This is a genomic window from Roseicyclus marinus, from assembly GCF_030163795.1.
In the GTDB taxonomy this organism is placed as follows: domain Bacteria; phylum Pseudomonadota; class Alphaproteobacteria; order Rhodobacterales; family Rhodobacteraceae; genus Roseicyclus; species Roseicyclus marinus.
Genome location: NZ_JASJOF010000005.1, coordinates 111883 through 314607 on the forward strand (window position 1 = coordinate 111883; position 202725 = coordinate 314607).

The 202725-nt window shown below is 66.0% G+C and carries 199 protein-coding genes, 1 pseudogene, 1 riboswitch and 1 other annotated feature (1 of these 202 only partly in view); of the genes and pseudogenes, 87 read left to right on the plus strand and 113 right to left on the minus strand.

Going from position 1 to position 202725, the window contains the following annotated elements:
- On the plus strand, positions 1-1919 hold the 3' portion of the coding sequence (locus QQK63_RS09400; protein ID WP_277824584.1) for an ABC transporter permease. It extends 619 nt beyond the left edge of the window; 1919 of the gene's 2538 nt are visible here — the last part of the coding sequence; its start codon lies off the left edge, out of view; it ends in the stop codon at positions 1917-1919.
- Positions 1920-1949: 30 nt separating this feature from the next.
- Positions 1950-2777: a metallophosphoesterase gene (locus QQK63_RS09405; RefSeq protein WP_277824586.1), complete on the plus strand. Its 828-nt coding sequence runs from the start codon at positions 1950-1952 to the stop codon at positions 2775-2777.
- Positions 2778-2786: 9 nt separating this feature from the next.
- Here the strand turns inward: QQK63_RS09405 and mnhG are convergent, their stop codons facing one another.
- From mnhG to QQK63_RS09445, 8 genes are read right to left on the minus strand one after another with little or no spacing between them, the layout of a single operon-like run.
- Positions 2787-3116: a monovalent cation/H(+) antiporter subunit G gene (mnhG, locus tag QQK63_RS09410; RefSeq protein ID WP_277824588.1), complete on the minus strand. Its 330-nt coding sequence runs from the start codon at positions 3114-3116 to the stop codon at positions 2787-2789.
- The gene (locus tag QQK63_RS09415; protein ID WP_277824590.1) at positions 3109-3420 is read right to left on the minus strand and encodes an MrpF/PhaF family protein; all 312 of its coding nucleotides are present in this window, start codon (positions 3418-3420) and stop codon (positions 3109-3111) included. The genes mnhG and QQK63_RS09415 overlap by 8 nt, the downstream gene beginning before the upstream one ends.
- Before the next feature lie 5 nt (positions 3421-3425).
- Positions 3426-3905 carry a Na+/H+ antiporter subunit E gene (locus tag QQK63_RS09420; RefSeq protein WP_277824592.1) on the minus strand — a complete coding sequence of 160 codons (480 nt, stop codon included), beginning with the start codon at positions 3903-3905 and terminating at the stop codon, positions 3426-3428.
- Positions 3902-5497 (minus strand): Na+/H+ antiporter subunit D, encoded by a 1596-nt coding sequence (locus tag QQK63_RS09425; protein ID WP_277824593.1) that lies wholly within the window; start codon positions 5495-5497, stop codon positions 3902-3904. The genes QQK63_RS09420 and QQK63_RS09425 overlap by 4 nt, the downstream gene beginning before the upstream one ends.
- Positions 5494-5868, minus strand: a complete 375-nt coding sequence (locus tag QQK63_RS09430) for a Na+/H+ antiporter subunit C (RefSeq protein WP_277824595.1) — start codon at positions 5866-5868, stop codon at positions 5494-5496. Before QQK63_RS09430 ends, QQK63_RS09425 begins: the two co-directional genes overlap by 4 nt.
- Positions 5868-6299, minus strand: a complete 432-nt coding sequence (locus QQK63_RS09435) for a Na+/H+ antiporter subunit B (RefSeq protein WP_277824597.1) — start codon at positions 6297-6299, stop codon at positions 5868-5870. Before QQK63_RS09435 ends, QQK63_RS09430 begins: the two co-directional genes overlap by 1 nt.
- On the minus strand, positions 6296-8602 hold the full coding sequence (locus tag QQK63_RS09440) for a putative monovalent cation/H+ antiporter subunit A (RefSeq protein WP_277824599.1): 2307 nt from the start codon (positions 8600-8602) through the stop codon (positions 6296-6298). Before QQK63_RS09440 ends, QQK63_RS09435 begins: the two co-directional genes overlap by 4 nt.
- A gap of 6 nt (positions 8603-8608) precedes the next feature.
- Positions 8609-9304 carry a hypothetical protein gene (locus QQK63_RS09445; protein WP_277824602.1) on the minus strand — a complete coding sequence of 232 codons (696 nt, stop codon included), beginning with the start codon at positions 9302-9304 and terminating at the stop codon, positions 8609-8611.
- 104 nt (positions 9305-9408) lie between these two features.
- Between QQK63_RS09445 and QQK63_RS09450 the strand changes: the two genes are divergently transcribed.
- The 12 genes from QQK63_RS09450 to QQK63_RS09505 all read left to right on the plus strand — a co-directional run bounded on the left by QQK63_RS09450 (position 9409) and on the right by QQK63_RS09505 (position 23868).
- Positions 9409-10329: a hydrogen peroxide-inducible genes activator gene (locus QQK63_RS09450; protein WP_277824604.1), complete on the plus strand. Its 921-nt coding sequence runs from the start codon at positions 9409-9411 to the stop codon at positions 10327-10329.
- Positions 10330-10585: 256 nt separating this feature from the next.
- Positions 10586-11533, plus strand: a complete 948-nt coding sequence (locus tag QQK63_RS09455; protein ID WP_277824606.1) for a hydrogen peroxide-inducible genes activator — start codon at positions 10586-10588, stop codon at positions 11531-11533.
- Positions 11534-11578: 45 nt separating this feature from the next.
- Positions 11579-12289 (plus strand): Ldh family oxidoreductase, encoded by a 711-nt coding sequence (locus tag QQK63_RS09460; RefSeq protein WP_277824608.1) that lies wholly within the window; start codon positions 11579-11581, stop codon positions 12287-12289.
- 1 nt (position 12290) lies between these two features.
- Positions 12291-13283 (plus strand): LysR family transcriptional regulator, encoded by a 993-nt coding sequence (locus QQK63_RS09465; protein ID WP_277824609.1) that lies wholly within the window; start codon positions 12291-12293, stop codon positions 13281-13283.
- Between the two features lie 458 nt (positions 13284-13741).
- The gene (acs, locus tag QQK63_RS09470) at positions 13742-15685 is read left to right on the plus strand and encodes an acetate--CoA ligase (RefSeq protein ID WP_277824610.1); all 1944 of its coding nucleotides are present in this window, start codon (positions 13742-13744) and stop codon (positions 15683-15685) included.
- A gap of 8 nt (positions 15686-15693) precedes the next feature.
- Positions 15694-16383: an adenylate kinase gene (locus tag QQK63_RS09475; RefSeq protein ID WP_277824611.1), complete on the plus strand. Its 690-nt coding sequence runs from the start codon at positions 15694-15696 to the stop codon at positions 16381-16383.
- A gap of 96 nt (positions 16384-16479) precedes the next feature.
- Positions 16480-16740: a DUF4212 domain-containing protein gene (locus QQK63_RS09480; RefSeq protein ID WP_277824612.1), complete on the plus strand. Its 261-nt coding sequence runs from the start codon at positions 16480-16482 to the stop codon at positions 16738-16740.
- 15 nt (positions 16741-16755) lie between these two features.
- A complete protein-coding gene (locus QQK63_RS09485; RefSeq protein ID WP_277824613.1) occupies positions 16756-18552 on the plus strand; it encodes a sodium:solute symporter family protein in 1797 nt (598 codons plus the stop codon).
- Positions 18553-18655: 103 nt separating this feature from the next.
- Positions 18656-20476: a DUF294 nucleotidyltransferase-like domain-containing protein gene (locus QQK63_RS09490; protein ID WP_277824614.1), complete on the plus strand. Its 1821-nt coding sequence runs from the start codon at positions 18656-18658 to the stop codon at positions 20474-20476.
- Positions 20477-20492: 16 nt separating this feature from the next.
- Entirely contained in the window at positions 20493-21026 is a 534-nt protein-coding gene (locus tag QQK63_RS09495) for a hypothetical protein (RefSeq protein WP_277824615.1), read from the plus strand.
- An 84-nt stretch (positions 21027-21110) separates the two neighbouring features.
- A complete protein-coding gene (locus QQK63_RS09500) occupies positions 21111-23111 on the plus strand; it encodes a 3'-5' exonuclease (protein WP_277824616.1) in 2001 nt (666 codons plus the stop codon).
- A gap of 67 nt (positions 23112-23178) precedes the next feature.
- Positions 23179-23868, plus strand: a complete 690-nt coding sequence (locus tag QQK63_RS09505) for a GntR family transcriptional regulator (RefSeq protein ID WP_277824617.1) — start codon at positions 23179-23181, stop codon at positions 23866-23868.
- A 130-nt stretch (positions 23869-23998) separates the two neighbouring features.
- Here the strand turns inward: QQK63_RS09505 and QQK63_RS09510 are convergent, their stop codons facing one another.
- Positions 23999-25447: an NAD-dependent succinate-semialdehyde dehydrogenase gene (locus QQK63_RS09510; RefSeq protein ID WP_277824618.1), complete on the minus strand. Its 1449-nt coding sequence runs from the start codon at positions 25445-25447 to the stop codon at positions 23999-24001.
- Positions 25444-26436: a type I glyceraldehyde-3-phosphate dehydrogenase gene (locus tag QQK63_RS09515; RefSeq protein WP_277824619.1), complete on the minus strand. Its 993-nt coding sequence runs from the start codon at positions 26434-26436 to the stop codon at positions 25444-25446. Before QQK63_RS09515 ends, QQK63_RS09510 begins: the two co-directional genes overlap by 4 nt.
- Positions 26437-26555: 119 nt before the next feature.
- Here QQK63_RS09515 and QQK63_RS09520 point away from each other — a divergent pair, with 119 nt between their 5' ends.
- Positions 26556-28799 (plus strand): molybdopterin-dependent oxidoreductase, encoded by a 2244-nt coding sequence (locus QQK63_RS09520; protein WP_277824620.1) that lies wholly within the window; start codon positions 26556-26558, stop codon positions 28797-28799.
- 214 nt (positions 28800-29013) lie between these two features.
- Here the strand turns inward: QQK63_RS09520 and QQK63_RS09525 are convergent, their stop codons facing one another.
- The 13 genes from QQK63_RS09525 to mtnA all read right to left on the minus strand — a co-directional run bounded on the left by QQK63_RS09525 (position 29014) and on the right by mtnA (position 41566).
- Entirely contained in the window at positions 29014-29943 is a 930-nt protein-coding gene (locus QQK63_RS09525) for an aminotransferase class IV (protein ID WP_277824621.1), read from the minus strand.
- A 51-nt stretch (positions 29944-29994) separates the two neighbouring features.
- The gene (locus QQK63_RS09530) at positions 29995-30714 is read right to left on the minus strand and encodes a winged helix-turn-helix domain-containing protein (RefSeq protein ID WP_277824622.1); all 720 of its coding nucleotides are present in this window, start codon (positions 30712-30714) and stop codon (positions 29995-29997) included.
- Between the two features lie 11 nt (positions 30715-30725).
- On the minus strand, positions 30726-31412 hold the full coding sequence (gene phoB, locus QQK63_RS09535; RefSeq protein WP_277824623.1) for a phosphate regulon transcriptional regulator PhoB: 687 nt from the start codon (positions 31410-31412) through the stop codon (positions 30726-30728).
- A 12-nt stretch (positions 31413-31424) separates the two neighbouring features.
- Entirely contained in the window at positions 31425-32141 is a 717-nt protein-coding gene (gene phoU, locus QQK63_RS09540; RefSeq protein WP_277824624.1) for a phosphate signaling complex protein PhoU, read from the minus strand.
- A gap of 23 nt (positions 32142-32164) precedes the next feature.
- Positions 32165-32962: a phosphate ABC transporter ATP-binding protein PstB gene (pstB, locus tag QQK63_RS09545; protein WP_277825915.1), complete on the minus strand. Its 798-nt coding sequence runs from the start codon at positions 32960-32962 to the stop codon at positions 32165-32167.
- Positions 32963-32982: 20 nt separating this feature from the next.
- A complete protein-coding gene (gene pstA, locus QQK63_RS09550; RefSeq protein WP_277824625.1) occupies positions 32983-34722 on the minus strand; it encodes a phosphate ABC transporter permease PstA in 1740 nt (579 codons plus the stop codon).
- Complete coding sequence (gene pstC / locus QQK63_RS09555) at positions 34722-36290, minus strand: phosphate ABC transporter permease subunit PstC (protein WP_277824626.1); 1569 nt, start codon at positions 36288-36290, stop codon at positions 34722-34724. Before pstC ends, pstA begins: the two co-directional genes overlap by 1 nt.
- Before the next feature lie 101 nt (positions 36291-36391).
- The gene (locus tag QQK63_RS09560; RefSeq protein ID WP_277824627.1) at positions 36392-37441 is read right to left on the minus strand and encodes a PstS family phosphate ABC transporter substrate-binding protein; all 1050 of its coding nucleotides are present in this window, start codon (positions 37439-37441) and stop codon (positions 36392-36394) included.
- 188 nt (positions 37442-37629) lie between these two features.
- Positions 37630-38679, minus strand: coding sequence for a permease (locus QQK63_RS09565; RefSeq protein WP_277824628.1), 1050 nt, complete (start codon positions 38677-38679; stop codon positions 37630-37632).
- A 55-nt stretch (positions 38680-38734) separates the two neighbouring features.
- On the minus strand, positions 38735-39052 hold the full coding sequence (locus tag QQK63_RS09570; RefSeq protein WP_277824629.1) for an ArsR/SmtB family transcription factor: 318 nt from the start codon (positions 39050-39052) through the stop codon (positions 38735-38737).
- Positions 39053-39107: 55 nt separating this feature from the next.
- Positions 39108-39704, minus strand: coding sequence for a VOC family protein (locus QQK63_RS09575; protein WP_277824630.1), 597 nt, complete (start codon positions 39702-39704; stop codon positions 39108-39110).
- 102 nt (positions 39705-39806) lie between these two features.
- The gene (locus QQK63_RS09580; RefSeq protein ID WP_277824631.1) at positions 39807-40466 is read right to left on the minus strand and encodes a class II aldolase/adducin family protein; all 660 of its coding nucleotides are present in this window, start codon (positions 40464-40466) and stop codon (positions 39807-39809) included.
- Positions 40463-41566, minus strand: coding sequence for an S-methyl-5-thioribose-1-phosphate isomerase (gene mtnA / locus QQK63_RS09585; protein ID WP_277824632.1), 1104 nt, complete (start codon positions 41564-41566; stop codon positions 40463-40465). The genes QQK63_RS09580 and mtnA overlap by 4 nt, the downstream gene beginning before the upstream one ends.
- A 166-nt stretch (positions 41567-41732) precedes the next feature.
- Between mtnA and QQK63_RS09590 the strand changes: the two genes are divergently transcribed.
- Complete coding sequence (locus QQK63_RS09590; RefSeq protein ID WP_277824633.1) at positions 41733-43973, plus strand: calcium-binding protein; 2241 nt, start codon at positions 41733-41735, stop codon at positions 43971-43973.
- A 60-nt stretch (positions 43974-44033) separates the two neighbouring features.
- Here QQK63_RS09590 and QQK63_RS09595 read toward each other — a convergent pair whose 3' ends face one another.
- Genes QQK63_RS09595 through QQK63_RS09615 form a run of 5 tightly spaced genes read right to left on the minus strand, consistent with a single transcriptional unit; the run spans position 44034 to position 48371 of the window.
- On the minus strand, positions 44034-44492 hold the full coding sequence (locus tag QQK63_RS09595; RefSeq protein ID WP_277824634.1) for a hypothetical protein: 459 nt from the start codon (positions 44490-44492) through the stop codon (positions 44034-44036).
- On the minus strand, positions 44482-45726 hold the full coding sequence (locus QQK63_RS09600; protein WP_277824635.1) for an agmatinase family protein: 1245 nt from the start codon (positions 45724-45726) through the stop codon (positions 44482-44484). Before QQK63_RS09600 ends, QQK63_RS09595 begins: the two co-directional genes overlap by 11 nt.
- The gene (locus QQK63_RS09605) at positions 45689-46471 is read right to left on the minus strand and encodes an ATP-binding cassette domain-containing protein (protein WP_277824637.1); all 783 of its coding nucleotides are present in this window, start codon (positions 46469-46471) and stop codon (positions 45689-45691) included. Before QQK63_RS09605 ends, QQK63_RS09600 begins: the two co-directional genes overlap by 38 nt.
- Positions 46468-47280: an ABC transporter permease gene (locus QQK63_RS09610; RefSeq protein ID WP_277824639.1), complete on the minus strand. Its 813-nt coding sequence runs from the start codon at positions 47278-47280 to the stop codon at positions 46468-46470. The genes QQK63_RS09605 and QQK63_RS09610 overlap by 4 nt, the downstream gene beginning before the upstream one ends.
- Positions 47281-47306: 26 nt before the next feature.
- Positions 47307-48371, minus strand: a complete 1065-nt coding sequence (locus QQK63_RS09615) for a putative urea ABC transporter substrate-binding protein (protein ID WP_277824641.1) — start codon at positions 48369-48371, stop codon at positions 47307-47309.
- An 88-nt stretch (positions 48372-48459) separates the two neighbouring features.
- A riboswitch (guanidine-I (ykkC/yxkD leader) is annotated at positions 48460-48567 on the minus strand.
- Between the two features lie 198 nt (positions 48568-48765).
- Between QQK63_RS09615 and QQK63_RS09620 the strand changes: the two genes are divergently transcribed.
- The 5 genes from QQK63_RS09620 (at position 48766) to QQK63_RS09640 (ending at position 53292) form a co-directional block, all read left to right on the plus strand.
- Positions 48766-49611, plus strand: a complete 846-nt coding sequence (locus QQK63_RS09620) for a MurR/RpiR family transcriptional regulator (RefSeq protein ID WP_284283200.1) — start codon at positions 48766-48768, stop codon at positions 49609-49611.
- Between the two features lie 190 nt (positions 49612-49801).
- Complete coding sequence (locus QQK63_RS09625) at positions 49802-50782, plus strand: TRAP transporter substrate-binding protein (protein ID WP_277824645.1); 981 nt, start codon at positions 49802-49804, stop codon at positions 50780-50782.
- A gap of 25 nt (positions 50783-50807) precedes the next feature.
- Positions 50808-51329 carry a TRAP transporter small permease gene (locus tag QQK63_RS09630; RefSeq protein WP_277824647.1) on the plus strand — a complete coding sequence of 174 codons (522 nt, stop codon included), beginning with the start codon at positions 50808-50810 and terminating at the stop codon, positions 51327-51329.
- The gene (locus QQK63_RS09635; RefSeq protein ID WP_277824650.1) at positions 51329-52615 is read left to right on the plus strand and encodes a TRAP transporter large permease; all 1287 of its coding nucleotides are present in this window, start codon (positions 51329-51331) and stop codon (positions 52613-52615) included. The genes QQK63_RS09630 and QQK63_RS09635 overlap by 1 nt, the downstream gene beginning before the upstream one ends.
- A complete protein-coding gene (locus tag QQK63_RS09640) occupies positions 52615-53292 on the plus strand; it encodes an aspartate/glutamate racemase family protein (RefSeq protein WP_277824652.1) in 678 nt (225 codons plus the stop codon). The genes QQK63_RS09635 and QQK63_RS09640 overlap by 1 nt, the downstream gene beginning before the upstream one ends.
- Positions 53293-53350: 58 nt before the next feature.
- Here the strand turns inward: QQK63_RS09640 and QQK63_RS09645 are convergent, their stop codons facing one another.
- The 4 genes from QQK63_RS09645 to QQK63_RS09660 all read right to left on the minus strand — a co-directional run bounded on the left by QQK63_RS09645 (position 53351) and on the right by QQK63_RS09660 (position 57647).
- A complete protein-coding gene (locus QQK63_RS09645) occupies positions 53351-55078 on the minus strand; it encodes a cation:proton antiporter (RefSeq protein ID WP_277824654.1) in 1728 nt (575 codons plus the stop codon).
- A gap of 234 nt (positions 55079-55312) precedes the next feature.
- Entirely contained in the window at positions 55313-55681 is a 369-nt protein-coding gene (locus tag QQK63_RS09650) for a hypothetical protein (RefSeq protein WP_277824656.1), read from the minus strand.
- 91 nt (positions 55682-55772) lie between these two features.
- A complete protein-coding gene (gene pheS / locus QQK63_RS09655) occupies positions 55773-56843 on the minus strand; it encodes a phenylalanine--tRNA ligase subunit alpha (RefSeq protein ID WP_277824658.1) in 1071 nt (356 codons plus the stop codon).
- A 72-nt stretch (positions 56844-56915) separates the two neighbouring features.
- Entirely contained in the window at positions 56916-57647 is a 732-nt protein-coding gene (locus QQK63_RS09660) for a class I SAM-dependent methyltransferase (RefSeq protein WP_277824660.1), read from the minus strand.
- 191 nt (positions 57648-57838) lie between these two features.
- On the opposite strand from QQK63_RS09660, the gene QQK63_RS09665 reads away from it, so the two are divergent.
- Positions 57839-58204: a hypothetical protein gene (locus tag QQK63_RS09665; RefSeq protein ID WP_277824662.1), complete on the plus strand. Its 366-nt coding sequence runs from the start codon at positions 57839-57841 to the stop codon at positions 58202-58204.
- A 93-nt stretch (positions 58205-58297) separates the two neighbouring features.
- On the opposite strand, the gene rplT is transcribed toward QQK63_RS09665, so the two are convergent.
- The 5 genes from rplT to pyk form a co-directional block, all read right to left on the minus strand.
- A complete protein-coding gene (gene rplT / locus QQK63_RS09670) occupies positions 58298-58657 on the minus strand; it encodes a 50S ribosomal protein L20 (protein ID WP_277824664.1) in 360 nt (119 codons plus the stop codon).
- A gap of 12 nt (positions 58658-58669) precedes the next feature.
- On the minus strand, positions 58670-58870 hold the full coding sequence (gene rpmI / locus QQK63_RS09675; protein WP_277824666.1) for a 50S ribosomal protein L35: 201 nt from the start codon (positions 58868-58870) through the stop codon (positions 58670-58672).
- A 117-nt stretch (positions 58871-58987) separates the two neighbouring features.
- The gene (locus tag QQK63_RS09680; RefSeq protein ID WP_277824668.1) at positions 58988-59221 is read right to left on the minus strand and encodes a hypothetical protein; all 234 of its coding nucleotides are present in this window, start codon (positions 59219-59221) and stop codon (positions 58988-58990) included.
- Between the two features lie 37 nt (positions 59222-59258).
- Positions 59259-59789 carry a hypothetical protein gene (locus QQK63_RS09685; protein ID WP_277824670.1) on the minus strand — a complete coding sequence of 177 codons (531 nt, stop codon included), beginning with the start codon at positions 59787-59789 and terminating at the stop codon, positions 59259-59261.
- Positions 59786-61234 carry a pyruvate kinase gene (gene pyk, locus QQK63_RS09690; RefSeq protein WP_277824672.1) on the minus strand — a complete coding sequence of 483 codons (1449 nt, stop codon included), beginning with the start codon at positions 61232-61234 and terminating at the stop codon, positions 59786-59788. Before pyk ends, QQK63_RS09685 begins: the two co-directional genes overlap by 4 nt.
- Before the next feature lie 205 nt (positions 61235-61439).
- Here pyk and QQK63_RS09695 point away from each other — a divergent pair, with 205 nt between their 5' ends.
- From QQK63_RS09695 to QQK63_RS09705, 3 genes are read left to right on the plus strand one after another with little or no spacing between them, the layout of a single operon-like run.
- Complete coding sequence (locus tag QQK63_RS09695; protein WP_277824674.1) at positions 61440-62177, plus strand: N-formylglutamate amidohydrolase; 738 nt, start codon at positions 61440-61442, stop codon at positions 62175-62177.
- A gap of 22 nt (positions 62178-62199) precedes the next feature.
- Positions 62200-62496: a DUF1244 domain-containing protein gene (locus QQK63_RS09700; RefSeq protein WP_277824676.1), complete on the plus strand. Its 297-nt coding sequence runs from the start codon at positions 62200-62202 to the stop codon at positions 62494-62496.
- Positions 62493-63161 carry a pseudouridine synthase gene (locus tag QQK63_RS09705; protein WP_277824678.1) on the plus strand — a complete coding sequence of 223 codons (669 nt, stop codon included), beginning with the start codon at positions 62493-62495 and terminating at the stop codon, positions 63159-63161. The genes QQK63_RS09700 and QQK63_RS09705 overlap by 4 nt, the downstream gene beginning before the upstream one ends.
- Here the strand turns inward: QQK63_RS09705 and QQK63_RS09710 are convergent.
- Together QQK63_RS09710 and QQK63_RS09715 are read right to left on the minus strand one after the other, a co-directional pair.
- Complete coding sequence (locus tag QQK63_RS09710; RefSeq protein ID WP_277824681.1) at positions 63079-63870, minus strand: hypothetical protein; 792 nt, start codon at positions 63868-63870, stop codon at positions 63079-63081. The two genes, QQK63_RS09705 and QQK63_RS09710, sit on opposite strands and share 83 nt — an antisense overlap.
- A gap of 99 nt (positions 63871-63969) precedes the next feature.
- Positions 63970-65403: an aldehyde dehydrogenase family protein gene (locus tag QQK63_RS09715; protein ID WP_277824683.1), complete on the minus strand. Its 1434-nt coding sequence runs from the start codon at positions 65401-65403 to the stop codon at positions 63970-63972.
- Positions 65404-65650: 247 nt separating this feature from the next.
- Here QQK63_RS09715 and QQK63_RS09720 point away from each other — a divergent pair, with 247 nt between their 5' ends.
- The gene (locus QQK63_RS09720; RefSeq protein ID WP_277824685.1) at positions 65651-66304 is read left to right on the plus strand and encodes a peroxiredoxin; all 654 of its coding nucleotides are present in this window, start codon (positions 65651-65653) and stop codon (positions 66302-66304) included.
- Positions 66305-66370: 66 nt separating this feature from the next.
- On the opposite strand, the gene QQK63_RS09725 is transcribed toward QQK63_RS09720, so the two are convergent.
- Positions 66371-66997 (minus strand): L,D-transpeptidase, encoded by a 627-nt coding sequence (locus tag QQK63_RS09725; protein ID WP_277824687.1) that lies wholly within the window; start codon positions 66995-66997, stop codon positions 66371-66373.
- Between the two features lie 256 nt (positions 66998-67253).
- On the opposite strand from QQK63_RS09725, the gene QQK63_RS09730 reads away from it, so the two are divergent.
- Positions 67254-69179: a PhoX family protein gene (locus QQK63_RS09730; protein WP_277824689.1), complete on the plus strand. Its 1926-nt coding sequence runs from the start codon at positions 67254-67256 to the stop codon at positions 69177-69179.
- Between the two features lie 165 nt (positions 69180-69344).
- Here QQK63_RS09730 and QQK63_RS09735 read toward each other — a convergent pair whose 3' ends face one another.
- Both QQK63_RS09735 and QQK63_RS09740 read right to left on the minus strand, forming a co-directional pair.
- A complete protein-coding gene (locus QQK63_RS09735) occupies positions 69345-69692 on the minus strand; it encodes an antibiotic biosynthesis monooxygenase family protein (protein ID WP_277824691.1) in 348 nt (115 codons plus the stop codon).
- Positions 69689-70018 (minus strand): NIPSNAP family protein, encoded by a 330-nt coding sequence (locus QQK63_RS09740; protein WP_277824693.1) that lies wholly within the window; start codon positions 70016-70018, stop codon positions 69689-69691. The genes QQK63_RS09735 and QQK63_RS09740 overlap by 4 nt, the downstream gene beginning before the upstream one ends.
- A 76-nt stretch (positions 70019-70094) precedes the next feature.
- Here QQK63_RS09740 and QQK63_RS09745 point away from each other — a divergent pair, with 76 nt between their 5' ends.
- Entirely contained in the window at positions 70095-70784 is a 690-nt protein-coding gene (locus QQK63_RS09745; RefSeq protein ID WP_277824695.1) for an ArsR/SmtB family transcription factor, read from the plus strand.
- A 251-nt stretch (positions 70785-71035) separates the two neighbouring features.
- Here QQK63_RS09745 and pnp read toward each other — a convergent pair whose 3' ends face one another.
- Together pnp and rpsO are read right to left on the minus strand one after the other, a co-directional pair.
- Positions 71036-73174, minus strand: a complete 2139-nt coding sequence (gene pnp, locus QQK63_RS09750; RefSeq protein ID WP_277824698.1) for a polyribonucleotide nucleotidyltransferase — start codon at positions 73172-73174, stop codon at positions 71036-71038.
- Positions 73175-73444: 270 nt separating this feature from the next.
- On the minus strand, positions 73445-73714 hold the full coding sequence (rpsO, locus tag QQK63_RS09755; protein WP_277824700.1) for a 30S ribosomal protein S15: 270 nt from the start codon (positions 73712-73714) through the stop codon (positions 73445-73447).
- A 406-nt stretch (positions 73715-74120) separates the two neighbouring features.
- On the opposite strand from rpsO, the gene QQK63_RS09760 reads away from it, so the two are divergent.
- Positions 74121-75344 (plus strand): calcium-binding protein, encoded by a 1224-nt coding sequence (locus QQK63_RS09760; RefSeq protein ID WP_277824702.1) that lies wholly within the window; start codon positions 74121-74123, stop codon positions 75342-75344.
- A gap of 12 nt (positions 75345-75356) precedes the next feature.
- Here QQK63_RS09760 and QQK63_RS09765 read toward each other — a convergent pair whose 3' ends face one another.
- Genes QQK63_RS09765 through rbfA form a run of 5 tightly spaced genes read right to left on the minus strand, consistent with a single transcriptional unit; the run spans position 75357 to position 78903 of the window.
- Positions 75357-76247, minus strand: coding sequence for an alpha/beta fold hydrolase (locus QQK63_RS09765; protein WP_277824705.1), 891 nt, complete (start codon positions 76245-76247; stop codon positions 75357-75359).
- Positions 76237-76761 (minus strand): DUF1643 domain-containing protein, encoded by a 525-nt coding sequence (locus tag QQK63_RS09770; RefSeq protein WP_277824707.1) that lies wholly within the window; start codon positions 76759-76761, stop codon positions 76237-76239. Before QQK63_RS09770 ends, QQK63_RS09765 begins: the two co-directional genes overlap by 11 nt.
- Positions 76762-76801: 40 nt before the next feature.
- Positions 76802-77707 carry a tRNA pseudouridine(55) synthase TruB gene (gene truB / locus QQK63_RS09775; RefSeq protein ID WP_277824709.1) on the minus strand — a complete coding sequence of 302 codons (906 nt, stop codon included), beginning with the start codon at positions 77705-77707 and terminating at the stop codon, positions 76802-76804.
- 33 nt (positions 77708-77740) lie between these two features.
- Positions 77741-78487: a phosphodiester glycosidase family protein gene (locus tag QQK63_RS09780; RefSeq protein ID WP_277824711.1), complete on the minus strand. Its 747-nt coding sequence runs from the start codon at positions 78485-78487 to the stop codon at positions 77741-77743.
- Complete coding sequence (gene rbfA / locus QQK63_RS09785) at positions 78487-78903, minus strand: 30S ribosome-binding factor RbfA (protein ID WP_277824713.1); 417 nt, start codon at positions 78901-78903, stop codon at positions 78487-78489. The genes QQK63_RS09780 and rbfA overlap by 1 nt, the downstream gene beginning before the upstream one ends.
- Before the next feature lie 120 nt (positions 78904-79023).
- On the opposite strand from rbfA, the gene dapB reads away from it, so the two are divergent.
- Positions 79024-79836 (plus strand): 4-hydroxy-tetrahydrodipicolinate reductase, encoded by an 813-nt coding sequence (dapB, locus tag QQK63_RS09790; RefSeq protein WP_277825917.1) that lies wholly within the window; start codon positions 79024-79026, stop codon positions 79834-79836.
- A gap of 76 nt (positions 79837-79912) precedes the next feature.
- A complete protein-coding gene (locus QQK63_RS09795; protein WP_277824715.1) occupies positions 79913-80290 on the plus strand; it encodes a dihydrodipicolinate reductase in 378 nt (125 codons plus the stop codon).
- A 75-nt stretch (positions 80291-80365) separates the two neighbouring features.
- Here QQK63_RS09795 and QQK63_RS09800 read toward each other — a convergent pair whose 3' ends face one another.
- Entirely contained in the window at positions 80366-80557 is a 192-nt protein-coding gene (locus QQK63_RS09800; protein ID WP_277824717.1) for a DUF1674 domain-containing protein, read from the minus strand.
- Positions 80558-80626: 69 nt separating this feature from the next.
- Between QQK63_RS09800 and QQK63_RS09805 the strand changes: the two genes are divergently transcribed.
- From QQK63_RS09805 to QQK63_RS09845, 9 genes are all read left to right on the plus strand, one after another.
- A complete protein-coding gene (locus tag QQK63_RS09805; protein ID WP_277824719.1) occupies positions 80627-81877 on the plus strand; it encodes an RsmB/NOP family class I SAM-dependent RNA methyltransferase in 1251 nt (416 codons plus the stop codon).
- A gap of 60 nt (positions 81878-81937) precedes the next feature.
- Entirely contained in the window at positions 81938-83695 is a 1758-nt protein-coding gene (locus QQK63_RS09810; protein ID WP_277824721.1) for a heparinase II/III family protein, read from the plus strand.
- A gap of 16 nt (positions 83696-83711) precedes the next feature.
- On the plus strand, positions 83712-85298 hold the full coding sequence (purH, locus tag QQK63_RS09815; protein ID WP_277824723.1) for a bifunctional phosphoribosylaminoimidazolecarboxamide formyltransferase/IMP cyclohydrolase: 1587 nt from the start codon (positions 83712-83714) through the stop codon (positions 85296-85298).
- A gap of 80 nt (positions 85299-85378) precedes the next feature.
- Complete coding sequence (gene lspA / locus QQK63_RS09820) at positions 85379-85861, plus strand: signal peptidase II (protein ID WP_277824726.1); 483 nt, start codon at positions 85379-85381, stop codon at positions 85859-85861.
- Positions 85862-85905: 44 nt separating this feature from the next.
- Positions 85906-86424, plus strand: a complete 519-nt coding sequence (locus QQK63_RS09825) for a DUF3035 domain-containing protein (protein WP_277824728.1) — start codon at positions 85906-85908, stop codon at positions 86422-86424.
- An 87-nt stretch (positions 86425-86511) separates the two neighbouring features.
- Positions 86512-87870 carry a M16 family metallopeptidase gene (locus QQK63_RS09830; protein WP_277824730.1) on the plus strand — a complete coding sequence of 453 codons (1359 nt, stop codon included), beginning with the start codon at positions 86512-86514 and terminating at the stop codon, positions 87868-87870.
- Entirely contained in the window at positions 87867-89180 is a 1314-nt protein-coding gene (locus QQK63_RS09835) for a M16 family metallopeptidase (RefSeq protein ID WP_277824732.1), read from the plus strand. Before QQK63_RS09830 ends, QQK63_RS09835 begins: the two co-directional genes overlap by 4 nt.
- A gap of 47 nt (positions 89181-89227) precedes the next feature.
- Complete coding sequence (gene mutL, locus QQK63_RS09840; RefSeq protein WP_277824734.1) at positions 89228-91054, plus strand: DNA mismatch repair endonuclease MutL; 1827 nt, start codon at positions 89228-89230, stop codon at positions 91052-91054.
- A gap of 3 nt (positions 91055-91057) precedes the next feature.
- Positions 91058-92542 (plus strand): DNA recombination protein RmuC, encoded by a 1485-nt coding sequence (locus tag QQK63_RS09845; RefSeq protein ID WP_277824736.1) that lies wholly within the window; start codon positions 91058-91060, stop codon positions 92540-92542.
- A gap of 72 nt (positions 92543-92614) precedes the next feature.
- On the opposite strand, the gene QQK63_RS09850 is transcribed toward QQK63_RS09845, so the two are convergent.
- A complete protein-coding gene (locus QQK63_RS09850) occupies positions 92615-93793 on the minus strand; it encodes a thiolase family protein (protein WP_277824738.1) in 1179 nt (392 codons plus the stop codon).
- Between the two features lie 104 nt (positions 93794-93897).
- Between QQK63_RS09850 and QQK63_RS09855 the strand changes: the two genes are divergently transcribed.
- The 3 genes from QQK63_RS09855 (at position 93898) to QQK63_RS09865 (ending at position 96548) form a co-directional block, all read left to right on the plus strand.
- Positions 93898-94242, plus strand: a complete 345-nt coding sequence (locus QQK63_RS09855; protein WP_277824740.1) for an STAS domain-containing protein — start codon at positions 93898-93900, stop codon at positions 94240-94242.
- 20 nt (positions 94243-94262) lie between these two features.
- Positions 94263-94733 carry an ATP-binding protein gene (locus tag QQK63_RS09860; RefSeq protein WP_277824742.1) on the plus strand — a complete coding sequence of 157 codons (471 nt, stop codon included), beginning with the start codon at positions 94263-94265 and terminating at the stop codon, positions 94731-94733.
- A gap of 231 nt (positions 94734-94964) precedes the next feature.
- Entirely contained in the window at positions 94965-96548 is a 1584-nt protein-coding gene (locus QQK63_RS09865) for a gamma-glutamyltransferase family protein (protein ID WP_277824744.1), read from the plus strand.
- 52 nt (positions 96549-96600) lie between these two features.
- On the opposite strand, the gene hspQ is transcribed toward QQK63_RS09865, so the two are convergent.
- The gene (gene hspQ / locus QQK63_RS09870) at positions 96601-96927 is read right to left on the minus strand and encodes a heat shock protein HspQ (protein WP_277824746.1); all 327 of its coding nucleotides are present in this window, start codon (positions 96925-96927) and stop codon (positions 96601-96603) included.
- An 87-nt stretch (positions 96928-97014) separates the two neighbouring features.
- On the opposite strand from hspQ, the gene QQK63_RS09875 reads away from it, so the two are divergent.
- Positions 97015-97896, plus strand: a complete 882-nt coding sequence (locus QQK63_RS09875) for an AEC family transporter (protein WP_277824748.1) — start codon at positions 97015-97017, stop codon at positions 97894-97896.
- Between the two features lie 88 nt (positions 97897-97984).
- A complete protein-coding gene (locus tag QQK63_RS09880) occupies positions 97985-98566 on the plus strand; it encodes a transglycosylase SLT domain-containing protein (protein WP_277824750.1) in 582 nt (193 codons plus the stop codon).
- 3 nt (positions 98567-98569) lie between these two features.
- On the opposite strand, the gene QQK63_RS09885 is transcribed toward QQK63_RS09880, so the two are convergent.
- From QQK63_RS09885 to QQK63_RS09900, 4 genes are all read right to left on the minus strand, one after another.
- A complete protein-coding gene (locus QQK63_RS09885; RefSeq protein WP_277824751.1) occupies positions 98570-99163 on the minus strand; it encodes a LolA family protein in 594 nt (197 codons plus the stop codon).
- Positions 99164-99256: 93 nt separating this feature from the next.
- Positions 99257-102202 (minus strand): DNA translocase FtsK, encoded by a 2946-nt coding sequence (locus QQK63_RS09890; protein WP_277824754.1) that lies wholly within the window; start codon positions 102200-102202, stop codon positions 99257-99259.
- Positions 102203-102215: 13 nt separating this feature from the next.
- On the minus strand, positions 102216-103394 hold the full coding sequence (locus tag QQK63_RS09895; protein WP_277825919.1) for an aminotransferase class I/II-fold pyridoxal phosphate-dependent enzyme: 1179 nt from the start codon (positions 103392-103394) through the stop codon (positions 102216-102218).
- 110 nt (positions 103395-103504) lie between these two features.
- Positions 103505-104854, minus strand: coding sequence for an amidase (locus QQK63_RS09900; RefSeq protein WP_277824756.1), 1350 nt, complete (start codon positions 104852-104854; stop codon positions 103505-103507).
- Positions 104855-104905: 51 nt separating this feature from the next.
- On the opposite strand from QQK63_RS09900, the gene QQK63_RS09905 reads away from it, so the two are divergent.
- The gene (locus QQK63_RS09905) at positions 104906-106165 is read left to right on the plus strand and encodes an FAD-dependent monooxygenase (protein WP_277824758.1); all 1260 of its coding nucleotides are present in this window, start codon (positions 104906-104908) and stop codon (positions 106163-106165) included.
- Between the two features lie 42 nt (positions 106166-106207).
- Here the strand turns inward: QQK63_RS09905 and QQK63_RS09910 are convergent, their stop codons facing one another.
- The 6 genes from QQK63_RS09910 to QQK63_RS09935 form a co-directional block, all read right to left on the minus strand.
- A complete protein-coding gene (locus QQK63_RS09910; RefSeq protein ID WP_277824760.1) occupies positions 106208-106393 on the minus strand; it encodes a Trm112 family protein in 186 nt (61 codons plus the stop codon).
- Complete coding sequence (locus tag QQK63_RS09915) at positions 106390-107034, minus strand: LON peptidase substrate-binding domain-containing protein (protein WP_277825921.1); 645 nt, start codon at positions 107032-107034, stop codon at positions 106390-106392. The genes QQK63_RS09910 and QQK63_RS09915 overlap by 4 nt, the downstream gene beginning before the upstream one ends.
- A gap of 27 nt (positions 107035-107061) precedes the next feature.
- The gene (locus QQK63_RS09920) at positions 107062-107991 is read right to left on the minus strand and encodes a thioredoxin family protein (protein WP_277824762.1); all 930 of its coding nucleotides are present in this window, start codon (positions 107989-107991) and stop codon (positions 107062-107064) included.
- 69 nt (positions 107992-108060) lie between these two features.
- Positions 108061-108849 carry an exodeoxyribonuclease III gene (locus QQK63_RS09925; protein WP_277824763.1) on the minus strand — a complete coding sequence of 263 codons (789 nt, stop codon included), beginning with the start codon at positions 108847-108849 and terminating at the stop codon, positions 108061-108063.
- 65 nt (positions 108850-108914) lie between these two features.
- Positions 108915-109241: a hypothetical protein gene (locus QQK63_RS09930; protein WP_277824765.1), complete on the minus strand. Its 327-nt coding sequence runs from the start codon at positions 109239-109241 to the stop codon at positions 108915-108917.
- A gap of 249 nt (positions 109242-109490) precedes the next feature.
- Positions 109491-110177, minus strand: a complete 687-nt coding sequence (locus QQK63_RS09935; protein ID WP_277824767.1) for a response regulator transcription factor — start codon at positions 110175-110177, stop codon at positions 109491-109493.
- A gap of 140 nt (positions 110178-110317) precedes the next feature.
- Between QQK63_RS09935 and ribA the strand changes: the two genes are divergently transcribed.
- On the plus strand, positions 110318-111409 hold the full coding sequence (gene ribA, locus QQK63_RS09940; RefSeq protein ID WP_277824769.1) for a GTP cyclohydrolase II: 1092 nt from the start codon (positions 110318-110320) through the stop codon (positions 111407-111409).
- Positions 111406-111924 (plus strand): L,D-transpeptidase family protein, encoded by a 519-nt coding sequence (locus tag QQK63_RS09945; RefSeq protein WP_277824771.1) that lies wholly within the window; start codon positions 111406-111408, stop codon positions 111922-111924. Before ribA ends, QQK63_RS09945 begins: the two co-directional genes overlap by 4 nt.
- Before the next feature lie 46 nt (positions 111925-111970).
- On the opposite strand, the gene QQK63_RS09950 is transcribed toward QQK63_RS09945, so the two are convergent.
- Together QQK63_RS09950 and QQK63_RS09955 are read right to left on the minus strand one after the other, a co-directional pair.
- Positions 111971-112630 carry a YggS family pyridoxal phosphate-dependent enzyme gene (locus QQK63_RS09950; protein WP_277824773.1) on the minus strand — a complete coding sequence of 220 codons (660 nt, stop codon included), beginning with the start codon at positions 112628-112630 and terminating at the stop codon, positions 111971-111973.
- A 72-nt stretch (positions 112631-112702) separates the two neighbouring features.
- Positions 112703-113734: a porin gene (locus QQK63_RS09955; RefSeq protein WP_277824775.1), complete on the minus strand. Its 1032-nt coding sequence runs from the start codon at positions 113732-113734 to the stop codon at positions 112703-112705.
- A gap of 250 nt (positions 113735-113984) precedes the next feature.
- Between QQK63_RS09955 and QQK63_RS09960 the strand changes: the two genes are divergently transcribed.
- The 4 genes from QQK63_RS09960 to QQK63_RS09975 all read left to right on the plus strand — a co-directional run bounded on the left by QQK63_RS09960 (position 113985) and on the right by QQK63_RS09975 (position 118868).
- Positions 113985-114518 carry a DUF3576 domain-containing protein gene (locus QQK63_RS09960; RefSeq protein WP_277824777.1) on the plus strand — a complete coding sequence of 178 codons (534 nt, stop codon included), beginning with the start codon at positions 113985-113987 and terminating at the stop codon, positions 114516-114518.
- A gap of 103 nt (positions 114519-114621) precedes the next feature.
- Complete coding sequence (gene leuS, locus QQK63_RS09965) at positions 114622-117189, plus strand: leucine--tRNA ligase (protein ID WP_277824779.1); 2568 nt, start codon at positions 114622-114624, stop codon at positions 117187-117189.
- A gap of 51 nt (positions 117190-117240) precedes the next feature.
- Positions 117241-118272 carry a DNA polymerase III subunit delta gene (locus QQK63_RS09970; RefSeq protein ID WP_277824781.1) on the plus strand — a complete coding sequence of 344 codons (1032 nt, stop codon included), beginning with the start codon at positions 117241-117243 and terminating at the stop codon, positions 118270-118272.
- Positions 118273-118274: 2 nt separating this feature from the next.
- Entirely contained in the window at positions 118275-118868 is a 594-nt protein-coding gene (locus tag QQK63_RS09975) for a glutathione S-transferase family protein (protein ID WP_277824783.1), read from the plus strand.
- 180 nt (positions 118869-119048) lie between these two features.
- Here the strand turns inward: QQK63_RS09975 and QQK63_RS09980 are convergent, their stop codons facing one another.
- Positions 119049-120263 (minus strand): TIGR03862 family flavoprotein, encoded by a 1215-nt coding sequence (locus QQK63_RS09980; RefSeq protein ID WP_277824785.1) that lies wholly within the window; start codon positions 120261-120263, stop codon positions 119049-119051.
- Between QQK63_RS09980 and QQK63_RS09985 the strand changes: the two genes are divergently transcribed.
- Complete coding sequence (locus QQK63_RS09985) at positions 120262-120567, plus strand: HNH endonuclease family protein (RefSeq protein ID WP_277824787.1); 306 nt, start codon at positions 120262-120264, stop codon at positions 120565-120567. The two genes, QQK63_RS09980 and QQK63_RS09985, sit on opposite strands and share 2 nt — an antisense overlap.
- A 60-nt stretch (positions 120568-120627) precedes the next feature.
- Here the strand turns inward: QQK63_RS09985 and QQK63_RS09990 are convergent, their stop codons facing one another.
- Together QQK63_RS09990 and QQK63_RS09995 are read right to left on the minus strand one after the other, a co-directional pair.
- Positions 120628-121254, minus strand: coding sequence for an enoyl-CoA hydratase/isomerase family protein (locus QQK63_RS09990; RefSeq protein WP_277824789.1), 627 nt, complete (start codon positions 121252-121254; stop codon positions 120628-120630).
- Positions 121251-122009 (minus strand): SDR family oxidoreductase, encoded by a 759-nt coding sequence (locus QQK63_RS09995; protein WP_277824791.1) that lies wholly within the window; start codon positions 122007-122009, stop codon positions 121251-121253. Before QQK63_RS09995 ends, QQK63_RS09990 begins: the two co-directional genes overlap by 4 nt.
- A gap of 173 nt (positions 122010-122182) precedes the next feature.
- Here QQK63_RS09995 and QQK63_RS10000 point away from each other — a divergent pair, with 173 nt between their 5' ends.
- The 5 genes from QQK63_RS10000 (at position 122183) to lpxK (ending at position 128396) form a co-directional block, all read left to right on the plus strand.
- Positions 122183-123679, plus strand: coding sequence for a DUF2125 domain-containing protein (locus tag QQK63_RS10000; RefSeq protein WP_277824793.1), 1497 nt, complete (start codon positions 122183-122185; stop codon positions 123677-123679).
- A gap of 117 nt (positions 123680-123796) precedes the next feature.
- Complete coding sequence (locus QQK63_RS10005; protein WP_277824795.1) at positions 123797-125143, plus strand: TldD/PmbA family protein; 1347 nt, start codon at positions 123797-123799, stop codon at positions 125141-125143.
- A complete protein-coding gene (locus QQK63_RS10010) occupies positions 125130-125915 on the plus strand; it encodes an inositol monophosphatase family protein (protein ID WP_277824797.1) in 786 nt (261 codons plus the stop codon). Before QQK63_RS10005 ends, QQK63_RS10010 begins: the two co-directional genes overlap by 14 nt.
- Positions 125916-126096: 181 nt before the next feature.
- Positions 126097-127404: a 3-deoxy-D-manno-octulosonic acid transferase gene (locus tag QQK63_RS10015; protein ID WP_277824799.1), complete on the plus strand. Its 1308-nt coding sequence runs from the start codon at positions 126097-126099 to the stop codon at positions 127402-127404.
- On the plus strand, positions 127404-128396 hold the full coding sequence (gene lpxK, locus QQK63_RS10020; protein WP_277824801.1) for a tetraacyldisaccharide 4'-kinase: 993 nt from the start codon (positions 127404-127406) through the stop codon (positions 128394-128396). The genes QQK63_RS10015 and lpxK overlap by 1 nt, the downstream gene beginning before the upstream one ends.
- Positions 128397-128428: 32 nt before the next feature.
- Here the strand turns inward: lpxK and QQK63_RS10025 are convergent, their stop codons facing one another.
- Genes QQK63_RS10025 through QQK63_RS10035 form a run of 3 tightly spaced genes read right to left on the minus strand, consistent with a single transcriptional unit; the run spans position 128429 to position 130782 of the window.
- Positions 128429-129562, minus strand: a complete 1134-nt coding sequence (locus QQK63_RS10025) for a CaiB/BaiF CoA transferase family protein (RefSeq protein WP_277824803.1) — start codon at positions 129560-129562, stop codon at positions 128429-128431.
- On the minus strand, positions 129559-130236 hold the full coding sequence (locus tag QQK63_RS10030) for a DsbA family protein (RefSeq protein WP_277824805.1): 678 nt from the start codon (positions 130234-130236) through the stop codon (positions 129559-129561). The genes QQK63_RS10025 and QQK63_RS10030 overlap by 4 nt, the downstream gene beginning before the upstream one ends.
- A gap of 15 nt (positions 130237-130251) precedes the next feature.
- Complete coding sequence (locus QQK63_RS10035; RefSeq protein WP_277824807.1) at positions 130252-130782, minus strand: DUF721 domain-containing protein; 531 nt, start codon at positions 130780-130782, stop codon at positions 130252-130254.
- Positions 130783-130864: 82 nt separating this feature from the next.
- Between QQK63_RS10035 and mutY the strand changes: the two genes are divergently transcribed.
- From mutY to QQK63_RS10050, 3 genes are read left to right on the plus strand one after another with little or no spacing between them, the layout of a single operon-like run.
- The gene (mutY, locus tag QQK63_RS10040; protein WP_277824809.1) at positions 130865-131938 is read left to right on the plus strand and encodes an A/G-specific adenine glycosylase; all 1074 of its coding nucleotides are present in this window, start codon (positions 130865-130867) and stop codon (positions 131936-131938) included.
- A 51-nt stretch (positions 131939-131989) separates the two neighbouring features.
- Positions 131990-133123 (plus strand): alkane 1-monooxygenase, encoded by a 1134-nt coding sequence (locus tag QQK63_RS10045; RefSeq protein WP_277824810.1) that lies wholly within the window; start codon positions 131990-131992, stop codon positions 133121-133123.
- Positions 133124-133164: 41 nt separating this feature from the next.
- Entirely contained in the window at positions 133165-133800 is a 636-nt protein-coding gene (locus tag QQK63_RS10050; RefSeq protein WP_277824812.1) for an NYN domain-containing protein, read from the plus strand.
- Positions 133801-133817: 17 nt separating this feature from the next.
- Here QQK63_RS10050 and QQK63_RS10055 read toward each other — a convergent pair whose 3' ends face one another.
- The 5 genes from QQK63_RS10055 to QQK63_RS10075 all read right to left on the minus strand — a co-directional run bounded on the left by QQK63_RS10055 (position 133818) and on the right by QQK63_RS10075 (position 137217).
- Positions 133818-135056: an RNA polymerase sigma factor gene (locus tag QQK63_RS10055; protein ID WP_277824814.1), complete on the minus strand. Its 1239-nt coding sequence runs from the start codon at positions 135054-135056 to the stop codon at positions 133818-133820.
- The gene (locus tag QQK63_RS10060) at positions 135053-135415 is read right to left on the minus strand and encodes a YciI family protein (RefSeq protein ID WP_277824816.1); all 363 of its coding nucleotides are present in this window, start codon (positions 135413-135415) and stop codon (positions 135053-135055) included. The genes QQK63_RS10055 and QQK63_RS10060 overlap by 4 nt, the downstream gene beginning before the upstream one ends.
- A gap of 27 nt (positions 135416-135442) precedes the next feature.
- Complete coding sequence (locus tag QQK63_RS10065) at positions 135443-135814, minus strand: hypothetical protein (RefSeq protein WP_277824818.1); 372 nt, start codon at positions 135812-135814, stop codon at positions 135443-135445.
- A 91-nt stretch (positions 135815-135905) separates the two neighbouring features.
- A complete protein-coding gene (locus QQK63_RS10070; protein ID WP_277824820.1) occupies positions 135906-136541 on the minus strand; it encodes an NAD(P)-dependent oxidoreductase in 636 nt (211 codons plus the stop codon).
- 97 nt (positions 136542-136638) lie between these two features.
- Positions 136639-137217: a YqgE/AlgH family protein gene (locus tag QQK63_RS10075; protein WP_277824822.1), complete on the minus strand. Its 579-nt coding sequence runs from the start codon at positions 137215-137217 to the stop codon at positions 136639-136641.
- A gap of 116 nt (positions 137218-137333) precedes the next feature.
- On the opposite strand from QQK63_RS10075, the gene QQK63_RS10080 reads away from it, so the two are divergent.
- On the plus strand, positions 137334-138161 hold the full coding sequence (locus QQK63_RS10080) for a protein-disulfide reductase DsbD domain-containing protein (protein ID WP_277824824.1): 828 nt from the start codon (positions 137334-137336) through the stop codon (positions 138159-138161).
- Between the two features lie 7 nt (positions 138162-138168).
- Here the strand turns inward: QQK63_RS10080 and QQK63_RS10085 are convergent, their stop codons facing one another.
- The 4 genes from QQK63_RS10085 to QQK63_RS10100 form a co-directional block, all read right to left on the minus strand.
- Complete coding sequence (locus QQK63_RS10085; protein WP_277824826.1) at positions 138169-141540, minus strand: efflux RND transporter permease subunit; 3372 nt, start codon at positions 141538-141540, stop codon at positions 138169-138171.
- A 2-nt stretch (positions 141541-141542) separates the two neighbouring features.
- The gene (locus tag QQK63_RS10090; RefSeq protein ID WP_277824828.1) at positions 141543-143000 is read right to left on the minus strand and encodes an efflux RND transporter periplasmic adaptor subunit; all 1458 of its coding nucleotides are present in this window, start codon (positions 142998-143000) and stop codon (positions 141543-141545) included.
- A gap of 117 nt (positions 143001-143117) precedes the next feature.
- On the minus strand, positions 143118-143660 hold the full coding sequence (gene moaB, locus QQK63_RS10095; RefSeq protein WP_277824830.1) for a molybdenum cofactor biosynthesis protein B: 543 nt from the start codon (positions 143658-143660) through the stop codon (positions 143118-143120).
- A 3-nt stretch (positions 143661-143663) separates the two neighbouring features.
- On the minus strand, positions 143664-144494 hold the full coding sequence (locus QQK63_RS10100; RefSeq protein ID WP_277824832.1) for a uracil-DNA glycosylase: 831 nt from the start codon (positions 144492-144494) through the stop codon (positions 143664-143666).
- Positions 144495-144613: 119 nt separating this feature from the next.
- Here QQK63_RS10100 and QQK63_RS10105 point away from each other — a divergent pair, with 119 nt between their 5' ends.
- The 7 genes from QQK63_RS10105 to QQK63_RS10135 all read left to right on the plus strand — a co-directional run bounded on the left by QQK63_RS10105 (position 144614) and on the right by QQK63_RS10135 (position 149801).
- A complete protein-coding gene (locus tag QQK63_RS10105) occupies positions 144614-145564 on the plus strand; it encodes an aspartate carbamoyltransferase catalytic subunit (protein WP_277824834.1) in 951 nt (316 codons plus the stop codon).
- Positions 145561-146061 (plus strand): hypothetical protein, encoded by a 501-nt coding sequence (locus QQK63_RS10110; protein WP_277824836.1) that lies wholly within the window; start codon positions 145561-145563, stop codon positions 146059-146061. The genes QQK63_RS10105 and QQK63_RS10110 overlap by 4 nt, the downstream gene beginning before the upstream one ends.
- Positions 146061-146513 carry a hypothetical protein gene (locus tag QQK63_RS10115; RefSeq protein ID WP_277824838.1) on the plus strand — a complete coding sequence of 151 codons (453 nt, stop codon included), beginning with the start codon at positions 146061-146063 and terminating at the stop codon, positions 146511-146513. Before QQK63_RS10110 ends, QQK63_RS10115 begins: the two co-directional genes overlap by 1 nt.
- Positions 146510-147136 carry a YdbT family protein gene (locus tag QQK63_RS10120; protein ID WP_277824840.1) on the plus strand — a complete coding sequence of 209 codons (627 nt, stop codon included), beginning with the start codon at positions 146510-146512 and terminating at the stop codon, positions 147134-147136. Before QQK63_RS10115 ends, QQK63_RS10120 begins: the two co-directional genes overlap by 4 nt.
- On the plus strand, positions 147133-148416 hold the full coding sequence (pyrC, locus tag QQK63_RS10125) for a dihydroorotase (RefSeq protein ID WP_277824842.1): 1284 nt from the start codon (positions 147133-147135) through the stop codon (positions 148414-148416). The genes QQK63_RS10120 and pyrC overlap by 4 nt, the downstream gene beginning before the upstream one ends.
- On the plus strand, positions 148416-149030 hold the full coding sequence (gene plsY, locus QQK63_RS10130) for a glycerol-3-phosphate 1-O-acyltransferase PlsY (RefSeq protein WP_277825923.1): 615 nt from the start codon (positions 148416-148418) through the stop codon (positions 149028-149030). Before pyrC ends, plsY begins: the two co-directional genes overlap by 1 nt.
- 102 nt (positions 149031-149132) lie before the next feature.
- Entirely contained in the window at positions 149133-149801 is a 669-nt protein-coding gene (locus tag QQK63_RS10135; RefSeq protein WP_277824844.1) for a DUF805 domain-containing protein, read from the plus strand.
- Between the two features lies 1 nt (position 149802).
- Here the strand turns inward: QQK63_RS10135 and QQK63_RS10140 are convergent, their stop codons facing one another.
- The 3 genes from QQK63_RS10140 to QQK63_RS10150 are packed head-to-tail and all read right to left on the minus strand — an operon-like array spanning position 149803 to position 152481.
- Positions 149803-151173: a glutamate--cysteine ligase gene (locus QQK63_RS10140; protein WP_277824846.1), complete on the minus strand. Its 1371-nt coding sequence runs from the start codon at positions 151171-151173 to the stop codon at positions 149803-149805.
- 55 nt (positions 151174-151228) lie between these two features.
- Complete coding sequence (locus QQK63_RS10145; RefSeq protein WP_277824848.1) at positions 151229-151750, minus strand: hypothetical protein; 522 nt, start codon at positions 151748-151750, stop codon at positions 151229-151231.
- Positions 151747-152481 (minus strand): 16S rRNA (uracil(1498)-N(3))-methyltransferase, encoded by a 735-nt coding sequence (locus QQK63_RS10150; protein ID WP_277824850.1) that lies wholly within the window; start codon positions 152479-152481, stop codon positions 151747-151749. Before QQK63_RS10150 ends, QQK63_RS10145 begins: the two co-directional genes overlap by 4 nt.
- 12 nt (positions 152482-152493) lie before the next feature.
- Here QQK63_RS10150 and ubiA point away from each other — a divergent pair, with 12 nt between their 5' ends.
- From ubiA to QQK63_RS10165, 3 genes are all read left to right on the plus strand, one after another.
- Positions 152494-153456 (plus strand): 4-hydroxybenzoate octaprenyltransferase, encoded by a 963-nt coding sequence (gene ubiA, locus QQK63_RS10155; RefSeq protein ID WP_277824851.1) that lies wholly within the window; start codon positions 152494-152496, stop codon positions 153454-153456.
- 74 nt (positions 153457-153530) lie between these two features.
- Complete coding sequence (locus QQK63_RS10160; protein ID WP_277824853.1) at positions 153531-155510, plus strand: OmpA family protein; 1980 nt, start codon at positions 153531-153533, stop codon at positions 155508-155510.
- Positions 155507-155839, plus strand: coding sequence for a hypothetical protein (locus tag QQK63_RS10165; RefSeq protein WP_277824855.1), 333 nt, complete (start codon positions 155507-155509; stop codon positions 155837-155839). Before QQK63_RS10160 ends, QQK63_RS10165 begins: the two co-directional genes overlap by 4 nt.
- A gap of 262 nt (positions 155840-156101) precedes the next feature.
- On the opposite strand, the gene QQK63_RS10170 is transcribed toward QQK63_RS10165, so the two are convergent.
- Positions 156102-156419, minus strand: a complete 318-nt coding sequence (locus QQK63_RS10170) for a hypothetical protein (RefSeq protein WP_277824857.1) — start codon at positions 156417-156419, stop codon at positions 156102-156104.
- Between the two features lie 295 nt (positions 156420-156714).
- Positions 156715-157209 (minus strand): annotated as a pseudogene (locus tag QQK63_RS10175) (CoA-transferase); the annotation flags it as partial.
- 59 nt (positions 157210-157268) lie between these two features.
- Between QQK63_RS10175 and QQK63_RS10180 the strand changes: the two are divergent.
- The 3 genes from QQK63_RS10180 (at position 157269) to QQK63_RS10190 (ending at position 160117) form a co-directional block, all read left to right on the plus strand.
- Positions 157269-157541 carry a type 2 periplasmic-binding domain-containing protein gene (locus tag QQK63_RS10180; protein ID WP_277824859.1) on the plus strand — a complete coding sequence of 91 codons (273 nt, stop codon included), beginning with the start codon at positions 157269-157271 and terminating at the stop codon, positions 157539-157541.
- Positions 157489-157785 carry a hypothetical protein gene (locus QQK63_RS10185; RefSeq protein ID WP_277824861.1) on the plus strand — a complete coding sequence of 99 codons (297 nt, stop codon included), beginning with the start codon at positions 157489-157491 and terminating at the stop codon, positions 157783-157785. The genes QQK63_RS10180 and QQK63_RS10185 overlap by 53 nt, the downstream gene beginning before the upstream one ends.
- A gap of 64 nt (positions 157786-157849) precedes the next feature.
- Complete coding sequence (locus tag QQK63_RS10190; protein ID WP_277824863.1) at positions 157850-160117, plus strand: Hint domain-containing protein; 2268 nt, start codon at positions 157850-157852, stop codon at positions 160115-160117.
- A gap of 21 nt (positions 160118-160138) precedes the next feature.
- On the opposite strand, the gene QQK63_RS10195 is transcribed toward QQK63_RS10190, so the two are convergent.
- From QQK63_RS10195 to pgsA, 3 genes are read right to left on the minus strand one after another with little or no spacing between them, the layout of a single operon-like run.
- Positions 160139-160594, minus strand: a complete 456-nt coding sequence (locus tag QQK63_RS10195) for a molybdenum cofactor biosynthesis protein MoaE (protein ID WP_277824865.1) — start codon at positions 160592-160594, stop codon at positions 160139-160141.
- Positions 160595-160597: 3 nt separating this feature from the next.
- A complete protein-coding gene (moaD, locus tag QQK63_RS10200) occupies positions 160598-160849 on the minus strand; it encodes a molybdopterin converting factor subunit 1 (RefSeq protein WP_277824867.1) in 252 nt (83 codons plus the stop codon).
- Positions 160849-161511: a CDP-diacylglycerol--glycerol-3-phosphate 3-phosphatidyltransferase gene (gene pgsA, locus QQK63_RS10205; RefSeq protein WP_277824869.1), complete on the minus strand. Its 663-nt coding sequence runs from the start codon at positions 161509-161511 to the stop codon at positions 160849-160851. Before pgsA ends, moaD begins: the two co-directional genes overlap by 1 nt.
- Before the next feature lie 122 nt (positions 161512-161633).
- Between pgsA and QQK63_RS10210 the strand changes: the two genes are divergently transcribed.
- Positions 161634-162980, plus strand: a complete 1347-nt coding sequence (locus QQK63_RS10210; RefSeq protein WP_277824871.1) for an SNIPE associated domain-containing protein — start codon at positions 161634-161636, stop codon at positions 162978-162980.
- A gap of 15 nt (positions 162981-162995) precedes the next feature.
- On the opposite strand, the gene uvrC is transcribed toward QQK63_RS10210, so the two are convergent.
- From uvrC to QQK63_RS10240, 6 genes are all read right to left on the minus strand, one after another.
- The gene (gene uvrC, locus QQK63_RS10215; protein WP_277824873.1) at positions 162996-164864 is read right to left on the minus strand and encodes an excinuclease ABC subunit UvrC; all 1869 of its coding nucleotides are present in this window, start codon (positions 164862-164864) and stop codon (positions 162996-162998) included.
- Positions 164865-165167: 303 nt separating this feature from the next.
- On the minus strand, positions 165168-165944 hold the full coding sequence (locus tag QQK63_RS10220) for an SDR family oxidoreductase (RefSeq protein ID WP_277824875.1): 777 nt from the start codon (positions 165942-165944) through the stop codon (positions 165168-165170).
- A gap of 10 nt (positions 165945-165954) precedes the next feature.
- The gene (locus tag QQK63_RS10225; RefSeq protein ID WP_377134124.1) at positions 165955-166908 is read right to left on the minus strand and encodes a calcium/sodium antiporter; all 954 of its coding nucleotides are present in this window, start codon (positions 166906-166908) and stop codon (positions 165955-165957) included.
- A gap of 7 nt (positions 166909-166915) precedes the next feature.
- Positions 166916-167110, minus strand: a complete 195-nt coding sequence (locus QQK63_RS10230; protein ID WP_277824879.1) for a hypothetical protein — start codon at positions 167108-167110, stop codon at positions 166916-166918.
- Positions 167107-167910: a S49 family peptidase gene (locus tag QQK63_RS10235; RefSeq protein WP_277824881.1), complete on the minus strand. Its 804-nt coding sequence runs from the start codon at positions 167908-167910 to the stop codon at positions 167107-167109. Before QQK63_RS10235 ends, QQK63_RS10230 begins: the two co-directional genes overlap by 4 nt.
- A 208-nt stretch (positions 167911-168118) precedes the next feature.
- Entirely contained in the window at positions 168119-169621 is a 1503-nt protein-coding gene (locus QQK63_RS10240; protein WP_277824883.1) for a class I adenylate-forming enzyme family protein, read from the minus strand.
- A 123-nt stretch (positions 169622-169744) separates the two neighbouring features.
- Between QQK63_RS10240 and QQK63_RS10245 the strand changes: the two genes are divergently transcribed.
- Positions 169745-170668, plus strand: coding sequence for a ribokinase (locus tag QQK63_RS10245; protein WP_277824885.1), 924 nt, complete (start codon positions 169745-169747; stop codon positions 170666-170668).
- On the opposite strand, the gene QQK63_RS10250 is transcribed toward QQK63_RS10245, so the two are convergent.
- The 12 genes from QQK63_RS10250 to QQK63_RS10305 form a co-directional block, all read right to left on the minus strand.
- Positions 170665-171552: a glycosyltransferase family protein gene (locus QQK63_RS10250; RefSeq protein ID WP_277824887.1), complete on the minus strand. Its 888-nt coding sequence runs from the start codon at positions 171550-171552 to the stop codon at positions 170665-170667. The two genes, QQK63_RS10245 and QQK63_RS10250, sit on opposite strands and share 4 nt — an antisense overlap.
- Positions 171553-171614: 62 nt before the next feature.
- Positions 171615-171923: a Dabb family protein gene (locus QQK63_RS10255; protein ID WP_277824889.1), complete on the minus strand. Its 309-nt coding sequence runs from the start codon at positions 171921-171923 to the stop codon at positions 171615-171617.
- Between the two features lie 3 nt (positions 171924-171926).
- Positions 171927-173159 carry a glycerate kinase type-2 family protein gene (locus tag QQK63_RS10260; protein WP_277824891.1) on the minus strand — a complete coding sequence of 411 codons (1233 nt, stop codon included), beginning with the start codon at positions 173157-173159 and terminating at the stop codon, positions 171927-171929.
- Positions 173156-174169, minus strand: a complete 1014-nt coding sequence (locus QQK63_RS10265; RefSeq protein WP_277824893.1) for a LacI family DNA-binding transcriptional regulator — start codon at positions 174167-174169, stop codon at positions 173156-173158. Before QQK63_RS10265 ends, QQK63_RS10260 begins: the two co-directional genes overlap by 4 nt.
- A gap of 9 nt (positions 174170-174178) precedes the next feature.
- Positions 174179-175342 carry a dihydrodipicolinate synthase family protein gene (locus tag QQK63_RS10270; RefSeq protein ID WP_277824895.1) on the minus strand — a complete coding sequence of 388 codons (1164 nt, stop codon included), beginning with the start codon at positions 175340-175342 and terminating at the stop codon, positions 174179-174181.
- Position 175343: 1 nt separating this feature from the next.
- Complete coding sequence (locus tag QQK63_RS10275; protein WP_277824897.1) at positions 175344-176930, minus strand: GMC family oxidoreductase; 1587 nt, start codon at positions 176928-176930, stop codon at positions 175344-175346.
- 9 nt (positions 176931-176939) lie between these two features.
- A complete protein-coding gene (locus tag QQK63_RS10280) occupies positions 176940-177680 on the minus strand; it encodes a 3-ketoacyl-ACP reductase (protein WP_277824899.1) in 741 nt (246 codons plus the stop codon).
- On the minus strand, positions 177677-179155 hold the full coding sequence (locus QQK63_RS10285; protein ID WP_277824901.1) for an FAD-dependent oxidoreductase: 1479 nt from the start codon (positions 179153-179155) through the stop codon (positions 177677-177679). The genes QQK63_RS10280 and QQK63_RS10285 overlap by 4 nt, the downstream gene beginning before the upstream one ends.
- 93 nt (positions 179156-179248) lie before the next feature.
- A complete protein-coding gene (locus QQK63_RS10290; RefSeq protein ID WP_277824903.1) occupies positions 179249-180364 on the minus strand; it encodes an ABC transporter ATP-binding protein in 1116 nt (371 codons plus the stop codon).
- A 5-nt stretch (positions 180365-180369) separates the two neighbouring features.
- Positions 180370-181251, minus strand: coding sequence for a carbohydrate ABC transporter permease (locus tag QQK63_RS10295; protein ID WP_277824904.1), 882 nt, complete (start codon positions 181249-181251; stop codon positions 180370-180372).
- Positions 181251-182150, minus strand: coding sequence for a carbohydrate ABC transporter permease (locus QQK63_RS10300; protein ID WP_277824907.1), 900 nt, complete (start codon positions 182148-182150; stop codon positions 181251-181253). The genes QQK63_RS10295 and QQK63_RS10300 overlap by 1 nt, the downstream gene beginning before the upstream one ends.
- A gap of 98 nt (positions 182151-182248) precedes the next feature.
- Entirely contained in the window at positions 182249-183499 is a 1251-nt protein-coding gene (locus tag QQK63_RS10305) for an ABC transporter substrate-binding protein (protein ID WP_377133743.1), read from the minus strand.
- A gap of 239 nt (positions 183500-183738) precedes the next feature.
- Here QQK63_RS10305 and QQK63_RS10310 point away from each other — a divergent pair, with 239 nt between their 5' ends.
- Positions 183739-184767 carry a LacI family transcriptional regulator gene (locus tag QQK63_RS10310; protein ID WP_277824910.1) on the plus strand — a complete coding sequence of 343 codons (1029 nt, stop codon included), beginning with the start codon at positions 183739-183741 and terminating at the stop codon, positions 184765-184767.
- A 2-nt stretch (positions 184768-184769) separates the two neighbouring features.
- On the opposite strand, the gene QQK63_RS10315 is transcribed toward QQK63_RS10310, so the two are convergent.
- The 6 genes from QQK63_RS10315 to QQK63_RS10340 form a co-directional block, all read right to left on the minus strand.
- Positions 184770-186293, minus strand: a complete 1524-nt coding sequence (locus QQK63_RS10315; protein ID WP_277824912.1) for an aldehyde dehydrogenase family protein — start codon at positions 186291-186293, stop codon at positions 184770-184772.
- Between the two features lie 3 nt (positions 186294-186296).
- A complete protein-coding gene (locus tag QQK63_RS10320) occupies positions 186297-187064 on the minus strand; it encodes an enoyl-CoA hydratase/isomerase family protein (RefSeq protein WP_277824914.1) in 768 nt (255 codons plus the stop codon).
- Positions 187061-188632: an acyl CoA:acetate/3-ketoacid CoA transferase gene (locus QQK63_RS10325; RefSeq protein WP_277824916.1), complete on the minus strand. Its 1572-nt coding sequence runs from the start codon at positions 188630-188632 to the stop codon at positions 187061-187063. Before QQK63_RS10325 ends, QQK63_RS10320 begins: the two co-directional genes overlap by 4 nt.
- Positions 188633-188635: 3 nt before the next feature.
- Positions 188636-189634: a Gfo/Idh/MocA family protein gene (locus tag QQK63_RS10330; protein ID WP_277824918.1), complete on the minus strand. Its 999-nt coding sequence runs from the start codon at positions 189632-189634 to the stop codon at positions 188636-188638.
- A gap of 124 nt (positions 189635-189758) precedes the next feature.
- The gene (locus QQK63_RS10335) at positions 189759-191033 is read right to left on the minus strand and encodes a flavin-dependent oxidoreductase (protein ID WP_277824920.1); all 1275 of its coding nucleotides are present in this window, start codon (positions 191031-191033) and stop codon (positions 189759-189761) included.
- A complete protein-coding gene (locus QQK63_RS10340; protein ID WP_277825927.1) occupies positions 191030-191797 on the minus strand; it encodes an SDR family NAD(P)-dependent oxidoreductase in 768 nt (255 codons plus the stop codon). The genes QQK63_RS10335 and QQK63_RS10340 overlap by 4 nt, the downstream gene beginning before the upstream one ends.
- 135 nt (positions 191798-191932) lie before the next feature.
- Positions 191933-191993, plus strand: a sequence feature (sul1 is cis-regulatory element that is thought to sense ions involved in sulfur or methionine metabolism; They are found in Alphaproteobacteria).
- 69 nt (positions 191994-192062) lie between these two features.
- On the opposite strand from QQK63_RS10340, the gene QQK63_RS10345 reads away from it, so the two are divergent.
- The 3 genes from QQK63_RS10345 (at position 192063) to QQK63_RS10355 (ending at position 195097) form a co-directional block, all read left to right on the plus strand.
- Positions 192063-193553, plus strand: coding sequence for a SulP family inorganic anion transporter (locus QQK63_RS10345; protein WP_277824922.1), 1491 nt, complete (start codon positions 192063-192065; stop codon positions 193551-193553).
- Between the two features lie 13 nt (positions 193554-193566).
- On the plus strand, positions 193567-194421 hold the full coding sequence (locus QQK63_RS10350; protein WP_277824924.1) for a universal stress protein: 855 nt from the start codon (positions 193567-193569) through the stop codon (positions 194419-194421).
- Positions 194422-194635: 214 nt separating this feature from the next.
- Positions 194636-195097, plus strand: coding sequence for a hypothetical protein (locus QQK63_RS10355; protein ID WP_277824926.1), 462 nt, complete (start codon positions 194636-194638; stop codon positions 195095-195097).
- A gap of 21 nt (positions 195098-195118) precedes the next feature.
- Here QQK63_RS10355 and QQK63_RS10360 read toward each other — a convergent pair whose 3' ends face one another.
- Positions 195119-195958 carry a YiiX/YebB-like N1pC/P60 family cysteine hydrolase gene (locus tag QQK63_RS10360; protein ID WP_277824928.1) on the minus strand — a complete coding sequence of 280 codons (840 nt, stop codon included), beginning with the start codon at positions 195956-195958 and terminating at the stop codon, positions 195119-195121.
- 184 nt (positions 195959-196142) lie between these two features.
- On the opposite strand from QQK63_RS10360, the gene pobA reads away from it, so the two are divergent.
- From pobA to QQK63_RS10385, 5 genes are read left to right on the plus strand one after another with little or no spacing between them, the layout of a single operon-like run.
- Positions 196143-197312, plus strand: coding sequence for a 4-hydroxybenzoate 3-monooxygenase (gene pobA, locus QQK63_RS10365; RefSeq protein ID WP_277824930.1), 1170 nt, complete (start codon positions 196143-196145; stop codon positions 197310-197312).
- Positions 197313-197334: 22 nt separating this feature from the next.
- Positions 197335-197718 carry a 4-carboxymuconolactone decarboxylase gene (gene pcaC / locus QQK63_RS10370; RefSeq protein ID WP_277824932.1) on the plus strand — a complete coding sequence of 128 codons (384 nt, stop codon included), beginning with the start codon at positions 197335-197337 and terminating at the stop codon, positions 197716-197718.
- On the plus strand, positions 197715-198440 hold the full coding sequence (gene pcaH / locus QQK63_RS10375) for a protocatechuate 3,4-dioxygenase subunit beta (RefSeq protein WP_277824934.1): 726 nt from the start codon (positions 197715-197717) through the stop codon (positions 198438-198440). The genes pcaC and pcaH overlap by 4 nt, the downstream gene beginning before the upstream one ends.
- Before the next feature lies 1 nt (position 198441).
- Positions 198442-199059, plus strand: a complete 618-nt coding sequence (pcaG, locus tag QQK63_RS10380; RefSeq protein ID WP_277824936.1) for a protocatechuate 3,4-dioxygenase subunit alpha — start codon at positions 198442-198444, stop codon at positions 199057-199059.
- A gap of 2 nt (positions 199060-199061) precedes the next feature.
- On the plus strand, positions 199062-199895 hold the full coding sequence (locus tag QQK63_RS10385) for a 3-oxoadipate:acetyl-CoA acetyltransferase (protein WP_277824938.1): 834 nt from the start codon (positions 199062-199064) through the stop codon (positions 199893-199895).
- Here QQK63_RS10385 and QQK63_RS10390 read toward each other — a convergent pair.
- Positions 199892-200731, minus strand: coding sequence for a sulfite exporter TauE/SafE family protein (locus QQK63_RS10390; RefSeq protein WP_277824940.1), 840 nt, complete (start codon positions 200729-200731; stop codon positions 199892-199894). The genes QQK63_RS10385 and QQK63_RS10390 overlap by 4 nt on opposite strands.
- A 207-nt stretch (positions 200732-200938) precedes the next feature.
- Here QQK63_RS10390 and QQK63_RS10395 point away from each other — a divergent pair.
- The coding region (locus QQK63_RS10395) for a DEAD/DEAH box helicase (protein ID WP_284283203.1) at positions 200939-202725 on the plus strand (1787 nt) is incomplete at its 3' end.

Below are 202725 nucleotides of genomic sequence, written 5' to 3' on the forward strand. Positions count from 1 at the left end.
CGCCCGGCACGCTTTATGAAACCCAGTACCGGCTCGCCCTGCCCCCCGGCAGCGACCTGCAAACCGCCGAGACCGAGGCCCGCGCGCGGTTCGAAGATACCGGAATGCGCTGGCGCGACAGCCGCAACGGCGCACCCGGCGTGCAGGACTTCATCGACCGGATCGGGGCCTTTCTGGTGCTCGTCGGACTGGCGGGGCTGGCCGTGGGCGGCGTCGGCATCTCGTCCGCGGTGCGCGCCTATCTGGACGGCAAGATCGAAACCATCGCCACGCTCAAGACCCTTGGCGCCGAAAGCCGCACGATCTTTGCCGCCTATTTCGCCCAGATCGGCCTTTTGACGCTGGTGGGCCTTGCGCTTGGCCTGACGCTGGGCGCGCTGTTACCGCTTGCGCTGTCGCCGATCATCGCGGCGCAATTGCCCGTGCCCATCGCCTTTGCCATCTACCCCGCCCCCTTGGCAGAGGCGGCGCTTTACGGGGCGCTCACCGCGCTGATCTTTACCCTCTGGCCGCTCGCCCGCACCGAACAGGTGCGGGCCGCTGCCCTGTTCCGCGATGCGTCAGGCCCCCAACGCGGCTGGCCCAGACCGATCTGGACCGCCACGATCCTCGGCCTTGCCGCAACGCTTGTCGGGCTGGCGACATGGCTTTCGGGCATCCCCCGGCTCGCCATGGGAACAGCGGCGGGCATACTGGGCTCGCTTGTCCTCCTGACGCTTTCGGCCATTGCCATCCGGGCATTGTCCCGGCGGCTGTCGCGCGCCCGCGCGCTGCGGGGCCGCACGGCGCTGCGCACGGCGCTTGGCGCGGTCGGCGGACCGGGGTCCGAGGCGACAAGTGTCGTCCTCTCCCTCGGCCTCGGCCTCGCGGTTCTGGCCGCCGTGGGTCAGATCGACTCAAACCTTCGCGCCTCGATCCAGCGCGACCTGCCGACCGTCGCCCCTTCGTATTTCTTCGTCGATATCCAGCCCGACCAGCTGCAGCCCTTCCTCGACCGCGTGACCACCGATCCCGCCGTCAGCCGGGTAGAGACCGCGCCGATGCTGCGCGGTGTCATCACGCGTATCAACGACGAGCGCGCCCGCGACGTGGCGGGCGATCACTGGGTGATCCGGGGCGACCGGGGCGTGACCTACACCACCACCGCCCCCCCGCCCGAGGAAATCACCCAAGGCCAATGGTGGCCCGACGATTATGCCGGCCCGCCCCTCGTGGCCTTCGCCGCCGAGGAAGCGGCCGAGATCGGCCTTGCCATCGGCGACACCCTCACCGTCAACATCCTCGGCCGCGACATCGAGGCGGAAATCGCCGCCTTCCGCGAGGTGAGCTTTGAGAACGCCGGGATCGGCTTCGTCCTGACCATGTCGCAAAATGCGTTGGCCGGCGCACCGCACACCCATATCGCCACCGTCTATGCCGATGTGGATGCTGAAGCCGCGATCCTGCGCGACGTGGCGGGCGATGCCCCCAACATCACCGCGATCCGCGTCCGCGACGCGCTCGACCGCGTGGCGGATGCGTTGCGCAGCCTTGCCGCCGCAACTTCCTACGGCGCGGCGGCGACGCTTCTGACCGGTTTCATCGTCCTGATCGGGGCTGCGGCAGCGGGCGAACGCGGCCGCGTCTTCGAGGCCGCGGTGATGAAGACGCTCGGCGCCAGCCGTGCGGGCATCCTCGCCAGTTTCGCGCTCCGCTCCGCGATATTGGGCGCGGCGGCGGGGATCGTGGCCATTCTGGCCGGGGCCTTGGGCGGCTGGGCGGTCATGACCTTCGTGATGGAAAGCCCCTATCGATTCGAGCCGGTCTCGGCCACCGCCATCATCCTCGGCGGCGCGCTGGCGACGCTCCTTTCGGGGCTGGCCTTCGCATGGCGTCCGCTGGCCACGCGGCCCGCCCGAGTGTTGCGCGCACGCGACTGACGGCGCGCCCGCCTGTACGACCCCCTTGCCATGGCTGCAACCAGCGCGCACCAGTCGATCATGCTCCGGTTCCTCACCTCGCTTTTCGGGCGCAAGCCCGGCTCCGCCGCCGCAGGTGCCGCCGCACCCGACCTGCCGCGCCCGGAGACCACGACCTATGTCGTGGGCGACCTGCATGGGCGCGCCGACCTCCTTGAGCTGATCCTCGAACTGATCGACGCCCACATCGGCGGCAGCGGTGCCCGCGATCCGCAACTGGTCTTCATCGGCGATTACATCGACCACGGCCCCGACAGTGCGGGCGTGCTCACGCGGCTGCGCGAATTGACCCGCGACTTTCCCGAGAACGTGACCTGCCTGATGGGCGACCACGAACGGATGCTGCTCGATTTCCTCGCCGATCCCGCCCAGCGCGGTCCGCGCTGGCTGCGCGCGGGCGGGGCTGAGACGCTCACGGGCTACCGTATCGACGCCGATGACCTGACCGCCAACGCCCCGCCCGAAGCCTGGGACAAGGCGGCCGCGCGGCTGGCCGCCGCCCTGACGCAAGAGACCCGCGATTGGCTCGAGGGTCTGCCGCTCTCGTGGTCCTCGGGCAATCTCTGGGCGGTTCACGCCGGCGCGGACCCCTCGCGCCCGATGGACGACCAGACCGCGCGCGTCCTTCTATGGGGCCATCCCGAATTCGACAGCGCCCCGCGCGGCGACGAGGCGTGGATCGCCCATGGCCATGTCCCCCGCGACACGCCCGAGGCCCGGGATGGCCGTATCGCGCTCGACACCGGCGCATGGTCCACCGGCCGTCTGACCGCCGCTGCGATCAAGCCAGACGGCACCCACGCCTTTCTTCAGACCTGACGGCCCGGCTCAGCGCCGCAGGTTTTCCTCGGCCCCCGGTTCGATCTTCGTGTTCCACAAGGGCACGCCGTCGCGGAACGCCGCACGCCCGATCATGTGGGCGGCCACCGGCGCGGTCAGAAGCAGGAACAGGATCGCGGCGAGCGCCCGCGTGATCGTCGCGCCATCCCCGAAATAGATCGCCCCGGCACCCAGGATCAGTCCGGACCCCAGCGTGCCCGCCTTGGTCGAGGCATGCATCCGGATCAACACATCGGGCAGCCGCAAGATGCCCAAGCCCGCGACAAAGCAGAAGAACCCGCCCAGAACCACCAACGCGGCCATCAGCCATTCAATCATTGCCCTGCTCCTCACCCTTGGCGGGCGCTTCGGCCCGCGCCTTGCGCCGCTCCACGAAGCGCGCCAGCGCGACGGTGGCCAAAAACCCCACCAGCGCCAACACGATCGCCACGTCGATAAAGGCCGTGTCGTCGGACAAGATCGCGTAAAGCCCGCAGAAACTGACCAACAGGACCGTCATCATGTCCAGCGCCACGACCCGGTCCGACAGGGTCGGGCCGATGACCAACCGGACAAAGGCGAACACGACCCCCAGCATGACGAGGATGAAACTCAGATCGACTGCGGTTGCCAGAATATCCATCGTATTCACTCCGTCGCCTCGATCACCCAACGCTCCATGCCCTCGGTGATCTGGCGACGGATCTCGTCGGGATCATCCGCGAACATCGCGTGGATATAGAGCGTTTCGCCATCATCCGTCACATCGAGGCTCAAGGTCCCCGGCGTCAGCGTGATCAGGTTCGTCACCAACAGCACGTCCAGTTCGCGCCTGACTTTGAGCGGAACCGAGATGATACCGGGCCGCGACTTCTGCGCCGGGGTCAGCACATCCCACACCACCTGCATCGACGACACGACCAGTTCATACAGGAACAAGACGATCAGCTTGGCCCATTTGCCCGCGCGCCGGAAATAGCTGTCGCATCCGGGATACAAGGGCCGGGTCACGTAAAGGCACATCGACCCAAGCACGAACCCGACCGATAGGCCGCCCAGCGTGATGTTGCCGGTCAACGCGGCCCAAGCCAGCGCCAAGGCGATGTTGAGCATGAAAATGGGAATCATTGCTGCACCTCCCGGGTCGGGGTGACGGGTTCGCCGCTGGTCAATTCCACCGATACGGGTTGGGTCGCGACAGGCTCTGCCGCGACGGGCGCGATCACGGGCTCACCCAGAACCGCCGTGATGTAATCGGTCGGGTCCAAAAGCTGCGCCGCCGACCGTTCCGCGAATTGCACGAAGGGTTCGGGGAAAAAGCCGATGATGCAGGTCAGGATGGCAAGCGCCGCGATGGGCGACAGGAAGGCCGCGCGATCCTTGCCGGGCAGCCGCGACAGACGCGGCTCCACCCCGTCCGGATGCGGTTTCCAGAACGCGTTGCCCCAGATTTTCGTCATCGAATAGATCGTGAGCAGACCCACCGCCAGCGCAACGCCTGCGATCAGATACCCCTCCGCGTCGAGCGAGGCCTTGATCAGCACGTATTTCGCCCAGAAGCCCGACAAGGGCGGGAAACCGGCCAGCGAAAACGCCGGGATCAGGAACAACAGCCCAAGGAAGGGCGCGTAGCGATAGAGCCCCCCGATCCGGTCCAGATCGGTCGACCCCGCGATGCGCTCGGCCACGCCCGCGACAAGGAACAGGTTCGCCTTCACGATGATGTGGTGGACGAGGTAGAACACCGCCCCCACGATGGCGAGCGGGGTGAAAAGCGCCAGACCCAGGATCATGTAGCCGATCTGGCTGACGATGTGGAATGACAGGATGCGCCGGAAATCGTTCATCGCGGCCGCGCCCAGAACCCCCGTCACCATGGTGAAGCCCGCGACCCATAGCAGGATCGTATGGGTATAGGGCACATCGGTGGTGAAGATCAGCGTGAAGGTCCGGATCAAGGCATAGACGCCCACCTTGGTCAAAAGGCCCGCAAAGATCGCCGATACGGCAAAGGCGGGGGTGTGGTAGCTGGCCGGCAGCCAGAAGAACAGCGGGAAGACGGCCGCCTTCACCCCGAAGGCGATCATGAACATCACCGCCACCACGACCAACAGGCCGGGGTTGTCCACCCGCTGCACCGCACCATGCAGGTCCGCCATGTTGAGCGTCCCGGTCATGCCGTAAAGCAGGCCCACCCCCGACAGGAACAGGATCGTCGAGATCAGGTTGAGCGTGACATACTTGATCCCGCCATCCAGCTGCACCTTGGTCCCGCCAAGGATCAGCAACCCGAAGGACGCGATCAGCATCACCTCGAACCAGACATAGAGGTTGAAGATGTCCCCGGTCAGGAAGGCACCGCACACACCCGCCAACAGAACCTGGAACAGCGCGTGATACCCCAGCGCCTCCTTCTTCTCGTCGATATCGGCCAGCGCATAGACGGCCACGGCAAGACCCGTGATGCCCGTGATCACCACCATCACCGCCGACAACAGGTCGGCCACCAGCGTGATGCCAAAGGGTGCCGCCCATTCCCCCATCTGCGCGGCGATGACGCCTTGATCCAGCACCTCGACCATCAGCACGATCGACGCGATCAACAACGCGGCAGAGCCGATCACCGACAGCCAGCGCCCCTCCGGTCCCGCCCGGAACAGGAAGGCCAGAACAGCGGTCGCAAAGGGAATGATGATGGGGCTTGCAAGGATCCAGCTCATTTGCGCGCCTCCGCCTTGGCCTCGACCGGTTCGGCCAGCCGCATCTCGTCGGAATTCAGCGTCCCGAGGTTCTGATAGGTGCGGTAAACCAGCGTCAGCGCAAAGGCGAACAGGCCAAACCCGATCACGATGGCCGTCAGCACCAGCGCCTGCGGCAGCGCATTGGCCACCAGTTCCACGGGCGCATCCGCGCCTTCCGGGATCAGCGGCGGGGATTGCGGCGTCAGCCGCCCCGAGGCGAAGATCACAAGGTTCGCCGCGTTCGAGATCAGGATCAGCCCGAACAAAAAGCGCAGCACATTGCGCGCCAGCATCAGGTAGACCGAGGCCGCGACCAGCACACCGACCATGATGGCGATCAGCAATTCCATCAGACTTCCTCCTCCAGCGCGAGGACAAGGGTCAGAAGCGACCCGAACACCACGAGGTAGACCCCGATGTCGAAGACAAGGACCGAACTGATCGGAATGCCCTTATCATCGGGATCGGCCGGATCGGCACCTGCAAACCACCATTGGCCGGTAAAGAACGCATCGCCGAAAAACACCGCGAAAACGCCTGCGGCCAAGGCGATGCCCAAACCGATCATGGCGATGTTCTGCGGCTCGTAGCGCAGCGTGTCGCGCGTCGCCTGCGCGCCCATGGCGATGGAATGCAGCACGAACCCCGTGGCCCCGATCAGCCCACCGATGAACCCGCCACCCGGCAGGTTGTGGCCCCTGAGCAGCATGAAGACCGAAAAGAGCAGCAACAACGCCACGACCAGCCGCGTTGCGGCATTGAGGATGATCGAATTCATCATGTCCGGTCCTCCGGCTTGTCACCGTTTCGGTCATAGCGGGTGCCGCGCAACAGTGCGTAGGCCGCCAGCGCCGCGATCACGACCACGGCGATCTCGCCGAATGTGTCGATGGCGCGGAAGTCGACGAGGATGACGTTGACGATGTTGCGCCCGTAGGCTTCGGGCCAGCTTGCGACCTCGAAGAAATCGGTCAGGCGGCGGTCGATATTACCCTGCACCACGCCGATCATCACCATCGTCACCAGCACGCCGATGGTCCCCGCCAGCGCCGCGTGGACGGGCCGCCGCTTGCGGTCCCGCGCCAGCCCCAGTTGTGGCAGCTTCAGCATGGCGACAGCGACCAGCACGACGACCAGCACCTCGACCAGCAATTGCGTGATCGCGACATCAGGCGCGCTGAAGATGATGAAGATCAACGCAACCCCGATCCCCACCACGCCCAGCGCGGCGATGGCGGTCATCCGGCTCGTGGTGATCGCCGTCAGGATCGCACCCGCCGTGACAAAGACGACGACTGCCCAATGCTTGAACTGCAAGCCTTCGACAGACCCCACCCAATCGATGCGGAAATCCATCGCATCCTTGGCCCAGATCGTCGCGCCGATGCCCACGGCGAGCGTCAGGAAGACGGTGAAGATGTAGCGCTGCAACACGCCCGATTGCAGAAGGCGCGTCTGCCACCCGGCCAAGGCCTTCAGCCCGTCCAGCACCCGGTCCCAGCCCGGATCGAACTTGATCGGGTTCGCCTCGAACACCCGGCCGAGCCAGCCGCGCAACGGGCGGTGGATCGCGTAAAGCACGGCACCGGTCGCGAATGTCGCCAAGGACAGCAGGAAGGCGGCGTTCACCTCCCGGAACAGGTAGAGGTCGACCGCATAGCCGTAATCGCCATAGACCGCCCATGTGCCGGGGGCCACGAACCAGGCCTCCAGCGTGTCGGGGAACAGCCCGAACCCAAGGGACAGGCTGCCCAGCAAAAGCGGCCCGATCCACATCGCCCATGGCCCTTCGTGCGGCGTCTGCGGCGTCTGCGCCAGCTTGCCGGTAAAGGGCCGCAGAACCGAAATCCCCGCCGCCACGAACATCAGCGCAGAGGCGGCAAAGATCGTGCCGGTGATCCACAGCGTCGCGCGGTCCATGTCCAGACCCGCCTTGTAGAGAAATTCCTTGCCGATGAAGCCCACCAGCGGCGGAATACCCGCCATCGACAGCGCCGCGATCGCCCCGCCAAGGAAGGTCAGCGGCATCTTGCGCCCCAGACCGCGCAGCGTGTCCACGTCGCGCGTCCCGGTCTCGTGGTCCACGATCCCGATCATCAGGAACAAGGCCGCCTTGTAGAGCGAATGAACCACAAGGAATGCCATCATCCCCGTGATCGCCGCCGCCGTCCCCGCCCCGATGAACAACGTCAGCGCGCCCAGCGCCATCAGCGTTGTATAGGCCAGCACCTGCTTGATATCGGTCTGCCGGATCGCCAGCACGCTCGCGAAAACGGTGGTGAAGCCACCCGCGATGACCAGCGCCCAGAACCACGCATCGGTCCCACCCAAGGCCGGGTTCATCCGCGCCATCAGGTAGACGCCGCCCTTCACCATGGTCGCCGAATGCAGATAGGCCGACACGGGCGTCGGCGCGGCCATGGCATTGGGCAGCCAGAAATGGAACGGAAACTGCGCCGATTTGGTGAATGCGCCCGCAAGGAACAGGATCAGGATCGCAGGATATAGCGGATGCGCCCGGATCACATCGCCCTGACCGAGCACTTCGGACAGTTCGAACGACCCCGCGACATTCCCCAGCAAGATGATGCCGGCCAGAAACGCCAACCCGCCCGTCCCCGTGACCAGCAGCGCCTGAAGCGCGGACCGCCGCGATTTCGCCTCGTCCGAGGAAAATCCGATCAGCAGGTAGGAGGAGATCGTGGTGATTTCCCAGAACACGAAGAGCGCGATCAGGTTATCCGACAGGACCAACCCCAGCATGCCCACCATGAACAGCATCAAAAACAGCACGAAGCGCGGATATTCCGGGTGATTGCCCAGATACTTGGTGGAATAAAGCGTCACCAGCGTCCCGATCCCCGAGATCAGAAGCGCAAACGTCAGGCTCAATCCGTCGATCAACACCGACAGGCGAATGTCCATCGACGGCACCCAATCGATGCCGACCAGCACCGGCTGGCCTGCGGCCACGGCGCCCATGTATTGCAACATCCACACGAAGATCGCCGCCGGGATCGCAACCGAGATCCAGCCTGCCGGCCCGCCATAGACGCGCGCCACCTCTGCTTCTGATTTCGCCACCTGTCCCTACCCTTTCCCTGCGCCGCGCTTCGCTCTGCGCGCGTCCTTGCCCTGCGGTGCCGCGTCCAGCGTGACCGGCGATACGAAGCCCTCGGGCTTGATCGCCAGCACGGATCCCTCTCCGGCCAGCGCCAGATCGCGCGCCAGCACCACCAGAACGGCGCCGTCGCGCTGCGCCGTCACGCGATCTGCTGCATCGCCTGCCACGGTTTCCGTGACCACGCCGCCCAGCGACCGCGACAGGGCTTCGGCCATGGCCGCCACGCGCGCCGCATCCGGCCCACCACCATCGGGCATGACCGCGACCACCCCGGCGGGGCTGGGCGATCCGACCCGCCAGACCGGGCTCGGGCAATCGGCCAGCAGACGTGCGGCCATCTCTGCCCCCGATCCTTCGCCCACCAGCACCAGATCATGCCCTTCGCGCAGGACCATCCGGATGACTTCGACCGCCGGATCGCCATGCAGCAGGGCTTCCGACGCCGCGATCCCGGCAAACTCCGCCCGCGCCACCGCCTCGACCAGACCGGCGCGCCGCGCCGCGATCTCGCGATCCGACAAGGCGATGGGCGCATCCGCGATCACGTCCACAAAGGTCAGCGCCGCCCGATCCACGCGGGCGATAGCGGTGGCCGCAGCGTGAAGATCGCTCTCCGCGCCGCCCTCCCCCAGTATCGCCAGAACCGATCCGAACCTGTCCATGGCCCCAAAGCCCCTTTCGCGGGACACCAGCTAGGGTGACATGGATTATAGGTCCAATCGAAACGAAACTGGTCTTTCATAGAAATCATCTATAAGACGGCCCCATGCCAACGCTTCAGCAACTCCGCTACCTCGCGCTGATCGACGAAACCCTCCATTTCGGGCGGGCCGCCGATCGGGCGCATGTGACCCAACCCACGCTCTCGGCGCAGCTTGCCGCGCTCGAGACGAAACTGGGCCTGCAACTCGTCGAACGCTCCCGCGCGAGGGTAGTCATGACGCCCGAGGGTCACGAGATCGCTGCGCGCGCCCGCCGGATCCTGCGCGAGGTCGAAGAAATCACCGAACTCGCCGGTCGCGGCCGCCAGCCTTTGGGCGGCACGATCCGGGTGGGCGTCGTCGCCTCGCTCGGCTCCTATTTCCTGCCGCTTGTCATTCCCGACCTGCACGCCGCCCACCCTGACCTGCGCCTCTACGTCCGCGAAGGCATCGCCAGCGATCTGATGACACGGTTGGACGAGGGCGGACTCGACCTCCTGTTCATTCCGCTTCCGGTGCGCGGCGGCGATCTGGACACCGCACGCCTCTTCCGCGAACCGCTTCTCGCGGTCGCGGCCAACGATCACCCCTTGGCCCAACTGCAAGCGATCCCGCGCGAACGCCTGCGCGGTGAAACCATCCTGTCGCTTGAACCCGGCCACAAACTGCATGAACAGGTCAGCCAGATCTGCGCCGCGACCGGGGCGCAGATCAGCCTCGATTACGGGGCGACCTCGCTCGACACGATCCGCCAGATGGTGGGGATGGGGCTGGGCCTGTCGCTCCTGCCCGCGCTCTACGTCCGGTCCGAGGTGCAGCCCAACCGGCTCGTGACCGCCCGCCCGCTCGCCGGGCCGCAGCCCTTCCGCACCGTGGGCATGGTCTGGCGGGCGCGGGCGGCGCGGGCGGCGGAACATGCCGAACTGGCCCAGATCCTGCGCGGCATCCTGCGCCGGACGGCGCCCGAGGTCACGGTGATCGACTGATACGACAGCTGCGGAAAAAGAGACCCGGGTGCACCGCGCCGGTTGACGGCAGGGACCGGTGCGATGCACCCGGAGGGGAGGCTTGCCTCATCCGTGAACGCTGGAAGGGACAACCGCCAGCTTAGCAAGACCTCCTGTCGTGGCGCGTGCGTGCCCACGCTCCACCACACCAATTGCTTGGTGGACCAGGACATAGACCGGCAAAGCCATAGTTTGTAGGCCGAAGACCATTGATTGGCGATTGGAAAATCCTATCATGCCAGTCATGCCGATTTCCGCCCCTCCGATCACGCTCCGCCAGATGCGCTACCTCCTCGCGCTCGAGGAAACGCAGCATTTCCGCGAGGCCGCCGAAAGCTGCGGCATCTCGCAACCCTCGCTGTCGGTCCAGATCAAGACCTTGGAGGATGCGCTGGGCCTGACGCTGGTGGAACGTGCGCGCGGTCCCGTCCGCCTGACCCTCGCCGGACGCGAGGTCGCCCGCCGCGCGCGCGAGATCCTCGATGCCACACAAGGCATACTGGACCTGTCGGTGACGCTGAAATCCGGGCTCGGCGGCACGATCCGGCTCGGCACCTCGGTCACGCTCGGCCCCTATCTCATGCCCCATGTGGTGGGCGACCTGCGCGAGACGAACCCCGACCTGCGCCTCTATATCCGCGAGGCGACGCCGCGCGACCTGCTCCGGGAATTGCACGACGGGGTCCATGACCTGATCCTGACGCAACTGCCGGTCTCGGGCGCCACGCTCTCGACCGCGCGGCTGTTCCGCGAACCCCTCTCGGTCGCCATGCCCACCGGCCACCCGCTGGCCGCCCGCGACATGCTCACGAACGAGGATCTGACCCATCAGACCATCCTGTCCCTCTCGCCCGCCTATGCACTCTATGACCTGATCTCGGCGGTCTGTGCGGAAACCGGCGCCGATCTGTCGCGCGAATACGAGGGGACGTCGCTTGATGCCCTGCGCCAGATGGTGGCGATGAACATGGGCCTGACCTTCCTGCCCGCGCTCTACGTCGAAAGCGAGATCGAGGGCCGCGCGCGCGATGTCGCGATCAGGCCGTTCCGGGGTCGGCGTTTCGCCCGGTCGGTGGGGCTTGTCTGGCGCTCCGCATCGGGCGCGGGCCCGGCCTATGAACGGCTGGCCGCCGCGATGCGCGACACCGCGCGCCGCTTTCCGCAACTGGTGATCGAAGGCTGACGTTGCGCCATTGACGGGCCACCGCCTCGGGGCAAGACTGCCGCCATGATCGAGCATCTGAGCCTCGCAGACGTGCATGACCTCGCGCAGGATTGCCTGATCCGCGCAGGGACAGGGCCCGATGTCGCCCATGCCGTCGCCGCCGAGATCGCCGCCGCCGAAGCTGCGGGTGAACGGCCCCACGGCATGGCGGCGCTGCTGCGGGACCTGCGCCTGATTCGCTACGGGCGTCTCGACCCCAATGCCGCCTGTCAGGACAGCCACCCACGCCCCGGCCTCCTGCACCGCGACGCGGGCCACGGCTTTGCCCCCGCTGCCCTGTCGGCGGCCGTGGACGGGCTTGCGGCAACGGCGCGGCAACAGGGTCTGGCGCTGTTGCGGCTGCGCCGGGCCAGCGATCCGGGCGCGCTGATCGGCATCACCGCACGGATGGCCGCGCAGGGTCTGGCGGCGCTGGCCGTATCCGGAACCGGGGCGGCGCGCATCGCCCATCCCGACATGGCCCGGCCGATGGTCCTGCATCGGGCCTCGCCGGGGATGATGGCGCTGTTCCTGCCCACGACAGACTGCGAGGGCGCCGACGACAGCCCGCTCGGCGCCCGCGTCGCGCACGAGGCTTGGGTTCTGGCGCTCGACCCGGCGACCGCAGGCGACGGCCTGATCGACACCGCCCTCAGACAGGCCACCGCTGCGCCCGAACCCGCCGGGAACATCGCCCTGCCAACCGAGCTTCTGGAACGGATCGTGACCGCCTGACATGCCCGAAACCCTTCCCAAAGGCCTGACATTGCGGGGGCTCGAAGTGTTCGAGACCCTTGCCCGCACCGGCTCGGTGGCCGAAACCGCCGAACGGCTGGGGCTCAGCGCGCCCGCCGTCTCGCAACAACTGCGCAACCTCAGCCAGACGCTCGGCGTCGACCTGATCGACCATTCCCGCAGACCCATGGTCCTGACCGCTGCCGGCCGCCTGTTCCTCGAACGGGCCGAAGCCGCCCTGCAGGCCCTGCGCGCCGGGCAGCGCGGTCTGGCGATGCTCGACCTTGCCGATCTTTCGGCGCTGTCGCTGGGTGTGATCGAAGATTTCGAGAACGAGGTGACGCCCCAGCTTGCCACCGAACTGGCCGAGGCGATGACGCAATGCGCCTTCCGGCTCGTGACCGGGGCCAGCCATGCGCTCCATGCCCAGATTGCGCGGCGCGAACTCGATATCGCCATCTGCGCCGCGGGCAGCCCCAATCCCGCCGGAAGCCTGACCCATCCCTTGATCGACGATCCCTATGTTCTCGCCGTTCCCAAGGGCACGGATGTGTCGGGCGGCCTCGATGCGCTGCGCACCCTGACCTTCCTGCGCCGCGACCCCGACCAGGTGATGGGCCAGCAGATCGAACGCTACCTTGCCGGCACCGGCCTCAGCCTGCCCAACCGGTTCGAGATGGACAGCAACCAATCCATCAGCGCGCTTGTGGCAGGCGGCACCGGCTGGACCATCACCACCCCGCTCAGCCTGCTGCGGGCGGGCCGTTTCGCGGGCGGGATCGACGCGCACCCCCTCCCCGGTCAGCCGATGTCGCGGCGGATCGTGCTTTATGCCACCGGCGACTGGACCGGGCCGATCCCCGCCCAGATCGCCACCCGTGCGCGCGACCTGATCGAGGATCATTTCGCCGTCCCCGCGCGCGACCGGATGGCGTGGCTGGCCGACAGTTTCCGCGTCCTGCGGACCGAGGTGCCGGACCAGCCCTCCGCCTGACCGCGCACCACCTCGGCCGGGGCGCGTTCAAGCCGCTGAAAACAGGTAAAACTTTCGTGATTTGCAAAGTTATTTACAATTTCTGCGCTGCGTCTAGAAATCATTTTACAAGAAAATGCATACCCCTCAGTCAGATGTTCTGAAATTGCCGCCGACCTGTCATCTTTCGCCCACATTCCGTTAGGTCACGCCAGCCGTGATCGCGCGGATGCTGCGGTCGGTGCGGACCGTGTGCGCGGGTCGGAAGGAAGAAGAGGACCGACCCTCGTCATGACCGCCCAAGGACCGATGGGTTGGGGAGGCTGACCATCTGAACATCGCCCCGTCCGGGGCACCGGGATCAAACCTGCCCATCCGGCAGCATCGATCCGGCAGACCGCGCATCGGCCCCGTGCCAGGGTCGTCGCCGCCTGTTCGACCTGTGCCGCAAGGCGCATACCTTGAGGGAGAGAGAGACCTTGACCACCGATACCCAGAACCGCCCCGCCCTGCTGGCCGACGCCCATGTCGATGCAGCGCGATACGAAGAGATGTATGCCGCGTCGATCTCCGATCCAGACGCGTTCTGGGGCGAACACGGCAAGCGCATCGACTGGATCAAACCCTATACCAAGGTCAAGAACACCTCCTTCGGACCCGGTGATGTCCACATCAAGTGGTACGAGGACGGTACCCTGAACGTCGCCGCCAATTGCATCGACCGCCATCTCGCCACACGCGGCGACCAGACCGCGATCATCTTCGAACCCGATGAGCCCGGCGACCCCGCGCAGCACATCACCTACAACCAACTTGCCGAACATGTCGGCCGCTTCGCCAATGTCCTCAAGGAACTGGGCGTTCAAAAGGGTGACCGCGTCGTCATCTACCTGCCGATGATCCCCGAAGCCGCCTATGCGATGCTCGCCTGCGCGCGGATCGGCGCGGTCCATTCCATCGTCTTCGCGGGCTTCTCGCCCGATGCGCTGTCCGCCCGCGTCAACGGCTGCGAGGCCAAGGTCGTCATCACCTCCGACGGCGCGCCGCGCGGCGGCCGCGTGACCGAGCTCAAGGACAACGTCAACAAGGCCATGCTGCACGTCACCCACGACGCCAAGTGCCTCGTGGTCAAGCGCACCGGCCAGCAGGTCGCCTGGGTCGCCGACCGCGACGTGTGGTACGACGATGTCGCCGCCCGCGTCTCTTCCGATTGCCCGCCCGAAGAGATGAACGCCGAAGACCCGCTGTTCATCCTCTACACCTCCGGGTCCACCGGCCAGCCCAAGGGCGTCGTGCACACCACCGGCGGCTACCTCGTCTATGCCTCGCTGACCCACCAGATCACCTTCGACTACAAGGATGGCGATGTCTTCTGGTGCACCGCCGACGTGGGTTGGGTCACCGGCCACAGCTACATCGTCTACGGCCCGCTTGCGAACGGCGCGATCACCCTGATGTTCGAAGGCGTGCCCACCTACCCCGATGCGGGCCGTTTCTGGGCCGTGTGCGAAAAGCACAAGGTGAACCAGTTCTACACCGCCCCCACTGCGATCCGCGCCCTGATGGGCAAGGGGCCGGACTACGTCACCAAATACGACCTCTCCTCGCTGAAACTGCTGGGCTCGGTCGGCGAACCCATCAACCCCGAGGCGTGGAACTGGTACAACACCCATGTCGGCAAGGGGAAATGCCCCATCGTCGACACCTGGTGGCAGACCGAAACCGGCGGTCACATGATGACGCCGCTCCCCGGCGCGCATGAGCTGAAACCGGGTGCCGCGCAAAAACCCTTCTTCGGGGTCAAGCCGCTGGTGCTCGAACCCACCACCGGCGAAGTGATCGAAGGCAATGGCGTCGAAGGCGTTCTGGTTCTGGCCGACAGCTGGCCGGGCCAGATGCGGACCGTCTGGGGCGACCATGACCGTTTCGTCAAAACCTACTTCTCCGACTACAAAGGCTATTACTTCTCGGGCGACGGCTGCCGCCGCGACGTCGATGGCGATTACTGGATCACCGGCCGCGTCGATGACGTGATCAACGTCTCTGGTCACCGCATGGGCACCGCCGAAGTCGAAAGCGCGCTGGTCGCCCACGAGGCCGTGTCCGAGGCCGCCGTGGTCGGCTACCCGCACCCGATCAAGGGCCAGGGCATCTATTGCTACGTCACGCTGATGTCAGACGAGACGCCCACCGACGAGCTCAAGAAAAAGCTGTCCGACTGGGTCCGCGAGGAAATCGGCCCGATCGCCAAGCCCGACGTGATCCAGTGGGCCCCCGGCCTGCCCAAGACCCGCTCGGGCAAGATCATGCGCCGCATCCTGCGCAAGATCGCCGAGAATGATTTCGGCAGCCTTGGCGACACCTCGACGCTCGCCGATCCTTCGGTGGTCGATGAACTGATCGCCAACCGGTCCAAGCAGTGAGCGCCGCGATGACCGAGGCCACGACCCGCACCCGACCGGTGAACCTGATCTTGCTCGGGCCTCCCGGCGCGGGCAAGGGCACGCAGGCCCGAATGCTGCAAGACGCCTTCGGCCTCGTGCAATTGTCCACCGGCGATCTGCTGCGCGGGGCCGTGGCCGCGGGAACCGAGGCGGGTCTCGCCGCCAAGGCCGTGATGGAACGCGGCGAACTGGTCTCGGACGCGATCGTGCTGAACGTGCTGCGCGAACGGCTCGACCAGCCCGATGTCGCGGCAGGGATCATCCTCGACGGCTTTCCCCGCACCGCCGGTCAGGCTGCGGCGCTCGACGATCTGATGGCCGCCCGCGGCCAACAGATCGACGCCGTCATCAGCCTCGTTGTCGATGACGAGGCGATGGTTGGCCGCGTCTCGGGCCGCTACACCTGCGCAGGCTGCGGCGAAGGCTATCACGACCAGTTCAAGCAGCCCGCCACGGCGGGCACGTGCGACAAATGCGGCGGCACGACGATGAAACGCCGCCCCGATGACAACGCCGAAACGGTGCGGACCCGGCTGAACGCCTACCACGCCGACACCGCGCCGCTCATCGACTATTACGCCGCCCGCGGCACCCTGACCGAGATCGACGCCATGGCCGAGATCGAGGCGGTGCGCAGCGGCATGACGGCAATCGTGGGGAAACTCACGGTCGTCTGACCGAAATTCGCCGGCGGGGCAAACCCTCGCCGGCGGATCATTGTCCGCCGGGCCACGGAGGGGCCGGCCGGCAGGAACCTTCGAAGGGAGTAAGCAATGGCTAACAAGCCGGATAACAACGCATACTGGGCCGCGAACCTGCGTCTGGTCACGATCTGTCTCGTGATCTGGGCCGCATGTTCTTATGGCCTTGCGATCCTGCTGCGTCCGCTGGTCAGCGGCATCGCGGTAGGCGGCACGGACCTGGGCTTCTGGTTTGCCCAGCAGGGATCGATCCTCGTCTTCCTCGTCCTGATCTTCTTCTACGCATGGCGTATGAACAAGCTCGACAAGGAACATGGCGTGGACGAAGAATAAGGGACGGACCGGACCATGGATCAGACAACACTCAATTTCCTCGTCGTGGGCGCGTCCTTTGCGCTCTACTTCGGGATCGCGATCTGGGCCCGCGCGGGCTCCACGTCGGAATTCTACGCCGCTGGCCGGGGTGTGAACCCCGTCGTCAACGGGATGGCGACCGCAGCAGACTGGATGTCGGCGGCTTCGTTCATCTCGATGGCAGGCCTGATCGCCTTCGTCGGCTACTCCAACTCGACCTTCCTCATGGGCTGGACGGGCGGCTACGTGCTGATGGCGATGCTGCTGGCACCCTACCTGCGCAAGTTCGGCAAATACACCGTGCCGGAATTCGTGGGTGACCGCTATTACTCCAACGCCGCGCGCGTCGTGGCCGTGATCTGCCTTATCGTGATCTCGGTGACCTACGTGATCGGGCAGATGACCGGGGCAGGCGTGGCCTTCTCGCGCTTCCTCGAGGTCAGCTCGACCACCGGCCTGATCACCGCTTCCGCCGTGGTTTTCGTCTACGCCGTTCTCGGCGGGATGAAGGGCATCACCTACACTCAGGTGGCACAGTACATCGTTCTGATCATCGCCTACACCATTCCGGCGGTCTTCATTTCGCTGCAACTGACCGGCAACCCGATCCCGGGTCTGGGCCTGTTCGGCAACATGGCCGAAGGTCAGTCCGGCGCGGGCGAGCCGCTGCTGGTGACGCTGAACGGTCTGCTGACCGATCTCGGCTTCTCCGAATACACCTCGGGCAACACGCCTTGGCTGATGGCGCTCTTCACGCTCTCGCTGATGATCGGTACCGCCGGTCTTCCGCACGTCATCATCCGCTTCTTCACCGTTCCCAAGGTGGCCGACGCGCGTTGGTCCGCTGGCTGGGCACTGGTCTTCATCGCGCTGCTCTACCTGACGGCTCCGGCCGTGGGTGCAATGGCGCGCCTGAACATCATGAACCAGTTCTGGCCCCAAGGCGTTGAAGGCGAGGCCGTGTCGGTCGAAACGATCCAGACCGATCCCGCCTACAACTGGATGCTCACCTGGCAGGCCACCGGCCTTCTGGGCTGGGAAGACAAGAACGGCGACGGCCGTATCCAGTACTACAACGAAGGCGGCGCAGGCATGGCCGAACTGGCTGCTGAACGCGGCTGGTCGGGCAACGAGTTGACCAACTTCAACCGGGACATCCTGGTTCTGGCCAACCCGGAAATCGCCAACCTGCCGGGCTGGGTCATCGCGCTGATCGCCGCAGGCGGCATCGCGGCGGCACTCTCCACCGCGGCAGGCCTGCTGTTGGCCATCTCCTCGGCCATCAGTCACGACCTCATCAAGTCGGTGATCAACCCCAACATCTCGGAAAAGGGCGAGCTTTTGGCAGCCCGGGTCTCGATGGCGGGCGCGATCGTTCTGGCAACCTACCTGGGTCTCAACCCGCCCGGCTTCGCCGCGCAGGTGGTGGCGCTCGCCTTCGGTCTTGCCGCGGCGACGCTGTTCCCGACCCTGATGATGGGCATCTTCTCCAAGCGGATGAACGCCGCCGGGGCAACCTGGGGGATGGTTGCAGGTCTCGTCGTGACCTGTCTCTACCTCTTCACATACCTCGGCTGGTTCTTCATCCCCGGCACCAACATGCTGGAAAACACCGCAGCCAACTACCTGTTCGGTATCCCGCCGACCCACTTCGGGCCGATCGGTGCGCTGATCAACTTCGGTGTGGCTTATGTCGTGTCCAGCATGACGGCGGCTCCGCCGCAGCACATCCAGGACCTCGTGGAAAGCGTTCGCATTCCGCGCGGCGCGGGCGCTGCGATCAACAAGTAAGGCGAAAGCCGAAACCGGAGCCTGCGACACCGCGGGCTCTGGCCAAGACCGCGGCGCATCCCGACCCTTCGGGGTGCGCCGTTTCCTTTCAGGGGTCCGTCCAATGCCCATGACGACCGATATCGCCGCCATCCTGGCCCAGACGCATCCCTATGATCTGCTGACCCCCGAGGAACGAGCCGATCTGGCCGCCCAATCCGGCAAGCAGGCGATCGCGGCAGGTGAGACCGTCTACCGCATCGGCCAACCCGTCACCCATCTGTGCCTGATCCTGTCCGGCCGGATCGAGATCACCGACGAAGGCGGCGACCTCCTGTCCATCCTCGGCCCACGCAATTCCTTCGGGGAACGTGGCCTGATGCGCGACGGCATCGCCCCCGTCACCGCCATCGCGACCGAGGACAGCACGCTGCTGACCATCGCCGCGCCCGTGTTCAAGGCGCTTGTCGCCGCCCATCCCCGCGTTCTGCGCTTCTTCGACCGCACACGGCCCACCGCCGCGCGCAGACAGGACATCACCACGATGGCCCTGTCCGAACTGATGACGAAAAATCCGCTGACCTGTACGCCCGACACTCCCCTGATCGAGGCGGCGCGCAAGATGCGCGATCTGGGTGTGTCCTGCATCATCGCGACCGTGGACGATGCCGCGCGCGGCATCTTGACCACCGGCGACATCACCGCCCGCGCCGTGGCCGAGGGCCGCGCCCCCGAAACCCCCGTATCGCAGGTGATGACCCCCGACCCCCTCAGCCTGCCGCCAACCGCGCTGGTGGCCGATGTGCTCCATGTCATGGTCGAACGCGGCATCACCCACATGCCCGTGACCGAAGGCGGCAAGCTTGTCGGCATCCTGACCCAGACCGACCTGACCCGGTTCCAGGCCACCTCCTCCGCCGCGCTCATCCGCGAAATCGCCGCCGCCCCCGACAGCGCCACGCTGGCCCGGATCGTCGCCCGCATCCCCGAACTGCTGGTGCAGCTCGTCGGCGCGCAGAACCCGCACCAGACCGTCACCCGCCTGATCACCGATATCGGCGATGCCACCACCCGCCGCCTTCTGGCCTTGGCCGAGGCGAAACTGGGCCCGCCGCCCGTGCCCTATCTCTGGCTCGCCTGCGGATCGCAGGGGCGGCAGGAACAGACCGGTGTGTCCGATCAGGACAATTGCCTCTTCCTCGACGATGCCGCGACCCCGCCCGACGACGCCTATTTCGCCGCGCTGGCGCAATTCGTCTCGGACGGCCTGAACGAGGCAGGCTATTTCTACTGCCCCGGCGACATGATGGCGACCAACATCAAGTGGCGCCAACCGCTCCGCGTCTGGCGGCAGTATTTCCGCAGCTGGATCACCACCCCCAATCCCGAGGCGCAGATGCTGGCCTCGGTCATGTTCGACCTGCGCCCCATCGGCGGCCGGACAGATCTCTTCTCCGACCTTCAGTCCGATACGCTGGCACAGGCCGCCAAAAACTCGATCTTCGTCGCCCACATGGTCTCGAACTCGCTCAAGCATCAACCGCCGCTCGGCCTCTTTCGCGGCTTTGCCACCGCACGCTCGGGCGAACACAAGAACACCATCGACCTCAAACATGCGGGCGTCGTGCCGGTCGTCGACCTGGGCCGGATCTACGCGTTGACCGGCCAACTGACCCAGACCAACACCCGCGCCCGCATCCTCGCCGCCATCGAGGCGCGCACCGTCTCCCCCTCCGGCGGGCGCGACTTGCTTGACGCCTACGACATGATCGCCGACACCCGGCTTGCGCATCAAGCCGCGCAGATCAAGCGTGGCGAGAAACCCGACAATTTCATGCCCCCCGCCGATCTCAGCGACTTCGAACGCAGCCACCTGCGCGACGCCTTCGTCGTGATCAAGACCATGCAGAACGCAGCCGGCTCCGGCCGCGGCTACCTCAACTGAAAGTGACCCCCAACCGATGTTCTGGTCCCTCGTCACCGCCCTCTTCGCCGGCTTCGCCGGAGCCGGGGTCGGCCTGATCCTGCGCACCCTGACGCGCCAACGCCTGCCCAAGGGCATCATCCCGATCTGCGCGGGTCTGGCCATGCTCGCCTCCACGGTCGCGCTCGAATACGGCTGGCAGGACGGCACCCGCTCCAGCATGCCCGAGGATCTGGTGGTCATCTCGACGCGGCAACAGCAGGCCTGGTACCAGCCCTGGACGCTGATCCGGCCGTGGGTGCGCGGCTTCATCGGCTACGCCCCCTCCGAAACCGCAGAAACCGCCCCCGGCTCCGGCATCCGCGTGGTGCAACTGCGCATCCAGGAACGCTGGCAGCCGCAGGTGATCCGCCCCGTCCTCGTCGATTGCGACAATGCCCGCTGGGCCGATCTGAACGCCAGCACCCAATTCACCGAAACCGGCCAGCCCATCGACCTTGCATGGCGCGAAACCGGCACCGCCGATCCCGTTGTCGGCACCGTTTGCGGACGGGAGGCCGCGAACGGCTAAAACCCGAGACCCGCCGGACCGGGCGTCGCGCGGACCGCCCGGCCAAGGCAACCGATCACCGGGGCAAGGAGGAGGCCCCCGACCATGTTCACCCGGCTATCCCTGCGTCTGCGCGTCTTTCTCTTCTTCGCCCTGATCGCGCTTGGCGGCTCCGCCCTTGTCGTCGCGGGGCTTGTCATCGGCTACCTGCGCTTGGGCGAGGCCCACGCGCTCAGCGCCTTCATCATCTCGGGGCTGGTCGCGATCCTCGCCATCGGTGGCCTCACGACGTGGATCTGGATCCTTTTCGACGAACATGTGGCCCGTCCCGTCGAACGGCTCGCCGCCGATCTGCGCGCCCGCGCCCATGCCGATGTCGACCAGGGCATCGACCAGGCTATCGGCCGCTACCTCGGCGATCTGGCCCCCGCCGCCAATGCCGTCACCACCAACCTCACCGAAACGCGCAACGCCATGGCGCTGGCCGTGGGGCGCGAAACCGCCCGGCTCACCACCGAAAAGACCCGGCTCGAAACCCTGCTGGCCGAGGTGCCGGACGGCGTCCTCTTCTGCACGCCCGCCCATACCATCGCGCTCTACAACGGGCATTGCCGCGACATTCTCGGCACGTCCGAGGCGCTGGGTCTGGGCCGCCCGGTCGCGGGCCTCCTGCGCATGGGCCCGATCCGCCAAGCCTATGACCGTCTGCGCGCCAAGGGTGCCGAGACCGGCACCGACATCCTCGTGACCACCCGCACCGACGCCCGCCTGCTCGAGGCGCGCTTGCGCCTTCTCCGCCTCGAAGGACAGGAAACCGAGGGGCCGGGCTATGTGCTGACGCTCCGCGATGTCGGCGCCGACCTCAGGCTTCAGGCCGAACGCGCGCATCTGTTGACCGAATTGCTCGATGGCGTCACCAAAGCCCTGCCCGACTTGCCCGAGGGGGCGGGCAAATCCGCCCTCGCCTCCCTTGTCGCGCGCATCGCCCCCCGCAAGATCGCCACCGACACGTCATGGTGGCCGATGGAACGCCTTGCCGTCGTCGATCTCGGCGCGGCGCTGGCCGTCCGGCTCGGGGGAAAGGACACGCCCCTTGCCGCCGATCTCGACGCCACCGAACTGCGCTGCGACGGCTTCGCGATCACCCGGCTTCTGGAACGCCTCGCGCTCGACTGGACCCGCGCAGGCGCGACCGACCTCGCCCTGACGCTGGCCGCGATCACGCCCGAGGCCGCGATCCTCAGCCTCGAGGCGACAGGCCCCGCACCGGCCGATCCCGACAGCTGGCTCACGCGCCCGCTCTCGCCCGGCCTTGCGGGTTTCACCGGGGCCGACGTGCTTCTCAGCCACGGCACCACCCTCACCGTCGAACCCGCAGGCCCCGGTCGCCACGCGCTCCGCCTCTCCCTGCCGCTGGCCACGCCACGCCCCGCCGGGCCCTCGCGCAGCGTCCTCTACGACTTCGACCTTCTGAACGCCGACATCCCCGCCGACCTCGCCGCAGCCGCCCTCAAATCGCTCAGCTTCGTGATCTTCGACACCGAAACCACCGGCCTCAATCCCCAGGTCGACGAGATCTGCCAGATCGCCGCCGTGCGCGTCGTCAACGGCAAGATCGTGCCGGGCGAACGCTTCGACATGCTGGTGAACCCCGGCCGCCGCATCCCTGCCGCCTCCACCGCCGTGCATCACATCACCAACGAGATGGTCGCAGGCGCCGCCCCCGTGGCCGAGGCGCTGACGCGCTTCCACACCTTCGCGGCCGGCAGCGTTCTCGTCGCCCATAACGCACCCTTCGACATGAGCTTCCTGCGCCGCCGCGAGACCGAGATCGGCCAGCGCTTCGACCAGCCGATCCTCGACACGGTGCTCTGTTCCGCGATCCTCTACGGCCAATCCGCCGAACACACGCTCGACGCGCTATGCGCCCGGCTGCACATCCAGATCCCCGAGGCCGACCGCCACACCGCCATCGGCGACGCAATCGGGACGGCCGAGGCCTTCCGCAAGATGATCCCGATGCTCGAGGCGGCAGAACTGCCCAATCTTGGGGCACTCATCCGCGCCTTCGACCGACACAGCCGCCTGATCGAGCATCTGAATTGACCCAAGCCCCCGCTTCCGCCATGCCCAAGGGCAAAGGGGCCCGAAAAACAAGGGGACAGTGACCGCCATGGCCCGTATGCCGCTCTACAAGACCGCCGAGACGGAAATGATCCGCCGCATCCGCGACGGCGACTGGCCCACGGGTATGCGCTTGCCCAATGAATTCGGCTTGGCCGAGGAATTCGGCGTGAGCCAGGGCACGATGCGCCGCGCGCTGATCACGCTCGAAGGCATGGGGCTTTTGGACCGCAAGCCGGGGCGCGGCACACTGGTCGCCAAACCTGCCCGCAAGGGCGCCAAGACGACCGCGCCCCCGCCCGCCCGGCTTCTCGACGCCACGGGCCAGCCCGTGACCTTCACCCTGCACCGCGCCCGCGCCGGCACCCGCGGCGCCACGCCCCAGGAGGCCGATCTTTTCGGCGCAGCCCGACTCTCGACGCTGGAAAGAACCCTGCGCCGTAACGGCGACCGCGCCGCCCTCGACGAGATCACCCTCCCCGAGGCGCTGATCCCCGCCCTCCCCGAGGATGCGCCGATCGACCTTCCCGATCTCCTGACAGCTGCGGGCCTCGCGCCCGCCGCCATCACCGAAAGCCTCGCCGCGACCCTCACCACCATGTCCGACAGCGTCGCCCTCTCCTGCGATCGCTACACGGCGCTTCTGGTCCTCACCCGCACCGCCCTTGATGCCGAGGGCCGCGCCATCGCCCGCCAGACGCTGCGCCTCATCGCCGACGGCCTCACCTACGGCCACTAACCCCGCATCGAGGTTAGCGCGCGCCTCCGGCCATCTTTGCTTCCCAAATACTCCCGCCCGCTGCCCGACAGGCGGCTTTGCCGCCGAAAGGGGAGGCTCCCGCACTCAGCCAAAGGCGCGAGAGCCGGGGTCAGATCCCGTCGATACACACGTATTTCGTATCGAGGTAATCCTCCAACCCCTGGCTCCCGCCTTCCTTGCCCATGCCGCTTTCCTTCACCCCGCCGAACGGGGCCTCCACGGTGGTGATCAGACCCGAATTGATCCCGATCATCCCGTATTGCAGGCCCGTGTTCATCCGGAATGCCCGGCCCAGATCGCGGGTATAGACATAGGACGCCAGACCGAATTCCGTGGCATTGGCCATCGCCACGGCCTCTTCCTCGGTCTCGAACCGGAACACCGGGGCGAGCGGGCCAAAGATCTCTTCCCGCGCAAAGGCCATGTCGGCTGTCGCGCCGGTCAAGACGGTCGGCTGAAAGAACGTGCCGCCCAACTGGTGCCGCGACCCGCCAAGAACGACAGTCGCGCCCTTGCCCTTTGCGTCGTCCAGCAATTCCTCGACCTTGGCCACGGCCGCCAGATCGATCAGCGGCCCCTGCGCCACGCCCGTCTCGCGCCCATCGCCCACCTTCAACGCGCGGGTCTTTTCCACCAGCTTCTCGACAAAGGCGTCATGCACCCCGGCCTGCACATAGATCCGGTTCGCGCAGACACAGGTCTGCCCCGAATTGCGATACTTGGAGATGATGGCCCCCTCGACCGCTGCATCCAGATCGGCATCGTCGAACACGATGAAGGGCGCATTGCCCCCCAGCTCCATCGAGACCTTCTTGACCGTATCGGCCGAGGCCCGGATCAGCTCCTTGCCCACCTCGGTCGACCCGGTGAAGGTCACCTTGCGCACCTCGAACCGCTCCATCATCGCGCCCGCGATGGCGCGCGCCGATCCCGTCACCACGTTGACCACGCCCGCCGGATACCCCACCTCCTCGGCCAGCGCCGCCCAGGCCAGCCCGCTATAGGGCGTCGCCGTGGCGGGCTTGGCGACGATGGGACAGCCCGCCGCCAGCGCCGGCGCGATCTTGCGCGCCAACATGGACGACGGGAAATTCCACGGCGTGATCATCCCCACCACACCGATCGGATGCTTGGTCACAAGGATCCGCCGCCCGTTCACGCCCGCCGGCACGATCTCGCCCTTGGCGCGGCGCACTTCCTCCGCATACCAGCGGACGTATTGCGCCCCGATGGCGATCTCGCCCTTGGCCTCGGCAAGCGGCTTGCCCATCTCGACCGTCAGCAACTCCGCCAGCGCCGCCTGGTTGTCCATCAGCGCATCATGCAGCTTCCACAAAAGCCCCACACGGCTCATCAGGTCCATCGCCGCGAACCCGGCAAAGGCCGCCTGCGCCGCGTCGATGGCGCGATGCGTCTCGGCCGCGCCCGCGGCGGGGACCGTGCCGATCACCTCACCCGTCGCCGGGTTCGTCACGTCGATCGTCTCGCCGCTGTCGGCCCCGATCCACGCGCCGCCGACATAATTCGCCTCGCGCTGCCAGCTCTGCCAATCGCTCATCCCATCGCTCCCATCTTGCGGGCCAGATCGAGCATCCTGCACGAAAAGCCCCATTCATTGTCATACCAGCCAAAGACGCGCAGCATCCCGCCCTTGGCGCGCTTGATCTCGGGCCCCTGCACGATCACCGACTCGGGCCGCGCCCGCAGGTCGGTCGAGACCAGCACCTTGTCGGTGAACCCCACCAACCGCCCCGCCCGTTCGCGGAAAAACGCCACCGCCTCCTCGGCCTGTGGCCGCGCCTGCGTGATCACCGCAAGATCCACACAAGACACCGAGGCCACTGGCACCCGCACCGCCGATCCGGTGATCCGCCCCGCCAGATGCGGCAGCACCGCATCGACCAGCACGGCGGCACTCGTCGTCGTGGGTACCATCGAGAGGGCGGCGGCGCGGCTTCTTGCGAAATCATCGCCCATCGGCTGATCGACCGTCGGCTGGCTGCCGGTGTAGCAATGCACCGTCGTCATCAGCGCGCTCTCCAACCCCCATTCCGCATCGATCATCGCGGCGAGCGGCGCGACCGCGTTCGTGGTGCACGATGCATTCGACACGATCCGATGCCCGGGGCGCAGCGCCGCATCATTCGCGCCCAGAACCACCGTCACATCCGCCTCGGGCGACGGGCCAGAAACCAGCACCCGCGCCGCCCCCGCATCAAGCCCCGCTTCCGCGAAACTGCGCGTGCGCGCCAGGCCCGTGCATTCCATCACCACATCCACGCCCGACAGGTCCAACAGCGCCAGATCCGGCACCTGCGTGAAGGGCAGCACCCGCCCCCCCACACGCAAGACACCCTCGCCCGCGCTCACCTCTTCGGGCCAGGGTCCGAACACGCTGTCATACTGGAACAGATGCGCACAGGTCGCGAGCGGCGCGATATCGTTCAACGCCACGATCTCGATCTCGGGCCATCCTCCCTTGAGCCAGGCACGCAGCACCGACCGCCCGATGCGCCCGAACCCGTTGATCGCCACCTTGATGGTCATTGCCTGTCTCCCGTTGAGGCCCAAGTGATGCCCCTGCCACAAGGCCGGCGCAAGGCCCCCCTCCCGCAGCGCGCGCGGCCCGGCTATAGAGGCGGCAGATGACAGCAGAGAGACGCATCATGGACGACGCTCCCCGCCAAACCCGCGTGACCTCCAGCCATTGGGGCGCCTTCGAGGTCGTGACCGAGGGCGGGCGCATCGTCGAAACCCGGCCCTTCGGCCCCGATCCGGCCCCGCCCGCGATCCCGGCGATCCTGCCCGCCGCCGTCCATCACACCTCCCGCGTCGCCCGCCCCTCCATCCGCCGCGCGTGGCTTGCCAGCCGCGACCGGTTGGGCCGGGGCGATGGCGATTACGTCACGCCACCTTGGGACGAGGCGCTCGACATTGCGGCAACGGAACTCGACCGGGTGCGCAAGACGCATGGAAACGGCGCCATCTATGGCGGCTCCTACGGCTGGGCCTCGGCCGGACGCTTCCACCACGCACAGGGGCAGGTGCATCGCTTTCTCAACTGCATCGGCGGCTATGTCGCCAGCTTCGGCAGCTATTCCACCGGCTGCGCGCAATCCATCATGCCCCATGTCTTTGGCGAGAATTTCCTGACCCTCACCTACGAGGTGCAGGACAGCTACGCCACCATCGCCCAACATACCGAGACGCTGGTCATGTTCGGCGGCATCAACCCCAAGAATTCCATGGTCTCGATGGGTGGCATCACCGAACACCAGACCGCAGGTTGGTTCGACCGCTTCGCGCAAAACGGCATGACGCGCATCAACATCGGCCCCCAGCGCACGGACGCGCCGGATGGCTGCGACTGGCTCCCCTGCCGCCCGGGCTCGGACACCGCGCTGATGCTGGCGCTCGCCCATGTGCTGGAGGCCGAAGGGCTGGCCGATCACGCTTTCCTCGACCGCTATACCACGGGCTTTGACCGCTTCCGTCCCTACCTGATGGGCGAGACTGATGGCATTCCCAAATCCCCTGAATGGGCGGCCCGCCTGACGGGCGTAGCACCCGCTACGATCCGCGATCTGGCCCGCCGCATGGCCGCGACCCGCACCCTCATCACCGTCGCATGGTCGCTGCAACGCGCCGAGCATGGCGAACAACCCTATTGGATGTCCGCCGTTCTGGCGGCGATGCTGGGCCAGATCGGTCTGCCGGGTGGCGGCGTCGGCTATGGCTACGGGGCCATCGGCGGCATCGGCAAGGATTTCAAACCCATCGGCGGCATGACCCTGCCGCAAGGCACGAACCACGTGCCCGACGTGATCCCGGTCGCCCGCGTGGCCGACATGCTGCTAAATCCCGGCCAGCCTTACGATTTCAACGGCGAGCGCCGCACCTATCCCGATATCCGGCTGGTCTATTGGGCGGGCGGCAATCCCTTCCACCACCATCAGGACCTCAACCGCCTGCACGAGGCTTGGACGCGGCCCGAAACGATCATCGTCAATGAGCCGTGGTGGACCGCGACCGCCCAGCGCGCCGATATCGTCTTTCCCGCCACCACCCCCTACGAGCGCGAGGATATCGGGCGCTCCCCGCTCGACGACTACCTCTTCCACATGCCGCAGTTGATCCCGCCCGTGGGAAAGGCGCGCGACGATTACGCGATCTTCGCAGGTCTGGCCGAACGCCTCGGCGTCGGCGCGGCCTTCACCGAAGGCCGCGATCCCGCCGCATGGATCGCCCATCTCTATGCAGGCCTCATGGAAAGGGGCCGCGCCGCCGGCGTCGACGTGCCGACGCTCGATAAACTTCGCGCGAAAAACTGGGTCAAGCTCGACCTTGCCGCCGACGAACAGCCCAAACCGATCCTCCGCCGCTTCCGCGCCGATCCGACCGGCGCACCGCTCAAGACGCCATCGGGCCGGATCGAGATTTTCTCCGACCGGATCGACAGCTTCGGTTATGCCGATTGCCCCGGCCACCCGGTCTGGCTGCCCCCCACTGAGTGGCCGGGCGCTGCGACCGATGCCGCCCCCCTGCACCTCGTCTCGCCCCAACCGGGCGACAAGCTCCATTCCCAGCTCGAAGCGGCCTTGGCCGATGTCGACGGCGCACGTCCCGAGACCATTCTTATACATGAACAAGACGCCGCCGCGCGCGGCATCACCACCGGCGATCTCGTGCGCGTCTTCAACACCCGCGGCGCGGTCCGCGCGCGGGCGCGGGTGACGGCTGACATCGTGCAAGGTGTCGTGGCGCTGCCCACGGGCGCATGGGTCGGCGGGCCGGGTCAGAACATGGACGCCAACGGCAATCCCAATGTGCTGACCCGCGACGTGGGCACCTCGCGGCTGGGCCAAGGCACCAGCGCCCATTCCGCCCTGGTCGAGGTGAAGCGGCTCTAGCAGCCGCAAAACTGCAGTTTTGCGACCCGGAAATCTCCAGATTTCCGTATGGGAAAACCCGGGTTTTCCCACCCGTTTTCCTCGAGGAAAACGCCGACCCGGCGTGCCGCCAGGGCATCACCGTCGAAAAATCCGCACCGATCCACCGGCGCTTAATCTTCCGTCAAGATCGCGCGAGTCGTCTTAACCCCGCCTTCACACCTCTGACCGCGTGTTAACCCTGTTTGGCGGCCACATACTCGGCCACCGCCCGCTTGTAGAGCGCCTGTATCCGCGCCGTCACCGGCCGCGATCCGTCGCCCACGGGCTTCCCGTCGATCGCGGCCACCGGCGTCTGCGCGCCGAAGGTTCCGGTCAGAAACGCCTCCTCCGCACCCGCGACCTCGAAGAGCGAATAGTTCCTCTCGAAGACCGGGATGCCATCCGCCCGGCACAGGTCGATCACCTTGGCCCGCGTGACGCCATTCATGCAGTAATCGCCCGTCGAGGTCCAAACCTCCCCCCGCCGCACGATGAAGAAATTGCAGGCATTCGTCGTGTTCACGAACCCATGCGGGTCCAGCATCAGCGCCTCGTCCGCGCCCGCCTGTTCTGCCTGAAGACAGGCCAGAACGCAGTTCAGCTTGGAGTGGCTGTTGTATTTCGCATCCTGGCTCATCGGCAGGCCGCGCACTTGCGGGACCGTGGACAGCCGGATGCCCGCGCTGGCCAACCGGTCGACGGGCTTGGAATGTTCCATGATGATCACCAGCGTCGGCCCCGACCGCGACAGCGACGGATGCTGGAAGGGACGCACCTTCACCCCCCGCGTCAGCATCAGGCGGCAATGCACATCCGTGACCATCCCATTGGCAAGACGCGTTTTTTCCAGCGCCTCGAAGATGCCCTGACGATCCATCCCCACGTCCAGACTGACCGCCTTGCACGAGTCGAAGAAGCGATCCATGTGCTCTTCGAAAAAGGCCCAGACCCCGTCGTAAAGGCGCATCCCCTCCCACATGCCATCACCCAGAAGGAACCCGCTGTCATAGACCGACACCGTCGCCTCGGACCGCGGCTTCAGCGCGCCGTTGACGTAGATCAGGATGTCGGCATTGCGCGGGTCTTCCAGCGCGTCATGGGTGGTGGAATGCTCGGTCTGCATCGTTGCCCTCCTCGGCGATAGCCTCAGGGATGACGCGGCCCGCGGCGCGGGTCAACCGATCCCGGGATCAAAGACATATCCCGCGCCCCTGACACTGCGCACCGGATCCTGCCCCAAGGCCGCGCGCAACCGCCGCCGTGCCCGGTTCAGCTTCACATCGACCGTCCGCAGCCCGTTCTCCGTCTGCGCGCCATAGGCCAACCGCAACAGCGCCTCGCGCGACCAGACCGCGCCCGGCACGTCGAACATGGGCCCGATCAACCGCATGTCCTCCAGCGACAGGCTGGCTTGTCCGGCACCGCCCGTCAGGGTCAGCGCCGCCTCGTCCAAAAGCATCCCGCCCACCCGCTGCCGCCCGGTCAGCGCCACGGGCCGGCAGCGCCGCATCAGCGCCCGCAGGTGCAGGGTGAAGCCGTTCAACCCCTCCGCAGGATCCAGCGGGTCGACGCCCATCCGGGCGGGGATCGCGTCACGCAGAGCCGCAGGAATTGCGCCGCCCCGCGCCAGCACGATCACGCCCAGTGTCGCGCTGCGCATCGCCGCGCAAAGATGCTCGAACAGGGCCGGGTCGGGGATACTTCCCATCAGGACGTAATCGGGCCTTGTCTCGGCCACCGCCGAAACCAGCGCCTCAGGCCCCTCACACCGCGCCAGATGCGCCAGGCGATCGCCAACCCCGGCAAGAAAGGCTGCAACGGACGGATCCGCCACATCCGCGACGCCTTTCAACGGTTCTGCCAGATGCAGGATATCGCCCGTTTCCAGCAGCACAGCGGCCCCGGTCAGCCCAGCGCGTAGCCCGCACCGCGCACGGTGCGGATCGGGTCGCCATGATCGCCCGATTTCAGCGCCTTGCGCAGGCGGCCGACATGCACATCCACCGTCCGGCTGTCGACATAGATGTCACGACCCCAGACGCGGTCGAGCAATTGCTCGCGGCTCCAGACCCGGCCGGGGCGTTCCATGAAGGCCGTCAGCAGGCGGAATTCGGTCGGCCCAAGGCTCAATTGCTCCTTGTTGCGATAGACGCGGTGCTCGGCCAGATCGATCAGGATATCCTCGAATTCCAGCCGCTCGCCCACCGTCGCGGGCCGCACCCGGCGCAATTGCGTGCGCAACCGCGCCAGCAATTCCGCCACCGAATAGGGCTTGGTCACATAATCGTCGGCCCCGGTCTCGAGGCCGCGGATCTTGTCCACCTCTTCCGACCGGGCGGACAGCATGATGATCGGGATGCGCGCGGTATCGGCCCCCATCTTGAGCTGTCGGCACACCTCGATCCCCGAGACATGCGGCAACATCCAGTCCAGCACGATCACGTCGGGCGGCGTCTCGCGCACCATTTCCAGCGCGATGTCGCCCGCCTCGGCGGTCATCACCTGAAACCCTTCGGCCTGGATGTTGTAGGCCAGAACCTCGCGCTGCGCCGGTTCATCCTCGACCACAAGCACCAGCGGTTCACCAGCCATCGTCCCGGCTCCTTATGTCAGGTTGCCCGCGTCATGCGCGGTCCGGTCCTGCTTGGGCCGGTCATCCTCGGGCATGTCGCCGGTCACGAGGTAGATCACCTGCTCGGCGATCGAGGTCACGTGGTCGCCCATGCGCTCGATGTTCTTGGCCATGAAATGCAGGTGCATGCAGGTGGTGATGTTGCGCGGATCCTCCATCATGAAGGTCAGGTATTCGCGGAACAGCGCCGAATACATCTGGTCCACGTCGATGTCGCGCGCCCGAACATCCGCGGCCAAGGCCGCATCGCGCTGGATATAGGCATCCAGCACATCCTTGAGCATCAATTCCACCTGTCGCGCCATCCGGCGCAACGAGGCGCCGGTGCCGTTGACGGGGGGCTGGTCGATGATCGTCTCGGTGCGCTTGGCGATGTTCTTGGCGTAATCGCCGATCCGCTCGAGGTTCGTGGACACGCGGAACACGGTCAGCACGGTGCGCAGGTCCGACGCGATGGGCTGGCGCTGCGCGATGATGCGCGCGGCCTCGTCATTGACGCTTTCGTCCAGCGCGTCGATGGCCTTGTCGCCCGCGCGGACGGCCCGCGCCAACTCGAGGTCGCGGGTTTCCAGCGCCTCGGTCGCCTTGGCGATGGCCTCTTCGACCAGACCACCCATGCGCATGATCTGCGCCTGGATCCCTTCCAGATCGCGGTCGAAGCCGGAAACGATATGTTCGGAATGCGCCATGATACCTGCCCTGTTCTTATGCCTCAGCCGATCCGGCCGGTGATGTAGCTTTCGGTTCTGGGATCCTCGGGGTTGGTGAAGATCTTCGAGGTTTCGCCGAATTCGACCAGATTCCCGAGATGGAAGAAGGCGGTCTTCTGGCTGACGCGCGCGGCCTGCTGCATCGAATGGGTCACGATCACCACCGAATAGCTTTGCCGCAATTCGTCGATAAGCTCCTCGACCTGCGCCGTCGCGATCGGGTCAAGCGCCGAACAGGGTTCGTCCATCAGCAGCACTTCGGGGCTGGTGGCCACCGCGCGCGCGATGCACAGGCGTTGTTGCTGACCGCCCGACAGGCCGGTGCCCGGCGCATCCAGACGATCCTTCACCTCGTTCCACAGCGCCGCGCGGCGCAGCGAGCTCTCGACGATCTCGTCCAGTTCCGCCTTGTTGCGCGACAGGCCGTGGATCTTGGGGCCGTAGGCGACATTGTCATAGATCGACTTGGGGAAGGGGTTGGGCTTTTGGAACACCATGCCGACCTTGGCGCGCAGCTGCACGGGATCGACGCGCTTGTCGTAGATATCCTCGCCGTCGAGGATGATATCCCCCTCGACCCGGCAGATGTCGATGGTGTCGTTCATCCGGTTCAGACACCGCAGGAAGGTGGATTTCCCACAGCCCGACGGCCCGATGAAGGCGGTGACGGTCTTGTCCTCGATATCGACATCCACGTCCTTGATGGCATGGTTGGCGCCGTAAAAGACCTGCACCTTGCGGGCCTCGATCTTGATGTCCTTGGTGTTCACGCCGCGCTCCGTCATCCGCATGTCGTTCATGTTGGCATCCTCCATCGGGTTTACCACCTCCGCTCGAACTTGCGCCGCAGGAGGATCGCAAGGATGTTCAGGGCAAAAAGCAAAAGCAACATCACCAAGATCGCGGATTGCGCGAGGCCCTCGCGCACCGGCGCGTCCTGGTTCTGGGCGAAAAGGTAGACCACGGTCGGCATCGACTGCGCCTGTTCCAGCAACCCGCCCGAGAAGGGTGAGGACAACAGCGCCGCACCCGTCGACACGGACAGGCCGATCAGCAGAAGCGGCGCGGTTTCACCCAAAGCCTGCGCGATGCCGATGATCGTGCCGGTCAGGATGCCGGGGGCGGCCAAGGGCAGCTTGTGGTGGAACACCATCTGCACCTTGGAGGCGCCCACACCCAAGGCCGCATCCCGGATCGAGGGCGGCACGGCTTTCAGCGCCGCGCGCGTGGCGATGACGATCGTCGGCAGCGTCATCAGCGACAACACGATCCCGCCCAACAACGCCGTGCCCCTGATCGAATTGCCAAAACCCAGATCCATCAGCGTGAACAGGATCGCCGCGCCAAGGATACCGAAAACGATGGACGGGACGGCGGCCAGGTTCGCGATATTGATCTCGATGAAATCGGTGAATTTGTTCTTGGGCGCGAATTCCTCGAGGTAGATCGAGGCCGCGACACCGAAGATCAGCGAGAAGACCAGAACCACCAGCATCATGTAGGCCGATCCCATCAGCGCCGGACCGATCCCCGCGATCTCGCCGCTTTGCGAATAGGGATTGGTGAAGAAATGCCAGCGAAAGGCATTGTCGATCAGGCCCGCATCTTCCATCGCGTCGACCAGCGCCAATTGCCCGATGTCGAAACCGGGCGGCATCTGCGCCGTGCCGATCCCGGTCAATTCGCCCGACAGGTAGCGGGTGACGGCGATGTCGATGGGCACGCCCACGGATTCCGTCGTTCCGACCAGATCGGGGTTTTCGACCAGACGGTCGCGCACATCCCGGCGGTTGGTCGCATAGATCAGCGCCGACAACGCGGCATCGTCAAAGTCTGCCGGCTGGCGCAGGGCGCCCGCCGCATCCAGCAGCGCCTGCTGGTACCCCGTCGCGTTCAGCGCCGCGACCGCATCGGGCCCGCCTGCCGCGTCGATGGCGGCAACGACCTCGGCCGCCTGCGCGAACCCGGCAGTGCCAAGCGCCTCGGCGGCGGCATCGCGCGCGGCCTCTGCCGCTGCCACGTCATCTCCACCCAAGGCGCTGGCCGCAGCCCGCAGGGCACTGCCCGCCTGCCCCAGAACACGCGCCGCGTCACCCGGCGCACCGGCATCCGCGATCACCTCGGCCCCGCCGGTCAGACCCACGGCATCCAGCGCATTCAGCGCCTCGACCACCCAGCGGCGTTCCACCGTGCCCTCGATGTCGATGCCCGCGTTTTCCAGCGTCATCCGCAGCGAATTGGTGAAAATCCCGCGCTCGAACCCGGTGCGCAGGTTGATGCCCCCGATTTCCTCGGGGTCGACCGGCCCGCCATCGGGGTTCAGGATCGCGGGGTCATAATACAGCTCGATCTGCGCCTGATACTGGAACAGCGCCGGCACACCGCGCGACACGATGGACCACAACAAAACCGCAAGGAAGAACAGGACCACCGAAATGGCACCCAGACCCAGCCAGCGCAGGGTCGCGCCGGTGCGGTGGCGTTTGCGCACCAGCGCCGATTGCGTCAGCAGCGAGGATTTGGGCGCAGGCTTGGCCCCGGACAGGCTGGCGTCGGACATCAGTCGTACTGCTCCCGGTATTTGGCGACCATGCGCTGGGCGACAAGGTTCAGGCCCAGCGTGATGAAGAACAGGGTAAAGGCGAGCGCGAAGACCGCCAGCACGTCGATGGAGTCAAAGCCCGACCCTTCGCCGGTCAGAACCGCCACGATCCGCGTCGTGACGGTGACGACCGCGCCGAAGGGGTTGGGCTCCAGCCCCTGCACGTTCGACAGCGCACCGGCGGCCAGAACCACGATCATCGTCTCGCCAATGGCGCGGGACGCGGCCAGAACCACCGCGCCGACGATGCCGGGCAGGGCGGCGGGCAAGATCACCTTGGTCACCGTTTCGGCCTGCGTCGCGCCCAGACCCAGAGAGCCATCGCGCATCGCCTGCGGCACGGCGTTGATCACGTCGTCGGACAAGGACGAGACGAAGGGCACCAGCATCATGCCCATGACGACGCCTGCGGTCATGACCGACACGGTATTGGGCATCACCGTCGCGCCCACGACCGCCTGCAGGAAGGGGCCGATCGTGATGAGGGCGAAGATACCGTAAACGATGGTCGGAACGCCCGCGAGGATCTCGAGCGCCGGCTTGACCCAGGCGCGGACCCATTTGGACGCGAATTCCGACAGGTAGACCGCAGCCAAGAGCCCCAGCGGCACCGCCACCAGAAGGGCAACCAGCGAGATATAGAGCGTGCCCCAGATCAGCGGCAGGAAACCGAGGACGGACTCGTAAGCGCCGTCGCGGCCTTCCGGAATGCCGACCACGTCGCCCGCAGGTGCCCACGCCATGCCGAACAGGAAATTGAACAGCCCGTATTCCCGGAAAAAAGTGATCGACGGGACGGTGATCGCGGACAGGATAGCGATGGTGGTCAGGATCGCCATGGTCGAGGCGAAGACCAGAAAGCCCAGCACCCAGCGCTCCACCGCTATCCGGGCGCGGAACTCGGCCGAAATGGCGCGCAGCGACAGGCCAAAGCCGATCAGCGCCAGCGCCAGCGCGGCCAGCGGCCCGATCGTGGCGATCGCCCGGTTGAAGGCGCGCAGGTCCTGCGCCACGGTCAACATGCCTTGCGTGATGCTTGCGCCCACGACCTGCCCGTCTGCGCGCAGCCGGTCCTGAAGGGGCGCAAGATCGGCGCGCCAGCGCTCGATATCCGCCTCGGTCGCGTTACCGTTGGCAATGTACCCGTCGATGGCGACCGCCAGACCCTTGACCGAGGCGACGAACTGGGTGCGCAGCACTTCTTCGCGGATCTCGATCTCGCGCTCGGTCAGACCCTCGCGCTGTTGAAAGGGCACCTGCACATCCACGAGATCTTCGGGAATGGCGCTGCCGACGTAGATGTTGGATACCACACCCGACCCGAAGGCCCAGACCATCATGAAAATCAGCGCCGGGATCGCCGTGGCAAAGACGACGTGCCATCCGTGCTGGTTCGGTCGCGAATGCAGCGTACGCGGGGCGGCGGCGGCGATCCGCGCGGCCCGTCCGCGTCCGAGGATGTAGCCCGCAACGGCCAGCGCCGTCACGATCAGCAGAACCAGGGGAAAGGTCAGCACAGCGCCCATCGGAACACTTTCAATCTCGTATCGGGCAGAGCTTCCGCCCGGAGGTGGGATGGGCGGCCCCCGCTGTCAGGGGCCGCCCGGTCGTCTAGGTCAGGCTCGGTTCAGCGGAGCGCCGCAACCATCGCCTGCGTTTCCGCCAGCGCCGGATCGGGCACCAGGCCGTATTCGGACAGCGGGCCGCCGGGGCCTGCGATCTCGTCCGAGATGAAGAATTCGACGAATTCCAACAGGCCGGGGATCACGCCGATATGCTCCTGCTTGACGTAGAACTGGAGCGGACGGGACACCGGGTATTCACCCACCGAGATGGTCTCGGTCGAGGGGGTCACACCGGACATGGTCGCAACCTGCAGACGGTCGGTGTTGTTTTCGTAGAAGGACAGGCCGAAGACGCCGACACCCGTGGGGGTCGAGTCGAGGTTGGCCAGCGTCTGGGTGTAATCGCCTTCGATGTCGACCGAACGGCCATCGGTGCGGACGGCCATGCAGGCTTCCTCGGCGGTGTCTTCGTCGACACCGGCCGCGATCATCGCGTCAAAGAAACCGCCCTGCTCGCAGCCGTCCAGCAAAACGCGCTCGTCGAACACTTCGCGGGTGCCGTGGTTGGTGCCGGGGATGAAGGCGTTGATTTCCTGATCGGGCAGGTCGCCCGCAACACCCATCGCCTGCGCGACTTCGGCCACTTCGGCCCAGCTGGTCAGCGTGTTGGGAACCAGCGCGCCATCGATGAAATGCTCGGCGGCCAGCGCGATGTGCCAGTGGATCGGCTCGAACGCGAAGGAGGGGCCGTTGATGTCCGAGGCGAAGACGATGCCGTCATAGCCAAAGCGCACTTCGATCGGCGTGACGCCGGCGGCCATGCAGCTTTCGCGCTCGGTCGCGCTCATCAGCGACGAGGAATTGGCGATGTCGATGGTGCCTTCGCCCACGCCTTCGCAAAGCATGCGACGGCCGGTCGACGACCCGCCGCCTTCGACGACGGGCGTGGCGAAATCGGTTTCCGCGCCGAAGGCTTCAGCGACGATGTTGGCGTAGGGCAGCACGGTCGAGGAACCGGCGACCTGAACGTTGGTGCGCATCTGGGCCGAAGCGGCAACAGCGGAAACCGCGAGAACCGCGATGGCAGCCGTGGAAAGCTTGAGGTGAGACATGTCTTCTCCTGATATCTGTTCCGGACGGCGACCGTCCTTGACCGCTGCCTAGTCGCGTTCGGTGACGCTTATTCAACAGTTTTGTAACAGGTTTGTGACAATGCGCGGCACAAGGGAGCAGCCCCCGAAAGGGCTGCCCAATGTATTGTTTACATGTGTTATTTTATGATTTTCGGCACGACCTCGATCTAGATCGAAACCCAGATCTGGAACAAAAGGCCCGCCGCAAAGGCCCCGGTCAGCGACAAAAGGATGTAAAGCGCAAAGACCTGCGGCCGCGCCAGCGCCCAGACCGCCATGGCCGCGGGAATCGACGTGACGCCACCTGCCACCAGAAAGGCCATGCCGGCCCCCGGTGCCATGCCTTGGTCGATCAGCCCGCTCACCAGTGGCAAGGCCGCGTAGCCGTTGAGATAGGCGGGCACCCCGACCAGCGTCGCCGTCAGGATCGGCATCAGGCCCGTACCGCCCAGCACGGCCGTGACGGTTTCGGCAGGCACCCATGCCAGCATCAGGCTCTCGAGCAAGAAGGCCAGCGTCAGCCACTTGGCCAGAAAAATGGTCGTGCTCCACGCGGTCTTGCCGAATTTCATCCGACGCTCGGCATCGGTCCAGAACCGCCAGACCACGGGCTTGGGCGCGCGCACCCGGGCCCCGCCGCAGCCGCCATTGCCCACCCCATCCCGCAGCGGGTCCGACAGCGCGCCGCCCCGCGACAGCAGATGCACGACGAGGCCGCCAAATACGCCAAGGCCAATGGCCGTGACGGTCTTGGCCACCGCGAATTCCAGATCCAGCACGCCCGCCGTCAGAACGAACATCGACGGATCCATGATGGGTGAAGCCAACCAAAAGGCCATGACCGCCGACAGGGGCACGCCCATCGACAGCAACGCCGCGATCAGGGGAATCACCCCGCAGGAGCAAAAGGGCGAAATCCCGCCCGCCAGCGCCGCCAGTCCGATCATCAAAAGCGGGGCGCCCGTAAAGGCGCGCGCGATCAGGTTGTCCGCCCCCGTCGCCCCCGCCCATGCGGCGATGCCGATCGACAGGACAAGATAGGGCGCGGTCCTCAAAAGCGCCTCCGCGGCAAAGATCGCGCTGCCGCGCGCCTGCGCCGGGTCGATCACCGACAAGACCAGCAAGATCAGCCCCGACACCATCCACACGCGCTGGTCACGCCACAGATGCGCAAGACCGGTTCTGAACCGCGCGCGGGGAAGGCTGGCATCCGTCATTTCGAAAGCTCCGGTTTCATGGTTGTTTTGGGGCGAAAAAAGACGCGGACAGCGGTCATGCCGCATCCTCCGCACGGCTCAGGCTGACGCCGACACAGCATTCCGAGGTCAGGAAAGACACGACCCGGCGCATCGCCGCGTAATCGACGCGGTTGAACACCTCGCGCCCTTGCCTCTCCTGAACGACAAGCCCGGCATCGACCAAGGTCGACAGGTGATGGGCCAGCGTCGATGCCGCAAGGCCCAGATGATCCGCGATGTCGCCGACGCGCAAACCCTCCTCCCCCGCCTTCACCAGAAGGCGAAAGATCGCCAGACGCGCCTCGTGTCCAAGGGCGGTAAGCGCACGGGTGTGATGGATCATCTCGGTCATGTCACAAACATAACCAATTTTCCGGTTTTGTCGAGATGAAATAAACGTCCCGGTATCACCAGCCCTTGCGCGCACCCCGATCCTGCGACAGCGACCTTTGCCCGCGTTCCACCAATGCCTCGATCGCATCGGCCAGATGCACCTTGTCGATATGGTGATCGCCGCGCGCCACCCGGATCTTGTGCGCCTCCAGCATCACATCGGCATGGCGGCAGCCCTCTGGCGGCTCGAACCGGTAGCTCGCCAATTCGATCCGCAGCCCCAGCGGGTCACGGAAATAGATCGAATCCATGAAGCCCCGGTCCACCGGCCCCGAATGTTTGACGCCCCGCGCATCCAGCCGCGCCGCCACTTGCCAGAATGTCGCCTGGCTGACGTTGAGCGCCAGATGATGCAGCGACCCCACCGCCTCGGGCACGGGCTTGCCGGTCGGCTTGCGCGCCTCGTTGGTGAAGATCGTGATCAGCCGCCCGTCGCCCGGATCGAAGTAAAGATGCCCCTCGCCCGGATTGTCGAGGTTCGGCTGGTCGAAGACAAAGGGCATCCCCAGCACGCCCTCCCAGAAATCGATGGAGGTTTGCCGGTCGGCCCCATTCAGCGTGATATGGTGAACGCCTTGGGTCTGTATCTTGCGAAATTCCGTATCGGACATCGGGCCGCCTCCTCTCAACATTTGCAGCCCCGAACATAGGTCAAAAATCGCCCCCGGTCCCGTGCGGCGGCGCACAGGCCCTGTTTTCGGAACTGCCGTGAACTAATCGGCCTTGCGCGCCTGTACGCCGTAACCCGCGAAATCGCGCCCGACCTCGGCGATTTCCGCATCGGGCAGCACATGGCCACCGCCGATTTGCAACACATGCCAATACTGGTGCGCCAAGGCTTCGAGCTCAAAGGCAAGCCATGTCGCCCGCGTCAGATCCGGCCCCACCGTCAGCATCCCGTGATTGGCCATCAGGCAGCCGTTCATCGCCCCGAGCGCCCGCAAGATCGCGGCGCTCAACTCCGCCGTGCCGTAGCGCGCATAATCGCAGCAGGGGATCACCGGACCACCGAAAGCCGCGATCATGTAATGGATCGCCGGGATCGGGCGGCGCGCGATGGCAAGGATCGTGGAATAGGCGGCATGGGTATGCACCACAGCCCCCACATCGGGACGGGCGCGCAGGATGTCACGGTGAAACCGCCATTCGGACGAGGGTTTCAGCGGCCCCTCCCACGCGCCGGTCTCGTCGCCCAAGGGCATCCGCGCAATCATCTCGGGGCGCAGATCGTCATAGGCCACCGCCGATGGCGTGATCAGCATGACCTCGCCCCATCGCGCCGACAGGTTGCCCGACGCGCCCCGGTTCAACCCCCGCGCATCCAGCTCGCGGCAGCGGGCGACGATCTCGGCGCGGAGCCGGTCTTCCGTCATTCCGCAGCCCGCGCGACATGTTCGGGGAACATCGCGGCCAGCCCCTCGGCGCTGGCGGGCGCGATGCCCCGTTCCGTGATCAAACCCGTGACCAGCCGCGCGGGCGTCACGTCAAAGGCCGGGTTCGCCCCCGGCGTCGCCTCGGGCGCGATCCGCACCTGCCGCACCTGCCCTTCCGCATCCCGGCCCCAGACCTGCGTCACCTCCTCCGCGCTGCGTTCCTCGATGGGGATTTCGGCGACCCCGTCCTGCACCCGCCAGTCGATCGTGGGCGAGGGCAGCGCGACGTAAAAGGGCACGCCATTGTCATGGGCCGCCAGCGCCTTCAGATAGGTGCCGATCTTGTTGCACACATCGCCCCGCGCCGTGGTCCGGTCCGTGCCCACGATGCACAGATCGACCTGACCATGCTGCATCAGATGCCCGCCAGCATTGTCCACGATCAGATGATGGGGAATGCCGTGGCTCGCCATTTCCCAAGATGTCAGATGCGCGCCTTGGTTGCGGGGGCGGGTTTCATCCACCCAGACATGCACCTCGATCCCCCGTTCGACCGCCTGATAGATGGGCGAGGTCGCGGTGCCCCAGTCGACCGTCGCAAGCCAGCCCGCATTGCAATGGGTCAAGATGTTGACCGGTCCCGATTTCCGCGCCGCGATCGCCTCGATCAAGGCCACGCCATGTTCGCCGATCCGGCGGTTGATCTCCACATCCTCGTCGCAGATGTCCGCCGCCCGTGCATAGGCGGCCGCCCGGCGTTCCCCGGGCGGCAAGGGGGCCAGCGTCGCGCGCATCGCATCCAACGCCCAGCGCAGGTTGATCGCGGTCGGCCGCGTCGCATGCAGCACGTCACAGGCCCGCGCCAGCGCACCATCAGACGGGTCCTCGGCCATCTGGAGCGCGACACCATAAGCAGCCGTCGCCCCGATCAACGGCGCGCCCCGCACCCACATGTCGCGGATCGCGGTCGCGGCCTCCTGCATCGTGGTCAGACCGACGACCGGAAAGTCATGCGGCAAACGCGTCTGGTCGATGATCCTGACCGTTCGCCCATCGGGGTCCAGCCAGATCGACCGGTAGGGGATGCCATTGACCTTCATCGCCGTTCCTTTCCGCCGAGACAGACCAAAGCCTAGCAGGTCTCGGGACAGGCTTGAATAGACCAGCCCGTCCCGAACCCTTGGCATACCCCTTGCAATTCACCCGATGCGATCGGTTCCGCCCCGGAAACCGCCCGCTGCTGTCCGTTGCCAGAAGGGTAATGCCATGGGTGAAATGCTCCGATTTCTCGACCTCACCAACTGGATCGCCAGCGGCGATGCCGTGTCTCCCGCGCTGTTCCAGACCAATGTGGTCCAATCGGCCAACACCGGCAAACCTTGGTACTCGGACAGCGTCGATACCGCGCTCGGAACTCCGACGCAGGCCGTGCAAGCAGCGCTCGACCATTTCGACATCGCCACGATCCGCTTTCCGGGCGGCGAAACCGACCTCGTGTTTTCCGGCGGCCTGCTGCAAAACGGCGATCTGTCGCCCAATATCGTCAACATCCTGAGTTTCGCCGCCGAGAACGGCATTTCGGTCGACATGGTCGTGCCGGTAGACGCGCCCGAAGGGTTCACCCGTGCCGAATTCCTGTCGCAGGTGCGCGATTTCGCCATAGCCGTGGAACACAGGTTTCCCGGCACCGTCGGCGGCTATGAGCTCGGCAACGAATACTGGGGCGGGCGCCTCGCGAACGATGCAAGCCTCGAATTCGACTACGGCCTCAAGGCCGGACAGGTCGCCGCCGCGCTGTCGCAGGCCATGCAGGGTGCAGGCTATGATGCCGACATCTTCCTGCAGGCTTCCGGCAACCTGCGCGGTGCCTTTGGCAACAACCCGGATCTGGCCAATGCCCAGATCCAGCGTGGCTTCGAACAGACCGAAGGCGCGCTGGAGGCCCTCGACGGGATCATCCGCAACAGCTACTGGCGCGATCCCGAAACCGACGGCTTCGAAAACGACAGCGGCCTCTTTCTCGAGGATCGCGGCCTGCAACAGACCGTGCAGGGCACGACCCACGCCTGGGAGGCTTGGGCCGGGCGCGACCTGATCGAACGGGTTGGCGAATACAACATCAACCGCAACATCGCCCTTGGCGAAGACCGCATCGACATCGGCATCCACGGCGCCTCCTACCTGCTCGAGCATGTCGAGAACCTGATCGACGCCGGCATCGACGAGGCCTTCGCATGGCCCCTGTCGCACAACACCCAGAATGCCTACCTGTTCCGCGACGAGGACATCGCCGCCACCCGCGTGCATGACCTCGAGATCGCGACCAACACCACCCGCGCCGCGATGCTCGACCTGCTGCGCCAGACGCTCACCGATCACCAGCTTGTCACGGGTCGCTGGACGCTGTCCCCGACACCGGGCGGCGCGAACAACGATGTCGAAGTCACCCTGTTCGAAGAATCCGATGGCGTGATCGGGGATGGTCGCGGCGAGCAGGTCGTGTTCCTGTCATCCCGTTCGGACCAGCCGATGACGGTGCAGGCCGACCTGTCCGCCTTCGTCACCGGCTTCGACACGCTGCGCGCGATTTCGATCCGCTATGCCGAAACCGGCGGCAACCTGCGCGACGCCGTGGTGACCGAGCTTGTGCCGACCCGGATCGGGGATGGCGCGGTCTTCGAGCTTGACCTGCAGCCTTACGAGGTCGTGCAATTCGTCTTCGACCGCTTTCCTCCGGAAGAGCCCGCAGATCCGGCCCTGGACCCCGTCATCGACGACCTGCCGCCACCCGAACCCGGAACCGCTGATCTGGCACGGATCTGGGGCGGCGCAGAGAATGACACGCTCGTCGGATCAGCCGGTGACGATGCGATCTTCGCGCGCGACGGCGACGACCAGATGGCCGGCAAGGCGGGGGCCGATCTGCTCCGGGGCGGAAACGGGAACGACACCCTGCTGGGCGGAAAGGGGGCCGACACGCTCTTTGGCGATCTCGGGCGCGACAGGCTCGACGGGAACGCGGGCGCCGACCGGCTTGACGGCGGCTATGGCCGCGACACGCTCGACGGCGGGACCGGCAAGGACACGCTGGTGGGGGGGTCTGATGAGGATACCTTCGTCCATGCCGACGCGGATCGCGGCTTCGACGTGATCCTCGATTTCCAGATCGGCCTCGACAGCCTCGTGTTCGACGCCCCCGCCTTCACCGGGCCGGAGACGATCCGGATGATCGCCTACGACTACAACGACACGCCCTCGACCCTCATCCGGTTCGTCGGCGCGGACGGCGCCATCGACCGGTCGCTGGGCGGTATCGTCCTGAACGGCATCGTGCGACCGACGCTCGAGGATCTGAACGCCAGTTTCCCCCAACAGGTGGAGGCGCCGCCCGCGCCCCAGACCACCTCCAGCGTCTTCGACGATATCCTGGCTCTTCTGGCCATCGACCCCGCCACTCTCCCGCCCGAGATCGCGGAGGAAGAAGACCTTGCCACTTTTCCGTTCTGAAAGGGGCCGATCTCCCGCCCTGCGCGCGCGCCCGCGCCCTGTCGCCCCGTTTTGCGGACCCTAGGCCCCCGCCATCCGTGACGACAGGAAATCGCGGATATCGAGCAGATCCTTTTCCTCCACCGAGACATAGACCAATGCCATGTTCGTCCGTTCGCGGATCATCTCGCCGGGAAAGGGCAGATAGCTCAACTCGCGCGACCCGAAGGAGGGCGAGGCCGTACCGACCTGCCATTCGGTCTTGAGTTCCACATCCACCAGCTTCAACGCGCCCCGCCCCGCCTTGCCGGGCCGTTCCAGCGGCACACCCGCCAGCCGCAGATAGGCGGCCTTGTCGCGGGCATTGACGAACCCGTCGATGAACTGCGCGGTCAGCACCTGAAGATCAGCCGCCTCGTCCTCGGGCGTCAGATGCGAATGCAGGTGATCGGCATGGGCGTGGTTGTGCCCATGCCCGTGGGCATGATCATGGGCATGGTGGTGCCCATGGTCGTGATGGTGATGATGATCATGGGGCATTGGACCACCTCCGCCCTTCGAATTCGCCATGCGGAATGCTGACGGGCTTGTCGATATGCCGCTTGTGCGCGCCCATCTTGCCATGGGCCACCATGCTGCCCAGCACGTCCACGATCACCCGCGTTCCCATCAGCGCGGTGATGTCGCTGGTGTCATAGGGCGGGCTGACCTCGACCAGCTCCATCCCGCACAGACCCTCCGCCGCGACCTTCGACGCCAGCGCCAGCGCCTCGCGCGGCAGGAAACCGCCGGGTTCCGGCCAGCCCGTGCCGGGCACGAAGCCGCAATCGATGCTGTCGATGTCAAAGGACATGTAAACCATGTCCACCCCGTCCCATGCCATCTCTAGCGCCATCTCGGCGGTCTTGTCCACGCCCATCTTCTCCATGTCGGACATGGTGATGATATTGGTCTCGCGCTCGCGGGCGACCTTCACCGCCTCGCGCGGGACCTGCCAACCGCCGATCCCGATCTGCACAAGGTTCTTGGCCGGCACATTGGGCAGAAGCGTCGAATGGAACCACGGCGTCGTGTGCATCCGTTCATCGAGGTCTTTCTCCTGGATGTCGGCGTGACGGTCGAAATGCACGATCCCGATCTTTTTCGACGTGCATTCCGCGATGCCCCGCACGCAGGGAAAGCCGATGGAATGATCCCCCCCGATCATCACCGGGAAGCTGCCGGAACTGAACACATGGGACACCGCCCGGCTGATCTGGTCGAAGGATTTCTCGAGGTTCGCGGGGATCGTGAACACATCCCCCGCATCACACAGCGTCATCTGCTCGCGCAGATCCACGCCCATCTCGTAATTGTAGGGGGTGTAAAGCGCGCTGATCTTGCGCACGCCCTGCGGCCCGAACCGCGTGCCGGGGCGATAGGTCGTGCCGCCGTCGAAGGGGATGCCAAGGACCGTGGCATCGTAATGCTGCACCTCCAGCACATCCTCGGCATAGGGCGCTTTCAAAAACGTGTTGATGCCCGCGTAATGCGGCAGTTCCCCGCGCGCGAAGGTCGGGATCGACTTGTCGTCGATGCTTTCGGCCCCGGTCAGCCCCATCCTCAGCGCCCAGCGGCGTTCCTCGTCCCAGCGGGTGCCGGGAATATCGGCCTCGGCGCGCATCGCCTTCCACCCCAGAAGCTTGGTCAGGTCGGGGTGATGGGCGCGGCGGTCACGGTCGGGCCGGTCGCCCGGATTATGCGACCGACTGCGGCGCGGGGTCAGGAAATCCATCTTGGTCCTCTTTCAGTTGATAGGGGATGCCGCCGTTCCGGGCGTCAAAATCATAGGTGATCGTCGCGCCGAAGGCGGCGGGGTCATGCGGGTCCCAGCGGGTCTTGTCGAAGACGATGACGCGGTCGCCCAGCTTGAACGCCTCGGGCAGGTCGTGGGTGACCATGAAGACGGTCATCTTTGTCTCGCCCCGCAAATCCTGAAGGAAGCGGTGCATCTGCTCCCGCGTCCCGGGGTCGAGCGCGCCGAAGGGTTCGTCGAGCAGGAGGATACGCGGCTTCGCGGCCAGCGCCTGCGCGATGGCCAGCCGCTGCTGCATCCCCCCCGACAGCGCCGCCGGGTATTGCCCCGCCACATGCGCCAACCCGATCCGCTCCAGCACGGCATCGGCCCGCGCCCGCGCCGCGCGCTTCACACTGCCGAACAGGCCACCCAAAGGCTGCGACAGGCCTTCCGCCGCCACGATATTGTCCTGCACGGTCAGGTGCGGAAAAACCGAATAGCGCTGGAACACGATGCCGCGCGTCCGGTCCGGCTCTCCCTTCAGGGGCGCACCATCTACGGTGATCTGCCCGCGCGTCGGCCGCTCCTGATCCAGCAGCAGCCGCAGGAAGGTGGATTTCCCGCACCCCGATGCGCCCACAATGGACACGAATTCCCCCTCGCCCACGCTCAGGTTCACCCGCTCCAGGATCGACCGCGCCCCGTAGCTCTGGAAGATGTCCGTGACCTCGACCAGGCTCATCCCCGCGCCTCCGCCCAAGGGTAGGCCCACCGCGACAGCCGCGCGAGGCCCCAGTCGATCAGGAAGGCCAAAACCGTGATCCACGCCACATAGGTCAGGATCACATCCATCGCGAGGAACCGCCGCACCAGAAAGATCCGGTAGCCCAGCCCCGCTTCCGACGCGACCGCCTCCGCCGCGATCAGGAACAGCCACGCAGGCCCCAACGACAGCCTCACCGCCGAAATCAACCGCGGCATGATCTGCGGCAGCGCGACGGACACCGCGATGGCAAGCGTGCTGGCCCCCAGCGTCTGCGCCTTCACCAATTGCTCTTGCGGCAATTCCAGCGTGCGCGCGCTCAGGTCGCGGATCAGGAAAGGCGTGATGCCGATGGCAATGAGCGCGATCTTGGCCGTATCCCCCACCCCCAGCGTGATGAACAGGATCGGCAACATCGCCAAGGGCGGGATCATCGACAAGACGGCGACAAACCCCTGCAAGCCTGTCCGCACCACCGGCACCAAGCCGATGGCCAACCCAAGGCACAGACCGATCAGTGCCGCGATACCGACACCCGCCCCCAACAGCGACAGGCTCGACACCGTATCACCCCAGAACAGGATCTCGCCCGACCGCCGGTCCTCCTCGGTCAACAGCCGCCACGCCGTGGACCCCAAAGTGGCAAAGGACGGCAGGATGCGGTCTTGCGGGTTTTCCGCCAACCGCGCCGCCGATGCCGCGGCATAGGCCAGCCCCACAAGGACAAAGGGCAGCGCCACCAGCGCCGCCCGCCCCGCGGGCCCCGGATGCCGGTTGATCAGGCGCATGACCCGCTGCCCCCGCGCGCGCCCCGTTACAGCGCCCCGTCGGCGGCCATCTGCATGTAGGTCGGATCGAACCGCAGCTGGATATTCGCAGGATCGCCCGTCACCACCCCGCCCGGATATTCGATGCCGACGAAATCCGCGCTCGGCGCGCCCTCGCCCAGAATGCCGCGCTCGAAGAGGAATTCGGCCACGCTCACCATCGTCTCGGGCAATTCCGCGCTTTCGACAAAGGCGACCGCATCCGCCGCATCCCAAAACATCTGGGTCGAGGCCAGCTGCGCATCATAGCCCGCCAGATCCGTCCCCGAGGCCTCCGCCATCGCGGTGCGGGCTGCGACGCCCTCGGGCGTGTCGGACGACATGATCGCCATCAATTCGTACCATGCCCCCACCAGCGCGCGGCCGAAATCGGGGTTCGCCTCCAGCACCTCGGTGTTGACCACCATCATGTCGATGATCTCGCCCGGGATATCGGCCGAGGTGAACAGGATATTGGCCGCCGGGTCTTCCGCGATGGTCGACACCAGCGGGTTCCACGTCACCACTGCCTGCACGTCATCGGTCTGGAAGGCCGCGATCATGTCCGCGTCGGACGTGTTGATGACCCCCGCCAGATCGCGCTCCTCCAGCCCCACGCTCTCCAGCGCGCGCGCCAGCAGGTAATGGGACACCGACAATTCCACGAGGTTCACGGGCATCCCGGCCAGATCGGCCAATCCGCCCTCCCCCTTCAGGATCACGGCGTCATTCCCATTGGAGAAATCGCCCACGATCAACGCGGTCGTATCCACCCCCGACCCCGACGGGATCGATAGCGTGTCCATGTTGGTGACCGAAACCCCGTCGAATTCGCCGGCCGTGTAAAGGTTGATCGATTCCACGTAATCGTTGATCTGCACGATCTCGACATCGATGCCGTAGCGCTCGGCCCAGGCATCCATGATGCCGCTTTCCTCCAGATAGCCCCAGGGCATCCAGCCCACGTAGATCGACCACGCGACGCGGAATTCCGTCCGCTCCTGCGCCGTGGCGAACCCGGGAGACAGCGCCAGCGACAGCGCGGTTGTGGTGGCTAGGGCAAGTCTGGTCATCGTCGGTTCCTCCGATCGGATGCGAATGTCCAAATGTCCGACCGGGAAATATGTTCAGGGAGCGGCCGAACCTGATCTTGGCGCAGTGCTCTCCCGGGATTTTGTCCCGCCGTGTACCGCACGGGATTTGGCCCGCGCGGCGGCATTTCTCGGACCTGACCCGCAGTTTTGCGGCGGAACCCTAAATGCCCTGCCCCACCAGCCTCGGGCGCGGCCCGCGCATCTGTCAAAAGCCGCAGCGCGGAATCCCCCAGATCGCAGCATCTGCCCGAAAAAGCGGCGCTTGCGCGCAGGATCTGACGCATTATGCGGCAGGCTCACGGGCCAATCACCCCCGACAGGGTCATGGATTCCCGTCTTGTGCGCTTGCGCCGTGAAAGCCTATTTTCAAGCCATGGCCGCCGCTGAAAAAACATCCTTCCTCACACGGATTCGGGCGGCCCTGCCCGGCCTGCACCCCAGTGAGCGCCAACTGGCCGAGGCGATCCTGAACTTTCCCGGCCAACTCGCCAGCTACACGGCCACCGAACTCGCGCAGATGGCGGGCGTGTCGAATGCCACCGTCACGCGCTTTGTCCGCCGCATCGGCTACGCCTCCTTCGAAGAGGCGCGGCAGGCCGTGCGCGCGGAACAATCGGCCGGTACGGCGCTGTTCCGTGTGAACCGCACCACCGCCCCGCCCGAAGGCCGGATCGCCCGCCACCTCGAACAGGGACACCGCAATCTCGCCGACAGCCTCGCCCATCTGAACGAGGCCGAGATCGCCGAACTTGTCGCCACCATGGCCACTGCGCGCCGCCTGCGCATGATCGGCTTTCGCGCGGGCCAACCCTTTGCCCGCTACCTCGCGTGGCAGACCATTCAGGTCCATGCCGATGTCGCGGCCCTGCCCCGCGACGGCGAAACGCTGGCCGAAAGCCTGGCAGACCTCGGTCCGGGCGATTGCGTCCTCGTCTTTGCCCTGCGCCGCCCGCATAGGCAGATCACCGCCCTGATCCGCGAAATCGCCGACAGCGGCGCGGCGCTGGCGCTGATCGGCGATCTGCCGGGCCTGCCCGCGCTGCCCGCGCGCTGGCACCTGCCCTGCGCCACACCGGGTGCGGGGGCCTTGTTTGACCATGTGGGCGTGATGGCGCTCTGCGGGCTTCTGGCCTCCGCCCTGATCGAGGAAAGCGGGCCCGAGGGCCGCACCCGGCTCAGCGCGATCGAGAAAATCCACGACGCGCTTGACGAGATCTGAGCGTGCCGCGCCCGGCAGAACCTGCATCTTCCCTGCACAGTCCCCCCTCAATCCTGCCCGTTTCTTGGGCGCATCCGGTCTGAAGCCGCATTTTTGAGTGTGAAATTAATTTTTCATACTACTGGATTTGTGAAAAAGTGGTTTCCCAGATGGCATCGATACCCAGCCTCGATTCGAAAAGGACCATGCGATGACCCAGCTGAAACCCCTCCTGCTCGCGGCCGCCACGGGCCTTGCCCTGCCTGGCCTCGCCACCGCGCAGACCGTGCTCCAGATCAACTCCTCCCTGCCCGAAGGCTCCTTTGCCCATGTCTTCTTGCAGGAATACGAAACCCGGCTCGAGGCTGCGACCGACGGCGGCGTCGACGTGCAGATCTTCATGTCGAACACGCTCGGCTCCGAGGAAGACGTGCTTCAGGGCCTCGCGCTCGGCACGCACCATGCCTCGCTCTCGGCCTCAGCTATTGCCCAGATCAATCCGCGCACCGCGATCTTCGATCTGCCCTACCTGTTCGAAGACCGCGCCGCCGTGCAGACCTTCGCCGCCAGCCCCGCAGGCGAGATGATGGCCGCAGGCTTCGAAGGTACCGGCATGGTGCTTGCCGCCATGTGGGACAACGGCTTCCGGCAGATCACCAACAGCGTGCGGCCCATCGTCGTGCCCGCCGATCTCGAAGGTCTCAAGATCCGCACCCCCACCAGCCGCCAGCGGGTCGAGATGTTCAACACGCTCGGCGCCAATGCCACGCCGCTGAGCTTCGGCGAGGTCTATTCCGCGCTCGATCAGGGCGTGATCGACGGACAGGAAAACCCGGCCCAGATCGTCGAAAGCGCGCGCCTCTACGAGGTGCAGGAATACATGTCGCTCTCGAACCATGTCTACCTGCCCACCTTCCTCGTCTTCGGCGAACCCTACCTCGCAGGCGTCGACCCGGCGCTGGCCGAGGCGATGGTCACCGTCGCCGCCGAAACCGCCGCTTGGACCTTCGAATGGGGCGACACCACCGATGCCGAGGTCGTGGCATCCCTCGCTGACCGCATCGCGATCAACGAGATCGACTTCGCCGCCTTTCAGGCCGCCGCAGCACCCCTCTACGACAGCCCGACCTTCGTGGACGTGATCGGTGCCGACATGATCGCGGCCACCCGCGAAGCACTGGGCCTCCAGTAAGCCCACCCGACAGGAGCAGCCCGCCATGTCCACCCTCACCTCGCTCATCGCCCGCCTCGACCTTTGGCTCACGCGCGCGCTCGATGCGGCGGTGATCGGGCTGGCCGGGCTGCTCTTCGTCCTTCTCAACATCGCGGTCGTCACCCGCTTCCTGTTCAACAATTCCGTTTCCTGGTCCGAGGAATTGCCGGCCCATGTGCTGGCCGCCCTCACCTTCATCGGCGCGGCCTACCTGACGCGCACCTCGGAACATCTCGGCTTCGACGCGGTGATCCGGCTCTTTCCCGAAACCGTGAAACGGATCGTGATGGCCGGAAACCTGATCCTCATGGCCTTCTTCGGCGCGCTTCTGGCTTGGTATGGCGGCATCGCCGCCGCCAGCTTCGGCAGCCGGATGCTGATTTCCGTCGACCTTCCGATGGCGCTCTTCCGCTACGCCATGCCCGTGGGCGGCGCGCTGATCGCGCTCATCAGTTTCACGCGGCTTGTCGGTCTCTTGACCGGGCAAGTCGTCCCCGATGACCTCCTGCCCGAAAGCGACGCGTGATGTTTCTCGATCCCGGCTGGATCATCCTGATCCTTCTCGTCACCCTTCTGATCGCGGGCCTGCCCATTGCCTTCGTGCTGGGCGTGACGGCGGCTACGATGATCCTGCTCGACCCCGCTGTCGTGCCCCAGATCATCGGGCTGATCCCGTTTGGCGGCGCGAACAATTACCTGCTCGTCGCGGCCCTGTTGTTCATGATCGCGGGCGAGGTGATGAACCAGGGCCGCATCGCCGAGAAACTGATCGCCTTCGCCTCCAGCCTCGTGGGCCATATCCGCGGCGGCTTGGCGCACGTCAACATCCTCACATCGCTGTTCTTTTCCGAGATTTCGGGCACCGCCACCTCGGATGCCGCGGCCATCGGCTCGGTGATGATCCCGCAGATGAAGAAACGCGGCTACCCGGTGGCCTTCGCCGCCGCCGTCACCTCGACCTCCGCGACCATGGCGATCATCGTGCCGCCGTCCCTCAACCTGATCCTCTACGCCTATGTCGCCAACGCCTCGATCGCCGAGCTGTTCGCGGCGGGCATCGTGCCGGGGGTCATGGTCTGCGCGCTCCTGATGATCACGGCCTACATCATCTCCGTCCGCAAAGGCTATCCGACCGAAGGCGCGTTCCAGTTCCGCCGCGTGATCGAAACCGGCAAGGATGCGGCCATTCCCCTGACCCTTCCAGTGCTGATCCTCGTCGGCATCCTCGGCGGCATCTTCACCGCGACCGAGGCAGGCGCCATCGCCGCCTTCTGGTCCATCGTGCTGGCCGCCTTCCTCTACCGCACCATCCGGCTCGGCAACCTGATCGACACGTTTCGCATCGCGGGCAAGCGCAGCGCGATGCTCATGTTCATCGTCGCCACCTCGACGCTTCTGGGCTGGTACCTGACCAACCAGCAGATCCCCCAGACCATCGCGCAGGGCATCCTTGGCCTGTCGGACAATTACTGGGTCGTGCTTCTGGCGATCAACGTCTTCTTCCTTCTGGCAGGAACCATCATCCACGGCACACCCGCGATCTTGATGCTGGTGCCGATCTTCCTGCCGCTTGCCGATCAACTGGGCATCGACCGGGTGCATTTCGGCCTGATCCTGACCATCAACCTCGGGATCGGTCAGCAGACGCCGCCCGTCGCCTCGGTCGTGCTGATCACCTGCGCCATCGCCAAGATCTCGATCGCCAAGATCATCCCGCCGATGATGGCCTTCATCGCCGCGATGCTGGTGGCGCTCATCCTCGTCAACGTCTTCCCGGCCATCGTGCTCTGGCTGCCCTCCGTGATCCTCTGATGCGGCTTCTGATCGTCAATCCCAACACCTCGACCGGGGTGACGGCCCGCATCGACCGCGCGGCACAGGCCGTGGCGCGTCCGGGCGACCGCTTCACCACGATCTCGGCGGCCTTCGGCCCCTCCCTGATCGTCACCGAGGACGATGGCCGCGCCGCGACCCAAGGCGTTCTGGCCGCCGTCGCCCGCCACCCCGGGCCGGTCGAGGGCGTGATCCTCGCCTCCTTCGGGGATACCGGGGCCGAGGAATTGCGCGCCGCCCGCCCCGACCTGGCCGTCATCGGCATCGCCGAGGCCGCCTTTGCCCGCACCGCCGACATCGGCGGCCCCTTCGCCATCGTCACCTTCGCCCCCGAGGTCGCGGGCCCCTTGGGTGACAAGGCGCTGGCGCTCGGCCATGGCGACAGGCTCCTTGGCATCGCCCATCCGCCTGCCCCGCTCTGCCATGACCCCGCCGAGGTAGCCGAGGCGCTCTTGCCCGACCTGCGCCAACTCTGCATCGACGCCGCAGCCGGGGGGGCCCACAGCATCATCCTTGGCGGCGGGCCCTTGGCCGGGCTCTCCGCCCGCATCGCCCCCCATTGCCCGGTGCCGGTCATCGACGGCACGCAGGCCGCGATCGACAGCCTGCGCCGTCGCCTGCACGACACGCAGCCCCGCGCAGCGACCCAAGCCTAAGCATGTTGCGCAAACTTCTCACCGGTTTTGCGCCGCTCGCACAGGCGCACTCAAACGGTTAGACCGGTAGATCCTTCTGCCCCTCCGGGTCGGCGGCAACCGCCACGGGCGTCTTCGTCCGGCCCGTGATCATCCCCGCCGCCGCAAAGGCCGCGTCGCGATAGGGCATCAACACCAGGTCGGCCCGCGCCTCCGCCAGCCGCGCCGCCGTCTGTTCCCGTTGCGCGGCCACCGCCACCTTGCCCCGGAACCCCAGATCCCGCGCCGCACCCAACAGCGCCAGCCGCGGATCCTCATGCGTCAACCCGATGTCATGCTCGGGCACCGCCATCACCAGCCATTCGGCACCCTGCAAGGGCAGATGGGCAAGAAACTCCGGATCGGTCGCATCCCCGAAAATGGCATCGAACCCCCGCGCCCGCGCGCCCCTGACAGCCTCGGGGCTGAAATCCACCCCCAGCACCCGCTTGCCGCTGTCCCTCAGCGCCAGCGCGATGCCCAGACCATAGCGCCCCAACCCGAACAGCACGACATCATGCGGCCGTTTCCCGGCCGCCGCGTCCGCCTCCTCCACATCGCCCCCTTTGCGGTCGAACACCCGCAGAACCGGCTCGCAGATCCCGTAAAGCTTGTTGGAAAAGGTGATCATGTAGGTCGAGACCGCGATGGTGATGAGCCCGACAAGCGTCACCAGCCCCAACGCCTCCTCGTCCAGATGCCCGATGCCCACCCCCATCGCCATGAAGATCAGCGAAAACTCGGAAATCTGCGCCAGCGTCACCCCGGCCAGAAACCCGGTCCGCTTGCGATAGCCCAGCACCCGCAACACCCCCATCACGATCAGCGGCTTTCCCACCAGCACGAAGACCGACAGGACCAACGCCGCCCCGATGCTCGCCCCCAGAACCGACAGGTCCAGCGACACGCCCAGCGCGATGAAGAAGAACAGCAACAGGAAATCCCGCAGGCTCGCCAACCGCCCCGAAATCGCCTCGCGGTAAGCGGTGGAGGCCAGCGAGACGCCCGCCAGCAACCCGCCCAATTCCTTGCCCAACCCAAGGTAATGGCCAACGGCGGCCAACAGCGCGGCCCAACCGATGGCAAAGGACACCAGCAATTCCGGCGCCTCGGACAACCGCTCGACCAGCGGATCGGCGACATAGCGGATGAAGAGGACGACAAAGGCCAGCATCGCCGCGCCATAGCCCAGCACCTTCAGCACCTCGCCCAAGGCACCGCCGCCCTCGGCCGCAGCACCACCCACCGCAATGGCCGACAGGACGATCATGGCGATCACCACCACCACGTCCTGCACGATCAAGATGCCCAGCGCCATCCGCCCGTGCAGCGCGTCGATCTCGCGCTTGTCCGACAAGAGCTTGACGATGATGATGGTCGACGAAAACGTCAGCGCGACCGCCACATAAATCGCCGTCCCCGCATCGACGCCCAAGGCCAGCGCCAGACCGTAACCGATCGCCCCGGTCAACAGCACCTGCGCCGTGCCCGCGATCAGGGCCACCGGCCCCAGCGTGCGCACAAGGTTGAAATCGAGCTTCAGCCCGACGAGGAACAGCAACAGCGCGATGCCCAGCTCGGCCAGCAGGTCGATCTGCGCATCCGATTGCGCGATATCCAACACCGATGGCCCCGCGAGGATGCCGACCGCGATGAAGCTCACGATGAGCGGCTGACGCAGCATCAGCCCGACAAAGCCCGCCCCGGCCGCCAGCACCAGCAGGGCTGCAATCTCGTAGAACAGGTAGCCCTCGATAGCGGCGGTCATGCGGCGGCTCCTGTCGTCCGGGTTGGTATCCTTGGCGAGGTTAATCGAATTCCGCACAATCCCGCCAGCGGGGATGCGCCGCACCCCGGGCGAGCGCCTGCCCGCGGGATGGCGCTGCACCGAATGTGGTCCGCGCTTTATGCCGCCAAATCCGAAAGACCCCGGATCGCCGCGCTTACGTCACCAAAGCGCCAGCCCGGGGGGCGGGCAGGCGCTCGCCCGGCGCCTACGGCGCTATTCGGGCTCAAAATGTGCTTCGGGGGTTCCCTCAAGCGGGGTGTCGCGACCAATAGCAAGCAGATACAATAATTTCTGCTCATCAAACTCGGTTGCTTCGAAACATTCACGGCGCATTTCAGCAACTAAGCTGACCAGCTCGCTTCGCGAACTGTAAGCAAAGTCACTGCCCATCATCAGCCCCTCTTGAATAGAGAAAAGCCTTTGCAAGATGCCGTCTGAGGCGAAAATCACCGCTTCGATGTTCGCGAGGTCCAGACGGTCACGACTTACTTGGTCTCTGCGAGTCACGAACCCATGGAGCGCCAGTAGATAGGCAGCGTATACTTCTCGGCGTTTCGCAAATAAGGCTTCGCTACGATCCACTTGCTTCTGTCTTTTGTAGAGCTTAGCCCCACCGAACAACACCAATATGGCCGACACCACTGTGGCGAGAGGTTGTGCCCACCACATCCCCTCACACCCCGCTATGCACCGCCGGCACCTGCAACGCGGCAAACCCGTAATGCCTCAGCCACCGCAGGTCTGAATCAAAGAACGCCCGCAGATCCGGAATCCCGTATTTCAGCATCGCGATCCGGTCGATCCCCATGCCGAAGGCAAAGCCCTGCCATTCCGCCGGGTCCACATTCGCCGCCTGCAAGACCTTGGGATGCACCATCCCCGATCCCAGAACCTCCAGCCAATCGGACCCTTCGCCAACCTTGACCGTGCCGCCTTCCCACGAACACTGGATATCGACCTCGGCCGAGGGTTCGGTGAACGGAAAATGCGACGCACGGAACCGCGTGCGGACCTTCGTGCCGAAATAGGCGCTGAAAAACTCCTCCAGTACCCATTTCAGATTCGCCATGGAGATATCGCGGTCGATCGCCAACCCCTCCACCTGGTGGAACATCGGCGTATGCGTCTGGTCGTAATCCGCGCGATAAACCCGGCCCGGCGCGATCACGCGGACGGGGGCGCCATGCGCCTCCATATGCCGGATCTGCACGGGGCTGGTGTGCGTGCGCAGCACATGCGGCGGGCGGTCGTCCCCCGGCGCGCGATGGGTGTAGAACGTATCCATCTCGGCCCGGGCGGGGTGGTGGCCGGGGATGTTCAGCGCGTCGAAATTATACCAGTCGGTCTCGATCTGCGGCCCTTCGGCCACCGCGAAACCCATGTCGGCAAAGATCGCGGTCACTTCTTCCGTCACCTGGGATACCGGATGGATCGTGCCGACCCGGCGGTGCCGCGCGGGCAGCGTCACGTCCAGCCATTCCGCTTTCAGCCGTTCGTCCAGCGCCGCGTCGCCCAACGCCGCCTTCTTCGCGGCGATGGCGGTCGTCACCTCGTCCTTCAGCGCGTTCAGCGCGGGGCCGGCCACCTGCCGCTCCTCGGGCGACATGCCGCCCAGATCGCGCATCTTCAGGCTGATCTCGCCCTTCTTGCCCAGCGCCGCGACGCGCAATTCCTCCAGCGCGGCCTCGTCCGCTGCGGCGGCGATGCGCCCCAGCCAATCCGATTTCAGCTGATCGAGGTTCATGTTGCGCGCCCCTTGCCCGTCAAATCCGCGCCCTGACCTATCACCAAACCCCACGATTGCAAGGCGGCTCGCTCAGGTGCCGTCCTTGCCCGCAAAGGCCGATTTGCGGCCCCGGATCTCCAACGCGCGGCGCGACAGCGTGACCTTGCCGTTCTGCGCGTAAACGGTCGCGGGCGGCTCGGCCTTCACCCGCTTCTCCAGAACGGTGATCGAGTCGTAGAACCGCACCGAATGCAGTTCCTTCGCGATCGGATCGAAAGGGAACAGCGTGTCCTGATCGGTGTACCAACTGTGCATCCGGTCGGTCAGGCGCTTGGCATATTCGATCCAGCTCGCCTCGTTGCGGTAGCCACCGCCAAAGCCCGGCCAATAGGAGGTATGGCAATCCTCGACCATGTAGAGCCCCCCGTCGGCCAGATGCGGCCAAAGGTTCTCGAAACTTGCCACCTGATGCGCGCAGACATGGCTGCCGTCATCGAGGATCACGTCAAAGGGACCATGCTGCGCCGCCAGATCCGCCAGAAATGCCGGATCGGCCTGGTTCCCGATCTCGACCTTGGTGCCTGGAACGGCCAGCGCCGCGCAGTCCGGATCGATGTCGACGAAACACAGCCGCGCATCTTCGGCAAAAAACGCCTTCCACATCGGGATGGACCCGCCCTTGAACACCCCGATCTCGAGAAACGAGATCGGCCGCGCCCGGAACCGCGTCAATTCGCGGGTATAGATGTCGAAATACTGCGTCCATTTCGACAGCAGACGTTCGTCGGTCGTCTTTAAGTACTCGTTAAAGAAATTGCCCAAATCTTTACCCTTCGGAAACGAAAACTCCCGACGGACCATCGCCCGGCGGGAGTTTGAAATCAATCACAGGCAGCAGCCATCCGCACCGCGCCCACCACCCGGCATAGCGGCCCAAGGTCCGCCGGACTTGCCCTAAAGCATCCTTCCTGGTTAGCCTGACGGTTCGATTAACAAGTTTAGGAGACAAGCATATGAACAGACGTGCATTCATCGTGAGCGGTTTCATCGCCCTGCCGCTTCTCGCCGCCGGGTGCCAGACGACGCAGGGCGGGGCCAGCGAGCCGGCCTTTGCCGATCTTGCCGGCGTCTACAGCGGCACACAGGTCCGCGGCGACGGCTCGTCCCGGCCGATGCGCATCACCGTCGCGGCCGACGGCAGCTATACATGGGTCAGCAATGGCGAGACCATAACGGACGGGCGCTTGTCGCGCAGCGGCGGCGGCTTGCGTTACACCAACACGGCAGGCTCGCGCGGGACCGTCACGGCAAGCCAGAACCAGTTGATATTCCAGAACACTTTCACGGGAAACAACTATACGGTCACGGTCAACCGCTGATCCCCGGCGCATGGGGTCCCGCCCCCATGCCCCATGCCGAAACGAAAATGGGCTGCCAAAAGGCAGCCCATTCCCAAGATCGGTGGCAGCGGCTCAGAGAGCAGCGCGCGCCTGTGCGACGATGGCGCCGAAGGCCTCGGGCTCGTGCACGGCCAGATCGGCCAGAACCTTGCGGTCCACCTCGATCCCGGCAAGCGCCAGGCCGTTGATGAAACGCGAATAGGTCATGTCGGCGTCGAACGCGCGGACAGCAGCGTTGATCCGCTGGATCCACAGCGCGCGGAACTGCCGCTTGCGGACTTTCCGGTCGCGGGTCGCGTACTGGTTGGCCTTGTCGACAGCCTGGGTCGCGGTCTTGAAGCTGCGCGAGCGCGCGCCATAGTAACCCTTTGCCGCGTCAAGAACTTTCTTGTGGCGACGATGGGTGACGGTTCCACCTTTGGTGCGGGACATTGTGCGGCCTCCTCAGCGGTCGTAGGGCATGTAGGTCTTGACGATCTTGGCGTCGGGTGCGGACAGCGTCGTCGTCCCCCGTGCCGAGCGAATGAACTTGGTCGTCCGCTTGATCATCCCGTGCCGCTTGCCGGCCTGGCCCGCCACCACCTTGCCGGTGCCGGTCACCTTGAAGCGCTTCTTGGCGCTCGATTTCGTCTTCATCTTCGGCATTTTCGTCTCCTGTCTTCTAGAGAGCGTTCGGGCGCGACTCGGCATGCCGTTGTTGGCCGGCCGCACCGTTGGAGCGCGTCGCTTACAGCCATTGCACCCGCCTGTCCAGAGGTCCCGCTACCCCAGAACCATCGCCGCGACATGGATGAAGGCATCGGGGATCGCCCGAAAGCTCAGCCCACCCTCACGCAGGGCCAGATGGACCCACGCCAGAAGGCCCAAGGCGATGACCATCGACAGGACCGCCCGCCGCGACAGCCGGCCTTCGACCCAGCCCGCCACCAACGAAGACAGGGACAGGATCCCGACGAGGGTTGCAATGACGATCAGGATATCGGGGTCTATCTGCATGGATGAAACATGCACCAAGCCCCTGTCCTGCACCAGCCTACATCAGCGGCGGCGCCCCGGTCAGAACCCGCAGGTGATCGCCCGGCGAGGATCCCGCCCAATCCACCCAGAGCCGCCGGGGATCGGCCGCGTCGATCCACGCGCTGTCGCCCTGTTCCAGCCCGCGCAACTCGTGCCCAAGGAACAGCGTCGCCACACCGGCCAAGCCATCGGTTGCGGCAAGGCTGTCAGGCGTGGTCGCCACCCCAAGGATGGGCGCATCGAACAGAACCCAACCACGCTGGCGCCCACCCGTTCCGTCAAAGACAAGTGAATGCAGCGACACGATCGCACCCGCCGGGATCGGGCCGCCAAGGTCCAACCGCAACGGATCGGACAGGGCCACGCCCTGCGCCTCGTCAAAGGCGATGAGATCCGGGCTGTCGAAAATATCCTGCCCCACGGCCAGCGGTGGCTCGTCCAGCAAGACGAACCGCCCGGCGCCATCCTGCGCGGTGATCTGCCCGTCCAGAACGTGGGCCGGCGCCGGGCCCGCACCCAGCAAGGCCAGCGCCAGCGCGCGGATCATTCCGGGTCGGTGGCGTAGATCAGACGTTCCGCACAGGGTGCCACGCGCAAGATGTTGGTCGATCCCTGCACGTTGAAGGGCACGCCTGCCGTCACGATGATCTGATCCTCTTCGGTCGCGTAACCGCCGTCGCGCGCCGTCCGCGCCGCCGACACCACAGCGCCCTTGAACCGGGTCAGCTCGCCCGTGATGTAGCACTGGCATCCCCATGTCAGACACATCCGCCGAGCCACTGCGATCACCGGCGTCAAGGCGAGGATCGGCACCCGCGGCCGTTCGCGCGCCACCAGCGAGGCCGTGCCGCCCGATTGGGTGAAACAGCAGATCGCCTTGATATCCACGGTTTCGGCAATCTCGCGCGCGGCTGCGACGATGGCATCCGCCGTCGAGGACCGCGTCACCTGCCGCGAGGCCGCCATGATCGTGTGGAAATTCGGGTCGCCTTCGACCTCCAACGCGACATTGTGCATGGTCTGCACCGCCTCGATGGGGTAGCTGCCCGCCGCCGATTCCGCCGACAGCATCACGGCATCCGCGCCTTCGTAAAGGGCGGTGGCCACGTCCGACACTTCGGCACGGGTCGGCATCGGGCTTTCGATCATCGACTCCAGCATCTGCGTCGCCACGATCACGGGCTTGGCCGCCGACCGACATTTGCGCACCAGACGCTTTTGGATCGGGGGTACGGCATGGACCGGCAATTCGACGCCCAGATCGCCACGCGCCACCATGATCCCGTCGGAGGCAGCAAGGATTTCCTCGAAGGCCGTGACGGCGGCCGGTTTCTCGATCTTGGACAGGATCGCGGCGCGCCCCTTGGCCAGTTGCCGCGCCTCGTGCACGTCGGCGGCGCGCTGCACGAAGGACAGCGCCAGCCAGTCCACGCCCAGCTGGCAGACGAACTCCAGATCGGCGCGGTCCTTTTCGGAGAGCGCCGCCAGCGGCAAGACCACATCGGGCACGTTCACACCCTTGCGGTTGGATACCGGTCCCCCAGCGATCACCGTGCAATCGGCGAAATCGGGGCCGCAATCATCGACGCGCAGCCGCACCTTGCCGTCATTGACCAAAAGGCGAGACCCCGGTTCGAGGGCCGCGAAAATCTCGGGATGGGGCAGGTTCACCCGCTTGTCCGTGCCCGGCGTCGGATCGAGGTCGAAGCGAAAGGACGCCCCGTTGCGCAGCACATGCCCCTCGTCCTCGGCGAAGACACCGCAACGCAGTTTCGGGCCCTGAAGATCGGCAAGGATGGCGATCGGGCGCCCCATCTCGCGCTCGACCTTGCGGATGGCGGCGTGGCGGGCGCGGATCTCGTCATGGCCGCCATGCGACATGTTCAGACGGAACACATCGGCGCCGGCCTCGTAGAGCTTGCGGATCATGTGCTCGCCGTCCGAGGCGGGGCCCAGCGTGGCCACGATCTTGACGTTGCGGTCGCGTTTCATTGCGTGTTCCCTCATTCCCTCTGCCCGGATCCGTCCCGGGCCGGCTGGCCGAGCACGCCATGTTAGCGCAAACAGCCCTGTTCTTTATGCTCTATGGCGCAATTCACCGCGCCGGACAACCGGCTTGACCCCGCCCTGCCTCTGGCATCGTCGGGGCAAACCACCTATGCCCGCCATCGTTGCACTCCGGAGAGGTAACGACCAGATGACACAGGCTTTCAGCGTGGAAGGCACAGAGCGTCGCGGGCGCTGGGTTGTGACCTGCGATCATGCGTCCAACCGCGTCCCGCCCGAGGTCGCGGGCGGCGACCTTGGATTGCCGCCCGAGGACATGAACCGCCACATCGCCTATGACGTGGGCGCGGCCGGCGTGTCGCGGCGGCTGGCCGAAGTGCTGGATGCGCCGGTGATCTTGTCGAACTTCTCGCGACTCGTGATCGACCCCAACAGGGGCGAGGATGATCCGACGCTATGCATGAAGATTTATGACGGTTCCATCATCCCCGCGAACCGCCATGCCGATGCGGCCGAGATCGAACGGCGTCTGGCGTTGTTCCACCGCCCCTATCACCGCGCGCTGTCCGACCTGATCGCGCGCCGCGCGGATCCGGTGATCGTCTCCATCCATTCCTTCACGCCGCAATTCGTGGGCCGCCCGCCCCGGCCTTGGCATGTCGGCGTTCTTTATGCGGGCGACACCCGGCTGGCCTATCCGCTGATCGCGCGGCTAAGGGATGAACCCGATCTTTGCGTGGGCGACAACGAACCCTATTCCGGCCATTTGCCGGGCGATGCGCTGGATCGTCACGCGGTTCAGCCGGGGCGGCTGCATGTGCTGGTCGAAATCCGCAACGACCTGATCGCAACGCCCGCGCAACAGGCGGCTTGGGGCGAAAGGCTTGCGCCCCTGCTTGACGCGGCGCTGAAGAATGCCGAGGTCTGAGAAAACCGCCGGAGGATTTGCCATGGACGACCCGACCCGCACCGAGCTCGAGGCCGCAGCCTTTCGCCGCCTCTTGCAGCACCTGAACGAGCGCACGGATGTGCAGAACATCGACCTGATGAACATGGCCGGGTTCTGCCGGAACTGCCTCTCGCGCTGGTATCAGGAGGCCGCGACCGAACGCGGGCTGGCGATGGACAAGGAAACGGCGCGCACCATCGTCTACGGCATGCCCTATGACGACTGGAAGGCGAAGCACCAGTCCGAGGCGACCGAGGCGCAAAAGGACGCCTTCGCCAAGTCGAACCCCGGCCATTGACCGAGGCCGCGCCCAATCCGGCCTTCGATTACCGGCCGCCCGACGCGTCGCTGGATATCGTTCATGCCGATGACCAGATCGTCATCGTCAACAAGCCCGCGGGCCTGTTGTCGGTGCCGGGTCGGGGCGAGCACTTGTCCGATTGCCTGCTGGCGCGGGTTCAGGGCGCCTTTCCCACGGCGCTTCTGGTGCATCGTCTGGACATGGACACATCGGGCATCATGGTCTTTGCCCTGACGCCCCATGCACAGCGCCACCTTGGCCAGCAATTCGAGACCCGGCAGACGAAAAAGGTCTATGCCGCGCGGGTCTGGGGCGAGGTGGCCGAGGCCGAGGGGACCATCGACCTGCCGCTCTGCGTCGACTGGCCGAACCGCCCGCGCCAGCATGTCGACCATGAAAACGGCCGCCCCGCCGTCACCGACTGGCGCCGCATCCGTATCGAGGACGGCACCACGCGGATGCGGCTTTACCCCAAGACGGGGCGCTCACATCAGTTGCGGGTTCACATGCTGGAACTGGGTCACCCGATCCTCGGCGACCCGTTTTATGCGACGGGTGCGGCGCGCGACTACCCGCGCCTTATGCTCCACGCCGAAAGCCTGAAACTGCGGCACCCGGACGGAGGGCAAGGGATGCTGTTTCGCGCGGCCGTTCCGTTCTGACCGAGGCCCGCTGCGCCCCAAGCCACAGGGCATCCAGACAGGCCAGAGCCTGTGGGTCGAACCTGTCTGCCTCTGTCCAATAGCGGCCCGACGGCACCATGTAGCCCAATTCGGCTTCACGCGCCTTGGCCAAGGCGATGCTGCCCACCTCGATATCCACTGGCAGCGCCTCGGCCAGATCATCGAGCGTTGCCCGCGGAAAAACCAACCGGCTGTCCTGCCAAGACAAGTTCACACAAGCGCAGCCCTGTTCGGCGGCCAGAAGTTGCAGCCGCGCAGCCTTGGCTTCGAGGCTTTGGAGCGTGATGTCCGCGCGCAGCGGATCTGCGGTGCCCGTCCCATAGAAATGCGTGCGCCCCGTCGCGGCATAGACCATGTCGCAGCCGAAAAATGCCATCACCCGCGGGCGCAGCGCGCCCAAGGCCCAGTAGCCGGCGGTAAAGGCCATGGTGCCACCCGCATAGACAAAGCCGCCATAGGCGTTTTGCACCGGAACGTAATCGCGCGCCTCGATCCGGCGCTGGCCCGGCAAGAGCCCGGGGGGCCGGTGTTCGACGGGAAAATCCTCGGGATGGATCGACACATCCCAGTCAGGCCGCAGCCGCCAAGCGTTGTTTATAGCCACGACGTGGTCGAAACCGGAACGGTCCCAACTCTTTGCCGCCACGGCAGCCGGTCCACTGCCAAGGATCAACACAATCGGGCCCATGCCGCGCTTCCTTCTGCCGTCTTCGGCGGAGATAGGTGGTTTGCGCGACAGGACCACGACAAGTTTCCGCACCGCGGCAAAACCACGGTGCGGGCGGGATCATTCCCAGTCGCTGACGGCCTTGACCTCGAGGAATTCGTGGATGCCCCAGACCCCGCCTTCGCGGCCGTTGCCCGATTGCTTGAACCCGCCAAAGGGCGACCCCTTGCCGAAGCCTTTGCCGTTGCATTCCACCATCCCCGACCGCAGCTGCCGCGCGACGCGGCGCAACCGATCCTTGTCGGTCGTCTGGATGTAGTTGGTCAGGCCATAGACCGTGTCATTGGCGATGCGCACCGCATCCTCCTCGGTGTCGAAGGGGATGATCGACAGCACGGGGCCAAAGATCTCTTCGCGGTAGATCGTCATCTCGGGTGTCACGTCGGCAAAGACCGTCGGCCGAACGAAAAAGCCCCGGTTCAAATGCCCGGGCCGCCCGGTGCCGCCTGCGACCAGCCGCGCGCCTTCGTCGATGCCGGTCTGGATCAGACCTTGGATCTTTTCGAATTGCACCTCGCTGACGACCGGCCCGATCCCACGCCCTTCTTGGGCCGCGGGGATGACGGGTGTTTCCTCGGCCACCCTGGCCGCGATCTCGACCGCCTCGTCATAGCGCGCGCGCTGCACCAGCATCCGGGTCGGCGCGTTGCACGATTGGCCCGAATTGTTGAAACAGCGCATCGCGCCGCGCTTGACCGCCTTTTCATCGGCATCGGCAAAGATGATGTTCGCCCCCTTGCCGCCCAGTTCCAGGCTGACGCGCTTGATCGTGTCGGCGGCGGCAATGGAAATCAGCCGCCCCGCCCGCGTCGACCCGGTGAAGCTCACCATGTCGACATCAGGATGCGCGGACAGCTGGCTGCCCACGCCCGGCCCGTCACCATTGACCATGTTGAACACACCCGGCGGCAGGCCCGCTGCATCCACGATCTCGGCAAAGACGAGACCCGACAGCGGCGCGACCTCGGACGGTTTCAGAACCATCGTGCAGCCCGCCAGAAGCGCCGGCGCGACCTTGAGCGCGATCTGGTTCATCGGCCAGTTCCACGGCGTGATCAGCGCCACGACCCCGATGGGTTCATGGAAGATCCGTTCGCCCGGAGCTTGCGGGCCCAATGGGCGGTCCCACGCCATCTCCTTGGCGGCGGCGATGAAACCTTCGAAATGCCAGTCGCCCGATGTCACCTGTTGCTGGCGCGACCAGTCGATGGGGGCCCCCATCTCGGCGCTGATCGCCTGCGCCATATCCTCGGCCCGCGCGGTATAGGCGGCCAAGAGACGCTCCAACGCGGCGATCCTTTCGGGGATGGGCGTGGCCGCCCAAGCATCGAAAGCCGCGCGCGCGGCACCGACGGCGGCATCAGTATCGGCCTGATCACCGAGCGAGATCGTGGCGCAAACTTCCTCGGTCGAGGGGTCGATGACCGGAAGATCGCGCGGCGTGGCGGGGTTTACCCAGCGACCGTTGATGTAGAATTGGCGGCTGTGTTGCATGATCGTCTCCCATGTTCGGGCGCAGCGTGTCATTCCCTGCGCCGGGCTTCAAGGCGGGTCCGCGACAGCGCGGCGAATGCAAACGACCATCCCATCCGACGGGCCATGACCGAACACATGGCAGCCGCGCCGCGATGCGGGAAAATGCCCGTCCTTCTTTCGCCTCCGCGGCCGGACCCACCGTGAAATTTGCCTCTTGGATACCTATATATGTTGACAACGCAAACCAAATCAGGAGGCGACCGACATGGGCCTGCGCATCAACGACACCTTTCCCGACCTGACGGTCGACACCGACCAAGGCAGGTTTTCCCTGCATGACTACCAAGGCGACAACTGGCTGATCCTGTTCTCGCATCCCAAGGATTTCACGCCGGTCTGCACCACGGAATTCGGCGCGGTCGCGCAACTGGCCGACGAATGGGCCAAGCGCAACACCAAGGTCATCGGCCTGTCCGTCGACAAGGCCGAAGAGCATGTGAAATGGAAGGCGGATATCGAGGCGACCTCGGGGGCCAAGGCCGGTTTCCCGATCATCGCCGATGACGGCCTCGCCGCCTCCAAGGCGCTCGACATGCTGCCCGCCGATGCCTACCTGCCGGACGGCCGCACCGCCGCCCACAGCGCCTCAGTGCGCGTGGTCTATATCGTGTCGCCCGATCACAAGGTGCAGCTGATGATGACCTACCCGATGTCTGTCGGCCGCAACTTCGCCGAGGTTCTGCGGGCCCTCGACGCGCTGCAGGCGACCTGGGGCCAGCCCATCGCGACACCGGCCAATTGGGTCCACGGGCAGGATGTGATCGTCGCCCTGTCGCTCGACACCGAAGCCGCGCGCGCGAAATTCGGCGAGGTCGACGTAAAGCTGCCCTACCTGCGCACGGTGAAAATGCCGGCCTGATCGGGCCCCTCCCAAACGAAAAGGCCCACGATCACCGGGGGCCTTTTTCATCGCCGGGTTATACCATCACGCAGCCGGATAGAGGAACGCGGTCGAACCGACCTCGACGTTCTCATACAGCTCGATCACATGCGCGTTGACCATCCGCACGCAACCCGACGAGGCCGAGGTGCCGATCGACCAGGGCTGCGGCGTACCGTGGATCCGCAGATAGGTGTCGCGGTTGCCCTCGTAGAGATAGAAGGCGCGCGCGCCCAACGGGTTCTCCGGCCCGCCCGGGACGCCGCCGGCGAACTGGCCATACACCTCGGGCTCGCGTGCGATCATGTTGGCCGTGGGCGTCCACGACGGCCATTCCTGCTTGCGGCCGATGCGGAACGTCCCCGGCTGGTAAAGCCCGGCCCGCCCGATGGCCACGCCATAGCGCATGGCCGTGCCGTCGGTGCCGATGTGATACAGGTAGCGCGCCACGGCATCGACATGGATATCGCCCGCCCGCAGGCCCGCGCGGTGCTGCACACGCGTCGGCATGAACCGCGGATGCAGACCCCACGGGTTATTCGCGTTCGGATCAGGGTCGGGCCGCGTGACCGTCGCGTCGAAACCGACCGCATCCTGCGCAAGCGCAGGGCCCGCGATGGCGCCGGAAAACAGCGCGCTGCTGGTGATGATGAAATGCCGGCGCGTGAGCATCGCCTCACCTCCTTGATAAAGACCCGAGAATCGTCATGAAAACTCAGGATATTTGTGTCCGCTTCCGGCCCTGTGGACAAGTGGCAAGCCTGTCACGAATAGGTCATTGCGGTTTTCGGCGGGTTTTACCCCTTCCGCCGATAGGTTTTCACAATCCCTGTGGACAAGCCGCCCGTTGCCACAAAACCGTTACGCGTTCCGCCTAACCCCGGCGCGCAAGCAACGACTTGCCAGTCCAAGCCAGGGAATGCACCACATGAAAGATATCGATACCAAGCACCTGTCCGCCGACGAGTGGGACGAGCTGAATTTTCCCCGTCCCGAGGTTCAGGATTTCGACCGCGTGGTCGAGCGCGCGATTTCGCGCCGCGGGTTCCTCGGTGGCGTTCTCGCCTTTGGTTCGGGTGCCGCCGTCATGGGCACCGGCCTGTTGAAAGGCACCACCGCGATGGCGCAGCCCGCCTCGCGGTTCCCCTTCATGCCGATCGCGGCGCAGACCGACAACACCATCCACGTCCCCGAAGGCTACAGCTGGGACATCCTCGTGCGCTGGGGCGATCCGCTGTTCCCGGATGCCGCGGATGCGTGGAACCCGCAGACCGGCGTTTCGGTCGAGATGTCCGATCGGGTCTTTGGGGAAAACACCGACGGGATGGAGCTGTTCAACATCGATGGCCGCGAGATCATCGTGATCAACAGCGAATACACCAACCGCGAGGTCAACCTGCCCCATGCCACCGATGGCGTGCCGACGGGTCTCGATGACGTGCGCATCCTCCAGAACTTCCAGGGCGTCAGCGTCATGGAGATCGCCGAAGGGCCGGATGGCTGGGCCGTCGTCGTAGACAGCCCCTACAACCGCCGCATCCACCACAATACGCCGATGACCTTCTCGGGTCCCGCCGCCGGTCACGGCCTGCTCAAGACCGAGGCCGATCCGACCGGCATGGCCTCGCTCGGCACGTTCAACAACTGCGGCTCGGGCCGGACGCCTTGGGGCACCTACCTGACCTGCGAGGAAAACTTCAACGGCTACTTCGGCGCCAACGGCGATCTGCCCGGCGGCATGACCGGCGACGGCTTCCGCCGCTACGGCATCGGGGCCGATGGCTGGGGCTACGATTACCACAAGTGGGACGCCCGTTTCGACGTGACGGCCAACCCCAACGAGCCGCACCGCGCGGGCTATATCGTGGAAATCGACCCCGCGAACCCCGACAGCACGCCGGTCAAGCACACCGCACTCGGCCGCTTGAAGCATGAGAACGCCGCCTATGGCATCGCCGCCGATGGCCGCGTCGCGGTCTACATGGGCGACGACGAGCGGGGCGAGTTCATGTACCGCTGGCTCAGCCGTGACGTCTACGTGCCGGGCGAAGACACCTCGACCCTGCTGGTCGAAGGCGAATTGTCCGTCGCCGTGTTCGAGGATGACATGACCGGCCGCTGGGTTCCGCTGACCCCCGCCACCACCGGCATGGATGCGGCCCATATCGCCGTCTTCACCCGCATGGCGGCAAGCCGCGTGGGGGCGACGACGATGGACCGCCCCGAATGGATCGCGGTGCATCCCAATGCCGCCGAGGCCTATTGCTGCCTCACCAACAACTCGCGGCGCGGCGCGCTGACCGATGCGGGCACCGTGCGCACCAATGCGGGCGGCGACCCGATGACGGTCAACGCGGTCAACCCGCGCGAGACGAACAACTACGGCCAGATCGTGCGCTGGCGGCCCATGGGCGGGGATCACGCCGCCGAGGGCTTCACCTGGGATCTCTACGTCATGGCGGGCAACCCGACCGTGGCCGAAGGCCCGAATGCCGGCACGGCCAACATCAACGCGGGCAACCTGTTCAACTCGCCCGACGGGATGGTGATCGACAGCACCGGCCTGATCTGGATCCAGACCGACGGCGATGACAGCAACGAGGGCGAATTCGCCGGCATGGGCAACAACCAGATGCTGGCGGGCGACCCGGTGACGGGACGCATCGAGCGCTTCCTGACCGGCCCGAACGGCTGCGAAGTGACCGGCCTGTGCTGGTCGTCCGACCGCCGCACCATGTTCGTGGGCATCCAGCACCCCGGCGACAACGGCGGCAACTGGCCCGATTTCGGCGACAGCCTTGCACGCTCGGCGGTGATCGCGGTCAAGCGCACGGATGGCGGGCTGGTCGGCTAAGACCAACCACTCCTGCAAGTCAGACCGCCCCCGGAGCGATCCGGGGGCGGTTGTGTTTGGTCGGTGAAAACAAGGCGGGGGATGGCTGCTTCGAGTCCATTTCCACCGATGCTGCTGGCTGCATGAATGTCAGCTAACGGATCGGTGTCCAAAGCTCTCCAGCGGTCATTCCGTGTGCGCTTTGCGGCTATCGGATGGGGCCTGCGCACGGTCGAACATGCCGTAGTCCCGAATGACGCTGGCGATGCGAAGACGGTAGTTATCAAACACGCCTCTGCGCCCCTTCGCCTGTGCCCCCCGGTGGGCGCTTAGGTTGCGCCAACGTGCGATGGCTGCTTCATCTTCGAAGAATGATAGGGACAGTATTTTACGAGGGTCGGTCAGGCTCTGGAACCGTTCAACCGAGATAAAGCCCTCCATCCTGTCCAGGATCGGACGCATTTCAGCGGCGATATCAAGGTATTCGTCCTTGCGCCCATCTGCCGGTTCGACCTCGAAGATAACCGCAATCATGTTGTGGTTCCGGGGTCGCGGGGCGCGGATGCGAGCTTCAGGAATGTCCTGTCTTCGCGGAGCAGGAACTTCTCTTTTTGGGCAAACTCATAGTTTTCGCGCCCCAGCGGGTCCGCCGCCAATCGCAAGCGATACGTTTCATATTCGGCCAAGCTCGCGACATTGTAGATGCCATAGGCCAAGGTCGATGAGCCTTCGTGCGGGGCAAAATAGCCGATCAGATCAGCCCCGCAGCGCGGGATCGCCTGTCCCCAGTTGCGGGAATACTCCTCAAACTGGGCTCTTTTGGTGGGGTCGATGTGGTAGCGGATGATACAGGTTAGCATTGTCGCCTCCTTCAAGATCGTCTTTCCGCCAAGCTAAACGATTGCATGGAGCAAATGCTTCGACTAGGGTCGAAGTATGAAAGAGGGTCCAGATATTGCTCATACCGCCGCCTTGATCGGTGACCCGGCTCGCGCCAACATGCTGACCGCACTGATGAGTGGTAAGGCCTTGACCGTGAGCGAGTTGGCGGAAGAGGCCGGCGTCACGATCCAGACGGCCAGTTCGCACCTGTCGAAGCTTGAAGCAGGCGGGCTGTTACGCCCCCGTAAGCAGGGTCGGCACAAGTATTTCTCCCTCGCCAATGATGACGTTGCGCACGTTCTCGAAGGACTTATGGGTCTCGCGGCCGGAGCCGGACATTTGCGAAAACGCACTGGTCCAAAAGACGCCGAACTGCGCGAGGCGAGGGTCTGCTACAACCATTTGGCAGGGGACATGGGCACTCAGATGTTCGACAGCCTGATGGCACAGGGGCATATCGTCCTTGAGGACGAAGACCTGAAACTGACCGCCTCGGGCGTAGCGTTCGCGGCAGATTTCGAGATCGACCTTGGCGCTTTGCAAAAGGCGCGCGCGCCCCTTTGCCGCGAATGTCTAGACTGGAGCGAGCGCAGATCGCACCTTGCAGGAAGCCTTGGGAGGGCGTTGCTCACCCGCTTCGAAGAGCTGGCTTGGGCAAAGCGGGATCAGAAAACCCGTGTCGTATCGTTCTCGCATACTGGGGCCAAAGCCTTTCATAGGATGTTTCCAAAAGACCTCGCGTGATGAAACCTGACATTGGCGTTCACGCAGCGAAAGCCCGCTTCGTCCCGCCTAACAGCCACCCCGCGCGACAGGCCTGTATCCTTTGCTGCCGATCATGACACGGCGGTCATCTCCAAGCCAAACACCCCACGCCCCCGCCCGCACCTGAACCACTCGCCAGCCCCCGCAACCGTCACCCACCCCCCAACGAAAACGGGCGCGTCCGTTTCCGAACGCGCCCGCCTGTCATCTGGCAAGTCAAAGGTGGCGGATTACTCCGTTGCTTCCTCGGGCTGCTTTTCCAGCTCCTTGCCGGTTTCCTGATCGACCATCTTCATCGCAAGGCGCACCTTGCCGCGGTCGTCGAAGCCCAGAAGCTTGACCCAGACTTCCTGACCTTCCTTCAGCACGTCCGAAGGATGGTTCAGGCGGCGGTTCTCGATCTGGGACACGTGGACCAGACCATCACGCTTGCCGAAGAAGTTCACGAAGGCGCCGAAATCGACGATCTTCACGACCTTGCCCTTGTAGACGCCGCCAACCTCGGGCTCGGCCACGATCGAATAGATCATGTCGTACGCCTTCTGGATCGAGTCCGCATTGGGGCTCGCGATCTTGATAACGCCATCGTCGTTGATGTCGACCTTGGCACCCGACAGTTCGACGATCTCGCGGATCACCTTGCCGCCCGAGCCGATCACTTCACGGATCTTGTCGGTCGGGATCTGCATCGTCTCGATGCGCGGGGCGTGGATCGAAAACTCGCCCGGTGCCGTCATCGCCTTGGCCATCTCGCCCAGGATGTGCATCCGGCCCGCCTTGGCCTGTGCCAGCGCGGTCTTCATGATCTCGGACGTGATGCCCGCGACCTTGATGTCCATCTGCAGCGACGTGATGCCCTTCTCGGTGCCCGCGACCTTGAAATCCATGTCGCCGAGGTGATCCTCGTCGCCCAGGATGTCGGTCAGGATGCCGTAGGACCCGTCATCTTCCAGCACGAGGCCCATGGCTACGCCTGCGACCGGTGCCTTGAGCGGAACGCCCGCATCCATCATCGACAGCGACCCGCCGCAGACGGATGCCATGGAGGAGGAGCCGTTCGATTCCGTGATCTCGGACACAAGCCGGATCGTGTAGGGGAAATCGGTCGGGGCGGGCAGAACGGCCTGCAGCGCGCGCCATGCCAGTTTCCCGTGACCGATCTCGCGGCGGCCCGGCGAACCCACGCGGCCCACCTCGCCCACCGAATAGGGGGGGAAGTTGTAGTGCAGCATGAAGTTCTGCTTGAACGTGCCATGCAGCGCGTCGATGAACTGCTCGTCATCGCCGGTGCCGAGCGTGGTCACGACCAGCGCCTGCGTCTCGCCGCGCGTGAACAGCGCGGAACCATGGGTGCGGGGCAGAACGGAGGTCTGGCAGTCGATTGCGCGGACCGCATCCAGCGCGCGGCCATCGATCCGGCGGCCGTTCTTGACCACGTCCGAGCGCAGAACCATCGATTCCAGCTTCTTCAGCGCGGAGCCGAGGTTCCCGTCTTCCAGCTGCTCTTCGGTCAGCGTGGCCTTGATCGCATCCTTTGCGGCGGCGACGGCGGCAACGCGTTCCTGCTTGTCGGTGATGGCATAGGCCGCGCGCATCTGCGCCTCGCCTGCCGCCTTCACCACTTCATAGAGCGCCGAGTAATCCGGGGGCGTGAAGTCGAAGGGTTCCTTGGCGGCGTCTTCTGCCAGATCGATGATCAGGTCGATGACCGGCTGGATCTGCTCATGTGCGAAGGTCACGGCGCCCAGCATCTCTTCCTCGGTCAGCTCGTAGGCCTCGGACTCGACCATCATCACCGCCGACTTGGTGCCTGCGACCACAAGGTCCAGACGCTGATCGGGGTTATTGCGCAGGTCCTGCATGTCGTCGACGGTCGGGTTCAGGATGTATTCGCCATCCTCGAAGCCCACGCGGCAGCCCGCGATCGGCCCCATGAAGGGTGCGCCCGACAGCGTCAGCGCGGCCGAGGCCGCGATCATCGCAACGATATCGGGATCATTGACCAGATCGTGCGACAGCACGGTGCACATCACCAGCACTTCGTTCTTGAAGCCCGGCACAAACAGCGGACGGATCGGACGGTCGATCAGGCGCGCGGTCAGCGTTTCCTTTTCGGTCGGACGCGCCTCGCGCTTGAAGAAGCCGCCGGGCACCTTGCCTGCGGCATAGTATTTTTCCTGGTAGTGAACCGTGAGCGGAAAGAAATCCTGCCCCGGCTTCGCTTCCTTGGCGAAGGTCACGTTCGCCATGACGCTGGTTTCGCCCAGCGTGGCGATGACGGTGCCATCGGCCTGGCGGGCGACACGCCCCGTTTCCAGCGTGAGCGTCTCTTCGCCCCACTGCATCGACTTCTTGGTGATATTGAACATCTATCGTTTCCTATCGGGGAGCACTCCCAGGCCCCTTGCCCGGGTCTCCCATGTCTATGGCGGCCCCATTGCCGCCGACCCCTGTCCTTCGCACAACGCCGGGGTCGGAGCGTCACGTCTCAGATGGGCGCGCCATAGCCCAGTTTCGCCCACAAAGAAAGGGGCATCCTCCCGCAGGGCGCGCTGCAGCGGGGGCTGGCCTGTCTATAGGGCAGACATGAAAACGCCCCGCCAGGGCGGGGCGCGATCTTGTGCCACGGGGGCTTTGCCTCAGCGGCGGATGCCGAGGCGGCCGATCAGGTCGGTGTAACGGCCTTCATCCTTGGCCTTGAGGTAATCCAGAAGCTTGCGGCGCTGGGCCACCATCATCAGAAGGCCACGACGCGAGTGGTTGTCCTTCTTGTGGCTCTTGAAGTGCTCGGTCAGCGTGGAAATGCGGCTGGTCAGGATCGCAACCTGAACCTCGGGCGAACCGGTGTCGCCGGGCTTGGTCGCGAATTCGGTCATCAGACGCTGCTTTTCTTCGGGCGTAATCGACATCGGGGTCTCCTTTCAAAAGGGTGATGGCACAAGCCGGGATGTCGTCCAGCAGGGCCCATGGAGGTATCGCGCACCATCATGGCGCGGATGCGGGCGTATAGGCTGCATGTGGCCCCTTGGAAAGGGGGTTGGCGGCCAAGACGCGAAAACCGGCCGCTTTCGCGCCACGGCCCTGCCCTTCGACGTGACTTTCCCGCCCGGATCGCGGAAATTTCAGTCCCGTTAACACATCGGGCCGCATTTTGTGGCATGGCAAAGGCACATTTCGCGCGGCTCGGCACCCGAATCGGCTGGCCGCGCCTCTCCTGTCCGATGTTGCCGGGCGGGTCCGGTTCGTCAGAAGGCGACCCCTGCGGCGCAGAAGCGCGGGATTTCCACGACGACCCTGTACGAGTGAGGACGCGCGATGTTGGCGGCTGGCGGGCTTCTGATACTGATGGCGATGGGATACGCCGTAAGCGGCATGGTCGCGGATGGCGACGATGGGGCCGCGGCGCAGGATACGGCGGGTGCCGCCGATCCGGATGCCCCCGAACTCTCCGACGGTACGGCGATCACCGGCAATTCCGATCTTCTCACCCTGCTGTTCGAAGACGAGGACGACACACCCGCTGACACTCCTCAAGAGGACGGGGGCGACCTCACCCCGCAGCAGGTCGATGTCGACAGCGGCGAAACCTCGCCCCCCGCAACCATGGGCGACGATGCCGCCTCAAACGGCGGCGGCCTGCTGATCGAGGGGACGGAGGGGAACGACACCCTGACCGGAACCGATGGCGACGACACGCTCGACGGCTACGCGGGCGACGACCTCCTCGACGGCGGTACAGGCGACGATCTCTTGCGCGGACGCGAGGGGATGGACAGCCTTTTGGGCGGCGGCGGCAATGATGCGATCACCGGCGGCCCCGGCGATGACCGGATCGAAGGCGGGACCGACACCGACATGCTTGTCGGCAACGAAGGCAATGACACGATCCTCGGCGGTGCCGGCGCCGACGAGGCCTATGGCGAAGACGGAGACGACCTGATCGACGGCGGCACCGGCACCGATTTCCTCGTGGGAGGCGACGGGCACGACACGATCACGGGCGGCACCGACGACGACCTGCTCTTCGGCAATGACGGCGACGACAGCCTGTCCGGCGAAGATGGCGACGATTACCTTCAGGGCGGTTTCGGGGCGGATACTCTGTCGGGCGGGGCGGGCAACGACCGGCTCGACGGCACCTTCGCCGCGGGCGATTCCCTCTTTGGTCCCGTCGACGAGGATCAGGGCGACATCCTTGACGGTGGCGATGGCGACGACACGATCGTCGTCGGCGCGGGCGATCTGGCGACCGGCGGAGCGGGGGCCGACCTCTTTGCAACCGGCAGCTTCATCCAAGCCGCCGAACTGGCCGGTACGGTGACGGATTTCGACGCCGCTCAGGACGTGATCGAGGTCATGTTCGACCCCGCCTTGACGCCCGATCCCGTCATCACGGTGCAGGATTTCCCTGATGGCAGCGGGGCGCATATCCTGTTCAACGGCGACATCATCCTCAGCGTCAGCGGCGCACAGGGTCTCGACCCCGCCCTGATCCAGTTGCGCAGCGTCACCCTCGACGCCGTGGCCGAAACCGCCTGACCCGACCGCGCCCTAGCCCCGGAAATGCGGCAGCATCGCCGCAAGGAAGGCGTCCGGCGCTTCCTCCATGGCGAAATGGCCGCAGCCGTCGATCTCGGCCCCGGTGACATCCTCGGCCCAGTGCCGCCAGATGCCCAACGGATCGCCCGTGCGCGCCGGAAACCCGTGCCGCCCCCAGACAAAGCGCACGGGGGCCGCAATCTTGCGCCCCGCCGCGCGATCCGCCTCGTCCAGCGCCCGGTCGATCGTGGCGCCCGCCCGGTAATCGGCACACATCGCCGCGACCCGCGCCGGATCGCCCGCCTGCCGCAGGTAGCTGTCGAGCGCCTCGGGCGAAAACGGCGACAAATCGCTCGCCAACGTCCAGCTTGCCAGCGTCCGCGCCACATAGCCCGCCCCATCCGCCCCGATCAGGTTTTCGGGCAGGGGCGCAGGCTGCGCCAAAAACGTCCAGTGATAGGCCTTGAGCGCAAGCTCCGCCGACCATGCCGCCCAAAAATCGGCGGTCGGCACGATCTCCACGATCCCCAGCCGGTCCACCCGCCCCGGATGATCCAGCGCCATCCGGTATGCCACCCGCGCGCCTCGGTCATGCCCGATGACATGCGCCCGCCCGAGGCCCAGCGCCTCCATCAGACCGACGACATCCTGCGCCATGCGCCGCTTGGCGTAGACGCCATGCTCCGCATCATCGTGCGGCGCGTCACTCTCGCCATAGCCGCGCAGGTCGGGGATGATGACGTCGAACTCCCGCGCCAGAACCGGGGCCACCCGGTGCCACGCCATATGCGTCTGCGGATAGCCGTGCAGCAGGATCATTGCAGGCCCCGACCCGCCGCGATGCACCGACAGCGTCACGTCACCCACGGAAATCCGCGACTGGCTGAACCCCTCAATGGCCATGATCCGAACCCTCCCAAAGCTGCGGCTGCACCTCGTAGCCGATGTAAAGCGGATGCTTGGGATGCCCCGCCTTGCTCAGGCCCAGATGCCAAAGGGACGAACCCGCCCCCCGAAGCAAGGATTCCACCTGCGGCCCCCGGTCCAGATGCGCGCCATGCGTGCCCCAGGCGCAGATCACCCGGTCCGCCCAGGGCAGCGCGGCAAGGATCGCGGCATCATTCCCCGGCCCGACCGGATCGGCGGCGGCCCGCATCACCCGCGGATCGGTCGCCCGATAGGCAAAGATGTTGAGCACCCGGAACGCGCCGAACCCCAAGGCCCGCGCCCGCCTCTCGCAGCGTTCGACCGTGGGATCATTCTGCACCTCGGTCGCGGTCGAGGGGTTGAGCATGACAAAGGCCGCCCGCGGCCCGCCCCCGTCCCAGACCCGCGTCAGCGTGTAGCGATAGACCTCGCACTCGGAATATTCCGCGACAGAGGCGGCATCGCCCTTGAGGTGGTGGCGCGTGATCATGCCCCGGTGATGCCCCGCGCGCCCGGCGCAGGCAAGCCTGTCACAGGTTGAACACCCGCTCGGGATGCAACTCCGCGCCCTTCAGACGCCCCACCGCCACCGGCTGCCCCTGAAACGACGCCCAAGCCAGATCACCATATTCCGCCGCCCCCGGCAGAACCTGACCGGGGTTCCCGTTCCTGAGCCGCGCCGCCCCCGCTTCCGTCGCCTTCAACTCGGGCAGATCGGCCAAGGCCATGGACACGGGATGCAGCAGCGCGTCGATCTCGGGCGTGCGGGCCAGCGCTTCGATCCGGTCCATCGTCACCGCATCCTCGATATCGAAGGGGCCAACCCATGTCCGCCGCAACCGCAGGACATGGCCCAGACAGGACAGAACCTGCCCAAGGTCGCGCGCGATCGACCGGACATAACCGCCCGAACCGCAGACGAACTGCAACTCGGCATGATCCGCATCGGGCATGGCCGTAAGCTCCAGCGCATCGACATAAAGCGGTCGTGCGGCAAGCTCCATCGTCTCGCCCCCCCGCGCGATGTCATAGGCGCGCTCGCCATCCACCTTCACGGCGGAAAACTGGGGCGGAACCTGCTGGATATCACCCACGAACCGGGGCAGGGCTGCGCGGATCTCTTCCGCGCTCGGTCGCGCCTGAGAGGTGGCGATGATCGCGCCCTCGGCATCGTCCGTCGTGGTGGCAGCCCCCCAACGCACGGTGAAGTCGTAGCCTTTCAACGCCTCGCCCAGATAGGGAATCGTCTTGGTCGCCTCGCCCAAGGCCACGGGCAACATCCCGGTCGCATCGGGGTCCAGCGTGCCCGCATGGCCCGCCTTTTTGGCCTCGAAGGCCCAGCGCAGCTTGTTGACCACGGCGGTCGAGGTCAGCCCCGCAGGCTTGTCGACCAGAAGCCAGCCCGAAACGTCCCGCCCCTTGCGACTGCGACCCATGCTCAGACCTCCCTCCGTGGAAAGATCGGCGGGCTACCCGCCTGACGGGGCCGCGTCAACCACCGTGCCGATGATCGGCCCGATCGGCAGACCGATATCGGCCCGCCCGATCCCCGGCGCATAGAGCCGCGACACCCGCCCATCGAAATACAGCGCCTGCGGCACGCCCAGATAATCCCGGAAGAACCGGGCAAAATGGTGGAAATTCACCGGCGCATCCGAAATCACCAGATGCAGCACCCGCCCATCATCCTCGACGCCCACGCCGTTGCGGATGTTGCGGCTGCTGCCATCGGCGATGAAGCGCGGGTGCAGCGCGCCGTCGATCACCAGCATCGGCCCCGACTGGGTGGCATCCCGGCACTCGGGCGGATTGTCGGCATAGGCCCGGCTTTCGACGATCGCCGCCGATCCACCCTGCAGACACAACACGCCATTTGGCAAAAGCCCGAAATTCCCCGGCCCGGCCGAGGTGATGACGCGCATCTCCTCAACACCATCCTCGATATAGAGGCCCACGGGCGCGCGATCCTCGTGGAACATGCCCGCGTTCATCGCGACGCCCAGTTTCTTGTCCGGGGCCAAATCCGTCTCGACGCGGGTAAAGCTGCCATAGACGGCACCATCCCCGTCGCGCAGAAAGAGGCGCAGATCGTCTTGTGCCAGATCCACCCGGCAGGTCGTGAACGGCGCGCCACCGAACTCCACGGTTTCGCAGCCCAACGCCGGCACGGACCAAAAGCCCGCCAACACAACCCCGAGGATCAGGCGGCGGGGCATCACGCCTCCTCCTCCGCCTCATCCCCCCCAAGGTCGCGGCGCACCTCGTCGCGGTCGAACAGCGCGCGCGTCTCGTCCATCCGGTCAAAGGTCTCGTCGATCAAGAACCGCAGGTCGGGCGCGTATTTCAACGACATGTCGCGCATGATGGCGCGGCGCAATTCACCCCGGTTGCGCTTGAGCGCGGTGATCGCATCCTCGCGCCGCCCGCCACCCAGCGGCATCACATAAACCGTCGCGATCTTCAGGTCGGGCGAGGTCCGCACTTCGCCCACCGTGATCGACATGGCGTTCAATTCCGGGTCATGCACCTCGCCCCGCGCCAGCACCTGGCTCAGGACACGCCGGATCAATTCGCCCACGCGAAGCTGTCGCTGCGACGGGCCCGCGCCCTCGGAATGCCGGTTCTTTGCCATGGCTCGCCTGTCTGTTCCCTCCCCCGCACTTAGGAGATGCGCCGCCCCCCCGCAAGCGACGCCTTCCCGCGCGGGCGTCGTTCCGCTATCAGCGGGGCCGGAATGACGAAGGGTGAAGACATGGGCGACAGCGTCGGAATCGCGGTGATGGGTGCCTCGGGGCGGATGGGTCGGATGCTGATCGACACCATCACCGCCTCGGACAAGGCGCATCTGGTGGGCGTGACCGAACGCCCCGGCCATCCTTGGGTCGGCCACGATCTGGGCGAGGCGCTGGGTGGTGCGGCCAATGGCGTTGCCGTCCATGACGACCCGCTCGAGGTGATCGTCAAGGCGCAGGCGGTGATCGATTTCACGACGCCCACGGCCACCCTCGCCCATGCCCAGCTGACCGCGCAGGCGCGCTGCGTCCATGTCATCGGCACCACCGGCCTCAGCGACAGCGATATCGCGGCGCTCGATGCCGCCGCGCGCCATGCCGTGATCGTGCGCGCGGGCAACATGAGCCTCGGGGTCAACCTCCTGACCCGTCTGGCGCAAGAAGTTGCCCATGCCCTCGACGCCGATTTCGACGTTGAAATCGTCGAGGCCCACCACAAGCACAAGGTCGATGCCCCCTCCGGCACCGCGCTCATGCTGGGCGAGGCGGTGGCGCGCGGGCGTGGCGTCGATCTCGCGGATGTCTCCGACCGGGGCCGCGACGGCATGACCGGGGAACGCCGCCGGGGCGACATCGGCTTTGCCGCGATCCGGGGCGGCGACATCGTCGGCGAACATGACGTGATCTTTGCAGGGGCCGGCGAACGCATCATCTTGCGCCATGTCGCGACCGATCGCGGCATCTTCGCGCGCGGCGCGCTCAAGGCCGCGCTCTGGGGTCAGGGCAAGGCGCCCGGCCACTACTCGATGATGAGTGTTCTGGGCTTGGCATGAATCCGCCGATCGCTTGATTTTCAAGCCTCTCTGGCTATCTCGCTACAGCGTCATCAGTAGCTGGAGAGTGTCCGCAATGACCCGTTCCATCCCTGCCCTGCCCGGTGCAATGGCAGGTGCCATCCTGTGCCTTTTCGTGGCTGAACCCGTCGCCGCCGAAGACTTCAGCGTCGTCAACAGCGCCGACCGTTTCGTGTCGCTGGTCAGCGGCCGCGAATTGCGACGCTTCGGCATAAGGCTGAACGTCACGCCCGAAGGCGAAATCGTGGGCCGCGCCTTCGGTGCGCCGGTCACGGGTGCATGGACATGGCAGGGCGGCTATTTCTGCCGTGACCTGTTCTGGAACGGCGATGACCTCGGCTACAATTGCCAATTGGTGGAGGAAAGTGGCGACACCCTGCGCTTCACCTCCGACCAAGGGTCAGGGATGTCGGCGGACCTGAACCTTCGGTGATGCCGTCTTGGGGGGCTAGGCAGGACGCGACGTCCGGCACACGGACCCTGCACCCTCACAACATCTCGCCACCGCTCAGAAATCGATCGCGATGCCCTTCTTTTCCCAATCGCCGTAGCGCACCGGCTCGGGCCCGTCCCGTCCGCCCAACTCCACCGGCAGGTCGAGGTCCTTGGCGGCCTTGCGCCGTGCCTCGGCCTCGGCCAACGCACGTTGCGCGGCGGGGGGCAGGTGCGACAGGTCGCGGCTCTCGGTCTCATCGGACATGGCGGAAATCCTTGTCGTTGACGCCTGCCTGATATACCCCGCAAACCTTCTGGAACAAGGGCGGGTTGCATGGGGCTCGAAGCACGACAGGCGGCACTGCGCACGCTCGACGGCGTTCTGCGGGACAAACGGATGCTGGCCCATCTGCCGTCTGAAACGCGCCTTGCCCCCGCCGATCAGGCCCGCGCGGCACGGCTTGCCTCGCTCGTCCTGCGCCACCTCGGCCCGCTCGACGCCTGCATCGCCCCCTATCTCGACCGCAAGCCGCCGCTTCCCGCGCTGATGATCCTGCGCCTCGCCGCAGCCGAGCTTCTGATCGCGGGCGAGGATGCGCATGGCGTGGTCGACAGCGCCGTCACGCTGGCCAAGCGCGGCAAAGGCACGGCCCGGATGGCGGGCATGGTCAATGCCGTCTTGCGCAAACTGGCCGTCGAAGGGCCCGAACGGTTGGCGCTGGAACCGCCGCAGCGCCTGCCGGGCTGGATCGCGGGGCCGGTCAAGAAACGCTGGGGCGCTGAAACGCTTCGCGCGATCGAGGCGGCGCACCTGCCGCTCCCCCCAATCGACCTGACCGTCAAGCCGGGTGCCGCCCCCGACCTTCCCGGCGCGATCCGTCTGCCCACGGGCAGCCTGCGCGTTCCCGCCGGAACACAAATCACGGCGCTTCCCGGCTACGACAGCGGCGATTTCTGGGTGCAGGATGCCGCCGCCGCCCTGCCCGTGCGCCTTCTGGGCGATGTGGCAGGCCTGCGCGTGCTCGACCTCTGCGCGGCTCCGGGCGGCAAGACGCTGCAACTCGCGGCGATGGGGGCCGCGGTCACCGCGCTCGACATGTCGCAGGCCCGCATGGCGCGGGTGGAACAAAACCTTGCCCGCACCGGCCTGTCGGCCGCCTTGGCCGTGGTCGACGCGCTCGACCATGACGCGCCCGCTTATGACGCGATCTTGCTCGATGCGCCCTGCACCGCCACCGGCACGATCCGCCGCCATCCCGACCTGCCCCATGTCAAACCCTGGACCGAGGTGGAACCACTGACCCGCCTCCAGATGCGCCTGATCGACCATGCGCTGCGCCTCCTGAAACCCGGCGGCAGGCTGGTCTTCTGCACCTGTTCCCTTTTGCCGGTCGAAGGCGAATTCCAGATCACCGCCGCGCTCAAACGGCACGAGGGGCTGCGTGTGATCCCTGCCGATGCCCCCGCTTTGGGCGGAGATATTGCATGGCAAAGCCCCGAGGGCGGATTGCGCCTTCGCCCCGATTTCTGGCCCGATCTGGGCGGCATCGACGGCTTCTACATGGCTTGCCTTACCCGCCCGTGACTCTGGCCCGACCGCCGCGTATCCTGCCTGCAAAAATCATGGCCCGAGCAGCTTGACCCGATGACCGACCACCCCGACAGCGCCATCGCCGCACCGCCCCCGGGGGGCAGGGTGCGCGCCGCCGACCGCTGGGCGGCGCGGCGCGCGGGGCTGACCGGGCCGACGATCCGCGGCTTCCTGTGGCAACCTGAACCCAGTTTCTCGGGGTCCGAGGCGCGCGGGCGGCAGCTGATGGCGGGCAATCTCGTCTTCGCCGGGCATCTCGTCGAAACGGCGGGCCGCCTGCCTTGGGACATCGCCCCACCCTCCGAGGCCTTTCTCGAGGCGCTGCACGGGTTCGACTGGCTCGACGATCTCGCCACCATTCCGGCGGGCGCGGGCCGCAAGCAGGCGCAGGATTGGCTGTCGGGCTGGATGCAGCGCTTCGGGCGTGGCGGCGGCCCCGGCTGGACACCGGACCTGACCGGGCGACGCCAGATGCGGCTCGTCACCCACGCACTCTTCGTGATGAACGGACAAACGCCCGAGGATCGCAAACGTACCTTCGCCCTACTTGGCCGACAGGCCGGGTTTCTCCAGTCGCGCTGGCGGCAGACGCCTCCGGGCCTTTCGCGGTTCCGCGCGCTGTCGGGCCTGATCTATTCCGCCTGTGCGCTGACGGGCATGGAAACGGCGCTTCAACCCGCGCTCCGCGGTCTGGCGCAGGAATGCGCGACCCGGATCGACGGGACCGGCGGCATCGCCTCCCGCAACCCCGAGGAATTGCTCGAAGTGTTCCACCTGCTGACTTGGGTGGCCGCGATCCTCAAGGATATCGGCAAGGCGCCCGACCCGGCGATCAACACCGCCATCGGGCGCATCGCGCCCACGCTGCGCAGCCTGCGCCACGCCGATGGCACGCTGGCGCGGATGCAAGGCGGCGGGCGCGGCGCACCGGGACGGCTGGATGCGGCGCTGGCCCGGTCCAATGTCCGGCCCTCGCGGGTCAAGGGGCTGGCCATGGGCTATGCGCGGCTGGGCGGGCGGCGCGTGTCGCTGATCGTCGATGCCGCACCGCCCCTGCTGGGTCCGGGCAGCTTCGACGCCCATGCCTCCACCCTCGGCTTCGAGCTGGTGTCGGGCCGCCAGCCCGTCATCGTCTCGGCAGGCTCAGGCAAACGCTTCGGCACCGCATGGCGCAGGGCAGGGCGCGCCACGGCCAGCCATTCCACCCTGTCGCTTCTGGGCTATGCCAGCGCGCGCCTGGCCCGCGGCGGCGAACGCCAGGACCCAGAACGGCAGGATTTCATCAGCGGCCCCACCAAGGTCGAGGTGCAGGAAGCCGAGATGAAGACCGCCGATGGCATCGCGCTCTCGCATGACGGATGGCGACAGACCCACGGGCTTGTGCACCTGCGTTCCCTCCAGCTTGACCGCGACGGCAGCCTTCTGCGCGGCGAGGATGGTCTGGCCGCCATGACCGAACGCGACCGCGCGACGCTTGACCGCGTCCTGTCGCGCCTGCCCCGCGACCTCGGCCTGCGCTACGCCGTCCGCTTCCACCTGCACCCCGACGCCACCGCCGAGATCGACATGGGCGGCACCGCCGTTTCCATCCAATTGCCGGGCCGGGAAACATGGGTGTTCCGCTACGGCGGCGAGGCCAAACTGACGCTGGAGCCGTCGATCTATCTCGACGGATCGCGGGTCAAACCGCGCGCGACAAAACAGATCGTTCTCACCGGCGCGCTGACCGGCTATGGCAGCGCGGTGAGCTGGACACTCGCCCGCCCCGTTGGCCTGTTGCCCGCGCCCGGCGGAGACGAGACAGAGGACTGAGAGGACAATCCCCATCATGACCGATACCGTGCCGCCGCGCCGCGCGCTGATTTCCGTGTCCGACAAGACCGGACTGATCGAGTTTGCCACCGCGCTGGCGGGACATGGGGTCGAGCTTCTGTCGACCGGCGGCACCGCCAAGGCGCTGCGCGACGCGGGCCTGCCCGTCCGCGACGTGGCCGAGGTGACGGGGTTCCCCGAGATGATGGATGGCCGCGTCAAGACGCTGCACCCCATGGTTCATGGCGGGCTGCTGGCGCTGCGCGACAATGCCGACCACCTTGCCGCCATGGAAACCCATGGGATCGGCGCGATCGACCTTCTGGTGGTCAATCTCTACCCGTTCGAGGCCACCGTCGCCTCCGGTGCAGCCTATGACGATTGCATCGAGAACATCGATATCGGCGGCCCCGCGATGATCCGCGCCGCGGCCAAGAACCACGCCTTCGTCGGTGTCGTCGTCGATACCGAAGATTACGCCGACGTGCTGGCCCAACTCGCGGAACATGGCGGCACCACGCTTGCCTTCCGCCAGCGTCTGGCGCGCACCGCCTACGCCCGCACCGCCGCCTATGACGCCGCCGTCTCGACCTGGATGGCCGCGGCGCACGGCGACACCACGCCCCGCCGCCGCGCCTTTGCGGGCGTGCTCAGGCAGACCATGCGCTACGGCGAGAACCCGCACCAGCAGGCCGCCTTCTACACCGACGGCTCGGGCCGCCCCGGCGTCGCCACCGCCCGCCAGCATCAGGGCAAGGAGCTGAGCTACAACAACATCAACGACACCGACGCGGCCTTCGAACTGGTGGCCGAATTCGCCCCCGATCAGGGCCCGGCCTGCGCCATCATCAAACATGCCAACCCCTGCGGCGTGGCGCGCGGCACGACGCTCCTCGACGCCTATCGCAAGGCGTTCGATTGCGACCGCACCAGCGCCTTTGGTGGCATCGTCGCCCTGAACCAGCGGCTTGACGCCGCCACCGCCGAGGAGATCGTCAAGATCTTCACCGAGGTCGTGATCGCCCCCGAAGCCGATGACGACGCCATCGCGATCTTTGCCGCGAAAAAGAACCTCCGCCTTCTGACCACGGGCGCGCTGCCCGACCCGCGCCAGCCGGTTCTCGCCTACAAACAGGTCGCAGGCGGGCTTCTGGTGCAGGACAAGGATACGGGCTTCGTCCCCGAAACAGACCTGCGCGTCGTCACCAAACGCGCGCCCAGCGACGCCGAATTGGCCGATTTGCGCTTTGCCTGGACCGTCGCCAAGCATGTGAAATCCAATGCCATCGTCTATGTCCGCGACGGCGCGACCGTGGGTGTCGGCGCGGGCCAGATGAGCCGGGTCGACAGCTCCACCATCGCCGCGCTCAAGGCGGGCCGGATGGGGGCCGACCTCGGCCTGTCTGATACGCCCGCCAAAGGGTCGGTCGTCGCCTCCGACGCCTTCTTCCCCTTCGCCGATGGCCTGATGGCCGCCGCCGAGGCGGGGGCGACCGCCATCATCCAGCCCGGCGGGTCGATGCGCGATGACGAGGTGATCGCGGCAGCCGATGCGGCAGACCTCGCCATGGTCTTTACCGGGATGCGCCATTTCCGGCATTGACGTTCGGTAGGGTGCGCCTTCAGGCGCACCTCCGATCATTTGCCCGACGCCACCACGCGACACCAAGGACACGAGGCTTGATGAAACTGCTGCTGATATCCGCCGCGATCTGGTTCGCGCTCGACCAAGGGTCGAAATACGCTGTGGTCCACGCCATGGACCTGATCTCGCGCGGGGTGATCGAGGTCGCGCCGCCCTTCCTGACCTTCAAGATGGGCTGGAATACCGGCATCAACTTCGGCCTTTTCTCCGGTGGCCCCGAGGTGACGCGCTGGATCCTGATCGCCATCGCCATCGCCATCACCTCCTGGCTCACATGGTGGGCAAGAAACGGCCTGACGCGGCCCATCGCGCTGATTTCGGCGGGCGCCGTGGTGGGCGGGGCGCTCGGCAACACGCTCGACCGGCTGGTCTATGGCGCGGTGGCCGATTTCCTGAACATGTCGTGCTGCGGCATCGTCAATCCCTTCGCCTTCAACGTGGCCGATATCGGCATCTTTGCAGGTGCCTTGGGCTTGCTGATCTTCGCCAATGACAGCAAGATGGGCCGTGACGGGGCGTGAGATTTGCGTTAGACCCGCCCCCGTGACCGACGAAGGATGACGCGATGCCGCGCCTGATGACAACGCTGACGCTTGGTGCCGCGCTGGTCGCGCTGGCGGCTTGCGGGCGGGGTGATCCGCAGCTGATGAACCTGCGCAACACCGAATCCGGTCCCGACGAATTCGCGATCCTGCCCACCAATCCGATCGAGATTCCGACCGATCTGGCGTCCCTGCCGCAACCGACACCGGGCGGCATGAACCGCGTCGATCCCGACCCCGAGGCGGATGCGATCCGCGCGCTCGGTGGCGATGTGGCCCGCGCCAACCGGGCGGCGGGCGATATCGTCACCTATGCCGCACGCTTCGGCGTGACCCCGGATATCCGGGGCACGCTCGCGGCCGAAGATCTGGCCTATCGTTCTGAAAACCGGGGGCGTCCGGTGGAGCGGCTGTTCAACCTGAACGTCTATTTCGATGCCTACCGCCCCATGGCGCTGGACCGCTACGCGGAGCTTGAGCGCCTGCGCCGCGCCGGCGTGCGGACCCCCGCTGCCCCGCCCGAGGGCATCGAGCTGGATTGATGCGGATCACGGGACCGTCATGGCCCGTTGATGCCACGCTCCGGCTGCTTATCTCTATCTCGATACTGGCTGAACCGGAGAGTGCCGATGCTGCACCGCCTTGCGCTGGCCCTCGGGCTGATCCTCACCCCCTTGGCCGTCCATGCGGCGGGCGACATCGCCGATTTCACGCTCGAAAACGGGATGCAGGTCGTCGTGATCGAGGATCACCGCGCCCCGGCGGTCACCCACATGGTTTGGTACCGCGTCGGTGCCGCCGATGAACCCCCCGGCCAATCCGGCATCGCGCATTTCCTCGAACACCTGATGTTCAAGGCGACCGATACCATGGCCTCGGGCGAGTTCAGCGCCGTGGTCGAGGCGAATGGCGGGTCGGACAACGCCTTCACATCATGGGATTACACCGCCTATTTCCAGCGCGTCGCCACCGACCGTCTGGGCCTGATGATGCAGATGGAGGCCGACCGGATGCGCAACCTGCGCTTCGACCCGGCCGAGGTCGCGACCGAACGCTCCGTCATTCTCGAAGAACGGGCGCAGCGCGTGGACAGTTCGGCCGGCGCGCTCTTCAACGAACAGGCGCGCGCCGCACTCTTTCTCAACCACCCCTACGGCATTCCCATCATCGGCTGGCGCCACGAGATGGAGACGCTCGACGTCGATCACCTGCAAGCCTTCTACGACAGCTGGTATCACCCCAACAACGCGATCCTGATCGTCGCGGGCGATGTCACGCCCGACGAAGTGCGCGCACTGGCCGAGGAACATTACGGCCCGATCCCGGCCTCGGATGCCCTGCCGCCGCGCCTGCGCCCGCTGGAGCCGCCCCATATCGCGGATCGGCGGCTGGTCTACGAGGATGCCCGCGTGGCCAATCCCTATGTCTCGATCCAGATGCTCGCGCCGGTGCGTGAACCCGGCGATCAGGCCGAGGCGGCGGCATTGGTCTACCTGGCCGAGATCCTCGGCGGCGGTCAAACCTCCCTCCTGTCGCGGCGGCTGCAAAACGAGGAACAGCGCTCGCTCTACGCCGCCGCCTTCTACGATTCCACCAGCGTCGATCCCTCCGGCTTCACCCTCGTGAACATCCCCGTTCCCGGCGTATCGCTCGAAGAGGCCGAGGCCGATCTTTGGCGCATTGTCGAGGGCTTTCTCGCCGATGGCATCGACCCCGAACAATTCGAACGGATCCGCTTCCGCATCGAGGCGGGCGAGATCTACGAAGAGGATGACACCGCGGGGCTTGCGCGCAGCTATGGCGTGGACCTCTCCACCGGGCTCGGCATCGCCGATATCGAGGGTTGGACCGACACCCTTGCCGCCGTCACCCCCGAGGACGTGATGGAGGCGGCCCGGCGGCTCTTCAGCGACCCCTCGACTGTCACGGGCTACCTTGTCCGGCCACAGGACAATGCCCAAGCCGATTCCGCGGAGGTTGGCCAATGATCCCCCGTCTCGCCGCCGCGCTCTGCGCGATCTGGTTCGCCCTACCCGCGCTTGCCACCATCGACATCGAGGAAGTCACCTCTCCCGGCGGGATCGAGGCTTGGCTGGTCGAGGATCATTCGATCCCCTTCGTCGCGCTCGAATTCTGGTTCGTCGGCGGTTCGGCGCTGGATGCGCCCGAGGCGCGCGGCGCGACCTACCTGATGATGGGCCTGCTCGAGGAAGGCGCGGCTGACATGGACGCGCAAGCCTTCGCCGCCGAGGTCGAGGGGCTCGCCACCGCCTTCAGCTTCGACGCCGCCGGCGATGCCGTGACCGTCAGCGCCCGCATGCTGACCCAGAACCGGACCGAGGCCGCCGATCTGCTGCGCGCGGCCCTTGTCGAACCCCGCTTCGACGAAGACGCCATCGAACGCGTCCGCGGGCAGGTCCTGTCGATCATCGAAGGCAATGCCCGCAATCCGTCGGACATCGCGCGCACGACCTTCAACGCCATGGCCTATGGCGACCATCCCTACGGCACCCCGCAAGAAGGCAGCGTGGACAGCGTCACCGCGCTCACCCGCGACGATATCCTCGCCGCCCATCGCGCCGCCCTGACCCGCGACCGCGTCGTCGTGGGGGCGGCGGGCGACATCACCGCCGAGGAACTGGGCGCGCTCATCGACCGCATCCTTGGCGATCTGCCCGCCGAGGCCCCGCCCCGCCCCGATCCGGTCACGCTCGACCTGCCCGGCGGCATCACGGTGGTGGATTTCCCCAGCCCGCAATCGGTCGCGTTTTTCGGCCATGCCGGCATCGACCGCGACGACCCCGATTTCTTCGCCGCCTTCGTGCTGAACCAGGTCTTGGGCGGCGGCGGTTTCCGCTCCCGCCTGATGGAAGAGGTGCGCGTCGCCCGCGGCCTGACCTATGGCATCGGCAGCTTCCTGTCGCTGGCCGACCTTTCGCCCGCGATCCTCGGGCAATTCTCCTCCTCGAACGAATTGGTGGCCGAGGCGATCGAGGTGGTCCGCGCCGAATGGTCCGACCTCGCCCAGAACGGCATCACCGAGGAAGAGCTGGAGGCCGCCAAACGCTACATGACCGGCGAATATCCGCTGCGGTTCGATGGCAACGGAACCATCGCGGGCATCCTTGCCTCGATGCAATCCGACGACATGCCGGTCGATTACATCACCAACCGCAACAGCTATATCGAAGCGGTGACCCTCGAGGATGTGCGCCGCGTCGCGGCCCGCCTCCTCGATCCCGAGGCGCTGCATTTCGTCGTGGTCGGACAGCCGCAAAACGTATCGCCCGGCAATTGACGAGACAGTCTTTGATCGCCCCCGGGGTCCATGCTAGGTTTGGGGCCATGTCCCTTGATGACCCCAATATAGGCCGCCCTCTCATCCGCCAGCTGGATGAAACAGCGATCAACCGGATCGCGGCGGGAGAGGTCGTGGAACGCCCCGCCTCGGCGGTCAAGGAACTCGTGGAAAACGCCATCGACGCAGGCGCCACCCGTGTTTTGGTCGAGGTCGCGCATGGCGGCAAATCCCTGATCCGGATCACCGATGACGGCTGCGGCATGACGCCTGCGGATCTACCGCTGGCGCTGTCGCGTCACGCCACCTCCAAGATCGACGGCAGCGACCTCCTGAACATCCGCAGCTTCGGCTTCCGCGGCGAGGCGCTGCCCTCGCTCGGGGCCGTGGGACGCCTCAAGATCACCAGCCGCGCGGGCAACGACCCTGCGCACGAGATCCGCGTGATCGGCGGAGAGATGTCGTCTGTCCGCCCCGCTGCCCTGTCGCGCGGCACGGTCGTGGAATTGCGCGACCTGTTCTTCGCCACGCCCGCCCGGCTGAAATTCCTGCGGGGCGACCGCGCCGAGATGCAGGCGATCACCGATGTGGTCCGCCGCCTCGCCATGGCGGAACCCGCCGTGGGCATCACCCTCAAGGACATGACCGACGGCGAGCGCGTGGTCCTGCGCGCCGATCCCGAAACCGGCGACATCTGGCGGGCCTTGACCGCCCGCCTGCGCGCGCTGATCGGGCCCGAGTTCACCGACAACGCGATGCGGATCGACGCCGAACGCGACGGGGTCCGCCTGACCGGTCTTGCCGCGCTGCCGACCTATTCGCGGGGCGCCGCCGTGGCGCAATACCTGTTCGTCAACGGCCGCCCCGTGCGCGACAAGCAACTGATCGGGGCGCTGAGGGCCGGCTACATGGACGTGCTCGCGCGCGACCGCCATCCGGCAGCGGCACTTTTCATCGACTGCCCGCCGGAACGCGTCGACGTCAACGTCCATCCCGCCAAGGCCGAGGTCCGGTTCCGCGATCCCGACACGGTGCGCGGGCTGATCGTCTCGGCCCTGCGGCAAGGGCTGGCCCAGGACGGCCACCGCGCCTCTTCGACCGTGGGCGATGACGTTCTGGGTGCCTTCCGGCCCGAACCAACCACGCCGCCGTATGTCTACCAGATGGACAGGCCCTCCACGGCGGCGCTGTCACGCGCCCGCGACTGGCAGGTCCAGCAGTTCGCCGAGGAAAGTCTTCCGTGGACACCTTCGGCCCGGATCGAGGACATGACGACGCCCCCGCCCGAGGCCACCAGCCGGCCGCTGGGCGCCGCGCGCGCGCAGATCCACGAAAACTACATCCTCGCCCAGACCGACACCGGCATGGTTATCGTCGATGCCCATGCCGCCCATGAACGGCTGGTCTACGAACGCCTCAAACGCCAGATGGACGAAACCGGGGTCGCGCGGCAGGCGCTGCTGATCCCCGAAATCGTGACGCTGGGCGACGCCGCCGACCGCCTTCTCGCCCATGCCGGGGATCTGGCCGCGCTCGGCCTCGTCATCGAACCCTTCGGCCCCGGCACCATCGCCGTGCGCGAAACTCCGGCTTTGCTGGGCGCGGTTGCAGTCGAACCCCTTCTGCGCGATATCCTTGACGAAATCGACGATCTCGGCCAATCCGGTACACTGCGGGCGCGCCTGGACGCGGTGCTGTCGCGGGTGGCCTGCCATGGATCGGTCCGCACCGGCCGCCGGATGACCGCCGACGAGATGAACGCGCTTCTGCGTGAAATGGAATCGACGCCCAAATCGGGCCAATGCAACCACGGACGACCCACTTTCGTGACCTTGGCCCTCGCGGATATCGAGCGCCTGTTCGGGCGGAGCTGACGGATGGAAAACATACCCCTCTTCGCCTTCCTTGACAGGCTGGGTGCCGACCTCAGGGCGGCCTCCCCCTTTGGGCCGGGCATCGATCCCCTGCCCGCCTATCTGGTTCTGGCGCTGCTCGTCATCGTGGTGCTGGTCATCGCGCTGATCCGCCGTGGTCAGGCGCTCAAGCGCGCCGGGGCCAGCCAGGCCGAGATCGAAAGCCTGCGGCGGCAGGTCGCCGTGCAGGAAGTTCGCACAGAACGCCTGTCCGAGGTCGAGAAATCCTTTTCCGATGTGCGCGACGAACGCGACCGGCTTATGGGCGCGCTCAATCAGGCCGAGGCGCGGCTGGAAACCACGGAACGCACCCACGCCGCCCGGCTCGAGGAATTGCGCGGCCTGAACGAGGCCTTGCAGGGCCAGTTCAAGACATTGGCCAACGAGGTTCTGGAGGGCAATTCCAAGGCCTTCCTCGACCGCGTGACCGAACGTTTCGCCACCCATTCGGAAACGGCCAAGGCCGAACTGGATGCGCGGCAGAAAGCCATCGACGGCATGGTCAAACCGCTCAGCGAGCGGCTGGGCGCCTTCGACACGATCCTGCGCGAGATGGAAAAACACCGCACCGATGCCTATGGCGCGATCCGCGAACAGGTCGAACAGCTGAAACTGGGCCAGTCCCAGCTTTCTGGCGAAACCCGCAAGCTGGTGCAGGCGCTGCGCGCACCCAAGACGCGCGGACGCTGGGGCGAAATGCAGCTCCGACAGGTCTTCGAACTCAGCGGCATGTCCGAGCATGTCGATTTCGAGACCGAGGCGACGATGCGGACCGAGGAAGGCTTGCAGCGGCCCGATGCCATCGTGCGGATGCCGGGGGGCCGGTCGCTCGTGATCGACGCCAAGACCTCCCTCGACGGCTATCTCGACGCGGTTGAGGCCGAAACGCCCGAGGCGCGGGATGCCGCCATCGCCCGCCACGCGCGACAGGTGGCCGAACATGTCCGGCTTCTGTCCTCCAAGCGCTACCACGACCTTCTGGCCGATACGCCCGATTTCGTGGTGATGTTCATTCCCGGCGACGTGTTCCTGTCGGCGGCGGTCGAAATCGACCCCGGGCTTCTGGAACGCGCCATGGGCGCGCGTGTGGTGATCGCCACGCCCTCGACGCTGATCGCGCTCCTGCGCACCATCGCCTTCGGCTGGCAGCAGGAAAAGATCGCCGAAAACGCCGTGACCATCCACCGCGAGGCGCGCGAACTCTACAACCGCCTCGCGATTTTCGCCTCGAACCTGCAAAAGGTGGGCGTCGCGCTCAACCGCTCGGTGGAAAGCTACAACAAGGCGATGGGCTCGCTCGAGGCCCGGGTGCTGCCCTCCGCCCGCAAGCTCGAGGCGCTGCAGGTGGTCCAGACCCCCTCGCCCGATCTGCAGGACGCGCCCCGCGTCGAAGCCGTGCCGCGCCGCCTGACCGCGGCGGAATTGCTCACCTTCGACGACGACGAATAGACCGGCGAACCTGCGCTTTCCAAGGCGGGAAATCTGCGGCTTCGGCCGCCATTTTTCACCACAAAACCGGCCTCAGATCCTCTCGATCGCGATCGCCGTCCCCTCACCGCCACCAATGCAGATCGCGGCCACCCCGCGCTTCAACCCGTGCCGCTCCAGCGCGTTCAAAAGCGTCACCATGATCCGCGCACCCGATGCCCCGATGGGATGACCCAGCGCACAGGCCCCGCCATGCACGTTCATCCGCGCGCGATCCACGCCCATCTCGCGCATGAAGGCCATCGGCACGACCGCAAAGGCCTCGTTCACCTCCCACAGGTCGACATCCGAGACCGACCATCCCAGCCGGTCCAGCAATTTCCGCGCGGCGGGAACGGGCGCTGTCGGAAACAGGTTCGGCTCCTGCGCATGGCTGGCATGGCCCAGAACCCGCGCCCGCACCTTGAGCCCTCGCGCTTCGGCCACCGCCCTGCGCGCCATGACCAGCGCCGCCGCCCCATCCGAGATGGAGGAGGAATTGGCCGCCGTCACCGTCCCGTCCTTGCGAAAGGCGGGCTTCAGCGTTGGGATTTTCTCGGGCCGTGCGCTTCCGGGCTGCTCATCGACCGCGACCACCGTCTCGCCCTTGCGCGTGGTCACCGTCACGGGCGTCACCTCCGCGTCAAAGGCCCCGCTTTCAATGGCCTTCAGCGCATTGTCGAGCGATCCCAGCGCGTACTCGTCCTGCGCCGCGCGCGTGAACTGGAACGCCTCCGCACAATCTTCGGCAAAGGTGCCCATCAGGCGGCCTTTGTCATAGGCATCCTCCAGCCCGTCGAGGAACATGTGATCCTGCGCCGCCGCATGTCCCATCCGCGCGCCCCCGCGCATGGCGGGCAACAGGTAGGGGGCATTCGACATCGATTCCATGCCGCCCGCGACGATCACGTCCGACCGCCCCAGCGCCAGCGCATCCCAGCCGAACATCGCGGCCTTCATCCCCGAGCCGCACATCTTGTTGAGCGTCGTCGCCGGAACATCCTTGGGCAGACCGGCCTTGAACCCCGCCTGCCGCGCGGGCGCCTGACCTTGACCGGCCGGCAGGACGCAGCCCATCAACAACTCGTCCACCGCATCCGGGGCAACGCCCGCATCGGCGAGCGCGGCGGCGATGGCGGCACCGCCGAGATCGGAAGCGCCGACCCCCGCAAGCGCGCCTTGGAACCCACCCATCGGCGTCCGCGCGGCCCCCGCGATCACGACCTCGTCCATGCGCCTCTCCCCCTGCCTTTGGTAACCATGCGGTAAGATCCCGCTCACCACTTGGTAAGATTTTGTCCCTATCCGTAACCAAATCCTAACGAGGAGAGCTTGCCATGAAAATGCGTTTCGAGGCCTGCGGGTCCTTCGGCTTCCTGTCCGTCGATGAATCGCGCCTCGACGCCAGTGTCGCGATCCAGTTCAAGGATCGCTTCCGCGACCTGACCCAAGATGCCTCCGGCGACGTGATCCTCGATCTCAGCCGCGTCGACTTCCTCGATTCGAGCGGCCTTGGCGCGGTCGTAGCCGCCCGCAAGATTCTGGGCGCGGGGCGGCGTCTGGAACTGGCGGGGCTGACCCTTCCGGTCGCCAAGGTGATGACCCTGACGCAGATGCACACCGTCTTTCCGATCCATGCCGATCTGGACGCGGCACGCGCAGCCCGCACTGACGCGCGATGAGCATACAGGATACGCAAGGCTTGCGCCGGCGTCTGGTCAACCTGCGCTTCGCCGCCAGCGGCGCGGCCGTGCGCGAGGCGCTGATGACGGTCGATGCGACACTTGCCGCAGCCGGCGCCGTCGAAGACCTGCGGATGCGCGCCCAGATCGCGCTGGCCGAGGCCTGCAACAACATCGTCGAACATGCCTATCCCCTGGCGCCGGATCCCGACGCGCAGATCCGGCTGGATATCTCCGGCGATGCGGGCGGTTTGCAAATCACCTTGCGGGACAGGGGCCGCTCGATGCCCGAGGGACCACTGCCCGGCAGGACCTTCCCGTGTGTCGACCCCGAAAACCCCGATACCCTGCCCGAAGGCGGGTTTGGCTGGCCGCTTCTCAGGACCATGACCCGCGCGCTCAGCATCTCGCGGCAAAATGGCCAGAACATCCTGCGGTTCCGGTTACTGCTGGCTGACAGAACCAACCCAGTCGATGAAAATGCCGTCTGAAATGTCACGGCTTTGCCAGATTTCCCCCGCATTGCCGCCCCGTTGCACCGGCAAAAAGATCTCGTAGCTGCAGAGGCTTCCCTCGGCGTCGCGTATCAAAGCCCCCACCCAGTGCGCGGCGTCGAGGTCTCTGGGCTACCCCCTCCCCCCCCCTCTTTCGCGTGTCACACTTGCGCTGGCCGCGCGCGGAAGTAGGGTGCGCGCGACATCCGTTCGCGAGGGAGGGACAACATGCGCGACTTTCATCACCCGGGCCGGTCGGCGGCTTTTGCCGAAAACGGCATGTGCGCCACGTCGCACCCTTTGGCGGCCCAGACAGCCATCGCGACCCTTCAGGCGGGCGGCAACGCGGTCGACGCGGCCATCGCGGGCGCCGTGCTGCTTGGCCTGTGCGAACCGGCGATGACCGGCATCGGTGGTGACTGCTTCGTGCTGCTCAAGCACGCCGGGTCGGAAGACATCATCGCCCTGAACGGCTCGGGACGTGCGCCCGCCGCCTTGTCCGGCGCCGATCTGCGCGCACAGGGCCAAGAAAAGATGCCCGTTTTCGGCCATCCCGCCGCCGTCACCATCCCCGGTGCCATCGACGCGTTCTGCCGTCTGTCGGCCGATCACGGCAAGCTGGGCCTCGATGCCGTTCTGGCCCCGACGATCAAGTATGCGGAGGCGGGCGTGCCGGCGGCGCCCCGCGCGCAATTCGACTGGACCCATCACCACGACAACATGACGGAAACGGCACGCCGTCATTACCTGATCGACGGCCGCCCCCCGCGTCTGGGCGAAAGGTTCCGCCACCCCGGCCAGGCCGAGGTGCTGCGCCGCGTCGCCCGCGAGGGCCGCAAGGGATTTTACGAGGGCGAAGTGGCCGAAGACATGGTCGCCAGCCTGCGCGCGCTTGGCGGTGTTCACACGCTGGAGGATTTCGCCAACACCGCCTGTGATTACACCGCCCCGATCAACGGCAGCTACAAGGGCATCGACCTGGTGGAGCATCCGCCAAACGGCCAGGGCGCGACCGCGATCCTGCTGGCCAATATCCTTGCCGAATTCGACCTGCCGTCGATGGATCCCTGGGGCGTGGAACGCGCCCATATCGAGGCCGAGGCCACCAAGCTGGCCTATGACGCCCGCGACCGGTTCCTCTCGGATGCCGATCACATGACGCGGCTGGCCTATATGCTCGACCCCGCCACGGCACGGAAACTGGCCGCCCTGATCGACCCGACGCGCGCCATGCCCTCGGCCCGCGCCCTGACCGAGGAGATGCACAAGGAAACCATCTACCTCACCGTCGTCGACAAGGACCGTATGGCGGTGTCACTGATCTATTCGGTATTCAAGGATTTCGGATCGGGCATCGCGTCGGACAAGTTCGGCATCCTGTTCCAGAACCGCGGCGCGGGCTTCACGCTGGAGGCAGGACACCCGAACGAGGCGAATGGCGGCAAGCGCCCGATGCACACGATCATTCCCGCGATGCTTAAAAAGGATGGTCGCGTGATCATGCCCTTCGGCGTCATGGGTGGGCAGTATCAATCCACGGGCCATGCCCGGATGCTGACCAACATGGTCGACTACGGCCTTGGCCCACAGGAGATGATCGACGCCCCCCGCTGCTTCAGCGAATACGGCGAGATGAAGGTCGAAAAGGGCTATGGCGCCCACGTGCACCAAGGTCTCGCTGATCTTGGCCACAAGGTCTCGGTCCCGCCCGTGGGCATCGGCGGCGCACAGGCGATCCGTATCGATCACGAGCTTGGCGTTCTGGAGGGCGGATCTGACCCGCGCAAGGACGGCATCGCGTTGGGGTATTGACGGCCACGGGGGCAGGGGGCAGGGGCCATCGGCCCCTGCCCTCAAGCAGGGCTCAGTTCAGCTGATATTCCAGCGGATAGCGCCCGTCGCTGAATTCCCCGAACAGGTCGGGCAGGTCGGGATGATCCACCGGTTCGCCGCTGTCGTCGGGCACAAGGTTCTGTTCCGAGACATAGGCGACGTAATAGGTCTGATCGTTCTCGGCCAGAAGGTGGTAGAACGGCTGTTCCTTGATCGGTCGCGCCTCTTCGGGGATGGCCTCGTACCAATCCTCGGTATTCGCGAACTCGGGGTCGATATCGAAGACCACGCCGCGAAACGGGTGTTTGCGGTGTCGGACGACCTGTCCCAGTCCAAATTTTGCCGTGCTTTTCAGCATGACGGAATTCCCCCTAGACGGCTTTACTTAACGCCTTCATTGGGCAGATGTCCATGGCTCGGCCCCCGGCTCCGGAGAAACAATCTGTTGGATATCGTCATCACGGTTCTGGGCATCGTCGCCCCGGTTTTCCTGCTGGCCAGCGCCGGTTTCACTTGGGCGCGGGCCGGATACGATTACCCGACCGAGTTCGTCACCCGGCTGGCCATGACATTGGCGGTGCCCTGTCTGATCTTCACCGCGCTGATGCGGACAGAGATCACACCCGCGGCGCTGACCGCGCTCAGCCTTGCCGCACTTGCCGCCTATGCGGTCGTCCTTGCCCTGTCCTGGGGGCTGGTGGCGGCGCTGCGGCTGGACCGCGCGGCCTATGTCGCGCCGCTGGCTTTCGGGAATACCGGCAACCTTGGCCTGCCGTTGGCGCTGTTCGCCTTCGGGGATACCGGGCTCGGGCTGGCCGTCGTGGTCTTCGCGGTCATGGCGATCCTGACCTTCACCATCGGCCTTTGGCTGGTGGCGGGGGGCGCCTCGCCGGGGCGGGTGCTGCGTGAACCGATGCTTTGGGCCACGATCCTGGGTGGGGTATTTCTCGTCATGGGCTGGCAAACGCCCGAATGGGTGACACGATCGCTGTCGCTGGTCGGGCAGATGGCGATCCCCTTGTTGCTGATCACGCTCGGCGTCGCAGTGGCGCGCCTGAAACCGGGGCGGATCGGTCGCGCGATCTGGTTGTCGGGGGCGAAACTGGCGTTGGGACTGGTGGCGGGCGTGATCGCCGGTCGCGCCTTTGGCCTCGATCCGGTGGCGTTCGGCGTCTTGGTCCTGCAGATGGCGACGCCGGTCGCCGTCACCTCCTACCTGCTGGCGGAACGGTATGACGCCGACCCCGATGCCGTCGCGGGCCTTGTCGTCGTCTCGACGCTGATGTCGGTCGCCGCCATGCCGATCACATTGTCGTTCCTGCTGTAGTTGCGGGAAAACGCGCATTCCATCGCAAGCCGTTTCCGCGTATGCTCCCCGGCAATCAGAACCGGACAATTCGGGCACGAGCAGAACCATGGAACGCAGAACTCTTGTGCTGGGCGCGCTCTGCACCCTTGCGGCCGGATGCGGCCCGAGGCAGTTCTCGGCGCCCCGCAGCCTCGACGACGCCTGCGCGCTCGGGCGGGAACGGCCGCAATACCTGCGCGCGATGCAACGGACCGAACGGCGCTGGGGCGTGCCGGTCCATGTGCAAATGGCCACGTTCCATCAGGAAAGCCGATTGGTGGGCGATGCGCGCCCGCCTTTCCGCTATGCGCTGGACGTGATCCCCATGGGGCGGATGAGTTCGGCTTTCGGCTACAGTCAGGCGCTCGATGGCACTTGGGACGAATACAAGGCGGACACGGGAAATCGGCGCGCACAACGCACCAACATCAACGACGCCGCCGATTTCATGGGCTGGTACATGAACCGCACGCGGGAGCGGAACGGCGTGGAGCTGACCGATACGCGCAACCAGTATCTCGCCTATCACGAGGGTCACGCAGGCTTCGCCCGCGCAAGCTACAATGCCAAGCCGTGGCTCTTGGCAGTGGCCGACCGGGTCGCAACGCGGGCCGAAACCTACCGGTTGCAGCTTCTGTCCTGCCGCTGAGGATCAGCGTTCGCGCGACTGGATCTCGAGGGTGATGTTGAACAGGCCCCCGGGGATCCGACCGCCTTCCTCCATGTTGCCCAGCACGACGGTGGTCTGCGCGCCGCTGCCGTCGGTGATCACCCATTGCCGCAATTCTACCGGATCATCGGTAAAGACCAGTTCGATCGTGCCGATCTCGGGGCGGTCGGGGTCTTGCGCCAGAACGCGGGTAGCCGTCCCGTCGAAGCTATGGCCGATCACCCGGCCCGACGCGGCCAGATCGACATTGCGGGCCAGGATCATGTTCAGCGGCGTCTCGGACAGCGGATATTGTTCGGGCCGCGTGTTCGACCGCCCGTCGAAGATGGCGACCTGCTGACCCCCGGCGATGACCAGCAGATCATCGCCCTGGTATTCAAAACGCATGCGGCCCGGGCGATGCATCAGGATCCGCCCGGTCGACACCGATCCATCGGCGTTGATCTGGGTAAAACTGCCCTCGGCGGTGCGGATCTCGTTGAGATAGCGCGACAGGGCAGAGAGGGGCACAATATCGGCCAAGGCGGGCGGAGCCGCCGCAAGGCCGAGAACAAGGGCAATGATGAACCGTTTCATAGCCCCAAGATATCCCATCGGCGCGGCGATTGAAGGGGCTGAAATCCGCTTCACGCAACCGTCACCGCGACCGGCGGGGCGCCGCCGACGCGCTCAATCCTGTTCCGGCACAAGAATCTCGCGCTTGCCGACGTGGTTGGCGCCGCTGACCAGCCCCGCCTCTTCCATCTGTTCGACGAGCCGCGCGGCCTTGTTGTAGCCGATGCCAAGCTTGCGCTGGATGTAGGAGGTGGAACACTTGCGATCCTTGATCACGATCGCGACCGCCTGATCGTAGAGCGCGTCGTCGCCCTCGGTGTTGCCGCCGGTGTTCAGGCCCAAAACCGCGTCGATGTCGCTTTCGCGGTCCTCGTCCGGCCCGTCCAGAACGCTGGAGGCGTATTCCGGCGGCCCGAAGGATTTCAGGTGACGCACGATTTCCTCAACCTCTTCGTCGCTGACGAAGGGGCCGTGGACGCGGGTGATCTTGGCACCGCCCGCCATGTAGAGCATGTCACCCATCCCCAGAAGCTGCTCGGCCCCCTGTTCGCCGAGGATCGTGCGGCTGTCGATCTTCGACGTGACGTGGAAGGAAATGCGCGTCGGGAAGTTCGCCTTGATCGTGCCGGTGATCACGTCGACCGACGGGCGCTGCGTCGCCATGATCAGGTGGATACCGCTCGCGCGCGCCATCTGCGCCAGACGCTGGATACAGGCCTCGATCTCCTTGCCTGCGACCATCATCAGATCGGCCATCTCGTCGACGATGACGACGATGAAAGGCATCGCTTCGGGCTTGAATTCCTCGGTCTCGAACACCGGATCGCCGGTTTCGTCGTCGAACCCCGTCTGGTAGGTGCGCTTGAACATCTCGCCCTTGGCCAACGCCTCGCGAACGCGGCCGTTGTAGCCCTCGATGTTGCGCACACCCATCTTGGACATCTTGCGGTAGCGTTCCTCCATCTCGCCCACGACCCATTTGAGGGCCACGACCGCCTTTTTCGGGTCGGTCACGACGGGCGAGAGCAGGTGCGGGATGCCGTCATAAACGGACAGTTCCAGCATCTTGGGGTCGATCATGATCATCCGGCATTCTTCGGGCGACAGCTTGTAAAGCAAGCTCAGGATCATGGTGTTGATCGCGACCGATTTCCCCGAACCGGTGGTGCCCGCGATCAAGAGGTGGGGCATCTTGGCGAGGTTTGCGATGATCGGGTCGCCGCCGATATCCTTGCCCAGTGCCAGAGGCAGCCGGTGGTTGCCGTCGCCGAAACTGCGGTGGCTGAGCAGTTCGCGCAGCAACACCTTTTCGCGGTGGTGGTTGGGCAGTTCGATCCCGATGACGGAGCGGCCCGGAACGGTCGACACGCGCGCCGACAGCGCCGACATCGACCGCGCGATATCGTCCGACAGGCCGATCACGCGGCTGGCCTTCAGACCCGGCGCGGGTTCAAGCTCGTACATCGTGACCACGGGGCCGGGGCGCACGCTGACGATCTCGCCCTTGACGCCGTAATCGTCGAGGACGGATTCGAGCATCCGCGCATTCTCTTCCAGCGCCTCGTCGCTCAGGTGGTGACGTTCGATGAGGTCGGCCGGGGCCAGCAACGACAGGGAGGGCGGTTCGTAAACCGCTTCCTCGGGCTTGGCCTGCAACGGCAAGGAGGGCTGCGCATCGGCCTGTGCCTGTTTCGAGGGTGCCGCGGGCCGGGTCGCTGCACGGGTCATGACGCGGCGCTGCAATTCGGTCTGCGGCAGGCTGTAGGGGGCTGCACGCTGGACGGGCAGATCATGCTCGACGACGTGATCGTCTAGGAACATGTTGTCGGAGATGTCGTCCTCGAATTCGTCGGGAACGGGCATCTCGACCAGGGCAGGTGCAACGGCCGGGCTTAGGTTGCGATGCGCGGCGGTCAGCGGTGGCTCGACGCGCTGCGCCGGATTGGCGGTTGCGACCGGCGGGGCCGCAGGCCGCAAGGGTGCGCTGCTGGGCAGTACACCCCGACGACGCGCCGCAGCCTCGGCCACGGCATTCGGGCGACGCACACGCGACTTGATCACATCGGTGATGCGCGCGCGGATCTGGTCTTCGTCGGGCGGGGCGATCCCGGCGAGCGGATCGAGGGTTGTGGCCTTGGCGGCACCCTTCGGCGCAAGCTGGGGCGCGGGATCGGGCTGTGCCTCGCTCTCTCGCGGGCGCAACATCGGCATCCGGCCAAGAATGCCCGTCACGCGGCGCGGCGGTGCGGCCTGTTCGACCCGGATTTCATCCTCGTCCTCGTCATGCACGATGGGGACGCGACGCAGGGCCGGATCCTGCGCCATGCGGGTCGGAACATGGGCCTCGCCCGTGGTTTCCCGATAGGCGGAGCGGCGGGCCGCGAGGTGGCTTGCCGCCATGCCCGCCCCCTGCCCCGCCGTGCGCAGGCCACCCGACACCATCCCGATCAGGGACAGCGTACCAAGCACAAGGAACCGCAGACCAACGCGGAACTCGGCCCGGTTCACACCCAGAACATAGAGCGTCAGCCCGACACCCCCGAGAAACGCGAACGCGGACAAAAGGCGCAGCCCCGCCTCGGGCGCGAAGGGCAGTGCATTCAGAACCGCGCCGAGGATCGTATCGCCGAACAAGCCACCCAGACCGAAACTGTGGATCCAATCCGCACCGGGCGCGAAACTGGCGGCATGGATCGACGCCAGCGCCACGGCGATCGGCACGAAGATCGCGCGGCCGATCACCCTGTCCTGCCCGGTCTGCGACAGGAAGCGGACGCCCCAAACCCCCGCAATAAGCGGCAAGAGGATCGCGCCATAGCCCACGATCATCATCAAGATCGCGGCCACGGACGCGCCGAACCGACCCAACCAGTTCTGCGGCATGGCATCGGTCGCGGCCATGAAATTCGGATCTTCCGGCGCATAGGACACCAAAAGCGCGACAAGAGCGGCGGCGGCACCGAGCAGGGCAAAGCCGATACCCTGCTGGGCCAGCCGCATCAGCGCGGCATGCGTCTGATCGTCGAGAAGCGGATCCCGCTGTCTGGTCTGATAGGCCATCGGCTCTACACCCTCATCCGTAAAGACACGATCTGAGCCGCAAAAGCCCGTCGCGCATTTCTTGTTGTTCCGCCACCATCGCCACGCGAAGCCTGTCGGCACCGGGCGTCACGCCATCCACCTCGCGGGCCAGATAGGCACCGGGCAGCACACGCACCCCGGTCTCGCGCCAGAGCTTCAGCGCCGCCGCCTCGCCATCTGCGACCGGCAACCAGAGAAAGAACCCCGCCTGCGGCGCCCTGTAGCCGGGTACATCGCCCAAGATCTCGTCGGCCATGTCGTATTTCGCGCGGTAAAGCGCGCGGTTTTCCTCGACATGGGTTTCATCACTCCAGGCGCGCGTGGCCACCGCTTGTAACGGAAGGGGAAGGGGCGCGCCCGCGTAATTGCGCAGCTGTTTCATCGCCGCGATGCTGTCCGGCCCGCCCGCGGCAAAGCCTGCACGAAGCCCAGGCAGGTTCGAGCGCTTGGAAAGGGAATGGAACACCACCACGCGTTCAGGGTCGATGCCCCCGCGCGCCACGGCTTCGAGCGCGCCGGGGGGCGGCGTGTCGCGGTACAGTTCCGAATAGCATTCATCGGCGAGAATGCGGAAATCATGGCGTTCGGCCAGGGCCAGAAGCGCATCCCACCACGCCGCGTCAGCCACCGCACCCTGCGGGTTCGCGGGCGAACAGACATAGGCGATGGCGGTTCGGTCCAAAACCTCGGCGGGCAGGCTGGTGTAGTCAGGCAGATCGCCCGTCGCCTCGGTCGCGGCGACATAGACCGGCTCGGCCCCCACGGCGAGCGCTGCCACGGCATAGACCTGGTAGAACGGGTTGGGCATCAGCACGACAGGCTTCTTGCCGCCCTTGGTCTCGGGGCAGAGCGCAAGGCAGGCGTTGAACAATCCCTCGCGCGTCCCGTTCAGCGGCAGAACCTGCCGTTCGGCCGAGACCGTCACATCGTAGCGCCGCGCGATCCAGCGGGCGATGGCGGTCTGTAATTCGGGTGTGCCGTCATTGGGCGGATAGCGCCCGAACCCGTCCAGCGCCCCCGCGATTTCATCCCCGACCCAAGCCGGAAAGGCATGGCGCGGCTCGCCGATGGACATATGGATCACGGACCCGCCCGCCGGATAGGCGTCGAGCAATTTCCGCAGACGCGGAAACGCGTAATCGGGCAGGTTCGAAAACCGCTCGGGAAACATCATGAAACCGCCTCGTCGCCGGGGTCATTACCGCCCCGTTCGCGATGAACCTACAGGCTTGCCGTGCATCGGTCCAGAAAAAGCCGCGAGGTTTCAGGCGGCTGTGGCCATCAGGCCAATGCCGCCTCTGCCGCCGCGCCCAGACGCAACAGGCGTTCGTCCGCGCCGGGGGCGGCCAGCATCATCAGACCGCAGGACCGCACACCCGTGGGCAGCGTCAGACCGCAGAGCCCCATCAGGTTGCCCACCCGCGTGTTGCGCAGCGTCATGAGGTTTTCCGCGACGTAGAAATCGGCATCCGCCATCAATCGGTCGATGGGTGGCGGCAGGTTCGGCACGGTGGGCAGCAGCACGGCATCATATTGCGCCGTTTCCGCCGCCCAGACCTGCCTCAGCACCCTCAAACGCCGCCATGCCGCGACATAATCGGGCGCGCTGAAGGCCGCGCCGCCCCGGAACCGATCAAGGATGCGGACATACATCTTGTCCGGCGCCGCCTCGATCACGTCGCGCCATGTGCCGTAGCCCTCGGTCGCAAAAAGGACGGGGGACAGGTCCATCGCCTCGGCGATGCCGCTGACCGTGCCGGTCGTGATCTCTGCGCCAGCGCGCGACAGCCGCCCGACCGCATCGGAAAACCCTTTGCCCGGCGTCTCGCGCACATCGCTAGCATAGGGGTCGAGGATCAGGAACCGGACGCCCTGCAAACTCGCGCCGCGCAGGTCGGCGGGTTTGCCGCCCTCCATCACCGCCAGCAATTCGGCGCAATCCTCAACCGTGCGGCAGAGCGGACCGACCGTATCGAAACTTTCGGCCAGCGGCACAACGCCTTGCAAGCTCAACCGACCATGCGTCGTCTTGAGGCCCACAAGATCGTTCCAAGCGGCAGGCACCCGTACCGATCCACCCGTGTCCGACCCGATGCCCGCAGGCGCGAGCCCGAAGGCCACGGAGGCCGCCGCCCCCGAGGAAGAGCCGCCCGGCGCTAGGGCCGGATCGTTCACATTGGGCGGGGTGCCGGGTTTGGGGTCGGTGTTGCCGCCATAGGCCGGGTTCATGCCAAGACCGGCAAAGGCCAGTTCGGACATATGCGTCTTGCCCAGACACGTGAGGCCCGCGCGCGTGGCGCGCTGCAACACTTCGGCATCGGTGTCAGGTACACGACCCTCCAGCAGCATGGATCCCGCTTCGGTCACCACGCCCGCCGTGTCGAACAGGTCCTTCCAGCTGATCGGCACACCGTCGAGCAATCCGCGCCGTACGCCGTTCTTGGCCCGGTCGCGGGCCGCCATCGCCTCCGCGCGGGCGCGGTCAGGCGTCAGGCGGGCGTAGATGCGGGGGCCGTGTTCATGGCCCCGCGCCGCCTCCAGATAAGTTTCGGCCAGATCCACGGGGTCGATCCGCCCCGCCCCGATCGCACGCCCCAGATCGCTGGCGCTTTGCCACAGCCAATCGCTCATACCCGCCCCCTGCCCATGATGTCGCAAGCGACGCTACAACCGGCCCGCGCCATGGACAATCCCGCCTGTCGGGCCATAGTCGGGGACATGAGACATGACGCGGATATCCTGATCGTCGGCGGCGGGTTGAACGGCCCCTGCCTTGCGCTGGCCTGCGCTCAGGCGGGCCTGTCGTCCATCGTGATCGACGCGCTGCCGGCCCAAGCGCAGATGGGCGCGGACTTCGACGGGCGGTCCTATGCGCTGGCGCTGGCCTCGGTCCGGATGCTGGGCGCGCTGGGGCTTTGGGAAGGGTTGCGCGATCACGCCCAACCCATCCACCAGATCAAGGCCAGCGATGGGCGCGCAGGCGAAGGGGCGGCCCCCTTCTTCCTCCATTTCGACAGCGCCGAGTTGGAAGAAGGCCCGATGGGCCACATGATGGAGGATCGCCACCTGCGCCGTGCCGTGCAGGAGGCGATGGCGCAAAACCCGCTGATCACCCATCGTCCCGGGGCAACCGTGGTGGCGCAATCCAGCGAGGGTGCCGCGCGCGTCACTCTGGACACAGGCGAGATCGTGACCGGGGCCATCCTGATCGGGGCCGATGGCCGCAAATCGGGCACAGCGGCGCGGGCGGGGATCAAGCGCACTGGATGGGATTATGGGCAGACCGCGCTTGTCTGCGCTATCGCGCATGAGAAGCCGCATGAGGGCATCGCGCATCAATTCTTCATGCCGCCCGGACCTTTGGCGATCCTGCCCCTGCCCGGCAACCGATCCTCGATTGTCTGGTCCGAGACGCATGCCGATGCGCGCCGGTTGATGGCGGGCAGCGATGCCGAATTCCTCGACCACCTGCGGCCCCGTTTCGGCGATTTTCTGGGCGAGATTTCACTGGCCGGGCGGCGCTACAGCTATCCCCTGAACCTGACCATCGCCAATGCCTTCATCGCTGACCGTCTGGCGCTGGTGGGGGATGCGGCGCACGGGGTTCATCCGATCGCGGGGCAAGGTCTGAACCTTGGGCTGCGCGATGTGGGGGCTCTGGCCGAGGTCCTTGCCGACGCGACCCGCCGGGGCGAAGATATCGCGGCCCCGGACGTGCTGGCCCGCTACCAATCTTGGCGGCGGTTCGACACGGCGGCGCTGGCGCTGGCGACAGATGGGGTCAACCGCCTGTTTTCCAACGACAACCCGGCGCTTCGCCTGATCCGCGACATCGGCATGGGCGCGGTGAGTGCGGTGCCCGCCCTACGACGGGCTTTCATGCGCGAAGCGGCGGGGCTGACTGGGGATGTGCCGCGCCTGTTGCAAGGGCGGGCGTTGTAAGGATCGAATGATGTGCCGTGACAGGCGCACCAACGATGCGCCTCACTCCAACGCTCGCGCCTCGCTTTCCAGCATGATCGGGATGCCGCCGCGGATCGGATAGGCCAGATGCGCGGCCTTGGACACCAGTTCCTGCCGGTCGGCGTCGTAGCTCAGGGGCGCATGGGTCAGCGGGCAGACCAGCGCCTCCAGCATACGGCGGTCGATGGGCACCGCACCGTCGCTCATTGCATCTGTTCCTCGGGCCCGCCGCCACGCAGCGCGAATTCGATCAGCGTCACCAGCGTCTCGCGCCGGGTCGACAGCGACGGCGCCTCGAGCAGGGCCTGCTTTTCCTCGGGCGGGAAGGGGCAGAGCATCGACAGCGAATTGATCAGCAATTCGTCCTCGGCCTCCTTCATGCTGTCCCAGTCGGTCGAAAGGGACATGGCGTCGAAATAGCGCCCCAGAAGGTCCAGAAACCGGGGACGGTCAAAACCGGGGTCCACCTCGGTCGGGCCGAGATCGGCCCCGAACCCGTCCCACGACACATCGCAGCGGCGATAGGGGGTAAAGCCCGACACCTCCTGCTTGATCCGAAACCGGGACATGCCCGACAGCGTGATCATGTAGCGCCCATCCTCGGTCTCCGAGAATTGGGTGACACGGCCCGCGCAGCCGATGGCATGCAGGCGACGTTCGTTCGATCCCGGCACCTCGCGCGATTGCACCATGCCGATCAGGCGGTGGGGCGTTTTCAGCGCATCGTCCAGCATCGCCAGATAGCGCGGCTCGAAGATATGCAGCGGAAGCCGCGCCCGAGGCAGCAAAAGCGCCCCGGGAAGCGGGAAAATGGAGATCGTTGCGGGTAAGTCGGCGGATGACATCATGGGCATGGACCTAGCCCCCCATCGCCATCAGGCAAAGATCATCGAGCTGAGCCTGCGCCGACCGGTCAAGACGATGGGATCCTGCGGCTTGAGCGCGTCGAAAATGGTGAAGAGTTGCGCCTTTGCCGCGCCGTCGTTCCATTCGCGATCGCGGCGGAAGAGTTCAAGCAATTCATCGACCGCTTCCTGAACCTTGCCCGCCGCGTGAAGCGCCTGCGCATAATCGAACCGCGCCTGATGATCGGCGGGGTTCGCCTCGACCGCGGCCTGAAGATCGGCAAGGGGACCGGCATTCGCCGCTTGGCGGGCCAGAGCGATCTGGGCGCGCACGGCCTCCAGCTCGGGGGCGGTGACGATCGCCTGCGGCGCGGTGTTCAAGATGCCCTCTGCCTTGTCGATATCGCCCATGGCCAGATGCGCGCGGGCCAGACCTCCCATTGCGGCGGCATTCTCGGGTTCTTCCTCGAGGATCGCGGCAAAGGTCTGCGCGGCATCGACCGCGGCGCCTTCGGCCAGCATCGCCTCGGCCGCCTCCAGCGCCTCGGCAAGGCCGCCATCGTCACCACCCATCGCAACGAGCCGGTCGATGAATTCCTTGATCTGCCCTTGCGGGATTGCACCTTGGAACATGTCGACGGGGCGCCCACCGACAAAGGCCACGACGGTCGGGATGGACTGCAGCGGCAAGCCCTGCTGCGCCAAGGCCCCCGCCAGCCGCTGTTCGCGGTCGACGTCAATCTTGACCATCCTGACCTTGCCCTTGGCCGCGGTCACCGCCGCCTCCAGCATCGGGCCCAAGGTTTTGCACGGGCCGCACCAGGTGGCCCAGAAATCGACGATCACGGGAACCTCGCGGCTGGCCTCGATCACGTCGGCCATGAAGGTCGCCTCGGTCCCGTCCTTGATCAGGTCTCCGGCGGGCGCGCTCTTGGCCTGCCCCTGTCCGAGCTCAAGCATCGGTCGTCTCCGTCAATTGCATGCGCGTTCGGGCCTTATATGCGCGTCCCGCCCCGGCGCGCCAAGGGTTCAAAGGTCGAATGTCGCGAAAACCGGGGCATGGTCGCTGGGCTGGGTCCAGCCACGGGCGTCACGCAACACGCGGCTGGAATGCCCCGCGTTGGAAATGTCGGAGGTGGCCCAGACATGATCGAGCCTGCGGCCCTTGTCGGCGGCATCCCAGTCCGGGCTGCGATAAGACCACCAGCTGTAGAGCAGTCCTTCGGGGATATCCTGCCGGGTGATGTCGACCCAACCGCCCGCGTCCTGCACTTGCGCCATATGCTCGACCTCGATCGGCGTGTGGCTCACGACCTTCAAAAGCGCCTTGTGCGACCACACGTCATCCTCGCGCGGGGCGATGTTCAGATCGCCGACGAGGATGGATTTTTCGGGCCGGTCGGTGCCGAACCAATCGCGCATCTCGGTCAGGAAATCGAGCTTGTGGCCGAATTTCTCGTTCACATTCCGGTCCGGTTCGTCGCCGCCCGCGGGAACATAGAAATTGTGGATCGTCACGCCGTTTTCCAGCCGGGCCGCGACGTGGCGCGCGTCGCCCTTGGCGCACATGTCGCGGTGGCCCACATCCTCCAGCGGCAGGCGCGACAGGATGGCGACACCGTTATAGCCCTTTTGCCCGCGCGCCACGGCATGGCCGTAGCCCGCGGCGGCGAAGGCCTCGAGCGGCATCTTGTCGACCGGCGACTTGCATTCCTGCAGGCACAGGACATCGGGCGCTTCCTCTGCCAGCAGTTTCAGCACCAGATCGGCGCGCAACCGGACCGAGTTGATGTTCCATGTGGCGAGGGTGAAGGGCATCAGATCAGGCCTTGTCAGGGGCGATGCGGCCGCCGGTCGGCAGCCGCATCGCTGGTTGGGTTTGATCAGTCGAAGAGTTCGTAGCTTGCTATCTGGCAGATATCGACGGTGTCGGTCAGTTCGGTGCCATCTTCGAAGATGAAGAGCATGTCGTATTCGCAGCTTTCGCCGCCATCCGCGATCACGACGCTTCCGGCTTCGCCGGGCAAAAGATCGGTCGCGGCAAGCAGATCTTCCCCCCATTCCTCGTCATCGGTCGAGGATGTGTAGAATTCCGTCAGGGCGAGAGAGGAGGAGTTCAAGAGCGCATATTCGACATCTTGCGCAAAAGCGCCGGACGCCGCTGTGAGGGACAGGATACTCGCTGCAAGGGCAGCAAAACGGGACGTCATTCTTCAATACTCCGCGGCCATGAACAGGTCCGGGCCATGCCCGGTCCCCGGGGCGGTCCCGGCCGGTCTGAACGCCCCGCCGCTGGCTATCACGCGTCCTTGGATGCGACAACGGTGCCCGGGCCACCCGGCAAAAAGAAGGCCCGGACACGAGGGTCCGGGCCAGTCCAACAGGGAGGTAATGAAGCCGATCTACAAGACAACCAAAGGTTGCACTTTGATCTACGTCAATACCCTAGAGGTGAACAATCACGCCACCAGACGGTAACCCCCGCTCTCGGTGACCAAGAGGCGCGCGTTCGACGGGTCGGGCTCGATCTTCTGGCGCAGCCGGTAGATGTGGGTTTCCAGCGTGTGCGTTGTGACGCCCGCATTGTAGCCCCAGACCTCGTGCAACAACACGTCGCGGGCCACGACACCATCCTGTGCGCGGTACAGGAACTTGAGGATGTTGGTTTCCTTTTCCGTCAGACGGATTTTCTTCTCGTCTTCGGTCAAGAGCATCTTCATCGCGGGCTTGAACGTGTAGGGCCCCAACTGGAACACCGCATCCTCGCTTTGTTCATGCTGACGCAACTGGGCACGCACACGGGCCAGAAGGACCGGAAAGCGGAAAGGCTTGGTCACGTAATCATTGGCGCCCGCATCGAGGCCGAGGATCGTATCGGCGTCGCTGTCATGGCCGGTCAGCATCACGATGGGGCATTTCACGCCTTGCTTGCGCATCCGGCGGCACAATTCGCGGCCGTCCGTATCGGGCAGCCCCACGTCGAGAATCACGAGGTCGTAGATCGCTTCCTTGACCCGCTCCATACCCTGCGCGCCGGTGCCGGCTTCGAAGACGTCGAAATCCTCGGTCATCACAAGCTGCTCACTCAGCGCCTCGCGCAGATCGTCGTCATCATCGACAAGCAAGATCTTCTTCAATGTGGCCATGATCGCGGCTCCCTTCGTGTCTGAAGGGCAGATTGCGGTCGCAGCCGCATTTGACAACATCGTGAAAGACTTTCTCACGGCGTCGTGTCGAAACGTCAGGGAATGTTTCAAATCCCAGCGCCGAGAGCTACAGAACAGGCATGACTCTTTTGCCCACCCCGACCGAACTTGTGGCCCGTGCCCGCGCCGACCTGCGCGTCGGCCTGCCTGTCGTGATCGGCGGCGGTGCGCAGGGTCTGATCGTGCTGGCAGCGGAAACGCTGACCGAAGACCGGCTTGCCGGACTGCGCAGCCTGCCCGGTCGACCGCATGTGGCCCTGACCGCGCGGCGGGCCGACACGCTCAGGGCAAGGGCCTATGATGGCGATCTGGCGCGCGTGATCTTGCCGCCCGATGTCGATGCCAGATGGGTGCGCGCGCTTGCAGATCCGGCGTTGGATCTGGACGCGCCCATGAAAGGGCCGCTGGCCACGATGCGCGAGGGCGCGGTCGGCCTGCACCGGCTGGCCCTTCTGCTGGCGAAATCGGCACAGCTTCTGCCCGCGATGGTCACGTTGGACACCGACCGCCCCGAGGCGATGGCGGCCGAGTTGATGGCGACACTCTTGGCGCCCGAAGCCGCCGCTGCCGATCTTGCCTTGCATCACCCGCTGTCGCCGGTCGCCCAAGCGCGCCTGCCGATGGAGGCCGCAGAACAGGGGCGGCTGCACATCTTCCGGCCCGACAACGGCGGGATCGAGCATTACGCGATCGAGATCGGCCGCCCGGATCGGGATAAGCCGGTCCTCGCCCGGCTCCATTCCGCCTGTTTCACGGGCGATGTTCTGGTCAGCCTGAAATGCGACTGCGGCCCGCAACTGCACGCAGCGCTTGCCGAGATGGGGCGCGCCGGTGCGGGCGTGCTGCTCTACCTGAACCAGGAGGGGCGCGGCATCGGGCTTGCCAACAAGATGCGCGCCTATTCCCTTCAGGATCAGGGTTTCGACACGGTCGAGGCCAATCACCGGCTTGGGTTCGAGGATGACGAGCGGGATTTCCGCATCGGCGCGGACCTGTTGCGCAAGATGGGCTTTGGCGCCGTGCGGTTGATGACCAACAACCCCCGCAAGACCGCCATGATGGAGGCCGAGGGCATCGCCGTCACCGAGCGCGTGCCGCTGATCACCGGCACCAACCGCCACAATGCGCATTACCTGTCGGTCAAGCGCGACAAGTCGGGGCATATGCTGTGAAATCCACCGATATGGTCGTGACGCCCATGGGCGTTCGGTTTCGCGGGCGGCTATTCCCCTGCACGCTTGGGCGGGGCGGTGTCGTATCGGCCCGAGCCAAACGCGAAGGCGACGGCGGCACACCCGCGGGCGTGCATCGCATCGTCGGTTGTCTCTATCGTCCCGACAGGTTGGCGCGGCCCTGCGATTGGGCGGTGCCGATCCGGCCCGGTGATCTGTGGTGCGACGATCCGGGGCACGAGGATTACAACCTGATGGTTCGCGCGCCGCTGGCCGCGAACCACGAAACGCTGCGCCGCGCCGATCCGCTTTACGACATCGTGCTGATCACCGACTGGAACTGGCCGCAGGCCGAGCGCGGGCGCGGGTCAGGGATCTTCGTCCATGCGTGGCGGCGGCCCGGATTTCCCACGGCCGGTTGCGTGGCGCTGTCACCGCCGGACCTGCGCTGGATCGTGCGGAAGATTGGTTACCAAACGAGGCTGGTGATCCCCGAGACCCTTTCCGGATCGTGAAGATTCGGAGGCAAGTGTTGAGGGGGCCTTAACGGCCATCCCCGGCCTAAACCACTTCGTAAGCACGTTCTCCGAACAGCGCCGAGCCGACCCGGACATGGGTCGCGCCATGGGCGATCGCGATCTCGAAATCCGAGGACATGCCCATGGACAGGCCGGTGAGGCCGTTGCGTGCAGCCATGTCGGCCAGCATCGCGAAATGGGACGCAGGGTCTTCGTCGACGGGGGGAATGCACATCAGGCCGACAAGCGGCAGGCCGAGCCTGCGCACTTCGGCGACGAAGGCATCGGTGTCCTGGGGCAAGATGCCCGCCTTCTGCGGCTCGGCCCCGGTGTTGACCTGGATGAACACCTCGGGCGAGCGCCCCCGTTCATCGGCGAGCCGCGCAAGGGTGGTGGCCAGCTTGGGCCTGTCCAGCGTTTCGATCACGTCGAACATTTCGACCGCCTGCCGCGCCTTGTTGGTCTGCAGGGGGCCGATCAGGTGCAGACCGATGCCGGGGAACCGGGTCTGGAACGGCGGCCAGCGCCCGGCGGCCTCCTGCACACGGTTTTCGCCGAAAAGGCGATGACCGGCTTCGAGCACAGCCTCGACCCGTTCGGGCGGTTGAACCTTGGACACGGCGACCAACGCCACCGACCCGGGCGCGCGCCCGGCCCTGGCTGTGGCCGCATCGATGCGGGCGATGATGTCAGACAATCCCATGGCGACATCTTAGGCCAAAAGAAAAGAGCGGGCACAAGGCCCGCTCTTTCCATTCCGAATGATCCGGGTGGATCAGAAGGACATTGCCAGACCCAGCGAGAAGGTCGAGATGTCGACGTTAAGAGCACCAGCAAGGGCGTTGTTGTTGGTGTTCTTGCCAACGCCGTAGCCTGCGTGTGCCGACAGACCGCCGCCGAGGTTGTAGGAGGCTGCGATGCCGTAGCCTTCGCGGTCACGCTGGTTGGCGGTCGCCGCCCAGTCGTACTCACCCCAGTTGGCCGAAACGGTGATGGCGTCGAAGTTGTAGCCGACGCCGACGCCGATGAATTCGCCGTCGCCACCGAAGTAGCCGTCATCGTTGATGTCGAGGTAGTTGACAGCTGCCGAGAAGCCCATGTCCAGAGCCGCAAGAGCCGAGAAGCTCACAGCGCTGAAGCCCGGGGTGCCGGCAAGGTTCGCACCTGCGGTGTTCGTGTTGGTCGAGGTGCGGTTTGCATCGTCGACGTTTGCGAAGCCGAGGCCGAACTGGAGAGCGCCACCAGCGATGTCGAGGTCGTAGGTCAGACCCAACTGCAGGGACGCGTCGCCGCTGCGGGGGTTGCTGCCGTCGACTTCAGCCGACACTGCGATGCCGAAGCCAGCGACGGAGTAGTCGTAGCGCAGGATCTGGCCGCCGTAGACGTTATCGAAGGTCGCGCCGCTGAAGTAGCCGAGGTGGCCGGTTTCTGCGTCGTTGATCGAGCCAGCGTTGCGCGCGGTGTTGACTTCGTCGTTTGCCCAATCGAGAGCGCCGTCGGTGTCACCCATGGTCAGGCGGCCAAAGTCACCCGAAACGAACACGGTGAAGTCAGCGAATGCGCCGTTGATGTCGGTGATGTCTGCCTGGTCGACAGCGTCTTCCAGGTCGATGACTGCGCCGAAGGACAGACCGTTGTCGGTGGTGCCCGACAGGGAGAAGCGGACGTCAACCGACTGGTAGAACGCGGTGTTGCCGCTGTTGGAACCTGCGATACCCATCTCGGCCGAGCCGGAGAGCGTCACGTCTGCGGCTGCGGCGCCGGCGAATGCCACCAGGGCAGTCGTAGCGAAGAGAACCTTTTTCATGGTTTTTCCCTCGTGTTTCATAGTCAAGGTGCACCTCAAGACGGGGGATCCGAATTGAGTATGCCCTTCTGTCCTCCTTCAGCCCCATGATTGCAAGCAAGCCGGACGGCCCCTCGGTCGCTTGGCCGCGCCATGGTGCAGACTTGCCACAGTCACCCCCGGGCCCCGTCAGCGGGCAAAGGGCCTTGCCGCCTGCGGGGGTGTCCTATACCAATCGCAAAGGATTTTTCGACGACACGGGGACCGGCGCATGGTTGGGAAGCTGGCGAAACTGACGGCGCTTGGCGTTGCGACGGTGCTTGTGGCCGGGTGCGGCGGCAACGGCATGTTCGGGGGCGGCGGCCTGTTTTCCGGTGAACGCGGGCAGGAGTTGCGGGCCGAGCAGCGCGCCGCGCGCGAACAGGCGCTGATCGAGGAGGGACTGATTCCCGACCCGGGCCGCGAAACCATTTTCGACCTCTTCTCGGGCGCGGATGACCCCAACGTGACTGTCGAGGTGAACCGCTACCTTTGGAATGCCTCGCTCGAGGTTCTGAATTTCATGCCGGTCGAAGCGGCCGATCCGTTCTCGGGCGTGATCCAGTTCGGCTACGGCACCCCGCCCGGCGGGCGGCAGGCCTATCGCGCGACGGTCTACGTGCAGGATCCGGCGCTGGAGGCGCGCAGCCTGCGCGTGGCGGTGCAGTCGCGGGGTGGCGCGGTCAGCCGCGATGTCGCGCGCCAGATCGAGGATGCGATCCTGACCCGCGCGCGCCAGATCCGGATTCGCGACAGCAACCTCTGACGCGGCTTTACGCCCGCGCGCGACCGCACTAACACCACGCCGGGCCGCATGCGCCCGGCGTTTTCGTTTTCTCCCGCCAGACTTCAGACCAAGGACCCGCCCCATGTCCCGCTACGACCCCGCGACGCTGGAACCGAAATGGCAACAGGCCTGGGACGAGGCCGGAACCTTTGTCGCGCGCCGGTCCGCCGACAAGCCCAAGTATTACGTGCTGGAGATGTTCCCCTATCCGTCGGGGCGCATCCATATCGGTCATGTGCGCAACTACACGATGGGTGACGTGATCGCGCGCTACAAGCTGGCCAACGGGTTCAACGTGCTGCATCCGATGGGGTTCGACGCCTTCGGCATGCCTGCCGAAAATGCCGCGATGGCAAGCGGCGGCCACCCCGCCGACTGGACGTACCAGAACATCGAGACGATGGTGGCGCAGATGAAGCCGCTGGGCTTCGGATTGGACTGGTCGCGCATGTTCGCCACGTGCGACGTTGAGTACTACGGCCAGCAGCAGGCGCTGTTCCTCGATTTCCTCGAGAAGGGCCTCGTCTACCGCAAGAACGCGGTGGTGAACTGGGACCCGGTCGACATGACCGTTCTGGCCAACGAACAGGTGATCGACGGCAAAGGCTGGCGGTCGGGCGCGGAGGTGGAGCGCCGCGAGCTGACGCAATGGTTCTTCAAGATCAGCGATTTCTCGGGCGAATTGCTGGATGCGCTGGAGGGGCTCGACGATTGGCCGGCCAAGGTCAAACTGATGCAGGCCAACTGGATCGGCCGGTCGCGGGGGTTGCAATTCGCTTTCGGGCTGGTGGAGCCCACCAAGGTGCATGACCGGGTCGAGGTCTACACGACCCGTCCCGACACGCTACTGGGGGCAAGCTTCGTCGGCATCTCGCCCGACCATCCCATCGCCAAAGAGCTGGAGGCGCAGGATCCCGCGGTCGCGGCCTTTTGCGCCGAGGCGCGCAAGGGCGGCACCACGGAAGAAGCCATCGAGAAGGCCGAGAAACTGGGCTACGATACCGGCCTGCGCGTGCGCCATCCCTTTGACACGTCGTGGGAATTGCCGGTCTGGATCGCCAATTTCATCTTGATGGATTACGGCACGGGCGCGATTTTCGGCTGCCCGGCGCATGACCAGCGCGACCTCGATTTCGCGCGGAAATACGGGCTACTGGTGACCTCGACCTTCGTGCCGGTCGCGGGCGATCACGTGAAACCCGAAGACGGCGGCGCGGCCTTCGTTCCGCCCAAGTCGGACAAGGTGCGCTGGACCCTACCCTTCAACTGGTCCGAGGAAACGACCGGCGCGGAGGCCGTCGAGGCCGCCATAACCTTCTGCGAGGGCAAGGGCGTCGGTCAGGGCGTTACGAAATACCGCCTGCGGGACTGGGGCCTGTCGCGGCAACGCTACTGGGGTTGCCCGATTCCGGTCGTCCATTGCGACGCCTGCGGCGTGGTGCCGGAGAAGAAAGAGAACCTGCCCATCGAATTGCCGCGCGATGTCAGCTTCGACATTCCGGGCAACCCGCTGGACCGGCACCCGACATGGCGCGATTGCGCCTGCCCCCGCTGTGGCGCACCGGCAAAGCGTGAAACGGACACGATGGATACCTTCGTCGATTCGTCGTGGTATTTCGCGCGCTTCACCGCGCCGCACGCCAAGACACCGACCGACATGGATGACGCCGCCTACTGGATGAATGTCGACCAGTATATCGGCGGCATCGAGCATGCGATCTTGCACCTGCTCTACTCCCGCTTCTTCGCCCGCGCGATGGCGATCTGCGGCCACCTGCCCGAAACGGCGATCGAACCCTTCGACGCGCTGTTCACGCAAGGGATGGTGACGCACGCGATCTACAAGACGACCGACGCCAATGGCCGCCCCGTCTATCACTACCCCGAGGAAGTGGATCTGCGCGATGGCAAGGGTTTCCTGACAGATGGCCGCGAGGTCGAAATCATCCCCTCCTCCAAGATGTCGAAATCCAAGAACAACGTGGTCGATCCCGTCGCCATCATCGCCCAATACGGCGCCGATACCGCGCGCTGGTTCGTCCTGTCCGACAGCCCGCCCGAGCGTGACGTGGAATGGACTGCCGCAGGGGCGGAAGCCACGGCGAAACATCTGTCGCGCGTCCACCGCATCGCTGCAGAAATCGCCGCCTCGAATGAAACGGGCACGCCCGAGGCCGACGAAGCGCTCCTGCGCGAGATGCACAAGGCGATCTTCGATGTCACGAACGGCATCGACAGCTTCGGCTTCAACGCGGCCATCGCCAAGCTCTACGCCTTCACCAACGCGCTTCAGAAATCGCAGGCGGGTGCAGCGGCGAAACGGCAGGCGGCGCTGACGCTGGCGCAACTGATGTCGCCCATGACCCCGCATCTGGCCGAAGAAATCTGGTCCATGCTGGGTGGTGCGGGCCTGATCGCCAACGCCCCCTGGCCCAAGGCGGACGAGGCGATGCTGGTCTCCGACACCGTGACCCTGCCGATCCAGATCAACGGCAAGCGGAAATCCGAGATCACCGTGGCCCGCGACCTGCCCAAGGAAGAGGTTGAAAAGATCGCGCTGGCCGACGAGTCTGTGCAAAAGGCGCTGGCCGGTGGCGCGCCGAAAAAGCTCATCGTCGTGCCGGGCCGGATCGTGAATGTCGTCGTCTGACCACCAAAACCTCGATCATGACACGGCCCCCGCCGGGGCCGTGACCTTCACATGAAACTTCAGCCCCGCGATGTCACCGCCTATGCGCGGTCTCCCGATCCGAAGGCCGCCGGTTGCCTGATCTTCGGCGATGACGCGATGCGCGTGGCGCTGCGCCGACAGGAATTGCTCAAGAACCTTCTGGGCGAAAACGCAGAACAGGACATGCGCCTGACGCGGCTCGATGCCGCCGATCTGCGCAGCGACCCGGCAGCCCTTCTGGATGCGGTCAAGGCCGTGGGCTTTTTCCCCGGCCCCCGCGCCGTCCATGTCGAAGCCGCGACCGAGGGGCTTGCCCCCGTCATCGCCGCGGCCCTTGCCGATTGGCAGCCGGGTGACGCGCAGATCGTGGTGACAGCCGGACGGCTGACCGCCGCCTCCGCCCTGCGCAAATTGTTCGAAGGGCACAAGACCGCGCGCGCCGCCGCGATCTACGACGAACCACCCGGCCGCGCCGAGATCGAGGGGCTGCTGGCCGAGGCCGGTCTGCGCGACATCCCCCGCGACCCCATGGGCGATCTGGAGGCGCTGGCCCGCGCCCTGCCGCCGGGTGATTTCCGCCAGACGGTTGAGAAACTCGGCCTCTACAAACGCGGCGACCCCAGCCCCGTTTCCGCCGCCGATATCGCCGCCGTGGCGCCCCTGACGATCGAGGCGGCCCTCGATGACGCGATCAACGCCACGGCCGAGGCGGCGCAGGGCCAGATCGGCCCGATCCTTGCCCGACTGTCGGGGCAGGGCGTGGCCCCCGTCACGCTTTGCATCGGGGCCTTGCGCCATTTCCGGGCGCTTCATGCCGCCACCTGCCATCCGGGTGGACCCGCCGCCGGGCTTCAGGCGCAGCGCCCACCTGTCTTCGGCCCGCGCCGCGACCGGATGCTGAAACAAGCGCAAGCCTGGGGCCGCGACCGGCTGGAGACCGCGATCAGCCTGCTGGTCGAAACCGATCTGACCTTGCGTTCGGCGCAGGCCGCGCCGCAGATGGCGCTGATGGAACGCACAATGATCCGGCTCGCCATGATGCCGGCAAGGGGGAGACGATGACCATGGGCTACACCCTTATCGGCGCGGTCAAGAGCCGTGCCTTCCGCGTGCTCTGGACACTCGAGGAACTAGGTCTCGACTACGACCACATCGACGCCGCCCCGAGGTCCGAGGCGGTTACCCGCATCAGCCCGGCGGGCAAGGTTCCCGTCCTTGTCGCCGATGGCGTGCCAATCACCGATTCGGTGGCGATCATGACCTATCTGGCCGACCACCATGGCGCGTTGACCTTCCCCGCCGGGACGCTTGACCGGGCGCGGCAGGACAGCCTGACGAACATGATCCTCGACGAATTCGACGCGACGCTCTGGATGGCCGCGAAGCACAGCTTCGTCCTGCCCGAGGACAAGCGCGTTCCCGCGATCAAGGATAGCCTTCAGTGGGAATTCGCCCGCGCCCAAACCAGCCTTGTCGCCCGTATGGCCGAGGATGGCCCGTTTCTTATGGGCGAGACGATGACCATCGCCGACATCCTTCTGGCCCATTGCGGCGGCTGGGCGATCAACGCGAAATTCCCGATCACCGAACCACGGCTGCGCGATCATATCGCCATGATGCGCGACCGCCCCGCGTTCCATCGCGCGCTCGGGGGCTGAGGATCCGGAGCGTTTCGCCGCCCCCCGCGGTCACGCGCACCGCTCCGATCCTTTGGCGTCACAGTCTGGACATGGGCAGAATCGGTTCCCGCCCTTGCGCAACCAGCATGCGGCACCCATACCCTTCATCTTGGTCGAAAAACTCCGGGGGAGTCCGAAGGACGGGGGCAGAGCCCCCTCCTAGCTCTCCCATTTCGCCGCGTGCCGCCCAGCCCAGGCCCCGGTGGCCAGACAGCCCGTGATCAGGTAGCCGCCTGTCGGCGCCTCCCAATCCAGCATCTCGCCCGCGACGAAGACGCCGGGCAGATCGCGGAGCATCAGCCCGTCATCGACGGCCTGTCGCCTCACGCCGCCAGACGTGGAAATCGCCTCGTCCATCGGACGCGGTCCGGCATGCCGGATCTCCAGACCCTTGAGAAGCCGCGCCAGATCCTCGCCCTCGGGCAAGGGCCGCCCAAATTCCTGCACAAGGGCGCGTTTGACCGGATCAAGGCGCAAGGCCTTGGCCATATGCTGCGTCAGGGTCCGCTTGGCTGGCCGCGCCGCCAGTCGCCGGGCCACTTCGTCCATCGACAGATCGGGCAACAGGTCCACGATCAGGGGCGCGCCGTCGCGCAGGTCGGCTGAGACTGCGTAGATCCCGCCGCCTTCCACCCCGCGGGCGGAGACGACGAATTCCCCCCGGTGCCAGCGCCCCGCCGCATCCCGCAGGGCCACCCCTTTGACCGGCAGGCCCAGCAACGGTTCCATATGCGCCGACCAATCGACGACGAACCCCATGTTCGCCGGGCGGAACGGGGCAAGCGCCACGCCCCTTGCCGACAGCAGCCCGGCCCATACCCCGTCCGACCCCAGTCGCGCCCAGCTCGCCCCGCCCAACGCCAGAAGGACGACGCGCGGTGCAATACGGCGCTGCCCCTCTCGCGTGTCGAAAAGCCAATGCTGGCCGTCCCAGCCGACCCAGCGCCAGTGGGTCCGAACCTCCGCACCGATCCGTCCCAGCCAGGCGCGCAGGAGCGGACTGGCCTTCATCGTCACGGGAAAAACCCGACCAGATGAGCCGGTGAACACCGGTTGTCCCAGGTCTTCGGCCCAACGCTTCACCGTCTCTGGCCCGATGTCGGCCAGCATGGGCGCCAGCCACTCTGCGGCATCGCCATAGCCCGACAGGAAGCGCTCCGAAGCTTCGTCCTTGGTCAGGTTCAGCCCGGATTTGCCCGCCATCAGGAACTTGCGCCCGACCGAAGGTTTGCCCTCGACCACGACCACCGACCGCCCGGACCGGCCCATAACCTCGGCCGCCATCAGCCCGGCTGGCCCCGCGCCGATCACCAGGGCGTCGATCCGTTCCGCGCCCTTGTCGAGGGGGTCCGGCGCGCCAGCTTCACCCGTCATGCCCGACCTGCCCATCTGCCCGCTGTGTCTGCGCCCAATCCCGCCCGGCGCCAAGCAAAGCCTGCACCACCTGATCCCGAAGCTGCGCGGGGGCAAGGGTGGCCCGACGATCCTTGTCCACCAGATCTGTCACAACGAGATCCACGCCACCCTTTCCGAGGCCGAACTGGCCCGCAGCTACAACACGCCCGAGGCGTTGCGCGGCCATCCCCGCCTTGCCACGTTCTTCGATTGGGTCGCGAAACGTCCGCCCGATTTCCATTCGAAAACCCCCGGGGCGCGGCGCGGCTGGAAACGGCGCTAACGTGTTGGTTTCGCATGTTCGAGTAGCGCAAGATCGGCTGACGCTGTTGCGCAACATGCTCTAGCGCCCGTCGCACATCGCCTTGATCCGCCGCAGCACGTCCGGATTGCCCGCCATCGCGTCTGTGGCGATGTCGCGCGCCTGTTCGATCATATGCTCGGGCAAGGTGATCCGGTCGATCAGGCCAAAGGCATAGGCTTCGTCCGCCGTGAATTTCTGCCCGCCCATTAACAGGAGCTTGGCCCGCGCGGGGCCCATCAGCGCCACCAGCCGCCCGGGATCCGAGGGTTGTGGCAGGAACCCAAGCTTGGCCACCGGGTAGAAGAACCGCGCATTGGGCACCGCAAGGCGAAGATCGCAGGCCAGCGCCATCCCGAAAGCGCCGCCCGCCAAGGTCCCGTTCAAGGCCGCGATGGTCAGGCAGGGCAGGGCCGCGATCGCACTCGATACCTGTTCCCACAGGGGCGAGGTCGCCAGACCCGCCCGCGCCTCGTCCAGATCGGCACCGGCGGAAAACACCTTGTCGCCGGCCCCCGTCAGGATCAGCGCCTTGATATGCGGGTCGACGGTGGCCTCCATCACGATATCGGCCAGTTGCGACAGCATCGCGGCGGTCAGCGAGTTTGCCTTGTCCGGACGGTTCAGCGTGACGGTCCAAAGCCCGTCCTCGTTCCGGCAGTCGATCATTGGCCGACCCCCACCGCAGCGCGGACGCCCGGTTCGCGCAGCGAAATGTCATCGCCGAGCCAGCGGTCGGCCTCGGGCCCGCACATCCAGACCAGCGCCTTGGCGGCCCATTCGGGGGGGATATGTTCGGACCAGTCCAGTTGGCTGACGCGGTTCACGCCGCTTTCGCGGATCGCCTGCTGCATGTCGGTGGCCACCGTGCCCGGCGACAGGCCCAGCGCCCGGATGCCCTGCCCGCCCAGTTCGGTGTGCAGGCAGGCGGTGAACATCTTGGCCCCCGCCTTTGAGGAGCAATAGGCACTCCAGCCTTCCAGCGCGTTGACGGCCGCGCCGGAACTGACCGTGATGATCGTGCCGCCACCCTGCGCCAGCATCAGCGGCACTGCGGCCCGCGCCCCGTGGAAGACACCCTTGAGGTTGATGTCGATCGCCTGCCCCCAGATGTCGGGGTCCGCCGTGGCGATCCCGGAGATCGGGTCGATAACGCCCGCGTTATTCACCAGCACGTCGAGCCCGCCAAAGGTCGTGACAGCGGCATTCAGCGCCGTCTCGACCTCCCAGTAGCGGGTCACGTCGCAAGGCACGGCCAGCGCTTTCGCGCCAATCTCGCCCGCAAGGCCCGCGATGGCCTCGCGGTCGCGGGCGATCAGGACGACATTCGCCCCGGCCGCCGCAAAGGCACGCGCCGTCGCCGCACCGATTCCCCGGCTTGCCCCGGTGATCGCCACCGTCTTGTCCGCCACCGCACTGGTCATCACCGCCACCTCTTGTCCATACCCTGTTTCCCAAGTGCTAACGCTCCGCGCCGGTCTGGGCCAGCCCCCGGATGCCGGTCACGCCGCAGGATCAGGGTATCCGCACTTGACCCATGCGGGTCTGACCGCGAACATCATAGGGTCACCTGCGCCCTCAGCCCCGGATGGACCCAATGCCCAGAGTCACCGTGTTTTCCCTTATGCTTTCCGCCCTCGCCCTGCCCCTTGCCACGCCCGCGCTGGCCGTCACCGCCGAAGAGCTTTGGGCCGAATGGCAATCGCAAGCGTCCGCCCTTGGCCAGACCATGACCGCGACGGAGGTCGTGCCCGGCAACGGCACCCTCACGCTGCGCGGGTTCAGCACATCCTTTGCCGATCAGAACGTGACGACCGTCGGCCGCCTCGACGAGATCGTCATGACCGAGACCGGCGATGGAGCCGTGTCGATCGACCTGTCGGATGTCTACCAGATCACCATCATCTTCGAGGATCTTCCCGGCGCGCCGCCGGTCAATCTGGGCGTCAACGTGATCATGCCCGATCTGGCCATGACCGCCAGCGGCGAGGCTGGCGCGCGTCTTTACGACTATTCCGCCTCCCGCATCACCATCGAGGAGGGGCCGATCACGGGGGGCAACGGGGCGCCGCCGACGATCGACATGATGATCGGCATCGACGACATGAGCGCGACTTATGAAATCGACGGCAGCAACCCCGAGAACATCTCCTATGTCACCGCGACGGAGATCGGCGGTATCGCCGGGGCCGTCGACGTCCTGCCCCCGCCCGGAGAGCAGGGGCGCCTGAAACTGGTCTTTTCCGTCGGGGCCACGACGGCGACGGGATCCGGACAGCTGGGCAACCTTGCCGCGCTTGCCGCCGCGCCCAACACGATCCCTGCCGATTTCGCCCTGACGGGCGATTTCACCTATGCCGATGCCAGCATCGACGTGACCTTCGAGCACCCGCGAGATGCCTTCAACCTGTTCGCGTCGAACGCGGGCGGTACCATCGCCGCGACCATATCGGACAGCGTTGTCGATTATCGGATCACGGCGATGGGCAGCACGACCCATGTGGCGGCACCCGATCTGCCCGCGCCCGTCAGCTTTGCCGTCGGCAGCGCCGAGATCGCCTTCAGCCTGCCGCTGGCCGCCGCCGCAGAGCCGCAGCCGATGTCCGCGCGGCTGGCCTATCGCGATGTGACCGTGGGGCCGCAGGTCTGGGCGATGGCCGACCCCTCCGGCAGTTTCCCCCGCGACCCGATCACGGTCATCGCCGACCTGACCGGCAGCCTTCAGATCCTGACCGACCTGATGGCCGTGGACCCGATGGCGATGGGGGCACCGCCCGCGGAATTGCGCGCCCTGACACTGAACGAGTTGCAGCTGTCGGTGGGCGGGGCCAGCCTGACCGGGACGGGATCGGCCACCTTCGCGCCCGGCCCGATCCCGATGCCGGTCGGCACGGTGAACCTGCAACTGGCGGGCGGCAACGCGCTGATGGACCGGTTGCAGGCTTCGGGCCTTGTTCCGATCGAACAGATCGCCATGGCGCGCGGTCTGCTGGGGGCCTTTGCCCGGCCCGGAGCCACGCCCGACACGCTGGAAACCACGATCCAGTTCACCGAGGGTGGCGGCATTTCCGCCAATGGCGTGCCGCTCCAGTAACCGCGCGCTCCGCGATCCGCCCGCCCGCGCCAGCGCACGGGCGGGATTTCTTTGCCTTGCAGCGCTTGGGCACTGGCACTACCTCCGATGCTGGCCCGCAAAGCAGGAAGACCTCGCATGTCCGACACACTCGCCCCCCTGACCGAAGCCCTGCTCGACGCCGCGAAGCGCGCCGGGGCCGAGGCCGCCGATGCCATCGCCATCGACGGCACCTCGCTGGAGATCGCGGTGCGCGGCGGCACGCTGGAGCAGGCCGAACGCTCCGAAGGGGTGGATATCGGCCTGCGCGTGCTGATCGGGCGGCGGCAGGCCTGCGTGTCGGCGTCGGACACGCGGCCCGAAACCCTGCGCGAAATGGCCGAACGCGCCGTGACCATGGCCCGCCTTGCGCCCGAGGATCCGACGGTGGGCCTTGCAGATCCGGCGGAACTGGCCGCTGAGCGCGATGCGCGCCATCTCGACATGTCCGACCCGTCGCCCGATCCCGACCCCGCCGCGCTGGAGGAAGCCGCCCGCCGCGCCGAGGCCGCAGCGCTGGCGGTCAAGGGCATCAGCCAAGTCCAGTCCGCAAGCGCGGGCTTTTCCCGCCGCCGGGTGCATCTGGCGGCGACCAACGGCTTTGCGGGCGGCTATGAGCGGTCCGACCACGGGCTTGGCTGCGTCGCCATCACCGGCGAAGGTCTGGGGATGGAGCGTGATTACTGCGGCGATGGGCGCAACCATGCCGCCGACCTGATGAGCCCCGAAGACATCGGGCGGATCTCCGCCGAACGGACCATCGCGCGGGCCGGTGCCCGCAAGCCGCCCACCGGGGCCTATCCGGTCATCTACGACGAACGTATCTCCTCGGGTCTGATCGGGCACCTGCTGGCCGCGACCAACGGCAGCGCCATCGTGCGCGGCGCAAGCTGGGCGCGTGCGCTTCTGGGCGAACAGGTGCTGCCCAAGGGCCTGTCGCTGATCGAGGATCCGCACCGGCCCCGCGCCTCGGCCTCCAAACCCTTCGACGCAGAGGGGCTGCCGACCGCGCGCCGCGTCATCGTCGAGGATGGGGTGCTGACCGGCTGGACCCTTGACCTTGCCACCGGGCGGAAGCTTGGGCTGCCGTCGACCGCCAACGCCAGCCGAGGCACATCCGCGCCCCCCTCGCCCAGCAATGGCAACGTGGCGCTGACGCAAGGGGACATCGACCTTGCCGGGCTGATGGCCGAGATGGGCACGGGCCTTTTGATCACCTCGATGATCGGCTCTTCGATCAACCCCACCACGGGCGATTATTCGCGCGGGGCTTCGGGGTTCTGGGTGGAAAAGGGGCAGATCGCCTATCCGGTCAACGAATGTACCGTGGCGGGCAACCTGCGCGACATGCTGCGCAGCCTGCGCCCCGCGAATGACGCGCGCACCCATCTGAGCCGCGTGGTTCCATCGCTTCTGGTCGAGGGGCTGACCCTTGCCGGTGCCTGATCCGCTGGAGGATCTGGCGCTGCTGGTGGAGGCGGCGCGCGGCGCGGGCCGGATCGCCGCGCGCTATTTCCGCGACGACCCCGAGACATGGGACAAGCCCGACGGTGCCGGCCCCGTGACCGAAGCCGATATCGCCGTCGACGAGATGCTGCGCGACCGGTTGTGCGCGGCGCGCCCCGATTATGGCTGGCTGTCCGAAGAGACGCCCGACAATCCCGAACGCCTGCAGGCCGAGCGTGTGTTCATCGTGGATCCGATCGACGGAACGCAGGCGTTCATCGAGGGCAGCTCCGCCTTTTCCCATTCGCTGGCCGTGGTCGAAGGTGGTGTGGTGGTGGCCGCGGTCGTCTACCTGCCGATCCGGGGAAAGCTTTATGCCGCCGCGCGCGGGCATGGTGCGACGCTGAACGATATGGCCATCCGCGCGGCGGGGGAATGCGCCCTGCACGAGGCCGAGGTTCTGGCGACCAAGCATACGCTGGGACCTGACCATTGGCCGCGCGGCGTGCCGCCCGTGATCCGGGCCTATCGCCCCTCGCTGGCCTACCGGATGGCGCTCGTGGGCGAAGGCCGGTTCGACGGCATGGTGACCTTTCGCCCGACATGGGAATGGGACATCGCGGCGGGGGCGCTCATCATCGCGGAGGCAGGGGGGCGGGCAACGGATGCGACCGGTGCGGTGCTCCGCTTCAACAGCGCGGTGCCGCAGGTGCGCGGCGTGATGGCCGGATCGGCGGGCATTCACGGCGCGCTACTGGCTGCGCGGTCGTGATACGGAGACAGAGTGCGCTGCGCCCGGGCGGCGCTTGACCCCGAACCCGCAATGCCTAGGGTGCGCGCGCCACCCTCCCCGGCCAAGGACCCAGACCATGCCCAACCGCCCATCCCTTGCTCCCGGCGTGATCCGCAGAGCCGCCCCGCGCGCCATGATAGAAGGCTGAGGTCCGCCCGCGATGACGCAATCCCTTGCCCTGTCGCTCTACCTGCTGTGGTCCAGCCTGAACGGGCCGCGCTTTGCCGAACGCAAGCTGCGCGAACGTCTGGCCGAGGGAAAGGAAGACCCCGCCCGCATCGACGAACGGCGCGGCATCGCGGGCCGCCCCCGCCCCGATGGCCCGCTGATCTGGTTCCATGCCGCCAGCGTGGGCGAGTCGGTGGCCCTTTTGGAACTGGTCCGGCAATTGCTCGACGAACACGAGACTCTCTCCGTCCTCGTCACCACGGGAACGGTCACCTCGGCCTCTGTCATGACCGACCGGCTGCCCGATGGCGCGTTGCACCAATTCCTGCCGCTGGATGCCCGGCCCTTCGTGCGCCGCTTTCTCGACCATTGGCGGCCCGATGTGGCGGTCTGGACGGAAAGCGAGCTTTGGCCCGCCCTGATCTGCGAAACCAAGGCACGCGGCATTCCGATGGTGCTTTTGAACGCGCGCATGTCCAAGGCGAGCCATGACCGCTGGCGTTTCCTGCGCGGCATGGCCCGGAGCCTCTTGTCCCGCTTCGACCGCGCGCTGGTGCAAGACAGCCTGACCGAGATCTACCTGCGCCGCCTTGGGTTGCCCGTCGACCGGATGGAGGTCACGGGCACCCTCAAGGAAGGCGCGGCCGCCCTGCCGGTGAAGGCGTCGGAGCTGGAGACCATGCGCGCCGAGATCGGGGGGCGACCTATCTGGGTAGCAGCCTCCACCCATCCCGGCGAAGAGGAAAAGGTGCTGGAGGCGCACCGGCTGGCGATGCGGACGAACCCGCGGCTCCTGCTGATCCTTGTGCCGCGTCACCCCGCACGCGGGGACGAGGTGGCAGGCCTCCTGACGGCGGGCGATTGGGCCTTCACGCGGCGCAGCCTCGGCGAGGGGCCCGAGGCCGAGGCACCCGTCTATCTGGCCGACACGATGGGCGAGTTGGGGCTGTGGTACCGGCTGGCCACTGTCAGCTTCGTCGGCGGCTCTTGGGAACCCATCGGCGGCCACAATCCGTTCGAGCCCGCGGCGCTGGGGTCGGCCATCCTGCACGGTCCCTATGTCACGAATTTCGTCGATATCTACCAGCGCCTGACCGAAGCGCGGGCAGCCCGGCTGGTGTCGGCCCCGCAGGCGCTTGCGACGGCGGTCGATGATCTCCTGTCGCCCGACCGCGCCGCCGCCATGGCCCATGCGGCATGGGAAGTTGTCTCGGCCGGGGCGGATGTGACGGAACGGGCGAAAACCGTCCTCCTCGACATGCTGGACGCGGCCGAAGCCGGTAGAGGGGCGCGGGGCTGATGCGCGCGCCGGGTTTCTGGCACGGCGACCCGGGCCTCTTGTCCGCGATCCTGTCACCGCTGGGGCTGGTCTATGCCGGGGCGACGCGGCGGCGTCTGGCGCAGGGCGCCCGCCTGCGCGTCGGTGTGCCGGTCATCTGTGTCGGCAACCTGAATGCGGGCGGCACCGGCAAGACGCCCGTCGTGATCGCCCTTGCCGAACGACTGCGGGACAGGGGTATCGCGGCCCATGCCGTCAGCCGTGGCCATGGTGGCACCCTTGCGGGGCCGGTCCGGGTCGACGAACGCCGCCATGGTGCGGCCGAGACCGGGGATGAGCCCCTGCTCCTCGCGGCCTTCCTGCCCACATGGGTCGCCAAGGATCGGGCTGCGGGCGCGCAGGCGGCGGTGGCAGCCGGGGCGCAGGTCATCGTTCTGGATGACGGGTTCCAGAACCCGGCCCTTGCTCATGATCTGTCGATCGTCGTGGTCGATGCCCATATCGGCTTCGGCAATGGACGGGTGATCCCGGCGGGCCCCTTGCGCGAACCCGTCGCCACGGGTCTGGCGCGGGCCGATCTGCTTCTGTCGATCGGGGACGAGGCGGCGCAGGCGCGCTTTGCCGGGCGTTGGGGTGGGGGCCTGTCCCTGCCCCATGTCACTGGGCGGCTCGACCCCCTGCCGATGGGCTTATCGATGAACGGCCTGCCGGTGCTGGCCTTCGCGGGCATCGGGCGGCCCGAGAAATTCTTTCAGACGCTGAAGGCGATGGGGGCCGATATCCGCGCCACCCATGCGTTGAGCGACCACCAGCCGCTCAGTGATGCGCTGATGACCCGGATGCTGCGCGAGGCGCGGGCCATCGGCGCGCAGGTGGTGACGACAGAAAAGGACGCGGTGCGCCTGCCCCCCAACCTGCGCGCGCAGGTGATGACGGTGCCGGTGAGGTTGCGGATCGAGGATTGGACGGCCCTGGCTGCGGCATTGGACCGGGCCTTGGGTACGGCCACGTGACCGGTTGAAGATCTGCGTCACGCGACCTGTGGTCAGCGCTCCGACCAATCCGCCTCGTCATCCTGACCCAACACCGGCGCGGGACGGTCCAAGGCCAGCTCCGCATCGGAAAAGCGGAAGGGTGGCCGCACGCCCGGCACGCCACCCGGCGCGATTTGGGCACCCCGTGCCACCACCTGCGGATCGGCGAAGACCTCGGCCAGATCGTTGATCGGCCCGGCCGGCACGCCCTGCGCCTCGCAGGCCGCCAGCAATTCTGCCTTGCCCATGCGCCGGGTCGCCGCGCCCAGAATGTCGGTCAGCGCCGTGCGGTTCGCGATCCGGTCGGCATTGGTCAGGTAATCGGGGTGCTCCGCCAATTCCGGCACCCCCAACACGGCGCAAAGCCGCCGGTACTGCCCGTCATTGCCGGTCGCGATGATGATCCAGCCATCGGCGCAGTCAAAGACCTGATAAGGCACGAGGTTCGGATGGGCATTGCCGAGGCGCTGCGGCGCGACGTTCGTGGCAAGGTAATTCATCGCCTGGTTGGCCATCACGGTCACCGCCGTATCCATCAGGCTGAGGTCGATATGCTGCCCACGGCCCGTGGTCTGGCGCAGATGCAGCGCGGCAAGGATCGCGTTCGAGGCGTAAAGCCCGGTGAAGATGTCGGTGACAGCCACGCCCACCTTTTGCGGCTGGCCACCCGGTTCCCCCGTGACCGACATCAGGCCCGACATGCCTTGGATGATGTAATCATAACCCGCGCGATGCGCGTAAGGCCCGGTCTGACCGAAGCCGGTGATCGAGCAATAGATGAGACCGGGATTGATCGCGCTGAGGCTGGCGTAATCGAGGCCGTATTTCGCAAGGCCGCCGAGCTTGAAATTCTCGATCAGCACATCTGCCCCACGCGCCAGTTCAAGGACGCGCGCGCGACCGTCCTCGGTGCGGAAATCGGCGGTGACCGACCGCTTGCCCCGGTTGCAGGCATGAAAATAAGCCGCCGTCCGGTCGCCCTCCCGCTCGATGAAGGGCGGCCCCCAACGGCGGGTATCGTCGCCCTCGGGCGCTTCGACCTTGATCACCTCGGCGCCAAGGTCAGACAGCGTCTGACCGGCCCAAGGGCCGGCCAGGATGCGTGCCAGTTCCAGCACGCGGACACCGGCGAGGGGTGCCGTCATTGCGCCGCGGCGATGCGCGCGTCGAGGATCGTGGCGAAATCCTCGTAGCTCATGTTCGAATGCATCTCGCCATCGATGACGAAATGGGGCGTGCCGGGGATGTCGTGCACTTCCATGTTCGCCTCGTAGGTGGCGATCATCGCTTGGGCCATGGCTGCATCGGTCAGGCAGGCGTCCAGCTGTTCGTTGGAGAGGCCGGCCACGCGCCCGATCTGGCGCAGGTTCTCGGCCACGGCGCCGGGGGCGCCTTGGGTCCATTCGGCCTGCCGCTGGTAGATCAAGTCGACGATGCCGAAATAGCGATCCGGCCCGGCGCAGCGCGCGACCATCCCGGCCCAAAGTCCGAAACGGTCGAAATAGACCTCGCGGTAGACGAAGCGCACCTGTCCGCTGTCGATGTAGTTTTCCTTTAGCCGCGGCATCGTGTTGCGGTGGAAGCTTGCGCAATGCGGGCAGGTGAAGGAGGCGTATTCGATCACCTCGACCGGCGCATCGGGGTCGCCCAGCACCATTTCCACCACTTCCGGCAGATCGGTCGAGGCCGCGGCCTCCTGCGCATGGGCGGCCTGCGGCAAGAGCGGCAGTTCAGGCGCACCGGCCGGGCGCAGCAGCGCATAGGTTCCGGCGGCCATGACGCCGGCACCGGCGCCCATCATCAGGGTCCTGCGATCCATAAGTCTTGTCTCTCCTTAGGTCTGTCGGGGGGTTAGCACGTTGCGGGCCAGACGCGCGAGGGCCTCTTTCAAGCGCGTGTCCTCGATACCGTCCACCCCTTCCATCGCGCGCGCAAGGCGGGCCGGGTCGGGCGGTGGCGGGGCTTTGGAGGCCGCCGCGCGAAAGGCCACCTGCCCCTCGGCAAAACCGGTTGGGGCTGTCTGGGTGATATGGACATGGGCGATGGCGCGGTAGCCGTAGCTTGCATTCACACGCTCGGCGATCCGGTCCTTCTGCATCTCGAGCACGGGGGCGTTGGACCCGGTGGTCAGCAAAACAAGGGTCCCGCCAAAGCCCCGGCCCCAGGTGATCTTGACCGGCCGCGCGATGGCGGCGATGTCCTCGCCCACGATTTCAGGCCAATGGGTCAGCAGTTTCGCCTCGCCAAAACCGCGCTTTTCGGCGGGGGCCTTCAACGCTCCGGCCAGCAATGCGCCCGCGGTTTCGAACCCGCGCTTGCGGCGGCGCGGCGGCTCTGATGCGGAAGGGGCGGGTTTGCGCGTCATGGGTTGCCTTCGTGATCTTGAGGGCAATCTATGCGGTTACGCGGTGATAACCAATAACAGCCGGCTGGGGAGCTGATAAACCTTGCGTGACGGGTTCTCGGATGCGGCGGTCGCTGCCGCGCTCTTGCCATGGTACGATCGCCATGCCCGCGCCCTGCCTTGGCGCGTCGGGCCCGAGGCGCTGGCGGCGGGCGAGCGCCCCGATCCCTACCGCGTCTGGCTGTCCGAGATCATGCTGCAACAAACCACCGTTGCAGCGGTCAAAGACTATTTCCACCGCTTCACCACGCGCTGGCCGACCGTCACCGCATTGGCCGGGGCCGAGGATGCCGCCGTCATGGCGGAATGGGCGGGGCTTGGATATTACGCCCGCGCCCGCAACCTTCTGAAATGCGCCCGCGTGATCGCCACAGATCACGGCGGAGTCTTTCCCGATACCGAGGACGGTTTACGCAGCCTGCCCGGCATCGGGCCCTATACGGCGGCAGCCATCGCGGCCATCGCCTTCGACCGGCCCGCCGCGGTGATGGATGGCAACGTCGAGCGTGTGCTGGCGCGACTGTTCGCCGTGGAAACCCCGCTGCCCGCGGCGAAACCCGCCCTGCGCCTCTTGACCGAGCGGTTGACGCCCGACACACGGCCCGGCTGCTACGCGCAGGCGGTGATGGATCTTGGCGCGACGGTCTGCACCCCCCGGTCGCCCGCGTGTGGCATCTGCCCGCTGGTCACGATGTGCACGGCCCGCGCGCAGGGCATCGCGGCCGATCTGCCGCGCAAGAGCCCCAAACAGGCCAAGCCCTCCCGGCAGGGCATCGTCTATCTGGTAGAGCGCGCCGACGGGGCGGTCTTGCTGGAAACACGACCTGACAAGGGCCTGCTGGGCGGGATGCTGGGCTGGCCCGGCACCGACTGGACGGACATGCCGCCGCAAGATGCACCCCCCGTCGCCGCCGATTGGCATGATCCCGGGCTGGAGGTGCGCCACACCTTCACCCATTTCCACCTGCGCCTGCGCGTATGTCTTGGCCGTGTCGCACAAGACGCGCAGCCAGACAGGGGCAGTTTTCACCCCCGCGCCACCTTTCACCCCGCCAGTCTGCCCACGGTCATGCGCAAGGCATGGGACGTCGCGGCAGGGGCGTGGCCCGAGGATTGACGGATCGCGGGCCGCACCCCATCCTTGTCTGTGCAAAGACACGAGGCCCCGATGATCCCCGCCCCACAGGTCGCCCGCATCAGCCGCGCGGCTCCATTCTGGATGTCGCTGGGCCTTTTTCCGCTCTTGGCTCTTGTCGCTTGGCAGGGGGGCTGGTGGGTGCTCTTGATGCCGCTTTCGACATGGTGGCTGTTCACAGGCCTCGACGCGGTTCTGGGCCTGAATACCGAGAATGCCGACCCCGCCACGCCCGACGATCACTTGCGTTGGTATCGGCTGGTCACGCTGATCTGGTTTCCGCTGCAATTCGTCACGATCTTTGCCCTGATCTGGTACGCGACGCGGGCTGACCATCTGTCGACGCTCGAACAATTTGGCCTGTTCTTCGGCGTGGGGGTGATGTCGGGCACGATCGGGATCAACTATTCCCATGAACTGATGCACCAGAGAAACCGGCTGGAACGCGGGTTGGCCGATCTGCTGCTGGCAACCGTTCTCTATTCCCATTTCCGGTCCGAGCACCTTCTGGTCCACCATCGCCATGTCGGCACCGCGCGCGACCCGGTGACGGCGCGATACAACGAGGGGTTCCACCGCTTTTTCCCGCGCGTCCTGCGCGAAAGCCTGATCAGCGCCTTTCAGGCCGAAAAGGCGATGCTGGCGCGCAAGGGAAAGCCTTGGACCGACCGGTCGAACCCGTTCTGGCGCTATTGGGCGTTGCAGGGCGGCTGTCTCCTGCTGGCGTTTGCGCTGGGCGGTTGGATCGGGGTTGGGCTGTTCGTCTTTCAGGCCGCCGTCGCCATCTGGCAGCTGGAGCTGACCAATTACGTCGAACATTACGGGCTCACGCGAAAGCATCTGGGCGACGGAAAATACGAGCATGTCCTGCCGCGTCATTCGTGGAACGCGGCGCACAAAGCCTCGAACTGGCTTTTGATCAACCTGCAACGCCATTCGGACCATCACTACAAGCCCGACCGCCGCTTTCCGCTGTTGCAGAACTACACAGAAGATGACGCCCCGCAATTGCCCTTCGGCTACCCGGTGATGACCATTGCCGCGATGATACCGCCGCTTTGGCGTCGCGTGATGAACCCTCGCGTCAAGGCATGGCGGAAACGCTACTATCCCGAGATCACGGATTGGCATCCCTATAACAAGGGGCTGAACCCGTTGCCGCGTTAAGGGGACTGGTTTCGGCGCTTTGCCGGTCCTAGGCTGGGCGCATGTTGGTGCCGTTCCTCTTGTTTCTCGTATCGCTCGGCGGTGTTCTGGCCGCTTTCCTTCTTCCCGGCTGGTCCGATCTGATCCTGCTTGCGGGGCCCGCGGCGCTGGCCAGTCTGTGGCTTCTGGCGCGCGCGGCATTTGCAGGCAAACCGGCGCAGTCGGGGTCCACGACCCGACGTCGCTGGCACACCATCGCCCGACCGTCATGGATCGTCGTCGATGGGTCGAACGTGATGCATTGGCAGGATGAAACGCCGCGGATCGAGCCGCTGCGCGATGTTCTCGGCCACCTCGACCGGCTCGGGTTTACGGCGGGCGTCGTCTTCGATGCGAATGCCGGCTATCTGCTGGCGGGCAAATACCAGCATGACGAGGCCTTTGGCCGCCTGCTGGGCCTTCCCGATGATCGCATCATGGTCGTACCCAAGGGAACGCCCGCCGATCCAGTGATCCTGACCTCGGCCCGCGATCTTGGGGCGCGGGTCGTGACCAATGACCGCTACCGCGACTGGGCCGACGACTACCCCGAGATCGCCCGCCCCGGTTTCCTGATCCGGGGCGGCTATCGGGGCGGCAAGCTTTGGCTCGACCTCGAGTCGGCCGGATCTGCCGCGCGCACACCCGAACCGGTCTGACCGCACCAAGGGGGCCATCAGACGCGTTCAGCCAGCCAGACCCGAACTGCGGGATCGTCTGTCAGCGCGATGGCCCGTGCCCTTGCGGCCTGCGCCCCGGCCCCGTCGCCTGCCCGGAGGCACAGGTCAAGCCGGGCCGCCCACCACGGCTGATATCCCGCCACCCGGTCGGGCGGCATCGCGTCGAGGATCTGCAATCCCCGCTCAGGCCCATGGGCCGCGCCATGCACCACGGCGCGCGAGACCTCCGCCCCGAGACTTGGCCAGCGCGTCACAAGGAAATCGTAAAAGGCAGCCAGAACCTGCGGATCGCCCGCCTGCTCCCGGGGGGCCTGCACCTGCACCGACTGGATCGCGGCCTCGGTCTGGAATCGCCCCGGACGGCCGAGGGCTGCGGCGGCTGTCAGGGCGCGCTCCGCCTCGGCCACCATCGCGCCATCCCAGCGCGCGCGGTCCTGTTGGTCAAGCGGCACATAGGCGCCATCGGCGGCACGCCGGGTGGCCCTGCGCGCCTCGCAATACAGGATCAGGGCCAACAGCCCAAGCGGTTCGGGCTGGTCCGGCATCAACCCCACGATCACCCGCGCGAGATAAAGCGCCTCGCCCGCCAGATCCTCGCCCGCGCGACCGGCGGGCAGGCCGCCCGGAACCTCCCAGCCCAGTCCGTAGGCGGCGTAGACGGCCATCAGCACATCGTCGAGCCGCCCCTCCAGCTCCGCGCCTTCGGGCACGCGAAAGGGGATGCCCGCGGCCCGGATCTTGGCCTTGGCGCGCGTGAGCCGCTGGCCCATGGCGGCGGGTTGCACGACAAAGGCGCGGGCGATGCGCGCGGCATCCAGCCCGATCACGCTTTGCAAGATCAGGGCGCTGCGCACGGACCGGTCGATGGCGGGATGCGCACAGGCGAACATCAGTTTCAGCCTCTCGTCCGGAAAATCATGCGCGGCCCGGTCCATCGCTTCCTCCATCATCAGGTCGAGCAGGGGCATGGCGGCTGCGGCATGATTGGCCGCACGCGCGCCCTTGCCCGCAGCCCGTCGCGCCACGGTCAAAAGCCAGGCTTCGGGGCTGTCCGGAATGCCGGTCTCCGGCCAGCGGCGCAGCGCCGTGGCAAAGGCCTCGGCCAGCGCATCCTCGGCCGAGGCAATGTCGCGGGTCCGGGCGGCCACATAGGCCAGGAGCCGCCCGTAACTGTCTTGCGCGGTGCGCGCGACCACAGCGCGGGCCGCGGTGTCGCGCGCACCGGTGCTGGTCACAGCAGCATGTCGGCCGGCATCACCGGCCTCACCTCGACCGAACCGGCAAGCGCCGCGGGCGACCGCCCGGCCCAATCGATGGCCGCATCCAGATCGGGCACCTCGATCACGAAATAGCCGCCAAGCTGTTCCTTGACGTCTGGAAAGGGCCCATCCTCGATCAGGCGTGCGCCGTCGCGTTGGCGCACGATGGTGGCTGTCGAGGGCGGCAAGAGGCCGTCCCCCTTGACGATGACGCCGGCGGCGCGCATCGCCCCGATATAGGCGCCCCAAGCACCCCAATATGCGCCCTGCTGATCGGGATCCTGGCGTTTGTCGAATTCCGCCAGTGGTTCGCGGAAGATGATCATGTACTGCATTTCGGCTTCTCCTTCTTCCACGGGGTTTCAGTTCGACATCTCGGGCATCGGGTAATGCGGGGCGACGATCACCCGTCCGCCCCGGGTGGCGGCAGGGGCAAGGGCGGCCAGCGCCTCGGCCTCTTCGAGACTCGGCGCCTCGAGGATGAAATACCCCGAAACGCGGTTTCCGTCGCCCTCGGAAACGACGAGAGGCGCGCCACCGCGCACCATGCCCGTCTGCCCGATCATCGCGGCATACTCCGCCCAGAGCGCCCAATAGGCCGCCCCAGCCCCGGTCGTGTCGGACCTCAGGGCGACATCGGCGGGGGTTTCATGGATGAACAGGGTGAAAGGATCGGCGAAAGCCGGGACCGACAGGGCGGTCAGGGCGGAGGCCAACAAGGTGGTTCGGATCATGGGTCAGGCTCCTTGGGTTTGCGCGACGGCACAGCGCCGTCACACCCATGAGCCTCGGGTCCCGTCGATTTCGACAGGAGCGCGAAAAAAATCAGCGCTGGATCGCAGGCGTCTTGCCGATATGGCTGCCGTCCTCGGCGGCATGGACAAGGAAATGCGCCACGTCCGCCCGGCTGATGATGCCTTGCCGCCATGTCTCGGGCTCGACCAGCACCTTGTATTTCCCGCTCATCGCGTTGTCGTTGAGGATGCCGGGCCGCGCGATGGTCCAATCCAGACCCGAGGCGCGGATCATCTCTTCCTGTATGGATTTGTCGGCATAAGCCCGACCCAGAAACAGCTTGAAGGGGATGCGTTCGACGCTCGAAAGCTTGGCTTCGCTGTCGCCCGCGCCAAAGCCTGTGACCGCCAGCAAGCGCCGGACGCCAGCCACCTCCATCACGGGGATCAGCGCCGCGGCTGCATCCGAGAACAGCGTCGTGCGCTTGAGCGCGCGAAGATCGCGCGGAACGCCGAGCGTCAGGATCACCGCATCCGAGCCCGCGACCGCCTGCGCGAGGACGACGGGATCCGTCGCATCGCCGGTGACGGGTTCGAAACCGGGGGCCTCGATCCCCATCCGGTCCGCACTGCGCGCAAGGGCCCGCACGACATGGCCGCGCGACAGGGCATACTCCACGACCTTTCGGCCAATGCCGCGACTTGCGCCGATGACGGTGATCTGCATGGCGTAATCTCCTTTCTAAGTGAGATAGAGCGCGATCGTGTCACGCCCAAGACACGGAGGGGTAAGGCCCTCAGGCGCGCCCGGCCTCGGACGACCCTCAGGCGCGCCCGGCCTCGGACGACAAGGTCAGGGGCGACACCCCCAGCGTGGCCAGCGCCGCCGACCATTTGCCTTCCATGCGCTCTGCAAAGACGATCTCGGGCGTCGCATCCGCCGTCAGCCAGCCGTTTTGCGCGATCTCGTCTTCCAGTTGGCCCGGACCCCAGCCCGCATAGCCCAGCGCCATCAGCGCCCGCTCCGGCCCGCCCCCCCGCGCTAGATCCTCCAGCACGTCGATGGTGGCCGTCATGGCGAAACTGTCACCGATGCGAAGCTGGTCGTCCTGTCGGCCTCGATAGCCTGAGTTGTGCAACACGAAGCCGCGGCGCACCTCGACCGGCCCCCCATAGCAGACCGGCAGGTCAGGCATGCCCGCGCCGCGCGGAATATCCAGTTGTTCCAACATCTCGGAAAACCGGACATCGGGCATCGGCTTGTTCACGATCAGGCCCATCGACCCATCCGGGGAATGGGCGCACAGAAACACCACGCTGCCGTGAAACCGCGGGTCGCCCATGTCAGGCATCGCGATCAGCAGTTTTCCGGTCAGGTCCGCAAAGGCAAGGTTCGGGGTCATGGATGGAGCATGGGGGTTCGACCCGGCGCATTCAAGCGCGACACCCGCGACACGGTCACGGGAGCGTCGCCAATTCGTGACTTCCCAAAACGGCGACCTGCGCCTAGCTGAAGCGCATGAAGCACACACTCCGCACCCTTCTGTCCGCCCTTGCCGCCTGCGCCGCGACCTTCGCGGCCGCGCCCGCCATGGCCCAGTTCGAGGGCCGTTCCGCCGCCGATGTGGTGGAGGTCAGCTTCCTGCCGGGATGGCGGCTGCCCAACGGCAATCACATGGCCGGTGTCCGCATCGCGCTTGCGCCGGGATGGAAAACCTACTGGCGCGCGCCGGGCGAAGGTGGCGTACCCACGATCATCACCCTGACCGAGGCGACAGGGATCGACGGTATGGCCATCCATTGGCCCAGCCCCCAGGTCTTCTATGCCAACGGGATGCGGTCCATCGGCTACCGCGACGAGGTGATCTTGCCCGTCGAATTTTCGCTGACGCGCCAGGGCGAGATCGCCATCGCGGGCGAGATCGATCTGGGCGTCTGCCTCGATGTCTGCATGCCGGTAACGCTGGATCTGGCGGGGCTTCTGCCTCCCGTGACCGACCGGGTGCACGAGATCGGTCTTGCGCTGGCCGACCGCCCTCTGACCGCGACCGAAGCCGGGGCGGGGCGCGCCACCTGCGCGGTGCAACCCATCGCCGATGGTTTGCGGGTCACCGTCTCGGTCGACCTGCCCACCACTGGCAATGACGAAACGCTGGTTCTGGAACATCGCAACCCGGGCATCTGGGTCTCCGAATCGACCACGCGGCGCGAGGGTGCAACGGTTCGTGCGGTGGCCGACGTGATCCCGCCCGGGCGTCCCGGCCCCTTTCCGTTGAGCCGGTCGGACCTGCGCATCACCGTGATCGGCAGCCGGATGGCAGTCGAACTGGACGGCTGCATCGGCTGAAGCGGCCTCAGCCGCGCCGCAGCCCCCGCGCCAAGGCGACCGACCAGCCGATCAGGCAAAGGATGGCCGTGCCCGCGACGAACAACGCAAAGGCGGGTAGCAGGCCAGCACCCAATGCCGCCAATGGACCTGCCATCGACCCGGTCACGATCACGCTGCCCAGCGTCGCCGCAAAGAGCAGGGTCACCGCACCGAGCAGCGCCAGCATCCCCCGCGCAAGGCCGGGATTGCGCCCCATCGCCCCCAAGGCACGCCGCAACGCGCGCATCTGGGCCGCCGCATCGCGCTGCATCGCCATGATGGCAGGCACGACCAGCAGCACGATCACCATCCCAAAGCCCAGCCCATAGACCAGCGTCACCACCGTTGGCCGCAGGAATTGCGCATCCTGCGAGCGTTCGTAAAGCAGCGGGGCCAGCCCCAGCACCGTGGTCAGCGTGGTCAACAGAACCGGCCGCAACCGGTCGCAGACGCCATCCACGATGGCGGGGATCAGGCCGCGTTCCTCGGCATATTCGTCGATCGTGGTCACCAGAACGATGGAATCGTTGATGATGATCCCCGTCATGCCGATCAGGCCGACCACGCTGAACATCGACAGCGGAATATCCCACAAGACATGTCCGTAGATCGCGCCCACAAGGCCGAACGGGATGATGGCCATCACCACCATCGGCCGCGTCCAGCTGGCAAAAATCCACGCCAGCACAAGGTAGATGCCGATCAGGCAGAGGATGAAACCGACAAGCGCATCGCTCAGGAATTCGCGCTCCTGCTCGGCCAGTCCCGACAGCCGGGTGGCGACCCCGAACCGTTCCTCCAGTTGCGGGACGATGACCTCCGACAGCTCTGCCATGATCTCGGCGGCGCGCGCGGGATCATCCTCGGACAGATCGCCCGTGACCGAGATCAGCCGCAGCCCGTTCTCGCGCTGGATCAAGGAAAACCCCTGCCGCGCTTCGACCGTCACGATATCGGCCAGCGGCACGTATTGGCCCGCTGCGGCGCGCAGCAGCGTCCGGTCGAGGAAATCGGCGGTCAATTCCCCCACTGGCAATTCCACCCGGATCGCGGCTGTGCGTGGCCCGTCGGGATAGGTCGCGGCCTCGATCCCGGCCAGACGGTGGCGCAACACGCGCCCCAAGGTGCCGATGTCAAAGCCCAGCGCCTCGCCCTGCGGGGTCAGGGTCAGGCTCAGCTCCTCGCGGTCATAGGCCATGCTGTCCTGCAATCCCGAAACCTCGGGAAAGCGGGCAAGCTGCGTCTGCAACCAGATCGCGGCCGCCTTGAGCGTCTCGGTCTCGGCGCCCGTGATCTGCACGTCGATGGCATCGCCGCCCGGCCCGCCGCGAAAGCCCCGGAAGCTGACGACCTCGGTCAAGGGCAACTGGCGCACCTCGTCCTGGAGATCGGCGACGAAGGCAAAGGCCGAATAGGGCCGCAGGTCCGCGTCGATCAGTTCGATGGCAATGGACCCCAAAAGGTCCGCGTCCTTGTTCTCGACCCCGCTCAGCCCCGGCCCGCTGGTGCCGCCCACCTCGGCCAGAACGTAGATGAGCGGGTTGACCCCATGCTCAGCCTCGTAGCGGGCGGCCACGGCCTCGGTCGCGCGCTGCATCTCGCGCACCATCGCAAGGCTGTCCTCGCGGGTCGCACCATCGAGCATCGCGAAATTGCCGGTGCCCGACGAGAGTTCCGGCGCGTTGAAGAACCGCCATGTCACATCGCCCCGGATCACCCCCGCGACCTGCGAGGCAAGGATCAGGATCATCCCGGCAAGCAACGGGTAGCGCCCGGCGACGACGATCCGCATCGCTGGCCGGAAGGCCGTTTCCTTAACCCAATCGAAACCCCGGTTAACGACGCGGGACGGCCAGTCGTACCAATGCTCCCGCGCCGAATGGGCCAGCGCATGGGCCATATGGTTGGGCAAGACGAGAAAGCATTCCACAAGGCTCGCCAGAAGCACCGCGATGACGGTGAAGGGGATATCGGCGATCAGGCTGCCGAAGCGCCCCCCGATCACGATCAGGGCAGCAAAGGCCAGAACCGTGGTGATCGTGGCCGAAAACACCGGTGCCGCCATGCGCCGCGCGGCCGTCTCGGCGGCGACCACAGGGCTCTCTCCCAGATGGCGTGCGCGGTAATCGGCATGTTCGCCCACGACAATGGCATCATCCACCACGATGCCCAGCGTGATGATCAGTGCGAAGAGCGAGATCATGTTGATCGTCAGCCCGGCCGCCCACATCAGCGCGATGGCGGCCAGAAGCGCCACCGGGATGCCCGCCGCGACCCAAAGAGCCGTGCGCGCATTGAGAAACAGGAACAACAACCCCACGACCAGCAACAGGCCCATCAGTGCATTGTCGATCAGGATGTCGAGCCGGCCGGAAATCGCCTCGGCCTGCGTGCGGATCAGATCGATCGTCGCGCCCTGCGGCAAGGTCGCCTGCATCTGCGCCGCGACCGCTTCGACCTGCGCCTGTATCGCGATGGCGTCGCCATCCTCGGACCTGTCGATGCGGATCGAGATGGCCGGGTTTTCGTCCACGAAATAGGCGCGCTCCCGGTCCACGCCTTCGACCCGCACAAGGGCCACGTCGCCGATGGTCAGGGCGGATCCATCGTCATGGGTGCGCAGCGTCAGGGCCGCGATCTCGGCCGCGCTTCGCTGTGCGGACCCGGTCCGGATGCGGGCATTGGCGCCGTCGACATCGCCGGCCGGTGCGGTCGAGGCGGCCGCCGCGATCACCTCGGCGATCTCGGCCATCGTGACGTCGTGGCGCACAAGCGAGACCTGCGGCACCTCCACGATCGTTTGCGGGGCGGCGACGCCGCGAATCGTGGTCCGCGTGACGCCGACCTCGAACAGGCGCGCGACGAATTCATCGGCGAACCGGCCCAATTGCGCAGGCGGCACGGGGCCTGTGATCACCACGTCGGTCACGCGGTCCGACCATGTGCCGCGGCGGATCTCGGGATCCTCGGCATCTTCGGGCAGATCCGTGACGGCATCGAGGGCCGCCTGCACCTCGTCGGCGGCGCGCGCCATGTCCCAGCCGGGATCGAATTCCAGCGTCAGGCTGGCGCGCCCCTCACGGCTGGTGGCCTCGGACCCGGCGACGCCGGGCACGGCCAAGAGCACGGGTTCCAACACCGCGACAATGGCCTCGTCCACATCCTCGGCCCCGGCGCCGTCCCATGCAACGACGATGGACACGTCATCGGAAATCACATCCGGGAAAAACTGCGCCCGCATCTGCGGGATCGCGGCAAGACCCGCGACCACCATCAGCATCAAAAGCAGGTTGGCCGCCGTGCGATGCCGGGTGAAGTAGCTCAGGATACCGACACCTTGGGGCGGGAGACGGCGCATCCTCAACTGCCCATCCGGCTTTCAAGGCGCGCCACCATCTGCGCGGGCACCGTATCTTGCCGCAACTGGTCCAGCATGCGGGCCCGCGCCTCGGCCGGGATCATGCGATTGCTTTCGACATAGGCGATCAACCGGGCGCGTCGTTCGGGGTCGAGCGCGATGGTCTCGGGCTCCGACGTGGTGTCGGCGGCTTCGGGCCGCACCGGATTGACCCGGATGCCCGCGCCCAGAACCGGGGTACGGGCCAAAACCACCTCGCGCCCGTCAAGATCCGCTGCACGCACGAGAACCGCATCGCCTTGCCGCCGCACCAGATCGACCGCCACGGCCTCCAGCCGGTTGTCTTCGCCCAGAACCAGCACCTGCCCATCCGAGCCCAGCGCCGAGGCGGGCAGGCGCGCCACGCCTTGCACAGGCGGTTCCTGAACTTCGACCCGCACGAAATCCCCCGCGCGCAGGCCGCGCGCCGTATCGATCCGGGCGAAAAGCAGGCGGCCCGATTGCCCGGCCTCGACCGATCCGCTTTCGCGGGTCAGCACCGCCTCGGCACTCAGATCGAGGCCGAAGGTATCCAGAACCACCCGCACCGGCGCCTCGGACAGAACGCCTCCGGCTCCGAGAAGCTGCGCATATTGCGCCGCAGAGATGCGAAACGCGACCTCCAGCGCCTCGGGGTCGATCAGGCGGGCGATCATTTCATTGCGATTGACCAGCCGTCCGGCGACCACGTCGACCTCGGACAGGATCCCGTCGAATTCCGCGCGCAGCACTGTGCGGGCGAGCATCCGTTCCGCCTCCTCCAGCGCGATGCGGCGACGATCCAGCGCAGTTCGCGCCTGCGCGAGGCGCGCCTCGGCCTGCGCAAGCGCCTGCCTGCGCGACAGCACCGCTTGGCCGGCGGCGGCGGCGGCCAGTTCGGCGGTTTCAACGGCGGCGGCACTGCCCACACCGCGATCCAGAAGATCGACCTGCCGCGCGAATGCGCGCTGGCGCAACTCGGCCTGTGTCGCGGCGGCGGCCAGGTCGTCGCGCGACAGCGCCACCGCGGCCACCGCCTCCGTCAATTCGTTCTCGGCATCGCGCAAATCGGCCCCGGCCGTGTCCCGGGCCGATTGCGCCTCCGACGGATCGATCCGAAGCAGAACCTGACCCGCCGAAACGGACCCGCCTTCCTCGAAACCGGGCGCAAGGTCGATGACATTCCCCTCGGCGGGCGCGCGCAGTTCCAGAACCCGGCGCGACCGCACTTCACCGAATGCCGTCAGGACAGGGGTTTCCGTCCCGACTGTCACCGTCATCACCTCGGCGGAAAAAACACGCTCGCGCTGTGGCTGGGGCGTGCCGGTATCGGCCCACCGCGCCTCAAGGGCGCCACGGATCGTCTGGCCCGCCATTGCCAACAGACCGACGGTCAGCGCCATCAGGAAAAGCCCGGTCAGGGCGCGGCGAAGGAATCGCATGGCTCAATGCCTCAAGAGGTGCCTGCACCAGAGGTAGAGGGCGGCGCGGCAAGGTCCAAGTGACCAGTGCGCGCAGGATAGCGTGGCCCGATCACTCGGGTTCCACGCCACACGCGGTCATTTCCGTCGCAGATGTTCATCGAGCCGGGGCATGATCTCGACGAAATTGCAGGGCAGATGCCGACTGTCGAGCTGGAAGCGCAGGATTTCGTCCCAGGCATCGCGGCAGGCCCCGCTGGAGCCGGGAAGCGCGAAGAGATAAGTGCCATTCGACACGCCGCCGGTCGCCCGGCTTTGTACCGCCGAGGTGCCGATCTTTCCCATCGAGACGATGGTAAAGACGGTGCCAAAGGCCTCGATCTCTTTTTCGTAGACGTCGCGATGCGCCTCGATAGTGACGTCCCGACCGGTCAGGCCGGTACCGCCCGTGGTCAGGATCACGTCGATGCCCGGATCGGCGCACCAGATGCGCAATTGATCCGCGATGGCGTCACGCTCGTCGCGCAGGATGTGGCGCGCGGCTAGCACATGGCCCGCATCGGTCAGGCGCTGCACGAGCAGGTCGCCCGATTTGTCCTCAGACGGGCCACGGGTGTCCGACACGGCCAGAACCGCGATTCGCACGGGGTGGAAGGGGCGGGTTTCGTCGATGCGCGACATGTCTCAGATCTTTCTCAGCCGGGCCTTCAGGGACAAGAGATCCTCCCACGCCTTGGCCTTGTCATGGGGTTTTCGCAGCAGGTAGGCCGGATGGAACATCGGGATCGCGGGGCGGTCCATCACCTCGGTCCATTGTCCGCGCAGGCGGGTGATGCCCTTCTGGCCGGTCAGGCCGTGGCAGGCATGATTGCCCATCAGGACAAGGATATCCGGATCGGCCAATTCGATATGGCGGCGCACGAAGGGACCCAGCATCGCCAGTTCCTCGGGCGAGGGGTCGCGGTTTTGCGGCGGGCGCCACGGCAGCATATTGGTGATGTAGACGGAACTTTCAGGGTCTGCGGCGGCGCGGTCCAGCCCGATCGCGGCCAGCATCCGGTCAAGGAGTTGCCCCGCCTTGCCGACGAAGGGCTTGCCTTGCTGATCCTCTTCGCGGCCCGGCGCATCGCCCACGATCATGACGCGCGCGGCAGGATCGCCATCGGCAAAGACCAACCGCGTCGCCGTCTGGCTGAGCGGGCAATGGGGAAAAACCTCCATCGCCGCCTTGAGCGCGGGCAGGTCATGCGCGGCGGCTGCAGCCTCGCGCGCGATGGCAACGACGTCGACGGCATTGGCCTTGGCTGCCCCCTCGGCCGCGCGGGCGGGGGGCGGAGCAGGGCGGGAGGCGGCGGGCGGGACAGCCGGGGCGGCGGGCGGGGGGGCGGATGCGACCGGTGCGGCCTCCTCCAGCGCGAAACGGTCGACCGGCGCGTCGAGGATCGCCTCGTCCGCCCCAAGCTCGATCTGCCAATCCAGCAGCGCCAGCGCCTCGTGATACCCCATGTCATCCATGACGCGCAGGCTATGCGCAGCCGCAACAAAGGAAAAGGGGGCAAGGGGCCTGACGCCTTGCCGCCCCGCCCCGCCCGCACCTATAAGCGCAGACAGGCGCAAGGCACCAGGGCGGCACGATGAAATTCAGCCAGACGCATCTCTTGGGGATCGAAGACCTCCACCCGATGGAGATCACGATGCTGCTCGACCGGGCCAATGTGCATGCCGAGGCCGAGCGCGGCAGCCGCCAGCATGGCGAACCGCTCAAGGGTCTGACCCAGATCAACATGTTTTTCGAGGCCTCGACCCGCACCCAAGCCAGCTTCGAGATCGCGGGCAAACGGCTGGGCGCGGATGTGATGAACATGGCGATGGCGGCAAGCTCCCTCAAAAAGGGCGAGACGCTGATCGACACGGCACTGACACTGAATGCCATGCACCCCGACCTGCTGGTCGTGCGTCACCCCCATTCGGGCGCGGTCAAGCTTTTGGCGGACAAAGTGAATTGCGCGGTTCTGAACGCGGGCGACGGGCGGCATGAACACCCGACCCAAGCGCTCCTCGACGCGCTGACGATCAAACGCGCCAAGGGCCGCATCCACAGGCTGAACATCGCGATTTGCGGCGATATCGCCCACAGCCGCGTGGCGCGGTCCAACATCTTCCTTCTGGGTCGGATGGAAAACCGCGTGCGCCTTGTCGGTCCTCCGACCCTGATCCCGGCTGGCGCGGCGGATTGGGGGGTCGAGGTCTACGACGACATGGCCGAGGGGCTGCGCGACGTCGATGTGGTGATGATGCTGCGCCTTCAGAAAGAACGGATGGACGGAGCCTTCATCCCGTCCGAACGCGAATATTTCCACCGTTTCGGCCTGAATGCCGAAAAACTGTCCTACGCCAAACCCGACGCCATCGTCATGCATCCGGGTCCGATGAACCGCGGCGTCGAAATCGACGGGACCATCGCCGACGACATCAACCGCTCGGTCATTCAGGAGCAGGTGGAAATGGGTGTGGCCGTCCGTATGGCCGCGATGGAGCTTTTGGCCGAAAACCTGCGCGCCCGGCGGGAAAAGGGCGCGGCATGACGGACAGCCTGCACGTCTTCGCCATCACCGCGCCCGAAGGGCTAAGGCACACCCACCTGACCCGGGCCGAAGGGTTGGCCGCCGATCTGCCCCCGCTGACGGACTGGCTGGGGGCCGAGGTCGACACCGACCAGATCGAGCTTTTCCCCGTCCGCGATCTGGGCGACATGGCCCTGTCCGATTACATCACCATGGCCTTTGCCCCGGAACCCATCGCGCCCGACAGCCTGCGCCGGATCAATGCGATCAAGGGCCATGTGCTGCTGGTGCCCGAAAGCGCCCTGTCGGAGGAACCTGCGCCAACGGCCGATGCGCGGCTGGTCGCCTCTCTCCCCCTTGCGCGGGCCGATCACGCGGCCAGCCTGCCAAAGGCCGATGTCACGCCGATGCCCCGCCCGCCTGCCCCCCAACCGCCGCGGCAACGGATCGGTTCCGGCGCGCTTTGGGCCATCGCCGGGCTCGGCTTGCTGCTCCTTCTTGTGCTTTTGGTGCTGTGATGGACCCGCATCTGCCCACCCGCAGCCTTTTTGTGCCCGAGACCCAGCTTGACCCGGGCGAAGCGGTCATCGCGCAGTTTCACGCGGATCGCGCCACCTATTGGCGGGAAAACGCGTGGCTTGCGGCGATCGCCATGGCGGCGGGCATGGCGATCCTCTGGGCGCTTGGCAATGAACATGTCTGGACAGGTGCTGTCGGCGGCCTTTTGGCCATCGCGGTGCGCGCGCTTTACCTGTCCTCGGACGAAACCAAGATGCGCTGGGACCTGACCGACCGGCGGCTTCTCGGACCCGGCCCGCGCGTCATCGCGCTGGAAAACATCACGCAGGTCAACACGATCTTTTCCGCCGTGCAGGTCGTGACCGTGACCGGCGACAAGCACCTGTTGAAATACCAGGCGGATGCCGAGGCCACCAAGGCCCGCATCGACGCCGCACGAGGGCAGACATGACGCAGGGCTCGGGCTGGGACGACATTCTGGAACCGGGCGAAACGGTCCTGTGGCAAGGCCAGCCCCTGCCGGGCATCATCTGGCGTGACATGATCGGGGGACGCCTGCCGATCGGCATCATCTTCACGGCGTTTTCGACATTCTGGATCGGGCTCACAATCTGGATGGCCGCCTCCATCGACGGGCCGATCCTGCTGCGTTTGTTGTTTCCGATGGCCGGTTTGCCGTTCCTTGGCATCGGGGTCTACATGCTTGTCGGTCACCTCTACTGGGACGCGCTGGTGCGGGGCGGCACATGGTACACGCTGACCGACCGCCGCGCCTTCATCGCCACCGACGTATTCGGACGGCGCAAGCTCGACAGCTACCCGATTGACGAGATGACCGGGTTGAGCCTGCGCGACGGCGTCCCCGGCGACGTGATCTTCGGGACCGTGACCCATTCCTTTCGGCGCCGCGCGGCGGCACCGCACCGCAGGCGCAATCGGATGACGACGAGCACCCGGGTCCAGCTGGGCTTTCGCCACATCGCCGAAGCGCGCAAGGTCTGGCGCATGATCCGGGACCGGCAGGCGGCGATGACGGCGGCCGCGCGCGACATTCAGGAGGACGAGACGCCATGACCAACGCGCTGCTTCGCAACGCCCGCCTGATCGACCCCGAGGCGGGGACCGAGCGGCTGGGCTGGCTCCGGATCGAGGGGGGGCGCATCGCCGAAACGGGCGAAGGTCCGCGCGCAGGCGGGATCGACTGCCACGGTGCCTGCCTTGCACCCGGCATCGTGGACATCGGGGTCAAGGTCGGCGAACCGGGTGAACGCCACAAGGAAAGCTTCCGCACCGCAGGCCGCGCGGCGGCGGCGGGCGGCGTCACCACCATGGTCACCCGCCCCGACACAGCCACCCCCATCGACACACCCGAGGTGCTGGAATTCGTCACCCGCCGCGCGCAGCAGGATGCAAGCGTCAAGGTTCGGCCCATGGCCGCCCTGACCCGCGGCCGCGAGGGCCGCGAGATGACCGAGATCGGCTTTTTGCTGGATGCGGGCGCTGTCGCCTTCACCGATGGCGATGCGGTCACCGCCAATACCAAGGTCCTGTCGCGCTGCATGACCTATGCCCGCTCGCTCGGCGCGCTGATCGTGGGCCACCCGCAGGAACCGGGTCTGAGCGAGGGGGCGGCGGTAACTTCGGGCAAATTCGCCTCGCTGCGCGGTCTGCCCGCCGTCTCTCCCATGGCCGAGCGGATGGGGCTGGAGCGTGATCTCGCCTTGGTCGAGATGACGCGCGTGCGCTATCATGCCGACCAGATCACGACCGCCACCGCCCTGCCCGCACTGGCCCGCGCCAAGGCCGCGGGTCTCGACGTGACGGCGGGGGTGTCGATCCACCACCTGACACTGAATGCGCTCGACGTCGGCGATTACCGAACCTTCTTCAAGGTCAAGCCACCGCTCCGTGACGAGGAGGACAGGCTCGCCATGGTCGAGGCGGTGCGCGACGGGCTGATCGACGTGATCTGTTCCATGCACACCCCGCAGGACGAGGAAAGCAAACGCCTGCCCTACGAGGCCGCGGCCTCGGGCGCGGTGGGGCTGGAAACCCTGCTCCCCGCCGCCCTGCGCCTCTACCATGCCGAGGCGCTGGACCTGCCGCACCTGTTCCGGGCGCTGTCGCTGAACCCGGCGCGGCGTCTGGGGCTTGAGGGCGGGCGGCTTGCGCCCGGCGCACCGGCCGATCTGGTTCTGTTCGACCCCGACATTCCCTATATCCTCGACCGCTACGCATTGCATTCCAAGTCGCGCAACACGCCCTTCGATGGGCAAAGGATGCAGGGGCGCGTCCTGCGCACATGGGTGGATGGGGCCGTGGTCTATGACCGCGCGCAGGAGAAGGCGGCATGATCCCCATCCTCGAGACGGGCCCCGCGTTTCTGGGAGTGGTGGGCCTGTTGGCCTATGTGCTGGGCTCCGTGCCCTTCGGCATCGTCATGGCGCGCCTCTTCGGGCTGGGCGATCTGCGCAAGATCGGCTCTGGCAATATCGGCGCCACCAACGTGCTGCGCACCGGCAACAAGCTGGCGGCTTTCCTGACGCTAGTGCTGGACGCGGGCAAGGGTGGCATCGCGGTGCTGGTCGCGCGCGCGCTTGTGGGTGAGGATGCGGCGCAGGTCGCGGGGTTCGCGGCTTTCCTCGGCCATTGTTTCCCCGTCTTCATCGGGTTCAAGGGCGGCAAGGGGGTCGCAACCTTCCTCGGGACGCTGCTCGCGCTGGCATGGCCCGTCGGTCTCGCCGCCTGCGCGACTTGGGCCGCGGTTGCGGCCGTCACGCGGATCTCGTCGCTCTCGGCACTGGTGGCGGCGGCGCTGTCGCCGGTCTGGGCCATCGTGCTCGGACAGGGAACGGCAGCGCTTTTGCTCGTCTTGCTTGCTGGCCTGATCTTTTGGCGGCACGCGGCCAATATCTCACGCCTGATCGCGGGAACGGAGCCTAGGATCGGAAGGTCCACCAAGGACTGAGGCACCCGCCGCTTTTCGTGGAAACTCCTCACGCATGCCCCGATTTTGCCGCCTTGCGCGCCGACCCTGTGGCCCGGAACCGGACAGCCAAAAGGGTCGGAGATGGGACCGTTCAAAGCTATTGCGACGTGTTATGCGAAGTCTCTGACCTTCTCGGGCCGCGCCCGGAGGTCGGAGTATTGGTGGTTTGCGCTTTTTTTGCTGCTCGCTGGTATGGCCATTCATGTTGGGGCGACCGCTTGGGCGCTGCACGACCCGGCCTTGGTCGCCGCGTTTCAGGATCCAGCACGGATCGAAATCTGGGCCAAGCGGCAAGACAACCTCTGGCTCATGCTGATCGGGGGATTGGTCGCCTATCTGCTGCTGTTCTGCCTGCCGCAATTGTCCGTCACGGTCCGCCGCCTCCATGACACGAACCGGAGCGGTTGGTTCATCTTCATGCCCACGCTTGTCGGACTTGGCTCCATTATCGCAACGGTCGTCATTGCCATGGGCGGCGGCGCGGGGGCAACGCCGCTGATCTTGCTGATCCTGTCAGCGCCGATCCTCGCCTATCTTTGGTTCTTTGTCGTGCTGTGCCTGCCGGGCACACATGGGAGCAACCGGTTCGGCACGGATCCGATCAAGGGCCGCAGGCGGCGCGCACCCGACCATCCGGCCTTTGCCATGCCCGCCACGCCCGAGGAACGCGCAAGCTTCGAGGCGGCGAGACGTGCCGAAATCCAGGACTACTACCGCAAGAACGTGCTGGCGAACGTGACGCGCGCCTGACTCAGTACCGGTGCGCCGCGTAGATGCGCGACAGGTCGCCCGCCCATTCCCCGCGATATTCCTCGAGCAATTCGTCCGCCGGCACGCGCCCCGTTTCAACGCTGTCCTTCAACGCGTTCAGGAAATGCGTCTCGTCCGGGATCAGGCCATCGGCGCCCGAACGCGCGCGGGCCTTCAGCCCGGTTTCGGCGATGGCCACGGCCTCGCGGGCGATGTCGTGCAGGCGGATGCCGCCCACCTGCCCCTGCAACGCATCGACCGAGGCTGCCACGCGCAGCGCGTCGCGCGTTTCGGCATCCCAATCCTTGACCAGATCCCATGCGGCATCCAGCGCCGACTGGTCATACATCAGACCGACCCAGAAGGCCGGCAGCGCGCACAGCCTGCGCCAAGGGCCGCCATCGGCACCGCGCATCTCGATGTATTTCTTGACGCGCGCCTCGGGGAACACGGTCGTCATGTGATCGGCCCAATCGCTCAGCGTCGGCACCTCGCCGGGCAGGGCAGGCAATTCACCCTTCAGGAAATCACGGAACGACTGGCCCAGCGCGTTGATGTATCTGCCGTCGCGGTAAACGAAATACATCGGCACATCGAGCACGTACTCGACCCAACGCTCGAACCCGAATCCGTCTTCGAAGACGAAGGGCAACATGCCGGTGCGCGCGGAATCAAGATCACGCCACACCCGGCTGCGCCACGATTTGTGACCGTTCGGCTTGCCGTCCAGAAACGGCGAATTGGCGAAAAGCGCGGTGGCCACGGGCTGCAGGGCCAAGGCCACGCGCAGTTTCTGCACCATGTCGGCCTCGGAGGCAAAATCGAGGTTCACCTGCACCGTGCAGGTGCGCCGCATCATGGTGGTTCCCATGGTGCCGACGGTCTGCATGTAGCCGTCCATCAGCTTGTAGCGCCCCTTGGGCATCAGCGGCATGTCCTCGTGCCGCCAGATCGGGGCCGCGCCCAGACCGATGAATTCCACCCCGATCGCATCGGCCACCTCGCGCACTTCGCGCAGGTGTTCGTTCACCTCGTCGCAGGTCTGGTGGATCGTCTCGAGCGGCGCGCCGGACAGTTCCAGCTGTCCACCGGGCTCAAGACTGACATTCGCGCCATCCTTGGTCAGACCGATGATGTTGCCGCCCTCGGCAACGGGCTGCCAGCCGAATTTCTGTTGCAACCCCTCCAGCACCGCCTTGATCGAGCGGGCGCCCTCGTAGGGGAGCGGCGCAAGCGTGTCGCGGCAATAACCGAATTTCTCGTGCTCGGTGCCGATCCGCCACTCGGATTTGGGCTTGCACCCCGAGGCGATGTATTCGGCCAGCTGCCCGTGATGTTCGATCGGGCCGCCGCCGGATTGGGGGATGGACATGGGTGCTTCTTTCGCGCTCGGGCTGTGTTCGGAGGGCACAGGTGGCCCGGTGGCTCTATCCTGTCAAGGCCGGAGCGATCACGCGCCGCCACAGCATCTGTTCACCCATGCGCGTTTCCCTCCGAGCGGCCAACAGGCGTTGGCCGCCAAGACCCGGCAACGTGGTAAAGGCATCGAACAGCGCGTCGGCCCCAGCGGCGTCGACAGGCACCACCAGAAACTGCCCCGGCTCGCTCAAAATCCAGGCAGCCCTGCCATCATGGTCGCGCCGGATCGCAAGGCTGGTCAACTCGGCCAAAGAGACCGCACCGCCAGTTTGCGGACCCATGTAAAGGATACGCCCCTCCACCACCTGCACCACGCCGGGGCCCTCGCCCTCCGTGGCAAAGCGCGCGCGCCGCACCGCCGGGATCAGCGCCAAGGCGGCCAGCGCGGCCAGAACATAGCCGAACCCCTGAACGATGAACCCCGGCCGCGCCGCGATCCACAAGCCAAGGGCGATGACGCCGCAGGCCGCGATCACCTCGGACCAGCGGCGCAGCACCGCCGCCGCCTCAGGGCGGAGAAACCCGCTCATCGCCAATCCCCGAGATGGGTCTGAAACAGCGTCAAGGCCGCCACCGCCGCGGTATCGGCGCGCAAGATGCGCGGCCCGAGCGAGATGGGACAAACGAAGGACAAACCGTGCAGCCGGACACGCTCGGCTGACGAAAATCCGCCCTCGGGGCCAATCAGGATGGCCCAAGAGCCGACATCCTCAACCCTGTCGGGCAAGAGCGCGGATTGACCGACAGCGCCCTCATCCGCAAAGATCAGCCGCCGCTCGGCAGGCCAATCGGACAAAACCACGTCCAGCCGGTGCAGATCGGCCACCTCGGGCACGAAGGTGCCGCCGCATTGCTCGGCGGCTTCCACCGCATGGGCCTGCAAGCGGTCCTGCCGGATCCGCTCGGCATTGGTGAACTCGGTCTGAACCGGGACGATGTGCGCCGCCCCCATCTCGACCGCCTTTTCCACGATGAAATCGGTGCGCGCCTTCTTGATCGGCGCGAACAGAAGCCAGAGATCGGGCGGCAACAACAAAGGCGCTGTTTGCCGGTCGCAGCGCAGGACGCCGCCGCGCTTGCCCGCTTCGACCACAACGGCGGCCCATTCGCCCGCTTGCCCATTGAACAGCGCCACTTCGGCGCCCTGCCCCAGCCGCATGACGTTGAACAGGTAATTGGCCTGCTCCCGCGACAGGTCGACGGTTTGCCCCTGCCCCAAGGGCTGGTCTACATAGAGGCGTATCTTGGGACGGTCCGACATGAGGCGCAAACTATGAGCGAGGCCAGCGAAACGCCAGAGGGTCAGGTGGCCGATGCCGTCCGGGGCAATTGGGTCGACCGGCTCGCGCCTGCGCCGACGCGCCCCTATCTGCGGCTAAGCCGTGCAGACCGGCCCATCGGGACATGGCTTTTGCTCCTGCCCTGCTGGTGGGCGATCTTTCTGGCCGCGGCCTCGGGCGGAGCAGGCCTGTCGCTGCATGAGCTGTGGCTGTTCACGGGCTCGGCCATCGGGGCCTTCCTGATGCGGGGGGCGGGCTGCACCTGGAACGACATCACCGACCGCGACATCGACGGGTCGGTGGCACGCACCCGGTCGCGGCCCATCCCCTCGGGCCAGGTCAGCGTCAAGCAGGCGTTGGCATGGATGGTGGCGCAGGCGCTGGTGGCCTTTGGCATCCTTTTGACGTTCAACGTGCCTGCCATCCTTTTGGGGATCGCGTCGCTGGCCACCGTGGCGGTCTACCCCTTCGCCAAGCGGTTCACATGGTGGCCGCAGGTTTTTCTTGGCCTTGCCTTCAACTGGGGGGCGCTTTTGCTGTGGACGGCGCAGTCGGGCAGCCTCGGTTGGCCTGCCGTGCTGCTCTACTTGTCCGGGATCAGCTGGACGCTGTTCTACGACACGATCTACGCCCATCAAGACCGTGAGGATGACGCCCTGATCGGGGTCAAATCCACCGCCCGGCTTTTCGCCGAAAACACGCATCTCTGGCTGCGGGCATTCCTTGTGGCGACCGTGGCGCTGATGGGGCTGGCGGCGCTGATCGCGCTCGGGCAGGCGTCGGTTCTGGCGCTGGTTTTGGCGCTGGCGGGGATCTGGGGCATGGGGTGGCATATGCTGTGGCAGCTGCAACGCCTCGATATCGACGATGCCGCGATCTGCCTGCGGCTGTTCCGGTCCAACCGGGATACGGGCCTGATCCCTGCGCTGTTTTTCGCCGCAGCGGCACTGGTCTGATTGAACCCCGGTCCGCAAGCCTGTAACCCCAAGCTCAACGCACGCCCGCCGGGCAGCCCCTGACGAAACGGCCCATGATCCGTCTCCCGACCCTCATTGCTGCTGGTTCCTTCGGGCTTGCGGCTGTTCTTGCCATCTTCATCGCAGGATTCCTTGCGCTGGCGATGGAACGGCGCTCGGTCGAGGCGATCACGAATGCCTTGCACGCCGGCGGCATGAACTGGGCCGAAGTGTCGGCCAACGGGCTTCAGGTCTATCTCGACGGCACCGCGCCGAGCGAGGCGGCGGCCTTTCGCGCGGCCAGCCGGGCGGGGGCGATCATCGACGCGGACCGCATCGTGAACCGGGTCGAGATCCGCCGCCGCGACGAGACCGCGCCGCCGCGCTTTTCTGTCGACGTGCTGCGCACGACCACCGGGTTGCAGGTCATCGGGCTGGTTCCGGCCGCGACCGGCCTGGACCCGATCAACGACGCGATCATGAACATCGCGAACGTGGGCGAGGTGGCAAACCTTGTGGAAACCGCCGATTTTCCGGTTCCGCCGACATGGGTGGCGGCGCTCGACTACGGGCTCAGGGCGCTGCGCGAACTGCCGCGGTCCAAGGTCACGGTCTATGCCGACCGGGTCGAGGTTCAGGCGATCAGCGAAAGCGTCGAACAACGCGCCCGGTTCCTTGCGACGCTGGAACGGGGCCAGCCCGAAGGGGTCACCGTGGTCCTCGATATCTCGGCCCCACGCCCGGTGATCACGCCCTTTACGCTGCGCTTTACGATCGACGCGGGCGGCGCCCAGTTCGAGACTTGCGCCGCCGATACGCTGTCCGCGCGCGACCGCATCATCGCGGCCGCTGCTGCCGCTGGGGCACAGGGCGTGCTGACCTGTCAAATCGGGTTGGGCGTGCCGTCGCCGCAGTGGGGCGACGCGGTCGTCACGGCCATCGAGGCGCTGGCGGAGCTGGGTCAGGGCACAGTGGCCTTCTCGGATGCCGACGTGACGCTGATCGCCGCCGAGGGCACGGGGCAAGACGATTTCGACCGTGTTATCGGTGAGTTGAGCGCTGCGCTGCCCGATGTCTTCTCGCTCGACGGTGTGCTGCCGACGCCGCAGGTGGAGAGCGCATCCGCAAGTGCGGGTCCCGCCCGGCTGATCGCCACGCTGAGCGAGGACGGCACTTTGCGCCTGCGCGGGCGGCTGCCCGAGGGACCGGTGGGGCGGTCGGTGGAAGCCTATGCACGCGCGCTCTTCGGGGCGGCGCGGACGGATATCGCGACGCGGACGGTGGCGGACCTGCCGCAAGGCTGGTCGATCCGGGCGATGGCAGGGCTTCAGGCGCTGTCGCGGGTCAGCGCGGGCACCATGACGTTGGAGCCCGAAACGCTGCGGCTGGACGGGCGGACCGGCGATGCGGCGGCGGCATCCGAGATCACGCGGTTTTTGGCCGGGGAACTGGGACAGGCCGCGGCCTTTGACGTGGCGGTGCGCTACGACGAGGCGCTCGACCCGGTGGCATCGCAATTGACGCCCGAACAATGCGTTGAAATGATTCAGGAAATCCAGACCGAGGGCAAGATCACCTTTGACCCCGGCTCGGTCGAGATCAACGAAAGCGCGGGGCAGGTTCTGGACCGGATCGCCGAGGTTCTGCCCGATTGCCAGCATGTCCGGATGGAAATCAGCGGGCATACAGACAGTCAGGGCCGCGAGGAAATGAACCTGAACCTGAGCCAATCGCGGGCGGATGCGGTGTTGAACGGGCTTCTGGCGCGGGAGGTTCTGGTGTCGAACCTCGTCGCGCAAGGCTATGGCGAAAGCCAACCGCTTGCCTCGAACGAGACCGAGGACGGGCGCGAGCAGAACCGCCGGATCGAGTTCCGGCTGCTGACCGGCGCGACCGAAGACGACAGTGAAGGTATTGCTTCTGATGAAGAAAATGCTGGCGGGGACGTGGTGATCAATGACGCGGCGACGGCGACCGCGCGGCCCCGGCCCCGGCCCGAAAGCGTGACCGAGGCCGCCTCGGAGGCGGCCGAAGCAGAGGATGAAAACCCATGAACCGCATTGAGTTCATCGTCGTGATCGCGATCATCCTGTTCGTCGCCTTCGTGCTGGGATGGCTGGCGCATTGGCTGGTCGCGCGGTTCAACCAAGTGTCGAGCGCGGACCTCAACGAGATGGAATCCTTGGCAAAAGCGCTGCATGACGCCGAGGAGACACGGGATCAGGCGATCGCTTACCTGCAACATCGCGAGGCGGAACTGACCGGTCAACTGAGCCAGACCGAGGCGGAATTGCGCGCCGCGATGGACGGCTTGCGCGAGGCGCGGCACGAGACGGAAGAGCTGCGCGTCTACATCGAACGGATGTCCCGGGCGGAGCCGTGAGGCGCGGATCGTGGTTGATATCCGGTAAACCCGGCGCGGCCATGGTGAACGGCCGGTAAAGATTTTCGGGCAATTCTCAAGAAAAGATTAACGTCGCGGCGCGCGTCCGAACAAACACTTGCTCGGGCGCGGCCAAGGTAAGATTTCGTTAACCCAGATGGGCCGGGATGTGCGCGTTAGCGCGTTTTGGTGCCACCATGGTCACCTCAAGACCATTCATGAGATAGTCACTCGGGGGCGCGCTTGAGGATGAGGCGAAGCACTACTTCTGCCTCTCGCAGATGAAAGTGTCGCCCGAAGCGGGACTATGCCAATTCAACTGGCCCGCGACCTCGATCAGCGTGAAAACGGTTCCGTCGTTCAGGACCATGCCGAGGAAGTCGTTTGTTCGATCGTCCACCTCGATGAAGGTCATTGGACTTTGCCCATGCTGGTACGTGGAGGGCTCAACGGTAAACGCCAGAACCTCGCAGTCCCAGCTGCCCAGAAAGGGATGGTCTGCACGGATGGTTACTTGCTGCGCCATGACTTGGCTCGACGCCAGAACAGACGCGCCGAAGATGATCGCTGATAGTCGCATGATTCTTCCCAAATAATTTATCGTAAGTTGATTTCCTATCTTCCGACAGAATCATGATTATGAACGCGTGTTGGGTTTGAAAAGTCTCGGCGTTCATGGCGACCGGGAAACCAGTGGCGCACCGAGGCTCGGCACCATGCAGAAGTCTCAGGCCTACCTTTGCCCCGTGGGCCGTGGACCAGAGCGGAACAGGGCTTCGGCCCAAGAGGCGGCAGCGGCCTGCGCGAGAAAGTAGAGCGGGTCTTTCCTCGTGCGGGGTCGGGCCGCCTTCAAGGGCCATCAGCAGGTGGGCAGGCTACCGGATCTTGGGGCAGCAGACTTGGGGCGGAGGACAGACAAGCGTGGCTTCCGTCGCGGCGCGCAGGTCGGCTTCGGTCACGCCGTCGGCCAGTTCGAGGGGTTTCAGCCCACCCTCGACCACCTCCGGCACGCCCATGTTCGTGATGATCAGATCCACCACACCGGTGCCCGTCAGCGGCAGGGTGCAGTTTTTCAAAACCTTGCTTTCGCCGTGCTTGTTGGCGTGATCCATCACCACGACCACACGGCCCACGCCCGCGACCAGATCCATAGCGCCGCCCATCCCCTTCACCAGCTTGCCGGGGATCATCCAGTTCGCCAGATCGCCCTTTTCGCTGACTTCCATCGCGCCCAGGATCGCCATGGCGATCTTGCCGCCCCGGATCATGCCAAAGCTTGTCGCGCTGTCGAAATAGGCCGTGTGGGGCAGTTCTGTGATGGTCTGTTTGCCCGCGTTGATCAGGTCTGCGTCTTCTTCGCCCTCGTAGGGAGAACCTGACGATGTCGTCCTGAGTTCCGCCGGCGCATTTCCTGCACACCGATGTTCTGGTGCCCTTCGCCGAACAGGTGGCCGAAGTGACCGAGGGTCGCGTGACCGTCACCATCCTGCCCGCGCCGCTGGGCGGCCCGGCGCAGCATTGGGAACTGGCTCGCACCGGTGTGGCCGACATCACCTGGGGCAATTTCACCTATGAGCCCGAGCGTTTCGTTGCGCTGTGGTTCGCGGAATTCCCCAATGCGGGCACCAATGGCGGGCGAGGCGCAAAGCGTGGCGCTGTGGAGGACCTATCAGGCGCATCTGGCCGATCTGCCGGTCTTTGACGGGGTCGAGATGCCGGCCGTCGGCATGTTCGGCGGCGGCCAGCTGCACCATGGCGCGGCACCCATGCTGACGCCCGAGGATATCGCCGGGCAGAAATTCCGGATGGGCGGCCCGAGCAACACATCGTTCACGTTTTCGGATCAGGCCGCGACCGGAGACCGGAGGCCGCGAGTGGCGCGGGCCGAAACGTCCATCCGCCGCGGCTGCCTTATTCCTGCCTTAGTCTGTCTTGGTTTTGCCTGAAACCGCGCCCATTGCTGCCGCAAGCGGATTGTATCCGATCCGGAAACGAAAGGATGCGCGCGCGATGCCCACGACATTCAACTGGATATACCTTGGGCTTGAGCCGCTCGTGCTGGACCCGACAGAGGGCAACAGCAACGCGGAAAACGCCGGGCTGTTCGTCGGGCAGAGCTATGGCACGGCCGGTGATCCGCTCTATCAGCGCATCACCAGTGCGACCACCATAGACAATGGCGGCGCCGCCGGCGCGCTCGACATGAACAACAGCGCGTCGAATGACGCGTTCACGACCGATATCGGCAACGGCACACAGACCTTCACCTTTGACGGGCTGAGCGTGTTCAACGCCACGATCACATATGTCAACGGCACGACGGCGCAGGTCACGGCCGTTCTGGCGCAGTCGACCACGGGCGAATTGTTCCTTGCGCCCGAATTCACCAGCAATCCCGACGTAACGGCCTTCGAGGCAGGCCCGATCGTGTCGATCACGCTGGACAGCGTGAATGCCAGCACCAACACCAACCTTGGCGCCGACCGTCTGCTTCAGGGCTGGGACGATGGCGTGGTGGACGGCACCGGCGGCAACGATCTGATCAACGGCAGCTATGTCGAGCCGATCACGTCCGGGTCGGACCGCGTCGACAATGGCGACGGGCTGACCGGTGCGGGGTTCAACGACGATGTCATCGACGCCGGCGCGGGCAATGACACCGTGTTCGCGGGGCTTGGAAACGATTCCGTGCTGGGCGGCACCGGCGCCGATTCCCTGAGCGGTCAGGCCGGGAACGACACGCTCTCGGGTGGGGGTGGCGCGGATACGCTGATCGGCGGCACCGGCGATGACAGCCTCGAAGGCGGCGCGGGCAACGATGTCCTTTATGGCGATGCCGGGCCGGCGGAACGCTGGAGTTACCAGGTCTTCACGCGCGATTTCACCGCGGCCAACGGGCAGGCCTTTACCATCGAGAGCGGCACGCTTGCGGCCACGGGCACATCCGCGGGTTTCGACGTCACCGGGCATGGTCAATCGGCGACGGGTCAGGGTGATCCGAACGATTACGGGATCATCTATACCTCGACGCTGATCGCAGGCGCGGCCGGGACCTATCGGTTCGAGACCACATCGGACGATGGATCGACCATCCGGATTTTCGACAGCCAGGGCAATCCGCTTACCTTCACCAACCAGAATGCGACGACGGGAACCTTTCTCAACAACGATTTCCACCAAGGTGCCACGACCCGTTGGGGCGAGGTGACGCTGGAGGCCGGTCAGAGCTACACGATCGAGGTCCGCTACTGGGAAAACCAAGGCGGCAACGTGTTGTCGGGGCGCGTGACGCCGCCGGGCGGCACGGCACAGGATCTTGCCACCAGCCCGTTGATCGTGGGCACGGACAGCATCGCGGGCAATGACGTCATAGATGGCGGCGCGGGCGCCGATCTCGTGTATGGCGAGGGCGGCAACGACACGCTGATCGCGGGCGAGAACGACACGCTCTATGGCGGTGACGGGGACGATCTGTTCATCGTCGGCACGCCGTCGGAGTCTGGCACGGGCACCATCACCATCGTCGGCGGCGAGGGCGGCGAAACGGATGGCGACACGCTGTTCGTGGATGAAACCGTCGATCGGGCGAGCATCGTCTACACCAACACCGATGACGCGGCCGGCGGTTTGTCGGGTTTCTTCACGCTGGCCGATGGCACGCTGGTGACGTTCTCGGAGATCGAGAACATCATCTGCTTCACCCCCGGCGCGCGGCTGCTGACCCCCCACGGCGAGCGGGCCATCGAAACGCTGCGGGCGGGAGACATGGTGATCACCCGCGACAACGGGCCCCAGCCGATCCGCTGGATCGGACGCCGGACCCTCCCGGCCATGGACCAGTTCGCCCCGATCCATGTTGCCGCGCATGTGCTGGACGGGGCCAGTCGCGGCCTGCTTGTGTCGCCGCAGCATCGGTTCCTGTTCACGGGCTACAAGGCCGAATTGCTGTTCGGCACCTCCGAGGTTCTGATCGCCGCCAAGCATCTGGTCGACGGGCAGGATGTGTTCATCGCCCCGCAGGCGGAGGTGACCTATATCCACATGATGCTGGATCGCCACGAGGTCGTTTATGCCGATGGCGCGGCGACGGAGAGTTTCCACGCGGGCGATGTCGGGATCTCGGCGATTTCGGATCAATCCCGGGAGGAGATGTTCCGTATCTTTCCGGAATTGCGGTCCAATCCCGCCGCCTATGGCCGGACCGCGCGACAGTGTCTCAAGAGCCACGAGGCGCGGCTGTTGCGGGACGGGGCGATGCAGATGCGGCTTGCGGCCTGAACGGTTCGGCGGGCTGGTGGTCTACCGCGACCAACGGGACAGCGCGTCCTCGTCCTCGTCCTTGGCTTCGACCCATGTCGCCCCCGTCGCGGTCACTTCCTTTTTCCAGAAGGGGGCGCGGGATTTGAGGTAATCCATCAGGAATTCCGCGCCCGCGAAGGCATCGGCACGATGGGGGGCGGCGGTGGCGACCATCATGATCGGCTCGGCGGGCGCAAGAGCTCCGTAGCGGTGCAGGATCATCGCGTCGGTGAGGGCGAACCGGGCGATGGCCTGCGCGCGGATATCGGCGAGCGCCTGTTCGGTCATGCCGGGGTAATGTTCGATCTCCATCACCTGAAGATCGCCGGTGGCGAGGTCGCGGGTGATGCCCGAAAAGCTGACCACGGCCCCTGCCCCCGGCACGCTGGCGGCGAAGGCGTTGAGTTCCGCGCCCATGTCGAAGGCGGCTTGTTGCACGCGGATCGGGTCGGGCATGGGTCAGCCCCCGGTCATGGGCGGGAAAAACGCCACTTCGCGCGCGCCGGCAAGGGGGGCGTCCATCTCGACCAGGGTCTTGTCGATGGCGGCGCGGATGCCCGCGATGTCGGAAAAGGCCAGCGCATAGCCTTCGTCGCGCCGAGAGAGTTCGGCGACGAGATCGGCCACGGTGGCAGCCTCGGTCACGACGGTTTCGGAGGCGGTGCCGGTGCGTTCGCGGAGCCAGGCGAAATAGCGGATGTCGAGCTGCATCATGTGTCCTTCAGGAAGGGCAGCGCCTTGCGGAAGTAATCGTAACCGGTGGCGAGCGTGAGGGCTGCGGCAAGCCACAAGAGGACGAGGCCCCCGTAGGAGGTGAGCATCAGGCCCTGATATTTCCAGTTCAGGCCGACCGCGTCGGGAATGTCGCCATTCAAGATGCCCGTCACGATCTCGGCGCTCATGCCCAAGGTCTGCATCAGGAAGTAATGGTCGAAGAGGCCCCAGGCAAACAGCATGGTGATGGCGACCATCTGGACCATCGTCTTCCACTTGGCCAGCGGCGTGACCTTGAGGGTGGCGGCGGAATGGCCGAGGTATTCGCGAAGGCCCGAGACGAAAACCTCGCGGAAGAGGATGGCGGTGACGGGGATCAGCGTCCATGCGGTGATGCCGTGAACACCCAGAAGGACGGCCAGCGCGATCACCACCACGGCCTTGTCCGCGATCGGATCAAGCATCGCGCCGAAGCGGCTGATCTGGTTCCACGCACGCGCCAGATAGCCGTCGACGTAATCGGTGAGCGAGGCGGAGAGGAACAGGACCATCGCCACCCAATCCGCGTAGGGCCGCGGCAGAATGAGGAACACGAGCCCCACGAGGGGGGCCGCGATCATCCGGGCGACCGTCAGGATATTGGGCAGGGTCCAGCGCATGGGGCAGGTGTAGCGCGAGCGTGGGGGAGAGGGAAGCGGGCGCGGTGGCCGTCTTGATGCAAACCCCGACGCGTGCGAGCCTTTCGCACCGTCTTGAACATTGACCTTTTGCGAGAAAGCCCATGGACCCGTTAACGATTACCTTACTTGTATGGATACTCCTCCCTTTTCCATTGATTTTTCTGTGGCTCAGGTCGCGAAGCGTCATAAAGAAACAAATAACCCGCGCGGACGAAATTGAGAGGGATCTGACAGCCACTAGAGATCGCTATTCTGCGATTATTTCCCTTGAAGAAGAGGCGGGGAAATTACGCTCAAGCATTGAGGATTCCAGCAAAAAAATGGAAGTACTTCGCATGGAATATTCCCAAAAACGCGAACTACTGATCAAACTTGAGGGGCAGTTGGCCGTGTATGATGAGCGGTTATCCTTTGCAGAGCTGGGCGTATATGAACCGCATTTCGACTTCACTGACAGCCAAGCATACAAGACGACAATTGAAGCGGTGCGGCAGCAACAGAAGGATATGGTCTCGCTGAAGACGGCGACGCGTTGCCCGACGAACTGGACCGTTGACGGAAGCAGGTCGAAGGGTGAAACCATGATAAACCGTCAAACCCGTTTGACGATGCGAGCATTCAATAATGAATGTGAAGCTGCAATCGCGAATGCGCGATGGAACAACGTCAACGCCATGGAAAAGCGGATCGTTAATGCGGCAAATCAGATCAACAAGGCCAATGAGTCGATGCAGCTGGTCATTAGCGATCAATATGTAGCCCTTAAACTCAAGGAGCTGCATTTGACACACGAGTATCGCGAGCGCCTGAAACTTGAGAAAGACGAGCGCGCCGAACTGGCCAGAGCCGAGCGGGAAGAAAAGAAATTACTCGCGGAAGCCGAAGAAGCCGAGAAGGAGGAACGGAAATTTCAGCAGATGCTGGACAAGGCAAAAGCGGAAGCTGGTGTGGATGAGAAGCGGATTTCTGATCTTGAAGCAGCATTGGCAGAAGCACATGCCAGAAGCGAAAGAGCGCGGGCAATGGCGGAGATGACAAAATCTGGATATGTCTACATTATTTCGAATATCGGATCTTTTGGTGAGGACGTTGTGAAAATCGGGCTTACGAGGCGGCTGGACCCAGATGATCGTGTCAGGGAGCTTGGTGATGCCAGCGTTCCGTTCAGTTTTGACACCCACGCCATGATTTATTCTGATGAAGCCCCTGCGCTGGAAGCCGCATTGCACAGAGAGTTTTCGGATAAACGCGTAAACGCCTCGAACATGAGAAAAGAATTCTTTCGGGTTAGTCTGAATGACGTAGAAGAAGCTGTTCGGAAGCTATCCCCAAATGCCACGTTCTTTCGTGATCGCGAAGCACAAGAATGGCATGAGACAATGTCACGAAGAAACCAGGCTCTTTTGGATTTACAGAAGCCTTCTGACAGCTTTCCCGAAAACATATAGCGGCTGGCCGTCGCCCTACCCCCGCTCCTGGAAGTAATCGTAGATCTTTTGGGCGAGCGCGTCGTTGATGCCCTCGACCGCCGTGAGGTCGGAGAGGTTGGCGCGGGAGACCGCCTTGGCCGAGCCGAAATGCGCGAGGAGGGCGCGTTTGCGGGTTGCGCCGACGCCGGGGATATCGTCGAGCGGCGTGGCCGAGACCGCCTTGGCGCGTTTGGCGCGGTGGGCGCCGATGGCGAAGCGGTGCGCCTCGTCCCGCAGGCGCTGGATGAAATAGAGGACGGGATCGTTGCGCTGGAGCGCCATGACCGGCTGACCGGGGCGGTGGAATTCTTCCTTGCCGTGGTCGCGGTCGATGCCTTTGGCCACCCCGATGAAGGGCAGGTCGTCGAGGCCCAGATCGTCCATGATCTGTTGCACGGCGGAGATTTGCCCCGCGCCGCCGTCGATCAGGAGCAGATCGGGCCACGCCTCGGACTCCCGATCGGGGTCTTCCTTGAGGAGGCGCTGGAAGCGACGGGTCAGCACCTCTTTCATCATGCCGAAATCGTCCCCGGGGGTCAGGTCGTCGCCGCGGATGTTGAACTTGCGGTATTGCGATTTGAGGAAGCCGTCGGGGCCCGCGACGATCATCGCGCCGACGGCATGGGCGCCCTGGATGTGGGAGTTGTCGTAGACCTCGATCCGCTTGGGCGGCGTGTCGAGGTCGAAGGCATCGGCCAGACCGTCCAGCAGCTTGGTCTGGGCCTGCCCCTCGGCCATGCGGCGGGCGAGGCTTTCGCGGGCGTTGCGCATCGCGCTGTCGATCAATTCAGCCTTTTCGCCGCGCTGGGGGACGAGCAATTCCACCTTGCGCCCCAGTTTCTGGGAGAGCGCATCGGCCATCAGGTCGGCATTCTCGATCTGATGCGACAGGATCAGCTGGGGGGGCGGGTCCTTTTGGTCGTAGAATTGGCCAAGGAAGGCCTCGAGCACCTCGGGCGCGTCGATGTCGGCGCCGATGCGGGGGTAGAAGTCGCGGTTGCCCCAGTTCTGGTTGGCGCGGATGAAAAAGACCTGAACGCAGGCTTGCCCGCCTTCCATGTGGAGCGCGATGACATCGGCTTCGCGCACGCCGCGGGGGTTGATGCCTTGGGCGGATTGCACGTTGGTCAGCGCGCGGATCCGGTCGCGCAGGGCGGCAGCGCGTTCGAATTCCATCGCCTCCGACGCCTCGGCCATCTGGGTGGCGAGCTGGGCCTGAAGCTCGGTCGAGTCGCCTTTCAGAAAGCGGACGGCATCGGCCACGGAGGCGGCATAATCGGCCGCGCTGATGTAGCCGGTGCAAGGCGCCGAGCAGCGCTTGATCTGGTAGAGCAAGCAGGGGCGCGTGCGGGATTCAAAGGTCGCATCGGTGCAATTGCGCAGCAAGAACACCTTTTGCAGTTGGTTCAGCGTGCGGTTCACGGCCCCCGCGCTGGCGAAGGGCCCGAAATACTCGCCCTTTTCCGATTTCGCGCCGCGATGTTTCTTGATCTGGGGAAAGGCGTGGCTGCGGCTGACGAGGATGTTGGGAAAGGATTTGTCGTCGCGCAGGAGCACGTTGTAGCGCGGTTTGAGCTGCTTGATGAGGTTCTGTTCCAAAAGCAGCGCCTCGGTTTCGGTGCGCGTGGTCAGGAACATCATCGAGGCGGTTTCGCGGATCATCCGCGCGATGCGGGGGCTGTGGCCCGAGGGCTTGGCGTAATTCGACACACGCCGTTTCAGCGCGCGGGCCTTGCCCACGTAAAGCACCCGCGATTGGGCATCGAGCATCCGGTAGACGCCCGGCGAATTGTCGAGCGTCTTGAGATAGGCGTGGATGATCTCGTGCCCGGTTTCGGGGGCTTTGGGGGCAGTTTCGGTCATGGTGTCGGACGCTTTCGCGATTCCCCTCTGGGCTGCAACGGATCGTCGGCGCGATCAAGACAGGAAGACTCCACCAATCCTGTGGATAAGCTTGAGGAAAAATCTTGGGCGAGGGGAAATTTTCGTTGTTGCGAGGTCGGTTCTGGGATTTGCCCCATTTTTGGGCAATCTTTTAACACTCTGATTTAATTTACTTTATTTTTGCGGTCTTCACGGTGTCATCGGCTTGTTACTTGAATTTCGCAGGTTTTTCATAATTCCGGACCCGGTGGAGAAGTCCATATCGCCCGCCCCGGTGCCCGGTCACTCAACCCCAAGGACGTCTGGCGTTTGCCAGGCGAGGTGCTGGCCACCGTCGACGCAGATCAATTGCCCGGTGACGGCGCGGGCGGTCAGGAAATAGCGCAGCGCGTCGCAGATGCCTGCCGGGTCCGCGCCCCGGTTCAGGATGGTGGCGGCACGCTGGCCCGCGAAATGCTCGGCCGATTGGCGCGCGCCCTGCATCGTGGGGCCGGGGCCGATGGCATTGACGCGCACACGGGGGGCCAGCGCCTGCGCCGAGGTGCGGGTGAGCGCCCAGAGGCCCATCTTGGCGATGGTGTAGGTCGTGAATTCGGGGGTGAGTTTCAGGACGCGCTGGTCGATCATGTTGACGATCAGGCCCTGCGCCTGCGGCTCGCCGTTTTCATCTTTCAGGGGAGCGGGCACCTGTGCGGCCATGGCCTGCGTCAGGACGAAGGGCGCGCGCAGATTGGATTCGAGGTGCCGGTCCCAACTGTCGCGGGAGGCGGTGGTGATGTTGTCGTATTCGAAGATGGAGGCGTTGTTGATCAGCACGGTGATCGGCGCGCACAACGCGTCGGCGGCGCGGGGCAGCAGCGTCTGCATCTCGGCCTCGACTGTCAGATCGGCCTGAAGCGTCGCGGACCGACGGCCCATGGCGCGGATCGCCTGCGCGACCTCTTCTGCCTCTGTGGCGCTGCCGGAATAATGGATGGCCACGTCATGGCCCGCCTCGGCAAGCGCCAGCGCCATGGCGCGGCCCAACCGCCGCGCCGCCCCCGTTACCAATGCCGTCATCGCCGTCTTCCTATGCCAGAACCATCAGAATGTAGGCGACATAGAGCGCGGTGAAGATCACGCCAACCACACGCCCCATGCCCCAGCGCAGGAAGACGAAGGGCGCAAGCACCGCAGAGGCCGCCAGCATCACCCAGACATCGAAACGCAGGAGCGCGGGATCGACCGGGATCTGCCCGACAAGGGAGGCGACGCCGATGATGCCCAGAAGGTTGAACATGTTCGAGCCGATCACGTTGCCGAGCGCCACATCGGCATGGCGGCGCAGCGCGGCCATGACGGTGGTGGCAAGTTCCGGCAGCGAGGTGCCGACCGCCACCAGCGTCAGGCCGATCACCGTGTCGCTGACGCCGAAGGCCTGCGCGATGGTGACGGAGCTGTCGACCAGAAGATCGGCCCCGACCGGCAGGCCGATCAGACCCAGCGCGAGAAAGCCGATGATCTTCCACCATGGCATGTCGGGATCGGCTTCGTCGGGGAGGTCGTCATCCTGACCGGCGGCGGCATCGGCGGCGGCGCGGTGGGCCATCACGGCGCGGGCGGAATCGAAGAGGATCAGCGCCAGCGCGCCCAGAAGGATCAGGCCGCCCCACCAGCGGTAGGGGCCGAGAAAGCCGAGGCCGACGAACAGCGCGCTGCCCAGCATCATGAAGATGAAACTGCGGCGCGTGTCGCTGCCTGCGGACAGACCGAAGATCATCGCGGGGATGCCGAGGATCAGGAGCACATTGGCCGTGTTCGATCCGATGACATTGCCGAGCGCGAGACCCGGCACGCCGTCGAGAACAGCCTTGATCGAGATGAGAAGTTCGGGAGCGGAGGTGCCGAAGGCCACGACCGTCAGGCTGACGATCAGCGCGGGAATGCCCAGCCGGAGGCTCAGGTTCACCGCGCCCTTCACCAAGAGGTCGCCAGCCAGAAGGAGGATGATCAGCCCAAGGCCGGCAAACGCGAATTCCGTGATCAAGATGTCAGCCCTGTTCGTTGCGGCAATGGCGGCAGGGGCCGCCGCGCAGGTTGTAGCGCCCACAATCGGGGCAGAGTTTGGGTTTGGGCAGGCCGCCCGCGCGGTCGCCCTTGCCGCCGAACCCCGGCAGGCGCAGGCGACCGAAAATGGCGAGAACCACCATGAAGATCAGGAACAGGCTGACGATCTTGAGCATCATGAGAGGCCATAGCGCGCCCAGAGCGCGCGATCTTCAAGGCTGCCGGTCAATTCGGAGGTGAGGCGTGCCCCGAAGATCTGGAACAGGCCGCGGCGGGGGCCGAAGCGCTGGAAGCGGGTCTTCTTGCCGTAGCGGTCTTTCAGGACCGGGACGATGTGGCCGATGCCATCGGCAAGCCCCAGATCGACGGCGCGTTGCCCGACCCAGAATTCACCGGTGAAGAGATCGGCATCCTCTGCCAGCCGGTCGCCGCGCCGCGCCTTCACATGGGCGATGAAGCTGTCGTGGATCTGGGATTGGATGGATTTGAGGCGTTCCACATCCTCGGGCCGTTCGGGGCGGAACGGGTCGAGCATGGATTTGTCCTTGCCCGAGGTATGCACGCGGCGTTCGACCCCGATCCGCGCGATCGCCTCGTGCAGGCCGAAGCCCGCCGAGATGACGCCGATGGATCCCACGACGGAGCTGGCGTCGATCCAGATGTCATCGGCGGCGCAGGCCAGCCAATAGCCGCCCGAGGCCGCCACATCCTCGACGAAGGCATGGACGGGGATCTGTTTTTCCTCGGCCAGCCGCCGGATGCGGGCTGCGATGAGCGAGGATTGGGCGGGGCTGCCGCCCGGCGAATTCAGGATCAGCGCGACGGCGCTGGGTTTTCCCTTGGCGAAGGCGCGTTCGATGGCGGGGGCGAGGGCCGCGTCGCTGAGCGTGCCACCCCGGTTGGACGCGGCGATCACCCCCGAGAGGGTGATGACGGAGACCACGGGGTCCTTGGCTATGAAGGGAATGAAACGTTTCATATGACGCGATGTAGGCCGTGGCGCGGGAGCGAACAAGGCGCGGCCCGCGTTTCGCGGGCGCTGTGTCCCGCAGGTCTTGCCTGGGGCTCTGCCCCGTGGGCCTTGGTTTAGGGGGCTCTGCCCCATTGGCATGAGTTTCGGGGGCTCTGCCCCCGGGGGCCTCTTGGCCCCTCCCCCCGGAGTATTTCGGAAAGCAAAGACGGGGTGGTCAGCTTTCCTCGGCCAAGCGGCGGCGGAGGTCGGTTTTCAGGACCTTGCCGTAATTGTTCTTGGGCAGCTCTTGCAGGGTGACATAGACCTTGGGCCGTTTGAAGCGCGCGATCTGGGTCAGGCAATGGGCGTCGAGCGCCGCCGGATCGGGCGTGGTGCCGGGGGTGGGCACGATGAAGGCCACGACCTCCTCGCCCCATTCGGCGGAAGGCCGGCCGACGACGGAGACCTCGTGGACGGTGGGGTGGGTGAGCAGCACCTCCTCCACCTCACGGGGGTAGATGTTGCTGCCGCCCGAGATGATCACATCCTTGGAGCGGTCGGCCAGTGTCAGGTAGCCGTCGGCATCGAGGCTGCCCATGTCGCCCGTCATGAGCCAGCCGTTTACCAGCGTCTTGGCCGTGGCATCGGGGTTCTGCCAATAGCCGGGCATGACCGGGGCGCCGCGCACCATGATCTCCCCGATCTCGCCTGTGGGCAGGGGGGCGCCGGTGGCGTCGCCGATGGCGACCTCGACCATGCTTTGCGCGCGGCCGACGGAGGCCAGACGCGCCTGCCAGCGGGGATGGGTGCGATCCGCGACATCGGCGCGGGAGAGCGCGGTGATCGCCATAGGGCATTCGCCCTGCCCGTAGATCTGGACGAATTTGGGGCCGAAGACCGCGACCGCCTCTTCGATATCGGCGCGGTACATCGGGCCGCCGCCGTAGACGATGGTGCGGATGCCGTCGCCCCGGCTGCCCGTGGTCTGTGCCGCATCGGTCAGGCGGCGGACCATGGTGGGGGCCATGAACATAGACGTGGGGCCGAGAGCAGCGGAGAGCGCCAGAACCTCGGCCGCATCGAAGCCGCCCGAGGGGGGCACGATGTGGCGCGCGCCCATGCGGACATGGATCGGGGCGTAGATGCCTGCGCCATGGCTCATGGGCGCGGCGTATAGTGCCGCGTCGGCCGGGCTGACCGGGTCGACATCGACGGGATAGCAGAGCGAGGTGGCGGCGAGCATCGCGTGGGTGATCCGCACCCCCTTGGGCCGCCCGGTCGTGCCGGAGGTGTAGAAGAGCCATGCCAGATCGTTTGGGCTACGCTCGGTGATCGGGGCGGGCGCGCCCGTCGTCATCGCCGTGAAGGCGGGGCTGTCGAGCGTGGTGGCGGGGCAGTTCAGCCCCTCCGCCATCCCCGGCGCGGCGAAGAGGTGACGCGCGCCGCTGTCGGCGAGGATGAATTCGGCCTCGCGCGGATGGAGCTTGGCGTTGATCGGCACGGCGGCCGCCCCGGCGATCCAGATGCCGTAGAGGGCGACAAGGTAATCGGGGGCATTGCCGGAATAGATCGCGACGCGATCGCCCGGCGCGATGTTCATGGCCGTCAGGGCCTGCGCCAAGGCGGCGGCACGGGCGTGAAAGGTGGCGTAGTCGGCCACGAGCCTTTCGCCCAGCATCAGGGCCGGGTTGCTGCCGGAAACCAGCGCGCTGCGTTCCAGCCAATGGGCGATGTTCATCTGCCCCCTCCCCTTCTTGTCGCGGCTGAGTGTTTCGCGCGCAGGGCGCATCTGCAAGGGGGTGCTGGAAGCGCGCGCGCGGGGCGGTTAGGGTTTCGGCGACAGCAACAGACAGGCCAGCCCATGCCCCATGACATCGTGATCCTCGGCATTTTCGTGGCCGATGCGGCATTTCGCTGCGACCAGCTGCCCCGACTGGGTGAGACGCTGCTTGGGACCGGCTTTACGCTGGGCCCCGGCGGGAAAGGGTCGAACCAGGCTGTCGCGGCGGCGATGGCGGGGGGCGACGTGGGGTTCCTGACCCGGATCGGGGATGACACGTTCGGCGCCATGGGGCGGGAGACGTGGGCAGGGGCCGGTGTGCATCCGCTGGCCGTGATCGATGACAGCCTGCCCACGGGCGCTGCAGGGATCTTCGTGGAAACCGGCACGGCCAAGAATGCCATCGTGGTCAGCCCGGGAGCTGCGGGGGCGATCGGCGCCGCGGATGTGGAGGCGCAGGCGGAGGCGATCCGCAGGGCGCGGGTGGCGCTGACGCAGCTGGAACAACCGATGGCGGCGGCGGAGGCGTTTTTGCGCATGGCCCGCGAGGGCGGGGCGATCACGATCCTGAACCCCGCGCCTGCCGCAGCCCTGCCCCAAGGTATGTTGGCGCTGTGCGATTACCTGACCCCGAACGAGGCCGAGGCCGAGGGGCTGACCGGCCTTGCCGTGACCGACCGCGACAGCGCGGCACGGGCGGCGGGCGCATTGCTGGAACAGGGCGTGGGCAAGGCGGTGATCGTGACGCTGGGCGGCGATGGCGCGCTGGTGCGCGATGCGGACGGCGCGCGGCATGTGCCGCCGATGTCGGCAGGCCCGGCGGTGGACACGACCGGCGCGGGCGATGCGTTCAACGGCGGGTTCGCCACGGCGCTGGCCGAGGGCCAGACGCTTGACGCGGCGCTGCGCTTTGCCACGGCGGTTGCCGCGATCTCGGTGACGCGGGCGGGGGCGGCGGCGGCGATGCCCACCCGTGCAGAGGTCGAGGCCTTGCTGGCAGGTTAGGGCAGCAGGTTCATCTCGCGCAATTGGTCGGTCGCGGCGGGGTGGTGCGCCTTTGGCACAAGGTCGAGGAAGCGTTGCAAGATACCCGGCCATTGCGGCGCGGCCCGCAGGAACATGAAGCGGTGATAGTGCAGGATGTGGGCGTCGGGCGTCCGGTCGATGGCCGAGCCGCGATGGGAGAGCGCGTGGTTCCAGCTTTCATCGAGGACATGGGCCGTATAGCCGAAGCGCGCGATGGCCAGCGGAAGCGTGATCTGATCGAGCCACGGACGCTTGTTGGCGATCTTGCACTTGTGGTCGAAATCGAGCGCGGTTTCGAGCCAGTGATCGGCAAAGCGTTTGCCGTCGGGCTGCGCATCCTCGGGCATGGCCACGAGGCCCGCGTTGAAATAGGGCAGGTGTTCGGGCCGGTCGCCGCGCAACAGGCGCACGCGGTCGGTGGGTAGCGGCAGGCCGAAATGGTCATAGGCGCGCTGCCAGCGATCATCGGGGCCCCAAGTCGGCCGCCCCTCGGGCGCGGCGGCGACATGGGTGGCGGGCAGATCGGCCAATTCCGTCAGGGGTTTGAGGCAGATCATGTCGGTGTCGAGAAAGATGCCGCGCCCCGGGCCGCGATGGTCGGTCGCGGCCACGATCTTGTTTCCATGCGGATAGGGTTTGGCCCAGTCGGGCGGTTCCGGCAAGGCACGCAGGTCGACGCCGGTTTCCGCATAAATGGCGCGGGTGACGGGGCCGATTTGCGGCAGCCAATCGGGGCTGGCATAGGCATAGAGATGGGTGCCCGCCTGCCCCTGATGGGCATGGGCAAGGCTTGCCGCCAGAAGCCAGCTTTGCCATTCGAGGCGTGCGCCATCGGCCACGAAAAAGATATGGGTATCGGTCATGCCTGCGCCGCGTCCTGCCCGGGTTTGTCGGAAGATGCCCGCTGCACGAAGGTTTGGCCAGTTCAGACCTCGAGATCGGCGACGAATATTCCTGCGTGACCGCCCCGGCAGGCGGCGACCAGCATGCCGCCTGCGCGGATGTGTTCGGGGTGCTGTTCATAAGCCAGATGGGCGGCGCGGTCGCTGAAATGGACCGAGAAACCGTAGGTATAGCGCTCCGATTTTCCCTCGAAATCGCGGTTGGGGCCGTGGGTGAAGCCGGAGGCACCCGGCAAAGCGTCACAGACGGCGGCAAGGATCGGCATGGCCGCCTTGATCGTGGCAAGGGCTTCGGGGCTGTCAGGCTCCATCAGGACGATGTGGTGCAGCATGGTCTACCCTTCGATCAGGATGGCGCGGAAATCGTTCACATTGGTGAGCGTGGGGCCGGTGACGATCTGGCCGCCTATCTTGTAGAAGAAATTGTGAGCGTCGTTCTGGGCCAGCGCCCCGGCCGCGTCGATCCCTGCGGCGCGCGCACGGCCAAGCGTGTCGGGGCCGATCACCGCGCCCGCGACCTCGGCCGCGCCATCGACGCCATCGGTGTCGCAGGCGATGGCATGGATGCCCGCCGCGCCATCGAGGGCCAGGGCCAGCGCCAGCGCGTATTCGGCATTGGGCCCCCCTACCCCGTCGCCGCGGCGGGTCACGGTCAACTCACCGCCTGACAGGATCAGGCGCGGACCCTTGGCGGCGCGGGCCAAGGCGGCATGGGCAGCTGCAACCTCGCGCGCCTCCCCTTCGATCGCGTCGCCGAGGATGTCGATGGCATAGCCCGCCGCGCGGGCCAGATCGGCGGCGGCGGCCAGCGATTGGGCGGGGGCGGCGTAGATCACGTTTTCCACCCGCGACAGACGCGGATCATCGGGCAGGACAGGGTCGCCGCCCGCGCGCAGGAAGCCGTCGATGGAGGGGGGCGGCGTGACGCCCCAACGGGCGAGCGTGGCCAGCGCGCTGGCCGCATCGCCGCGATGCCCGACCGTGGGGCCGGAGGCGATATCGCCCGGATCATCGCCCGGCACGTCCGAGATCATCAGCGCAAGCATCCGCGCGGGATAGGCTGCGGCGGCAAGCCTGCCGCCCTTGACCGCCGATATCTCCTTGCGGATGCCGTTGATGTCGCCGATGGGCGCGCCGGAGGCCAGCAAGGCTTGGGTCAGCGCCTGTTTCTCCTCCAGCGTGATGCCCGGCGCGGGCGCACAGAGCAGGGCGGAGCCGCCGCCCGAGATAAGGGCGAGGACGAAATCCCCCTCCCCCAGACCTGACAACAGGTCGAGCATACGGCGGGTGGCGGCGACGCCTGCGGCATCGGGGACGGGGTGGGCGGCCTCCACGATCTCGATGCCCTTGCAGGGGCGGGCATAGCCGTAGCGGGTGATCACCAGCCCCTCGCAGGGGCCCCATGCGGCTTCGACCGCTTCGGCCATGCGTGCGCTGGCCTTGCCCGCGCCGATGACAATGACGCGGCCCGGTGGCTTGGGCGGCAGGCTCTGGCCAAGGCTTTGCATCGGGTCGGCCACGGCGACGGCGCGGTCGAACAGCGCGCGGAGCAGATCGGGGGGCGTCATTCCGGGATTCCCGTGCTGGACATGCGGGGGACAAGCTGGACCGGGCTGCGCAATTCGGGGGCGGGGCGTTGCCCCTCCACCATCCAGGCGAGCAGGCGGGCGGCCGTGTCGCGGGCGAACCCGGCGATATCGCAGGCGACCGAAGAGAGCGGCGGCCAAGCCTGTTGCGCCTCCTCGATATCGTCGAAACCGACGACGCGGAATTCGGCGCCGATGGGGCGACCGGCACGGGCGAAGCCCGCCATCAGGCCCAGCGCCACGAGGTCGTTGAAACAGATGGCGGCATCGACCTCGGGGTGGTCGGACAGCAATTCGCCCGCCGCCTGCATCCCGAAGGCGCGGCTGGATTTGCCGTGGATCGCGACCTCGGCCAGACCCTCGGCCTTGAGTGTGTCGCGCCAGCCGGATTTGCGTTCCCGCGTGATGGCGCGGCCCGGCAAGCCGCCGACAAAGGCGATGTTGCGCGCGCCCTGCTCCATCAGGTGGCGGGCGGCCATGGTGCTGCCGCTGGCATAGTCGAAACTGGCGAAGGGAAAGAGATCGGTGCGTTCGTCCATTTTGCGCAGAACCTGCATCACCGGCAGGCCGGTCCGCGCCAACTGGTCGAAGGTTTCGCCCGGCCCCCCATAAGCGGGCGAGATGACCAGTGCGGACACGCCGTGTTCGATCATGGAGCCGACCAGCTTCGCCTGTAATTCCGCATCCTCGTCGGAATTGGCGATGACGGTGGCGTAACCTTCGGCGGCAAGCGCCATCTGCAGGCTGGTGGCGAATTCGGTGAAAAACGGGTTGCGCAGGTCGTTGATGACAAGGCCGACCAGCCCCACGGAGGCCGAGCGCAGGTTGGCCGCCGCGCGGTTGTAGACATAGCCGATCTCGGCCATGGCCTGTTCGACGGCGGCGCGGGTTTCGGGGCGCACCTGTTTGGACCCTTGCAGGACCAGCGAGACGGTGGATTTCGACACACCCGCGCGGGCGGCGACATCGAGGATGGTGGGGCGGCGGATCATCCCGGCAGGTTAGCCACTGATCCCGTGCAAGGCCAAGAGCGATCGCATCCGGGATTGCGCAAGATCGGGATCGACCAAGAGCCGCGCCTGATCGGCAAGGCGGTAGACCTGCGCGTAATGCGCGATCTCGCGCGAAGATTGGAAGCCGCCGGGCATGATGAAATGGGTTTGCGTGCCGTTGAGCCAGCTCAGAAAGGCGATGCCCGCCTTGTAGAACCGGGTCGGCGCTTTGAAAATCTCGCGGCTGAGCGGCACGGTGGGCGCGAAAAGCGCGTGATAGGTGGCGCTGTCGCCCATCGCCAGCGCCTCGAGCGCCTGCGAGGCGGCGGGCGCGATGGCGGCGAAGATGCCCAGAAGCGCGTGGGAATGATGGGTCCCGTCGCCTTCGATCAGGGGAGCATAGTTGAAATCGTCGCCGGTATAGAGGCGGACACCGGGCGGCAGCTTGGCGCGAAACGCTTCTTCGTGCGCCTGATCCAGAAGGCTGATCTTGATCCCGTCGATCTTGGCCGCGTGACGCGTGATGATGTCGAGGACAACGGCATTGGCGGTCTCGATATCCTGCGCGCCCCAATAGCCGGTCAGGGCGGGGTCGAACATGTCGCCCAGCCAGTGCAGGATAACGGGGCCCGCAGATTCTTCTATAAGTTTACCGTAGAGTGCGGCGTAATCCTCGGGCCCCGCCTTGATGGCGGGCAGCGCGCGGGTCGCCATCAGGATGATCTGCCCTCCTGCGGCCTCGATCGCCTCCATCTGGGTGCGATAGGCGGCGCGGATCGCGTCAAGCGTCGCAAGGCCGGATAGGTCGAGGTGATCGGTCCCCGCGCCGCAGGCGACCCGCGGGCACATCGGATGGGCGCGCGCATCGGCCATGGTGCGCTGGATCAGCTCCAGCGCAGTGGGCCAATCGACGCCCATGCCGCGCTGCGCGGTATCCATCGCCTCGGCCAGCCCAAGCCCCTGATCCCAGAGCCGGTGGCGAAAGCCCAGTGTCGCCTCCCAATCGACGGCAGGGCGGCCCTCCCAAGGGCTGCGTTCGGCCAAGGGGTCGCTGATGACATGGGCCGCGGCAAAGGCGGTGCGGGTGAGGGTCACACGGGGGGCGCGCGGGATCAGCGGGTCGCCCGACAGGCGGTAATCCTCCAGCGTTCCGGCATAGGTCGGCAGCAGCATCTCAGGCCCTCGCGTCTTGGCGGATCATGTCGGCGGCTTTCTCGCCGATCATGATGGCCGCGGCATTGGTGTTCGATGAAATCACGGTCGGCATGATGGAATTGTCCACGACCCGCAGCCCGGCGATGCCGTTCAGCCGCAGACGCGGATCAACCACCGCGCCGGGGTCCACGCCCATGCGGCAGGTGCCCGCGCAATGGTGCGAGGTCTTGGAATGCTCGCAGATGAAGTCGAAATACTCCTGCTCCGTCCGCACATCCGGCCCCGGCAGGCGCTCGGCCAGAACGTATTTGGCAAGCGGGGCTTGGGCCATGATCTCTTGCGTCAGCTTCAGGCCCCGGATCGACATCGCGCGGTCATGGGGATCTTGCAGGTAGTTCGGATCGATCAGCGGCGCCTTGGCCGGATCGCCGGAGGCAAGCCGCACGCTGCCGCGCGAGCGGGGGCGGAGGTGGCAGGAATTGAGCGTCACGCCGCCCTGCGGCATGATAGCGACACCCTTTTCGATGCCGGTGCCAAGGCCGAGGTGGAACTGGATATCGGGGGACCGCGCGTCGGGATCGGCATACCAGAACCCGCCGGTTTCAAAGAGCGAAGAGGCGACCGGCCCCTTGCGCGTCAGCAAGTATTGCAGGCCCGCCAGCGCCGCCATGTGCGGTTTGGCATAGCGGTCGTAGCTGTAGGGGCCACTCAATTCGACGATGCAGTAAAGGTCGAGGTGATCTTGCAGGTTCTCGCCCACCTGCGGCTGGTCGAGCACCACGTCGATCCCGAGATCTTGCAGATGATCCGCGGGGCCGATGCCCGACAGCATCAGCAGACGCGGGGAACCGATGGCGCCGGATGACAGGATAACCTCAGCCGTGGCGGTGATCTGTGTGCCGTCCATCAGTTCGACCCCGGTGGCGCGCCCCGCGTTGGTCGTGATCTTGCGCACCTGCGCGCCGGTCCGCACGGTCAGGTTCGCCCGCCCCTCGTTCGGCGCGACATAGGCCATCGCGGCAGAAGATCGGCGGGCGTTGCGTTGGGTCAGTTGGTAGTAGCAGACGCCATCCTGTGCTTCGCCATTGATGTCCATGTTGCGCGGAATGCCGAGGCTTGACGCCGCCTCGAAATACGCCTCGCAGATCGGCAGGGGGGCGATGGGTTGGGACACGCCCAAGGGGCCGCCCTTGCCGTGGTAGCGGTTGTCGTAGGTGTCGTTGTCCTCGGCCTTGCGGAACCAGGGCAGCACATCCTCATAGCCCCAGCCCTCGCAGCCCATCTGCCGCCATTCGTCGTAATCCTGCGCATTGCCTCGCGTGTAGATCTGGGCATTGAGGCTGGAGCCGCCGCCGATGACCTTGCCTTGGGTATAGTTGAAGACGCGGCCCTTCATGTGGCGCTGCGGCACGGTTTCCCAGCCCCACGATCCAAGCCCCTTGGTCATTTTCGCAAAGCCCGCCGGCAGATGGTACAGCGGGTTTCGGTCGCGCCCGCCCGCTTCCAGCAGCAGCACCCGGGCCGTCGGATCCTCGGACAAGCGGGCGGCCAGAACACAGCCCGCACTACCGCCGCCGATGATGATGTAGTCATACCCTTGGGCCATGGTCATCCCTCAGAGCCGGTGAATGGACAGCCCGCCATCGACGGGAATGATTGCCCCCGTGGCAAAGGCGAAATCGCCGCGCACGAGCGGCAAGATGGTCTGCGCGATATCGGCGGGATTGCCCCAGCGGCGCGCGGGGACAAGGCCACCAGCGATGCGGTCGTCGTAGCGGTTGCGCACGGGCGCGGTCATCGGCGTTTCGATGATGCCGGGGCGGATGTCGAAGACGCCGATGTTCTCGGGGGCAAGGCGCGCGGCGAAGGCTTGCGCCATCATGGCCGCCCCGGCCTTGGACATGCAGTATTCCGCCCGGTCTGGTGACACCATCGTGGCAGAGACCGAGGTGATGAAGCAGATCGACCGGTAGGGATCGGCGGGCAGGTGCAGCATCCGCCGCGCACATTCTTGTGCAAGAAAGAAGGTGCCGCGCAGGTTCACGTCGATGCAGCGGTCGAAACTGTCCGGCCGCATGTCGAGCAGGTCGCCCCTGACCATGGCCGGAACGCCCGCGTTGGAGATCAGCGTCGTCACCGGCCCGACGGCATCGAGCAGCGTGGCGATGGCCGCAAGGTCGCGCAGGTCGTGCTGGTGGTAGGTGGCTCCCGGCAGCGCCGCGAGCGCGGATTGCACCGCATCCGCCCCCGGCGGAAGCTCGGCGGCAATCGCCACCTCCCAACCCGCGGCCCGAAGCGCCGTTGCGATGCCCAGCCCGATGCCCTGCTGGCCGCCGGTGATCAATGCGCGTATCATGCCGCGATCTCCTGTGCGATGCGGTCGGCCTGACGAAGCGCCAGCGCCGCGATGGTCAGCGACGGGTTCACCGCCGCCGAGGTCGGCAACAGCGAGGCGTCGCAGATCCACAGATTGGGGTGATCGTGGCAGCGACCATAAGGGTCCGCCACGCTGGCGGCGGGATCGGCCCCCAACCGCGCCGTGCCACATTGATGCGACGGCGTGCGGCGGTCGAAGGCCTTGGACAGAAGCACGGGGAACCCCGCCTTGCGCAGCGCGGATTTGAGGCACGCAACCAGCGCCTCATGCGCTGCCCAGTTGGACCGCCGCCAATCCAGCACGATGTCATTGTCCTTGATCGTGACGCGGCTGTCGGGGTCGGGCAGATCCTCGGACATGACGTAGAAGTCGATGGCGCGGTCCGCGATCAGCTTGGCCAAGGCGCGCGGCAGACCGGTTTGCGCCGCAAGGATCGGGGCCGATACCCGGCCCAGAAGCTGGATATTGCCCAGCGGTTCGCCCTTCGGCCCGCCGGTCAGATACCAGTCGTTCAGCATCAGCGTCTTTTGGTAGATCGACCGGTTCTTGCGTGGCGACAGCGCCAAGAGCGCCGAGGCATTGTGGTTCATGAAATTGCGCCCGACCTGATCCGAGCGGTTGGCAAGGCCCGCGGGATGATCTGCACTAGCGGAACGGAGGAGAAGCGTGGCGGTCATCACCGCCCCCGCCGCCAACACGATGCGCGGCGCGCTCAGGCGGCCGGCACTGGTCAAAAGGCCGGTGATGCGGTCCCCCTCGGCCTCGATCCGGTGGACGGTGACGCCGGCTTGAAGTCGAACATTGGGAAAGCTCAGCGCATGGGCAAGGGCGGCGGTTTCGGCGTCGAGCTTGCCGCCGGTGGTATCTGGGAAGGCATCCCACGGCGTCGTCGCGCGCGCCAACCAACGGGGCAGATCGACGGCCAACGGCAGGGGGGCGGGGTGAAGCCCCACGGCCCGCAACCGCCGTTCCAGATCGGCGATGGTCGGTTCATGGGGGACCGGGGGATAGGGGTAACCGACCGCGCGGGGCGGATCGGTCGGGTCGATGCCGCCCTTCCCGCGGACCTGATAAAGCGCCTCGGCCCGATCATACCACGGCGCGAGCGTGCCATAGGGAAAGGGCCAGCCCGGGGTGGTGCCGTCGATGTGCCGGATCGGGGCGAAATCCGCCTCGCGGTAGCGGATCAACACCGCGCCGTAGAATTTGGAATTGCCGCCCACGCAGGCATAATTTCCGGGGTTGAAAGGCGTGCCATCCGGGGTGAGCCATGTCTCGGCCGGGCGGAAATGCCCGCGCCCGAAGATCGCCACCGGATCGCGCGCCTCGGCACTATCGGCAATCCGTTCGCCGCGTTCCAGGATCAGGATGCGCAGGCCCGTCGGCGCCAGCCCCGCGGCCAGCGTCGCGCCCCCCATTCCGGAGCCGATGATGATGAGATCGGCGTCGCTCACCTGATCCTCCCTGCCCTTGATCTTAGCTATTGGATCGTTCCAATTCCAGTGAAAAAATACGCCCGCAGGCCGTGTCGACCTGCGGGCGCGCGATCAGGCGATGCGGGTCTCGGTCTCGATGTCGAAGAGAACGGCCTTGTCCATGTTGACCGCGAAATCAAAGGGTTGGCCGGGCCGCACATCGGCGTCGGCGCGCATCCGCGCGACGCAATCCTTGCCCGCCAGCGTCATGGTGACGAAGGTGTCGGCTCCCGCAGGTTCCGTGACGCCGACCGTGTTGGCAAGCGGCTGGATGTTGCGGGCGTTGCGGTCCGCGCCCTCGGGATCGGTGATCGCCTCGGGGCGGATGCCCAGCATCACTTCGCGCCCCAGATAGGCCTTGGCCGCGGCGGGCGCATTCGGCATGGCCAGCGCGCGTTCCGCGCCGTCGGCCCCGGCCATCACGGCATGGGGGACGCCGTTGCGCTCCTCCAGCTTGACCTTGAGGACATTCATCGCGGGGCTGCCCATGAAGGTCGCCACGAACAGGTTCGCGGGCGTGTCGTAGATCTCCTTGGGCGTGCCAAGCTGCTGGACATAGCCGTTGAACATCACCGCGATCCGGGTCGAGAGCGTCATCGCCTCGATCTGGTCATGGGTGACGTAAACGATCGTTGTGCCCAGCCGGTGGTGCAGCTTCTTGATCTCGGTCCGCATGTCGACACGCAATTTCGCATCGAGGTTCGACAGCGGTTCGTCGAACAGGAACACATCGGGGTTGCGCACCAGCGCGCGGCCCATCGCCACCCGCTGCCGCTGGCCGCCGGACAATTGCCCCGGCTTGCGGTCGAGCAGATGCTCGATCTGCAACAACTGGGCGACATCCTTCATCGCCTTTTCCCGCTCGGGCTTGGGCGTGCCATGCATCTCGAGGCCGAAGGTGATGTTCTTGCCCACCGTCATGTTGGGGTAGAGCGCGTAGGACTGGAACACCATGGCGATGTTGCGCCGCGACGGGTGCACCCCGTTCATCACGCGGTCCTTGATCCGGATCTCGCCCGAGGTGATCCCCTCAAGCCCCGCGATCATGTTCAGAAGCGTGGACTTGCCACAGCCCGAGGGGCCGACGAGGACGAGAAATTCGCCTTCCTGAACGTCGATGTCGACCTTGTGCAGCACTTCGACCGCGCCATAGGACTTGGTCACGTTATCGATGTCGAGGAAGCCCATGGGTTTTATCCTTTAACCGAGCCCGCCATCAGACCGCGCACGAAATAGCGGCCGGCGACGATATAGACGAGAAGCGTAGGGGCGGCGGCCATGATGGCACCTGCGAAATGCACGTTGTATTCGCGCACCCCCGTGGAGGAGTTGACGAGATTGTTCAGCGCCACAGTCATCGGCGCACCGCCGCCCGAGGCAAACGAGGCCCCAAAGAGGAAGTCGTTCCAGATGTTGGTGAATTGCCAGATGAAGCTGACCGCGATGATCGGCCCCGAGCTTGGCAGCATGATCCGCCAGAAGATCTGGAAGAACCCGGCCCCGTCGATCTGCGCCGCACGCACCAGTTCCGTCGGGAAAGCGGCGTAGTAATTGCGGAAATAGAGCGTGGTGAACCCGATCCCGTAGACGAAATGGACGAGGATCAGGCCCGTGGTCGTGCCCGCGATATCCAGCAGCCCCAGAATGCGCGCCATCGGGATCAGCACGATCTGGAACGGGATGAAGCACGAGAACAGCAAAAGCCCGAAGATGATCGTGGCCCCCCGGAAATGCCACTTGGTCAGGACGTACCCGTTCAGCGCCCCCACCACGGTCGACAGGACCACGGCGGGTACGGCCATTACGATCGAATTGATGAAATAGGGGCGCAGGCCGGTCGGCTCGACCCCGATCTGGGCCGTGGACCATGCCGAAAGCCAGGGCGCGATCGTCCAGTCACGCGGCAGGGCGATCATGTTGCCCCCCGTGATCTCGGACAAAGGCTTGAGCGAGTTCACCAGCATGATGCCGAAGGGCAGAAGGTAGAACAGCGCGAACAGGAGCAGCACGAGGTAGATGAACACCCGCGTGACGTTCGAGGACCGGATCGCGGTTTCGGTGGATGCGGCGGCCATCACTTCTTCTCCCGCAGTTCGGCATAGAGATAGGGCACCATGATCGCGGCGATGGTCATCAGCATGATGACTGCCGAGGCCGCGCCGATCCCCATCTGGTTGCGCGTGAAGGTGTAGGAATACATGAAGGTCGCGGGCAGGGCCGTGGCATTGCCGGGTCCGCCCCCCGTCAGCGCGATGACAAGGTCATAGGACTTGATCGCCAGATGGCTCAGGATGACGAAGGCCGACAGGAACGCGGGGCGCAGCTGCGGCAGGATGATCCGGCGATAGAGCTGGAAATTCGAGGCGCCATCCATCTGCGCGGCCTTCAGGATCTCGTTGTCGATCCCGCGCAGGCCGGCAAGGAACATCGCCATCACGAACCCCGAGGATTGCCAGACGGCGGCGATGACGATCGTATAGATCGCCATCTCGCGATCCTTGATCCAGTTGAAGGTAAAGCTTTCCCATCCCCAAAGGTGCATGGTGTTTTCCAGCCCGATGGCGGGGTCAAGAAACCATTTCCACGCCGTCCCCGTCACGATGAAGCTGAGCGCCATGGGATAGAGAAAGATGGGGCGCAACACGCCCTCGCCCCGGATCTTCTGGTCGAGCAGGATGGCCAGGGTCAGGCCGATCAGCGTGCAGATCACGATGTAGAGCGAGGCGAAGATGGCGAGGTTGGTCAGCGCGACATTCCATTCGCGCACCCGGAAAAGGCGGTCGTAATTGTCCCAGCCGACCCACCCGAAGGACGGCAGCATCCGGCTGTCGGTAAAGCTCAGGTAGATCGTGAAGGCGATGAAGCCGTAGACGAAGACCAGCATGATCGCCAGCGACGGGGACAGCACCAGCTTGGGCAGCCATTCTTGCAAACGCGTGCGAAAATCCGCGCCCGTGTCGGTCGTTGTGGCCATCGGCCCCTCTCCCCCTTGCGGCGAATGCGATACGGACCCCTTCGGCCCGGTGGGTCGGACCGGCCCCGCGCGGGGACCGGTCCTGAAGTCGCCCGTGATTACTGGGCGATTTCCACGGCCGTCACCAGTTCGGCGGCGGCGGTTGCGGCGTCGTACTCGCCGTTGAAATGCGCGGTGATGACGTCATACATCGCGTTCTGCACGGCGGGCGGGTTGGCATGGCCATGGGCCATCGACCCAAACAGGCCGCCGCTTGCTGCCGCTTCGGCCAGTTGCGCCATGCCCATCTGGCCACAGGCGTCGAACTGGTCGCTGGGGATATCGGTGCGCGCGGGCACCGAGCCCTTGACCAGGTTGAAGGCGACCTGGAATTCCGGGCTCATCACGGCGGATGCCATGGCGGCCTGGGCTTCCTGTGCGACCGGGTCGGTCACGTTGAACATCGCGAACTGGTCGGAGTTGAAGGTCACGGTGCCTTCGGTGCCGGGGACGCGGAAGCACTGGAATTCGTTGCCGGCGGTCAGGCCCGCATTGACGAATTCGCCCTTGGCCCAGTCGCCCATGATCTGGAACAGCGCTTCGCCGTTGATGACCATCGCGGTGGCAAGGTTCCAGTCGCGACCCGAGAAGTTGTCATCGACGAAGCCGCGCAGCGTTTCCATGCGCTGGAACGCCTCGACCATCGTGTCCGACCCAAGTGCATCGGGGTCCAGATCGACCATCGAGGCCTGATAGAATTCGGGACCGCCGACGCCCATCACCATGGAATCGAAGATGGTCGCGTCCTGCCACGCCTGACCACCATGGGCCAGCGCGGTGTAACCGGCGGCTTCGGCGGCTTCCATCGCGGCGACGAATTCTTCCCAGCTGGTCGGCTGTTCGATGCCCAGTTCCGCCATCAGCGCGCTGTTCGCCCAGACCCAGTTGGTGGAATGGACGTTCACGGGCGCGGCAACCCAGCTGCCCTCGTAGGTCGAGAAACGCTGAAGCGCTGCGGGAACCACATCGGCCCAGCCCTGCTCGGCCGCCAGCGCATCAAGGTTTGCCAGCGCGCCTTCGGCGGCCCAATCCTGGATCGAGAAGCCCAGCATCTGAACGGCGGTCGGCGCATCGCCGGCGCTGACGCGGGCGCGCAGGACGGTCATGGCGTCAGAGCCGCCGCCACCCGCGACGGGCATGTCGAGCCAGCCAACGCCACCGGCGGCCAGCGTGTCGCGCAGCGTGCCCACGGCGGCAGCTTCACCGCCCGAGGTCCACCAGTGCAGCACCTCGACCTCTTGCGCCGCGACCGCAGTGGTCGACAGCGCCAGAACGGCGGCGCTCATGTGCAGTTTCTTCATCATGGTCATGTTTCGGTTCCTCCCTTATTGACCACGCCCTTGCGGGCTTGTCCGAATTAAAACGTTATAATTCCTCTATCCGTCAACTGAAAATTTTGCGGGGTGTTCACAGAAAAGCCCGCCGATCCCCCTGCATATGCAGCAATTTTCTGCGATGCAGCGTTTTCAGGTGCAAGAGATTTCATGTTGAAACGTTTGAAATGCCTGTCAATATGACAGCGACCCAACCGCAGGCCCGACACCGCCCCATGACCGACGACAGCACCCTTTCCGCCCTTCACGGCCATGGCGAAAAGCCCACGCTGCGCACCTTGGCGCAGGCCACCGGCTTTTCGGTCGCGACGGTGTCGAGGGCCTTGGCCAATGATCCGCGAATCGCCGCCAAGACGCGGGCCACCGTGGCCGAGATGGCCAAGCGGTTGGGCTATATCCCCGACCGGGCCGCGCGCCGCCTGCGCACGGGCCGCACCCAGGTCATCAGCCTGCTGCTGAACACCGAGCATGAATTCCTCGGCTTCACCCATGAATTCCTGACCGGCATCACCGAAACGCTCGCGGGCACCGGCTATTCCGTCACGGTCGTGCCCGACAGCCCGGGCGAGGATCGCATCGGGCCGGTGCGTACGATCCTGCGCAACAACCTCGCCGATGGGCTCCTGTTCACCCGGACCGAGGCCTTCGACCCCCGTGTGCGGCTGCTGATGGAGGCGGATTTCCCCTTTGTCAGCCACGGGCGCACCGAATTCACCGCCCCGCATCCTTGGGTCGATTACGACAACGAAACCTTTGCGAGGCAGGCCGTGGCGTATCTGGTGGCCAAGGGACGCTCGCGCATCTGCATGGTACTGCCGGGCGACCAGTTCACCTTTACCCAGCATCTGCGCTACGGCTTCGTTTCCGCCGCGCGGGAGGCGGGCATCGCCCATGACATCGTGCCGGGCGTCACCCTCGACAGCCCGACCGCCGCGATTGCCGCAGCCTTGGCCGAGGCGCGGCGCGGCCCCAACCCACCCGATGGCTATGTCTGCGTCGGCGAAGTGACGGCGCTGGTCGCCCTTGCGGCGCTTGCCGATACCGGGGCGGTGCATGGTGTCGATGCCGATATCGTGGCCAAGCGCGCCTCGCCGATCTTCGACAACATTCGCCCCCGCATCGGCACCGTGTTCGAGGATCTGCGTGCCACGGGCCGCGCCATGGCGGAAATGCTGCTCCGCCGCATGGCGGGCGAACCGCCCGAGCGGCTCAACCGGCTGTTCCAGCCCGATCCGCCGCGCTAGGCTCATTCGACCCAGGCCCCGCGCGTCTGGCCGATGCGCATCTGCACGGTCTTGACCTCGAGAAATTCCTCCAGACCGTAGCGGCCCAGTTCCCGCCCCTGCCCGCTTTCCTTGAACCCGCCAAAGGGCAGTTCGGAAAAGCCGTCCATCCAGGTGTTGGTCCAGATCGTTCCGGCCCGCACGCGCCGCACGAAATCGAGACAGGTGGAGATATCGCGGCTCCACACGCCCGCCGACAGTCCATAGGCGGCATCATTGGCAAGCGCGATGGCCTCGTCCGCGGTGCGGAAGGTCAGGACCGACAGCACCGGGCCGAAGACCTCTTCGCGGGCGATGGCCATCTCCGGGCGGACATCGGTGACGATGGTGGGCTGGTAGAATTGCGCGCCCAAACCGCCGACCTCGAGCGCCCCACCACCCAGCGCGACATGCGCCCCGGCGGCCACGGCGCCCCGGACGTAACCGTCGATCTTGGCCAAATGTTCGGGCGAGATGATCGCGCCGACCTGCGTGCGCGGATCCAGCGGATCGCCAAAAGGCACCTTGCGGCTGAGCGCCACGATCTTCTCGACCAGCGCAGCGGCGACATCCTCATGCGCGATGATCCGGCTGCCCGAATTGCAACATTCGCCCGCGTTGAAATAGATGCCAAAGGCGATGGCATCGGCGGCCTGATCCAGATCGGCATCGGCAAAGATGACCTGCGGGTTCTTGCCGCCCAGTTCCAGTGACACTTTCTTGAGCGTTGCGGAGGCTGCGGCTGTGATCCGTTTGCCAACCCCGGTCGATCCGGTGAAGGACACCATGTCGACGCGCGCATCGGTGGTCAGCACCTCGCCCACCGGATCGCCATATCCCAAAACGATGTTACAGACACCCTCGGGCAGGCCCGCTTCTTGTAGAATTTCACCCAGCATCACGGTCGTTCCCGGCGTCAGTTCCGAGGGTTTGACCACCGCCACACACCCCGCCGCGAGCGCAAAGGGCAGCTTTTGCGAGATGATGAGAAACGGGAAATTCCACGGCGTGATCAGCGACACGACCCCGATCGGCTCCTTCAGCACCAGTCCCAGCATGTCGGGGCCAAGGCTGTTGTGGCTGTCGCCGGCTTGGGTGCGCGCCAGCGCCGCCGCATAGCGCCAAAGGTCGGCTGCGCCTTCGATCTCGGCCATGGCTTGGCTGATCGGCTTGCCGGATTCCAGCACCTCCTGCTGGGCGATGGCGGCCCGGTCGCGGTCGATCAGATCGGCGACCTTCAAAAGCAGCGTGGCGCGATCCTTGCCCGAGGATCTGGGCCAAGCCCCCGTATCAAAAGCCTTTCGCGCCGCCGCAACGGCGGCTTCGGCCTCGGCCCGCCCACCTTTGGCCGCGACGGACACCGGCACGCCATGGGCGGGCGACCGGCGTTCGCTGGTCGCGCCATCGGCGCTGTCGACCCATGCGCCGCCGATCCAATGGCGCAGCCCCATGGGCGCATCGGGCAGGGCGGCGGCGTTGGTGGCGGGAATGATCGTCAGGTCAAGCATCGGTCAGGTTCCGGGAAATTCGGGTTTGCGTTTGGCGGCAAAGGCCGCGACGCCCTCGGCCTTGTCGGCGCTTGCGGCGATCATGCCGCCGCCCAAGGCTTCGATCATGGCGGCGCTATCTTCGCCCACGGCGGCGTGGATCTGGTATTTCGCCACTTCGACCGCGCGGGGCGACGAAGTGGCAAGGCTGGCGGCGATGCTTTGGGCGGCGGCCAGCGGATCGTCGGACACCTCCGCCACGAAACCCAATCCCTGCGCGCGCGCGGCATCGAGACGGCGACCGAAAAGCGCCATTTCCTTTAGCACCGGCTCAGGGATCAGGCGGGCCAACCGCTGTGTCCCCGACCATCCCGGCACGATGCCCACCTGCGCCTCGGGCAGCGCCAGCGTGGCGGTGGGCGCCATCACGCGGATGTCGCAGCACGCGGCCAGTTCCAGCCCGCCGCCAAAGGCCGGGGCATGGATCACCGCGATGGTGGGTTTCGACAGCCGCGCCAAGCGATCGAAAATGCGATGCCCCTCGCGCACCCAAGCCCGCGCGAAATCGAAGGGCGACAGGCCCGCCCAAGCCTTGATATCGGCCCCGGCGCAAAAGGCGCGGTCTCCCTCGGACCGCAGGATGACGGCGCGGATCTCCGGGTTACGCTCCAACGTTGCGCAATGCGCCTCCAACTCCGCCAACATTTCCGGCGTGAAGGCGTTGAGCTTGGCGGGATTGTCGAGAACGACATGCGCCACCGCATCCACGATCTGCAGATGAATCGCGCTCATGGTGCCCAGCCCATCGGCTGATCGCGCAACAGCGCCACAGGCATCGTCTTGGCGTTGTCGGCCAGCTGCACGCGCCCGCCGCTGGCCGCCACGATATCGCGCGCCGGGTCGATCCCCGGCATGATCTCGACCGCTTGCAATCCCTGCGCGGTCAGGCGGATCACGCACCGCTCGGTCACGTAGATCACGTCCTGCCCCTGCGCCACCGCCCGGCGGCCCGAGAAGGTGACGTGTTCGACCGCATCCACCATCTTGGCGAATTTGCCGGGCTTGACGACGGACAGGCCCGTGTCGGTCAGCGACAGCTCGGCACCGGCCTCGAAAAACCCGGAAAAGACGATCTTTTTCGCATGGGCCGTGATGTCGACGAACCCGCCGCAGCCCGCCGTCAGATAGGGTTTCTTGCCCAGTTTCGAGACATTGACGTTGCCCTGAACATCGACCTCCAGAAACGACAGGAAGGTCTGATCGAACCCGCCGCCTTGAAAATAGCTGAACTGGTTCGGGCTGGGGACGAAAGCATCGGCATTGGACGCGCAACCAAAGGCGAAACCGGTCAGCGGCATCCCCCCGACGGCGCCCTGTTCGATGGCCCATGTCACGGCCTGCGCATGCCCTTCTTCCAGCAAAACGCGCGGCACCATCGCGGAAATGCCGAAGCCGAGGTTTGCGGTCTGCCCGCGCTTCAGCTCCATCGCGGCGCGGCGCGCGATGACCTTTTCCACGCCATGTTCGGCAAGGCTGAAACTGTCCCAAGGGCGCATGATTTCGCCCGAGATGGCGGGATCGTATTGGGTTTCGGTGGTCTGCTTCTGGTCGGGGGCCAGAACGATCAGATCGACCAGATGGCCCGGCACATGCACGTCATGGGGCCGCAGGCTGCCTGCCGCGGTCATCCGCTTGACCTGTGCGATGACCAAGCCCCCATGGTTGCGGGTGGCGATCGCCTGATCCAGCCCGCCCAGATACGCCCCCTCGTGCTCATATGTCAGGTTGCCGCGTTCATCGGCCGTGGTGGCACGGATGATGGCGACATTGGGCACGATGTTGGGGAAATGCAGCCATGTCTCGCCGCCGAATTCCGCCCGATGCACGATGGGCGATGCCGCCCCCCGCGCGTTCATCGCGCAGCCCTCGCGGATCGGATCGACAAATGTGTCGAGACCCACCTTGGTCATCACACCCGGGCGGCGGGCTGCCACGTCGCGGTGCATGTCGAACAAGATACCCGAGGGGACGTTATAGGCCGCGATCCGATCCTCCACGACCATCTTCCAGATCTCGGGCATCGGCAGGTTCGAGGGGCCAGAGGGATAGCTGCCTGCGATCACGCGGGCCAAAAGCCCGTCCTGCGCGATATGGTCGATCCCCTTGACCCCGTACATGTCGCCAGCCGCGATCGGGTGCAGCGTGGTCAGGCGCCTCGGATGCCCCTCGGCCCGGAACCTTTCGCCCAGCGCCTTGAGGACCGCATCGGGGCACCCCAAGGCCGAGGAGGAGGAGACGGTGACAACCGCATCATCGGGAATGCGCGCGACCGCCTCGGCCGCGGTGACAAGCTTGCCCATGGTTCAGACCCCGCCGTAATCGACCGTGGTGCGCCGACCCGTCTTGGCCGCCTGCGCCACGGCGGCGGCGACGGCCAGCGATTTGATCCCGTCGATCCCGTCGGCGGCAGGCCGCCCCTGTCCCTGAATGGCCGCGTGAAACAGGTTGAGCGCGCGCAGGTAGAGGTTGTGATCCGAATAGGGCAGCGCCTCTTCGCCCGCATCGGTGCGCAGCAGGATCTCGCCCACCGGGGCCTGCGTCATCACGTTGCGCGCGACGATCGCGCCCTTGGTGCCGTAAATCTCCAGCCCCGTCCGCGCATGGGCATGGGTAAAGCTTTCATGCGTCATGACCATGGCCCCCGACGGCATGGTCCAGACCGACATGCAACTGTCCTCGACCCCTTTGCCAAGGCCGGATTCCGCGTCGATGGCGACCACGTCCACCGGATCCTCGCCCAGATGGAAACGCACGGTATCGGCGTCATGCACCACGATATCGGGGATCACGCCACCGCCCGCCGCCGGGTTGTCGAGCCGCCAGCCCTGCAGGACCTGCGGCAGGTAAACGGCGTGAAAGACCCGTACGCTCAACACCTCGCCGATGCGCCCCGCCTGCACCGCCTCGCGGATCGCCAGATGGGTGCCCGCGTTGCGCAGATGATGGTTGGTGCCGAACACCAACCCCGCATCCTCGGCCGCGCGGACCATGGTCACGGCATCGGCGACATCCATGGCCAAGGGCTTTTCGCACAGCACATGCTTGCCCGCCGCAATCGCCGCCATGGCCTGCGGAAAATGCTTTTCGTTCGTGGTGGAGATATAGACCGCGTCCAGATCGTCGGCGGCCAGCATCGCGTCCAGATCGGCATAGCCATGCGCGATCCCATGCTCGGCGGCATAGGCCTTGGCGCGGTCCGCGTCCGAACTGAGGACCGAGCGGATATCGCCACCCGCCCCGCGAATGGCCCCGATCATGTGGCCCGCCGCGATATTGCTCGCGCCGATCAATCCCCACCGCATCCGTGGCCCTCCCTTTGAATTCGCGCGCAGACCCCGAGTCGGGTGTGCTGCATCCTGTTCTCAGCTTTTTGGAACGATCCAATTCACAAGTCAACAGCCGTGATGCGAAACCTGCGGCGCCCGGTCAGACGATGCGCGCGCCGGGCGGAATGGTGGGTGGGGCGGCGTTCAGCGTCTCGATGGCAAAGCCCGCGGCGGCCTTGTACCCGGCCATGAAGGCCCGACGCTCCGCCTCGGGGATCACGTCGTCGATATCGTCGAAAACGCCGCCGCAGCGGTCATCGAGCAGGCTCAAAAGCCCGAAGGGTCCCATGCCGCGATTGCGCAGAACCAGCTCCGACACCGGGCCGCACAGCTGTGCATCATAGGCCGCCAGCGCCTTGGGTGTGACGCCATGTTCCAGCATCTTGGCCCCGATCACGCGGGCATCCACGATGGCCTGGCTCGCGCCATTGGACCCGGTGGGATACATCGCATGGGCCGCATCGCCCATCAGCGCGACAGGGCCCTCCACCCATGTGGGCACCGGGTCGCGGTCGATCATCGGGTTCTCGTAGGCGCAATCGGCCCGGGCCAGCATCGCGGGCACATCCAGCCAATCGTAGCGGAACGCGTCGAAGTGATGGAGGAAATCCGCGACCTCGACCGGTTTGAACCAGGCGTCATCGGGCCAGCCGCCCGAGGCGTCCACCGTCACCTCGGCGATCCAGTTGATGAGCGCGGTGCCATCCTCCGCCGGATGGCTGATCGGGTAGATCACCATCCGGTGCCTGTGCGTGCCGAGGCCGACGAAAGACGAGCCGCCGCGCAAGGGTTTCGCCCGCACCGTGCCGCGCCACATCACGGCACCGCCCCAGTGGATCGGCGGCTGGCCCGGATGCATCTGGGCGCGGATGCGCGAATGGATGCCATCGGCCCCGATCAGCAGGCGGCCCGGAACCTGCCGCGTCTTGCCATCGGCCATCGCGACCTCTGCCACCACCCCGTCACCCTCGCGCCGGTAGCCCGTGACCCGCGCGCCCAGCGTCACGCAATCCGGCCCCGCCCGCTCCAGCAGTTTGCGGTAGAGCAGCATGTGGAACTGCCCGCGATGGACGGCATATTGCGGCCAATCATAGCCCGCCAGACGCCCGCGCGGTTCGGCATAGACCTCGCGCCCGTTCAGGCCCACCAGCGCCCATTCCCGCGCCGGCAGGCCGACGGTATCAAGATCTGCCTCCGTGATCCCCAGATCCAGCAATTCGCGTACGCCATGGGGCTGCAGGTTCACGCCCACGCCCAAGGGCTTCATCTCGCGGCTGGATTCGAACAGGTGAAAGGGCACGCCGATCTGGTGCAGCGTCAGCCCCAGCGCCAGACCCGCGATCCCGCCCCCCGCGATCAGGACGGGCGCTGTCATCGCGGCGCCATCCGGATCGCACCGTCCAGCCGGATCACCTCGCCGTTCAGCATCGGGTTGCTGGTGATATGCTCGACCATGGCGGCGTATTCGTCGGGGTTGCCCAGACGCGACGGAAACGGCACCTGCGCGCCCAAGGATGTCTGAACCTCCTCGGGCAGGCCCTGCAACAGGGGCGTCAGGAACAGGCCCGGCGCGATGGTGCAGACGCGGATGCCCTTGTCCGCCAGATCGCGCGCCATGGGCAGCGTCATGCCCACCACGCCGCCCTTGGACGCGGCATAGGCGATCTGCCCGATCTGCCCGTCATAGGCCGCGACAGAGGCGGTGTTCACGATCACGCCGCGCGCGCCATCGGCATCGACCGGGTCGGCCGCGACCATGCGGGCGGCGACCTGGCTCGCGCAATTGAACGTGCCGATCAGGTTGATCCCGACCACCTTGGCGAAAAGGGCGGGATCATGCGCCGCCCCCCGCGACACGGTCTTGGCCGCGGGGCCGATCCCTGCGCAATTCACCAGAACGCGGGGGGTGCCCAGCCGTGCCTCGACCGCCGCGATGCCATCCGCGACCGAGGCCGGATCGGATACATCGACCGCCACGAACATGCCGCCCAGCGCCTGCGCCTGCGCCTCGCCCCGCGCGGCATCCAGATCGAAGATCGCCACGCTAAGCCCCGAGGCCTGAAGCCGTGCAGCCGTCGCCGCCCCCAGCCCCGAGGCCCCGCCGGTCACGATGGCGCAATGTCCGGTCCAATCCTGCATCTTCTCCCCCTCCCGCATGGTTCCGTCCCGTGTTTCTGTGCCTGTCCCGCGCGCCTCCCGCAAGCCTTTGGGCGGACAGGTGCGGGCAGCAAGGTTGCCCTTGGCGGCTTTTGCGCCTATGCCCGCCCCGACGAACATGGACCCGGGGCCCTTGGCTTGCGGGTGGCTCTTCCGGCCGCCGATCCGCCGGACAACGATCACCAACCGTGCGCCTTGCACGCTGGCCGCGCGCCCCAGATGCGGTCGGGTTCGGACAAGATTGAACATGATGTCCTTTGACACCTACCGGGCCCAATGGCTCGGCAATATCCGCGCCGATCTGCTGGCGGGCCTCGTCGTGGCGCTGGCGCTGATCCCCGAGGCGATCGCCTTTTCGATCATCGCGGGCGTCGACCCCAAGATCGGGCTTTACGCCAGTTTCTCGATCGCCGTGATCACCGCCATCGCGGGCGGGCGGCCCGGCATGATCTCGGCCGCCACCGCCGCCACCGCCGTCCTGATGGTGACGCTGGTGCGCGATCACGGCCTGCAATACCTGCTTGCCGCGACTGTTCTGGCGGGGCTGTTGCAGATCGCCATGGGGCTTTTGCGCCTTGGTTTCGTCATGCGCTATGTCTCGAAATCGGTGATGACGGGCTTCGTCAACGCGCTCGCCATCCTGATCTTCATGGCGCAATTGCCCGAACTTGATCCGCGCAACGTCACAGGGCTGACCTACCTCCTGGTCGCTGCGGGGCTTGCCATCATCTACCTCTTTCCCAAGATCACCAAGGCTGTCCCCTCGCCGCTGGTCACGATCATCGTGCTGACGGTGGTGACGGTCACCCTTGGCCTCGATGTGCGGACGGTGGGCGACATGGGCGAATTGCCCGACACGCTGCCCGTTTTTCTGCTCCCCGATGTGCCGCTCAATTTCGAGACGCTGGCGATCATCTTTCCCTATGCGCTGGCCGTGGCGGTGGTGGGCCTGTTGGAAAGCCTGATGACCCAGAACATCGTCGACGACCTGACCGACACGAAATCGAGCCGCGATCAGGAATGCATCGGCCAAGGTCTGGCCAATACGGCAACCGGCTTCATCGGGGGCATGGCGGGCTGCGCCATGATCGGGCAATCCATCATCAACGTGAAATCCGGCGGGCGCGGACGGTTGTCGTGTTTCGTGGCGGGCGTGTTCCTCCTGATCCTCGTTGTGGGTCTGGGCGATCTGGTCAGCATCATTCCGATGCCCGCGCTGGTGGCGATCATGATCATGGTCTCCATCGGCACCTTCTCATGGTCCTCGATCCGCAACCTTGCCGTGCATCCCCGCTCCTCCTCCATCGTCATGCTGGCCACCGTCGCCACCGTGGTCTGGACCCATAACCTCGCCATCGGGGTGCTGGTGGGCGTGCTGCTCTCGGGCATCTTCTTTGCGGGCAAGATCGCACAGCTCTTCAAGGTCCGCAGCGACATCAGCGCCGATGGCCGCGTCCGCACCTACCACGTCGAAGGGCAGCTCTTTTACGGCTCGGTCGAGGATTTCATGGATGCCTTCGATTTCCGCGAAGCGCCCGAACGCGTCGTGATCGACGTCAGCCGCGCCCATATCTGGGACATTTCCTCGGTTCAGGCGCTCGACATGGCGATCCTGAAATTCCGCCGCGACGGCGCTGAGGTCGAGGTGGTGGGCATGAACGCCGCGACCGAAACACTGGTCGACAAGCTGGCCATCCACGACAAGCCCGGCGCGATGGACGCGCTCTTGGATCATTGAGGGAGGGGCCGCCATGACGGACAAGATCATCGCGCTGGTCGACGGGTCGATCTATTCCGAAAGCGTGTGCCACCACGCGGGATGGATCGCCGGGCGAACGCAGGCGCCGGTCGAACTGATCCATGTTCTGGGCCGCCGCGAAGCGCCCGAGGGCACCGATCTGTCGGGGTCGATCCGGCTGGGCGCGCGCAGCACGCTGCTCAAGGAACTGGCCGATCTGGACGCCCAGCGCGCCAAGCTGATCACGCAAAAGGGCCGCGCCATCCTCGAAGATGCGCGCACCATCCTCGAAACCGACGGCGTGGCCGAGATCACGACGCGGCTGCGCCATGGCGATGTGGTCGAAACCATCGCCGATACCGAACAGGACGCCCGCGTCATCGTGATCGGCAAACGCGGCGAGGCGGCGGATTTCGCCAAGGGGCATCTGGGGTCCAACCTCGAACGCATCGTGCGCAGCGCGCATCGCCCGGTCTTCGTGGCCTCCCGCGCCTTCCGGCCCATCGCGCGCGTGCTTGTCGCCCATGACGGCGGCACCTCGGCCCGCAAGGCCGTGGATCACATCGCGCAAAGCCCGGTGTTTCGCGGCCTCTCCATCACCCTCGTGACGGTCGGCCCGGACAGCGCCGACCACCGCGCCACCCTGTCGGAGGCCGCGACACGGCTCGCGGCGACGGAACTGTCGGTGGACACACGGATCATCCCCGGCCAGCCCGAGACGGAGCTTGCCCGTCTCATCGAGGCCGAAGGCTTCGACATGCTGGTGATGGGGGCCTATGGCCACTCCCGCATCCGCAGCCTCGTGATCGGCTCGACCACCACGGAAATGGTGCGATCCTGCAAGGTGCCCGTCGTCCTGATGCGGTAAAGCATGTCGCGCAAAAGTGGGAACCGGTTTTGCGCTCCCCGGACATGCGACATCAAAAGGTTGGAGCGCGGCGCGTGAATGCGAATGAACGCGACGTGCTCCAATTCGCCTTGCGTGACGCGATGAACGGGTTTCGCGCCGCGCGGCCCTGCCGGTTCGGCAGGGTTCCGCCCATGGATTTGCAGACCCCGGCCCAACGCCTAAGTGGACGACTATGACAAACGCGAACATCCTTCCCGCCCGCACACCTGCCCTGTCCATGCCGCGCCCGCCGCGCCTCACGCCCGCCCGCCTGCGCGAGATGCTCTTGGCGGGCGTCATCGTGCTGGCCGCCAGCGCGATCCTGCACGCGCAGGACGGGCTGGCAGAGTGGACGCAGGATTGGATGCCCGATGTTCTTGCCCCGCCGCAGGATGCCGAACTTCTGACCGACCGCGCCGTGGGATCGACGATCCGGCTCTTCTCCTTCTCGACCTCCGCCGAGGTCGACACGCTCTTCACCGAATGGGAGGCCGCGTTGCGCGACGGCGGCTTCCAGATCGACCAAGGCGCGGATGACCTGCTGGACCGCTCGATCGAATTCTCGGGCACGGGCATCACCAACGCCAAGATCGTCGCGGGTGTCACCGACCAAGACGGCCGCACGGTGATCGAGGTCGACGCCACGCTGGAATGACGCGCCCCGCACCGTCCGCAATCACCCCGCAGTGTGCCGCAGACCCGGGGCGACACCCTCCGCCACAGCCTCGTTCCCGGGCGGCGTCGACCACGTGATCATGCGGTGGTCGAAACCCTCCGCGATGCGCGGCTTCACGATCTCGAAAAACGGCGACAGGTCGAAATCGCGCGGCGCGAACAGCGAATGGTGCCGGATATGCAGCATTTCGGCGCGCGCCTCGCGCGGGCCGTTGCGGGTCTTCACCTCGGTCACGCCGGGCAGGATCGGATAGCGCACCGATTGAAAGGCCTGCGCGATCAGCGACGAACAGATCGCCCGCGTCGGATCGCCCGAGCCAAAAGCGATCATCCGCCGCCGCCAACGTACCGGCACGGGCGGCGTCGGCAGGAAATAGCGCGCGAGGTCAAAGATGTTGCGCATGTCGTATTTCAACCCGATCCGCGCGACCATGAAGGCCGCAACCTCGGCGCGTTCGGCATCGGTCAGACCGACGGGGCGGCAGATGCGGGTGTTGTAGCTGACGTATTTCGACAGGGGCGAGGCGACGCAACCCTGCCCAAGGTTCACCTCGACCAGCCGGGGCCGCTCCGATCCATCCTCCGGCGCGGGCAGGGCATCGCCCACGAACATGGCGGCATGGGACCATGTGGATTGGGTCAGATACTTGATCGCCGTCGAAACCCGTTCCCGCCCCTCGATCAGCAGCACATCACCGGGCCGCAGCACGCGGCACAGCGTCGTCAGGTCCGAGGGCGTGTAAGGTTTGTAGCCCGAGGCAGGTTGGTTCAGCTTGCGCGCAAGCTGCCGCCCGATCGCATCCAGCGCGCGATCCATCGCCGTGATCTTGCCGTTCTCCATCGCGCCCCTCCGTCGCCCGGACTGCATGGAAAACAGCCCGCCGTTCCGCCGTCCAGTGCCCTTCTGGATACGCCCGCTTTCTTGACATCGCGTGATCGCGCCGTGCGTGGCCCCACGGGGCGCACAGCCGGTCTTCCCCATCCCGCCCGACCGCCCTACGATGCCCGCCGGAGAGGGAGACAGAATGCGCACGCAGGTCGCGATCATCGGGGGTGGGCCATCGGGCCTTCTGCTGGCGCAGCTTTTGCACCGCCACGGCATCGACAGCGTGGTGCTGGAACGCAAGACCAAGGATTACGTGCTATCGCGCATCCGCGCGGGCGTTTTGGAACAGGGGCTGGTCCGCCTGATGGAGCAGGCCGGCTGCGCCGACAGGCTCCGGTCCATCGGCCATGTCCATCACGGCACGCTGATCGCCTATGGTGACACGATGTTCCGGGTGGATTTCACCGACCTGACCGGCACCCCCGTCATCGTCTACGGCCAGACCGAAGTGACGCGCGATCTCTACGCCGCGCGCGAGGCGGCAGGCGGCCCCATAGAATTCGAGGTCGAGGATGTCACGATCCACGACGCCGACACCGACAGCCCCCATGTCACCTACCGCAAGGACGGCGAGGCGCGCCGGATCGACTGCGATTTCATCGCCGGCTGCGACGGGTTCCACGGCGTCAGCCGACAGGCGATCCCCCTGACCATCCGCCGCGAATACGAAAAGGTCTATCCCTTCGGCTGGCTGGGCATCTTGTCGGAAACGCTGCCCGTGAACCCCGAACTGATCTATGCCAACAGCCCGCGCGGCTTTGCGCTTTGCTCCATGCGCAGCGACACGCTCAGCCGCTACTACATCCAATGCTCGTTGTCGGACAAACCCGAGGATTGGACCGATGCCGCCTTCTGGCAGGAACTCAAACGCCGCATCCCCCCCGATCAGGCCGAACGGCTGGTCACCGGCCCCTCGATCGAGAAATCCATCGCCCCCCTGCGGTCCTTCGTCACCGAACCAATGCGCTGGGGGCGGTTGTTCCTGTGCGGCGATGCCGCCCATATCGTGCCGCCCACGGGGGCCAAGGGTCTGAACACCGCCGCTTCCGACGTGAACTACCTCTTCACCGGCCTGCGCCAATTCTACGAAACCGGATCGACCGACGGGATCGACACCTATTCCGCCAAGGCGCTCGCCCGCGTGTGGAAGGTGGAACGCTTCAGCTGGTGGTTCTCCAGCCTCATGCACCGCTACCCCGATCAATCCGATTTCGACCTGCGCATCCAGATCGCCGAACTGGAATTCCTGCGCACCAACCGCGCCGCCCAACAGGCGATGGCGGAAAACTACGTGGGCCTGCCCTATTGACCGCGCCCGAAAGGACCAGACGATGACCGACCGCCACACGACCGGCATGACCACCCGCCGCGCGGTTCTGGGCGATGCCCATGTCGACCGGGCCGAGGCCGCGAAAACCGCCTTCGACGCGCCCTTCCAGACGCTCATCACCGAAAGCGCATGGGGCACGCTTTGGGCCGACGACACGATCACGCGTCGCGAACGCTCCATGCTGACGCTCGCCATTCTCGCGGCCACCGGCAGTTTCGACGAAATCCCGATGCATGTGCGCGCCACAGCCCGCACCGGGGCCAGCGCCGATGACATCCTGCAGGCCTTCTTGCATGTCGCGATCTACGCGGGCGTGCCCAAGGCGAACCACGCGATCAAGCTCGCCAAACAGACCCTGGCCGAGATGGAGGAGGAGGCGCGATGAAACCCCCCGCCGAATACTACCAGCGCGATCCCGACCGGCATCCGCCCGCGCTCACACCCGGCTACAAGACCTCGGTCGCGCGCAGCCCGCGCCTTGCCCCCATAAGCCTCGAACAAAGCATCAGCGAGATCACCGGCCCCACCTTCGGTCCTTCCGATATCGGCCCGCTCGATCACGACCTAATCCGCAACTACGCCAAGACGGGCGATCCCATCGGGGAACGCATCATCCTCCATGGCCGCGTGCTCGATGAAAACGCGCGTCCCGTGCCGAACACGCTGGTGGAAATCTGGCAGGCCAACGCGGGCGGGCGCTACCGCCATGTGAACGACCGCTACCTTGCGCCCATCGACCCGAATTTCGGCGGCTGCGGGCGGACGCTCACCGACAGCGACGGCTACTATTTCTTCCGCACGGTCAAACCCGGCGCCTATCCGTGGCGCAACCGGATCAACAACTGGCGGCCCGCGCATATCCATGTGTCGGTCTTCGGCGCGTCCTTTTCCCAGCGCCTCATCACCCAACTCTATTTCGAAGGCGATCCGCTGATCCCGCTCTGCCCCATCGTGCAGACCATCCCCGACCCGACGGCGGTAGAGGCGCTGATCGCAAGGCTCGACATGAACGCCAGCGTGCCCCTCGACAGCATCGCCTACCGCTTCGACATCGTCCTGCGCGGGCGGCGGTCGACCCTGTTCGAAAACCGTTTGGAGGGGAACTGAGATGACCGACCTTCCCTATCTCAAGGAAACGCCGTCCCAGACCGCCGGTCCCTATGTCCATATCGGGCTTTCCCCCGGGGCGGCGGGCTTCGACATCTACGACCACGAACTGGGCCATGACATCGCGGGCCCCAATGCAAAGGGTCAGCGCATCCGGGTCGAGGGGCTGGTGATCGACGGCACGGGCAGCCCGATCAAGGACGTCATGCTGGAGGCATGGCAGGCCAATGCCGCGGGCCATTACGCCCACGCGCAAGGCGGCGGGCCGGTCGAGGACGGCTTTCGCGGCTGGGGCCGGGTCATCACCGATTTCGCCACCGGCGAATGGGGGTTCGACACGGTGAAACCGGGGCAGGTTCCCGGCCGGAACGGCACCACGCAAGCTCCGCACATCAGCCTCTGGCTGGTGGCGCGCGGCATCAACCTCGGCCTGCACACCCGGCTTTATTTCGAGGATGAAGCCGACGCCAATGCCGCCGATCCGGTCCTGAACGGGATCGAATGGGCAAGCCGCCGTCCCACCCTCATCGCCCGCCGCGCCGACCGCGACGGCCATGTCATCTACCGCTTCGACATCCGCATCCAGGGCGACGCCGAAACCGTCTTTTTCGAGATCTGATCATGACCAATCCCTGCATCCTCTGCGTCGCCATCACCGGCTCCCTGCCGACCAAAGCCAACAATCCCGCCGTTCCGATCACGGTCTCCGAACAGGTGGAGTCGACCCACGAGGCCTTTGAGGCGGGCGCGAGCATCGTCCACGCCCATGTCCGCAACGAAGACGAAACCCCCTCCTCGGACCCCGAGAAATTCGCCCGGTTGAAGGAGGGGCTCAAGAAACACTGCCCCGGCATGATCATCCAGTTCTCGACCGGTGGCCGCTCCGGCGCGGGTCAGGCGCGGGGCGGGATGCTGCCGCTGCGGCCCGACATGGCCTCGCTCTCCGTCGGCTCCAACAACTTCCCCACCCGCGTCTATGAAAACCCGCCAGACCTCGTGGATTGGCTCGCCTCCGAGATGCTCACCTACGGCGTGAAGCCCGAGATCGAGGCCTTCGACCTCAGTCATATCCTTAAAGCGCGCGAGATGGCCGACAAGGGCCAGCTTGCGGGCACCCCCTACGTCCAATTCGTCATGGGCGTGAAAAACGCCATGCCCGTGGACCGGGAGGTGTTCGAGTTCTACATCAAGACCGTCCATCGCCTCTTTGGCGCGGATGCCCCTTGGTGCGCGGCGGGCATCGGCCAGCACCAGATCACCCTCAACGAATGGGCCATCGCAGCGGGCGGCCATGCCCGCACGGGGCTCGAGGATAACGTGCGGCTCGACCGCGACCGCCTTGCCCCCTCCAACGCCGCCCTCATCCGCCGCGCGGTCGAGATCTGCGAGAAAAACGAACGCCCCGTCGCCACATGGCAACAGGCGCGCGCGATCCTTGGGCTGAAAGCGGCTTAACCGTCTCCGAACACCAGCGCGTAGATGAAGCGCGCGGCCACGACCGCAAGGAAACTGCCAAACGCCAGCTCAAGGCTCCGCCGCGAGAGCTTGTGGGCCAGTCCCACCCCCAACCGCGTCGTCAGCATCGAGGTCGGCATGGTCAGCGCGAAGGCCGCCCCCGACACGAAGCCAAGCGATGTGGGCGGCAACCCCTCCTGCCCCAGACCCGCCAGCACATAGCCGATGGTCCCCGGTATGGCGATCAACACGCCCACCCCCGCCGAGGTCGAAATCGCCCGGTGGATCGGCACGCTATGCAACGTCAGGAACAGGTTCGACACCGCCCCGCCCCCGATCCCCATGATCGCGGACACCAAGCCGATCACCCCGCCCGCGACCCGCATCGCCGCGCGCCCCGGCAGGCTGTCGGCCAATTGCCAACCCCGCCCGCCGGTCAACAGCTTCGCCGCATTGATCGACGCGACCATGACGAAGACGGCCTGGAACACCGCAGGCGGCGCGAACCGCGCGATCACCGCGCCAAGGATCACACCCAACAGCACCGGCACCGCCCACAGGCGCAACATCTCCATGTCGAGCGTGCCATGCTTGCGATGGCCCAGCGCGGAATTGACCGACACCGGGATGATCACGGCCAGCGACGTGCCCACCGCCAGCGGCATGGCGATCTCGGGCGGATACTCCAGTGCGCGAAAGATCTCGAAGAACACGGGCACCGAGATGGCACCGCCACCCACGCCGAAAAGTCCGGCCAGAAAACCGATGGCAGCACCCGCCAGAACGAGCGCGGCGACAAGCGCCCAGATGAGCGCCGGATCGTCGAAAAGGGTCATGAGAGGGCATTCCTGTATGGGGCAACGGCCCGATGCGGCCCCTGTGCCGGAGATCGACGGGATGTTCCAGACCCCAATCGCCGCCGCAACGAAGGATAGCACGGCAGGCCCGGCCCGAAGCCCGCGCTGGACATGCGGCACGTGATACCCTAGCAGCGCAGACTTTGTCGCGTCACACTGACGCCGACACCCCACGGACGCGCGCACATGATCCCCACCCTCGCCAAAGCCCTTGCCGAACGCGGCTACGACACCCTGACCGAAGTGCAGGAGGCCGTGACAAACCCCGATCTGGCCGAGGCCGATCTGCTGGTGTCCGCGCAGACCGGATCGGGCAAGACCGTGGGCTTCGGCCTTGCCATCGCGAAAACCCTGCTGGGGGATGCCGAACGGCTCGGCCCTCCCGCAGCGCCCCTTGCCCTCGTCATCGCGCCGACCCGCGAATTGGCGCTTCAGGTGCAACGCGAATTGGCATGGCTTTACGCAGATGCGGGCGCCCGCGTCGTCTCCTGCATCGGTGGCATGGACACGCGCGAGGAACGCCGCGCGCTCGACCGCGGCGCGCATATCGTCGTCGGCACGCCGGGCCGGTTGCGCGACCACATCACGCGCAACAACCTCGACCTGACCGATATCCGCGCCATCGTGCTGGACGAAGCCGACGAGATGCTCGATCTCGGCTTCCGCGAAGACCTCGAATTCATGCTGGGCGAGGCACCCGCCACCCGCCGCACCTTGATGTTCTCGGCCACCGTGCCGCCCGCCATCGCGGAACTGGCCAAGCAATACCAGCGCGACGCGGTCCGCGTGACGACCGTGGTGCGCGGCAGCCAACATGCCGATATCGCCTATCAGGTGGTTCAGGTCGCAGCCCATGACGTGGAACACGCGATCATCAACCTCCTGCGCTACCACGATGCGCCCACGGCAATCGTTTTCGCCAATACCCGCGCCACTGTCGCTCGGTTGGCCGCGCGGCTCGCCAATCGCAGCCTGCCGGTGGTGACGCTCTCGGGCGAACTGAGCCAGGATGAACGCAGCCATGCGCTGCAAGCCATGCGCGACGGGCGCGCGCGGGTCTGCGTGGCGACCGATGTGGCCGCACGCGGCATCGACCTGCCCAAGCTCGATCTGGTGATCCACGCCGATATGCCCACGAATACCGAGGCACTCTTGCACCGTTCGGGCCGCACGGGCCGCGCCGGGCGCAAGGGGATCTCGGCCATGATCGTCCCCGACAAGGCGACGAACAAGGCGTCGCGCCTGCTCAAATGGGCCAAGATCGAGGCGGAATGGACCTTTGCCCCCACCGCCGAGGATATCCTTGCCCTCGATGAAACGCGCCTTCTGACCGATCCGCTCTGGGATGCACCGATGACCGAAGGCGAGGCGAGTTTTGCCGCGCGCCTGATGGCAGACCGCTCGCCCGAAGCCATCGCCATGGCCTGCCTGCGCCTCTACCGCGCGGGCCTGTCCGCACCCGAGGAGGTCAACGCCCCCGGCACCGCCGCCCCCCGCCCCGAGCGCGCGCCCTTCGGCCCCTCGGTCTGGTTCGAACTCTCGACCGGCCATGACAAACGGGCCGAGGCGCGCTGGCTTTTGCCGATGCTCTGCCGGGCTGGCAATCTCGACAAGGTCCATATCGGCAAGATCCGGGTACAGGCCAGCACGACCCTCGTGGAACTGGCCGAAACGGCCGTGCCCGGTTTCCTCGCCAGCCTCGGGGCCGGCGGCGTGCTGGAGGAAGACGTGACCGCCCGCCAGCTCGACACGGCCCCCGATTTCGCCAGCCAGCGGCGCGGCCCCCGGCCCGACCGGCCCGAGCGCGCAGAACGCCCCGCGCGCAAGCCCCGGTCTGACGCGCCCCGCGCCGACAGCCCGCGCCCGCCGCGCCCCCGCACAACCACGCGCAATTCATCCGCCGCCGCCATGATCGGCCCCGGCGCCACACCGAATTCGCCCACGGGCAGGCCCGGCTCGTTGTGCATCCCGTA

Excerpts from the sequence above, each read along its gene's own strand:
- moaB (WP_277824830.1), bottom strand. The coding sequence starts at position 143,660 with ATGTCGCGCATCGACGAAACCCGCCCCTTCCACCCCGTGCGAATCGCG.
- QQK63_RS10350 (WP_277824924.1), top strand. The coding sequence starts at position 193,567 with ATGACGGACAAGATCATCGCGCTGGTCGACGGGTCGATCTATTCCGAA.
- QQK63_RS09435 (WP_277824597.1), bottom strand. The coding sequence starts at position 6,299 with ATGATGAATTCGATCATCCTCAATGCCGCAACGCGGCTGGTCGTGGCG.
- QQK63_RS10105 (WP_277824834.1), top strand. The coding sequence starts at position 144,614 with ATGAAATTCAGCCAGACGCATCTCTTGGGGATCGAAGACCTCCACCCG.
- QQK63_RS09645 (WP_277824654.1), bottom strand. The coding sequence starts at position 55,078 with ATGACCGCCGCTATCGAGGGCTACCTGTTCTACGAGATTGCAGCCCTG.
- QQK63_RS10260 (WP_277824891.1), bottom strand. The coding sequence starts at position 173,159 with ATGACGCCCCCCGATCTGCTCCGCGCGCTGTTCGACCGCGCCGTCGCC.
- QQK63_RS09800 (WP_277824717.1), bottom strand. The coding sequence starts at position 80,557 with ATGTCCGATGAGACCGAGAGCCGCGACCTGTCGCACCTGCCCCCCGCC.
- QQK63_RS10070 (WP_277824820.1), bottom strand. The coding sequence starts at position 136,541 with ATGCAGATCACCGTCATCGGCGCAAGTCGCGGCATTGGCCGAAAGGTC.
- QQK63_RS10190 (WP_277824863.1), top strand. The coding sequence starts at position 157,850 with ATGCCCACGACATTCAACTGGATATACCTTGGGCTTGAGCCGCTCGTG.
- QQK63_RS09625 (WP_277824645.1), top strand. The coding sequence starts at position 49,802 with ATGACCCAGCTGAAACCCCTCCTGCTCGCGGCCGCCACGGGCCTTGCC.
- QQK63_RS09915 (WP_277825921.1), bottom strand. The coding sequence starts at position 107,034 with ATGATGTCATCCGCCGACTTACCCGCAACGATCTCCATTTTCCCGCTT.
- QQK63_RS09740 (WP_277824693.1), bottom strand. The coding sequence starts at position 70,018 with ATGCTAACCTGTATCATCCGCTACCACATCGACCCCACCAAAAGAGCC.
- QQK63_RS10230 (WP_277824879.1), bottom strand. The coding sequence starts at position 167,110 with ATGATGCTCAAGATCGTCAGCCTGTTCCTGATCTTCATGGTGGTTCTC.
- QQK63_RS09825 (WP_277824728.1), top strand. The coding sequence starts at position 85,906 with ATGCCGCGCCTGATGACAACGCTGACGCTTGGTGCCGCGCTGGTCGCG.
- uvrC (WP_277824873.1), bottom strand. The coding sequence starts at position 164,864 with ATGACCGAAACTGCCCCCAAAGCCCCCGAAACCGGGCACGAGATCATC.
- phoB (WP_277824623.1), bottom strand. The coding sequence starts at position 31,412 with ATGGCTGGTGAACCGCTGGTGCTTGTGGTCGAGGATGAACCGGCGCAG.
- QQK63_RS09485 (WP_277824613.1), top strand. The coding sequence starts at position 16,756 with ATGGATCAGACAACACTCAATTTCCTCGTCGTGGGCGCGTCCTTTGCG.
- QQK63_RS10120 (WP_277824840.1), top strand. The coding sequence starts at position 146,510 with ATGACGCAGGGCTCGGGCTGGGACGACATTCTGGAACCGGGCGAAACG.
- QQK63_RS09845 (WP_277824736.1), top strand. The coding sequence starts at position 91,058 with ATGGAAAACATACCCCTCTTCGCCTTCCTTGACAGGCTGGGTGCCGAC.
- QQK63_RS09810 (WP_277824721.1), top strand. The coding sequence starts at position 81,938 with ATGACCGACCACCCCGACAGCGCCATCGCCGCACCGCCCCCGGGGGGC.
- QQK63_RS09830 (WP_277824730.1), top strand. The coding sequence starts at position 86,512 with ATGCTGCACCGCCTTGCGCTGGCCCTCGGGCTGATCCTCACCCCCTTG.
- QQK63_RS10165 (WP_277824855.1), top strand. The coding sequence starts at position 155,507 with ATGAACCGCATTGAGTTCATCGTCGTGATCGCGATCATCCTGTTCGTC.
- QQK63_RS10075 (WP_277824822.1), bottom strand. The coding sequence starts at position 137,217 with ATGACCCCGAACCTTGCCTTTGCGGACCTGACCGGAAAACTGCTGATC.
- pstB (WP_277825915.1), bottom strand. The coding sequence starts at position 32,962 with ATGAACGACATGCGGATGACGGAGCGCGGCGTGAACACCAAGGACATC.
- QQK63_RS10325 (WP_277824916.1), bottom strand. The coding sequence starts at position 188,632 with ATGGGCAAGCTTGTCACCGCGGCCGAGGCGGTCGCGCGCATTCCCGAT.
- QQK63_RS10390 (WP_277824940.1), bottom strand. The coding sequence starts at position 200,731 with ATGACCCTTTTCGACGATCCGGCGCTCATCTGGGCGCTTGTCGCCGCG.
- lspA (WP_277824726.1), top strand. The coding sequence starts at position 85,379 with ATGAAACTGCTGCTGATATCCGCCGCGATCTGGTTCGCGCTCGACCAA.
- QQK63_RS10340 (WP_277825927.1), bottom strand. The coding sequence starts at position 191,797 with ATGCAGGATTGGACCGGACATTGCGCCATCGTGACCGGCGGGGCCTCG.
- QQK63_RS10305 (WP_377133743.1), bottom strand. The coding sequence starts at position 183,499 with ATGACCATGATGAAGAAACTGCACATGAGCGCCGCCGTTCTGGCGCTG.
- QQK63_RS09445 (WP_277824602.1), bottom strand. The coding sequence starts at position 9,304 with ATGGACAGGTTCGGATCGGTTCTGGCGATACTGGGGGAGGGCGGCGCG.
- QQK63_RS09970 (WP_277824781.1), top strand. The coding sequence starts at position 117,241 with ATGAAACTTCAGCCCCGCGATGTCACCGCCTATGCGCGGTCTCCCGAT.
- QQK63_RS09455 (WP_277824606.1), top strand. The coding sequence starts at position 10,586 with ATGCCAGTCATGCCGATTTCCGCCCCTCCGATCACGCTCCGCCAGATG.
- QQK63_RS09425 (WP_277824593.1), bottom strand. The coding sequence starts at position 5,497 with ATGAGCTGGATCCTTGCAAGCCCCATCATCATTCCCTTTGCGACCGCT.
- rpmI (WP_277824666.1), bottom strand. The coding sequence starts at position 58,870 with ATGCCGAAGATGAAGACGAAATCGAGCGCCAAGAAGCGCTTCAAGGTG.
- QQK63_RS09595 (WP_277824634.1), bottom strand. The coding sequence starts at position 44,492 with ATGCCCCATGATCATCATCACCATCACGACCATGGGCACCACCATGCC.
- QQK63_RS10235 (WP_277824881.1), bottom strand. The coding sequence starts at position 167,910 with ATGAAACGTTTCATTCCCTTCATAGCCAAGGACCCCGTGGTCTCCGTC.
- QQK63_RS09950 (WP_277824773.1), bottom strand. The coding sequence starts at position 112,630 with ATGGGATTGTCTGACATCATCGCCCGCATCGATGCGGCCACAGCCAGG.
- QQK63_RS10280 (WP_277824899.1), bottom strand. The coding sequence starts at position 177,680 with ATGATACGCGCATTGATCACCGGCGGCCAGCAGGGCATCGGGCTGGGC.
- mnhG (WP_277824588.1), bottom strand. The coding sequence starts at position 3,116 with ATGATTGAATGGCTGATGGCCGCGTTGGTGGTTCTGGGCGGGTTCTTC.
- moaD (WP_277824867.1), bottom strand. The coding sequence starts at position 160,849 with ATGCAGCTCGACATCCGCTATTTCGCCTGGCTCCGCGAACGCACCGGC.
- QQK63_RS10320 (WP_277824914.1), bottom strand. The coding sequence starts at position 187,064 with ATGAGCGCGATTCATCTGCAGATCGTGGATGCGGTGGCGCATGTCGTT.
- QQK63_RS10090 (WP_277824828.1), bottom strand. The coding sequence starts at position 143,000 with ATGCGATTCCTTCGCCGCGCCCTGACCGGGCTTTTCCTGATGGCGCTG.
- leuS (WP_277824779.1), top strand. The coding sequence starts at position 114,622 with ATGTCCCGCTACGACCCCGCGACGCTGGAACCGAAATGGCAACAGGCC.
- QQK63_RS10345 (WP_277824922.1), top strand. The coding sequence starts at position 192,063 with ATGATGTCCTTTGACACCTACCGGGCCCAATGGCTCGGCAATATCCGC.
- rbfA (WP_277824713.1), bottom strand. The coding sequence starts at position 78,903 with ATGGCAAAGAACCGGCATTCCGAGGGCGCGGGCCCGTCGCAGCGACAG.
- QQK63_RS10135 (WP_277824844.1), top strand. The coding sequence starts at position 149,133 with ATGGGACCGTTCAAAGCTATTGCGACGTGTTATGCGAAGTCTCTGACC.
- QQK63_RS09500 (WP_277824616.1), top strand. The coding sequence starts at position 21,111 with ATGTTCACCCGGCTATCCCTGCGTCTGCGCGTCTTTCTCTTCTTCGCC.
- QQK63_RS10145 (WP_277824848.1), bottom strand. The coding sequence starts at position 151,750 with ATGAGCGGGTTTCTCCGCCCTGAGGCGGCGGCGGTGCTGCGCCGCTGG.
- QQK63_RS10160 (WP_277824853.1), top strand. The coding sequence starts at position 153,531 with ATGATCCGTCTCCCGACCCTCATTGCTGCTGGTTCCTTCGGGCTTGCG.
- QQK63_RS09640 (WP_277824652.1), top strand. The coding sequence starts at position 52,615 with ATGCGGCTTCTGATCGTCAATCCCAACACCTCGACCGGGGTGACGGCC.
- QQK63_RS09795 (WP_277824715.1), top strand. The coding sequence starts at position 79,913 with ATGACCCGTTCCATCCCTGCCCTGCCCGGTGCAATGGCAGGTGCCATC.
- QQK63_RS09450 (WP_277824604.1), top strand. The coding sequence starts at position 9,409 with ATGCCAACGCTTCAGCAACTCCGCTACCTCGCGCTGATCGACGAAACC.
- QQK63_RS10030 (WP_277824805.1), bottom strand. The coding sequence starts at position 130,236 with ATGGATCGCAGGACCCTGATGATGGGCGCCGGTGCCGGCGTCATGGCC.
- QQK63_RS09930 (WP_277824765.1), bottom strand. The coding sequence starts at position 109,241 with ATGACGTCCCGTTTTGCTGCCCTTGCAGCGAGTATCCTGTCCCTCACA.
- hspQ (WP_277824746.1), bottom strand. The coding sequence starts at position 96,927 with ATGCTGAAAAGCACGGCAAAATTTGGACTGGGACAGGTCGTCCGACAC.
- QQK63_RS09955 (WP_277824775.1), bottom strand. The coding sequence starts at position 113,734 with ATGAAAAAGGTTCTCTTCGCTACGACTGCCCTGGTGGCATTCGCCGGC.
- pheS (WP_277824658.1), bottom strand. The coding sequence starts at position 56,843 with ATGAACCTCGATCAGCTGAAATCGGATTGGCTGGGGCGCATCGCCGCC.
- QQK63_RS09865 (WP_277824744.1), top strand. The coding sequence starts at position 94,965 with ATGCGCGACTTTCATCACCCGGGCCGGTCGGCGGCTTTTGCCGAAAAC.
- QQK63_RS09610 (WP_277824639.1), bottom strand. The coding sequence starts at position 47,280 with ATGCGCCTGATCAACCGGCATCCGGGGCCCGCGGGGCGGGCGGCGCTG.
- mutL (WP_277824734.1), top strand. The coding sequence starts at position 89,228 with ATGTCCCTTGATGACCCCAATATAGGCCGCCCTCTCATCCGCCAGCTG.
- QQK63_RS09900 (WP_277824756.1), bottom strand. The coding sequence starts at position 104,854 with ATGAGCGATTGGCTGTGGCAAAGCGCCAGCGATCTGGGGCGTGCGATC.
- pobA (WP_277824930.1), top strand. The coding sequence starts at position 196,143 with ATGCGCACGCAGGTCGCGATCATCGGGGGTGGGCCATCGGGCCTTCTG.
- QQK63_RS09430 (WP_277824595.1), bottom strand. The coding sequence starts at position 5,868 with ATGGAATTGCTGATCGCCATCATGGTCGGTGTGCTGGTCGCGGCCTCG.
- QQK63_RS10035 (WP_277824807.1), bottom strand. The coding sequence starts at position 130,782 with ATGACGCGCAAACCCGCCCCTTCCGCATCAGAGCCGCCGCGCCGCCGC.
- pstC (WP_277824626.1), bottom strand. The coding sequence starts at position 36,290 with ATGGGCGCTGTGCTGACCTTTCCCCTGGTTCTGCTGATCGTGACGGCG.
- ribA (WP_277824769.1), top strand. The coding sequence starts at position 110,318 with ATGACTCTTTTGCCCACCCCGACCGAACTTGTGGCCCGTGCCCGCGCC.
- QQK63_RS09990 (WP_277824789.1), bottom strand. The coding sequence starts at position 121,254 with ATGATCGACTGCCGGAACGAGGACGGGCTTTGGACCGTCACGCTGAAC.
- QQK63_RS09925 (WP_277824763.1), bottom strand. The coding sequence starts at position 108,849 with ATGCCCTTCACCCTCGCCACATGGAACATCAACTCGGTCCGGTTGCGC.
- QQK63_RS10210 (WP_277824871.1), top strand. The coding sequence starts at position 161,634 with ATGGACCCGTTAACGATTACCTTACTTGTATGGATACTCCTCCCTTTT.
- QQK63_RS09560 (WP_277824627.1), bottom strand. The coding sequence starts at position 37,441 with ATGTCTCACCTCAAGCTTTCCACGGCTGCCATCGCGGTTCTCGCGGTT.
- QQK63_RS09680 (WP_277824668.1), bottom strand. The coding sequence starts at position 59,221 with ATGCAGATAGACCCCGATATCCTGATCGTCATTGCAACCCTCGTCGGG.
- QQK63_RS10250 (WP_277824887.1), bottom strand. The coding sequence starts at position 171,552 with ATGACCGATACCCATATCTTTTTCGTGGCCGATGGCGCACGCCTCGAA.
- QQK63_RS09605 (WP_277824637.1), bottom strand. The coding sequence starts at position 46,471 with ATGAGCCTGGTCGAGGTCACGGACATCTTCCAGAGCTACGGGGCGCGG.
- QQK63_RS09805 (WP_277824719.1), top strand. The coding sequence starts at position 80,627 with ATGGGGCTCGAAGCACGACAGGCGGCACTGCGCACGCTCGACGGCGTT.
- pcaG (WP_277824936.1), top strand. The coding sequence starts at position 198,442 with ATGACCGACCTTCCCTATCTCAAGGAAACGCCGTCCCAGACCGCCGGT.
- pstA (WP_277824625.1), bottom strand. The coding sequence starts at position 34,722 with ATGTCCGACGCCAGCCTGTCCGGGGCCAAGCCTGCGCCCAAATCCTCG.
- QQK63_RS09855 (WP_277824740.1), top strand. The coding sequence starts at position 93,898 with ATGAAAATGCGTTTCGAGGCCTGCGGGTCCTTCGGCTTCCTGTCCGTC.
- QQK63_RS09665 (WP_277824662.1), top strand. The coding sequence starts at position 57,839 with ATGAACAGACGTGCATTCATCGTGAGCGGTTTCATCGCCCTGCCGCTT.
- QQK63_RS09405 (WP_277824586.1), top strand. The coding sequence starts at position 1,950 with ATGGCTGCAACCAGCGCGCACCAGTCGATCATGCTCCGGTTCCTCACC.
- QQK63_RS09475 (WP_277824611.1), top strand. The coding sequence starts at position 15,694 with ATGACCGAGGCCACGACCCGCACCCGACCGGTGAACCTGATCTTGCTC.
- QQK63_RS10005 (WP_277824795.1), top strand. The coding sequence starts at position 123,797 with ATGTCCGACACACTCGCCCCCCTGACCGAAGCCCTGCTCGACGCCGCG.
- QQK63_RS10245 (WP_277824885.1), top strand. The coding sequence starts at position 169,745 with ATGCCCCATGACATCGTGATCCTCGGCATTTTCGTGGCCGATGCGGCA.
- QQK63_RS09715 (WP_277824683.1), bottom strand. The coding sequence starts at position 65,403 with ATGCAACACAGCCGCCAATTCTACATCAACGGTCGCTGGGTAAACCCC.
- QQK63_RS09570 (WP_277824629.1), bottom strand. The coding sequence starts at position 39,052 with ATGACCGAGATGATCCATCACACCCGTGCGCTTACCGCCCTTGGACAC.
- QQK63_RS10110 (WP_277824836.1), top strand. The coding sequence starts at position 145,561 with ATGACGGACAGCCTGCACGTCTTCGCCATCACCGCGCCCGAAGGGCTA.
- QQK63_RS10170 (WP_277824857.1), bottom strand. The coding sequence starts at position 156,419 with ATGCGACTATCAGCGATCATCTTCGGCGCGTCTGTTCTGGCGTCGAGC.
- QQK63_RS09525 (WP_277824621.1), bottom strand. The coding sequence starts at position 29,943 with ATGCAGACCGAGCATTCCACCACCCATGACGCGCTGGAAGACCCGCGC.
- pnp (WP_277824698.1), bottom strand. The coding sequence starts at position 73,174 with ATGTTCAATATCACCAAGAAGTCGATGCAGTGGGGCGAAGAGACGCTC.
- rpsO (WP_277824700.1), bottom strand. The coding sequence starts at position 73,714 with ATGTCGATTACGCCCGAAGAAAAGCAGCGTCTGATGACCGAATTCGCG.
- QQK63_RS09420 (WP_277824592.1), bottom strand. The coding sequence starts at position 3,905 with ATGATTCCCATTTTCATGCTCAACATCGCCTTGGCGCTGGCTTGGGCC.
- pgsA (WP_277824869.1), bottom strand. The coding sequence starts at position 161,511 with ATGCGCTGGACCCTGCCCAATATCCTGACGGTCGCCCGGATGATCGCG.
- pcaH (WP_277824934.1), top strand. The coding sequence starts at position 197,715 with ATGAAACCCCCCGCCGAATACTACCAGCGCGATCCCGACCGGCATCCG.
- QQK63_RS09960 (WP_277824777.1), top strand. The coding sequence starts at position 113,985 with ATGGTTGGGAAGCTGGCGAAACTGACGGCGCTTGGCGTTGCGACGGTG.
- QQK63_RS10355 (WP_277824926.1), top strand. The coding sequence starts at position 194,636 with ATGACAAACGCGAACATCCTTCCCGCCCGCACACCTGCCCTGTCCATG.
- QQK63_RS10220 (WP_277824875.1), bottom strand. The coding sequence starts at position 165,944 with ATGACGGCATTGGTAACGGGGGCGGCGCGGCGGTTGGGCCGCGCCATG.
- QQK63_RS10290 (WP_277824903.1), bottom strand. The coding sequence starts at position 180,364 with ATGGGCTTCCTCGACATCGATAACGTGACCAAGTCCTATGGCGCGGTC.
- QQK63_RS09730 (WP_277824689.1), top strand. The coding sequence starts at position 67,254 with ATGAAAGATATCGATACCAAGCACCTGTCCGCCGACGAGTGGGACGAG.
- QQK63_RS10335 (WP_277824920.1), bottom strand. The coding sequence starts at position 191,033 with ATGACAGCGCCCGTCCTGATCGCGGGGGGCGGGATCGCGGGTCTGGCG.
- pyrC (WP_277824842.1), top strand. The coding sequence starts at position 147,133 with ATGACCAACGCGCTGCTTCGCAACGCCCGCCTGATCGACCCCGAGGCG.
- QQK63_RS09910 (WP_277824760.1), bottom strand. The coding sequence starts at position 106,393 with ATGAGCGACGGTGCGGTGCCCATCGACCGCCGTATGCTGGAGGCGCTG.
- QQK63_RS09905 (WP_277824758.1), top strand. The coding sequence starts at position 104,906 with ATGGACAATCCCGCCTGTCGGGCCATAGTCGGGGACATGAGACATGAC.
- QQK63_RS09710 (WP_277824681.1), bottom strand. The coding sequence starts at position 63,870 with ATGGGCCCGATTGTGTTGATCCTTGGCAGTGGACCGGCTGCCGTGGCG.
- QQK63_RS09770 (WP_277824707.1), bottom strand. The coding sequence starts at position 76,761 with ATGATCACGCGCCACCACCTCAAGGGCGATGCCGCCTCTGTCGCGGAA.
- QQK63_RS09720 (WP_277824685.1), top strand. The coding sequence starts at position 65,651 with ATGGGCCTGCGCATCAACGACACCTTTCCCGACCTGACGGTCGACACC.
- QQK63_RS09580 (WP_277824631.1), bottom strand. The coding sequence starts at position 40,466 with ATGACGGAAGACCGGCTCCGCGCCGAGATCGTCGCCCGCTGCCGCGAG.
- ubiA (WP_277824851.1), top strand. The coding sequence starts at position 152,494 with ATGAGCGAGGCCAGCGAAACGCCAGAGGGTCAGGTGGCCGATGCCGTC.
- purH (WP_277824723.1), top strand. The coding sequence starts at position 83,712 with ATGACCGATACCGTGCCGCCGCGCCGCGCGCTGATTTCCGTGTCCGAC.
- QQK63_RS09590 (WP_277824633.1), top strand. The coding sequence starts at position 41,733 with ATGGGTGAAATGCTCCGATTTCTCGACCTCACCAACTGGATCGCCAGC.
- QQK63_RS10300 (WP_277824907.1), bottom strand. The coding sequence starts at position 182,150 with ATGGCCACAACGACCGACACGGGCGCGGATTTTCGCACGCGTTTGCAA.
- QQK63_RS10085 (WP_277824826.1), bottom strand. The coding sequence starts at position 141,540 with ATGCGCCGTCTCCCGCCCCAAGGTGTCGGTATCCTGAGCTACTTCACC.
- QQK63_RS10195 (WP_277824865.1), bottom strand. The coding sequence starts at position 160,594 with ATGCCCGACCCGATCCGCGTGCAACAAGCCGCCTTCGACATGGGCGCG.
- QQK63_RS09505 (WP_277824617.1), top strand. The coding sequence starts at position 23,179 with ATGGCCCGTATGCCGCTCTACAAGACCGCCGAGACGGAAATGATCCGC.
- truB (WP_277824709.1), bottom strand. The coding sequence starts at position 77,707 with ATGGGTCGCAGTCGCAAGGGGCGGGACGTTTCGGGCTGGCTTCTGGTC.
- QQK63_RS09630 (WP_277824647.1), top strand. The coding sequence starts at position 50,808 with ATGTCCACCCTCACCTCGCTCATCGCCCGCCTCGACCTTTGGCTCACG.
- QQK63_RS09895 (WP_277825919.1), bottom strand. The coding sequence starts at position 103,394 with ATGTTTCCCGAGCGGTTTTCGAACCTGCCCGATTACGCGTTTCCGCGT.
- QQK63_RS10270 (WP_277824895.1), bottom strand. The coding sequence starts at position 175,342 with ATGCTGCTGCCGACCTATGCCGGAACGCTGGAGGATTACCGCCTGTCG.
- QQK63_RS09880 (WP_277824750.1), top strand. The coding sequence starts at position 97,985 with ATGGAACGCAGAACTCTTGTGCTGGGCGCGCTCTGCACCCTTGCGGCC.
- QQK63_RS09780 (WP_277824711.1), bottom strand. The coding sequence starts at position 78,487 with ATGCCCCGCCGCCTGATCCTCGGGGTTGTGTTGGCGGGCTTTTGGTCC.
- QQK63_RS10275 (WP_277824897.1), bottom strand. The coding sequence starts at position 176,930 with ATGGCCCAAGGGTATGACTACATCATCATCGGCGGCGGTAGTGCGGGC.
- QQK63_RS09465 (WP_277824609.1), top strand. The coding sequence starts at position 12,291 with ATGCCCGAAACCCTTCCCAAAGGCCTGACATTGCGGGGGCTCGAAGTG.
- QQK63_RS10330 (WP_277824918.1), bottom strand. The coding sequence starts at position 189,634 with ATGCGGTGGGGATTGATCGGCGCGAGCAATATCGCGGCGGGCCACATG.
- QQK63_RS09635 (WP_277824650.1), top strand. The coding sequence starts at position 51,329 with ATGTTTCTCGATCCCGGCTGGATCATCCTGATCCTTCTCGTCACCCTT.
- QQK63_RS10360 (WP_277824928.1), bottom strand. The coding sequence starts at position 195,958 with ATGGAGAACGGCAAGATCACGGCGATGGATCGCGCGCTGGATGCGATC.
- QQK63_RS09735 (WP_277824691.1), bottom strand. The coding sequence starts at position 69,692 with ATGATTGCGGTTATCTTCGAGGTCGAACCGGCAGATGGGCGCAAGGAC.
- QQK63_RS09515 (WP_277824619.1), bottom strand. The coding sequence starts at position 26,436 with ATGACCATCAAGGTGGCGATCAACGGGTTCGGGCGCATCGGGCGGTCG.
- QQK63_RS09700 (WP_277824676.1), top strand. The coding sequence starts at position 62,200 with ATGGACGACCCGACCCGCACCGAGCTCGAGGCCGCAGCCTTTCGCCGC.
- QQK63_RS09575 (WP_277824630.1), bottom strand. The coding sequence starts at position 39,704 with ATGTCCGATACGGAATTTCGCAAGATACAGACCCAAGGCGTTCACCAT.
- QQK63_RS09920 (WP_277824762.1), bottom strand. The coding sequence starts at position 107,991 with ATGCTTGAGCTCGGACAGGGGCAGGCCAAGAGCGCGCCCGCCGGAGAC.
- QQK63_RS10025 (WP_277824803.1), bottom strand. The coding sequence starts at position 129,562 with ATGACGGCACCCCTCGCCGGTGTCCGCGTGCTGGAACTGGCACGCATC.
- QQK63_RS10385 (WP_277824938.1), top strand. The coding sequence starts at position 199,062 with ATGACCAATCCCTGCATCCTCTGCGTCGCCATCACCGGCTCCCTGCCG.
- QQK63_RS10295 (WP_277824904.1), bottom strand. The coding sequence starts at position 181,251 with ATGGCCGCCGCATCCACCGAAACCGCGATCCGGTCCTCGAACGTCACG.
- QQK63_RS09975 (WP_277824783.1), top strand. The coding sequence starts at position 118,275 with ATGGGCTACACCCTTATCGGCGCGGTCAAGAGCCGTGCCTTCCGCGTG.
- QQK63_RS09935 (WP_277824767.1), bottom strand. The coding sequence starts at position 110,177 with ATGGCCACATTGAAGAAGATCTTGCTTGTCGATGATGACGACGATCTG.
- phoU (WP_277824624.1), bottom strand. The coding sequence starts at position 32,141 with ATGGCGCATTCCGAACATATCGTTTCCGGCTTCGACCGCGATCTGGAA.
- QQK63_RS10140 (WP_277824846.1), bottom strand. The coding sequence starts at position 151,173 with ATGTCCATCCCCCAATCCGGCGGCGGCCCGATCGAACATCACGGGCAG.
- QQK63_RS09835 (WP_277824732.1), top strand. The coding sequence starts at position 87,867 with ATGATCCCCCGTCTCGCCGCCGCGCTCTGCGCGATCTGGTTCGCCCTA.
- QQK63_RS09725 (WP_277824687.1), bottom strand. The coding sequence starts at position 66,997 with ATGCTCACGCGCCGGCATTTCATCATCACCAGCAGCGCGCTGTTTTCC.
- QQK63_RS09760 (WP_277824702.1), top strand. The coding sequence starts at position 74,121 with ATGTTGGCGGCTGGCGGGCTTCTGATACTGATGGCGATGGGATACGCC.
- QQK63_RS09980 (WP_277824785.1), bottom strand. The coding sequence starts at position 120,263 with ATGACGGGTGAAGCTGGCGCGCCGGACCCCCTCGACAAGGGCGCGGAA.
- lpxK (WP_277824801.1), top strand. The coding sequence starts at position 127,404 with ATGCGCGCGCCGGGTTTCTGGCACGGCGACCCGGGCCTCTTGTCCGCG.
- QQK63_RS09510 (WP_277824618.1), bottom strand. The coding sequence starts at position 25,447 with ATGAGCGATTGGCAGAGCTGGCAGCGCGAGGCGAATTATGTCGGCGGC.
- QQK63_RS10050 (WP_277824812.1), top strand. The coding sequence starts at position 133,165 with ATGTTGGTGCCGTTCCTCTTGTTTCTCGTATCGCTCGGCGGTGTTCTG.
- pyk (WP_277824672.1), bottom strand. The coding sequence starts at position 61,234 with ATGAAACGCGACCGCAACGTCAAGATCGTGGCCACGCTGGGCCCCGCC.
- QQK63_RS09415 (WP_277824590.1), bottom strand. The coding sequence starts at position 3,420 with ATGGATATTCTGGCAACCGCAGTCGATCTGAGTTTCATCCTCGTCATG.
- QQK63_RS09885 (WP_277824751.1), bottom strand. The coding sequence starts at position 99,163 with ATGAAACGGTTCATCATTGCCCTTGTTCTCGGCCTTGCGGCGGCTCCG.
- QQK63_RS09460 (WP_277824608.1), top strand. The coding sequence starts at position 11,579 with ATGATCGAGCATCTGAGCCTCGCAGACGTGCATGACCTCGCGCAGGAT.
- QQK63_RS10115 (WP_277824838.1), top strand. The coding sequence starts at position 146,061 with ATGGACCCGCATCTGCCCACCCGCAGCCTTTTTGTGCCCGAGACCCAG.
- QQK63_RS09490 (WP_277824614.1), top strand. The coding sequence starts at position 18,656 with ATGCCCATGACGACCGATATCGCCGCCATCCTGGCCCAGACGCATCCC.
- QQK63_RS10045 (WP_277824810.1), top strand. The coding sequence starts at position 131,990 with ATGATCCCCGCCCCACAGGTCGCCCGCATCAGCCGCGCGGCTCCATTC.
- QQK63_RS09765 (WP_277824705.1), bottom strand. The coding sequence starts at position 76,247 with ATGGCCATTGAGGGGTTCAGCCAGTCGCGGATTTCCGTGGGTGACGTG.
- mtnA (WP_277824632.1), bottom strand. The coding sequence starts at position 41,566 with ATGAAGGTCAATGGCATCCCCTACCGGTCGATCTGGCTGGACCCCGAT.
- QQK63_RS10000 (WP_277824793.1), top strand. The coding sequence starts at position 122,183 with ATGCCCAGAGTCACCGTGTTTTCCCTTATGCTTTCCGCCCTCGCCCTG.
- QQK63_RS10100 (WP_277824832.1), bottom strand. The coding sequence starts at position 144,494 with ATGGATGACATGGGGTATCACGAGGCGCTGGCGCTGCTGGATTGGCAG.
- QQK63_RS10315 (WP_277824912.1), bottom strand. The coding sequence starts at position 186,293 with ATGCTTGACCTGACGATCATTCCCGCCACCAACGCCGCCGCCCTGCCC.
- QQK63_RS09620 (WP_284283200.1), top strand. The coding sequence starts at position 48,766 with ATGGCCGCCGCTGAAAAAACATCCTTCCTCACACGGATTCGGGCGGCC.
- QQK63_RS10265 (WP_277824893.1), bottom strand. The coding sequence starts at position 174,169 with ATGATCCGCCGCCCCACCATCCTCGATGTCGCCGCCCGCGCGGGTGTG.
- QQK63_RS09565 (WP_277824628.1), bottom strand. The coding sequence starts at position 38,679 with ATGACGGATGCCAGCCTTCCCCGCGCGCGGTTCAGAACCGGTCTTGCG.
- QQK63_RS10240 (WP_277824883.1), bottom strand. The coding sequence starts at position 169,621 with ATGAACATCGCCCATTGGCTGGAACGCAGCGCGCTGGTTTCCGGCAGC.
- QQK63_RS09850 (WP_277824738.1), bottom strand. The coding sequence starts at position 93,793 with ATGGACGAGGTCGTGATCGCGGGGGCCGCGCGGACGCCGATGGGTGGG.
- pcaC (WP_277824932.1), top strand. The coding sequence starts at position 197,335 with ATGACCGACCGCCACACGACCGGCATGACCACCCGCCGCGCGGTTCTG.
- QQK63_RS09615 (WP_277824641.1), bottom strand. The coding sequence starts at position 48,371 with ATGACCAGACTTGCCCTAGCCACCACAACCGCGCTGTCGCTGGCGCTG.
- QQK63_RS09695 (WP_277824674.1), top strand. The coding sequence starts at position 61,440 with ATGACACAGGCTTTCAGCGTGGAAGGCACAGAGCGTCGCGGGCGCTGG.
- QQK63_RS09480 (WP_277824612.1), top strand. The coding sequence starts at position 16,480 with ATGGCTAACAAGCCGGATAACAACGCATACTGGGCCGCGAACCTGCGT.
- QQK63_RS10080 (WP_277824824.1), top strand. The coding sequence starts at position 137,334 with ATGAAGCACACACTCCGCACCCTTCTGTCCGCCCTTGCCGCCTGCGCC.
- QQK63_RS09685 (WP_277824670.1), bottom strand. The coding sequence starts at position 59,789 with ATGATCCGCGCGCTGGCGCTGGCCTTGCTGGGTGCGGGCCCGGCGCCG.
- QQK63_RS10150 (WP_277824850.1), bottom strand. The coding sequence starts at position 152,481 with ATGTCGGACCGTCCCAAGATACGCCTCTATGTAGACCAGCCCTTGGGG.
- QQK63_RS09995 (WP_277824791.1), bottom strand. The coding sequence starts at position 122,009 with ATGACCAGTGCGGTGGCGGACAAGACGGTGGCGATCACCGGGGCAAGC.
- QQK63_RS09495 (WP_277824615.1), top strand. The coding sequence starts at position 20,493 with ATGTTCTGGTCCCTCGTCACCGCCCTCTTCGCCGGCTTCGCCGGAGCC.
- QQK63_RS09600 (WP_277824635.1), bottom strand. The coding sequence starts at position 45,726 with ATGGATTTCCTGACCCCGCGCCGCAGTCGGTCGCATAATCCGGGCGAC.
- QQK63_RS09985 (WP_277824787.1), top strand. The coding sequence starts at position 120,262 with ATGCCCGACCTGCCCATCTGCCCGCTGTGTCTGCGCCCAATCCCGCCC.
- QQK63_RS10060 (WP_277824816.1), bottom strand. The coding sequence starts at position 135,415 with ATGCAGTACATGATCATCTTCCGCGAACCACTGGCGGAATTCGACAAA.
- QQK63_RS10065 (WP_277824818.1), bottom strand. The coding sequence starts at position 135,814 with ATGATCCGAACCACCTTGTTGGCCTCCGCCCTGACCGCCCTGTCGGTC.
- rplT (WP_277824664.1), bottom strand. The coding sequence starts at position 58,657 with ATGTCCCGCACCAAAGGTGGAACCGTCACCCATCGTCGCCACAAGAAA.
- QQK63_RS09520 (WP_277824620.1), top strand. The coding sequence starts at position 26,556 with ATGGACGACGCTCCCCGCCAAACCCGCGTGACCTCCAGCCATTGGGGC.
- dapB (WP_277825917.1), top strand. The coding sequence starts at position 79,024 with ATGGGCGACAGCGTCGGAATCGCGGTGATGGGTGCCTCGGGGCGGATG.
- QQK63_RS09890 (WP_277824754.1), bottom strand. The coding sequence starts at position 102,202 with ATGGCCTATCAGACCAGACAGCGGGATCCGCTTCTCGACGATCAGACG.
- QQK63_RS10255 (WP_277824889.1), bottom strand. The coding sequence starts at position 171,923 with ATGCTGCACCACATCGTCCTGATGGAGCCTGACAGCCCCGAAGCCCTT.
- QQK63_RS10015 (WP_277824799.1), top strand. The coding sequence starts at position 126,097 with ATGACGCAATCCCTTGCCCTGTCGCTCTACCTGCTGTGGTCCAGCCTG.
- QQK63_RS09745 (WP_277824695.1), top strand. The coding sequence starts at position 70,095 with ATGAAAGAGGGTCCAGATATTGCTCATACCGCCGCCTTGATCGGTGAC.
- QQK63_RS10310 (WP_277824910.1), top strand. The coding sequence starts at position 183,739 with ATGACCGACGACAGCACCCTTTCCGCCCTTCACGGCCATGGCGAAAAG.